The organism is Marinobacter sp. H13, assembly GCF_059072335.1.
This window is the reverse complement of record NZ_JCACRU010000001.1, coordinates 1-230,686: the sequence shown is the minus strand read 5'-3', so window position 1 is coordinate 230,686 and position 230,686 is coordinate 1. Positions and strand designations below refer to the sequence as shown.

At 55.6% G+C, this 230,686-nt stretch carries 203 protein-coding genes, 4 tRNA genes, 1 other RNA gene, 6 pseudogenes and 1 riboswitch (1 of these 215 cut by a window edge); of the genes and pseudogenes, 142 read left to right on the top strand and 72 right to left on the bottom strand.

Going from position 1 to position 230,686, the window contains the following annotated elements; genetic code table 11:
- The 6 genes from tolB to nadA all read left to right on the top strand — a co-directional run.
- A protein-coding gene (gene tolB / locus AC5JQH_RS01070; RefSeq protein ID WP_493805192.1) for a Tol-Pal system beta propeller repeat protein TolB crosses the window boundary here: on the top strand, window positions 1–954 show its 3' portion. Its footprint begins 360 nt before the window's first position; 954 of the gene's 1,314 nt are visible here — the last part of the coding sequence; its start codon lies beyond the left edge, outside the window; the stop codon is at window positions 952–954.
- 67 nt (window positions 955–1,021) lie between these two features.
- Window positions 1,022–1,594 carry a peptidoglycan-associated lipoprotein Pal gene (gene pal / locus AC5JQH_RS01065; RefSeq protein WP_008169120.1) on the top strand — a complete coding sequence of 191 codons (573 nt, stop codon included), beginning with the start codon at window positions 1,022–1,024 and terminating at the stop codon, window positions 1,592–1,594.
- 16 nt (window positions 1,595–1,610) lie between these two features.
- Complete coding sequence (gene ybgF, locus AC5JQH_RS01060; RefSeq protein ID WP_008169119.1) at window positions 1,611–2,357, top strand: tol-pal system protein YbgF; 747 nt, start codon at window positions 1,611–1,613, stop codon at window positions 2,355–2,357.
- Window positions 2,358–2,442: 85 nt separating this feature from the next.
- Window positions 2,443–2,518, top strand: a tRNA-Lys gene (locus AC5JQH_RS01055).
- Window positions 2,519–2,586: 68 nt separating this feature from the next.
- A tRNA-Lys gene (locus AC5JQH_RS01050) sits at window positions 2,587–2,662 on the top strand.
- 191 nt (window positions 2,663–2,853) lie between these two features.
- Window positions 2,854–3,915, top strand: a complete 1,062-nt coding sequence (gene nadA / locus AC5JQH_RS01045; protein WP_014577384.1) for a quinolinate synthase NadA — start codon at window positions 2,854–2,856, stop codon at window positions 3,913–3,915.
- Here the strand turns inward: nadA and AC5JQH_RS01040 are convergent, their stop codons facing one another.
- Window positions 3,916–5,349: a M48 family metalloprotease gene (locus tag AC5JQH_RS01040; RefSeq protein ID WP_493805964.1), complete on the bottom strand. Its 1,434-nt coding sequence runs from the start codon at window positions 5,347–5,349 to the stop codon at window positions 3,916–3,918. It lies immediately after the preceding gene.
- Window positions 5,350–5,552: 203 nt separating this feature from the next.
- On the opposite strand from AC5JQH_RS01040, the gene AC5JQH_RS01035 reads away from it, so the two are divergent.
- Both AC5JQH_RS01035 and AC5JQH_RS01030 read left to right on the top strand, forming a co-directional pair.
- Complete coding sequence (locus AC5JQH_RS01035; protein ID WP_008169116.1) at window positions 5,553–5,780, top strand: sulfurtransferase TusA family protein; 228 nt, start codon at window positions 5,553–5,555, stop codon at window positions 5,778–5,780.
- Window positions 5,781–5,796: 16 nt separating this feature from the next.
- The gene (locus AC5JQH_RS01030) at window positions 5,797–6,876 is read left to right on the top strand and encodes an AI-2E family transporter (protein ID WP_286802558.1); all 1,080 of its coding nucleotides are present in this window, start codon (window positions 5,797–5,799) and stop codon (window positions 6,874–6,876) included.
- A 7-nt stretch (window positions 6,877–6,883) separates the two neighbouring features.
- Here AC5JQH_RS01030 and AC5JQH_RS01025 read toward each other — a convergent pair whose 3' ends face one another.
- The gene (locus AC5JQH_RS01025) at window positions 6,884–7,351 is read right to left on the bottom strand and encodes a peroxiredoxin (RefSeq protein WP_053112173.1); all 468 of its coding nucleotides are present in this window, start codon (window positions 7,349–7,351) and stop codon (window positions 6,884–6,886) included.
- Between the two features lie 74 nt (window positions 7,352–7,425).
- Between AC5JQH_RS01025 and dapA the strand changes: the two genes are divergently transcribed.
- Genes dapA through AC5JQH_RS00995 form a run of 6 tightly spaced genes read left to right on the top strand, consistent with a single transcriptional unit; the run spans window position 7,426 to window position 12,591 of the window.
- The gene (gene dapA / locus AC5JQH_RS01020; protein WP_092029757.1) at window positions 7,426–8,304 is read left to right on the top strand and encodes a 4-hydroxy-tetrahydrodipicolinate synthase; all 879 of its coding nucleotides are present in this window, start codon (window positions 7,426–7,428) and stop codon (window positions 8,302–8,304) included.
- Window positions 8,305–8,339: 35 nt separating this feature from the next.
- Window positions 8,340–9,437, top strand: a complete 1,098-nt coding sequence (gene bamC / locus AC5JQH_RS01015) for an NlpB/DapX family lipoprotein (protein WP_008169110.1) — start codon at window positions 8,340–8,342, stop codon at window positions 9,435–9,437.
- A gap of 44 nt (window positions 9,438–9,481) precedes the next feature.
- Window positions 9,482–10,195 (top strand): phosphoribosylaminoimidazolesuccinocarboxamide synthase, encoded by a 714-nt coding sequence (gene purC, locus AC5JQH_RS01010; RefSeq protein WP_008169108.1) that lies wholly within the window; start codon window positions 9,482–9,484, stop codon window positions 10,193–10,195.
- A 31-nt stretch (window positions 10,196–10,226) separates the two neighbouring features.
- On the top strand, window positions 10,227–10,955 hold the full coding sequence (locus AC5JQH_RS01005) for a TIGR04219 family outer membrane beta-barrel protein (RefSeq protein ID WP_491713422.1): 729 nt from the start codon (window positions 10,227–10,229) through the stop codon (window positions 10,953–10,955).
- Between the two features lie 28 nt (window positions 10,956–10,983).
- A complete protein-coding gene (locus AC5JQH_RS01000; protein ID WP_491713421.1) occupies window positions 10,984–11,991 on the top strand; it encodes an NAD-dependent epimerase in 1,008 nt (335 codons plus the stop codon).
- Window positions 11,992–12,051: 60 nt separating this feature from the next.
- The gene (locus AC5JQH_RS00995) at window positions 12,052–12,591 is read left to right on the top strand and encodes a lipocalin family protein (RefSeq protein WP_493805191.1); all 540 of its coding nucleotides are present in this window, start codon (window positions 12,052–12,054) and stop codon (window positions 12,589–12,591) included.
- 84 nt (window positions 12,592–12,675) lie between these two features.
- On the opposite strand, the gene AC5JQH_RS00990 is transcribed toward AC5JQH_RS00995, so the two are convergent.
- The 6 genes from AC5JQH_RS00990 to AC5JQH_RS00965 all read right to left on the bottom strand — a co-directional run bounded on the left by AC5JQH_RS00990 (window position 12,676) and on the right by AC5JQH_RS00965 (window position 17,417).
- Window positions 12,676–12,752 (bottom strand) — tRNA-Val (locus tag AC5JQH_RS00990).
- Between the two features lie 55 nt (window positions 12,753–12,807).
- The gene (locus tag AC5JQH_RS00985) at window positions 12,808–13,758 is read right to left on the bottom strand and encodes a DMT family transporter (RefSeq protein WP_338354852.1); all 951 of its coding nucleotides are present in this window, start codon (window positions 13,756–13,758) and stop codon (window positions 12,808–12,810) included.
- A gap of 146 nt (window positions 13,759–13,904) precedes the next feature.
- Window positions 13,905–14,774, bottom strand: coding sequence for a hypothetical protein (locus AC5JQH_RS00980; protein ID WP_493805190.1), 870 nt, complete (start codon window positions 14,772–14,774; stop codon window positions 13,905–13,907).
- Between the two features lie 102 nt (window positions 14,775–14,876).
- Window positions 14,877–15,947 carry a hypothetical protein gene (locus tag AC5JQH_RS00975; RefSeq protein WP_273095889.1) on the bottom strand — a complete coding sequence of 357 codons (1,071 nt, stop codon included), beginning with the start codon at window positions 15,945–15,947 and terminating at the stop codon, window positions 14,877–14,879.
- 131 nt (window positions 15,948–16,078) lie between these two features.
- A complete protein-coding gene (locus AC5JQH_RS00970) occupies window positions 16,079–16,696 on the bottom strand; it encodes a YceI family protein (RefSeq protein ID WP_053112157.1) in 618 nt (205 codons plus the stop codon).
- Window positions 16,683–17,417: a CDP-alcohol phosphatidyltransferase family protein gene (locus AC5JQH_RS00965; protein ID WP_491713418.1), complete on the bottom strand. Its 735-nt coding sequence runs from the start codon at window positions 17,415–17,417 to the stop codon at window positions 16,683–16,685. Before AC5JQH_RS00965 ends, AC5JQH_RS00970 begins: the two co-directional genes overlap by 14 nt.
- A 177-nt stretch (window positions 17,418–17,594) precedes the next feature.
- On the opposite strand from AC5JQH_RS00965, the gene AC5JQH_RS00960 reads away from it, so the two are divergent.
- From AC5JQH_RS00960 to AC5JQH_RS00945, 4 genes are read left to right on the top strand one after another with little or no spacing between them, the layout of a single operon-like run.
- The gene (locus AC5JQH_RS00960) at window positions 17,595–18,602 is read left to right on the top strand and encodes a zinc-dependent alcohol dehydrogenase (protein ID WP_493805189.1); all 1,008 of its coding nucleotides are present in this window, start codon (window positions 17,595–17,597) and stop codon (window positions 18,600–18,602) included.
- 30 nt (window positions 18,603–18,632) lie between these two features.
- Window positions 18,633–19,031 carry a 6-pyruvoyl trahydropterin synthase family protein gene (locus AC5JQH_RS00955; RefSeq protein WP_493805188.1) on the top strand — a complete coding sequence of 133 codons (399 nt, stop codon included), beginning with the start codon at window positions 18,633–18,635 and terminating at the stop codon, window positions 19,029–19,031.
- The gene (locus tag AC5JQH_RS00950) at window positions 19,018–20,958 is read left to right on the top strand and encodes a glycosyltransferase family 4 protein (RefSeq protein WP_493805187.1); all 1,941 of its coding nucleotides are present in this window, start codon (window positions 19,018–19,020) and stop codon (window positions 20,956–20,958) included. Before AC5JQH_RS00955 ends, AC5JQH_RS00950 begins: the two co-directional genes overlap by 14 nt.
- Window positions 20,955–21,878, top strand: a complete 924-nt coding sequence (locus tag AC5JQH_RS00945; protein WP_493805186.1) for a lysylphosphatidylglycerol synthase transmembrane domain-containing protein — start codon at window positions 20,955–20,957, stop codon at window positions 21,876–21,878. The genes AC5JQH_RS00950 and AC5JQH_RS00945 overlap by 4 nt, the downstream gene beginning before the upstream one ends.
- Here AC5JQH_RS00945 and AC5JQH_RS00940 read toward each other — a convergent pair.
- The 3 genes from AC5JQH_RS00940 to AC5JQH_RS00930 all read right to left on the bottom strand — a co-directional run bounded on the left by AC5JQH_RS00940 (window position 21,862) and on the right by AC5JQH_RS00930 (window position 24,703).
- A complete protein-coding gene (locus AC5JQH_RS00940; RefSeq protein WP_493805185.1) occupies window positions 21,862–22,077 on the bottom strand; it encodes a dihydrofolate reductase family protein in 216 nt (71 codons plus the stop codon). The genes AC5JQH_RS00945 and AC5JQH_RS00940 overlap by 17 nt on opposite strands.
- A gap of 70 nt (window positions 22,078–22,147) precedes the next feature.
- Window positions 22,148–23,437 carry an ISL3-like element ISPpu12 family transposase gene (locus AC5JQH_RS00935; protein WP_493805184.1) on the bottom strand — a complete coding sequence of 430 codons (1,290 nt, stop codon included), beginning with the start codon at window positions 23,435–23,437 and terminating at the stop codon, window positions 22,148–22,150.
- Window positions 23,438–23,551: 114 nt separating this feature from the next.
- Window positions 23,552–24,703: an MFS transporter gene (locus tag AC5JQH_RS00930; RefSeq protein ID WP_196765160.1), complete on the bottom strand. Its 1,152-nt coding sequence runs from the start codon at window positions 24,701–24,703 to the stop codon at window positions 23,552–23,554.
- Window positions 24,704–24,944: 241 nt separating this feature from the next.
- On the opposite strand from AC5JQH_RS00930, the gene AC5JQH_RS00925 reads away from it, so the two are divergent.
- Window positions 24,945–25,148: a heavy-metal-associated domain-containing protein gene (locus tag AC5JQH_RS00925; RefSeq protein ID WP_063977589.1), complete on the top strand. Its 204-nt coding sequence runs from the start codon at window positions 24,945–24,947 to the stop codon at window positions 25,146–25,148.
- A gap of 160 nt (window positions 25,149–25,308) precedes the next feature.
- On the opposite strand, the pseudogene cueR reads toward AC5JQH_RS00925, so the two are convergent.
- From cueR to AC5JQH_RS00910, 3 genes and pseudogenes are all read right to left on the bottom strand, one after another.
- A pseudogene (gene cueR, locus AC5JQH_RS00920) lies at window positions 25,309–25,689 on the bottom strand (Cu(I)-responsive transcriptional regulator); the annotation flags it as partial.
- Window positions 25,690–25,743: 54 nt separating this feature from the next.
- On the bottom strand, window positions 25,744–28,287 hold the full coding sequence (locus AC5JQH_RS00915; protein ID WP_203985610.1) for a heavy metal translocating P-type ATPase: 2,544 nt from the start codon (window positions 28,285–28,287) through the stop codon (window positions 25,744–25,746).
- 131 nt (window positions 28,288–28,418) lie between these two features.
- Window positions 28,419–29,294 carry a RibD family protein gene (locus tag AC5JQH_RS00910; RefSeq protein WP_493805183.1) on the bottom strand — a complete coding sequence of 292 codons (876 nt, stop codon included), beginning with the start codon at window positions 29,292–29,294 and terminating at the stop codon, window positions 28,419–28,421.
- Window positions 29,295–29,608: 314 nt separating this feature from the next.
- Here AC5JQH_RS00910 and AC5JQH_RS00905 point away from each other — a divergent pair, with 314 nt between their 5' ends.
- Entirely contained in the window at window positions 29,609–29,845 is a 237-nt protein-coding gene (locus tag AC5JQH_RS00905; protein WP_273017968.1) for a hypothetical protein, read from the top strand.
- Window positions 29,846–29,861: 16 nt separating this feature from the next.
- Here the strand turns inward: AC5JQH_RS00905 and galU are convergent, their stop codons facing one another.
- Window positions 29,862–30,698 carry a UTP--glucose-1-phosphate uridylyltransferase GalU gene (galU, locus tag AC5JQH_RS00900; protein ID WP_104270118.1) on the bottom strand — a complete coding sequence of 279 codons (837 nt, stop codon included), beginning with the start codon at window positions 30,696–30,698 and terminating at the stop codon, window positions 29,862–29,864.
- Window positions 30,699–31,081: 383 nt separating this feature from the next.
- On the opposite strand from galU, the gene AC5JQH_RS00895 reads away from it, so the two are divergent.
- From AC5JQH_RS00895 to prpD, 10 genes and pseudogenes are all read left to right on the top strand, one after another.
- Window positions 31,082–32,668, top strand: a complete 1,587-nt coding sequence (locus AC5JQH_RS00895) for an OpgD/OpgG family glucan biosynthesis protein (protein ID WP_493805182.1) — start codon at window positions 31,082–31,084, stop codon at window positions 32,666–32,668.
- A 111-nt stretch (window positions 32,669–32,779) separates the two neighbouring features.
- On the top strand, window positions 32,780–33,460 hold the full coding sequence (locus AC5JQH_RS00890; RefSeq protein ID WP_008171945.1) for a GntR family transcriptional regulator: 681 nt from the start codon (window positions 32,780–32,782) through the stop codon (window positions 33,458–33,460).
- 17 nt (window positions 33,461–33,477) lie between these two features.
- Complete coding sequence (prpB, locus tag AC5JQH_RS00885; protein ID WP_273157137.1) at window positions 33,478–34,365, top strand: methylisocitrate lyase; 888 nt, start codon at window positions 33,478–33,480, stop codon at window positions 34,363–34,365.
- 188 nt (window positions 34,366–34,553) lie between these two features.
- Window positions 34,554–35,684: a bifunctional 2-methylcitrate synthase/citrate synthase gene (gene prpC, locus AC5JQH_RS00880; protein WP_008171942.1), complete on the top strand. Its 1,131-nt coding sequence runs from the start codon at window positions 34,554–34,556 to the stop codon at window positions 35,682–35,684.
- Window positions 35,681–38,278, top strand: a complete 2,598-nt coding sequence (gene acnD / locus AC5JQH_RS00875) for a Fe/S-dependent 2-methylisocitrate dehydratase AcnD (RefSeq protein ID WP_493805181.1) — start codon at window positions 35,681–35,683, stop codon at window positions 38,276–38,278. Before prpC ends, acnD begins: the two co-directional genes overlap by 4 nt.
- Complete coding sequence (prpF, locus tag AC5JQH_RS00870; RefSeq protein WP_493805180.1) at window positions 38,275–39,453, top strand: 2-methylaconitate cis-trans isomerase PrpF; 1,179 nt, start codon at window positions 38,275–38,277, stop codon at window positions 39,451–39,453. The genes acnD and prpF overlap by 4 nt, the downstream gene beginning before the upstream one ends.
- 148 nt (window positions 39,454–39,601) lie before the next feature.
- The gene (locus tag AC5JQH_RS00865) at window positions 39,602–39,859 is read left to right on the top strand and encodes a type II toxin-antitoxin system RelE family toxin (RefSeq protein ID WP_008171934.1); all 258 of its coding nucleotides are present in this window, start codon (window positions 39,602–39,604) and stop codon (window positions 39,857–39,859) included.
- The gene (locus AC5JQH_RS00860) at window positions 39,856–40,233 is read left to right on the top strand and encodes a helix-turn-helix domain-containing protein (RefSeq protein ID WP_092029733.1); all 378 of its coding nucleotides are present in this window, start codon (window positions 39,856–39,858) and stop codon (window positions 40,231–40,233) included. The genes AC5JQH_RS00865 and AC5JQH_RS00860 overlap by 4 nt, the downstream gene beginning before the upstream one ends.
- Window positions 40,233–40,658, top strand: a pseudogene (locus tag AC5JQH_RS00855) (PrpF domain-containing protein); the annotation flags it as partial. The gene AC5JQH_RS00860 and the pseudogene AC5JQH_RS00855, both read left to right, overlap by 1 nt.
- 34 nt (window positions 40,659–40,692) lie before the next feature.
- Complete coding sequence (gene prpD, locus AC5JQH_RS00850) at window positions 40,693–42,177, top strand: 2-methylcitrate dehydratase (protein WP_092029731.1); 1,485 nt, start codon at window positions 40,693–40,695, stop codon at window positions 42,175–42,177.
- 206 nt (window positions 42,178–42,383) lie between these two features.
- Here prpD and AC5JQH_RS00845 read toward each other — a convergent pair whose 3' ends face one another.
- Both AC5JQH_RS00845 and AC5JQH_RS00840 read right to left on the bottom strand, forming a co-directional pair.
- A complete protein-coding gene (locus AC5JQH_RS00845) occupies window positions 42,384–43,424 on the bottom strand; it encodes an AAA family ATPase (RefSeq protein ID WP_493805179.1) in 1,041 nt (346 codons plus the stop codon).
- A gap of 20 nt (window positions 43,425–43,444) precedes the next feature.
- Entirely contained in the window at window positions 43,445–44,353 is a 909-nt protein-coding gene (locus AC5JQH_RS00840) for an XrtA system polysaccharide deacetylase (protein WP_493805178.1), read from the bottom strand.
- Between the two features lie 268 nt (window positions 44,354–44,621).
- On the opposite strand from AC5JQH_RS00840, the gene AC5JQH_RS00835 reads away from it, so the two are divergent.
- From AC5JQH_RS00835 to AC5JQH_RS00730, 22 genes and pseudogenes are all read left to right on the top strand, one after another.
- Window positions 44,622–46,028: a TIGR03013 family XrtA/PEP-CTERM system glycosyltransferase gene (locus tag AC5JQH_RS00835; RefSeq protein ID WP_493805177.1), complete on the top strand. Its 1,407-nt coding sequence runs from the start codon at window positions 44,622–44,624 to the stop codon at window positions 46,026–46,028.
- 38 nt (window positions 46,029–46,066) lie between these two features.
- On the top strand, window positions 46,067–46,705 hold the full coding sequence (locus AC5JQH_RS00830) for an XrtA/PEP-CTERM system exopolysaccharide export protein (RefSeq protein ID WP_008171919.1): 639 nt from the start codon (window positions 46,067–46,069) through the stop codon (window positions 46,703–46,705).
- Window positions 46,705–48,276 carry an XrtA system polysaccharide chain length determinant gene (locus tag AC5JQH_RS00825; RefSeq protein ID WP_493805176.1) on the top strand — a complete coding sequence of 524 codons (1,572 nt, stop codon included), beginning with the start codon at window positions 46,705–46,707 and terminating at the stop codon, window positions 48,274–48,276. Before AC5JQH_RS00830 ends, AC5JQH_RS00825 begins: the two co-directional genes overlap by 1 nt.
- Window positions 48,276–49,151, top strand: coding sequence for a P-loop NTPase family protein (locus AC5JQH_RS00820; protein ID WP_493805175.1), 876 nt, complete (start codon window positions 48,276–48,278; stop codon window positions 49,149–49,151). The genes AC5JQH_RS00825 and AC5JQH_RS00820 overlap by 1 nt, the downstream gene beginning before the upstream one ends.
- Window positions 49,152–49,155: 4 nt before the next feature.
- A complete protein-coding gene (locus AC5JQH_RS00815; protein WP_493805174.1) occupies window positions 49,156–50,505 on the top strand; it encodes a hypothetical protein in 1,350 nt (449 codons plus the stop codon).
- Between the two features lie 25 nt (window positions 50,506–50,530).
- Entirely contained in the window at window positions 50,531–51,643 is a 1,113-nt protein-coding gene (locus AC5JQH_RS00810; protein ID WP_008171912.1) for a GNAT family N-acetyltransferase, read from the top strand.
- Complete coding sequence (locus tag AC5JQH_RS00805; RefSeq protein WP_493805173.1) at window positions 51,640–52,860, top strand: TIGR03087 family PEP-CTERM/XrtA system glycosyltransferase; 1,221 nt, start codon at window positions 51,640–51,642, stop codon at window positions 52,858–52,860. The genes AC5JQH_RS00810 and AC5JQH_RS00805 overlap by 4 nt, the downstream gene beginning before the upstream one ends.
- Window positions 52,857–53,474 carry an acyltransferase gene (locus AC5JQH_RS00800; RefSeq protein WP_493805172.1) on the top strand — a complete coding sequence of 206 codons (618 nt, stop codon included), beginning with the start codon at window positions 52,857–52,859 and terminating at the stop codon, window positions 53,472–53,474. Before AC5JQH_RS00805 ends, AC5JQH_RS00800 begins: the two co-directional genes overlap by 4 nt.
- Entirely contained in the window at window positions 53,471–55,939 is a 2,469-nt protein-coding gene (locus AC5JQH_RS00795) for an RIFT barrel domain-containing protein (RefSeq protein WP_493805171.1), read from the top strand. The genes AC5JQH_RS00800 and AC5JQH_RS00795 overlap by 4 nt, the downstream gene beginning before the upstream one ends.
- A 9-nt stretch (window positions 55,940–55,948) precedes the next feature.
- Window positions 55,949–56,893 (top strand): glycosyltransferase family 2 protein, encoded by a 945-nt coding sequence (locus tag AC5JQH_RS00790; RefSeq protein WP_493805170.1) that lies wholly within the window; start codon window positions 55,949–55,951, stop codon window positions 56,891–56,893.
- Entirely contained in the window at window positions 56,890–58,017 is a 1,128-nt protein-coding gene (locus AC5JQH_RS00785; RefSeq protein ID WP_493805169.1) for a glycosyltransferase, read from the top strand. The genes AC5JQH_RS00790 and AC5JQH_RS00785 overlap by 4 nt, the downstream gene beginning before the upstream one ends.
- A complete protein-coding gene (locus AC5JQH_RS00780) occupies window positions 58,010–58,993 on the top strand; it encodes a polysaccharide deacetylase family protein (protein WP_493805168.1) in 984 nt (327 codons plus the stop codon). Before AC5JQH_RS00785 ends, AC5JQH_RS00780 begins: the two co-directional genes overlap by 8 nt.
- A complete protein-coding gene (locus AC5JQH_RS00775; protein WP_493805167.1) occupies window positions 58,986–60,038 on the top strand; it encodes a FemAB family XrtA/PEP-CTERM system-associated protein in 1,053 nt (350 codons plus the stop codon). The genes AC5JQH_RS00780 and AC5JQH_RS00775 overlap by 8 nt, the downstream gene beginning before the upstream one ends.
- Before the next feature lie 11 nt (window positions 60,039–60,049).
- Window positions 60,050–61,981 (top strand): asparagine synthase (glutamine-hydrolyzing), encoded by a 1,932-nt coding sequence (asnB, locus tag AC5JQH_RS00770; RefSeq protein WP_493805166.1) that lies wholly within the window; start codon window positions 60,050–60,052, stop codon window positions 61,979–61,981.
- Between the two features lie 24 nt (window positions 61,982–62,005).
- Complete coding sequence (locus AC5JQH_RS00765; protein ID WP_493805165.1) at window positions 62,006–63,172, top strand: glycosyltransferase family 4 protein; 1,167 nt, start codon at window positions 62,006–62,008, stop codon at window positions 63,170–63,172.
- The gene (locus tag AC5JQH_RS00760) at window positions 63,169–64,038 is read left to right on the top strand and encodes a glycosyltransferase family A protein (RefSeq protein ID WP_493805164.1); all 870 of its coding nucleotides are present in this window, start codon (window positions 63,169–63,171) and stop codon (window positions 64,036–64,038) included. Before AC5JQH_RS00765 ends, AC5JQH_RS00760 begins: the two co-directional genes overlap by 4 nt.
- A 60-nt stretch (window positions 64,039–64,098) precedes the next feature.
- A pseudogene (locus tag AC5JQH_RS00755) lies at window positions 64,099–64,548 on the top strand (glycosyltransferase); the annotation flags it as partial.
- 24 nt (window positions 64,549–64,572) lie between these two features.
- Complete coding sequence (locus AC5JQH_RS00750) at window positions 64,573–65,217, top strand: glycosyltransferase (RefSeq protein ID WP_493805963.1); 645 nt, start codon at window positions 64,573–64,575, stop codon at window positions 65,215–65,217.
- A gap of 76 nt (window positions 65,218–65,293) precedes the next feature.
- Window positions 65,294–66,373, top strand: a complete 1,080-nt coding sequence (locus AC5JQH_RS00745) for a glycosyltransferase family 2 protein (RefSeq protein ID WP_493805163.1) — start codon at window positions 65,294–65,296, stop codon at window positions 66,371–66,373.
- Window positions 66,366–67,661 carry an O-antigen ligase family protein gene (locus tag AC5JQH_RS00740; protein WP_493805162.1) on the top strand — a complete coding sequence of 432 codons (1,296 nt, stop codon included), beginning with the start codon at window positions 66,366–66,368 and terminating at the stop codon, window positions 67,659–67,661. Before AC5JQH_RS00745 ends, AC5JQH_RS00740 begins: the two co-directional genes overlap by 8 nt.
- Window positions 67,658–69,085 carry an oligosaccharide flippase family protein gene (locus AC5JQH_RS00735; RefSeq protein WP_493805161.1) on the top strand — a complete coding sequence of 476 codons (1,428 nt, stop codon included), beginning with the start codon at window positions 67,658–67,660 and terminating at the stop codon, window positions 69,083–69,085. The genes AC5JQH_RS00740 and AC5JQH_RS00735 overlap by 4 nt, the downstream gene beginning before the upstream one ends.
- Before the next feature lie 22 nt (window positions 69,086–69,107).
- Window positions 69,108–70,304, top strand: a complete 1,197-nt coding sequence (locus tag AC5JQH_RS00730) for a polysaccharide pyruvyl transferase family protein (protein WP_493805160.1) — start codon at window positions 69,108–69,110, stop codon at window positions 70,302–70,304.
- 285 nt (window positions 70,305–70,589) lie between these two features.
- Here the strand turns inward: AC5JQH_RS00730 and AC5JQH_RS00725 are convergent, their stop codons facing one another.
- The 4 genes and pseudogenes from AC5JQH_RS00725 to AC5JQH_RS00710 all read right to left on the bottom strand — a co-directional run bounded on the left by AC5JQH_RS00725 (window position 70,590) and on the right by AC5JQH_RS00710 (window position 75,452).
- Complete coding sequence (locus tag AC5JQH_RS00725) at window positions 70,590–71,876, bottom strand: hypothetical protein (RefSeq protein WP_493805159.1); 1,287 nt, start codon at window positions 71,874–71,876, stop codon at window positions 70,590–70,592.
- A 293-nt stretch (window positions 71,877–72,169) separates the two neighbouring features.
- Window positions 72,170–72,595: pseudogene (locus tag AC5JQH_RS00720) on the bottom strand (IS3 family transposase); the annotation flags it as partial.
- Window positions 72,596–73,034: 439 nt separating this feature from the next.
- On the bottom strand, window positions 73,035–73,946 hold the full coding sequence (locus AC5JQH_RS00715) for a glycosyltransferase (protein ID WP_493805158.1): 912 nt from the start codon (window positions 73,944–73,946) through the stop codon (window positions 73,035–73,037).
- 33 nt (window positions 73,947–73,979) lie between these two features.
- On the bottom strand, window positions 73,980–75,452 hold the full coding sequence (locus tag AC5JQH_RS00710) for an oligosaccharide flippase family protein (RefSeq protein ID WP_493805157.1): 1,473 nt from the start codon (window positions 75,450–75,452) through the stop codon (window positions 73,980–73,982).
- A gap of 64 nt (window positions 75,453–75,516) precedes the next feature.
- Between AC5JQH_RS00710 and AC5JQH_RS00705 the strand changes: the two genes are divergently transcribed.
- Window positions 75,517–76,608 carry a right-handed parallel beta-helix repeat-containing protein gene (locus AC5JQH_RS00705; protein ID WP_493805156.1) on the top strand — a complete coding sequence of 364 codons (1,092 nt, stop codon included), beginning with the start codon at window positions 75,517–75,519 and terminating at the stop codon, window positions 76,606–76,608.
- A gap of 105 nt (window positions 76,609–76,713) precedes the next feature.
- Here AC5JQH_RS00705 and AC5JQH_RS00700 read toward each other — a convergent pair.
- The 11 genes and pseudogenes from AC5JQH_RS00700 to AC5JQH_RS00650 all read right to left on the bottom strand — a co-directional run.
- Window positions 76,714–76,800, bottom strand: a pseudogene (locus AC5JQH_RS00700) (PEP-CTERM sorting domain-containing protein); the annotation flags it as partial.
- Between the two features lie 641 nt (window positions 76,801–77,441).
- Window positions 77,442–78,509, bottom strand: a complete 1,068-nt coding sequence (locus AC5JQH_RS00695; protein WP_493805155.1) for a glycosyltransferase — start codon at window positions 78,507–78,509, stop codon at window positions 77,442–77,444.
- 177 nt (window positions 78,510–78,686) lie between these two features.
- Window positions 78,687–79,286, bottom strand: a complete 600-nt coding sequence (locus AC5JQH_RS00690) for a PEP-CTERM sorting domain-containing protein (RefSeq protein WP_493805154.1) — start codon at window positions 79,284–79,286, stop codon at window positions 78,687–78,689.
- Window positions 79,287–79,452: 166 nt separating this feature from the next.
- A complete protein-coding gene (locus AC5JQH_RS00685) occupies window positions 79,453–80,886 on the bottom strand; it encodes an exosortase/archaeosortase family protein (RefSeq protein ID WP_493805153.1) in 1,434 nt (477 codons plus the stop codon).
- A gap of 117 nt (window positions 80,887–81,003) precedes the next feature.
- Window positions 81,004–81,771 carry a DUF4114 domain-containing protein gene (locus AC5JQH_RS00680; RefSeq protein ID WP_008171877.1) on the bottom strand — a complete coding sequence of 256 codons (768 nt, stop codon included), beginning with the start codon at window positions 81,769–81,771 and terminating at the stop codon, window positions 81,004–81,006.
- 41 nt (window positions 81,772–81,812) lie between these two features.
- A riboswitch (cyclic di-GMP riboswitch) is annotated at window positions 81,813–81,895 on the bottom strand.
- 192 nt (window positions 81,896–82,087) lie between these two features.
- Window positions 82,088–84,724, bottom strand: coding sequence for a tetratricopeptide repeat protein (locus AC5JQH_RS00675; RefSeq protein ID WP_139216047.1), 2,637 nt, complete (start codon window positions 84,722–84,724; stop codon window positions 82,088–82,090).
- A 49-nt stretch (window positions 84,725–84,773) separates the two neighbouring features.
- Entirely contained in the window at window positions 84,774–86,147 is a 1,374-nt protein-coding gene (gene prsR / locus AC5JQH_RS00670) for a PEP-CTERM-box response regulator transcription factor (RefSeq protein WP_493805152.1), read from the bottom strand.
- A gap of 102 nt (window positions 86,148–86,249) precedes the next feature.
- Entirely contained in the window at window positions 86,250–88,385 is a 2,136-nt protein-coding gene (gene prsK / locus AC5JQH_RS00665; protein WP_493805151.1) for an XrtA/PEP-CTERM system histidine kinase PrsK, read from the bottom strand.
- Window positions 88,386–88,468: 83 nt separating this feature from the next.
- Window positions 88,469–89,416 carry an SDR family oxidoreductase gene (locus tag AC5JQH_RS00660; RefSeq protein ID WP_493805150.1) on the bottom strand — a complete coding sequence of 316 codons (948 nt, stop codon included), beginning with the start codon at window positions 89,414–89,416 and terminating at the stop codon, window positions 88,469–88,471.
- Complete coding sequence (locus AC5JQH_RS00655; RefSeq protein WP_493805149.1) at window positions 89,416–90,231, bottom strand: lysophospholipid acyltransferase family protein; 816 nt, start codon at window positions 90,229–90,231, stop codon at window positions 89,416–89,418. The genes AC5JQH_RS00660 and AC5JQH_RS00655 overlap by 1 nt, the downstream gene beginning before the upstream one ends.
- Window positions 90,228–91,151, bottom strand: coding sequence for a D-hexose-6-phosphate mutarotase (locus AC5JQH_RS00650; RefSeq protein ID WP_493805148.1), 924 nt, complete (start codon window positions 91,149–91,151; stop codon window positions 90,228–90,230). Before AC5JQH_RS00650 ends, AC5JQH_RS00655 begins: the two co-directional genes overlap by 4 nt.
- Before the next feature lie 118 nt (window positions 91,152–91,269).
- Here AC5JQH_RS00650 and AC5JQH_RS00645 point away from each other — a divergent pair, with 118 nt between their 5' ends.
- The 21 genes from AC5JQH_RS00645 to AC5JQH_RS00545 all read left to right on the top strand — a co-directional run bounded on the left by AC5JQH_RS00645 (window position 91,270) and on the right by AC5JQH_RS00545 (window position 110,298).
- Complete coding sequence (locus AC5JQH_RS00645) at window positions 91,270–92,019, top strand: 2OG-Fe(II) oxygenase (protein ID WP_493805147.1); 750 nt, start codon at window positions 91,270–91,272, stop codon at window positions 92,017–92,019.
- A 107-nt stretch (window positions 92,020–92,126) separates the two neighbouring features.
- Window positions 92,127–92,223: signal recognition particle sRNA small type (ffs, locus tag AC5JQH_RS00640), an RNA gene on the top strand.
- A 165-nt stretch (window positions 92,224–92,388) separates the two neighbouring features.
- Window positions 92,389–94,269, top strand: a complete 1,881-nt coding sequence (gene dnaX, locus AC5JQH_RS00635) for a DNA polymerase III subunit gamma/tau (protein ID WP_493805146.1) — start codon at window positions 92,389–92,391, stop codon at window positions 94,267–94,269.
- A gap of 3 nt (window positions 94,270–94,272) precedes the next feature.
- Window positions 94,273–94,596 (top strand): YbaB/EbfC family nucleoid-associated protein, encoded by a 324-nt coding sequence (locus tag AC5JQH_RS00630; protein ID WP_493805145.1) that lies wholly within the window; start codon window positions 94,273–94,275, stop codon window positions 94,594–94,596.
- 31 nt (window positions 94,597–94,627) lie between these two features.
- Window positions 94,628–95,230, top strand: a complete 603-nt coding sequence (recR, locus tag AC5JQH_RS00625; RefSeq protein ID WP_273157935.1) for a recombination mediator RecR — start codon at window positions 94,628–94,630, stop codon at window positions 95,228–95,230.
- A gap of 31 nt (window positions 95,231–95,261) precedes the next feature.
- The gene (locus tag AC5JQH_RS00620; protein ID WP_273069820.1) at window positions 95,262–96,419 is read left to right on the top strand and encodes a ribonuclease D; all 1,158 of its coding nucleotides are present in this window, start codon (window positions 95,262–95,264) and stop codon (window positions 96,417–96,419) included.
- Window positions 96,416–96,709, top strand: coding sequence for a YcgL domain-containing protein (locus AC5JQH_RS00615; protein WP_493805144.1), 294 nt, complete (start codon window positions 96,416–96,418; stop codon window positions 96,707–96,709). The genes AC5JQH_RS00620 and AC5JQH_RS00615 overlap by 4 nt, the downstream gene beginning before the upstream one ends.
- Window positions 96,706–97,152 (top strand): YcgN family cysteine cluster protein, encoded by a 447-nt coding sequence (locus AC5JQH_RS00610; protein ID WP_088557152.1) that lies wholly within the window; start codon window positions 96,706–96,708, stop codon window positions 97,150–97,152. The genes AC5JQH_RS00615 and AC5JQH_RS00610 overlap by 4 nt, the downstream gene beginning before the upstream one ends.
- Entirely contained in the window at window positions 97,152–97,496 is a 345-nt protein-coding gene (locus AC5JQH_RS00605; RefSeq protein ID WP_493805143.1) for a hypothetical protein, read from the top strand. Before AC5JQH_RS00610 ends, AC5JQH_RS00605 begins: the two co-directional genes overlap by 1 nt.
- 42 nt (window positions 97,497–97,538) lie before the next feature.
- Window positions 97,539–99,644, top strand: coding sequence for a VWA domain-containing protein (locus AC5JQH_RS00600; RefSeq protein WP_493805142.1), 2,106 nt, complete (start codon window positions 97,539–97,541; stop codon window positions 99,642–99,644).
- Between the two features lie 17 nt (window positions 99,645–99,661).
- A complete protein-coding gene (locus tag AC5JQH_RS00595; RefSeq protein WP_064226964.1) occupies window positions 99,662–100,504 on the top strand; it encodes an AAA family ATPase in 843 nt (280 codons plus the stop codon).
- A 34-nt stretch (window positions 100,505–100,538) separates the two neighbouring features.
- The gene (locus AC5JQH_RS00590; protein ID WP_491713104.1) at window positions 100,539–101,717 is read left to right on the top strand and encodes a vWA domain-containing protein; all 1,179 of its coding nucleotides are present in this window, start codon (window positions 100,539–100,541) and stop codon (window positions 101,715–101,717) included.
- Window positions 101,718–102,063: 346 nt separating this feature from the next.
- The gene (locus AC5JQH_RS00585) at window positions 102,064–102,612 is read left to right on the top strand and encodes an AraC family transcriptional regulator (RefSeq protein WP_491713105.1); all 549 of its coding nucleotides are present in this window, start codon (window positions 102,064–102,066) and stop codon (window positions 102,610–102,612) included.
- Between the two features lie 6 nt (window positions 102,613–102,618).
- Complete coding sequence (locus AC5JQH_RS00580; protein ID WP_491713106.1) at window positions 102,619–104,025, top strand: tetratricopeptide repeat protein; 1,407 nt, start codon at window positions 102,619–102,621, stop codon at window positions 104,023–104,025.
- Complete coding sequence (locus AC5JQH_RS00575) at window positions 104,022–106,829, top strand: tetratricopeptide repeat protein (RefSeq protein ID WP_493805141.1); 2,808 nt, start codon at window positions 104,022–104,024, stop codon at window positions 106,827–106,829. The genes AC5JQH_RS00580 and AC5JQH_RS00575 overlap by 4 nt, the downstream gene beginning before the upstream one ends.
- Entirely contained in the window at window positions 106,819–107,301 is a 483-nt protein-coding gene (locus tag AC5JQH_RS00570; RefSeq protein ID WP_493805140.1) for a hypothetical protein, read from the top strand. Before AC5JQH_RS00575 ends, AC5JQH_RS00570 begins: the two co-directional genes overlap by 11 nt.
- Window positions 107,302–107,649: a hypothetical protein gene (locus AC5JQH_RS00565; RefSeq protein ID WP_493805139.1), complete on the top strand. Its 348-nt coding sequence runs from the start codon at window positions 107,302–107,304 to the stop codon at window positions 107,647–107,649. It abuts the gene before it with no gap.
- 13 nt (window positions 107,650–107,662) lie between these two features.
- On the top strand, window positions 107,663–108,289 hold the full coding sequence (locus AC5JQH_RS00560; RefSeq protein WP_493805138.1) for a MotA/TolQ/ExbB proton channel family protein: 627 nt from the start codon (window positions 107,663–107,665) through the stop codon (window positions 108,287–108,289).
- Entirely contained in the window at window positions 108,286–108,816 is a 531-nt protein-coding gene (locus AC5JQH_RS00555) for an ExbD/TolR family protein (RefSeq protein WP_493805137.1), read from the top strand. Before AC5JQH_RS00560 ends, AC5JQH_RS00555 begins: the two co-directional genes overlap by 4 nt.
- Window positions 108,813–109,301: an ExbD/TolR family protein gene (locus AC5JQH_RS00550; protein WP_405419934.1), complete on the top strand. Its 489-nt coding sequence runs from the start codon at window positions 108,813–108,815 to the stop codon at window positions 109,299–109,301. Before AC5JQH_RS00555 ends, AC5JQH_RS00550 begins: the two co-directional genes overlap by 4 nt.
- Entirely contained in the window at window positions 109,294–110,298 is a 1,005-nt protein-coding gene (locus AC5JQH_RS00545; RefSeq protein ID WP_405419931.1) for an AgmX/PglI C-terminal domain-containing protein, read from the top strand. Before AC5JQH_RS00550 ends, AC5JQH_RS00545 begins: the two co-directional genes overlap by 8 nt.
- 45 nt (window positions 110,299–110,343) lie before the next feature.
- On the opposite strand, the gene AC5JQH_RS00540 is transcribed toward AC5JQH_RS00545, so the two are convergent.
- Window positions 110,344–110,829: a MaoC/PaaZ C-terminal domain-containing protein gene (locus AC5JQH_RS00540; RefSeq protein WP_008171821.1), complete on the bottom strand. Its 486-nt coding sequence runs from the start codon at window positions 110,827–110,829 to the stop codon at window positions 110,344–110,346.
- Between the two features lie 188 nt (window positions 110,830–111,017).
- Between AC5JQH_RS00540 and AC5JQH_RS00535 the strand changes: the two genes are divergently transcribed.
- The 3 genes from AC5JQH_RS00535 (at window position 111,018) to AC5JQH_RS00525 (ending at window position 118,024) form a co-directional block, all read left to right on the top strand.
- Window positions 111,018–112,694, top strand: a complete 1,677-nt coding sequence (locus AC5JQH_RS00535; RefSeq protein ID WP_041645242.1) for a long-chain fatty acid--CoA ligase — start codon at window positions 111,018–111,020, stop codon at window positions 112,692–112,694.
- 123 nt (window positions 112,695–112,817) lie between these two features.
- Entirely contained in the window at window positions 112,818–116,753 is a 3,936-nt protein-coding gene (gene hrpA, locus AC5JQH_RS00530; RefSeq protein WP_493805136.1) for an ATP-dependent RNA helicase HrpA, read from the top strand.
- Between the two features lie 149 nt (window positions 116,754–116,902).
- Window positions 116,903–118,024 (top strand): beta-ketoacyl-ACP synthase III, encoded by a 1,122-nt coding sequence (locus AC5JQH_RS00525; RefSeq protein WP_008171815.1) that lies wholly within the window; start codon window positions 116,903–116,905, stop codon window positions 118,022–118,024.
- A gap of 12 nt (window positions 118,025–118,036) precedes the next feature.
- Here AC5JQH_RS00525 and AC5JQH_RS00520 read toward each other — a convergent pair whose 3' ends face one another.
- Window positions 118,037–118,444 carry an acyl-CoA thioesterase gene (locus tag AC5JQH_RS00520; RefSeq protein WP_459423273.1) on the bottom strand — a complete coding sequence of 136 codons (408 nt, stop codon included), beginning with the start codon at window positions 118,442–118,444 and terminating at the stop codon, window positions 118,037–118,039.
- A gap of 91 nt (window positions 118,445–118,535) precedes the next feature.
- Between AC5JQH_RS00520 and AC5JQH_RS00515 the strand changes: the two genes are divergently transcribed.
- From AC5JQH_RS00515 to dinG, 5 genes are read left to right on the top strand one after another with little or no spacing between them, the layout of a single operon-like run.
- Window positions 118,536–119,324, top strand: a complete 789-nt coding sequence (locus tag AC5JQH_RS00515) for an MlaA family lipoprotein (protein WP_493790909.1) — start codon at window positions 118,536–118,538, stop codon at window positions 119,322–119,324.
- Window positions 119,325–119,353: 29 nt separating this feature from the next.
- Complete coding sequence (locus tag AC5JQH_RS00510; RefSeq protein WP_491713114.1) at window positions 119,354–120,841, top strand: DUF3336 domain-containing protein; 1,488 nt, start codon at window positions 119,354–119,356, stop codon at window positions 120,839–120,841.
- Between the two features lies 1 nt (window position 120,842).
- Window positions 120,843–122,549, top strand: coding sequence for an AAA family ATPase (locus AC5JQH_RS00505; protein WP_493805135.1), 1,707 nt, complete (start codon window positions 120,843–120,845; stop codon window positions 122,547–122,549).
- 2 nt (window positions 122,550–122,551) lie between these two features.
- Window positions 122,552–123,277, top strand: coding sequence for a general secretion pathway protein GspB (locus AC5JQH_RS00500; RefSeq protein WP_493790906.1), 726 nt, complete (start codon window positions 122,552–122,554; stop codon window positions 123,275–123,277).
- Entirely contained in the window at window positions 123,277–125,481 is a 2,205-nt protein-coding gene (gene dinG, locus AC5JQH_RS00495) for an ATP-dependent DNA helicase DinG (protein ID WP_493805134.1), read from the top strand. Before AC5JQH_RS00500 ends, dinG begins: the two co-directional genes overlap by 1 nt.
- 265 nt (window positions 125,482–125,746) lie before the next feature.
- On the opposite strand, the gene AC5JQH_RS00490 is transcribed toward dinG, so the two are convergent.
- Window positions 125,747–128,470, bottom strand: coding sequence for a winged helix-turn-helix domain-containing protein (locus tag AC5JQH_RS00490; protein WP_493805133.1), 2,724 nt, complete (start codon window positions 128,468–128,470; stop codon window positions 125,747–125,749).
- A gap of 246 nt (window positions 128,471–128,716) precedes the next feature.
- Here AC5JQH_RS00490 and cysB point away from each other — a divergent pair, with 246 nt between their 5' ends.
- Complete coding sequence (cysB, locus tag AC5JQH_RS00485; protein ID WP_008171800.1) at window positions 128,717–129,694, top strand: HTH-type transcriptional regulator CysB; 978 nt, start codon at window positions 128,717–128,719, stop codon at window positions 129,692–129,694.
- A gap of 27 nt (window positions 129,695–129,721) precedes the next feature.
- On the opposite strand, the gene AC5JQH_RS00480 is transcribed toward cysB, so the two are convergent.
- Window positions 129,722–130,444: a phosphoadenylyl-sulfate reductase gene (locus AC5JQH_RS00480; RefSeq protein ID WP_405419918.1), complete on the bottom strand. Its 723-nt coding sequence runs from the start codon at window positions 130,442–130,444 to the stop codon at window positions 129,722–129,724.
- Window positions 130,445–130,676: 232 nt separating this feature from the next.
- Between AC5JQH_RS00480 and thrH the strand changes: the two genes are divergently transcribed.
- A complete protein-coding gene (gene thrH, locus AC5JQH_RS00475) occupies window positions 130,677–131,291 on the top strand; it encodes a bifunctional phosphoserine phosphatase/homoserine phosphotransferase ThrH (protein WP_008171796.1) in 615 nt (204 codons plus the stop codon).
- Window positions 131,292–131,356: 65 nt separating this feature from the next.
- Here thrH and pabB read toward each other — a convergent pair whose 3' ends face one another.
- On the bottom strand, window positions 131,357–132,697 hold the full coding sequence (pabB, locus tag AC5JQH_RS00470; protein ID WP_493805962.1) for an aminodeoxychorismate synthase component I: 1,341 nt from the start codon (window positions 132,695–132,697) through the stop codon (window positions 131,357–131,359).
- A 234-nt stretch (window positions 132,698–132,931) separates the two neighbouring features.
- Between pabB and AC5JQH_RS00465 the strand changes: the two genes are divergently transcribed.
- Together AC5JQH_RS00465 and AC5JQH_RS00460 are read left to right on the top strand one after the other, a co-directional pair.
- A complete protein-coding gene (locus AC5JQH_RS00465) occupies window positions 132,932–133,522 on the top strand; it encodes a hypothetical protein (RefSeq protein ID WP_493805132.1) in 591 nt (196 codons plus the stop codon).
- A 156-nt stretch (window positions 133,523–133,678) separates the two neighbouring features.
- Window positions 133,679–134,647: a DUF6160 family protein gene (locus AC5JQH_RS00460; RefSeq protein ID WP_493805131.1), complete on the top strand. Its 969-nt coding sequence runs from the start codon at window positions 133,679–133,681 to the stop codon at window positions 134,645–134,647.
- Window positions 134,648–134,784: 137 nt separating this feature from the next.
- On the opposite strand, the gene AC5JQH_RS00455 is transcribed toward AC5JQH_RS00460, so the two are convergent.
- The gene (locus tag AC5JQH_RS00455; protein ID WP_008171787.1) at window positions 134,785–135,402 is read right to left on the bottom strand and encodes a hypothetical protein; all 618 of its coding nucleotides are present in this window, start codon (window positions 135,400–135,402) and stop codon (window positions 134,785–134,787) included.
- Window positions 135,403–135,591: 189 nt separating this feature from the next.
- Here AC5JQH_RS00455 and AC5JQH_RS00450 point away from each other — a divergent pair, with 189 nt between their 5' ends.
- The 10 genes from AC5JQH_RS00450 (at window position 135,592) to AC5JQH_RS00405 (ending at window position 146,726) form a co-directional block, all read left to right on the top strand.
- Window positions 135,592–136,626 carry a DUF58 domain-containing protein gene (locus tag AC5JQH_RS00450; RefSeq protein WP_008171785.1) on the top strand — a complete coding sequence of 345 codons (1,035 nt, stop codon included), beginning with the start codon at window positions 135,592–135,594 and terminating at the stop codon, window positions 136,624–136,626.
- A 5-nt stretch (window positions 136,627–136,631) separates the two neighbouring features.
- Entirely contained in the window at window positions 136,632–138,713 is a 2,082-nt protein-coding gene (locus AC5JQH_RS00445; protein WP_493805961.1) for a transglutaminase TgpA family protein, read from the top strand.
- Entirely contained in the window at window positions 138,706–139,737 is a 1,032-nt protein-coding gene (locus AC5JQH_RS00440; protein ID WP_493805130.1) for a DNA polymerase III delta subunit-related protein, read from the top strand. The genes AC5JQH_RS00445 and AC5JQH_RS00440 overlap by 8 nt, the downstream gene beginning before the upstream one ends.
- Before the next feature lie 117 nt (window positions 139,738–139,854).
- Window positions 139,855–140,205 (top strand): PilZ domain-containing protein, encoded by a 351-nt coding sequence (locus AC5JQH_RS00435; RefSeq protein ID WP_008171779.1) that lies wholly within the window; start codon window positions 139,855–139,857, stop codon window positions 140,203–140,205.
- A gap of 13 nt (window positions 140,206–140,218) precedes the next feature.
- Complete coding sequence (locus AC5JQH_RS00430; RefSeq protein WP_491713122.1) at window positions 140,219–141,169, top strand: alpha/beta fold hydrolase; 951 nt, start codon at window positions 140,219–140,221, stop codon at window positions 141,167–141,169.
- Window positions 141,162–142,076 (top strand): DUF4892 domain-containing protein, encoded by a 915-nt coding sequence (locus tag AC5JQH_RS00425; RefSeq protein WP_050898270.1) that lies wholly within the window; start codon window positions 141,162–141,164, stop codon window positions 142,074–142,076. Before AC5JQH_RS00430 ends, AC5JQH_RS00425 begins: the two co-directional genes overlap by 8 nt.
- A gap of 5 nt (window positions 142,077–142,081) precedes the next feature.
- Window positions 142,082–143,296: a patatin-like phospholipase family protein gene (locus AC5JQH_RS00420; RefSeq protein ID WP_053115589.1), complete on the top strand. Its 1,215-nt coding sequence runs from the start codon at window positions 142,082–142,084 to the stop codon at window positions 143,294–143,296.
- Between the two features lie 88 nt (window positions 143,297–143,384).
- Window positions 143,385–144,287 (top strand): 50S ribosomal protein L3 N(5)-glutamine methyltransferase, encoded by a 903-nt coding sequence (prmB, locus tag AC5JQH_RS00415; protein ID WP_053115374.1) that lies wholly within the window; start codon window positions 143,385–143,387, stop codon window positions 144,285–144,287.
- 37 nt (window positions 144,288–144,324) lie between these two features.
- On the top strand, window positions 144,325–145,419 hold the full coding sequence (aroC, locus tag AC5JQH_RS00410) for a chorismate synthase (RefSeq protein WP_008171766.1): 1,095 nt from the start codon (window positions 144,325–144,327) through the stop codon (window positions 145,417–145,419).
- A 143-nt stretch (window positions 145,420–145,562) separates the two neighbouring features.
- Entirely contained in the window at window positions 145,563–146,726 is a 1,164-nt protein-coding gene (locus AC5JQH_RS00405) for an MFS transporter (protein ID WP_008171764.1), read from the top strand.
- A 3-nt stretch (window positions 146,727–146,729) separates the two neighbouring features.
- Here the strand turns inward: AC5JQH_RS00405 and AC5JQH_RS00400 are convergent, their stop codons facing one another.
- Entirely contained in the window at window positions 146,730–147,602 is an 873-nt protein-coding gene (locus tag AC5JQH_RS00400; RefSeq protein ID WP_008171762.1) for a LysR family transcriptional regulator, read from the bottom strand.
- Between the two features lie 425 nt (window positions 147,603–148,027).
- Here AC5JQH_RS00400 and leuC point away from each other — a divergent pair, with 425 nt between their 5' ends.
- The 20 genes from leuC (at window position 148,028) to cobA (ending at window position 173,096) form a co-directional block, all read left to right on the top strand.
- Window positions 148,028–149,446, top strand: a complete 1,419-nt coding sequence (gene leuC / locus AC5JQH_RS00395; RefSeq protein WP_104271223.1) for a 3-isopropylmalate dehydratase large subunit — start codon at window positions 148,028–148,030, stop codon at window positions 149,444–149,446.
- Window positions 149,447–149,462: 16 nt separating this feature from the next.
- Complete coding sequence (gene leuD / locus AC5JQH_RS00390; RefSeq protein WP_493805129.1) at window positions 149,463–150,110, top strand: 3-isopropylmalate dehydratase small subunit; 648 nt, start codon at window positions 149,463–149,465, stop codon at window positions 150,108–150,110.
- 59 nt (window positions 150,111–150,169) lie between these two features.
- Window positions 150,170–151,243 carry a 3-isopropylmalate dehydrogenase gene (leuB, locus tag AC5JQH_RS00385; protein ID WP_493790901.1) on the top strand — a complete coding sequence of 358 codons (1,074 nt, stop codon included), beginning with the start codon at window positions 150,170–150,172 and terminating at the stop codon, window positions 151,241–151,243.
- 131 nt (window positions 151,244–151,374) lie between these two features.
- The gene (gene asd, locus AC5JQH_RS00380; RefSeq protein WP_008171753.1) at window positions 151,375–152,490 is read left to right on the top strand and encodes an aspartate-semialdehyde dehydrogenase; all 1,116 of its coding nucleotides are present in this window, start codon (window positions 151,375–151,377) and stop codon (window positions 152,488–152,490) included.
- A 314-nt stretch (window positions 152,491–152,804) separates the two neighbouring features.
- Window positions 152,805–156,053, top strand: coding sequence for a FimV/HubP family polar landmark protein (locus tag AC5JQH_RS00375; RefSeq protein WP_491713123.1), 3,249 nt, complete (start codon window positions 152,805–152,807; stop codon window positions 156,051–156,053).
- A gap of 108 nt (window positions 156,054–156,161) precedes the next feature.
- A complete protein-coding gene (gene truA / locus AC5JQH_RS00370; protein ID WP_273156523.1) occupies window positions 156,162–157,070 on the top strand; it encodes a tRNA pseudouridine(38-40) synthase TruA in 909 nt (302 codons plus the stop codon).
- Window positions 157,067–157,696 (top strand): phosphoribosylanthranilate isomerase, encoded by a 630-nt coding sequence (locus tag AC5JQH_RS00365; protein ID WP_008171748.1) that lies wholly within the window; start codon window positions 157,067–157,069, stop codon window positions 157,694–157,696. The genes truA and AC5JQH_RS00365 overlap by 4 nt, the downstream gene beginning before the upstream one ends.
- A complete protein-coding gene (trpB, locus tag AC5JQH_RS00360) occupies window positions 157,689–158,897 on the top strand; it encodes a tryptophan synthase subunit beta (RefSeq protein ID WP_430417211.1) in 1,209 nt (402 codons plus the stop codon). Before AC5JQH_RS00365 ends, trpB begins: the two co-directional genes overlap by 8 nt.
- Before the next feature lie 19 nt (window positions 158,898–158,916).
- Complete coding sequence (gene trpA / locus AC5JQH_RS00355; protein WP_008171746.1) at window positions 158,917–159,729, top strand: tryptophan synthase subunit alpha; 813 nt, start codon at window positions 158,917–158,919, stop codon at window positions 159,727–159,729.
- Between the two features lie 46 nt (window positions 159,730–159,775).
- Window positions 159,776–160,702: an acetyl-CoA carboxylase, carboxyltransferase subunit beta gene (gene accD / locus AC5JQH_RS00350; protein ID WP_008171745.1), complete on the top strand. Its 927-nt coding sequence runs from the start codon at window positions 159,776–159,778 to the stop codon at window positions 160,700–160,702.
- Entirely contained in the window at window positions 160,686–162,008 is a 1,323-nt protein-coding gene (gene folC / locus AC5JQH_RS00345; RefSeq protein ID WP_491713124.1) for a bifunctional tetrahydrofolate synthase/dihydrofolate synthase, read from the top strand. The genes accD and folC overlap by 17 nt, the downstream gene beginning before the upstream one ends.
- Before the next feature lie 123 nt (window positions 162,009–162,131).
- The gene (locus tag AC5JQH_RS00340; RefSeq protein ID WP_008171743.1) at window positions 162,132–162,803 is read left to right on the top strand and encodes an SPOR domain-containing protein; all 672 of its coding nucleotides are present in this window, start codon (window positions 162,132–162,134) and stop codon (window positions 162,801–162,803) included.
- A 91-nt stretch (window positions 162,804–162,894) separates the two neighbouring features.
- Window positions 162,895–163,464 carry a CvpA family protein gene (locus AC5JQH_RS00335; RefSeq protein ID WP_008171742.1) on the top strand — a complete coding sequence of 190 codons (570 nt, stop codon included), beginning with the start codon at window positions 162,895–162,897 and terminating at the stop codon, window positions 163,462–163,464.
- 34 nt (window positions 163,465–163,498) lie between these two features.
- Window positions 163,499–165,025, top strand: coding sequence for an amidophosphoribosyltransferase (gene purF, locus AC5JQH_RS00330; protein ID WP_493805128.1), 1,527 nt, complete (start codon window positions 163,499–163,501; stop codon window positions 165,023–165,025).
- 26 nt (window positions 165,026–165,051) lie between these two features.
- Window positions 165,052–166,293 (top strand): O-succinylhomoserine sulfhydrylase, encoded by a 1,242-nt coding sequence (locus AC5JQH_RS00325; RefSeq protein ID WP_008171739.1) that lies wholly within the window; start codon window positions 165,052–165,054, stop codon window positions 166,291–166,293.
- Between the two features lie 6 nt (window positions 166,294–166,299).
- Window positions 166,300–168,882, top strand: a complete 2,583-nt coding sequence (locus AC5JQH_RS00320; protein ID WP_053115365.1) for a DNA translocase FtsK — start codon at window positions 166,300–166,302, stop codon at window positions 168,880–168,882.
- A 12-nt stretch (window positions 168,883–168,894) separates the two neighbouring features.
- A complete protein-coding gene (gene lolA / locus AC5JQH_RS00315) occupies window positions 168,895–169,542 on the top strand; it encodes an outer membrane lipoprotein periplasmic chaperone LolA (RefSeq protein WP_008171735.1) in 648 nt (215 codons plus the stop codon).
- Complete coding sequence (locus tag AC5JQH_RS00310; RefSeq protein ID WP_053115364.1) at window positions 169,542–170,879, top strand: replication-associated recombination protein A; 1,338 nt, start codon at window positions 169,542–169,544, stop codon at window positions 170,877–170,879. The genes lolA and AC5JQH_RS00310 overlap by 1 nt, the downstream gene beginning before the upstream one ends.
- An 88-nt stretch (window positions 170,880–170,967) precedes the next feature.
- A complete protein-coding gene (gene serS, locus AC5JQH_RS00305; RefSeq protein ID WP_008171730.1) occupies window positions 170,968–172,242 on the top strand; it encodes a serine--tRNA ligase in 1,275 nt (424 codons plus the stop codon).
- Window positions 172,239–173,096: a uroporphyrinogen-III C-methyltransferase gene (gene cobA, locus AC5JQH_RS00300; RefSeq protein WP_008171728.1), complete on the top strand. Its 858-nt coding sequence runs from the start codon at window positions 172,239–172,241 to the stop codon at window positions 173,094–173,096. The genes serS and cobA overlap by 4 nt, the downstream gene beginning before the upstream one ends.
- Before the next feature lie 27 nt (window positions 173,097–173,123).
- Here cobA and AC5JQH_RS00295 read toward each other — a convergent pair whose 3' ends face one another.
- Window positions 173,124–174,200: a 3-deoxy-7-phosphoheptulonate synthase gene (locus tag AC5JQH_RS00295; RefSeq protein WP_008171726.1), complete on the bottom strand. Its 1,077-nt coding sequence runs from the start codon at window positions 174,198–174,200 to the stop codon at window positions 173,124–173,126.
- A gap of 175 nt (window positions 174,201–174,375) precedes the next feature.
- On the opposite strand from AC5JQH_RS00295, the gene AC5JQH_RS00290 reads away from it, so the two are divergent.
- The gene (locus tag AC5JQH_RS00290) at window positions 174,376–176,199 is read left to right on the top strand and encodes a DUF1631 family protein (RefSeq protein WP_493805127.1); all 1,824 of its coding nucleotides are present in this window, start codon (window positions 174,376–174,378) and stop codon (window positions 176,197–176,199) included.
- 132 nt (window positions 176,200–176,331) lie between these two features.
- Window positions 176,332–176,619: a PilZ domain-containing protein gene (locus AC5JQH_RS00285; protein WP_493805126.1), complete on the top strand. Its 288-nt coding sequence runs from the start codon at window positions 176,332–176,334 to the stop codon at window positions 176,617–176,619.
- Window positions 176,620–176,690: 71 nt separating this feature from the next.
- Here AC5JQH_RS00285 and AC5JQH_RS00280 read toward each other — a convergent pair whose 3' ends face one another.
- From AC5JQH_RS00280 to gloB, 7 genes are all read right to left on the bottom strand, one after another.
- Window positions 176,691–177,476 carry an enoyl-ACP reductase FabI gene (locus AC5JQH_RS00280; RefSeq protein ID WP_008171720.1) on the bottom strand — a complete coding sequence of 262 codons (786 nt, stop codon included), beginning with the start codon at window positions 177,474–177,476 and terminating at the stop codon, window positions 176,691–176,693.
- A gap of 65 nt (window positions 177,477–177,541) precedes the next feature.
- On the bottom strand, window positions 177,542–179,146 hold the full coding sequence (locus AC5JQH_RS00275; RefSeq protein WP_273085504.1) for an ABC transporter ATP-binding protein: 1,605 nt from the start codon (window positions 179,144–179,146) through the stop codon (window positions 177,542–177,544).
- A 1-nt stretch (window position 179,147) separates the two neighbouring features.
- Window positions 179,148–180,176, bottom strand: a complete 1,029-nt coding sequence (locus AC5JQH_RS00270) for an ABC transporter permease (RefSeq protein WP_008171717.1) — start codon at window positions 180,174–180,176, stop codon at window positions 179,148–179,150.
- Window positions 180,173–181,258, bottom strand: coding sequence for a microcin C ABC transporter permease YejB (locus AC5JQH_RS00265; RefSeq protein WP_008171714.1), 1,086 nt, complete (start codon window positions 181,256–181,258; stop codon window positions 180,173–180,175). Before AC5JQH_RS00265 ends, AC5JQH_RS00270 begins: the two co-directional genes overlap by 4 nt.
- 15 nt (window positions 181,259–181,273) lie before the next feature.
- Entirely contained in the window at window positions 181,274–183,097 is a 1,824-nt protein-coding gene (locus AC5JQH_RS00260; RefSeq protein WP_493805125.1) for an extracellular solute-binding protein, read from the bottom strand.
- A 12-nt stretch (window positions 183,098–183,109) separates the two neighbouring features.
- Window positions 183,110–184,810 carry a LysM peptidoglycan-binding domain-containing protein gene (locus AC5JQH_RS00255; protein WP_008171711.1) on the bottom strand — a complete coding sequence of 567 codons (1,701 nt, stop codon included), beginning with the start codon at window positions 184,808–184,810 and terminating at the stop codon, window positions 183,110–183,112.
- 168 nt (window positions 184,811–184,978) lie between these two features.
- The gene (gene gloB / locus AC5JQH_RS00250) at window positions 184,979–185,773 is read right to left on the bottom strand and encodes a hydroxyacylglutathione hydrolase (protein ID WP_008171709.1); all 795 of its coding nucleotides are present in this window, start codon (window positions 185,771–185,773) and stop codon (window positions 184,979–184,981) included.
- 96 nt (window positions 185,774–185,869) lie between these two features.
- On the opposite strand from gloB, the gene AC5JQH_RS00245 reads away from it, so the two are divergent.
- From AC5JQH_RS00245 to AC5JQH_RS00225, 5 genes are all read left to right on the top strand, one after another.
- Window positions 185,870–186,664 (top strand): class I SAM-dependent methyltransferase, encoded by a 795-nt coding sequence (locus tag AC5JQH_RS00245; protein ID WP_014577168.1) that lies wholly within the window; start codon window positions 185,870–185,872, stop codon window positions 186,662–186,664.
- A 28-nt stretch (window positions 186,665–186,692) separates the two neighbouring features.
- Complete coding sequence (gene rnhA / locus AC5JQH_RS00240; protein ID WP_008171705.1) at window positions 186,693–187,136, top strand: ribonuclease HI; 444 nt, start codon at window positions 186,693–186,695, stop codon at window positions 187,134–187,136.
- Window positions 187,137–187,174: 38 nt separating this feature from the next.
- Window positions 187,175–187,885: a DNA polymerase III subunit epsilon gene (gene dnaQ / locus AC5JQH_RS00235; RefSeq protein WP_008171703.1), complete on the top strand. Its 711-nt coding sequence runs from the start codon at window positions 187,175–187,177 to the stop codon at window positions 187,883–187,885.
- Window positions 187,886–188,103: 218 nt separating this feature from the next.
- Window positions 188,104–189,810, top strand: coding sequence for a FimL-related protein (locus AC5JQH_RS00230; protein WP_008171700.1), 1,707 nt, complete (start codon window positions 188,104–188,106; stop codon window positions 189,808–189,810).
- 4 nt (window positions 189,811–189,814) lie between these two features.
- Window positions 189,815–190,462, top strand: coding sequence for a multidrug transporter (locus AC5JQH_RS00225; RefSeq protein WP_493805124.1), 648 nt, complete (start codon window positions 189,815–189,817; stop codon window positions 190,460–190,462).
- A 63-nt stretch (window positions 190,463–190,525) separates the two neighbouring features.
- On the opposite strand, the gene AC5JQH_RS00220 is transcribed toward AC5JQH_RS00225, so the two are convergent.
- The gene (locus tag AC5JQH_RS00220) at window positions 190,526–190,840 is read right to left on the bottom strand and encodes an SCP2 sterol-binding domain-containing protein (RefSeq protein ID WP_008171697.1); all 315 of its coding nucleotides are present in this window, start codon (window positions 190,838–190,840) and stop codon (window positions 190,526–190,528) included.
- Between the two features lie 231 nt (window positions 190,841–191,071).
- Here AC5JQH_RS00220 and sohB point away from each other — a divergent pair, with 231 nt between their 5' ends.
- Both sohB and AC5JQH_RS00210 read left to right on the top strand, forming a co-directional pair.
- Window positions 191,072–192,133, top strand: coding sequence for a protease SohB (gene sohB, locus AC5JQH_RS00215; protein ID WP_008171694.1), 1,062 nt, complete (start codon window positions 191,072–191,074; stop codon window positions 192,131–192,133).
- 23 nt (window positions 192,134–192,156) lie between these two features.
- On the top strand, window positions 192,157–193,155 hold the full coding sequence (locus AC5JQH_RS00210; protein WP_008171691.1) for a YhdH/YhfP family quinone oxidoreductase: 999 nt from the start codon (window positions 192,157–192,159) through the stop codon (window positions 193,153–193,155).
- A gap of 74 nt (window positions 193,156–193,229) precedes the next feature.
- On the opposite strand, the gene AC5JQH_RS00205 is transcribed toward AC5JQH_RS00210, so the two are convergent.
- From AC5JQH_RS00205 to metH, 4 genes are all read right to left on the bottom strand, one after another.
- The gene (locus tag AC5JQH_RS00205; protein WP_008171689.1) at window positions 193,230–193,736 is read right to left on the bottom strand and encodes a DUF934 domain-containing protein; all 507 of its coding nucleotides are present in this window, start codon (window positions 193,734–193,736) and stop codon (window positions 193,230–193,232) included.
- On the bottom strand, window positions 193,729–195,381 hold the full coding sequence (locus AC5JQH_RS00200) for a nitrite/sulfite reductase (RefSeq protein ID WP_008171688.1): 1,653 nt from the start codon (window positions 195,379–195,381) through the stop codon (window positions 193,729–193,731). The genes AC5JQH_RS00205 and AC5JQH_RS00200 overlap by 8 nt, the downstream gene beginning before the upstream one ends.
- A 360-nt stretch (window positions 195,382–195,741) precedes the next feature.
- Window positions 195,742–195,978, bottom strand: a complete 237-nt coding sequence (locus AC5JQH_RS00195) for a DUF2970 domain-containing protein (RefSeq protein ID WP_349518624.1) — start codon at window positions 195,976–195,978, stop codon at window positions 195,742–195,744.
- A gap of 33 nt (window positions 195,979–196,011) precedes the next feature.
- Window positions 196,012–199,710: a methionine synthase gene (gene metH / locus AC5JQH_RS00190; protein WP_493805123.1), complete on the bottom strand. Its 3,699-nt coding sequence runs from the start codon at window positions 199,708–199,710 to the stop codon at window positions 196,012–196,014.
- Between the two features lie 232 nt (window positions 199,711–199,942).
- Between metH and nfuA the strand changes: the two genes are divergently transcribed.
- The 3 genes from nfuA (at window position 199,943) to AC5JQH_RS00175 (ending at window position 202,359) form a co-directional block, all read left to right on the top strand.
- Window positions 199,943–200,530, top strand: a complete 588-nt coding sequence (nfuA, locus tag AC5JQH_RS00185) for a Fe-S biogenesis protein NfuA (RefSeq protein ID WP_493805122.1) — start codon at window positions 199,943–199,945, stop codon at window positions 200,528–200,530.
- Between the two features lie 252 nt (window positions 200,531–200,782).
- The gene (locus tag AC5JQH_RS00180) at window positions 200,783–201,949 is read left to right on the top strand and encodes a hypothetical protein (RefSeq protein ID WP_039881901.1); all 1,167 of its coding nucleotides are present in this window, start codon (window positions 200,783–200,785) and stop codon (window positions 201,947–201,949) included.
- A gap of 41 nt (window positions 201,950–201,990) precedes the next feature.
- On the top strand, window positions 201,991–202,359 hold the full coding sequence (locus AC5JQH_RS00175; protein WP_008171682.1) for a hypothetical protein: 369 nt from the start codon (window positions 201,991–201,993) through the stop codon (window positions 202,357–202,359).
- On the opposite strand, the gene AC5JQH_RS00170 is transcribed toward AC5JQH_RS00175, so the two are convergent.
- The 5 genes from AC5JQH_RS00170 to AC5JQH_RS00150 all read right to left on the bottom strand — a co-directional run bounded on the left by AC5JQH_RS00170 (window position 202,346) and on the right by AC5JQH_RS00150 (window position 204,525).
- On the bottom strand, window positions 202,346–202,672 hold the full coding sequence (locus AC5JQH_RS00170) for a TusE/DsrC/DsvC family sulfur relay protein (RefSeq protein ID WP_008171680.1): 327 nt from the start codon (window positions 202,670–202,672) through the stop codon (window positions 202,346–202,348). The two genes, AC5JQH_RS00175 and AC5JQH_RS00170, sit on opposite strands and share 14 nt — an antisense overlap.
- A 3-nt stretch (window positions 202,673–202,675) precedes the next feature.
- The gene (gene tusB, locus AC5JQH_RS00165; protein WP_008171678.1) at window positions 202,676–202,960 is read right to left on the bottom strand and encodes a sulfurtransferase complex subunit TusB; all 285 of its coding nucleotides are present in this window, start codon (window positions 202,958–202,960) and stop codon (window positions 202,676–202,678) included.
- A gap of 5 nt (window positions 202,961–202,965) precedes the next feature.
- Window positions 202,966–203,316, bottom strand: a complete 351-nt coding sequence (locus tag AC5JQH_RS00160) for a DsrE family protein (protein WP_008171676.1) — start codon at window positions 203,314–203,316, stop codon at window positions 202,966–202,968.
- Window positions 203,317–203,318: 2 nt separating this feature from the next.
- A complete protein-coding gene (gene tusD / locus AC5JQH_RS00155) occupies window positions 203,319–203,723 on the bottom strand; it encodes a sulfurtransferase complex subunit TusD (protein ID WP_273069904.1) in 405 nt (134 codons plus the stop codon).
- Window positions 203,724–203,826: 103 nt separating this feature from the next.
- Window positions 203,827–204,525: a Bax inhibitor-1/YccA family protein gene (locus tag AC5JQH_RS00150; RefSeq protein ID WP_014577154.1), complete on the bottom strand. Its 699-nt coding sequence runs from the start codon at window positions 204,523–204,525 to the stop codon at window positions 203,827–203,829.
- Window positions 204,526–204,736: 211 nt separating this feature from the next.
- Between AC5JQH_RS00150 and AC5JQH_RS00145 the strand changes: the two genes are divergently transcribed.
- Window positions 204,737–204,827: transfer RNA gene (locus AC5JQH_RS00145), tRNA-Ser, on the top strand.
- Between the two features lie 138 nt (window positions 204,828–204,965).
- Window positions 204,966–205,184 (top strand): hypothetical protein, encoded by a 219-nt coding sequence (locus tag AC5JQH_RS00140; RefSeq protein WP_008171673.1) that lies wholly within the window; start codon window positions 204,966–204,968, stop codon window positions 205,182–205,184.
- A 29-nt stretch (window positions 205,185–205,213) separates the two neighbouring features.
- Here the strand turns inward: AC5JQH_RS00140 and hemH are convergent, their stop codons facing one another.
- The 4 genes from hemH to AC5JQH_RS00120 form a co-directional block, all read right to left on the bottom strand.
- Window positions 205,214–206,323 (bottom strand): ferrochelatase, encoded by a 1,110-nt coding sequence (hemH, locus tag AC5JQH_RS00135; protein ID WP_493805121.1) that lies wholly within the window; start codon window positions 206,321–206,323, stop codon window positions 205,214–205,216.
- 37 nt (window positions 206,324–206,360) lie between these two features.
- Window positions 206,361–206,792 carry a protein tyrosine phosphatase family protein gene (locus AC5JQH_RS00130; protein WP_008171670.1) on the bottom strand — a complete coding sequence of 144 codons (432 nt, stop codon included), beginning with the start codon at window positions 206,790–206,792 and terminating at the stop codon, window positions 206,361–206,363.
- Between the two features lie 97 nt (window positions 206,793–206,889).
- The gene (locus tag AC5JQH_RS00125) at window positions 206,890–207,315 is read right to left on the bottom strand and encodes a YeeE/YedE family protein (protein ID WP_008171667.1); all 426 of its coding nucleotides are present in this window, start codon (window positions 207,313–207,315) and stop codon (window positions 206,890–206,892) included.
- Between the two features lie 4 nt (window positions 207,316–207,319).
- Entirely contained in the window at window positions 207,320–207,757 is a 438-nt protein-coding gene (locus AC5JQH_RS00120; protein WP_008171666.1) for a YeeE/YedE family protein, read from the bottom strand.
- Window positions 207,758–208,103: 346 nt separating this feature from the next.
- On the opposite strand from AC5JQH_RS00120, the gene AC5JQH_RS00115 reads away from it, so the two are divergent.
- Window positions 208,104–208,517, top strand: a complete 414-nt coding sequence (locus tag AC5JQH_RS00115; protein WP_008171665.1) for a phasin family protein — start codon at window positions 208,104–208,106, stop codon at window positions 208,515–208,517.
- A gap of 9 nt (window positions 208,518–208,526) precedes the next feature.
- On the opposite strand, the gene AC5JQH_RS00110 is transcribed toward AC5JQH_RS00115, so the two are convergent.
- The 10 genes from AC5JQH_RS00110 to AC5JQH_RS00065 all read right to left on the bottom strand — a co-directional run bounded on the left by AC5JQH_RS00110 (window position 208,527) and on the right by AC5JQH_RS00065 (window position 216,952).
- The gene (locus AC5JQH_RS00110; RefSeq protein ID WP_493805120.1) at window positions 208,527–209,156 is read right to left on the bottom strand and encodes a TetR/AcrR family transcriptional regulator; all 630 of its coding nucleotides are present in this window, start codon (window positions 209,154–209,156) and stop codon (window positions 208,527–208,529) included.
- 18 nt (window positions 209,157–209,174) lie between these two features.
- On the bottom strand, window positions 209,175–209,987 hold the full coding sequence (gene xthA, locus AC5JQH_RS00105; protein ID WP_008171663.1) for an exodeoxyribonuclease III: 813 nt from the start codon (window positions 209,985–209,987) through the stop codon (window positions 209,175–209,177).
- Window positions 209,988–210,068: 81 nt separating this feature from the next.
- Complete coding sequence (locus AC5JQH_RS00100; RefSeq protein WP_493790889.1) at window positions 210,069–210,809, bottom strand: hypothetical protein; 741 nt, start codon at window positions 210,807–210,809, stop codon at window positions 210,069–210,071.
- Window positions 210,806–211,327 (bottom strand): DUF2878 domain-containing protein, encoded by a 522-nt coding sequence (locus AC5JQH_RS00095; protein ID WP_053115357.1) that lies wholly within the window; start codon window positions 211,325–211,327, stop codon window positions 210,806–210,808. The genes AC5JQH_RS00100 and AC5JQH_RS00095 overlap by 4 nt, the downstream gene beginning before the upstream one ends.
- Window positions 211,324–212,598 carry a class I SAM-dependent methyltransferase gene (locus AC5JQH_RS00090; protein WP_493805119.1) on the bottom strand — a complete coding sequence of 425 codons (1,275 nt, stop codon included), beginning with the start codon at window positions 212,596–212,598 and terminating at the stop codon, window positions 211,324–211,326. The genes AC5JQH_RS00095 and AC5JQH_RS00090 overlap by 4 nt, the downstream gene beginning before the upstream one ends.
- The gene (locus AC5JQH_RS00085; protein ID WP_062784245.1) at window positions 212,586–213,470 is read right to left on the bottom strand and encodes a DUF1365 domain-containing protein; all 885 of its coding nucleotides are present in this window, start codon (window positions 213,468–213,470) and stop codon (window positions 212,586–212,588) included. Before AC5JQH_RS00085 ends, AC5JQH_RS00090 begins: the two co-directional genes overlap by 13 nt.
- A 2-nt stretch (window positions 213,471–213,472) precedes the next feature.
- Window positions 213,473–214,738: an NAD(P)/FAD-dependent oxidoreductase gene (locus tag AC5JQH_RS00080; protein ID WP_493805118.1), complete on the bottom strand. Its 1,266-nt coding sequence runs from the start codon at window positions 214,736–214,738 to the stop codon at window positions 213,473–213,475.
- Window positions 214,735–215,535: an SDR family NAD(P)-dependent oxidoreductase gene (locus tag AC5JQH_RS00075; RefSeq protein ID WP_014577143.1), complete on the bottom strand. Its 801-nt coding sequence runs from the start codon at window positions 215,533–215,535 to the stop codon at window positions 214,735–214,737. The genes AC5JQH_RS00080 and AC5JQH_RS00075 overlap by 4 nt, the downstream gene beginning before the upstream one ends.
- Window positions 215,532–215,999 (bottom strand): nuclear transport factor 2 family protein, encoded by a 468-nt coding sequence (locus AC5JQH_RS00070; RefSeq protein WP_053115352.1) that lies wholly within the window; start codon window positions 215,997–215,999, stop codon window positions 215,532–215,534. Before AC5JQH_RS00070 ends, AC5JQH_RS00075 begins: the two co-directional genes overlap by 4 nt.
- Window positions 215,996–216,952, bottom strand: coding sequence for an acyl-CoA desaturase (locus AC5JQH_RS00065; protein WP_493805117.1), 957 nt, complete (start codon window positions 216,950–216,952; stop codon window positions 215,996–215,998). The genes AC5JQH_RS00070 and AC5JQH_RS00065 overlap by 4 nt, the downstream gene beginning before the upstream one ends.
- Before the next feature lie 116 nt (window positions 216,953–217,068).
- Between AC5JQH_RS00065 and AC5JQH_RS00060 the strand changes: the two genes are divergently transcribed.
- Window positions 217,069–218,097, top strand: coding sequence for an NAD(P)/FAD-dependent oxidoreductase (locus AC5JQH_RS00060; RefSeq protein ID WP_286803515.1), 1,029 nt, complete (start codon window positions 217,069–217,071; stop codon window positions 218,095–218,097).
- Here AC5JQH_RS00060 and AC5JQH_RS00055 read toward each other — a convergent pair.
- Window positions 218,087–219,571 carry an HD domain-containing protein gene (locus AC5JQH_RS00055; RefSeq protein ID WP_062784253.1) on the bottom strand — a complete coding sequence of 495 codons (1,485 nt, stop codon included), beginning with the start codon at window positions 219,569–219,571 and terminating at the stop codon, window positions 218,087–218,089. The genes AC5JQH_RS00060 and AC5JQH_RS00055 overlap by 11 nt on opposite strands.
- A 114-nt stretch (window positions 219,572–219,685) precedes the next feature.
- Between AC5JQH_RS00055 and AC5JQH_RS00050 the strand changes: the two genes are divergently transcribed.
- The 10 genes and pseudogenes from AC5JQH_RS00050 to AC5JQH_RS00005 all read left to right on the top strand — a co-directional run.
- Window positions 219,686–220,894, top strand: coding sequence for a PP2C family protein-serine/threonine phosphatase (locus tag AC5JQH_RS00050; RefSeq protein ID WP_008171644.1), 1,209 nt, complete (start codon window positions 219,686–219,688; stop codon window positions 220,892–220,894).
- Between the two features lie 14 nt (window positions 220,895–220,908).
- Complete coding sequence (locus tag AC5JQH_RS00045) at window positions 220,909–221,400, top strand: STAS domain-containing protein (protein ID WP_008171643.1); 492 nt, start codon at window positions 220,909–220,911, stop codon at window positions 221,398–221,400.
- 60 nt (window positions 221,401–221,460) lie between these two features.
- Window positions 221,461–222,528: an NAD(P)H-dependent glycerol-3-phosphate dehydrogenase gene (locus AC5JQH_RS00040; protein WP_008171642.1), complete on the top strand. Its 1,068-nt coding sequence runs from the start codon at window positions 221,461–221,463 to the stop codon at window positions 222,526–222,528.
- A 42-nt stretch (window positions 222,529–222,570) separates the two neighbouring features.
- Complete coding sequence (locus tag AC5JQH_RS00035) at window positions 222,571–223,020, top strand: SixA phosphatase family protein (protein WP_493805116.1); 450 nt, start codon at window positions 222,571–222,573, stop codon at window positions 223,018–223,020.
- Between the two features lie 45 nt (window positions 223,021–223,065).
- Window positions 223,066–223,182 (top strand): annotated as a pseudogene (locus tag AC5JQH_RS00030) (radical SAM protein); the annotation flags it as partial.
- Between the two features lie 127 nt (window positions 223,183–223,309).
- A complete protein-coding gene (gene gmtY, locus AC5JQH_RS00025) occupies window positions 223,310–224,689 on the top strand; it encodes a gamma-mobile-trio recombinase GmtY (protein ID WP_493805115.1) in 1,380 nt (459 codons plus the stop codon).
- Window positions 224,679–227,978 carry a gamma-mobile-trio integrase GmtZ gene (gene gmtZ, locus AC5JQH_RS00020; protein ID WP_493805114.1) on the top strand — a complete coding sequence of 1,100 codons (3,300 nt, stop codon included), beginning with the start codon at window positions 224,679–224,681 and terminating at the stop codon, window positions 227,976–227,978. Before gmtY ends, gmtZ begins: the two co-directional genes overlap by 11 nt.
- Window positions 227,971–228,606, top strand: coding sequence for a gamma-mobile-trio protein GmtX (gmtX, locus tag AC5JQH_RS00015; protein WP_493805113.1), 636 nt, complete (start codon window positions 227,971–227,973; stop codon window positions 228,604–228,606). The genes gmtZ and gmtX overlap by 8 nt, the downstream gene beginning before the upstream one ends.
- Window positions 228,599–229,039, top strand: a complete 441-nt coding sequence (locus tag AC5JQH_RS00010; protein ID WP_092032536.1) for a VPA1267 family protein — start codon at window positions 228,599–228,601, stop codon at window positions 229,037–229,039. The genes gmtX and AC5JQH_RS00010 overlap by 8 nt, the downstream gene beginning before the upstream one ends.
- Window positions 229,032–230,686: AAA family ATPase (locus tag AC5JQH_RS00005; protein ID WP_493805112.1), on the top strand; the 1,655-nt coding region annotated here is incomplete at its 3' end. The genes AC5JQH_RS00010 and AC5JQH_RS00005, both read left to right, overlap by 8 nt.

Genomic DNA, 230,686 nt, shown 5'->3' with positions numbered 1-230,686 from the left:
GCCCGGTATGAGCTGTTCGATGTAAACCGCGAGGAACGGATTCTCGGTGAAACTGCGGCGGCACCTGCCTCCAATATGCGCTCGCTCGCTCACCACATCAGCGACAAGGTATATGAGGCCATCACGGGTGTGCCGGGTGCCTTCTCAACTAAGCTTGCCTACATCACGCTTGATACCGCCAATGGCAAACCACGTTACCGACTGCAGGTCAGCGACGTGGACGGCAAGCGCGCCAGAATCCGGCTTGAAAGCCAGGAGCCCATCCTGTCACCGGCATGGTCGCCAGACGGGGAAAAGCTGGCCTATGTGTCGTTCGAAACAGGGAAACCGGTGATTTTTGTTCATGAGCTTGCAACCGGCAATCGCACCAAAGTGGCAGACTTTCCGGGGCTCAACTCGGCGCCGGCCTGGTCCGACGATGGCCGATCGTTGCTGATGACCCTCTCGAAAGACGGAAATGCCGAGATCTACCGGATGAACCTCGATACCCGGCAGTTGACCAAGCTTACGAACCACTGGGCGATTGATACCGAACCGAGCTATGACGCCACTGGCAAGGGCATTTTCTTTACGTCGGACCGGTCCGGAGGTCCGCAGATTTACCACATGGATACACCGGGTGCGGAGCCTCGTCGTATCACCTTCGGCAGCCGTTACAATGCTCGGCCAAGGCCCGACAATGACGGTAACTATGTGTATTACGTTCACCAGCGCGATCGGGCATTTCACATTGCCCGTACCGAACTGAAAACCGGGGAGGAAACGATCCTAACCCGCACCGAGTCTGATGAGTCTCCCAGTGTCGCGCCCAATGGCCGGATGCTGATCTACGCTACCCGGCAGAATGGCAGCAACGTGCTCACGGTTATTTCCGCGGATGGTGGAGCAGCATACAGCTTGCCGGCATCCGAAGGCGATGTCCGTGAGCCCGCCTGGGGACCTTTGGTTCGCTGACTCCCGGAGCTTTCCGGTGTTGGCCATTGTTCAAGCAATAACGTCACTCAACTGAAAGGAAGAAAACATGAATTTTTCAGCTCAATCAAAAGCGTTCGCACTGTTGTTGTCCGTCGGTCTGGTAGCGGGCTGTAGCTCTACCGGTGGTACCTCCGAAGAAGGCGGCGAGTATGGTTCCGATGTGGCTGCTGTAGACCAGGAAGGTGGATCCACTGTTTACGGAGGTGACGACCAGGGCGGTGTTTCTTCTTCAGCCATGACCGAAGAAGAGCGTATGGAAGCTCGCAAGCAGGCCGAACAACAGGCCCTGCGTGAAATCACCACCTTCTACTTTGATTTCGATACGGCTGAAATCAAGCAGGAAGCCCGCGATGTCCTGGTTGCACATGCCCGTTTCCTCGCCAACAACCCGGGTCAGAACGTCCGCATTGAGGGTCACGCCGACGAGCGCGGTACCAAGGAATACAACCTGGCCCTTGGCGAGCGTCGTGCTAACGCCGTTCAGCGTTTCCTGATTGTAAACGGTGCTTCACGTGGCCAGCTCGAGACCGTAAGCTATGGCGAAGAGAAGCCGGCCGTGATGGGTTCCAGCGAGAGCGCCTGGGCCCAGAATCGTCGTGTAGAACTCGTATTTGAGTAATCACACAGGAACGACCATGAGAAAAATCCTCATGGCGACAGTGGTGCTTCCGCTTGCCCTCGGGCAGGCGGGAGTGGCCCTGGCGCAATCAGCCCAGGACAGTCAGCGTAACGCCAACAGCAGTCAGGCGACGTCGGAACTGTTCTACATGATCCAGCAGCTTCAGGGTGAAGTCAGACGGCTCCAGGGCGAAGTGGAGGAGCAGCGGCACCTGATTAACCGCCTGCAGCAGCAAGGGCGCGACCGTTATATCGATCTGGATCAGCGTATTCTGGATCTCTCGGAAAAGGTCGCATCACAGCCGGCTCCCGAAGCCAGCGAAGGTGGTGGCTCTGCTGCCTCAGGCCAGGCCCGGGAGGCCAGGGAATACCGCCAGCCCGATGCGGAAGAACGAAAGGCCTACGAGCAGATCCAGGACCTGATTCGTAATCAGAAAAAATACGATGAGGCCATTAGTCGGATATACGAATTTATCGATGAATATCCGGAAGGTGATCTGACGGTCAACGCCTATTACTGGCTCGGCGAGGTCTATCTGGTCAAGCCGCAGCTCGAACAGGCAAAACAGGCGTTTACGATTGTCGCTACCCGTTTTGCCGACCATCGCAAGGCTCCGGATGCGGTCTATAAGCTGGGCGTAACTCATGATCGCCTGGGCGAAAAGGAGCAGGCTCGGCGCAGCATGCAAACTGTGATTGATGATTACCCGTCCAGCAGTGCTGCTGACCTCGCACGGAAGTTTCTCGAGTCCCAGAACGGCTGATTGTCTGGCGCGGCAAAAATGTTGAGAAACCTGAGAAAAAGGGGTTGATCAACGGCCAAAAATCATTACTATATGCGCCTCGTTTGGGTCGTTAGCTCAGTTGGTAGAGCAGTTGGCTTTTAACCAATTGGTCGAAGGTTCGAATCCTTCACGACCCACCAAACACGAAATACCGGGTGGGCTGAGTCATTCGGTATAGATTGAGGTCAAGGCTTCGGTCGCCAGTTACGGGTCGTTAGCTCAGTTGGTAGAGCAGTTGGCTTTTAACCAATTGGTCGAAGGTTCGAATCCTTCACGACCCACCAAATAACAGAAGCCTGCGGGTTTTTGTGAAAAAAGAGCCTCCGGGCTCTTTTTTTTTGCGTATACGTTCCTACCTAGGTAAACAGGGAACAGGCAAAGCGATCACAAGTGTATGATCGCACTGTTTCAGAAACATTAAGCCTGGGGCATGAATGTTATAATGTCCGGGTTCACGCAATACAGAGACGCAGTAATGACATACGCTGAAGACCGTATCCTTGTACAAGAGCACCTGGCGCATGCTGCCGAGCCAAAGCCGCTCAGCGCGGACGAAAAGTCCGACCTGGAGGCTCGTATAAAATCGGCTCTGAAGGAGCAGGATGCGGTGCTTGTGGCTCACTATTACACCGATCCCGATATCCAGCGGCTTGCCGAGGAAACCGGTGGCTGTGTTGCGGACTCCCTCGAGATGGCCCGTTTTGGCAACCAACATTCGGCCTCCACCATCGTTGTTGCCGGCGTGAGGTTCATGGGCGAAACCGCCAAGATCCTGAATCCTGAAAAGCGCGTTCTGATGCCAACGCTTGAGGCGACCTGTTCCCTGGATGTGGGCTGTCCTGCCGATGAGTTCGCCGAGTTTTGTGACCAGCACCCGGATCGCACGGTCGTGGTCTACGCTAATACGTCTGCGGCTGTGAAGGCGAGGGCGGACTGGGTGGTTACCTCAAGCTGTGCCCAGGCTATTGTTGAAGATCTGGATGCCCGCGGCGAAAAAATCCTCTGGGCGCCGGATAAGCACCTCGGGCACTACGTCCAGAAAACGACGGGTGCTGATATGCTGCTCTGGGACGGTTCCTGCATCGTTCATGAGGAATTCAAATCCCGCGGGCTGGAGGATCTGAAGGCCCTTTATCCGGACGCGGCGGTACTGGTCCACCCGGAATCGCCCGATGCCGTTGTTGAGATGGCGGATGTTGTGGGTTCAACCTCGCAGCTGATTCATGCTGTCCAGACCATGCCTAACGAAAAGTTCATCGTTGCCACTGACAACGGCATTTTCTACAAGATGCAGCAACTGGCTCCGAACAAAACGCTGATTGAAGCGCCCACCGCAGGCAATGGAGCTACCTGCCGTAGCTGCGCCCATTGCCCCTGGATGGCGATGAATGGCCTTCAGAATCTGCTACAGGTACTGGAGCGGGGCGATCAGGAAGTGTTCGTGGATCCGGAACTGAGAGAGAAAGCGCTGCAGCCTCTGCAGCGCATGTTGGATTTTACCGCCAACATGAATCTCAAGGCTGCTGGCAACGCCTGATCAGCTGTTGGCCCTGGCGTGCAGGCGGCTGGTGATTTCTGCCAGCCGCTCGGTCACAATCTGCCTCTGTGGCGCCCCGGCCGGCAACTTCTCCTGAGCCTGCCTTAGCTGACGCTGGGCAGACTCCAGATCGCCCATCAGAACATCGTACTCTGCCCGGGCACGATGCACGCCCACAATATTCCTTGCCATGCCCTCCGCCTCGGCCAGTTTCAGCCAGAGATGCTCCTGTCCCGGTAGCTGACGGGTCAGCTGTTTGAGATGCTCCGCCGCAGCGGCGCCATTACCATCGGCTATTTCCGTGAGGGCGAGGGTGTGGGTGATTGGATAGTTCCCCGGATTCCTCGCCAGTGCGTCTTTCAGAATGGATCGAGCCTCGTCCACACGATCTTGTGCAAGCCTGACCTCTGCGAGGGTTACCTGGAAGGTGATTCGGCCCGGATTCGTGGCCAGCAGATCGTTCAGTATATCCACTGCCTTCTCGTATTGCCGGTCCTCGAGGTAGGCCACGGACAAGCCATACCGGATGGCTTCGTTTCTCTGGGCATCCGGCCGATCGAGGTAGGCTTCAAAGGTTTCGACGGCTACGTCGGGGGAGGGCGCGTAATGCACTTGCAGCCGGCTGCGCATCAGATGGTATTCCTGGCCGTCCCGGATGTTTTCATCTGGATACTGTTCGGCACGATTCCGGGTGTCGGCCACGCGGCTCTGGGTTAACGGGTGCGTAGACAGATACTCTGGCAGTCGATTTCCCTGCATGCGGTTCTGGCGCATCATGATTTCAAACATTTCCGGCATGCCACGAGGGTCCATCCCGGCGCTGGCCAGAATGTCCAGACCGACCCGGTCGGCTTCCTGTTCGTGGGAGCGGCTGTAGGCGAGCATGTTCTGGGCGGCCAGGGCCTGGGTCCCGGCAATGGCGGCAAAACCGATGTCAGACTGGGTGACCGCCGACAGGACAATGCCGGCAATCATACCGGCGAGTGTGAGCGGAGCGCTGGTTTCCTGCTGCTCCATGCGCCGTGCAAAATGCCGCTGGCTGAGGTGAGCAAGTTCGTGGGCGAGAACGGACGCAAATTGTTGCTCGGTCGCAGCATTGAGAAACAGACCGCCATTAACGCCTACAATGCCACCGGGCACCGCAAATGCGTTGATAGCAGGACTGTCGATCAATGCCAGGGTCAGGTCCCGATTCTGGAGTGGGGCCGAGGGCACCAGGCGATAGGTAACGGCGCTGAGGTAGTCATACACCAGGGGGTCGCTGATTCTCGGCGCGGATCGGCGGATAGATACCATTACCTGCTGGCCAATATCCGATTCCTGCTGGCCCGCGATCAGGCCTCCACCGGAACCGCCAATGCTTGGCAGCCTGCTCTCCTGAGCGTGGCCCGGCATTGAAAAAAGCAGCAGGGCCAGCAGGGCGGTGATGGCCATGGCCGGTAGCGTTCGGGATCTGGGTTGGATAGCAATCATGTAAAGCCGGGTGCCTGTGGTCTGAATCGCCGGTTTGACAGCGGTTTGCGATACAAAGTTCTGATCCTCTGGTTAACGAGGATTGTGATGCAATACATTATCACTGTCGGCATAATGCCTGCTTGTTAAATCCGCTTATTATTTTGTGATGGTGTATCGCTAGTATGGTTGATCGAACGCTTGATGCCTCAGGGTTGCGCTGCCCGATGCCGCTGCTGAAGACAAAGCTGGAACTGAACAGCATGGCGCCCGGTGAAGAACTCGAGGTGATTGCTACGGACGCAGGTTCCGCCAGGGATATTCCGGCCTTTCTGCAGATGTCCGATCACAAGTTGATGAGCAGTTCTGAAACCGCCGGGCAGTACCGGTTTGTGATAAAGTGCGGCGGTTAAGATTTCGGAGCTGTAAATGATCAGGACATTACGCGGTCTCGCGCACAAATACTTCTCGGATGAAGAAGCGGTCATCCTGTTCCTGATACTGGTGACAGGAACCATTTTTGTTATCTGGTTCGGTGCCATGCTTGCGCCGGCCATTGCCTCGCTGATTGTGGCCTTTATTCTGCAGGGTCTGGTCACCAAGCTCAACAAGCTGGGCGTGCCGGAGACGGTATCCATTATTGGGGTTTTCCTGGTTTTCCTCGGCGTGCTTGTTGGCTTCCTGTTTGGCCTGCTTCCGCTGATCTGGACGCAGTTGAGCAACCTGGCCGGCGAGGCGCCACGCATTATCCGGGAGCTGCAATCCTATCTTGAGCTGTTGCCGCAGCAGTATCCCCACCTGATCTCCGGAGAAGCTGTCAGCACCGTTTACATCCAGGTGAGTACGGAAGTGGGGCACATGACCCAATGGCTGGTGTCGTTCTCGCTGTCCAGTATTCCAGATCTCGTGGCGTTGCTGATATACATGGTGCTGGTGCCTATCCTGGTGTTCTTCTTCCTGAAGGACAGGGAGGTGCTGCTCAACTCCATCGCTCGGCTGCTGCCACCTCAGCGCCCGATGATGCTGCAGATCTGGCACGAGGTGAACCTCCAGTGCGCCAACTACGTGCGCGGCAAAGCCGTCGAGATCCTGATTGTGGGCGGCGCCACCTACATTGCCTTCAAGCTGCTGGGGATGCCTTACGCTGCGCTGCTCTCGCTGTTGGTGGGGCTGAGTGTGGTGATTCCTTATATCGGCGCGGCCGTCGTCACCATCCCTGTTGCGGTGATTGCCCTGTTCGCCTTCGGCTGGGGCAGCCAGTTCATCTGGGTGATGGTCATCTACGGTGTCATTCAGGCGCTTGACGGCAATGTTCTGGTGCCCATTCTGTTCTCGGAGGTCAACAATCTGCACCCGGTGGCCATTATCGTCGCGGTGCTGTTCTTCGGGGGAATCTGGGGCTTGTGGGGTGTTTTCTTTGCAATTCCACTGGCTACCATGCTCAAGGCGGTGTTTGCTGCCTGGCCAGTGAAGGAGTCGGCGCCGCCGGCGGAACCCGGAAGCGCCTGACAGGCGCTTAAAGTGCCTTGACAGCCTCTAGCACCTCGTCAGCGTGGCCTTTCACTTTTACGCCGCGCCATTCAGCCCGCAGCACGCCATCCTTGTCGATCAGGAAGGTGCTCCGGTCAACTCCCATGTACTCCTTCCCGTAAAGCTTTTTCAGCTTGATCACGTCGAAGAGGGTGCACAGGGCCTCGTCCTTGTCTGAAATCAGGTGAAAGGGAAACTCATGCTTGGCCCGGAAATTCTCATGGGCTTTCAGGCCGTCCCTCGATACGCCGAGAATCACCGTATCAAGCTCCTCAAATTGCTTCATCCGGTCCCGGAAGTCCTGTCCCTCAGTAGTACAGCCAGGGGTGTTGTCTTTCGGATAGAAATAAATCACCACGTTCTGACCTTTCAGATCGTCCAGGCGAACAGTCTGGTCTCCGGTAGCGGGTGCTTCAAAATCCGGTACGGGTTTGTTTAACTCAACGGATGGCATGACATCTCCTTTAATTCCCTTGTGTCAGTTCGTGCCCAACATTACCATATCGGTTTTATTCGGACGGAGCTTTTATGATTACGGGTAGCCTTGTCGCACTGGTCACGCCCATGCATCCAAACGGTGACATCCACTGGGAGGATCTGGACAAGCTGGTAGACTTTCATATCGAAAACGGCACACACGGCATCGTTGCTGTGGGCACCACCGGCGAATCCGCAACGCTCGACCCGGAAGAGCATTGCCAGACCATTGGCCACATCATCAAACGTGTTAATGGTCGCATCCCGGTTATTGCGGGCACCGGCGGCAACAGCACCCGTGAGGCCATTGAACTGACGGCCGAGGCCCATAAGCTTGGCGCAGATGCCTGCCTGCTCGTTGTTCCCTACTACAACAAGCCGACCCAGGAAGGCCTGTATCAGCACTTCAAGGCGATTGCCGAAGCCGTCCCCAGCATGAACCAGATGCTGTACAACGTGCCCGGCAGGACAGCGTGCGACATGCTGAACGAGACCGTGCTCCGGCTTGCCGATATTCCGAATATCGTGGGCATCAAAGACGCCACCGGCAACATTCCCCGGGGTGCCGAACTGATTGAAGCGTTGGATGGCCGTCTGGCTGTCTATTCAGGTGATGACGCAACGGCAGCGGAACTTATGCTGGCCGGTGCCAAGGGCAACGTGTCCGTCACCGCGAACGTCGCCCCGAAGGCAATGTCCCAGCTGTGCGAAGCCGCTGTTGCCGGAAATCGTGAGGAAACCGAGCGTTTGAACGAACTGCTCATGCCCCTTAACCGGAAGCTGTTCCTCGAAGCGAATCCTATCCCGGTGAAATGGGCGCTCCATCATATGGGAATGATTGGGGAAGGCATCCGCCTGCCGCTGACCGTGCTCAGCGAAAAGTTCCATGGCGAAGTGGAAGATGCCCTCAAGGCCTCAGGTGTTCTCTGAGTTTGCTTAAATCATCCCATCACCGGAGTAACCTGATGCAGGTTCTAAAAGGAACCGGTAGTACCCTGATGTTCAAACCCGTTGTTGTCGCATCCGGGCTGTTGCTTCTGGCAGCAGCCTCGGGCTGCAGTCTGGTTGAAGACCGCTCCGAACGCTATGTGAATGCCACGGAAGGAAAACCACTGGAATTGCCGGAGACTGCCGACGATTCCCGTTTCAGTCAGACCATGCCCATCCGTGATGTCCAGCCGGCCGACGCCAGCAAAATGTATCCGTCCGATATTCCGCGTCCGCCGGACATGACATCGGACATCCTTGATGAAAACTACGTTATCGAAGAGCTGGATGGTCGGCTCTGGCTCCTGGTCAACGACGTGCCGGGCAGAATCTGGCCTGCGGTAAACAGCTATCTGTCCGAGCGGGGTCTTGGCGTCGGCTTCGACAGTCCCCAGTTGGGCATCCTGCAGACCGAACTTGCCAATTTCAGCAAGCGTGCCCGAAACCTTGTAGAGCTGTCGGATAACCCATCTGCCGGCGAACAGAAAGTCGTTCTTCAAGTTCGGATGGCTCCCGGTGTGCGACGCAAGACCACAGAGGTGCAGGTACGCCGGCTTGATGTTGAAGATCAGCCGGATGAGCTGATCCCCTGGACTGGCGTTTCTGATCCCTCCGAGCAGGCTCTGGAATTGCAGAGACGCCTGCTGTCCGATCTGGGTGACTTTCTCCGAGCGCGTGAAGAAACCAAGTCCTTTTCCCGGGCGGCATCCGGAATGGTCAGCGATCCGCTGGTTCGCCTGATCTCGGAAAACGATGAAGCCGTCGCGATCCGCATGGAGCTTGATTATGGTCGTTCCTGGGCGGAAGTAAGTCGGGCACTTACAGATTCCGGCATTCCCGTTGTCGATCTGAACCGCAGTGAAGGCTGGTTCCATGTCGATTTCCGCACCGAAGACGAGCGGGATCCGGGCTGGTTCAGCTGGTTCAGCGACAAGGACGCACCCCAGCATACGCACACAGTCAGCCTTAGCCAGCAGAGCGACGCCATTGTCATCTCTGCCGAGGACGTTCCGGGTTACACTGGCAGCCGGACGACGCCGGATCTGCTCGAGCAACTGTTCGATTACCTATACTGATTCAGGAAGAGGCCGCCAGAGGCGGCCGCTTTTCGGAGACCCCAATGGAAAAACGCGAAGAACTCTACGCCGGCAAGGCAAAATCCGTCTACCGTACCGACAACCCCGAACGTTTCGTGCTGGTATTCCGTGACGACACATCCGCCTTCGATGGTGAGAAAAAGGAACAGCTCAATCGCAAGGGCATGGTGAATAACAAGTTCAATGCGTTCATCATGGAGAAGCTGGAAGCGGCAGGTGTGCCGACCCATTTTGAAGGGTTGCTGTCGTCCACCGAATCTCTCGTCAAGAAGCTGGATATGATTCCGGTTGAATGCGTGGTTCGCAATGTTTCCGCCGGCAGTCTCTGCCGTCGTCTTGGCGTGGCGGAGGGGCAGGAACTGAATCCGCCCACCTACGAACTGTTCCTCAAGAACGACGCACTCCACGATCCGATGGTCAACGAATCCCTGGCCGTCAGCTTTGGCTGGGCCGCGGCGGATGAGCTGGAGCAGATGAAATCGTTGACCTATCGGGTTAACGACGTGCTGAAGGCCCTGTTTGACGAGGCAGGCATGCTACTTGTGGATTACAAGCTGGAGTTTGGTCGCTGCGAGGGCAAGATCGTTCTGGGTGACGAATTCAGTCCGGACGGTTGCCGGATCTGGGACAAGGAAACCCGCAAGAAAATGGATAAGGATCGTTTCCGCCAGGGGCTTGGCGAAGTGATCGAAACGTACGAAGAAGTCGGGCGCCGTCTGGGAATCCAGTTCGACTGACTGAAACTGACAACAAATTCAAAGGTGTGTCATGCGTAAACTGATGCTTGCTGTAGGTGGTTCACTGTTTCTGGTGGCGCCTGTGTCACAGGCAGATGTGGTTGGTCTCGGAGCCAGCGTAAGTTACTGGGATTCGGATCTGTCCGGCCAGGCTGCCACCAACAACGACCTTGTGGATGTCGAGAACGATCTGAATCTCGATAGCGATGCCAACGCCGATGCCTCCCTGTACCTTGAGCATCCGGTGCCGCTGTTGCCCAATGTTCGGTTGAACTACACTTTGGTTGAGCAAAGTGGTCGAGGCGATGTAGGTCTGGCTGGCTTCGACGGTGTTACTGGTGATGTCCAGTCTGATCTGGATCTGGAACAGTTGGATCTGACCCTGTATTACGAAGTGCTTGATAACTGGGTAAATCTCGACCTTGGCCTCACTGCCCGCGATTTGACGGGCGACCTGATCGTGCGGCAAGCGAATGGGTTGGCCACTAGCGAAACGAGCATTGATGGCGTGATTCCCATGGGCTATCTCGCAGCCCGATTTGATCTGCCGTTAACCGGCGTATCAGTAGGTGCAGAAGGCAACTTCATCAGCTTCGACGGTGACTCTCTGCACGATTTCAACGCCTACGGCCAGTACGAGATCTCATTGATCCAGTTCCGCGCAGGCTATCGTCAGATGTCTATTGATTACGAAGATGGCAATGACCGGCTTGATGTCGAGATAGGCGGACCGTTCGTGAGTGCCGGGGTCTCGTTCTGAGACCGGCAGTCTTTTCAGGGAGAGACACGTGAAGATTCTTGTTACCGGAACGGCCGGTTTTATCGGTTCACACCTGGCTCATCGCCTGCTTGATCGGGGCGATGAAATCATTGGCGTTGATAACGTCAATGATTACTACGATGTTAACCTGAAGGAAGCGCGGCTGAAGCGCCTGACCGACAAAGCCGGTTTTACCGAAGTCCGTCAGGATGTGGCTGACCGCGCCGCCATGGAAGCTCTTTTCGCCGAGCACAAACCCGAGCGGGTAGTGCACCTGGCGGCCCAGGCGGGTGTCCGATATTCCATCGAGAATCCTCACGCTTATGTGGACGCCAACCTCGTTGGTTTCATGAACATCCTTGAAGGGTGCAGGCACAATAAGGTCAAGCACCTCGTCTATGCGTCCAGCAGCTCGGTGTACGGTGCCAACGAGACCATGCCGTTCTCGGTGCACGACAACGTGGATCACCCGCTGAGTCTCTACGCGGCCTCCAAGAAGGCTAACGAGCTCATGGCCCACACGTACAGCCACCTGTACAACCTGCCGACCACCGGGCTGCGGTTTTTTACAGTCTATGGTCCCTGGGGTCGTCCGGATATGGCCTTGTTTATCTTTACGAAAAAGATCCTTGCCGGCGAGCCCATCGACGTCTTCAACCATGGCCACCACCGCCGGGATTTCACCTACATCGACGACATCGTCGAAGGCGTAATCCGGACCCTGGACCACGTTGCCGAACCAAACGATGAGTGGAGCGGAGCAAACCCGGATCCCGGCACCAGCAAAGCGCCTTATCGTCTGTACAACATCGGTAGTAACAACCCGGTTGAGCTGTCTCGCTTTATCGAGATTATCGAGGACCGAGTCGGGAAGAAGGCCCAGAAAAACCTGCTTCCGTTGCAGCCGGGCGACGTGCCGGCCACCTACGCCAATGTTGATGATCTGATCGACGATGTGGGCTATAAGCCAGCTACCCCCGTAGAGGAGGGTATTGCGTGGTTTGTGGACTGGTATCGGGACTTCTACAACGTATAAAAGAGGGCCAGCAACTGCTGGCCCTTCTCGTATCTGGGACTCGACAATGGAGCATTGGCGATGATGGCAGTGTTAAAAAGATGGTTTCTGGTAGCCGCGCTTATCGGCATGACCGGCTGCACCGGTCTTCCAGAGGGTATTGAGCCAGTCTCCGGTTTTGAGAGTGACCGTTACCTGGGTACCTGGTACGAAATCGCCCGCCTGGACCATTCCTTTGAGCGGGGTCTCACCAATGTTCGCGCGGAATACAGCCGTAACGACGACGGCAGCATCGAGGTAATCAATCGGGGTTATAACGTCGAAAAAGGAAAATGGGAGGAGGCGGACGGCCGAGCGGTGTTTGTCGAGGATGAGAGCACAGGCCACCTGAAGGTGTCTTTCTTCGGACCTTTCTACGCCTCTTATGTGGTGTTTGAACTCGACAAGGAACACTATTCATACGCCTTTGTGACGGGATACAACCGTGACTATCTCTGGTTTCTCTCGCGTACCCCCGAGGTCAGTGAGGAGGCGATTGAGGCGTTCAGGAGACGCGCAAAGGCAGAGGGCTTTGATCTGGAAGGGCTGATCATAGTGGAGCAGGGCAAGAATCGTTCGTAGCGATTGAAGTGCCTGAGGATGATGAGCGGGCACAAAAAAAGCCAGTTCTTACAGGGAGTAAGCAACTGACTCTTTCAGCAGGAGTGGTAGGACCACCCAGATTCGAACTGGGGACCTCTACCATGTCAAGGTAGCGCTCTAACCAACTGAGCTATGGTCCTGTGTCCTGCAACGGGGACGAAATATACTGATTCAGCCGATGCTGGTCAACCACTTTTATGCGGTTTTCCGCTTGCGGAGTTTTTCCTTGATGGCTTTGCTCAGCACGGCCCAGCGGTTGACGATCAGGGCGGCAAAGATGAGGCCACAGCCGGCCAGTTGAATGCCGGTCATAGACTCGCCAAACCATCCTGCCGCGAACAGAGCAACCCACACCGGCTCAAGTATCAGAATCACCACGCCATGGCTGTTCGCAGACAGGCTCTGGGCGAACGTCTGAAGCAGGAAACGACCGGCCGTGCCAATCACGGCACTGGCCACCACCCACCAGGCCAGCATTGGCGAGAGATTATTCAGGGTAGGCCGCCAGGGCTCCATAATCATGGATTCAACCAGGGTAAGCAGGCCGACCGTCAGCAGCGCAATGGCTGTCAGGGGCAGGGCGGGTACGCGGTGCTTTTCCACCGTTCTGCCGAGCCGGTTTATCACGGTTCTCTGGTTGGCTGCCCGGGTATTGAGATTGAAATACAGGGCGAAAATTGTCGCTGCCATGACAAAGAAAATCTGGCCTGCTTCAGGGCGAAATCCGTTTTCAAGGGAGAGCAGCGCGAGACCGGCAACGGCAATCGGAATCGCCAGCCATGTGCTCGGCGGTTGGGCTTCCTTGAACACCAGGCGTGCGATAATCGGCACTATTACGACACCCAGGCTGGTCAAAAAGGCGCCCTCACCCAGACTGGTTATATGAACCAGTCCCATTACCCAGCAGGTCATGGCCGTGCCAAACACCAGCCCGACACCCACACTTCGGCGAAGCTGATCGACGCTCAGTTTCATCAGCGAGCGACGGGCGAAAAAGGCGAGCACGGTGCCGGCAATCAAAAACCTGGCCGCCATGAACATCAGGGGCGGCATCAGCAGTACAGCCTCCTTGGAAAACATCCAGCTGATGGCTGCAAACAGGGTGACAACAACCAGTAGAAGATCGGATTTGTGGGTGTCAGACATCGGATATCGCTTGGCGGCAGTGGTTGAATCGAACGGCGAAAGCGAACCAATGTATAGTTTGCGAACTAAAAAGGAAAGATGGGTAGAACTACCGAGGTGAGAAGCGGCTCTTCCCTGAGCCCTTTATAGTATTCGTCCGTGTAAGGTCAGTTATTCAGGGTTGTGTAAACCAGATTCGACATGTCCGTCTGATCTGAGCCGGGCACTTCAATGTACCGGTCACCGGAACCCCACCATTGCCACCAGGCGCGCTTGTTGTAGGTGCGGCTGGCGAAATCCACCTGCAAACCGCCGAGAGTGGTGTTGTTGACCACCGGAACGGAGATGTTGCCCGTCTCGGAGCCGAGCACGCCGCTGTGGGTGACACCCTCATTCATCAGTACCGGATAGTGGTTGAAGTAAAGAGCGGCCGGGCCATCCTGGCTCGTTACCACGCCCAGCTTGCCGGGTTCCGGCTCAATGCCGGTGAAGGCTTCTACTGCTGCCCGGAGGGGCCAGTTGTACCAGCTGTCGTTGTAGGCAAGGCTGAGTGCCAGGTTGGCTAGTTCAGTGCCACCGCCGGCGCCGGAGTAATCCAGGGTTGCCAGGATTTTCAACGGCTGAAGGCCCTCGGATTGAAGCCAGCGTGCCTGGTTTTCCAGCAGATACCGGGTGACGAGATCCCCGGTAGAGTGAGAAACAACGATGCAAAAGTCATTGCACAGACCTTGCTGACTGATCTGACGCATCTGTTCATAGGCTTGCTGGGCAATACCACCTTCAACGCGCCCGTCACTGCCCCAGTCGATACGGGCCTCGGCCCGGGAGAGCCAGAAAGTACGCCAATAGTCCTCGCCGGCGTTCTTCACCTCCTGCAGATTGGCGGGAGGGTTGGCCAGGTCTTGTTGCTGGAATCCGTGAACCAGGATCACGTTGTGCCCGGCCAGTTGGGCCTGGGCGGTGCCGGCAAACAAGCTGCCGGTGATAGCGACCGCCAGGGCGGTCTTACAGGCATTTCCGATCTTTGTTGTTTTCATAGTTGCTCCGTCTTTGCTGCTTTATTGTTGTCACAAGACGTTTATCCGCCACTTGTAGCGGTACAGCCCGGCGTTAGCCGGTGCAGAGCCTGCGCCCTGCCATCAGAACTTGTCGGCAAGCTGCCGCAGCAGAGCCGCGCGCTGTTCTGATTCGGGATTCACCGCCGGTGTATCGGTAAGACTGCCGAGATCCGGCGGTGTGAAAGCGTAGCCCTCGTCGGGGCCGAAAGCGTAATTAGTCCGGTCACCTGGCCGGGCGGGAAGCTGCCGAATCTGCAGGTTTTTCAGCTGTAGCTGGCCGTCCACCGTCTGATCGGCCAATACCGTGCCGTGTGCCTTCAGATTGATCGTGTTTGAGGTGCTGTCCAGCCTTTTCTCCATCTGCAATTGAGCAACCGGGCGTTGGCCAACAAACAGCTGGGCCGAAAGCGCGTAGTAGCCGGAGTCTTCCGGCGAGAAACGAACGGGAATTATCAGATTGTTACCCTGGATACGGGCATCGCCAAGCCCCTCGAATTCGCCCAGGTAAGGTTCAATGGCCAGTGTTGAGACATGGCGGACTGGTTTGCCGTCAAGCCGGGCCTCAACGATCAGCCGATATTCACCCGGTGATTCGTCGGCGGACAGAACGCCCTCGAAGTAACCCGGGGAACCCGCCTCTTCCAAGGTGGTGCCAGCGATGGCATCCCGGCTTTCCGGCCTCTCCAGCGTTGCAGACAGCGAGCGACCGACCACCTGAGAGCCCCGGATAGCCGCTGCAACAAGAATTTGTTCCCCTGCAGTAAACCGGTATTTCTCCAGCGTTACGGTGAACTGCCCGTCACCTTCGAGGGGCAGACTGACCGGCTCGTAGTGATTGCCACCGTAGGCGTTCGCCTGTTCCGGGGAGAGAGGTATGGACCACGGAGGGTATCGGGTAGTTTCAGCGTATTGATCGGCAACGCTGGCCAGCATGAACCCGAGGGCATTATCCGAGGGTGGTTCCGGCTCAGCCGAGGGATCGGTAGAAGACTGCCTTGCCAGGCCTGCGCTTTGGACAGGCGCCGTCTCGGCCGAGTCGACCACCTTCGAAAACCAGCTGAAATCTGTGTGGTTGTCAGCGGAGAGCAGATACCCCGCGCCAACCACCCCAGTAGTTACCAGTGTCAGAAGAAGAGCGACCTTGCCCGGCATGCGGCAGTTCCTTGATTATTGTTGTAGCTCTAAAGATAACGGGATTTCCGCCGCACCCCAAAAATCCGGACTCTATGTGTAACAGAATGTGTCCGCGTTGTGCGGCGGTTCACATTCCGATCAGCCGGCGATCAGAACATGCCGGATTCCCGAATGGCCTCGAAGCCAAAGTGCAATTTCACTTCATCACCGACCATCGCGCCATCAAGGCCGTATGTCATGCCCCATTCACTGCGTTTCAGGGTGGTGGAAGCGCTGATGCCCAGTGTGTATTCCTCATGACCAAAGGGGTAAACGTCTGCCTTGTTGAGGGTCACATCCAGCACCACGGGGCGTTTCTGGCCAAGTAACTCCAGATCACCAGTTACCTTGCCCGTGTTTTCCCCCGTGGTTTCGAAATCGGTAACAGTGAAGATGATCTCTGGGTACTCGTCGGCATCGAGAAAATCCGCATTGCGAACGTGGTCGTCGCGTTTCTTATGATTGGTGAACACACTGTCGCTCTGGAAAACCAACTGACCGGATTTCAGCTCCCTCGCTTCCTCGTCGTAAACAAATTGTCCCTCGACTTCGCGGAACATCCCCATCACCGGGGCGTAGCCGATGTGCATGATCTCGAAGAACATTGAAAAGTGCTCGTCGTCGACGACAAAATCTGTTGGCTCGGCCATGGCTGCCGGGCTCAGTGCGAGTGCAGCAGGGAGGGCAATGGCGGAACGGGTAAGGGTTTTCCGGTTAATGAACATCATGGTGATGTCTCCTCTGATAAAGCCAGTGAATATCCAGGAAAAACGACCACACAAGCAGTGCGAGAGCAGTTGCAAGCGTGATACTGGCGAATAGCGCATTGACCGGCGGCAACACGGCCACCAGCAGGGTAACGATTTGCCAAACGCAAACCGTCTTGCGTCTGAAGCTCTCCGGCAGTGGGGCATTCAGCCAGTCCAGGAAGTGAGTCGCAATAACGAAGGCATAGCGAATAAGGCCCAGGGCCAGAACCCAGGGACCCGCCTTGCCCAATGCCAGGACAGCCACGCTGAGGCCGAGAATAAACAGGGCATCCAGTTCCATGTCGAAGCGAGCGCCAAAGTCGCTCTGGGAGCCGGTGGCCCTGGCGACTTTGCCGTCGACGCCATCCAGAATCAGCGCCAGCAATGCAATCCAGCCATAGAGCCAGAGACTATCGGTAAGGTGGTCGGCAAAGGGGGCCAGCGCCACTAAAACTATCACCAGACTGCCTCTGAGCAGCGTCGCCCGGTTTGCCCACCCGAAATCCCGGGCCTCGGGCCAGAACCGGATGATCAGGGCACAAAGCGCCAGGTAAAGCACTGCTGACAGCAAGTAGAAAAGGACGGGGGGCTGGGTTAACCAGCCGGTGGCTGCGCAGAACAGGGCGAAAAGCCCAAAGCCCCAGACGAGATCCAGGGCAAGTGGCATCCTTTGCGACGCTGAATGGCCGTTAGAATCCATCAATGAACTCCAGCGTATAGGTTTGCAGGCATCAAATACCCCGGATGCGCTGTACACTGACTATAGTTGGTATAACTGATCATGCTTACGAGCATAGACCGCGTTCAGACCTGAAGGTTCAGCCCTGGCAGGGCGACGACCAATACGTTTGCGAAGACTGCCAAAAAGGAGCTCCATTTGCATCGCGACCCTGATGAACCGAACACCGAATCGATGGCACGGGCCTGGTGGGTAACCGGCGCCGGCAAGGGCGAGATTCTGGAAACGCCACTGGTTACCTCTGATGACGAGCAGAAGGACGAATTGGTCACGGTTCAGGCGCTGTATTCGGGTATCAGTCGGGGCACGGAATCACTGGTTTTCCATGGCCGGGTACCAAAGAGCGAATACGCAGCCATGCGGGCGCCGTTTCAGGAGGGAGATTTTCCCTGGCCGGTAAAGTACGGCTACGCCAGCGTCGGCAAAGTAGTGGAAGGGCCTGCCGAGTTAGTGGGCCAAACGGTGTTCTGCCTTTATCCGCATCAGAATTGCTACCGGGTGCCGGCGTCGGCGTTGACGCCTCTGCCCAAAGACCTGCCCGCCGAGCGAGCAATACTTGCCGCCAACATGGAAACCGCTGTAAACGGCCTCTGGGATGGAGCGCCAGCAGTCGGTGACCGCATTGCCGTTGTTGGTCTTGGTGTTGTTGGCCTGCTCGTCGCCTGGCTGGCGAGTCGTATCCCGGGAGCCCGTGTCACCGCGATCGATACGAATCCAGAGAGACAGGCCGTTGCCGAACAGCTCGGTTTGACCTTCAGCAGTGAGTCGGCCCCTGATGATCACGACCTTGTTATCCATGCCAGTGGCCACCCCTCGGGCCTGGAGACCGCTCTTGGGCTGGCAGGGCAGGAGGCGACCATTGTGGAAATGAGCTGGTACGGGGATCAGCTGGTATCTGCACCGTTGGGGGCCGCATTCCATCCGCGGCGTCTGACCCTGAAATCCAGCCAGGTGGGCCAGATAGTGCCATCTCGAGTCCCACGGTGGGACTATCGCAAACGCCTGGCGCTTTCATTGGAATTGCTCCAGGACGATGCGCTGGATGTGCTGATTACCGGCGAGTGCAAGTTTGATGATCTACCAAAATCCATGGCGCGAATTCTGATTGATGGCCGGGATACTCTGTGCCATCGCGTTGTTTACTGAAAATCCAAAATTGCCTGCTAAGGAGAAACTATGTTCGGTTTGACGGTCCGGGACCACATGATGATTGCCCACAGCTTCAACGGAGAGATCTTTGGTCCTGCGCAGAAGGTTCATGGTGCCACCTATGTGGTCGACGTGACCTTTGAGCGTCACCAACTGGATAAGGACGACCTGGTCGTCGACATCGGCCTGGCTTCCGAACTTCTCAAAAGCATTCTTTCCGAATTCAATATGCAGAACCTGGACGAGTTGCCGGAACTGCGTGGCCGGAATACCACCACCGAATTCATGGCCAAACTGGTTTTCGATCGTATGGCGGCAGCCATTCACGGTGACCGTCTTGGCGAGACAGGAGAAGGAATTGTCAGCCTGAAAGTCACCCTCTCGGAATCCCACATTGCCTGGGCAAGCTACCATGCCGGAATCTGACAAACCGGGCTTCCTGGAGTTTATTGTTCCGGGTGATCCGGAACAGAACACGGGCGGCTACCGGTATGTCCGCAAGCTCGTGGAAGCCCTGGGCGACGCCGGTTGCAGAGCCCGGGTCAGTGGGTTGCCCGGGCAGTTTCCACGCCCGGACAGGGTTGCCCGGAATGAGATGGATAAGAAGCTCGCGAGTCTGCCTGATGGCGCCTCTGTGGTACTCGATGGTCTTGCCATGGGGGGGCTGCCGGACATTGTTGAAAAGCATTCTCCACGCCTCAATCTGATCGCGCTGGTACACCACCCCCTGGCTGATGAAACGGGGATCAGCGAAGCCAATAGACAGTGGTTTTTTGATTCAGAAACGCGCGCGCTTAGATTTGTAAACGGGGTGATCACCACCAGCCAATATACCGCCGCTCGCCTGGCGGATTATGAGGTGCCGGCTGAGATGATCAGGGTTGCCGAGCCGGGCGTCACCCGAGCCGCGAACCCCAGAGGCTGTGATCAGTCGTCGCAAACTGGTACCCCTCACATTCTGTGCGTTGCTCATCTGTCACCCCGAAAGGCCCAGCATCAATTGGTGGAGGCGCTGGAAAACCTGAAGGGCGTGTCGTGGCAATGCACGTTGGCAGGGTCTGACAGTCGTGATCCGGAATATAGCCAGCAGGTTCGCCGGGCGATTGCAGAAGCGGGCCTTGAAGACAGGATTGCGCTGGTAGGGGAAGTCGAAGAAGCCGGGCTGGCCGAGCTCTACCGCAAGGCGGATCTCTTTGTGCTGCCCTCCCTGTACGAGGGCTATGGCATGGTGATTGATGAGGCGCTGGCGGAAGGGCTACCCGTTATTTCCTCCGATGGCGGCGCCCTTGCCAACACCTCCGCCAGGCCTGGTGTGGTTCAGTATTGTGCGGGCGATGTCAGGGCCCTTGAGGCGCGCCTCAGGAACTGGCTGGAACATCCGGAACAGCTTGAGCACGCCCGTAAACTTGCCGCAAGGGAATCCCGCCGAATCCGCTCATGGGCGGATACCGGCAAAGATGTCTTAGAAGCACTGCACTACTTCAGTGGCCTTTCCACGCATCTTCACCAGCATTCTGGATTCGAGAGCACATGGCTGGCAGCCCGGGAAGCAGCGGATCACCGGGCTCGCTCACAAGGGCTGACCGATCAGCTCAATCACTGGTTGTTGAATCGTTATGATGGCTTTTCGCCCGAGAGCCACTACCCGATGCAAATTGTCGACATTGGAACCGGTCGTGGCTCAAACGCGCTATTCCTGGTGCCTGCGCTGCAGGTGCCTCAAACTTGGCTGGCACTGGATCAGGATTCTGCGTTATTGCGGGAGGCCGGACAGCGTGTGGACCGCCTGGATGTGCCGTTTGAAACCCGCCCGGTTCAGCTGACGTCGGAAAACATGGAGCAACAACTGCCCCGGGAGGCGGACCTGATAACAGCGTCGGCACTGATTGATCTGGTTTCCGAGCCATGGCTGGATGCATTAGCCCTCGCAGCCGCAGGAAGGAAGTCCGCGATGCTCATTGTGTTGAGCTACGCCGGCCACTTTGAGCTGTCTCCCGAGCATCCTGATGATGAGCTGGTGAAGACATTGGTAAATCGGCACCAGCACGGCGACAAGGGAATTGGTGCCGCGCTCGGGCCGGAAGCCAGCACTGTGTTGCGAGACCTGCTGGTTGCCGAAGGTTACCGGGTTGAACTGGCGGAATCCCCCTGGATACTGGATGGCGCGAATCACGCCTTGGCCAACATGCTGATGAAGGGCTGGATCGAAGCGGCCATTGAGCAGTCACCTCACGAGGCGGACCGATTGTCACGCTGGCTGGAGACACGCAATCAGCAGTTATCCGAAGGGGATCTGACGATTGTTGTGAGACATCTGGATCTGCTGGCACTGCCACCCGAGGCATTGCCTTGACCGAACTGCGTCAAAGGCAGGTGAAGCTGGCGGCCCGTTGGTTATTCACGGTTCTGGTTATCGGATTCGTAATCCGCTCGATTGATTCGGGTGAGCTCTGGCAGGAGCTTGCCCGCTTTTCTCCTTATGTCATGGTTCCCGCACTGGCACTTACGGTCTTTCAGGTGGCGTTGTCTGCCTGGCGATGGCGTTACACCGTCGAACGGCTCGGGCTGCCCCTGGCCTATGGAGTAGCGGTGCGGGAGTACTATCTGGCGACGTTTCTGAACCAAGTGTTGCCGGGAGGTGTGCTTGGCGACGTAAACCGGGCCTGGCGACATGGCAGCGGCGCCGGAGAGCGCCTCTCCGCTGTGCACGGGGTGGCCATCGAGCGACTTTCGGGCCAATTGGTTTTGGCGGTCGTGGTTGTCATATCGGGCAGCTGGCTGCTCGGTTCCGGACGGGTAACGGCTGATCACTTGAACGGCGGCCTCTGGTTGGGCGCCGGCGTTATTGGGGTGTTTCTTGCACTCTGGTTGGCCCTGAAAACCGGGCTGGCGGCTTATCTTCAGCGGCTCAGGCGGGATCTCTATGAGTCTTTGCTAAACCGAACGGTGTTGCCGGTTCAGATTGGCTCATCTTTACTGGTGTTGGCAAGCTATCTTGGGGTGTTTCTCTGTCTGGCCTGGGGCGCAGGCTACATCGAAAGCACAGAGTCGGCGGCCATTATTGTCAGTCTGGGCAGTATCCTGTTGCTCAGCATGGTGGTACCGCTGACGGTTGCCGGTTGGGGCATCCGCGAGGGCGCGGCAGCCTTGCTGTGGCCGATGGCGGGATTGCCCGCGGAGCAGGGCGTGGCGCTGAGCGTTGGGTACGGAGCGTTGGTTTTGGCGTCCAGTTTGCCAGGGGCTGCTTTTTTTCGACCTACATATCACGGGTGAAGTCGAGGTCGAACAGCATGTCGCTGCCGAGGTTTATCAGCTGGGCGCGCGGCCGCAAGGCATCATCCAGAAAGTCGATCTCGGGAAGTGAGAAGGCTGGTCTGCCGCTGCCGATGATCATGGGTGCGACCATCACGTGAAGGCGGTCCAGCAAGCCAGCGTTCAGGAAGCACGAAACGGTAACACCCCCCCCTTCCACAAAAACTTTATTGGGTATACGGATTTAATGGTTGATGGGGCACCTTTACCCCACCAACCTGATACCATTATCAGATGGTTGATAGATCGACTCCGTAGTTGAGTTCCTCTGCGAAGTCCGGCAGTCCGTAACCGATGGTTTTCTTGTAGAAAGGAGAGACCTTCGCAGTCGGTGCCTTCTTCTTGTGCTTCGTGGTGTAGAGCATTCGTGCCCGCATCACCTCGAAGGAGTAACCGCGCCCTTCACGGTTCTTGTCCTTGGCCAGTCGGTTGATGGACTCCGTGTAAGCGTTGGTGACGGGCATGTCCGTCTCGAAGTAGGTCATGGTCTCTTCGCGCCAGTTTCCCACTGCCCTGACCAGATCGCTCCAGACTTCCTTTTGGCCCTTCGGGATGGTGGCTATCCACTCGTCCAGGGCGGCTTCTGCCTGGAGCCGTGTGGTGGCGTCCCAGATGCCGTAGAAGCGCTCCTTGTGCTCGTAGGCGGCCAGCAGTTGCGGGAACGCGCCTGTCCAGGTCTCCATGATGAGGCGCTCCCGGTCTGAGACTTCGTGAGCGCGTTTCAGCAGGATTTTCCGGTCTCCCTTGAGAGTCCGGCTCTGGGACGGTTTCAGCTCCTTTCTGAGGCCCTTGCGCACTCTCTCTAGGGCATCGTTGGCCATGCGCACCACATGGAACTTATCGACCACGATACGGGCCTGGGGCAGCACAGCCTTGACCGCTGCCCGGTAGGGGTTCCACATGTCCATGCTGACGATCTCGACCTTCTGCCGGTCTTTCAGCTTCATCAGGTAGTTGGTCACCACGTCCTGGCGGCGGGTGGCCAGCAGGTCGAGCAAGGTTCGCTCCTCAATGTTGGTCAGAATGCAGCGGTAGCGCTTGTTCAGGTATAGCTCGTCAATGCCCAGGATGCGGGGCGTCTCGAAGCGGTGCCAGCGCCCCAGGAACTCGGCGCGGGCGTTGAAGATGTCGCGCACCGTCTTCTCGTCCAGGCCGGTCTGTGCCGCCACAAAGGTGTAGGGGTGGTTGAAGGATTCCTTCTCCACGTACTCATGCAGCCGCAGTGTCATACGGAATCCGTCCACCATCTCCGGTAGCTGGGGCCTGAATGTTGTCTTGCAGGCCCGGCAGGTGTATCGGCGGCGGACCACCCAGAGAGTGACCCGCTTGCCGTGGATGGGCAGATCACGATAGGGAACATCACGCTTGCCGAACCGCACGAACTCACCCTGCACGCCGCATTCCTCGCAGGCAATGGGAGCGGGCACGTCCACCTGAAAGTGCATTTCGTCGTCGGTGGATTTGCAGCCCAGCACCTGGTACTTAGGCAGGTGCAGGATGTTGTCGGGCATTTCGGTCATGCGGTGTTCTCCTCATGGTGGAAGCTCCATAGCTATTGCGACAGATTCCCATTAATCATCAGTGTGGCGCAGTACGGGTTTGGCAGACTGCGCCGTAAAGGGAAGAAGAACCGGTCAATGCAAGGGACTATCGCCAAGTGTGGAAACCTGTCCTTTCCTGGCGTTGACAAGTACGGCCACGATGATGGCTGCGATGCCAAGAGCAACCCCGCTCGCCGCAAGTCCCAAGCCATAACCCTGAATCAGCGCATCACCGGCTGACTGCACCAGTTCGGCATCGCCGACTTCCCGACCGCGATACAGAGAAGCAAATGCCTCGGGCATCCGACTGGCCGTGACGGAGACAGAAATGCTCGAAAGGATAGCCAGCCCCAACGCAACACCAATCTGTTGCGACGCGTTGAACAACGCCGATGCGATGCCGGTCTCCTGTGCTTGCACACCCTTCACGGCCGTCAATGCCAGCGCAATGACCGCTCCCACGAAACCGAAGGCGGTGAGGAAGGCGGCTGGCATGAAGTGCCAGCTATAGTCGAGTTGTTGCCCGATGGTCGAAAGCCAGAACAATGCAGCGCTAGCGACCAGCGCAGCCGGAGCTGAGACCTCGCGCGGCGTAAAGCGCATGACAAGCTTTGAACTGACAACAGCACCAATGATGATACCCACCCCAAAGGGCAGAAACGCCATGGCGGTCAGGGTCGGGCTATAGCTGAGGATGTGCTGCAAATAGAGCGTCAGCAAATAGATCATGCCCATGGGGCCGAAGCCCAGCAGCAGCATGGCCAGGTACGAACCGGATCGGTTGCGATCCTTGAACAAGCGGAGCGGCAAAAGTGGATCACTGCTGCGCGACTGTAAAACCAAGAACAGCGGCAGCAGGATAGCCGTAGTGGCGAATGCAATGAGCGTAATGCCATCGGTCCAGCCATGTTCACCACCACGGGTAATTCCATAGACGAGTGCTGCCATGCCGATGATGCTGGAAAGCGCTCCCGTCAGGTCGGGGCGTCCCTTGTGCAATTCCGCTTCGACAAGTGTTCTCGAACCAGCGAGCACCGCCAAACCGATGGGTACATTGATGAAGAACGCCCAACGCCAGCCAAGCAGGCCTGTCAGAAATCCTCCAAGAATCAATCCAGCAATAATGCCAAGGCCAGACCGAGTGGGCGCTCTGGTCTGCCTGAGTGAGAAGGGGATTCTGTGGACATCGATTAACTCCTTTGTGTTTAGTGCGATTACCGAACACCGGTTGCGCTGACTTTTCACAAAAGGGTAATCGTTCCAATGGTTGGAAGGTCAAGGCTGCGTTTGCATGCCTTGCACAGAGAGACTGTCGGCATCGGCCAGGTCTTATCAATAGCCGTGCATTTGGCAGCCCGTCGGCACAGAGCACTCGACAAATCAAAGTCTGAGGCTCCGCAGTTGACCTTACCAGCGTTGGAAAGACTAGATTGGTCGCTGGGACGATCAGGTTCCTCAATTCTCTGATTCTGTGAAGGAGTTCGATATGTATCGATTCAACGTTAACGGCATGACCTGTGGCCACTGCACATCCGCCGTCGAAAAAGCCATTAAAAGTATCGACCCACAGGCGGAAGTATCTACAGATATAGAACACGCCGAGGTCACCGTGCGCAGCCAGGTCAATGAGGCGCGTATCAGTGATGCCATCCGCGAGGCTGGGTACGATAATCAGCACCTTGCCGGGTAATCATTCAGGTCAGGGCAAGGACGCCGCTTCTGAAGTAGACGCGTCAGCGCTTCTCTTTCCCGCGACGTTGCGTGCAATTGGGTTCAATCCCGATAGCCCCGAAGCGCGTGGAATTAAGTTCTCGCTCACCCTTAGGCGTTCCTTTCACTACGCCATCCCCGGCCAGACCGCTGATAATCGGGCAGTCCGGCCGAGCGTCGCCCTGGCAGTTTTCCGCCAGGTGCTTGAGTGCACGGCTCATTTCCTGGAGTTCGCGCGCCTTGAGCTCAAGCTCCGCGACATGCTCAAGCGCAAGACGTTTGACGTCGGCGCTCGCACGACCCCGGTCGCGCCAGAGCGCAACCAGTTCATTCATCTGCGCCACCGAAAACCCGAGATCCCGTGCGCGCCGGATGAAGCGCAGGGTTTGCACATCCTTGTCCGAGTAATCCCTGTATCCAGCTTCGGTTCGCAACGCTTCCGGAATCAAGCCGATCGATTCGTAGTAGCGGATCATCTTCGCCGATACACCCGATGCCTCCGCTGCCTTTCCAATATTCATAGCCATGCCTCTCCAGATAACATCAAGCCTGCACTGTGGCAGGCTCGGTTGTCCTTATTTCGCTTGTGCAAATTCCACCTGTCTCTGCGACACGTCGTTGTCGTCCGTCCCCATGGGTGAGCGGAAATGACGCAACCTCAGTGCATTGCCGAGTACAAACACCGACGACAGTGCCATGGCGCCGGCAGCGAAGACGGGCGAAAGCAGGATGTCGTAGGCCGGATAGAGCACACCTGCCGCGACCGGAATCAAAGCCGTGTTGTAGGCAAACGCCCAGAACAGATTTTGTCGGATGTTGTCGATGGTTGCCTTCGACAAGGCGATCGCCTTTGGCACACCTTGCAGGTTACCCGACATCAGCACCACATCAGCCGCTTCAATGGCAATGTCCGTACCTGTGCCAATGGCAAGACCTACATCCGCTTCGGCCAGAGCGGGAGCGTCGTTGATGCCATCACCGACGAACGCCACCTTGCCGTGCTCTCCCTTAAGGCGGCGCACCGCGTCGACCTTGCCGTCCGGTAGCACTTCCGCCACCACCTCGTCGATCCCGAGTCGCGCCGCGATGGCCTTGGCCGTGTGGACGTTGTCGCCGGTGATCATCGCGACCTTGAGCCCGAGATCGTGCAGGGCCTTGATGGCAGCAGGCGTCGTTTCCTTGATCGGGTCGGCAACGGCGATAATCGCCGCAAGCTTGCCCTCTATCGCAGCATAGAGCGGAGACTTACCCTCGTCGCCGAGGCGTTTGGCGACCTTGGAGAACGCCGCCACGTCGTGACCGAGTTCGCTCATGTAGCGGTCAGCACCTATCTCGACCCGCTTGCCACCGGCCTCAGCCTTCACGCCAAAACCCGTCACCGATTCGAAGTTCGACACGTCCGGCAGTGAGATGTTCTCCGCGGCGGCGGCGTTCACGATCGCACGGGCGATCGGGTGTTCGGATTTGGCCTCGATGGCCGCGACCAGAGCCAACACGTCTACGTGCTCGAATCCGGTGGCCAATTCCAGATCGGTGAGAGCCGGTTTGCCTTCCGTCAACGTGCCCGTCTTGTCAACGGCAACGACCTTGGCATCTTTCAACAACTGGAGTGCTTCACCCTTGCGGAAGAGCACGCCCAGCTCGGCACCGCGGCCAGTGCCGACCATGATCGAGGTCGGTGTGGCCAGCCCCATGGCGCAAGGGCAGGCGATGATCAGCACCGCGACGGCGTTGACCAGCGCGAAAGTGAGCGCGGGCGACGGGCCGAACCACATCCATGTCCCGAAGGTGAGAATCGCTGCCACAAACACCGCAGGCACGAAATACATCGTCACCTTGTCGACCAGCGCCTGGATTGGCAGCTTCGACCCCTGCGCTTCTTCCACCATGCGGATGATCTGCGACAGAACGGTGTTGCCGCCGACAGCCGTCGCACGGATGGCGAATGCGCCTTTCTGGTTCACCGTTCCGGCCACGACCTCGCTGCCGTGCTTCTTGGAGACGGGGATCGGTTCTCCCGTGATCATCGATTCATCGACATAGCTTTCGCCTTCGATGAGTTCGCCATCCACCGGAATGCGATCGCCGGGACGAACCTCGACGATATCTCCCGACAAGACGGAGTCGATCGGCAGTTCGATCGACTTATCGTCCCGACGCACCCGTGCCATTTTGGCCTGAAGCCCGACAAGACGCTTGATCGCCTCGGAGGTGCGTCCCTTGGCGCGAGCCTCCAGCAACCGGCCGAGCAGGATGAGAGTGACGATAACAGCGGCGGCCTCAAAGTAGACGTTGACGGCTCCGTCGGGCAGGAGCCCCGGCGCGAAGGTCGCCACGAGCGAATAGCCATAGGCTGCCATGGTGCCGACCGCGACCAGGGAGTTCATGTCGGGGGCAAGCCGCCCGAGGGCCGGAAACCCCTTGTGGTAAAAGCGGATGCCCGGCACGAACAGAACGATGGTTGTCAACACGAACTGGAGATACCAATTCGTCTCCATGCCGATCGTTGAGGCAATCAGGTCGTGCATGCCAGGAATGAGGTGTGAGCCCATCTCCAGAATGAAGACAGGCACGGTCAACACCGCTGCAATCGTGAAATCACGTGTCAGTCCACGGCGTTCCGCGTCCTTCTTCTCGGTGCGCTCATCGGTCTCGCCCCGACGGCTACCCGTAGCAGCCGCGATTACCCTGGCATCATATCCCGCGTTCTCGATAGCCGTCACCAAGGCGGTCGCATCGGCGCTGCCCTGGATCGTGGCTCTTTCAGTCGCAAGGTTGACAACGGCACTGGTGACGCCGGGCACAGCCTTGAGCGCCTTTTCGACGCGACCGACACAGGACGCGCAGGTCATACCTTCGATGGAAAGCTCTGTGGTCTCAGCTGGCACCGAATAGCCAGCTTTCTCGATAGCGTTGATGAGTGATCCGCGGTCGAGTGGCGAAGCGGACTGGATATCGGCACGTTCGGTCACCAGGTTCACCGTAACAGTGTCAACGCCCTCGACCTTCTTGAGTTCAGCCTCCACGCGCCCGACGCAGGAAGCGCAACTCATACCTTCGATGGGAAAGCTTGTCACCGTCACAGCCGACGGATTCAATTTGTCTTGAGTATGCATCATTCGTCTTCTCCACAAGCATCTCCTGATGATATTCCAGAAAGATAAACCTTCCTATTGTGGGAAGGTCAAGCGCTAAATTTCCTGATGCATAGTTACCACACCCAGTACTTACGGGAACATCGAATCCGGGTTTAGGTTGAAAACTCCATACGAGTGTTGTCAGCAGTCAGTGGCACATCGGACAAATTCGCGCTAAGGGAGCGTTCGAGGTAGACAGAAGGATGCGCGATGAATTCTCTAGTACCACAATCCTTACGCATTTGTTCCAGGCCTCGCCAACCAGTTTTTCCGTTGGGAAAGTGTAATCTGTGATTGCACGCCAAAGAGAAAATCAACCAGCTAATCCGAATACCCACTTTATTCAGCCCCAGGTCTGCGAGAACCTCGAGGATCACTCTCGGATCGACGGCATCTTCGGATTCGGCATCCCCGAGACAGGGAATCTCAGTAACCCCGGAACCGATCGATGGATTCTCCGCTTTATCGTAAGTACCTGCCACCAACCGCAGGGTGGGAGCTTCGCCATCGGTAAACAGGTGATGACTGTCCGGAACGCGATGATGACGGTCAATGACCACTCGTACCGGATTGCGCCCGCTGGTGCGACGCACGGTCAGGCGGGGATTGTCGGTGGAGGCAGTGCCGGCACCGACGATAACCGCATCGGATACCGCACGAATCCGATGGAGATGGGTAATGCCGTCGTCGCCATTGATGAAACGGGACCGGCCGGTCACTGTTGCAATCCGTCCGTCGAGGCTCTGGCCCAGTTGGCCGATGACTTTGGGGCTGCCATCTTCTGGAACTGGCCGACACAGGGGAAGGAACACCGAGAGCAGATCCTTCGCCTCACCCGTGGCCGGCTGCATCAGGTGCCAGGCCCCGTGGCCGTTCAGTTTTACCGCTTCTTTGTCGGTTCCCGGCAATGGCAGTGTCACATTGCTGCGGTTAACTGCGCTAAGCACCAACTCCCATGCCGAGTCGATATCCAGAGTTCTTGCCGCCATAAATAGCCTGTTTGGTTGTTGCCTAGGAGCCTCTGAATGCCTCCGGAGCGCCTCTGCGTGCTCTGAGGGCTTCAGATGCAAGGCGCAGTTCGCAGCTAATGGCCGTAGCCCTTAGCAAGAGCTGCAACACAGCATGAGAAGTCCTCAGAGTACGCCCTCCGGGTTCTTCAGAGGTGCTTCGGAGGCATTCAGAGGCTCCTTTAGTATAGGCAGATTGTGTGCAAAGCTATATGTACGTTACATTTCCGGATTGATTCACTTCGCAGGGCATTATCGGGACAAGTATCCCGGCTTGGATGACGAGGTAAGTGGCCATGCAGCATGCGCAACCCATTCAGCACTGGGAGCCAGAAAAGCCTGAGGACCATGGGCAACTTGAGCTGCCCGGTATTGCCCTGGATAAGAGCGACGAACTTCTGGAGTCGCTGGATGAGCTGGAACAAGTCCTCGAGAAGGTCCAGTTGACCACGGAAGAAGCGGAGCTTCTTCGCCGGTTCCGCAGGACAAGTGCGGAAAACCGGCGAATGATTCTGCAAATCCTGGGGAGCTGATCCCGCCCCGGGTTTCTTACTTGCCTTTCTTGTAGATATTCTCGTAAACGTAGTTGGTGGCTTCCACAAAGCCATCAATGCTGCCGCAATCGAACCGGCGCCCTTTGAACTGATAGGCCAGCACGCAACCGTTTTTCGCCTGCTCGAGAAGGGCATCGGTGATCTGGACTTCACCGTTCTTGCCTGCCGGGGTCTTCTCAATAATTTCGAAGATATCCGGCGTGAGAATATAGCGGCCGATAATGGCGAGGTTGCTGGGCGCATCTTCCGGAGCCGGCTTTTCTACCATGTCTGTGATCCGGTAGAGGCCATCTTTCATGGATTCACCGGCGATCACCCCGTACTTGTGGGTTTCATCAGCCGGCACTTCTTCGATGGCCACAATAGAGCAGCGGAACTGGTTGTAGAGCTTCACCATCTGCGCCAGGACGCCATCTTCACCATCGGGGCCAATGCAGAAGTCATCCGCCAGCACGACCGCAAACGGGTTGTCACCCACCAGGTTGCGACCAGTCAGTATGGCGTGGCCGAGGCCCTTCATCTCATTCTGCCGGGTGAAGGCAAAACTGTTGTGGTCGATCAGCTCGCGGATGGAGGTCAGCAGCTCTTCCTTGCCAGAGCCGGCAATCTGTTGTTCGAGCTCGTAGCTGATATCGAAATGATCCTCGATAGCCCGCTTGCCGCGACCGGTCACGAAGCCGAATTCGTGAATACCTGCTTCGGAGGCTTCCTCAACGCCGTACTGAACCAGGGGTTTGTTAACCACCGGCAGGATCTCCTTGGGCATCGCCTTGGTGGCCGGAAGAAAGCGGGTGCCGTAGCCGGCGACGGGAAACAGGCATTTTTTGATCATATCGTTCGTCCTTTGATGGTCGGTTTCACGCCCTGTGGGCCGCTCAACGCCTCTGCGTAAGCTAATCAACAATTGTTCTATCACAAAGTGTGCCGAGTTTACCCAAGTTGTAACGACAAATGCAGGGCGGTGTTGGAAATTGTACGTTCTAGCAAAGAGCTATGGCCCCTTAGAAGAGGGTTCTTCAGGTTTACCATTACCAAAAATTTCTCTGACCATAGGTCTTTCAGTGCGACCCTCCTTGCCTGCCTGCACTCATTTGGTGCGCTTTCGGCAGCGTGGGTTCCTTAACCGAATAGGCTCTCTACCTTTTATTGTTCGTACATAGTCCACGTGATCTTCTCTATGGCAATCTATGGCCCGGTACAGGAGGGGCGAGAACAATGGACAGACGAACGCTGATCAAGGGGCTGGGAGCACTGGTAAGTGCCGGCGCGTTACCACTGTCGCCCCTTGCGATGGGTACCGGCCTCCAACCAGTATCTGGAAGCAGTCCCCGTGCCTTCAGCTACGCCTGGCTCAAAGGTCGGGCCCGGGCATTGGCCGCTGAGGCGTATGTCTCCCATAAAGACGAATTGCCCCAATCACTGAAATCCATTTCCTGGGATGACTACCAGGCCATCGCCTTCAGGCCCGACCGGGCGCTCTGGCGCGCCGACGACACTGCTTTCCAGATTCAGCTCTTCCACCTTGGGCTGTATTTCCAGCAACCCGTAAAAATCCATGAAGTCATTGATGGCGAGGCAACGGAACTGGCGTATCGACAGGATCTGTTCCGGTACAACGGCGATCAGCCCCTGGGCGATTTGCCAGAAGACCTGGGCTACGCCGGTTTTCGGATTCACTACCACAACAATTTCGCCCTGGACCTGGCCGCCTTCCTGGGCGCCAGTTACTTTCGGGCGGTGGGCTCGGAGATGCAGTACGGCCTTTCGGCCAGAGGGCTGGCCATTGATACCGGCATGGATCGCAAAGAAGAGTTTCCCCGGTTTTCCGAGTTCTGGCTGGAGAAACCGGCCCCGGGCAGCCAGCAACTCAGGGTATGGGCTCTGTTGGATTCCCCCAGTACCACCGGCGCCTACTCGTTTGTGCTCGACCCGGGGCGCAACATGGTCATGGATGTGGATGCGGCACTCTATCCGAGAACAGAAATTACCCGGGCGGGCATTGCACCGCTGACCAGCATGTACCAGGTGGGCGAAAATGATGATCGCATGGGCTACGACTGGCGTCCGGAAATACACGATTCTGACGGCCTCGCAATTCGCAACGGCAACGGCGAGTGGTTGTGGCGGCCGCTGGTGAATCCCGTCAATCTCCGGTTCAACACTTTTCAGGACAACAATCCCGTCGGCTTTGGCCTGCTCCAGCGGGACAGGGATTTCGACCACTACCAGGATGATGGCGTGTTTTACGATCGCCGGCCCAGCCTCTGGGTGGAGCCCCGGGGAGACTGGGGGCGGGGCAGTGTTGATCTGGTGGAAATCCCTACCGTGGATGAAACCTTCGACAACATCGTCGCCTTCTGGCGCCCGCAGGAACCTCTGTTGCCAGGCCGGGAATACCTCTACAGCTACCGCCTGCACTGGGGCGAGCAAGCTCCGTTGCAACCATATGAATTAGCCACTGTGCAGGCAACCAGGACCGGGCTGGGCGGTGTTGTGGGTCAGGAGCGCACCTATTTCTCTTGGCGCTTTGCAGTTGATTTCGCCGGCGGCGCGCTTCAAATGCTCGCCAAGGATGCAGGGGTAGAGACGGTCATAAGCGTGAGCCGCGGAGACGTCGAAATCACTTCCGCAAGACCATTGTCTGCAATCAATGGCTACCGGGCCATGTTTGACCTCGTGCCAGATGATTCCACTGAACCTGTCAATATTCGCCTGTACCTCAGGCTGGGTGGCGAGCCGCTGACGGAGACCTGGCTATATCAGTACACTCCGCCACCGGTCGCCGAACGCCAGATCTACTGATTGGCTCTACCTATTGTAAACAATCTGCAGCTCAATTTAGCCAATATTGTTGACAATATGACCGCCCGGGCGTAGCTTTGCTCAAAATAACCTGGGTTTTGTTGACAAACTATGTCTGAGTTACTGTCTCCTACCTACACCCGCGCCGACGAGGCTTTCGATTGTCTGCAAACGGCGATCGTGAAAGGCGAACTGGCCCCGGGCGAAAAAATCGGCGAACTGGAACTGTGTTCCCGGTTCGATCTCACCCGCGGCCCGCTCCGGGAAGCACTGGGCCGCCTTGAGTCTCGTGGCCTTCTGGTGCGCCGCCCCCATGCCGGCGTCAAGGTGGTTTCAGTCAGCGCCTCCGAGCTGATGGAGCTCTACCGCATACGCGAAGTCATGGAAGGTCTGGCCGCCCGCCAGGCAGCCGAGCGTATGACCGATCAGGAAATTGCCGATCTTCAGGCGACCCTCGATACCCACGAACGCATGATCGACGAAGCCCAGGGCCAGGCCTATTACCAGGCCGAAGGGGATTACGACTTTCACCACAGAATCGCCACCGGCAGCCGCAACACCAAACTTGCCCAGATGCTGTTGGGTGATCTTTATTACATGGTACGGATGTACCGTTACCGTCTCAGCACCTCCACCGGTCGCCCCCAGCGGGCTCTCGGTGAACACCGTCGTATCGTCGAAGCCATCGCCCAGCGCGACGGCGAACTCGCCGAATTTCTGATGAAACGCCATATCAACGCAGCAAGACAGAACATCGAGAAAAAGATCCAGGAAGGCGACATCTCCATTTAACGAAAGAGGCCAACACCATGTCCAAGAAACTCAGCCCCGGCGCCCGTTTCCGCAAGGCGCTCAAAGAAAACCAGCCCCTGCAGATTGTCGGCACCATCAACGCCTATGCCGCCATGATGGCCGACAAAGTCGGCCACCAGGCCATCTACCTGTCAGGCGGCGGCGTCGCCAACGCCTCCTACGGCCTGCCAGATCTGGGCATGACCACCATGAACGACGTGGTCGAGGACGTTCGCCGTATCACCGCAGCTACCGATGTACCGCTGCTGGTGGACATTGATACCGGCTGGGGTGGCGCCTTCAACATCGCCCGCACCATCCGCGAGATGGAACGTGCCGGTGCTGCAGCTGTCCACATTGAGGACCAGGTTGCCCAGAAGCGCTGTGGTCATCGCCCGAACAAGGAAATCGTGTCCCAGGAAGAGATGGTCGACCGCATCAAAGCCGCCGTCGATGCCCGCGAAGACGAAGACTTCTTCATCATGGCCCGCACCGACGCCTTCCAGAAAGAAGGTCTCGAAGCCGCCATCGAGCGCGCCAAGGCCTGCATCGAAGCCGGCGCAGACGGCATCTTCGCTGAAGCGGTCACGGAGCTTGAGCACTACAAGGCCTTCTCGGAAGCCCTGGACGTGCCCATCCTGGCCAACATCACCGAGTTTGGTGCCACACCCTTGTACAACCGCAAGGAACTGGCCGAAGCCGGCGCCGACATGGTTCTGTACCCACTCAGCGCCTTCCGCGCCATGAACAAGGCCGCCCTGACTGTTTACCAGAACATTCTGGAGAAGGGCGACCAGAAAGACGTGGTTGATCTGATGCAGACCCGGATGGAACTTTACGATTTCCTGAACTATCACGATTTCGAGCAAAAGCTGGACCAGCTGTTCCAGCAGAGCAAAGGCTAACAGCATTTATCCCCTCTCCCCTAGCGGGAGAGGGCCAGGGAGAGGGGGTAGAGAAGCACTCCGCAGAATCGGAAGCTTCCCCTCTCCCCCGGCCCCTCTCCCGCACGGGGAGAGGGGAGTCACAAATATTCAGGATTGGCCCAAGGGGTAATCCGACACCCCAAACAAGATAACGATGGGAGACAACAATGGCTGAAGCAAAAAAACTAGGTGGCGCAGGCCTCCGTGGCCAGGTAGCTGGCGAAACCGCCCTGTGTACAGTGGGCAAAAGCGGCGCCGGCCTGACCTACCGCGGCTACGACATTGCCGATCTGGCTGAAAAAGCCCAGTTCGAAGAAATCGCTTACCTGCTGCTGCGCGGCAAACTGCCGAACCGTCAGGAGCTGGATGCCTACACCAAAAAACTCCAGAGCCTGCGCGGTCTGCCGGCTGCCCTGAAAACCGTGCTTGAGCAGATCCCCAAAGACGCGCACCCGATGGACGTGATGCGTACCGGCTGCTCCATGCTGGGCAACCTGGAAACCGAAGAAGACTTTAGCGAGCAGGACGACAAGATCGACCGCATGCTGGCGGTGTTCCCTTCTATCATCACCTACTGGTACCGCTTCGCCCACGAAGGCGTTCGTATCGAAACCGAGAGCGACGTGGACTCCATCGGTGGCCATTTCCTGGAGCTGCTGCACGGCAAGAAACCCAGCGAGCTCCACGAGCGCGTCATGAACGTTTCGCTGATCCTGTACGCCGAGCACGAATTCAACGCCTCCACCTTCACCGCCCGCGTGTGTGCCTCCACGCTGTCTGATATTCACAGCTGTGTGACCGGTGCCATCGGTTCGCTGCGTGGACCTCTGCACGGCGGCGCCAACGAAGCCGCCATGGCCCTGATCCAGAAGTTCAAGACCCCGGAAGAGGCCGAAGAGGGCCTGATGGGCATGCTGGAGCGCAAGGAAAAGATCATGGGCTTCGGCCACGCGATCTACAAAGAGTCCGACCCGCGCAACGCCATCATCAAGCAGTGGTCCAAGAAGCTGGCTGAGGAAGTGGGTGATACCGTGCTGTACCCGGTATCCGAGCGCTGCGAAGCTGTTATGTGGCGCGAGAAGAAGCTCTTCTGTAACGCCGACTTCTTCCACGCATCCGCCTACCACTTCATGGGCATTCCAACCGAATTGTTCACCCCAATCTTCGTGATGTCCCGGGTATCCGGCTGGACCGCCCACGTGAAAGAACAGCGTGAGAACAACCGCATCATTCGCCCAAGCGCCGATTACACCGGCCCGGCGGATGCCAAGTGGGTTCCGATTGAGGAGCGGCCATGAACACTGAATACCGCAAGAGTCTGCCAGGTACCGACCTGGACTATTTCGATACTCGCCAGGCCGTGGAAGACATCCAGGCCGGCGCGTATGACAAACTCCCGTACACCTCCAAGATCCTTGCGGAACAACTCGTTCGCCGCTGTGATCCCGAGGTGCTGACGGATTCCCTCAAACAGCTGATCGAGCGCAAGCGCGACCTGGATTTCCCCTGGTACCCGGCCCGCGTGGTATGCCACGACATCCTGGGCCAGACTGCCCTGGTGGATCTGGCGGGTCTGCGTGACGCCATCGCCGAGAAGGGCGGTGATCCCGCCAAGGTCAACCCGGTGGTTCCGACCCAGCTGATCGTGGATCACTCCCTGGCCGTTGAGCACGCGGGTTTTGAGAAAGACGCGTTCGAGAAGAACCGAGAGATTGAAGACCGCCGCAACGACGACCGGTTCCACTTCATCAACTGGACCAAGACCGCGTTCAAGAACGTGGATGTGATCCCTCCCGGCAACGGCATCATGCACCAGATCAACCTGGAGAAGATGTCTCCGGTGGTTCAGAACCGCGATGGAGTCGCCTTCCCGGATACCTGTGTTGGCACTGACAGCCACACCCCGATGGTGGATGCCCTGGGCGTAATCTCCGTGGGTGTAGGCGGCCTGGAAGCCGAGAGCGTTATGCTGGGCCGTGCCTCCATGATGCGCCTGCCGGATATTGTTGGTGTTGAACTGACAGGCAAGCTGCAGCCGGGTATCACCAGTACCGATATGGTTCTGGCCATCACCGAATTCCTGCGTAAGGAAAAAGTGGTAGGCGCTTACCTGGAGTTCTATGGCGAGGGCGCAGACAGCCTTAGCGTTGGCGACCGTGCCACCATCTCCAACATGACTCCGGAGTATGGCGCCACCGCAGCGATGTTCTACATCGACGGCCAGACTATCGATTACCTGAAACTGACCGGTCGTGAAGACGATCAGGTCGCCCTGGTGGAGAAATACGCCAAAGAGACAGGTCTCTGGGCTGACAGCATGAAAAACGCGGAATACGAGCGTGTGCTGAAGTTCGACCTGTCCAAGGTGACCCGTACCTTGGCTGGCCCCTCCAACCCCCACGCGCACCTGCCCACATCCGAGTTGGCAGAACGCGGCATTGCCGGTGAATGGGAGCAGGAAGAAGGCAAGATGCCGGATGGCGCGTGTATCATCGCCGCTATCACCAGCTGTACCAACACCAGTAACCCCCGCAACATGGTGGCTGCGGGCCTGATCGCCCGCAACGCCAACAAGCTGGGCCTGACCCGCAAGCCTTGGGTGAAGACTTCGCTGGCGCCGGGTTCCAAGACCGTGAAGATGTACCTGGAAGAAGCCAAGCTCCTGCCGGAGCTGGAACAACTCGGCTTTGGCGTGGTGGCCTTCGCCTGCACCACCTGTAACGGCATGAGTGGCGCCCTGGATCCGAAGATCGCGCAGGAAATCATGGATCGCGATCTGTTCTCCACCGCCGTGCTCTCCGGTAACCGGAACTTCGACGGCCGGATTCACCCCTATGCCAAGCAGGCGTTCCTGGCGTCGCCGCCGCTGGTGGTTGCCTATGCGATCGCAGGCACCATCCGGTTCGACATCGAAAAAGATGCCCTGGGCTACGATAAAGACGGCAACCCCGTCACTCTGAAGGACATCTGGCCGGACGATGCGGAAATCGATGCCATCGTGAAATCCAGCGTGAAGCCAGAACAATTCCGCAGCACCTACATCCCGATGTTCGACATCACCCGGGATGCCCAGGCCAACACCAACCCGCTGTACGAGTGGCGCCCCCAGAGCACCTACATCCGTCGCCCGCCTTACTGGGAAGGTGGCATGGTAGGTGAGAAAACCCTCAAGGGCATGCGTCCGCTGGCGGTGTTGCCGGACAACATCACCACCGACCACCTGTCGCCCTCAAACGCGATCATGATGAACAGTGCCGCTGGTGAGTACCTGCACAAGATGGGCGTGCCGGAGGAAGACTTTAACTCCTACGCCACCCACCGTGGTGATCACCTGACAGCCCAGCGCGCTACGTTTGCCAACCCTAAACTGTTCAACGAAATGGTCCGGGATGAAAGCGGCAACGTGAAGCAGGGCTCCCTGGCCCGCATCGAGCCGGAGGGCAAAGTGGTCCGCATGTGGGAAGCCATCGAAACCTACATGGAGCGCAAGCAGCCGCTGATCATCATCGCCGGTGCCGACTACGGCCAGGGCTCCTCCCGTGACTGGGCCGCCAAGGGCGTGGCACTGGCAGGCGTAGAAGCCATCGTGGCCGAAGGCTTCGAGCGGATTCACCGCACCAACCTGATCGGCATGGGCGTGATGCCCCTGCAGTTCGAGGAAGGCACAACCCGCAAGACCCTTGGCATCGACGGCACCGAAACCTACGACGTGGAGGGCACACCGGCACCCCGCGCTGAGCTCACGCTGGTCATCCATCGCAAGAACGGCAGCACCGAGCGCATTCCGGTTGTCTGCCGCCTGGATACCGCTGAGGAAGTGTCTATCTACAGCGCAGGTGGTGTGTTGCAGCGGTTTGCGGAAGATTTCCTGCAATCGGAAGGTGCAGCATGACACACAAGCCTCAGATCAAAATCCCCGCCACGTATATGCGTGGCGGAACCAGCAAAGGCGTGTTCTTCCGGCTGAAGGATCTGCCGGACGCCTGCCAGAGCCCGGGCGAAGCCCGGGACAAACTCCTGCTGCGAGTCATCGGCAGCCCCGACCCCTACCAGAAGCAGGTTGACGGTATGGGCGGCGCCACCTCCAGCACCAGCAAAACCGTGATCCTGGCGGAGCCCACCCAGCCGGATCACGATGTGGATTACCTGTTCGGCCAGGTCTCCATCGACAAGCCCTTTGTGGACTGGAGCGGTAACTGCGGCAACCTCACCGCCGCCGTCGGTGCTTTCGCCATCAACAGCGGCTTTGTGGCCAAAGACCGGGTTCCGGAGAACGGCACCTGCACCGTCCGCATCTGGCAGGCCAACATCAAAAAGACCATCATCGCCCACGTACCCATTACCAACGGCGAGGTTCAGGAAACCGGCGATTTCGAGCTCGATGGCGTGACCTTCCCGGCTGCAGAAGTGCAGGTGGAGTTCATGGACCCGGCCGACGGCGAGGGTTCCATGTTCCCGACCGGCAACCTGGTGGACGACCTGGAAGTGCCTGGCGAAGGCACCCTGAAAGCCACCATGATCAACGCCGGCATCCCCACCATCTTCGTGAACGCGGAGGACATTGGATACAAAGGCACCGAGCTGCAGGACGACATCAACTCCGATCCCAAAGCCCTGGCAAGGTTCGAAACCATTCGGGCCCACGGCGCGGTAAAAATGGGGCTGATCCAGAACATCGAAGAAGCCGCCAATCGCCAGCACACCCCGAAAGTGGCCTTCGTCGCAAAGCCCTCTGATTACGTATCCTCAAGCGGCAAAAACATCCGGGCAGGGGACGTGGATGTCCTGGTTCGCGCTCTGTCCATGGGTAAGCTCCATCACGCCATGATGGGCACGGCGGCGGTGGCTATTGCCACGGCATCGGCCGTTCCCGGAACCCTGGTGAATCTGGCTGCAGGTGGTCGCGACCGTACCCATGTAACCTTTGGTCACCCCTCCGGCACGTTGCGCGTGGGAGCTGAAGCGAAGGCAGTGGATGGTCAGTGGACTGCAACCAAAGCCATTATGAGCCGCAGTGCGCGGGTTTTGATGGAAGGTTGGGTGAGGGTGCCTGGCGACTCGTTTTAACAATGATTGTGTAAGATTCCCAAGTATAGGCCGGGGTATTCCCGGCTTTGTCTTGGTGGGTAGATGTTCAGAGTTCGTCTCTCCTCAAGAATAGCGCGGCCTACCTCTAAGGTTTACTAACAGAAAACTAATTAGTAAACTCCCCCCCATGTATTCCATAAAATTCAAAAAATCTGCGCTTAAGGCGCTTCGAAAGATTCCGAGGCCCATAGCCCAAAAGATCATGTCGGAACTTGAATCGATCGCCCGGGATCCTGAAAGCTACAACGGAGACTGGAAGCCCCTTAAGGGAAGGCCTTATTGGCGACTCCGTCAGGGCGGTTACAGGGCAATTTGCAGTATTGATGATGGCCAGCTGGTTTTATTGGTTTTGAAAGTTGGTGCGAGAGGAGATGTTTACAAATGAGCGTTCAGATTATTGAAAAATCAGGCAAACCTGAATATGCGGTGATTCCTTACGCAGAGTATCAGGAATTGCTGGAGATGGCTCAGGATGCGCGTGACATTCAAGACGCCGATGCAGCTCTCGCGGCCCTTTCAACCGGAGAGGATGAGGCGATTCCTGGATCGGTCGCGACGCGCCTCCTGTCAGGTGATGAGCATCCGCTTAAAATTTGGAGAGAGTATCGAGGCTTCACTCAGGAATCACTGGGCAACGAAGCTGGGATAGGAAAATCGTACGTGTCTCAAATTGAAGCCGGAGCCAAAATGGGTTCTACACAGGTACTTGGAGCGCTTGCGAAGGCTCTTAAGGTCGATATCGACGATCTATTGCGGTGATTTCCGCTGTAAAAATGGGACTGATCCAGAACATCGAAGAAGCCGCCAATCGCCAGCACACCCCGAAAGTGGCCTTCGTGGCGAAACCGTTTGATTACGTATCGTCAAGCGGCAAAAGCATTGGGGCAGGGGACGTGGATGTACTGGTTCGCGCGCTGTCCATGGGCAAGCTCCACCACGCCATGATGGGCACGGCGGCGGTGGCCATTGCCACAGCATCGGCCGTTCCCGGAACCCTCGTAAACCTTGCGGCAGGTGGTGGCGACAGAACCCATGTGACCTTTGGTCACCCCTCCGGCACGTTGCGTGTTGGAGCAGAAGCGAAGGAAGTGAATGGTCAGTGGACCGCAACCAAAGCCATTATGAGCCGCAGTGCGCGGGTTTTGATGGAAGGTTGGGTTAGGGGGCCTGGCGATAGCTTCTGACGGAATCTATAGTGGGGGCAAGGAGGTTCCCACTATGTCAGCAACATTCGATCTCAACGAACGCCCAGACTATGACGAAATCCTGCAAAAGATCGCGGATTACGTTCTGACCTATGAAATAACGAGCGAAGAAGCCTGGAAAACCGCTCGCTTCTGCCTGATGGACACCCTTGGTTGTGGTCTTCTGGCTTTGCGCTTTCCCGAATGCACAAAACATCTCGGCCCAATCGTTGAGGGCACGATGGTTCCCCATGGTGCCCGTGTGCCCGGAACTTCCTTCCGGCTTGATCCAGTCAAGGCCGCCTGGGATATTGGTTGCATTGTTCGCTGGCTGGACTACAACGACACCTGGCTAGCGGCAGAGTGGGGCCATCCATCTGACAACCTTGGCGCCATACTGGCCGTTGCAGACCACCTCTCGCAAAAACAGGTTGCCGAAGGCAAAGAGCCTCTAACCATGCATAGTGTTCTGGAAGCCATGATCATGGCCCACGAAATCCAGGGCGTTTTGGCACTCGAGAACTCCTTCAACCGGGTAGGGCTTGATCACGTGGTACTGGTAAAAGTCGCGTCTACGGCGGTTTCGGCAAAATTGATGGGTGCCAATCGCGAGCAGATGCTCTCTGCATTGTCCCACGCCTGGGTAGATGGCCAGTCGCTCAGAACCTACCGCCACGCGCCCAATGCAGGCTCCAGAAAATCCTGGGCCGCAGGCGATGCCACATCGCGAGCCGTGAGGCTTGCCGATATCGCCATGCGCGGCGAGATGGGCATCCCCAGCGCCTTAACTGCGCCGCAGTGGGGCTTCTACGACGTATTGTTCAGCAAAACCAACAAAGACCAAAAACTGAAGCCTGAAGACAAGCGTCAGTTTTCTTTACCACAGGAGTTTGGCTCATATGTGATGGAGAACATCCTGTTCAAGATTTCCTTCCCGGCCGAGTTTCACGCCCAGACCGCAGCCGAAGCCGCGGTTAGTCTGCACCCGCAAGTGAAAGACCGGCTGGACGAGATTGACCGGATTGTTATCACCACCCACGAATCTGCTATTCGCATAATTTCAAAGAAGGGCGATCTGGCCAATGCGGCCGACCGGGACCATTGCCTGCAATACATGATTGCCGTTCCTCTGATTTTTGGACATTTGAAAGCGGAGCACTACGAAGACAGCTTTCACGCGGGAAACCCGATCATCGATCAGCTTCGCGAAAAGATGGAAGTGGTTGAAGATGAGAGATACACCCGGGAATATCTGGAAGGAGACAAGCGGTCCATCGCCAACGCCATTCAGGTATTTTTCAAGGATGGCAGCAGTACTGAACAGGTGGCGGTTGAATACCCGATTGGGCACCGTCGTCGCAGGGCGGATGGTCTTCCGCTGCTGGAGGAAAAGTTTCGTGACAATCTTGCCACCCGCTTTCCGGCACAGCAATGCCATAAGATCGGCTGGTTATGCACGGATCAGAATCAACTGGAAATAACTCCGGTAAATCAGTTTATGGAGCTATTCGTGATTTGAGCAGGCAATGAAAAGGCCCTTAATCGAGGGCCTTGATTCAAATCGAGCGATGGCGCGCTTTGTATGTATTGATCAGCCTGATTGAGAAACATCAGGTGCCGGGTGACAACCCGGGGCCGCGCCGCCACGCCCCATATATCAGGCATGCCCTCTCCGTCAGTGCCGGGATTGATTTAGAATTTGTAGCTGGACCTTATGTCGGAAATTTATTTCCGATTTGGCGACAGTGGTTTCACATTGTCCGGATGTCTGGCGGGTTCTCGCGACTCTTCGGTAGACCTTGACGTCAGTTGCTCCAGGCGGGAGTCAATACGTTCCAGTGCTGTCGCAATACGCGATAGGGCATCATTTGATGGCATCGCCGGGTTGTTTTGCGGTCTTCTTTCCTTTGCGTCGCCACCCGATTGTCGTCTGGTGGCCTGTCTGCGTGGCGCTTCTGTAGATGTATCTTCACCCAACAAATCCCGCCGAATGCCTTTCAGATCGAATGGATCGATGAACGGCCGGTCTTCTGAATAGGCGCACATCATCATGCCGTCACAAAGTTTGTTGATCAGGCGCGGTATGCCCTTGCTGAGCTTGTGAATTTCACGGACGGTATCGTCGTCAAACAGCTTGTTCCCGCCATGTCCGGAGACAAGAAGGCGGTAATCGATATATTCGGCGGTCTCAGCAGCGGTCAGCCCTTCCAAGTGGAAGAAAAGCTTTACTCTCTGTGACAACTGAGGGATGTCGCTGACCGCCTTTTTAAGCTCGGGCTGGCCGAGGAGGATCACACGCATGGAAGGCCCCCCCATGCTCTCCATGCCGGTCAACATCCGGATGTCTTCGAGATTTTCCCGGCTCAGGTTTTGAGCTTCATCAATGGTCAGAACAACCGGGGTGCCAGCCGCAGCCATGCCCTCAAGGTACTCTGTGATCTGGAACAGCATCGCGACTTTGCTGTCATCCTCGATCTTCATGCCGGCCTTGCGCAGGATAAGACCAAACAAATCTTTTGATTCGAGGTTTGTGTAGGAAATATTAAGGAGTTTTAAGTCGCCCTCAAGGTTGCGGATAGTCTTCTTGAGCAAGGTCGTCTTACCGGAGCCGATCTCCCCGCTGATCACCACAAAACCTTCAGAACTCCATATGGCAGAGGACATGTAGACATAAGCCCGTGAGTGCTGCTGGCTCATGTAAATGAAATCGTCTTCTGGAGTGATGCGAAACGGGTGTCTGTGCAGACCGAAGAATTCCAGATACATCTCTAGTTCCTATCCTTCGCCTAAGCCAGGCGGATCATTTGGTTGCTTCGCAAAAGGGTTTTATCAGGCTCGTAAGCGTTATAGCTTTCGCTTACAGTACCAAACCGGAAATCCTGGAGCAGTCGTTCCAGGCGGCCATAGCAGCGGTCAAGATTGGTGTAATGGCGGAAGCGAGAGAACCAGCTGGCATCACTGTACCGTGGCTGATCAGGATCGATTTCCCAGGGATGCAGATAGAACATCTGGGGACGGTCCCCAAAACCTGAGGCATTGCGGAACAGATAGCGAAACACCGGATAAGGGAACTGGCGGAAATAACCACCACCCGCTGCGGGTATCGCCATTCCCATAACACTAGCGGTTGTCAGGGGAAACTCCCGCATGATGTTTCCGTTTGCCGTTTCGATGGAGTAGGGCACTGATGGCGAACCGGGGATGCCGTAACGATCATGTCGGATCGGGAAAATACTCGAGTCCCAGGTAAAACCCGCCTCGCTGAGAATATCCAGTGCCCACAGAGAGTCTTTCGTGATCGAATAGCTGGCCGCCCGGTATCCGTTTACTTCGAGGCCGATAATGTCCTCCAAGAGCTTCTTTGAGCGAAGTGTTTCCTCCCGAAAAGTCTCTTGAGATTGGTTGTAAATGAGTTGGTGGCTGTACCCGTGAGAAGCGATCTCGTGACCGTGGTCCGCCAATTTTCTGATGAGCTGCGGAAAGCGATCAGCGACCCAGCCCAGAACAAAAAAGGTTGCCTTGACGTTGTGATTGTCAAAGAGCTCCAAAAGACGTTCGGTGTTTTGCTCGACACGGCTTGGCAGCGAGCCCCATTGTTCGGCACTGATGACCCCTGAGAGCGCTGCAACGTGGAAATAGTCTTCAACATCAATACTCATTGCGTGCAAAGGCGATTTTGCTTCCGGGCTAGACATGGGTACTCCTTCCCAATTCACCACCGACAGGACGATTTTCACTCAGCTATCCGTTAAATACAATTTTAGTTGGTGTTAAAAATCAACCGAATCATAAAAGAATGTAAAAGTGTGTTACACAAAGATACAATCGTGTTGAGGTTGCGTTTTGCTGAGCGCAGAATGCACAGTATATAAAGAGGTACCGGTGGCCCAGGGTGGTTTGCCGCCGGGATAATTCGAAGTCGGTCTGTCGCTGATTGTCAAACAGACGACAAGGAAGTTCAGCGTGTCATATATTCGGTTCCGTAAACATTACCTGCACATACCCTACCTGGTACTGGCCGTACTGGAGTTCGGGCTTCTCTTCGCAATTTTTTCGTTACTCACCCTTTTTCTGACCTTCGCAGGTATCGATCACGCTCCGATGTCTGTCGATCTGGTCTCTGCGCTGCTTTTCGCCGTTATTCTCAGCAGTGGCACGCTCGCGATGGGTGGCTATCTGGCCATGGTCCACGAAAGTCTCTCCTCCCTGTTTTTTCGCACCCTGGTAGCCTACTGTTTTGTAGGTGGGATCGGGCTGACCGTGCTCTACATGGTCATGCCCACCGCGGATCCGGGCAGTGCCAACCTGTTCTGGGCCGTCATTCTTGCATCCCTGGCGGTGATTCTGCTTCGTCTTGTATTTCTCCGGATTGTGGATTCGGAACAGGTTGTGCGTCGTGTAGTTATTTTTGGCGCGGGAGATTTCGCTGCCTCACTGCTTGAGGAATATGAAACCAACATGAAGGCGCTGGGTGTAAGGATTATTGGCTGCATTGCCGACACTCCCACCCGGTCGGTTGCAGACGACAAACTTCTCCCTACACCGCGAGATTTTTACGAGTTCTGCCGCCAGAACAAGGTCTCAGAAATTGTTGTGGTTCAGCAGGAGCGCCGTCGTGCCGAAGGAGGATGGCTTCCGGTACCTGAATTGATGGAGTGTAAGCTGCGGGGCATCGCAGTCACTAGTGGCCTCGAATTTTATGAAAGGGAATTAAAGAAGGCGAAGCTGGATATGGTACACCCGTCCTGGATCGTCTTCTCCGAGGGGTTCAAGGCATCAAAGAGCAGAGCGCTTGCCAAGCGGCTCCTGGATCTCGTCATTAGCCTTACATTACTCACAGTAATGCTTCCTTTCATTATCCTCACGGCTTTGGCGGTATTCCTGGAAACAGGAAGGCCGATACTCTATAGCCAGAAACGTGTAGGCATGCTTGGGAAGGAATTTCGGATTTATAAGTTCCGCAGCATGCGGCAGGACGCCGAGAAAGACGGTAAGCCCCGTTGGGCGTCTACGAACGATGACCGCGTAACAAGGGTTGGCGCATTCATCCGCAATACCAGACTGGATGAACTTCCTCAGATCTATAATGTGATCAAGGGCGAAATGAGCATCGTTGGTCCCCGGCCTGAACGACCGGAGTTTGTCTCTGAACTGAAGGAAAAAATACCGTTTTACGACACACGTCATTACGTGAAGCCTGGATTAATGGGCTGGGCACAGCTTAAATATCCGTATGGTGCATCGGTGGAGGATGCCAAAGGCAAACTTGAATACGACCTCTACTATTCCAAGAATCACAGTTTGGTAATGGACTTTTTGATCATGATTCAAACCGTTGAGGTAGTGCTCCTTGGAAAGGGTGTGCGCTGATGATGACTAGTATAACAACAGGGATTTGGAGAACATTTATGTGTACGTTCAGTTACTTGCGGCAGGTAATGATAGTAGCGCTTGTCCTCGTTCTGGGGGGGTGCTCCGGCCTTCCGTCCTCTTCTGAAATGCCGCCGGTTTCCGAGCTGGAACCGGAGCCGTATCAGATTGGCGTTGGAGATACCATTTCGATTCATGTCTGGCGTAATCCGGAACTGGGACAATCCATCGTTGTTCGACCTGACGGATTTATATCAATGCCCCTTATGGGAGACGTAAAAGCCGAAGGCAAAGAGCCGGAGGCGCTGGCTTCAGAAATCAGCGTTGCGCTTGGCGAGTATATTCGTACTCCAGAAGTCACTATTATGGTCACCAGTCCGGCGAGCAAAGAGTTCCGCAATCGCATCCGGGTTACCGGCCAGGTCGCTTCACCTCAGTCCGTTGCATTTCAGCCAGGCATGACAGTGCTAGACATAGTGCTCATGGCAGGCGGAGTAACCGATTTTGGGGCGGGTGGACGCGCGATTCTTCATCGGCAAATTGATGGCGAATACAAGAGCTACTCGCTCGATCTGGATGCAATCTTGAGTGATGGTGATATGCGCACGAACCATCCCCTGCAACCAGGAGATGTAATCAGCGTGCCAAGAAAAGATCTTTTCCGAGGTGAGCTCTGATGGACATCCAGTTCATTCTGGATATTTTGCGGGCAGTGAAGCTTGAACTATACAGCAAGCGTGTCGCTGCTGTTGTCATCTTTATGTTGGTCACCGCTGGTGTTCTGACCTTTGGTTACCTCATGCCCAAGCAGTACACCTCGGAAGCTGTTTTATATGCGGATCAATCGAATATCCTGCAGCCTCTGTTGAGAGGGCAGGCTGAAGTTACCCAGATCGATCGTATAAATGAAGCCCGCGAAATGCTCCAGAGCCGCTCTTTCCTCGAACAGGTTGGTCTCGATACTGGCCTGATTATGGGAGGAGAAACAGACCAGAGACGCAATGGCATTATTTCCCAGCTAAGAAACCAGATCCGTTTGCGTGTTACCAACGGGAACTTCCTGGAGCTGCGGTATACCAGTGGCGACCCTGATGAATCATTCCGCGTGCTGAGTTCGGTGCTTAATCGCTTTGTTGAGAGAACTGTGCGAAAGAAACGCTCCGAAAGTCAGGGAGCGTTCGAATTCATCGATTCGCAAGTCAAGTCATATCAACGACAGCTTGAGGAAGCAGAGCAAAGACTGAAGGAGTTCAAGGCCGCCAATCAGGACGGTACGGAAGGCAGTGTGCAGGGAAGGATCGAATCGCTCCGCCGGGACATCGAAAACCTGAAACTTGAAATCCAGCAGACCGAATCGGAAGTTCGCCTGACCCGCGCTCAATTGCAGGAAGAAGAGCCCGTTCGCCGAATCACAGTCGATCCAGGCAAGTCCTCAATCGAAAGGCGTCTTGCGACCATGTACCAGGAGCTGGATTCCCTGCTGCTGAAATACCATGAGAAACACCCCGATGTGGTCAGCATCAAAGATCAGATTGCAGACCTGGAGCGGCAAAAATCAACGGAAGGGGATGGTGCCCGTGAGGGTGCGGTCACCGAGGTTCTGGAAAATCCGGTTTATGAAAACCTGAAAATACAGCTCTCGGAAAGCACGACTCGTCTGGAAGTACAGAAGAATCGACTGGCTTCACTGCAACGTCTGCTTGAGGAAGCATTCGAGCGGTCCCAGCGAGTCGCACAGAACCAGGCGGAATTGTCTGATCTTACCCGGGATTACGACGTTACCCGTGGTGTCTACGAAGATATGTTGCAACGTCGGGAAAAGGCCCGGCTGTCAATGACTCTTGACGTTCAGGGCGAGGGGGTCAGTTACAAAATCCAGGAGCCGGCATCCTACCCCACCACCTGGGATGGCCTGCAGTTATATCAGGTCGGCATTGCAGGTCCTTTCCTTGGCAGTGCGGCCGTTCTTGGCTTGCTGACAATGCTGGTAATGTTTGATCAACGGGTGCGGTCTCCCCGGGCCTTGCAGTTGGCACTGCCGGAGACCATCCCTGTCATTACAACCATCCCCCATTACCGTAGCACTTGGAAAGACCGGCTTCTTAGAAAAGATGTCCTGTTTATCCTGTTCATCCTGGTGGTGTTTATGCTTGGTTATCTCGCAGTGCTGTTGTTCAGCGTCATGGGGGTTACGCCTGACCAATTGGTCGAGAGAGTCAGGGAGTTGACTGGTCTTGGGGGCAATTGATGGACGATAACAAGCTCTACAACGCATTGCTGAAAAGTCAGGAAGAGCGGCGTCTACTTGAGCAAAAGCGTGGTGAGGCCAGACCGGAGGAAAACTTTCGGAAAGAACGACCTTTCGCGGGTTCCGACCGATTGAAGCCGAACTGGGTAAGAATCGATACAGACGATGGTGAGAACGCCCCAACAGTCTATGACTCGTCAGTCTCTCTGGCTCTGATTGGCAACCCGAAACCCTGGAGCAGGGACCAGCTTCGAGAGCGCAAAATCATCTACTCCGGCATGCCGGATAAAGAAGTGATGGATGCCTATCGGGAGCTGCGTATTCAGCTCCGCAACAAAGCAGGTGAGGGAAACTTCACGGTACTCTTCAGCAGCCTGGGTGATAAAGGGGGTTCTGTTTTGACCGCCTTTAACCTCGCGGTTTCCTTTGCCATGGATTCGCATACTTCCGCACTTCTTGTGGATTGTGATCCCTATCACGAAGCGCTGACAAACCTTGTTTCCAGTCCAATGACCGCGGGTGTTACCGATTTCGTTGCAGATTCCTCACTAAAAATCAAAAATATTCTATACCCTAGTGGTGTTGCCAGGCTTTCCGTGATTCCTGCAGGCACACAGGTATCTTCGGCTGTTGAGCTATTCTCTGCGGTGCGTATGCGGGATCTGATGAATGAGCTTAAAGCTCGCTATCCGGACCGGTGCATCATTATCAACGCTCCACCTTTCCGGGATAACACTGAAGCCCGGATTCTGGAGCGATTTGCTGATCAGGTCGTCTTTGGCGTTCCTTTCGGAGAGGTGACTGGTGAGGAAATTTCGGAGTCGGTAGATGTTCTGGATTCCGATAAATTCTCTGGTCTGGTTTTTCAGGAGTAAAGTCATGAAGCTCAGAGTGGACAGGGCACGTCGGCTCAAGGCACCCATTTTGATTGGTTTATGCATGATGGGCGCAAACGCTTCAGGGCAGGGTCTGAGCGACAAAGTAACAGCAATAAACGGCTCCGGCTCGGTATTTACCGGCTTAACCCACACCAGAACAGATACGGCCTCTGGCACAGACACCAACACCGAGCCAAGTGTTGGTCTTTCCGGAACCCTTGGCGGTAACTTGGAAAGCGGCGCCAATTCGCTCCAGCTACGATATGGCGGCACGCTTGAAACCAGGCGGGATACCTTTGGCGGAGGTCAAACCGACAGTAGCTCGGTTACCGGGGCATCGCGGTTCGTCCATTTTGATCCGGCAAGCCGCTTTGATTTTAACCTGGGCCACACTGTCAGCTCAGTACGAAACGACACCGGTTTCGTTGTAAACCCTTCGAGCTACGATACCCGCAACACGCTGAGTGCTGGCGCGGGCCTCCGATTTTTTCCAGGCGACTTAACCACATTGCGTTTCTCGGGCCAGGCGGGCAAAAGCTTTGGTGAAGGTGAGCTGAACGGAGGCGAGTCGTTTACCGCATCAGCGGATCTTACCCGTCGTCTTTCTGAGAGATCTTCAGCAAGTCTGGTAGGAAGCAGGAGCTGGTCTGATGATGACGGCCTGGACACGATAATAGATTCCGCTCAGGTCATTTATAACCGTACCCTGGAGAACGGTTCATTCAGGATCGGTGTAGGAACCAGTCGCTCTGAGACCGAGTTTGCTGATGGTTCCGAATCCGACGGTGATGCGGGAACGGGCTTCGTGAACCGCACCTGGGCTTCCGATGAATCGCAAACCACCGTGGCATACAACCGCCGTCTGTCAGACAGTACCACCGACCTGTCCCTCAATATTCCGGAGTTTCTGAACTTTTTACCGGACTCGATTCGAATCCGGGATCTGGTTGTCAGCGATTCCGTTTCGATAACCCACAGCACCTCCCGTCTTTGCGACGTTTGTACACTGGGACTCGTGGCTGAGGCTTCTGTGCTCGAGTCGCAGATCACAGGGGCTACCACCCATGAATACCGGACCGGAATTAACCTTGGAGTACAGCTAACGTCTCTTCAAAGGCTGAGTTTTGGTTATAGCTGGCAGGGAGACGCGGGCGAAGATGAGGGTACCATCATCGATCAGATCCACAGCTTAAACACTCGCTGGACCCGGCAGTTGGCGGAGAACACATCGTTCAGCGTTGACTTCAACCAGTCCTACCTGCGAAGCAAGCTGGAACGGAATGATCAAGAGCAGTTTACATTACGCCTTGTCCTGACCCATGGCTTTTCTCTGATGGGCACCGGGAGTTAGCGGCAGGCATGGAGTTAAGCCACTAATGCAAGCTGCGAGTCTTACCGAACTATGCTGCGAAGAGAGCAGCATTGAGCCAGAAGAACTTGCTGAAGAATGGCGGGATCTCGAGCAGTGGGCCAGCAACACCGTATTCCTTTCATGGCAATGGATTGGAGTGTGGCTATCTGTTTTCCAACCCAAAGCCAAAGTGCTGCGGGTTACACAGGGTACCCGGCTTGTTGGTTTGGGCATTGTAGTACGGTCGATTGAGCGTAGACATGCCGTTCTTCGCTCTCGGTGTTTGTACCTGCATCAGACCGGCGTGGAGTCGGAGGACCAGATCTGGATCGAATACAATGGATTTCTCTCAGGCCGGGGGTATGAGTCCGCCGTGGCGGTAGCGTGCCTGAACCATCTCAAACGGAGAGAGCCCGATTGGGATGAATTTGTTATCGGCGCAGCCGATGAAAATTACGTGCAGTCGGTATCAGAGGCTTCAGGTCTAGTTTCCCATGTTCGCTGGGAAGCGCCCTGTTTTGGTATTGATCTGTCCTCTCTCAGATCCAGTGGGCAAAGTTATCTCGATTCGTTATCTGCAAACAGTAGGCACCAGATTCGTCGCAGTCTCAGGCTTTACGAGCAAATTGGCGCCGTAACGTTGGTGCGACCAAAAACTCACGAAGAAGCTGATCTTGTATGGGGTTCAATCGCGCCATACCACCTCGCACGGTGGGGTGATAAAACGGGAGAAAGCGGGTTCGCCAACCCGGACTTCGTGCGGTTCCACCAAAGCTTCATCAGGACTAACTGGAAGGCCGGTGCAGTGGATTTGATCGTGCTCAAGGCAGGCGAAGAGGTCATCGCAATCTTTTACAACTTTCTCTACCGGAACCGGATCTACTTCTACCTTGCAGGCATCCGATCGGAGACGGACAACCGGCTGAAACCCGGTATGCTCGGCCACGCGCTCTGCGTAGAGGATTATCTCGATCGCGGTTACGACTTTTACGACTTCATGGGCGGAGAAGAAAGATACAAGCGCCAACTGGGTGTTCGACATCAATACCTGGTTCGCGCTGGACTACAGAGAGATCGCTGGAAACTCCGCGCTGAGCGAGCCGCAAGAACCATAAAGAATCGCTGGGAATTGATGTGAAGATCGTTGTTCTGTCCCACCGGATACCATTCCCCGCAAACAAGGGTGAAAAAATCCGAACGTTTCATCAGATCCAGTATCTGGCTGACTGCGGCCATGAAATAACGGTTCTTGCGCCTTATGAGCATGCCGAAGAAATCAGCTACGGCAAAGCGCTGGAAGAGCGCCTGAAAATAAAAACAATCATGTTTCCGCTTCGGCCCAAGTGGCTGAGGCTGGCGCGGGGTTTGGTAACAAACGACGCTTTGACACTCTCGTATTTTTACAGCGCCGGACTGCAAAAAACTTTCGACAGGCTGGTGAGTTCCGGAGATTACGATACAGTGCTGTGCACCGGCTCCGCCATGGCGCCTTATGTTTTCCGAAATCCTGAATTAACAGGGCGGGACAAACCAGCGCCGCTTCGTTTGATTATGGACTTTATGGATCTCGACTCCGATAAATGGCGGCAGTATCAGGCAAGTTCCGGCTTACCAATGAAACTGGTGTATGGGCGGGAGGCGAGGCTCATTAACCAGGTAGAGTTGAGAAGCTATCAACGGTTCGACGAGTGTTTTTTTATCTCGGCGAACGAGTTGGATCTCTTCTCCCTGCAGCTGCCTGAAAACCGGAAATTAAGTGTGCTTGGTAACGGGATAAATACCAGTTCTTTTTTCCCGGTCCGCGAGGAGGACGCTGCACGTAAACCGACGTTTTTGTTCACAGGCGTCATGAATTACAAACCAAACGAAGATGCCGTCCTCTGGTTTGTCGATGTGCTTTGGGAACCAATAAGAGCAGAATGGCCGGATGCAGAGTTCATTATTGCAGGCATGGACCCGAGTTCCAGAATCAAGCAGTTGGGTAGATTGCCCGGAATTGCCGTTACCGGGTTCGTTGAGGATATCGTGCCTTTCTACCAGAAAGCCGATGTTTTCGTTGCGCCGTTTCGGCTCGCCAGGGGCGTGCAGAATAAAATACTTCAGGCTTTGGCCTGTGGCCTCCCGGTTATAACAACCCGCATCGGATTGGAAGGAATCAATGCAACGCAGGGAGAAGACCTTCTCGTGGCTGATACTGAGCAGGAATTCTTCGAGGCCACAAAGCAGATACTTGAGAACGATAAACTCTATGACAGCTTGTCGCTGAACGGAGCAGAGCTCATCCAGAGGGAATACAGCTGGGACAGTGTTCTACAGGGTCTTGCCAGGGCAATAGAAGTAAAGGATTGCGCGTGACGGGTATTATGGAAATCGCAAAGAAAGCAATCAGGATCGGGGCCCTCATCGCGGTTAGCCCGTTGGTTATTCTGTACTGGTTGTTACGCCCTGTCAGCCGGGAGGACAGCCTGTTCGCCGGATTTTCCCAAACCATGTCCTTGTTTCCGGGGCTGCTGGGCAGTTATCTCAGAATCGCTTTCTACCGCTGCGCCATGAGCCATTGTGCGAGCGACAGCTATATTGGATTTGGCACCCTGTTTTCCCACCGGGATACCGAATTGCACAGCGGCATCTATATCGGCCCTCAATGCAACATCGGCTTATCCGCAATCCACCGTAACTGCCTCCTCGGGAGCGGCGTTCACCTGTTGAGCGGCAAGAACCAGCACCGTTTTGATGATCCGGATACCCCGGTTCGCCTGCAGGGCGGGGAATTCACCAAAATATCTCTCGGCGAAAATACCTGGGTTGGCAACGGCGCCATCATCATGGCGAACGTTGGCAGGGATTGCATTATCGGTGCAGGCACAGTGGTTACCAACGATGTTCCCCCCGGATCGATCGTGGCGGGCAATCCCGGTAAAGTCGTTCGGAGCCGATTCGCTGAACCAGCGCAGGGAGCCACGACATGAGGGCTGGCTCCGGCGTATTTGCAGGCACCGTGAATAACCCCCACAACCTTTTGCAGTGGCTGCGTTTCGGTCTCCCGGTTGAGAAAGGTGTGTGTGAGGATCCGCAGACGCTTGAGCTCACATCTGAAAGCGGGGATAGAATCGACGCAGAATTCAGTCCTTTAACGCGCTGGCAAGACGGCTCTGTTAAATGGGTTCTGGTGGATATTATCGGAGAAGTGTCCGGTGCCGCCTTTCTGCAGCAGAATGATGGGGCCGGGCGGAGCCCGGAGAGGCAGCACCCGGTGTCCTCCATTGACGGAGATTTTACCGAGGGGAAATGCCGTTTTTCTCTTGGTAATGGCATCAAAGCAGAACTACTGATTTCGGTTGAGGGTGCTGAACGGCGGCTGCAGCTGGCACAAAGCGAGGTTGACCAGAGAAGACTCAGTGCCGACTACGCGTGGGTGTTTGCGGTTGAGGGCGTTCGGGATCTGGAGGTTTCCCTTCGTGTGACTGATGTGCCGGGCACCGGCCAAATTGAGCTCAAGCCCAGGGTGCATAACCGTAGGGCCAGTGTACACCCAAACGGTTGCTGGGATCTGGGTGATCCCAATAGCCTCTATATCGACAGCTTTTCAGTGAAAGTAACCAACCCGAGGGCTTCCGATACCAAGCTGGAGCTCCGGGATCTGGCAGTGCATCCAGCTTTCGAGCGGTCCTACTCTGAGGGTGTGTTGGTACAGTATGGCAGTGGTGGTAAGCACTGGGATTCGCCGGTTCATATTGATAAAAACGGCCGGTCGACGGTTCCCGAGCGTGGCTTCAAGCTTTTTGATAACGAGGGAGGGCACCTGGCCCAGGGTTTACGGGCCAGCCCTATTGTTCGCTTCGACAATCCGAGTGCCCGGCGCTACCTGATCCCGGGCCAATTCTGGGAAAATTTTCCATCGTCTCTTGAAGTCACAGCCGGGCAGGCTGTCTGGCGGCTGTTCCCCAGGGAAACCGAACTGCAGCCAGGAGAAGCCAAGACCTGGCAATGTGATATCGGGTTTACCGAACGCAGCGCGAGTTTCATTTACGACCCGGGCTATATCGACCACACCGGCGTGGTCCTGGGGCGCAAGGTGGTTGCAACCAATGAGCTTACCGACCTGTTGGATAACAACCTTGCAGGGCCCGGTTCGTTTAAAGAGAAACGTGAAGCCTGTGATGAATACGGCTGGCGCAATTTCGGGGAGCTTTACGCTGATCATGAAGCCCTCAATTCAGCGAGCGAAGATATTTTTGTTTCGCATTACAACAACCAGTATGACCCGATATTCGGGTTTTCTTTAAGATACCTGGCCACCGGGGACCAACGCTGGGATCAATTGGCGTGCGATCTGGCGCAACATGTGGTCGATATCGACATCTATAAAACCGATCAGGACAAAGCTGAATACAACAACGGGCTCTTCTGGCACACGGATCATTATCTGCCAGCGCTTACCGCCACCCATCGCACCTATTCGAGAGACCATCAGTACGCCTATGAAGGGCATCAGGGCGGTGGGGGACCGGGCGGCCAGCACTGTTATCCTTCAGGGCTCGCTCTACGATACCTCCTGTCCGGAGACGACACGTTCAAGCATGCAGCCATCGGGCTGAGCCAATGGGTGCGCTGTTTCTATAATGGCTCACCGACGGTACTTGGCCGATTACACAGGCTGCTCACGGTCGATCTTAAAGCCGGACAAATGACCAACGTAGGCCTCATAGAGGAAGGGTACAAATACCCCCTTGACCGGGGCACAGGCAACTACCTGAACGCCCTCATTGATGCCTTCCTGGTCGGGGGAGATGCTGGTTTGCTGGATGAAATGCATGGCATTATCATCGAAACTGTGTCTCCGGATGATGATCTTGCGGCCCGGGATCTGGCGAACGTTGAGGAGCACTGGTTCTACATCGTATTCCTGCAATCACTCGCCCGGTACCTCCTGCTCAAGGAGCAACTCGAACAGCCGGATCATCATTATGCCTATGCCCGCCATACTTTCCTGCACTACGCCGAATGGGTGCTGAAGTACGAGGAGACCTACCTCTCCAATCCGGATGCCCTTGAGTTCCCAACGGATACCTGGGCCGCACAGGATTTAAGAAAGGCCAACGTGCTTTACTATGGAGCCTATTTCAATCCGGCAAGGGCAGAAGCCTTCAGGCGTCGGGCAGACCTGTTCTGGAATTATTGTGTAAACACCCTTGGACAATCCCCCGAAGCCCGTACCACCAGGATCCAGGCCATCGTAGCGCAGAACCTGGGCGTTCGTGAGTGGTGCCTGGAACGCGGAAGTTCACCCTACCGGCTGGTACCGCTTGAGCAGGTAAGGGTGAATAAATCGGGAATCGGTCAGCGCTTTTTCCGGGATATCCGGAAGATTTTCCGGGCCTTCTCTCTAACCAACGAAATCGGGTGGCTCAAGGGCCGCCTGAACGGGCGATGAGGGGGACGAATGGATACCGTTGATTTTGTAATCCCGCACATGGGCCGCCCGGAGATGCTCAGGGAGACCATTCGATCCATCCTGGGACAATCCACCATCGAGCGGGTGGCGAGTATCATCGTGGTAACAAAAAATGAACATCAGCTACCGCTGGATGTTCATGACAAACTCAACATACTGTATGCCCCGGATGCGGGCTCCATTTCTGAGCAGCGCAATCGCGGCGTAGCCGCCGGCAGCGCGCCGCTGATTGCGTTTCTGGACGCAGACATCGGGTTGGCAGAGGATTGGTTGGCCGTTTGCTGCGACTTGATGGCGGAGAAGAGTGATCGGGTGTTGGTCAGCGCCATGCAGAAAAACTCAAAAGGCGCCGGCCGGGTAGAGCGCCTCAGAACTGCGCTCAGCAATGTCAGCCTGGATGAGCCTGTCCAGTTTCTTCCAGGCCGGAATCTTCTGGTAAAACGTTCAGCCCACGAGCAGGTTGGGGGCTTCCCAGAGCACCTGCAAACCTGTGAGGACTATTTCTATACGGAGCAACTGTCCAGGCTTGGTGAGCTCTATTACACCTCACGCACCCACTACGTGCATCTGGGCGAAGATAAATCGCTGCGGCAAACGTTCACCAAGGAAATCTGGCGCTCGGAATACAATTTGCTCTCGCTGGCCGGCCGCACGGTGCCGCTGAGGGAGTGGCCGAGCATTCTGCTGCCGTTCTGGATGGTACTTGGATTTGTTGCGCTTATTGCGGGCATATACGCGCGGCCGCTGGTGGTGGCGGGCGCGATCATGCTGGTTGTGCCGGCCTGTCTCTACAGCGCAAGGTTGTATACCAAGCCATCAAACGACCAGCCGCTGCCGTTTCTGCTACTTTTTTATACAGTGTATTTTCTGGCCCGCGCAGCAGGTACTGTTAAGGGCACACGGCTTTTGCTGAAGAGGAAGCTCAGGGAATGAGTATCAGGGTTCTGCAATTCATCTGTCCTACCGGGTATTACGGTGCCGAGCGGTGGATCAACGCCTTGGTCTCGGCGAATACAGATGATGATATTGAATACCATATCGCGATCACGGACGAGCCAGAATCATCTGATGAGGTGCTTACACGCTCAATACTGCCCGAAGGCCAGAAGCACCGCCTCAGAATGTCCTCCAAATTCGACCTTCTGGCCATAGTCCGGCTTGCCAAGCTGCTCAAACAGCGGCGGATAGACATCATCCATACCCATGGCTATAAATCAGACATCCTTGGCGTTGTCGCCGCTAGGTTGGCGGGTGTGCGGTCTGTATGCACGCCTCACGGCTTTGAAAATGCTGAAGACAGCCGGCTGAAAGCCTACATGTGGCTCGGAGGCAAGGCCTTCCACTGGTTTGGCCAGGTTTGCCCCCTGTCTGAAGATATCGAAAAAACCGTCTTGCGCGATTACGGCGTTGATTCCCGTTCCGTTCGCCTGATCAATAACGGCGTGGACCTGGCGGAAGTTGAATCCGCGATCGCTGACCCGAAAACTCTCGATGCCTCGGACTTCACCATTGGCTACATTGGCCAGTTAATCAGCCGCAAGAACTTGCCGGCAACCCTTGAAGCCTTTGCCTTGTTTCATGGCGACCACCCGAATACCCGTCTGGTGTTAATTGGCGATGGTGAGGAAAAGCCGCGCCTTATGGCGCAGGCCAGGGAGTTGGGTCTGTCCGATGCCGTGGACTTTCTCGGGTTCCGGGACGATCGTCTTCAGCTTCTGCCGACCTTTGATGTCTTTGCTCTCACGTCATCCCTGGAAGGAATCCCGCGCTGCCTGATGGAAGCCATGGCTGCCAACGTTTGCGTTACCGCTTTCGACATTCCCGGCGTTGACGTGCTCGTGAAGCCGGACGAAACCGGCGTGCTGGTTCCTTTTGGCGACACCGACTCTCTTGCAAAGGCATGGACGGATCTTGTGCACAGCCCCGACACAAGGACAAGACTGGCTGAAGCTGGCCGGTCCTGGGTTTATTCCAGGTTCTCAGCTGCGGCAATGGCGGAGGAGTATGCTGCGTTGTTCAAGAACCTGAGCGCAAAACAGGTGGTCAGCAATGCGTAAAGTCTATTTCGTGCTCAGTGTGGACACCGAAGAAGAGTGGGATTGGGATGGCCCCTTTCCGAACAAGGTGATCTCTGTCGAAAACGTAGACCATCTTCCGGTATTCCAGGGCCAGCTGAATGACCTGGGCCTCAAGACCAGCTATTTCCTGGATTACGCGGTAATGGAAAATCCCCACGCCCGGGACCTGTTGGCGGATCTGTATAAATCCAACCCCGGAATCGAATATGGGGCGCACCTTCACCCCTGGGTAACGCCACCCATTGTGCCGGTTGAATCGGAGGCCGACTCCCACATTGTCAATCTCCCCATCGACATTGTTTCGGAACAACTGAGAGCGCTGACGAGAACCATCACCGAACTGACGGGGCGTCCACCCACAGCGTTCCGTTCAGGCCGCTGGGGTATCAACGATGACATCCTCAGGGCTCTGGCGGAGCAAGGCTACCTGGTGGATTCCAGCATCTACCCCTTCTACGAAAACGACTGGTTCAGTTGCGCCGACTACGACAGTTGGCCTCTCACCATGTCGTATCTTGGAACGACTCCGGAACTGATCGAGTTGCCGGTAACCGCAGGCTTCAATCACCGGCCGTTTACCAAAGCACAGCGCATGCACAAGACCTTAGAGCAGCCGGCCTGGGCACGATTCCATGTGATCGGCGTGCTATGGGCGCTGATGCTGCACCGGAAAATCTATCTTAGCCCGGAACTCTCAACCAGCCGCGACATGATTGCCCTGTGCAAAGAGATGCTTCAGGCAGAATGCCCGGTGATCCACATGTATTTGCACAGTTCCAGCCTTCTGCCGGGCTCAACACGCTATGTTCAGTCCGAGAGGGACAAGAACCGGCTCATGAAACGCATAGAAAGCGTGGTCGGCTACCTCCGTTCTCAATGCGAGGTGGAACCAGTGGCCATCACTGAGGCGGCTCTTCGCCTGAGGGAAGAAGGGGCTCTCAAAGACCATGGCTGAGGCAGTGCTGATTGAATATCAGGAGCGGGACAGCTGGAACGCCTTCGTTGCCAGTGCAGAGTTCGCGACTCCGTATCACAGATTTGAATGGATGGAAGCCATAGAGACTGCCTACGGCCATAAACCCTATCCGATTGGTGTGAAGCAAGAAGGCAAGATCGTTGCCGTATTGCCGTTGATACTCATGGAACAGCCACTGACCAGAAAAAAAGCCCTGGTCAGTTTGCCATTCTGTGATCTCGGCGGGGCCGTGGGTGCAGGTGCCCATTTCGAGCTGCTGACCAAAAAAGCGAGAGAGTTGGCAGACTCCATGGCCGCCCGCGAACTCGAAGTTCGCCAGAGAGAAGGTCAGGGCCTGGGCTTTGATTTCGACACCTTGGCGTCGGAGGTTGGCAACCAGAAAGTCAGTATGATTCTGGAGCTGGAAGCCGGCAGTGAGAAGCAACTGGCCGCCTTCAAACCGAAGCTGCGAAGCCAGATAAAAAAAGCCATGAAAAACGGCTGTACTACAGAGCTCGGCAACAATGAGAAGCTGGTTGAGGATTTCTACCACGTATTTAGCCGCAATATGCATGCGCTTGGTTCGCCCGTGCACAGCAAGGACCTGTTCCATGCCATTTGTAAGGCCTTTGCTGATCAGGCCGTTGTTGCCGTAACTTATTTCGAAGGCGAAGTGGCAGCCGGGGGCATTGTGCTGAAAAACGGTAAGAATGCTGCCATTCCCTGGGCCTCGTCGCTCTCCGAGTACAACCGGCTGGCGCCCAACATGCTGCTGTACTGGGAGCTCCTGGCACACTGCGCCGATAACGGCATCACAACCTTTGATTTTGGTCGGTCTACATTTGGTGAGGGCACCTTCCGGTTCAAGAAGCAGTGGGGCGCGCAGCCCTATTTGTTATCGTGGCAGAACTGGATGGAGCAGGGCGGAACCGGTACCAGTGCACCGGGCAAAATCAGGCCCATGCTCGAGAGCGCCTGGCGCCGTCTTCCCCTGGGGCTGGTTAATGTGCTCGGACCACTTGTGCGAAAGCACATTCGTTTATAGGGATCGTTAACGTGTGCGGCATAGCAGGATTTACTACCGCGTATCAGTCTGACAGCCACCTGGATGTGGCCAATGCCATGGTGCGTTCAATTCGCCACCGGGGGCCGGATGCCCAGGCGGTTCAGCAGTTCAACGGCGCGGTGCTGGGCCATGCCCGGCTGAGCATCATTGATCTCTCCGAAGCTGGTAACCAGCCCTTTGTCTCCGACGATGGTCGATACGCCCTGGTGTTCAACGGCGAGATCTACAACTTCAAAATCCTGCGCAATAAACTTGAAAGCCAGGGTGTCCGGTTCCGCACCCAAACCGATACCGAGGTGGTACTCGCGTTGTTGGCCAGAGAAGGCATGGGCGCCATCGAACAACTGAACGGCATGTTCGCCATTGCCTTGTGGGACAATGACGCCGGCACCCTGGACCTGATTCGGGACCGGATTGGCAAGAAACCACTGTACTACACTGAACAGGACGGCCAACTGCTGTTCGCTTCAGAGCTGAAAGCCCTGCTCCAGTGCCCGAACGTACCCCGGGAAATCCGCCCGGATGCGGTTTACGATTTCTTTGCCTACCAGTACGTACCCGACCCGAAAACCATTTTCAAAAACATCTACAAGCTGGAACCGGGCAGCCACCTGCACCGCACCAAAACCGGCAAGACAACTCTGCGCCGGTACTGGTCACCGGAAATGGGCGAGCCTGAGTCCCTGAGCATGGAAGATGCCAAAGGCCAACTGCTGGATTTACTGGAAGATGCCACCAGGCAACGCATGATCAGTGACGTGCCGTTGGGCGCCTTTTTGAGTGGCGGAGTGGATTCAAGCGGTGTAGTCGCCATGATGGCGAAGGGCGGACATACCGTAACCACCTGCTCAATCGGTTTTAAAGAGAAAGACTTTAACGAAACCGAATTTGCACAGGCTGTGGCCAAGCAGTACCGGACCGATCATCGGGAACACACGGTGGAGGACGGTGTTGCGGAACGCCTGCTGGATATCTGCCGGTTCCTGGATGAGCCTTTTGCGGATTCATCCCTGGTACCGACCTTTCTGGTCTCGGAACTGGCCAGGAAAGACGTAACAGTAGCCCTGACAGGGGACGGCGGCGACGAAATCTTCGCCGGCTATGAAAAATACGCCACCGACTGGAGAGAGAACCAGCTGCGAAACAAGTTTCCCTCGTCTGTGCGGGCCGTAATGGGTGACCTGGCTCCGGCACTGCGCAAAATACCCGGAAAGTTCCTGCGCAGGGCGAGCTCATTAATGCACAGCCTGAGCCTCGACCCGGCGAAGGCGTTCTACGTCACCAATACCTTCATTGATGACCACATCTGGCAGCTCCTGCTGAACGAGGATTTCCGGAAAGACCTGGCCGATTATCACCCCAGTGAACTCACCGAGCAGGTATACAACCAGTGTGATTCCGAAAACCATCTGGCAAAGATACTGTATACCGACATGCGAACCTTCCTGCCTGGAGACATTCTGGTAAAAGCAGACCGCATGAGCATGGCCAATTCCCTTGAACTGAGATCGCCACTGCTGGATTACCGCATCATCGAGTTCGCCAATCGCCTTCCTTCCAAGCTGAAATTCAACAAGGGCGACAAAAAGATTGTGCTGCGCGAGGCGCTCGAGCCGCTGCTGCCGCCGGAGATTCTGAACCGCAAAAAAATGGGCTTCTCCACGCCTCTGGCGGCCTGGTTCCGAGGGGAACTCAAGGCTATTGCCAAAGCGCATCTTTTTGAGAAAGGGCAGGGCCTGAGCCAGGTGTTCCGCAAAGACCATATAAGACTGATATGGGATCAGCACCAGAGAGGATTGTTCGATCATTCCCCGGTGCTCTGGAGTATGCTGATGTATGAGATCTGGTGGCAGAATTACATGGCAAATAACGAGGCAGGCAAGCCTCAACCGGAAACACAGGCCGCTCTGGCCACTTGTTAACAGCTCACGCTCTGGATTGGTTAAATGTCGATATTATTACTCAGCGAAATTTTCCCGCCCCGCCACGGAGGCAGTGGCCGCTGGTTTTATGAACTCTACCGCAGGCTGGAGTCCGGCACGGTAACCATCGTGACACAGGATAATGCCAACCCGGGCGACCAAAGAGTGGATGCAGAATTTCCGCAGCGCGTCCACAGGGCAGCAATGGCATCACCAAGTTGGGGCCTGTTGAGCATCACCGGACTCGTTTTTTACGCGCGGACTTTGATGCGTATTCTGCGATTGAAACCTTCGGGTTTAAGCCAGATTCACTGTGGCCGCACCATTCCGGAAGGATTCATCGGCCTTCTTCTGGCCAGGCTGCTGCGCAAACCTCTGCTGTGTTACGTGCATGGTGAGGATATTGAAGTGGCGCGCACAAGCCGAGAGCTCACCTGGATAGTGAATCGAGTTTTGCGCGGTGCAGACCGCCTCATTTGCAACAGCCAAAATACCAAGTCGCTTCTTAAGGAGCATTGGCATGTGCCGGCCGAAAAGATTGAAGTGATCAACCCGGGTGTAGATGAGCAGACTTTCTGCCCCTCAGAGCCGGATCCGGCCTTCCGGAAAAAGGTTGGTTGGGAAGACCGGTTCGTGTGCTTGACGGTGGGCAGACTCCAGCGGCGCAAAGGTCACGACAAAATGATTGAGGCTATTCCGCATATCAAGACGGAAATACCTAATATCCTCTATGCCATTGTGGGGCAGGGCGATAATTACCCAAACCTGGCTGCGGAGGCAAAAAAGCTTGGCCTTGAGCAGCAGGTACAGTTCCTGGATGAAATCGAGGACGACGACCTGATTCGCTGTTACCAGCAGTGTGACGTTTTCATATTGCCGAACCGATCAGACGGAAACGATATCGAGGGGTTTGGCATGGTACTGGTGGAAGCTCAGGCAGCGGGTAAACCGGTTATCGCCGGTGACTCTGGTGGTACCGCCGAAACGATGAAAGTGGGCAAAACGGGAATGATTGTGGATTGCACCAGCCCAGAGGCTATTGCGAAAGCCGTTAATTCATTAAAGGAAGAAATGGAGCAGGGGGCCTTTCAGCCAGACGCCTGCAGGCAGCATGTTCTCGAAAACCTGACCTGGGTGAAACATACCGAAAAAGCTAAAGCAGTATTTCAGCAGCATGGAGGCGGCCTATGAGCGAATCCTACTCAGTGGTTACGTTCGCTTATAACGAAGAGAAAACCATTGCACAGACTATTCGCAGTATTCTGGTTAATTGCGATGACCGCCTGACAAAACTCACTGTCGTCGCCAATGGTTGCACGGATCAGACCGTTGAGGTTGCGAAGACATCAATGGAAATCGCGGCGGTTCCCTGTGAAGTGGTCGAATTGTCTCTCGGTGACAAGTGCAATGCCTGGAACGAGTATGTTTATAACCATTTACCGAAAGCAGACGTCCACTTTTTTGTCGACAGCGACGTGACCTTTACTGATCAGGCCTTCCCGAAACTCTTTGAACAGCTTACAAGCTCAGCGGAGAAGAACGCTGTTACCGGCTTGCCCCAGACGGGCCGGAATATCCGTCGTTACATCGAGCTGGCTACTCGCTACTCCTGCTTATTTGGAAATCTTTATGGCTTGAAAGACGAGTTCGTTCAACGACTGGCGGCACAGAAAATCCGTTTGCCGATTGGTCTGAGCTGGATAGACGCCCAAATCACCAAATTGGTAAACGACAACCTCGAGTACTACAAGGACGACTATCAGCCCCGTGTAACGTTCGTTGAGGGCGTTGGCTACCGTTTTGACAGTCTAAAACCCTGGAAGCCGGAGGATATCCAGTTATACATCAATCGGATATGCCGTTACAAAACCGGCCAACTTCAGGAGCCTTACCTGGACGCACTTCCTTTTGTGGAGTGGCCAAAAACCATGGACGAGATAAACCGCTTGGTGAGGGATCAGGGCCTTAATATCAGGACACTGGGCACACTGATTGTGTTGAAAAGTAAGATACAAAAACGTTTAACCAGAACCTATATCAACTATGAAACAGACTAAAAATTACAAAAAAAACCTAGAGCTCGAAACTTCTTCGTCCACTCTAGTGATGCCATTCAAATGATCGCTTTTTTTAGCATAGCGCCATTTCTAAGTGGGTCAGAGCGTTGCTTACAACTCATGCTGCGAGAAGCATCCGATAACGGGTGGCAACCGGTTCTCGTAACTAGTCCGAATTCTCCGCTCGAGAATTGGGCCAAAGATAACGCAATAGATCATTTATCCACGGAGTTGAATCCTGTAAAGGTTAAAAGCAAAGGCAGATGGCTTATCGACCAGATCAGGCTGACTGCGTTCCTGAAAAGGCATAATGTTCGAGTGATCCACTCTAATCAAATATGGAGTTACAGAGCTGCGATATTGCCGGCAAAGCTGTTACGAGCCAAAGTAGTTTGCCATTTTCGGGACCCGATCGATTCCGGAAGTCGGTGGTGGTTGCCGCAGATACCAGATCTATGCATCTTCATTAGTAAGTTTATTGAAATGCAGTATGAATCAACGTTTTCCGTTAACTCGGAAAAAAAATCCGTGCGAATGATTGATCCTATTGAGCGTCCAAGAGTCAAATCGTTCAGTGAGGCTGAAAAAGGAAAAATTGAAGCCAGGGAGTTTTTTGGCCTTGACTCCAACAAATTGCTATTCGGTTTCATCGGTCAGATAGCGCCAGTGAAGGGATTACTGGAAACGATCGACATCCTGTCAGCATTGGCGAGAGATGACTGGATGCTTGTTATCGCAGGGGAGGATCCATCAACGGATCAAGCTTATTTCAAAAGATGCATTCAAGCGATCGAGGATCGAGGAGTTTCTCACAAAGTAAAGTTTGTCGGTTTCCAAAAGGACATCAGCCGAGTCTATGAGGCAATAGACCTTGTTATCATGCTTTCAATAGAGGAGCCACTGGGCTTAATTCCCTTGGAAGCCGGTGGATTTTATAGACCGAGTATCGTTTCAAAAGTCGGAGGATTGCCAGAAACCGTAAATAATGGAGAGTCAGGTTGGATAGTCGACCTTCAGAACCAAAGAGACGCTATTAACACTATCCAGTCAATCACTTGGGAGCAGTTGAAAAATAAAGCTATTAACGCAAGGCGATTCACAGAATCTATAAATGATTCAAAAGAGTATTGGCGATCTCTAATCCTTGCATATTGTGACTCTGGGATTGAGATAGCCTAACCATTTACTCTTCTTGATATCGCCTTCGCGTTTGTAAAATTCGGTCTTAAACTGCTGTTCACACGGAAAGTTGACAATGTTGGAAACGATAAAGCTCAATAATAGCAACCTCCCGCCGGCAAAGTGCATCATAATCATGCCATTATACAATCGCCGGCATTTTTTAACCCAGGCTTTTCGATCGCTAAGCGAGCAAACCTATACTGACTGGGAGCTGGTAATTGTAGATGATGGTAGCACTGACAACCCCTTAATTGAGATCAAGAGACTCGCGAGAGAGGTAGCTCAGTCGGTAATTTATGTCAAACAGCCGAATGGTGGTCCAGGTGCAGCACGAGCCTCCGGACAGAGTTATATCGGCGACCATGATTTCGTTGCATTCTTCGATAGTGATGACTTTTGGTTGGCAGATTATCTACAGAACGCCATAAGGCAACTTGAGATCAATTCTGAACTAGATTGGATTTTTTGTCCTTGCCGTAGAGTTGACTACGACACGGGTCATATACTAAGTGAATCAACCTTTGAGGACGCCGAATCCGGTCAACCATTGCACTTCTTGGCTTTGTCCACGATCCAATATGGGAGTTCATTCGTTTTTAAGGACAACATTGCTCTAGCGATTAGCCAACTAAAGCAGCCGATTAATGCGGGGTTCCAGAACTCCGTGATGCGGGCCAGACTCCTCAAGAACCTTCTTATTCCCAGTTACAGAATTGGGGAAGATCGTTACTTCCTGATGGAGGCAATGCTCAAAGGATATAAAATTGGCTTTACACCTAAAGTTAGCGTAATTTATAACGTACACGACAATAACTTATCTGATACCAATCCAAAGACATCTAGCGTTGACAAGGCCGTAGAAATTCAAAGGGAGCTGTGCAAAAGTTTTCTTGATCTGAAGAAGATTACCAATAATACAGCCGTGTTGGCTGAGATCGACAATCAAGTTTCCAATATTAAATTCTGGCTAATAGGCTACCATTATTATTGGAAGAATGGATACATAACCTACGCACTGATTAATATGCTTTTAACGCTTCTTAAGAATCCAACGAATTTAAAATACATTAAAACGTTTATCCTTTGTGCGATGAGATCGCCGATCATTTTATTACTTCAGCCTGCAAGAAGCAAAGGTAAGCGCAATGGGTAGGTTAATATTGCTGGCGCTTATTGTCGCAGCCGCCGTTTCTTTATTTATTTCACCCTGGATTGCCGGCCTTGCTTATGTAGCAAATAGCCTCCTCCAACCTCAGCATATTTGGCATTGGGTTTTTCAGGGCATACCAATATTCAGGCTGACGGCCGGATTGGCAATAGCGGGCCTTATTTTTTCCTTAGCTCAGAAAAAAGCAAGTTTTCAAATATACAAAGAAAAACAAAACATAATGATCCTCGTCATATGGGGCTGGATGCACCTGTCGTACTTTTTTTCGCCTTATCAGGGAGCGCCAGCATCAGTATCCCCGGAATTGGTGCTAGGGACGGTGAATAGTATCTTTACTATGTATTTTGTGCTCCTGCCGCTCTGCTCTAGCAAAAAATCTGTTAAATATCTTTGCTATACCTTTATGGTTGTAGGGGGTTATTATATCTATTGGGCAAATTCAGCATATCTTAACCAAGAATGGCATAAATTCGTAAATAATCGCTTAACTGGGCCGAGGGGAAGTCCATACAGAGACGGCAACGTTCTTTCGACGCTTATTGTGATGTGCTTGCCTTTCATTATATTGCTTTATTTCAAAGTAAGACATTGGTTTTTTAAATTCACTATAGTCGCGGTTGTCCCCTTGGCTTGGCATGCAATGGTTTTATTTGGTTCTCGTGCGGCACTTTTGGCGTCAATAATATCCTTAATTCCTTTGGCGTATGTAATTCGATCAAAGTCGGCCAATTTTGCCATCGGATGTTCTTTTTTAGTGTTTATGGCGTTCCAGGGAGCGCTACTTATCGAGAGGGCTACAAATACAGTCAGTGAAACTGGTATATCGGAAGAACAGCCGATTAACCCACGCCTGATTTCGTGGGAAGCGGGCTTAAGACTGATTCCGGAGTATCCTTTGTTTGGAGTAGGCGTTCAGATGTTCGAGGCCGCAACAAGGAATCATTTTCCCGGAATGACGCCACATGTGGCACACAATACCTTCATAAATTTTTCTGCAAATACAGGTTTACTGACGGGTTTGTTGTTTTTGGGCCTAATCTACCTTTCCATAAAGAGGTTGCTTGAAGTAAGGAGTAAATTTTCCAACCTTAATGATGTAAACGTTTATGCGCTGATGTCTTCAAGCATAAGTTTGATTGGCTTTTTTATATGTTCAATGTTTCTAGATTTAATAATTTTTGAGCCCTTTTATATTGCGCTTATGATAAATGTTTTGGCTTATAAAAATATATACGCTGATAGGCCGACTGGTGACAGGTCTCACCTACAATGAATAAGGTCACTGGAAGCTCACTGCTATTGCTTCTTCAAAAGGCTGCTGAAAGATCAATTGGGCTTGTTAGTACGCTTATATTGGCTCGAATACTTACGCCGGACGATTTTGGTACAATTGCTGTTGCAATGCTTTCCTTATGGTTTGTTGAAGCACTTTCAAAAACAGGAGCAGACCTTTATATAATCCAGAAAGAAAGTTTTACCGATGATGAAGTGAACTCAGCGTGGACAGTGGATCTCATATTAAAATGCGCATCCTTTATCGTGCTGGTGCTGATTTCGCCTTTTATAGCTTATGCTAAGAACGACAGCTCATTTGTTTTGATAATAGTGGCTTTAGGCCTAATTCTGCCTATGTCAGCTATTGCAAATCCAGGACTTTGGCTCCTGAGAAGAGAACAGCGGTACTATTCTATTGTTAAAATGACGGTATTAATTAAATTCGCTACATTATGTATAGTGGTTCCAATAGCGTATTGCTTTCAATCATATTGGGCGATTATAGTTGGATTGCTTGTTTCGGCGTTACTTAGAGCGGTTTTCTCTTACCGAATTTCCAAGTACAGGCCTACCTTTAGTTTGTCCAATTTTTCTAGATTATGGCAATTTTCAAAATGGCTTATACCTCAAGAAGTACTTGGATTCTTTAGGAACCATGTTGATACGCTTATTGTAAGTGGAAGGTTTTCGACTGGGGATTTAGGTGCTTATAATAATATGAAATATTTCTCCTCAATTCCGATGTTACAGATTATAACGCCTATCGCTGCTCCTCTTCATGCAGAGTTGGGAAAGGTGCGTAGCAACGTTAACGAGATGCAATTCCAGTCATCTATTACGTTTAAAATCCTTTCCTTTTTGGGGTCTACGATCGCAGCAATTACTTTCGTCTGTTCAGAGGAATTAGTTGGACTTTTTCTTGGCGAACAGTGGCTGTCATACCACTCAGTTTTCGGCGCTATGTCACTGCTTATTTTACCTTTTATTTTGATTGCACAAGCTAGCCGGATTTTGATGGTTATGCAGCGCACTAAGGATCTATTTATCTATGAAGTTTTATCAACACTCTCCATTTTGGTAGTGCTTTTTTCTTTGTTTTCATTAACTCTTAGTCAATTTTCTCTGCTTCGTTTCGCAATAGACTTTGTGCTCGGGTCTTTCTTTTATCTGTACGCTTCACACGTAGCTTTCGGTCGATTGAATCTCCTAAATTTTTTTACAATTATTTTTAGTTTTGGTATTTCAATAATTTCTCTATTTATTGTTGAAAGTTATTTTTTTCAAGCAGTTCAACCATTAGGCAAGTTAATTTTGTTTTCTTTGTTCGGGGTTTCGATCGGACTCGTTTTGCTTTTGGGTTGGTTTTTCGTTTTTGCGAGCTCTCGAGAGAAAAAAGCTATTCGTAGATTAATTCAATCATAAAGTTCATTTGCTGGAAAAGATAATGAAACCTGAAAATTTTAAAGATTTTATCTTAAATGTTGTTTGTAAGATTTTGAAGCTTATCCCGAAAAAAAGGAATGAATGTATATTGTTAAGTTCGCATATTCCAATCCAAAATCTCGGTGACCAAGCCCTTCTCAAGGGCAGCATAATTGGGTTGGAACGTTTTTCTAAAATACATGTAGTTCAAACTGGCTCTGATTCCGTGAAACGCGCGCTTGGACAATATTTAATTGAAGGAGGAAAGTTGGTTTTTGCTGAAAGGTTTAGAATAGTATTCACGTCTGAACGATCGTTTTTTGAGAAAATTCTGTTCTTGTCTTACGTCTCTAGGTTTTCTCGTTGTTATGCTATCGGTGCAGATGTCTTAGATGGTACTTATAATAGACACGAAGTTTCTATATTCTTTAATTTGGTTAATCTCATATCTAGTATTGGAGTGAGGTTCACCATTGTTGGTTCAAGCTTTTCGAAATCTTTATCGGACGAAACGGTTTCGGGATTAAGATCTCTAGACCACTCGGTAAAGTTATTTTGCCGAGACTTTTATTCATTTCAACGAGTAAATAGTATTTTTCCTTCTAAACTTTCTGCTGACGCTGCTTTTTTAATGCCACAAAGTGATTCTGTTTGTTCTTATAGAAAAAGTGATATGGAATTTTTAAACACGTTTGGTTCGCCAGTTATTGGTATTTGCTTAAAGAAGGAAGATTTTAGAGATGAAGCAGCGCTTTCTCAATTTTCGACAGAACTTTTGGCTATAACGATTCGGGGTTTAAAGCCCGCATTTTTATTTGCTCCCCATCATTTAGCGGACCTAGAAATTTGTCGAAAAATAGCGGCAGTTCTCGTTGGTCATGGTTATCTTTCGGTGCTGCCTACGCGGTTGCCTGCGGCGGACGAGATTAAATCTGTCATCAAAAGCTGCCAGGTGGTCGTAACGGGTCGAATGCATGTTGCAGTAGCGGCTTTAAGCCAATCTGTGGTCCCAATTTGCTATTCATATGGAGATAAATTCGCTGGCCTGCTAAGACACTTTGGGCTCGAATCATACCCGTTGATTGTTTCTGAAGAGGATGAAGATCTAGTTTCGAAAATCTCTTTGTGCTTTGACCAAGAAATAGATCTATGCAAGATAATAGACATGAATAAAGAAGATGTACTCCGGTTATCGAAGCTTAATTTTGAGCACCATTGAACCTCCCCGGATATCTCCAGGGAGTAATCAGAGGAACTGCGTGGTTTGGATTTCAGTGGCTATAATTTAGCCCTTACTACGGCTCATGCGTTCTGTTAACGATTGCTTAGAGGGCTTTTTCAGAAATTTAAACTGTTAATAAAGTGTTGTTCCTCATAGATGTGTCATGCTGTAGTCTTATTGCTCTAAGAATTCCAGATAACCGCGATTCAGCTAAATATTGCAGTATCAGACGGCCACCGCAAGCCAAAGAAACCCGTCAGCTTTTAACTCGGCCCCAAAAATTTAGTTCTTTAATTCAACATTGGTCGGTGGGTTTGGAGCCTCACTTGCAAAGGAATCCATATCTAGATTTAAATCATAGACTAATATAATAGCTTGGTGTTCGTACTCTGATTGCGTTTTATCTGCTTTATCTAAAACAAGATAAAGCTTACCATCTTTAGTCGAGCTACCGCCGACAATAAGATTTTCTACGTATGTCCCGTCATCAGATTTCTCGAAAGGAACAGAAATTTCCCCATAATAATAAGGCCTAATCGCAGAAGGTGCTATTAATCCATTTGCAGAATCGATTAGATCTTGCACGTCCCAAAGTAGAATGTAATTGTAGTAATCTTTATAATCGTATGCGCAGAATCCTCCGCAGGAAAAACCATTTTCTTGTGTGATTTTGTAACCTATTCCGCTTTCTAAACCTCCGGTGTTTCCAATTGTTAAATATGTTGATGTGCCCGGAACGATGAAACCGTAGGCGGCTCTTGAAAGTTCGGTCCACAGATTATTTTCCAATGTCTTATTTTCGAGATCAGGATGTAATAAATTGTTTATGCTAAAGCTCATTAGAGTGGTTGAATTGATTGTACCACCTGATGTCGAATCAGCTAATTCAGTCAGCTTTACCGAATAGGCCGAAGGGCCCATACTGCTACGACCGTTAATTGGTAGGTTGTTGGCATGACCAAATAAAACCTCACCTTTCAAACTATCTTGATAGCTTTGAGGTATCTCTGAAACCCAACCTGCTGCGCGATTTCCTCCTTCTAGTTTCATATAACCTTTAATAGGTGCTGAAGATAAATTATTATAGTCGTCAATAATCAATGTCGTGTCAAAGTTACTCGCGCTTCCATCATAATATACAGCTGCGTTCACGATTAACCGATCATCAATTATTCCCAATCCGGTTATAACATCGACATTATTTGGATTTCCGCTAGGAGCTAAATTTAAAATTCTTTTGAAGTCTTGGATAGGCGGAGGTGCGATTGGTAGCTGCGAAATTTTTGATGCCCCGTCGACGAAACTCGGTATTTTGAATTCTGCGACCGATTTTTGATTTGAGCCGGAAAAAAAGAACGATCCTTTCGTTTGATCGACTGCTATCTTTCCGGCAGACCAAGCAACCCTCCCTTCTCCGAATGTGCCTGCTGGTAGCCGAAACGCTCCCTGGAATTCCATAGCTTCTAGGCTGTATTTGGGTAAGCTTGGTGCTGCTAAGCCTAGGTTTGCCGAGAGGATATATACTCCGAAGGGAAGGTAACGGAACATTCTTTTTGCATTTAGATTCATAACAGCCCCCATGTACTTACTATTAATCAAATTTCAGTTTTTTATGAAATTTTGGAATATATACCAATGCCGCGGATATTGAATAGTATTACGCTTAATTAAAAAAAAGTACAACCATCACGTTGCCGTTAAGTAAGTTTTTATTGCCTATTGTTTCGTTGGTTCTGATTCCTTCGCGGGCTAAGCTGTTAACGTGTGCTTTAGAAGTCATCGGGTACTAATCGTGTTCGGTTTGGTCACCTCCAAGAAAAGATCGTGCGGGTCGTGAGGACAATTAGCAAGCCTCCGATCTTCTAGACGCCTGACATCTGCGTAAAATACTGCTTATAGAAGTCCACTGGGGACAATCCGCCATTGTTCCCATGGCGGCGAATCGGGTTATAGAACATCTCGATGTAGTCGAAGATATCCCAGCGAGCGGTTTCCTGATCTTTGTGGATTTTTTCGTTTCACCCGTTCGGTCTCGAGTAGCGAGAAGAAGCTCTCAGCTGGACTCGAACTCCCGGTTTAGGTGATTGGGAGACATTGCCACCCTAATAACCCTTGTGACGTTGGTAGCCGCACTGAGCGCGGGCACCTTCGACCTTCAGGAGGCGATGCACTCGGTTCTTGCTGCATCGCTCTCCAAGATCCTTGAGATCCAAGGTGATGTTTCGATAACCGCACACGCCACCGCTCTCCAGCCAGGCCTGCTTGATCAATCCGACAAGTCTGCGGTCCAGGCGTAAAAGCCACTGAGATGGAGCTTGAGTACACGGCGTATGGCCCAGACCCGGAACTCCTTCTGGTGAGCCCTGATGAAGCGATACTTTACTCGGACTCCTTGGCAAAGAACGCGGCGGGTCTAAAACCGTAGAAACGCGATAGAGCCAGAGCGAGAGAACCACATAACGAAATCACTGTACAGCGAGTCAAAGATCTCTAGGAGTCTGAAGAAGATCGGGGGCGGTCGCTAGGTCAGGTAAGTCTGCGGGGAATACTGCATCTCCGATGCGACCGCCACATCTATATACTACATCCCTATTTCCAGTGTAATCCCCCGAAAATGGCATATACGTCATAATCCTGAGCCGATGTTGACGGTTATTTGATATTTGAGAACTTTAATCGAAACATGGAAAACTTGGTTGTTCCACAACATTCCTGCATATATTCGTTTCAAAGGTGTCGGGAACTTAAGATACAATCCACTTTTTTTATCGCTAACGAGCTTGCAGTTAGCCTGGCTTTTCCATCGGCTCTGTACTTTTGAAATGCATTTCTAGCTGCAAAAAAAACCGACGTCGTCCAAAACTGTTTGGTTTTTAACAAGGTTTTATTTGGAATACAGTATCGGATTAACCAATAAAAGTGCCTAGGAAGCATCGTTAAGCTTTTCGGGAATCTTCTATAAAGCATCCAAAGAACATGGTTGTAGTAACAACCATAATACCAATCTATCCCTCTTTTTGATTGATTCTCACAACCTCCTTTACTCGGAGCCCTATGAAATACCAAGGCTTTTTCTCCGACGGCAAGTTTTCCGAAGGTTTGTGTAACATGTTCTGCCATTTCCCAATCTACGCCAGCGAAAGGCTTGATAAAGCTCGAAGCACTACCTGACTCGGCAAATACCTTCGATCTGAAAGAAACGTTTACTCCAGCAAATGTTCTGGCTGAACCATTTTTCGTGGACGGTATCCAGACACTTTCCCGGTTCCCTGCGTAATATCCGCCTGCAACACCCGCAATATCCGGGTTATTATCGTAGTATGATCTATGGCTATCAATTATATTTGAGTCAATATCAATATCGTCGTCGAGAAATAGAATGATATCTCCTTTCGCAAGACTTCTGCAGCTATTCCAAGCAAGGGGAACTGAAGGAAGTTGGCAGTGATAATATTTTGCATTTATCCCACCCAAGATCTTTTCCAGAGTCTCTGTGTAATCATTTGGATCGTATGTGTCCGACTGATCGAATATTATAATTTCGGATTTGTCATCCATAATTGAGGCGATCTGGGGAAGGGTGATTAATAGCTCGTTAATCCGATTATATGTAGGTATGAAAATCGTCACGAAATCCATGTGGTACCATTCTCCAATCGATTTTTCGAATATTTATATCTTCTTCTTTAAGCTCGAAAAAAAATTCTTGGTAATCCAAGTTACATGATGCCATTCATCACTGTTCTTGAGAAGTACACGAGAGCTGGCTAGCAGAAAGAAGGTGCTGATAGCTAAGAATACGGAGCCTTTAAGTGCTAACTGGATTTTAGGATCGACTCTATCCAGCTGAAAAAATGAAATGGACCATGCGGCAACACCAGAACCTATGACAGCGGGTACGCACATAATAGCCAGGCGGGGAAGGTTGAGCGAACTCCAGTAGTTTAGCAAAACTAGTAGCAGCAAAGTCGTAATTATAGCGAGCCAGCCCCTTGTCCATGCCATTGTCTCCAGATCGCCTGTGCCGGCCAAGAGTAGGATCAGAATAATGAGGGCTGTGGACAGTATGTCGAAGAGAAAAAGGGCTTTGACTCTTCCCTGCGCGATAATGGTGTCACTCATGAGAGAAAAAAGACAAAAAGTAAAAAAAAATAATCCGAAAGGCTGGAGGAGCGATGCGTAAGCCTCCCATTGATGCCCTAGTAAAACCGTAATTATGAGCTCTGGATACAGCATCATGAATGTTGTCAGTGGAGCTAATGCACTTATTAGCAATGCGAAACTCAACCTTACGCGATATGCAAAAACCTTCGGATCATTCTTGTTTTCCGCTACTGCAGCAAGAAGCGGCTCGGTCATCGGAATGATGGCCGTTAATGCGGGCAATAGGCTAACTTCCCTGACCAAGTTGTAACCACCGAGCTGGCTTGTGCCAAAAAGTTTTGAAACCAGCAAATTGTCAATCTGGGAACGAGTGAATCCAACAATTCCCCTGGCTAGGAGCCACTGAGAAAACTTCCATTGGGTATGTAAATGTTTCAGCGTCCAGGATGGCCTATAACTGTGTACTTTGTAAGAGCCAATAGACATGATCACGGCCGAGACCAGAGTTCCGATGATGATCGCCCAGTGACTTGGATGGATTAGAGCAATGGTCACGACGGTTATGAATGATGCTGCTTTCTGCCAGAGGGTAAGCCAAAAGACAGGGTGGTAATTAATTTCGCGGGCCAAAAGCATCATACCCGGCGTTTTGAAAGCCCGAATTGGAAGTGCGAGGGCTGCTACGGCGAGGGCGGCGGTTAACTCCGGAGTTTCAAAGAAATTGGCCATCAATGGAGCGCACAATATTACGACGATTGCCATAGCAGTTTTGATCGAAATATCCATGCTCCATGCTGTGTTCAGGTCGTCGTCTTCGACGTGGTCTTTCTGGATAATGTACTGCTGGTTGCCGGTTTCTACCAACAGCTCAAAAAACTGCAGGGCAATCGTGACTAGGGCGACGATGCCGAAGTGTTCTGGCGTTAATAAGCGGGCAAGAATGAGTGTGCTGATAATGCCCAGAGAGCGCTGTACTACCTGGATGGCCAGCAGAAAAAAGGAACTTTTTAAGACGCGGCCGCTGGTGCTGGTGTCTTGCACAGACTAATCTCGAATAAGAAGAGAGAATGAGTATTTAAGCAACGAAAGCTTAGCACAGGCTTGTGTGTCAGCGGTGAATAAGGAAATGGTTAAACATTGGCTGGTTTGTATTTCTTTGGTTTTGTTACTTCCACCGAGTGCTTTGGGAATAGAATGCGCATCTGCTTCCATCCCCGAGCAGCCCTCTGGTACGGAAATAAGGGTTGAAAGCGTCAATGAACTTCAACGTGCGGTGCGTTCGGCACAGCCAGGCAGCGTTATACTGCTTGCGCCAGGAGGATACAAGCTAACGGCGACTGCTGCAGTAGGCACCGACGATATAACTATACGTGGTGATGGCGATACGTACATTGATGTGTTCATCATGGGCGCGGGTATGAATAACCCGGATTATGGCGGCGCCCCTCATGGCATCTGGACAAATGCTTCCGGCCTCACTGTTCAGAACCTTACCATTCGTGACTTTTATCAGCATGGTATTGTGTTAAACCCCGGCGCCGAATCACCGACCTTTCAGAATATCCGGATAGTGGATACCGGTAAGCAGTTAATCAAAGCGAATCCATCTGGCTTTGGGGATGGCGTTGATGGGGGCCTTGTTGAGCATTCTGTTCTCGCTTATACCGAGGGGCCTCCTATGATCGACCGGGGAGGTGGCACTGGCTATACCAATGGCGTGGATGTCCATGCCGGTGCCAACTGGGTTATTCGGAACAATCACTTTGAAAACTTCCATGCGCCGGATCATGCGGATCATCTTTGGGCGCCAGTTGTTTTAATGTGGAACGGTGCGCGCGATACCGTTGTGGAGAACAACACTTTCATGAATGTCGACCGGGCCATCGCGTTTGGTTTGCTTGACCGGCCTATGGATCATTCTGGTGGAGTCATTCGGAATAACCGGATTGATTATGCCGAGGGACTTTACAGTGCCCAAAGGCGACGGGGATCCGATGGGGCGATTATTGTTTGGAGTTCGCCAGGCACCATCGTAGAGGGTAATGAGGTGTTTACCAGAGGAAACCTGAATCGCTCTATTGAATTCCGGTTCGATACCATTGGGGCCAGTGCCATCAATAATACGGTGGACGCGCCGATTGGTACCCGCGATGGCGGGAGTTACGAAGGTTCCGGCAATCGGTTGATCAGGGAATAGCGGCTAACAGAACTTTTGAGACTTTAGAGCAGGGGTTTTTAAGCTGGGTGGCTGACAGGCCAGTTACTTCGGGCAACCGGCCTGCTTGATCAAAAAAGGAACTGCTTACGATGCATTTTTTCTTCTCGCAAAACCCAGGCCGGCCAAGCCGAGACCAAGCAACGTCAGGGAAGCGGGCTCAGGCACGTTGACTGGTGCTGAGAAGTTTGAAATTTTTGTTACAGCTGAACCAAAGATTGAGTCTGTCGCTCTGGCGCGAAACCCGAATACGTCACCGGTGGTTACGGCAAATGTTGCAGTGCCAGACTGAGTGGAATAACTCCCATTTTGTGTAAGTTGCGTAAATGACCCATTCAGTAGCCATCCAAAAGGATCATAAGAAGAGCCCCAGGAGTCATATGTTTTATACAACCAATCGAAAGTTACTAAACCATCCCCTAACGCACTGATCGTGAAATCTGTGTCGGATGCGCCGCCGCCCGAGTTACTGCTGATCTGAAGGATTGATGAGGGGGCGCCTGTGGTATCGATTGCTCCACCATTCAGCGATTGGTTCCAATTCGAAACGTCATACCCGCCTGTAAAATCGTTGATCAACCCTGCGTTAACAGAACTTGCAAAAAACACAAGAGACAAACAAAGAAAGATATTTTTCATTACTTTATTCCTTATTACTGAGATGGGCTTCATTGCACGGCTATGGCCATACAAGACATGTGCCAAGTCAGTAACCTTTTGTTTTAAATTGATAAATACGGGAGGACGTAATGAAAAATAAGAAAGCGTAAAATTTCCCGACGTATATTGTAAGCTTTGCTTTACGAAATGCCGAATCATTCGTAGCAGTGTTCGTACTGTTCCACCATCTGTTTGGCCGAAAATCGTTCCTCAAAACGCCTTCTAGCGTGTTGCGACATTCTGGAAAGTGCGTCTGGGTTTTGCAGCAGTTCCTGGATCGTCCCGGTAAATGTGGGAAGGTCGTCACTCTCAACCAGTGTTCCTGTTTCGCCATCTGCGACGATTTCGGGAGTTCCGCCAACACGAGTGGCGACTGTCGGAATTCCCAGGCTCATGGCTTCCAGAAGTGTCATGGATGTGCCTTCGGTAAAAGAGGGCAGCAGGAATATATCCATCTGGCTCAGGTAGTCGGCGGGTTTTGATTGAAAGCCTGTAAAAATAACTGACTCCCCCAGGTTTAATTCAGCTGCAAGCTTTTCCAGGTTGTCGCGTTCCGGGCCGTCGCCCACCAGGAGCAGCCTTACAGGGACGTCTTGATCGAGCAGAGTTCGCGTCGCCTTCAGCATCAGTGCCTGGTTTTTCACCGCGTCCAGTCGGGCAACGGTACCAATAACCGTTTCTTCTGCTTTTATTCCCAACTGATCTTTCAATGCAGAGCGTTTTTTCTCGGTAACTTCTAGTGGTGCAATGCCGTTATAGATCACGCTGATTCTGTCTCTGGGGAAGTATTCGTATTCCACCAGAGCGTCGCGCGTCGCGGAGGAGATTGCGACAAGTTTGTGGGAGGTGCGGGCTATGAAAGGATTGATGAACCTTGCTTTTTTTCGGTGGTGGTCCGGATGAAAGCGACCGTGCTCTGTGAAGACCACCTTTGCTCCCGTGCCCCAGTGCGCAAACCAGCCATAGGCGTAAGGTGAGTATTGGTGGCAATGGACAATATCGAATTTCCCGGATTTGATCAGATGCCTCAGCCAGAGAATGGTCTTTAGATCAAAGCCGGAGGCTCGTTGGCGCGCGTGGTGTTTTATACCGCACTCGGTTTCCAGTGCCTGGCCAATATCGCCAACTTCCCCATCAATACAGGCAATTTCGTTGTGGAACCGGTCTTTGTCCAGGTTGGTGACTAATTGCCGGATGACTTGTTCGGTGCCGCCGAAGCCCATGTTGAAGGTGACATGGAGAATGCGAACGGGTGTTTTCGTTATTTCCATGGGGTAGGAGCCGATAATTTTGGGGTCGTGAGGCCTGAGTATATCGGGTTCTTGTTCACACAGTGAATGATGTCTGGAACAAAGAAAAGCCAGCTATCTAGCTGGCTTTCGTTGGTAACTGGGCTGAAATCAGGAGAGCTTTTTGCGGCGAACTGCCACAAGGCTCAGAATGCCCAGGCCAAACAGGGCCAGAGTACCCGGTTCTGGCACGAGCGATACGTTGTCCAGCATGATGCCAATGTTGTCGCCACCGCGATGTTCGAAAATGAGCTTGCTGGTGGTCTGGCTGGTCAGGGTGATATCGCGCACGATGGTCTGCCAGGGATCGTTTGCAGACAAAGTGAAAGTTTCGCTCAGGAACCCGTCCAGACCAACGACTACGGAGTCGCTGGTGCTGTTTCTTTGATTACCGGAAATATCAAAGCTCAGCGTGTAGGTGCCTGGGTCCAGTGTCAGCGAAATGCTTTCGAGAGTGCCGGCGTTTCGATTGGAGCCATCCAGGTCCACACACTTACCAGTGCCACCGGCACAGGTAAGGCCCCATTTATTCGGGGTGGAAATAAGATCGACAGTGCCATCGGTGACGTCCCAATTCTGGAAGTCATCATAGTTCGTTTGCGATCCGCCGTTCGGAAGCTCCGAGTCAAAATCGTCTTGAAAAATTACGCCTGCGTTGACAGACAGACTGAAAAGTGTGGCGGAGAGGAGTGCGGCTAACCGTTTATACATCATATTGGTACTTCCCAAATTAAACCAATGCGTTAATGCAGCCTACGTTTTAATCAGCAGGATTGGTGCCAATAATTAAGCATTTGATTTAATGAGCTTTTATCGTTGGTAGGTTAGGAGAGTGTAAAGAAAGTCGACGGGAATTCTGATCCATGTGTCAATTAATTTACAGCTGGGCTTCCACCATGGTTTTGGTGCGCTCGAGTCGGGATAATTCGTCACTGCAATCCCTGTCTTTGCAGGGCACCTGAATGGTAACGAGAGCGAACCGGCTCTCACCGGACAGAGTGGCGGGGATCTGAAGAAGTTTGGCCTGGCGGTAGTTCAGGCTAGTTCTGCTTCCCACCTGATACCACTGGGCCATAATGACACGGTCCCGGGTGAGGATGTTTCGATAGAGCAAAACGCCCGGTGCAAGTCGCTCTTCTATTTGCCAGGAGGACTTGTCGAACATCTGCGGCAGGTAGGGCACAAGTTTTTCGTCGGATTTGGTTTTCTGGCTTTGGGCCAGAGATACCCAGCTATTCCTGGTGCTTAGAATCGTTTGGTCGAGCGCCGAAGGCAGGCTGATTGGCAATGGCAGCTCAGCGCTTGCCTGCCTTGGCTGGAAGCCTTCGAGTTGCAGTGTCCATGGTGATTCGTCGTAGGCACTGGTTTGTGCAAGCGTCAGTGCAGCCGGGCCCACGATTACTGCAACGATTATCGCCGACATGGCGACTTTGGTGATGTTCAGCCTAGTGGTTGTCGGCTGGTGGTTGGCCTTGTTTCTTTTACGAACGGGTGAAAAGTAAAGAGCCGGCAGAATGAAAGCCCCGAAAACAATCCAGCCCATGGTTTCGTGGTCGGTGAGCAGCTCGCTCTGCATGTTGGTCTCATAGGCGACAAACACCAGAATGGTAATCCGAACCCAGTTTGCAACCAATCCGATCAGCATGGCTACGATGACGGTGATCAACCAGCCTTTCCAGCGGTAATCATTGAGAATGGAGGTCATCATGGCCAGAAGGATGGAAATGGCAAAGTAGCGAATGCCGGAGCATCCATCGGCAATCAGGAGTCGCCCGTAGGGCAGTGTGATGCTGTTGCCCTCAATAAGCGCGGTCATCCCGAATAATCGGACCCAACTGCCCACAACAACACTGGCCAGTGATACCAGCGGCGGCACCAGGTCTGCCCAGAAGGGCAGTGAGAGTGACAGTAGGGCAACGTAGGGCAGAAAGCTAAGCGCTTTTTTCAAACCCAGCAATGTCCAGGAGACGGCCATTACACCTGCTGGCAGCATCAGGTAGGCGAGGGTATCAATACGCACCAACTCAAGCAGGAGCCACACGAGAGTAACCCCAATTAGCGCGATACCGCCGAGCAGGTGGTATGGTTTCAAGAGCAAGCCGCTTGTACCGCCTGCGGGCCTGGGCGGATGAATCATTAGCATGCCCAGGAAAATGACGGCGGTGGCAAGGCCATGAGCCAAAACCTGCTCGAACTCGAGCCAAATGGTGCCAAGCCTAAACCAGGTTGGATAGAAAAGTACGACGGCAACTGCTGAAACAACCAGAAAGGGGAGGGAATTGGGGAGGTTGTCGAATGTCTTCCTTAACATCATTTTTCCGCCGGACTACTTGGTCTTTGGAAGAATACCGTGATTGCTACTCCGGTAAAAGACAAATCAAAGCACGAAAAAAGCCAGCCGAAGCTGGCTTTTGGCACCCTATCGAAATCAGGCTCTCTGACGACGACGGGCTGCACCGAGGCCTGCAAGGCCGAGGCCGAGGAGGGCCAGGGTGCCCGGCTCTGGAACAGGGATTACAGATTCGACCATTACTACCAAGTCATTGAAGTCTTGATCGCCTCCAAGTACATCTTCCCAACCTAAGACAAACTCATTGTCTGTCCAGAGGCCTTCATCAAAGCCCTGTATTTGGATAGTGTCGGTATTGGTGCCCTGATAGGCAACCATCTGGTCGGCACCGTTCGTATTCAATGAGCTATCAGAATAAAAGACTGGGCCGTTGGCTGTGCCAAGGTAATAGCCGAAAACTCCGCTGCCGAAGTCAACATTTGAGTCAGCACCATTAATCCCAACAGAACCATCACTCAAGATGGCTACAGTTTTTTGGCTGTTAAAGCCCTGATTGAAGGAATCAGCGCCCGAAAAGATTTCCACGTAATTCATCGGGTTAAGGCGATCATAAATGCCGAACGTATTCGTGCCAGACTGACCAGCGATTTCCATAATGAATGTCGTTACACTGCCGCCAGTGGCGGTAATGTCCCAATAGCTATCCAATCCGTCATCCAACTGATCTGCATTTACGTCTACAGATGAGGCGCCTGGGGTTGGGCTTGGGGCGATTGTGATGTTATCGAGGACGCTCTGGAGCCCTGTACCTGCACCATCAGCGCCATCATTATTTACTACAACTGCACCAGCCGAAGCTGTCCAGGCGGACAAAGCAACTGCAGCAGCAATGAGTTTAAGTTTCATGGGTATTCTCCGGTTGTTTAGCTCTAAGTCCTTGTAGTGTGCTTTGCAACCAGGCTGTCTCTTATTGTTCTAGAGATCCTTGGCTTTCCGTCCCATCCTCGCGAATGGTTTGGCTTCCGACCGGGTACTACCCCGATCCTCACCCTAGAACAAGCGAGAAGCGTGCCATTAATCTATAGTTCTGAAATCCTTGAAAAAAATCCCGGTATTTAAATAAGGGCTGTAAAAAAATTCGACATTGAAACGAAGAAGGCCGGAGATACGGTAGTCTCCGGCCTCACTGTCTGGCTTGATTTGCGGGCTTTGTCGATCTTCTTTACATGGCCTGCTTAACGGTTTCGAGGTGAGCGCGGATTTCAGCGTTATCCGGAGCGAGAGCCACGGCCCTTTCAATCACTTCTTTCGCTTCGGCATGTTTGCCCGCGAGGTGCAGGATCCAGCCATAGGTATCCAGTACGGCCGCATTGTCGGGGGCAAGGTCCCGGGCGCGACCAGCCAGTTCCATGGCACGGGCAGAGTCATCTTCGCGCAACAGCCAGGCCAGGTTGTTCAGGGCAGCAATGTTGTTGGGTTGGCGGGAAATAACCTGCTCATAGTGGTTGGCGGCCACAATTTCCTGCTTGTTGGCCATCAGCCAATCTGCTCTAGCCATGTGGGCGGTACTGCTGTTTGGCGCAACACTGAGCCAACTGTCCGTCAGTTCGTCCTCTGCCTCGGGCGCTTCTGTTTTTGCCAGGCCAAGAAGAGAGGGCATCAGGCCGACATCCTGTGATGTCTGCCATTGCTCAAGAAGGTAGTTGAAGGCCGGCTTGTTACCTTCTTTTTGCCTGAGCAGTGCTGCACGCGAAAGAACCACGGGTCGCTCCGTGCCAAACGTGTCTTCAACGGCATCCAATGCATTCAGCGCCTCGTTCAATTTGCCTTCCATCTGGTAAATACCCACGGGGAGAAGCGCGTATCCCAGGTTTTCCGGCTCTAGGGCGATGGCTTCGGCGGCTTTTGCGCGGGCAGTGGCGTAATCCTCGTTGGCTGCTGCTGTCTGGGCCTCGGCTCGCAACAGTTGTCCGGTCGCACGGTTGACGGCCTCGGAGTCGGAGGTCTGCCATTCATCGAGCAGTGCCCGTGCCTCGGCCAGCCTGCCCTGGCGAATGTTGATCAGGGCCGCCAGGGTGTCGGCATTCATTTGGAGCTCGGGATGTTCCTTGCCAACGTTACCAAGCCATTGTTGAACCTCCTCTGGTGAATGGTTCTGGGCGTAGACCTGTCCGGCTCGCTGGAGCGGTTGAATCGCATCGGGCGTTATCTTTGCGGCATCTATAAACGTCCGCACAGCATCTGCCGGCTGACCTGTCTGGTTATAGAGCATAGCCAGGGCAACCTTCGGAGCTTGTAGCTGAGGGCTTTCCTTAACCAGGGTTTCCAGTCTGGTTTTGGCAGCCTCGGTATTGCCCAGTTGGGCATCTGCCATGCTTGCGAGCAATACGGCTGAAGGTTGGTCACCGTAACCATTCAGTAGTGAATCACGGATTTCCGTTGCTTCTTCGGTTTCGCCTTGCTGGATGAGCAGGTTTAGGTAGGTGGCGGTGGTATTCCACTCGGATGGATTTGAGGTGAATGCCATCCTTAGCTGGCCCAGGGCCTGCTCGGGTTGATCATTGCGAATGTGGTATTGAGCAAGGGCCAGCCTGAGCCGAACACGGTTCGGCTCGTTGCTGATGGCCTTGCTCAGGCTGGCGACGCCGGCGTCCTGGTACTCAGGCAGGCTGAGGGCGAGGATTCCGTGCATTGCCAGCAGTTCGTTATCGTTAGGGCGCGCCTTTATAGCGCGGTCGAGAGTTTTTAACGCTTCTTCCCTGTCACCGGCATCAATCTGAGCCATGGTGGCGGCGCGTATGTACTGGGTAGGCGTGGTTTCCGGATCGAGGTTTTCCGTTAGTAGGCGGGTGCCTTCGTCCAGTTCGCCGGTTCCTGCAGATAAAGCCCCAAGCATCAGGGCGACTTGTTCGTTGTCTGGATCAAGCTTGAGCATATCTCGCAGGATGGTTTTGGCCTCGTCAATGTTGCCATCTTTGATGGCTGCGATGGCTGCTTCGCCCTGTTCTCGGGCTCCGGTATTGAGGTTTTCTGCAAGAATCCGGTTGTACACCTGGGCTTCCGTGATCCTGCCTTGTTCGGTGAGTACTCGGGAAAGGGAAGAGAGAATGTCCCGGCGGATGGGCAGGAACACATCGGAAGTGGGCAGCACCCCTACAGCATCAGTTAGGGTCGCAGACGCTGCTTCGAGCTGGTTCTCACGATATTGCGCAACGCCTTTCCAATAGAGCACTTCTGGCTCCTGTCCGTTGCGATTTGTCCACTCTTCAAGCGCCTGAATGGCCTGTGAAGACTGATTGAGGTCTAGGTGGCTCCTGGCCACCCCAACGATTGCGTTGATGTTTGCGGCGTTGCTGGCTGTCAGGTTCTGAAAAAGTGCCAGCGCCTCAGTTTTTTCGCCGGCCAGCCTAAGGGCTTCTGCGCGAATCAGCGATGCCTGCAGCTGGGCTTCCGGCGAATCTGCTGAAAAGGCTTCCAGGGTTTCCAGGGCCGAGAGTTGCTTGCCCTGCTCCACATAGGCCCGCGCGAGTGGCAGTGCCACATCGCTCGCATGGTTGCTCAGCCATGGCTCCAGCAGGTCAGATGCCTGTTCATAGGCGCCTATGGATTGGTAAATCTCGGCCAGGCGCACGATATGAGACACATTGTTTGGGTCTGCCTGGATGGCATTTCTTACTTCGACAAGCGCAGAGCGGTATTGGCCCTGTTCGGCATAGGTGTCCGCCCGCGAAATGTGTGACATGGCTTCAGAGCTGTCTGGTTGATTATTGCAGCCAACCAGAAGCGGCAGTGGGCTCAGCAAGGCGCTGACCAAGAACAGGCGTGGCAGAGCTCGCAATGTCTGGTTCCTTGTTTTCATTTTTTTACTCCTTGAATCAGGCCCGGATTAAAAACCAGAGCCTGATAAATCATACTTCAGAGATTTCCGCAGATGTGTCTATTTTGTATTTATCGGTCAGGTTATAGAGGGTAGGCCGGGTAACACCCAGCAACCTCGCTGCCTGAGCCATGTTGTAGCCGGTGGTCTGCAGGGCCTGGCAAATCGCCTGCCTTTCTGCCTGTTCCCGCACTTGCCGCAAATTAATATGGCTCGTTGTAGCTGAGTCGCCCGCATTGAGTTCAAGATCGTCCGCCGTAACACGTTTGCCATCGGCCATAATAGTTGCCCGTTTGACCTTGTTGATCATCTCGCGCACGTTGCCGGGCCATGGGTAACTGTCAATGGCGTTTATTGCATCTTCGGTAAAAGCCAGGTTGGGCCGATCCATTTGCTTGCCCAAGGATTTGAGGAGAGACTGGGCAATAACCAGGGCATCACCATCACGCTCCCGAACGGCCGGTACGTCCAGCGTGATCTCACTGATGCGGTAGTAGAGGTCTTCCCGGAACTCTCCGCTATCGATCAGTTGTCGTACATCACGATGAGTGGCGCAAACAACGCGCACATCAACTGGAATCGGGTTGACTGACCCCACCCGGTCTACCACGCGCTCTTGAAGAAACCGAAGAAGCTTCGCCTGCAAAGCCATGGGCATATCTCCAATCTCATCAAGGAACAGGGTGCCGCCGTTGGCGTTTTCTATTTTGCCCTTTTTGGTTTGATTGGCGCCGGTAAATGACCCTTTTTCAAACCCGAAAAGCTCGCTTTCAAGGAGGTTCTCCGGGATTGCGGCGCAGTTAATAGCGGCGAATGGTTTAGAGCACCGAGGGCTCAGATCGTGAATTGCCCTCGCCAAAAGCTCTTTGCCGGTGCCGGTTTCACCAGTGATGAGTGTGGTCACGTCTGTTGGGGCTACCTTTTCAAGGGTCCGGCAAATTGCAAGCATCTGGGGGCTTGCTGCCACAATACCTTTGATATTGGTCCCGTTTCTTTGCCGGGCCAAGTCGCGGTTTTCCCGTTCGAGTTCGGCCAGCCTGAAGGCCCGATTGACAACAAACGTCAGGATGTCTGCATCGAGAGGCTTCTGGTAAAAATCAGAGGCACCCATGCCAATTGCTTTGACCGAGTTTTCCTTGTCTTCCCGCCCGGTGACCACAATCACCTTGGTCATCGGCGCAAGGCGTAGAATTTCCTCCAGAAGGCCAAAGCCTTCTGTCGCTCCGCCAGGGTCGGGGGGGAGGCCAAGGTCCAGTGTGATTACGTCGGGTTCTTCACGCCTCAAAGCGGCAAGCGCCGATTCGCGGTCAGAAGCAACAGCCACCTCCAGATCCTCGCTGAAACACCAGCGCATCTGGCTCTGAAGTCCCGGATCATCCTCAACTATCAGGAGTCGTCTAGTCACAACAGTACTAAGTCCTTTTTTTACGGAGTTTCCTTAACCCGATTCTTAACTGAACATTGACACTTTGCAATGCTGGTTTGCAGGGATGTTTGTATTCGGCAATTAATTGGCGCCCTGGGCGCTCTCGTAGTTGTCAGAAACTAGTCGTTCTGTCTCTTCGGTTGCTTTTCCCTGGTTTGCATCGGCCAGCGGAATTCTCACTGAAAAACAGGAGCCAAGACCCGGTTCGCTGGTTACATCAATATTGCCGCCAAGTCTTTGAACGTACTCTCTTGCCTGGTAGGCACCTATGCCCATTCCGGTGAGGCCCTTGGTACTGGCAAAAGGCTTGAACAACTGGCTGCTGATAAATTCTTCGGTCATCCCGGTGCCCGTATCCTGGATGAACAGCACAACATTTCCGCGTGCGATTTTCAGAGTCAAGATGATTTCTCCGTCGGGAGGGGTCGCATCCTGAGCGTTCTGAATCAAATGCCCTAGCACACTGCGCAGCTGTTCCTCGTCTGCTTTTATCATGGCGTCCAACGGCGTTCCCTCGAGATGTGGGGCAGGTAGGCGGTGCTGATGATGTGCAATTAATTGCTCGACCAACTGGGTAAGGTTAATGGGAGCGAGCGCGCTGTCGTCCTCGGTCGCTGGTTTGCGAATGTGGTCTACCAGGTTCGACATCTTGCGCACGGCATGTTCCGTTGTGTTGATCATGTCGTCGATGAACGCCGGGTTGTTCCTGTGTTTCGGGGCATTTTTAACGAGGAGCGATAATTGGGCGATCACTGTTTTAAGATCATGAACCATAAACGCCGAGGCTTTACTGACCGCTTCGAACTGCATGGCACGGGAAAGGCGATTCTGTGCATCGGCTTGGGCCAACAGGTTGGTAGTTTGGCGCGCAACGACTTTGATCAGATCAAAATTCTCCCAATTCAATTCCACCCGGGCGTAGGGGTTGCCAACCAATGCCATGCCATAGAGCTCGTTGCCTAAATAAAGAGGGATTATTAGCCAACCGTCGGACGTTTTTGAGATTGCGTCTGGAATTTCTAGCAGGTTGTAACTGACGGGATCAGCTTTGTACTCGTGAAGGTCGACAATCCACTCGCGATTCTGAAAAAAGCGCACCAATTCCGAATCGTTATCGATCATGGTGTGTTTGGGCACAGAAAGGTTGACGGCCGCCTTGAGGATGTAGGCGTTCTGTTCGCCAATCAGCCAGATCGCACCGGAATTGCTCTCAACTAAACCCGCCAGCATGCGGATTACACGCTGCGGTAATGGCGGCTCATCACTCAGGTCTGCGAGTTCCCGAGTCATTTTTAGCCACTCTTCCCGGTAGTCATATTTGTAGTCAAAGAAGTTCTGACTGATAAGCACCATGAGTTTGGAGCGTATTCGGCGCGAAAGCAGAAGTGTGACCAGGAATACTAGTGAAATCGTAAAGAAAAGGACTTGGAGAGCGTCTCCCCAGTCACCCCCAATGACGCGAACGTAGTAGCCCCCCAGTGCCAGGAACAGGAGGTACCCCCCGGCGAAAATAAGTGTGCCGGCGTGAAAAACAGCTGACCGTGACAGCTGAAAGTCTACCGGCTGTTTGCGAGTATTGATAACGTTAACGGCGAATAGCGGCGTGAGCAGCGCGTTTACAAACCCACGGGCGTTCCAGAATGAGTCTGCGACGTGGCCGAATAGCAGGGCGTCGGCATACATGAAAAAATCGAAGGCAAAAATCGTGGCAACGCCTATGCATATATATTTTATGCTGGAGCGTCCGAAACTTGGGGAGTTCCGCCAGATCTGCTCGACCAGGGACAAACCGAGTAGGGAAATACCAATCTGACCGAGAAGCTTGACTTTGCCGGTGGCTATGTTGATCTGTGCAAAGTGTTCTGCGAGTCCAATCCCCACCAGAACAACAAGCAGTGTTGCTGCGGTCGCGCCGATGACTTGTCTTACTTTTCCAGTGAGTTTGCTTTCGCGGAGACCATCTTTTAATAGCGCGAACAGCAAGTAAATCCAGGAAGCGTCCCGTAACAGTTCAATGAGGTAACGGAGATTGAAACCCGGGTATCCCCAAAGGCTTTGGCTGACAAGTGACGCTGCCCAGATTGCGGTTACAGCAGCTGCCAGCGCCAGCGCCCGATCGACGCCGCGGCGCAAATAGCGAGTGGCTACAAGCACCGCTAGTAGCCCGAACGTAATCGCTGCCAGCGAGTAGCTGAGTACGTCCATGTTGCTAAACATGCCTTGGCACCCCGAAAGAAGAAATCCCTGTCTAAAGAATAGTCTTGTTTAAACTCCAGCGTAACTTATGTAGCTACTGTTGACTAAACCGGCCTCTTGTTCTCCCGATAAAACCGGAAAATCTCCTTTAGCGGCCGCTTCGGCTCAAATCCGAACTCATTTACAAACGCCCGCCCATCAATCACCACCGGATACTTGAAGAACGCCATCAGATAGGACGGAAAGCTCTTCAGTTTCAGGGTGCCGAGTATCATCTTCGGAACCATCGGCGGAATGGAAGGCACCTGGATTCGCTTGCAACCACATAGCTTTAGTGCGTGCTGGTAAGCCACCCAGTCCTGCGGCGCGACGTTAAACACGCCACGTGTCGGTTTTTTATACGCCAGCACAATGGCGTCGGCCATGTCATCGATATGGATAAATTGCATCATGGGCGAAAAGCCCGCCAGCACCGGAGCCCGTTCGCTGCCGAGCAGGGTGCTGATGGTATTGCGCACGCCCGGGCCCACGATATTGCAGGGGCGCAGAATGGTGATGTTCAGTTCCGGGTAGCGCCACAGGTAGATGTTGGCCAGGTTTTCCAGTTCCACGGAATCGATGAGGTCGGCACTGAGTCCGGCGCTCTTGAGCGGAGCTGCTTCATCAATGAGTGCGGGGTTGTAGGCCACGGCTCCGTATACGTGGAACGTGGAGAGCACCACCACCCGCTTGATGCCGTACTTGTGGCTAAGGTCCAGCAATTTCTGGGTGCCCAGTACATTGGCGTTGTAGCGCCTCATTCGGGTGAGCTGGCTGGACATGATCCGGCCCATATGGATCACGCCATCAAACTGGTAGCGCCGGAACAGGTCCTCGAATACCCGCTTGTTGAAATCAATGCAGTAGCTCGGAATGTCGTCGCCCAGGTAGACCTGTTCCCGGAAATCCACGGCGACCAGGTCACAGGTATCCCGGAGCTGTTCGATGACCTGTTGGGCGAGGGCGCCGGCAGCGCCGGTAATCAGGATGTGCGGTCTGCGTTGTTCGGTCATCAGAAAAGCCTTTTTCGTTCGCTCAGTCCCTTGTCGATCAGTCGGCTGATTTCCGCCTTGACCTTCTCAACCCGTTCGGTGACCTGCTCTTCGGGAATTTCCAGATCGTCAAAGTACATCGGGGCTCCGAAATTCAGGTGTACCTTTGCTGGTAGCACAACGGGCATGGCGACCGGGGCGTAGGGGATGCCCAGGGCCTTTGCCAGGGGCTTGATGTTGGCGATGGCGGGGATGGTTTCCTCGCAGCCCACCACGCCCACGGGCACGATTGGCGCCTTGTATTTCATGGCCAGATGCATGAAGCCGTTGCCAAACCGTTTGAGCTGGTAGCGGTCATGGTAGAGCTTTCCGGAGCCGCGTATGCCCTCGGGGAATACGATCACGGCTTCGTTGTTGGCGAGCATCTTGGCGCAGTTAACCGGGTCGCCCAGCACAGCTCCCACTTCATTGAGCAGGTTGCCCAGCCAGGGCACGGTGGGGAAAAAGCGCTCAATCATTGCTCTTGGAATGCGGGGATCTTTTTCCCGGGAGGCGAGGGCATAGCCAATCAGCAGGCCATCGATGGGCAGCTGCCCGCTGTGGTTGGCGATAATCAGCACGGGTCCATCCGCGGGAATGTTTTCGACGCCCCGTGCTTTTACCCGGAAATACTTCTCGTAAATCTGTTTGGTGAGCGAAAGCCCATATTTCATGGCTTCGTTGTTGTAGCCCCACGGATCGTACCCAAGGCTCCCAATGGGTTTGCGGATGCGGTTGATATGCTCTTCCAGTTCCGCGGGAACCAGTCGGGTTTTGAGAAACGATGCCAGGCTCATGATTTCCTTCCGATGAATACGCCTAATGTGTGGCTTTGACCTTTATTTAGCACCCGGTAATCGCTGGCGGCATTGGCGGTTTCGACGCACAGCATGGACTGCCAGGCCGTATCGGGAAAATCCGATAGCTTGGCCGCCTTGGCCGGGCCGGGGTTCCAGACCACTGTTGAGTCACTGCCCACGGCTGAGAGCTTGCGGCCAGTTCGGGGTGTCACGATCGTCAGGGTTTCGCCGCTCTCGTAGATGCGGTCCGTTTCGCCGTCGAAATACACAGGGCCTTCCTGGTTGCGGTATTCCCAGTTATCCAGGGTGTCGATGTACTGGCTGTTTCCGAGACCCAGCACACGAGTCCGGGTTATGTCGCTGGTCGGCAAATAAGTATGGAGCGCCTGGGTAAAGGCCAGCGGATCGTTCCCCAGATTCGTGGTCGTCAAAGCCAGTTGGCATCCGCGGATGGAGAAACTGAAGGTGAGCAGGGCGAGCGCATGCCCGATCCAGACATCACTGAAATCTTCATTGGCATCCAGGGACAGGCTGATTTCCACTTCGTGGGCGTTCTCCCGGACATCTTCCAGTTTCCAGAGCGCGGTACGGGCAAACCCGTGGGCTTGGTCTGTCTGGATGCGTTTCCGCACTTCCGGCGCGTTGCGGGCCGGATCGCCGAACCAGGGCCAGCACACGGGAATGCCACCGCGGATGGCTCGACCGGGTTCGTACCGGGCCGCTGGGCTCATCCAGAGCCAGTCAGATTCGTCCTGAGGTTTGAAGCTTGCCAGATGAGCGCCCTGAATAAACACAGTGGCCTGGAACAAAGGATGGTGGACCTCAAGAGCTTCCAGTTGCCCGATTGTTTTCCAGCGCGTGAAGGACCATTGGCCCGGCGAAAGTGAGAGCGGTGGCCTGTTACTGCTTTCTGACATGGTTAGCTACTGAGTGAAACCGGTTAAGTGTATTTGCCTACACAGAGAGTAAATTAAAACTGCCGCTGCGGCGAGAATTGCGCCTAAAATACGCTTAAATTCAGTACGAGGCCTGCCGATGGAAACGCCGGTAATCATTCCGATCCATGATCCCCTTATCACACCTTTGCAAAGCGCCCAGGATGCGGTGGCGGGCAGTGATGTCCAGTCGATGGATCTCACGCCGGAGCAACAGGCGCCGGTGTCTGAGGACTGGGTGGATGAACTGGCTTCAGGGCTGAGCGAGCACGGCTGGATGTCGCTGGATGTGAGGTCGCGGCTGGGCGCCAACCTGTTGGCGGCGCTGAAACAGGAAGTGCAGATTCTGGATCGTACCGATGCCATGAAAAAAGCCGGCATCGGGCGCGGGAGTGATCTGGTGCGAGACCGGTCGGTGCGGCGCGACAAGATTGTCTGGCTGCAAGGCATTACAGCTCCTCAGGCCGCGCTGTTCGAGTTTTTCGAGTCCATTCGCCAGGGTCTGAATCAAAGGTTGTTTCTCGGGCTGAAGCGATTCGAGACTCATTATGCTACGTACCATTCAGGTGATTTCTATAAACAGCATCTGGACAGCTTTAAGGGCAGGGCATCCCGGGTGGTGAGTCTGGTGCTCTACCTGAACGAAGATTGGCAGGCAGCCGACGGTGGCGCGCTTCAGGTTTTCAACCGGGACAATGATCAGGAAGTGTGCGGAACCGTGTTGCCCGAGGCAGGACGAATGGCCTTGTTCATGAGCGAGGAAATTCCTCACGAGGTGTTACCGGCAAACCGCACTCGCTACAGTCTGGCCTGCTGGTTCCGCCAGGATGAGGTGCCGCTTCCTTTATAAGGCCGATGCTTGCGGGCGTGCTGATTTGTCATTGTAGTGTGCAAACCCTTTTGGTAATATGCGCGCCGCTTTCAGGGAATTGTCCTGAAACGCCGTTATGGTGGCTCCATTGGTGCCTCCGCAACATGAAACCGTGAACCCGGTCAGGCCCGGAAGGGAGCAGCCGCAGCGGTGGAATTGTGTGCCGGGGTGTCGCTGGTGGAGTCACCCCCAGTTTTCTCACCTCGCTTGTTTTATCCTTCTGATTATCCTTGATAGCCATGAACTTATGTGCGGCGCTGGTGTGTGCGTTTCCGGGATCAAGTCTGCTTCTTATAGATCTTTGTCCGTGCTAAGGTTAAAGCCGTTTTTCACTGCAGTTGGCGGAACATGAGCTACCAGGTACTTGCCCGTAAATGGCGCCCACGCACTTTCGAGGATATGGTGGGCCAGGAACACGTGCTCCAGGCGTTAATTCACGCCCTGGAAAGCCAGCGTCTTCATCATGCTTATCTATTCACGGGGACCCGTGGGGTAGGCAAGACCACCATTGGGCGCCTGCTTGCACGCTGCCTCAACTGCGAAACCGGCGTAACCCCGAACCCCTGTGGTGAATGCTCGAGCTGCCAGGAGGTTCAGGAAGGCCGGTTTGTGGATCTGATTGAAATAGACGCCGCGTCCCGGACCGGCGTTGATGATATGCGTGAGCTGACGGATAACGTTCAGTACTCGCCCACCCGTGGCCGCTACAAGGTGTACCTCATTGACGAGGTGCACATGCTGACGAACCAATCGTTCAACGCTTTCCTTAAGACCCTTGAAGAACCGCCGGAACACGTCAAGTTCCTGCTGGCAACGACCGATCCCCAGAAACTACCGGTCACAGTGCTGTCCCGGTGCCTGCAGTTTAATCTCAAACGCATGACGCCGGAGCACATCGCAGGCCATCTGCGTCATGTACTGGGTGCCGAGGAAATTCCATTTGAGGAACCGGCCCTGTGGCTCCTGGCCCGGGCGGCCGACGGCAGTATGCGCGATGCCTTGAGCCTCACCGATCAGGCTATCGCCTTTGGCAACCAGAAGCTGTCCGCCAGTGATGTCAGTAATATGCTGGGGACCATTGATCAGCGCGATATTGAGCGCATCGTGAATGCACTCGTTGAAGGCGATGGCCCGGCCTTGCTGGCGGAAATCAGCCGGATTTCGGGCTTTGCACCGGATTACAGTGTGATCCTCGCCGATCTGCTATCGCTCTTTCACCGGGTGACCATGGAACAGGTGGTTCCGGGCAGTGCCGATAACGCCCTGGGTGATGCCGAGCAGGTCCAGGCGCTGGCTCGCAAGCTCAGTGCCGAGGATGCCCAGCTTTTTTACCAGTCTGCGCTGATTGGGAGGAAAGACCTTACCATTACGCCGGATGCCCGGATGGGGTTCGAAATGACCCTGCTCCGGATGCTTGCCTTCCGCCCCGGGGCTGACCGGCGAGAGCCGCCGGCCATAAGCTCCGGTGGTCAGTCTGCCGCTTCCGAGCCACGGGATGAGCCCGACCCGGCGCCGACCCCACAGGTAGAGCAAAAACAGCCGGAACCGGAACCCGAATCCACGCCTGAGCCTGAACCCGAGATGCCGGCCGCTCCACCCGTTGCGGATGAGGATGCATCCTGGCTGGCCAGTCTGGATGCCCAGGCCGAGGCCGCTGGAGAGTATGAAGAGAGCTATCCTTTAAGCGATGAAGCTCCAGTTACCGAAGAGCCAGCAACTGCAGTTGCCGCGGAGCCCGTTGAACAGGCGGCCCCGGCTCCGGAACCCGCGTTTGTGGAGCCCGATCCAGCGATGGAACCTGCAGTTGAGCAGGCGCCTGAGCATGAGGGCGAATTCGTCTGGCACCGTGATTTCCGGAGTCTTGGCATTGTGGGCATGCCCGGTAATCTTGCCAGTCACGGCGCCATGTCCCGCGATGGCGATGTGATTACGCTGACCATTGATGAGGGGCACGCCCGGCTGTTGAACAGCAGGCACGAGGAAAAGATTCTGGCTGCCTTGAGAAACCGCTTTGGCGACTCCATTCAGTTACGTACAGAGCAGGGCAATCCCGGGCCAGACACCCCTGCGGCTTATGAGGAACGCCAGAGAAAGGCGCGCCAGGAAGCCGCAGAGGCGTCCATTCGCAGGGATCCGGTCGTAAAGTCTATTGTTGAACGATTCGAGGCGCGGGTAGTCGAAGAGAGTATCCGGCCGGCCGAGACACGGCCAGAGACAAGCAGGAGATAAGCTATGATGAATAATATGGGCGACATGATGAAAAAAGCCCAGAAAATGCAGGAAGAGATGCAGAAGGCCCAGGAAGAGATCGCCAAGGCAGAACTCACTGGCGTAGCCGGTGCCGGGCTGGTCAAAGTCACCATGAATGGCCGCCACGACGTTCGTAAAGTGGACATAGACTCCTCCCTGATGACTGAGGAAAAAGATATCCTGGAAGACCTTCTGGCCGCTGCGGTGAACGATGCCGTGCGGCGCGTCGAGGAAAACCAGAAAGAGAAAATGTCCGGTATGATGTCCGGCATGGGCCTGCCGCCCGGGTTCAAGATGCCGTTCTGAATTCCATCCTGCAGCCGTTCGAGGACCTTTCATGGCGTTCAGCCCCCTGGTTGATGAGCTTGTAGAATCCCTTCGTTGCCTGCCTGGTGTCGGTCAGAAGACCGCCCAGCGTATGGCTTTTCACCTGCTTGAACGTGGCCGTTCCGGAGGCACCCGTCTCTCGGATGCGCTCAGCCAGGCTATGAGTGGTGTTCGGCGCTGTCAAAGCTGCCAGAACTTTGCCGACACCGAGATCTGCGGCATCTGTGAAAATCCCCAGCGGCGCACCGGTACCCTTTGTGTGGTGGAAAGTCCGTCGGATCTGCTGGCCATTGAGCAGGCGGGTGACTATCGCGGCAGCTATTTCGTTTTGATGGGGCACCTGTCACCCATTGATGGCGTGGGGCCGGAAGAAATCGGCATTGAGCGCCTGCTGAGGCGGATCCGCGACGAAGGTGTGACTGAACTGATCCTCGCGACCAACCCGACGGTGGAAGGTGAGGCTACGGCTCACTACATCGCCGATCGCCTTGATGGCCAGGGCATCCTGATAACCCGTCTGGCCCATGGCATACCGGTGGGTGGAGAGCTCGGTTACGTCGATGGCTTTACCCTGACTCACGCATTCCGCGGTCGCAAACCACTGTCCGATTGAATCTGACCGAATAAACCTACCAGGCACGTTTATGGATATTTCCGCCCAGGCCGCTGTGGCAGTTGACGTTCCCCCGGCTCCGACCAGGATTGACTGGATCCGGGAACCGCAAGCACTGGACAAATGGCTGGATCGGGCACCGGGCAAGCCCCTGGCGCTGGACACGGAATTTGAGCGGGTAAACACCTTTTACCCGATACCGGGGTTGGTTCAGTTGGGCCTCGACGGCGAGTTTTGCCTGGTGGACCCTTCCGTTGCCGAGCAGTCCGGACGATTTCGGGAAGTCCTGGCGGACCCGGACACTCCAAAGCTTCTTTACGCCATGAGCGAAGATCTGGAACTTTTTCGCCAGTGGCTGAATCTTCAACCTGCCGGTGTCATTGATCTTCAAATCGGGGCCGCAATGGCCGGAGCAGGGTTCTCCCTGGGTTACGCGAGGCTGGTGGAAACCCTGTTCGGTGAGACTCTGGACAAGTCCGCCACCCGCTCTGACTGGCTGGCGAGACCGCTGAGCGATGCCCAGCAACGCTACGCGATTGACGATATCCGTTTTCTGGAGCCGATGTACCAGTGGGTCAGTGCATTACTTCGCGATCGCGGTCTGGAAGCGGCTCTGGTTGAGGAATCGGCGCGCTTTGCCAATGAACTGGCAGGGCAGGAGGATCCCGACAACCATTACCTGAAACTGCGGGCCGGATGGACCCTCTCGGCTCAGCAACAGGGTGTTCTCAAGGAACTGGTGCGCTGGCGTGAGCTGGAGTGCCAGCGGCGGGACCGGCCAAGGAACCGTGTGCTGGCAGATGCACTGTTGATTGCGATCGCGGAAAGGCTGCCAGCGTCCCTGAAGGAACTTTCTAACATTCAGGGAGTACCATCCGGCGCAGTCCGTCGGTATGGCGATACCCTGATTGAACTTGTTAGCCGGGGATCGACCGCGGATAATTCGTCCCTTGAGAGGATTGCGCCACCGTTGTCCCGGGATCAGCAGGGATTCTTTAAACAGTTAAAGCGTCTTTTCAGGAATGCAGCAGAAGATGCTGATATTCCAATGGAATTGTTAGCGCCGAGAAAGCGTTTGGAAAAAGTTGTACAGCAACCGGACCTCGCGCAACACGATTTTTTCCAGGGCTGGCGGGCGCAGATTCTTGCTCCGGTTCGCGCTGATATCGAGGAATTACTGAAGTCATGAAAGAGCGGGAATTTGTCTCTGTTTTCCGGAGCAGCAAAAAGAAGGATACCTACCTTTTTGTTCGGCGGGGACAGAAGTGGGAGGAGCTTCCCGAGAGCCTCCGGGGTATTTTCGGTCAGCCGGTTCATTCCATGGATCTGGTCCTGACGCCCGACCGCAAGCTTGCGAGAACTACCGGAAAGCAGGTTCTGGAAGCCATTGGCGAGAAATACTTTTTTCTGCAAATGCCGGAAGAGCAGGAAGGGTACGTGGTGGACTTCAAGCGCAAACTGGATCAGCGCAATCGATGATTGCCCAGGTGCCGTTCTGGCAACGCAAGCGCCTGCATGAGATGACGCCTGAGGAATGGGAGTCTCTTTGCGACGGTTGCGGAAAATGTTGCCTGAACAAACTGGAAGACGAAGACACCGGCGAGGTCTACCACACCGATCTGGTGTGTCGTTACATGGACGAAGAAACCTGCCAGTGCACCGTTTACGAAGAGCGGCTTAAGAAGGTGCCGGGTTGCACGGTACTGACACCAGGTACCGTCAACGACTACCATTGGTTGCCGTACACCTGCGCCTACCGCACCCTGGCTGAAGACCGGCCGCTGGCCGATTGGCATCCCTTGCGAAGCGGGGATCCGGATTCGGTGCACGAAGCAGGCGTTTCGATCCGTCACAAGGTGATTTCAGAAGACCGTGTGCCGGAAGAAGACTGGGAAGAACATATCATTCACTGGATCCTGTAATGATTGATACCGATGCACAAATGGCCTACGGGATTTTCTGGGCCGCCTACGCTATAGCCTTTGTCGTGTTCTTTTACATGATGAAGAGCCTGATCCGTTTTCTACCTTTTTATGGAGTGCGGACCCTGATTCTCGCCGCCCTGGTGGCTTTGCTGCTCACTCCGGTTGAATCACCCGATCTGACCGGTTGGTGGATTCCGGCCTGGCTCTTCGGCGGCTACGAAATGATTCTTGGCGACGCCGACGCTTTTGGTCGGGCCCTGTTTAATCTGGGCCTCGCCGGATTGGTCATGCTGCTGGTCTGGGTGTTGGATCTGGTTCGCTATCGTCTTGTTCGTAAATAGCGCGAAAAAGAAAAAAAGATAAGGATGGATGCCTTGAGAGAGATGACATCGAGATGGTTTGGTCTGGTTGCAGTTTGCTTCGTGCTCAGTCTTCCGGCCGGGCTGAATGCCCAGGAGAGCGACGATGTTCAACTGCCGGAGGAGTCGGACGTCCGGATCATAGTCGACATCTCGGGCTCCATGAAAGACACCGATCCGGACAACCTGCGACAGCCCGCCGTGCGTCTGCTGGCCCGGCTGTTGCCAGAGGGGGCCTCCGCGGGTGTCTGGACCTTCGGGCAATATGTCAACATGCTGGTGCCGCACCGTGAGGTGACCAACGCATGGCGGGAAATGGCCATTCAGCGCTCAGCTCAGATTAACTCGGTCGCACTCAGAACAAACCTTGGCGCGGCTATTGAGACAGCCAGCGATGATTATTTCACAGACGGCGATCTGAGCCGGACCCACTTCATACTGCTGACCGACGGCAAGGTCGATATCTCCGACGATCCTGCAAAGAATACCGCAGAGGAAACTCGTATTCTGGATACGATTGTCGCTGATCTCATCGAAAGGGGCGCTACCTTTCACCCCGTAGCTCTCTCTGAGGCCGCCGATACCGACTTTCTGAAAGCGTTGGCGACAGACTCCGGCGGTCGTTTCCAGGTGGCGGATACAGCAGATGCGCTGAACCTGGCATTTCTTCAGGCATTGAATACCGCGGTCCCACAGGAGCAGATTCCCATTGAGGGCAATGGCTTTACTGTGGACGAGGGCGTTCGTGAGTTTACCGCCCTGATTTTCTGGGGCGAGTCTGAAACCTCTGCCACCCGGGAGCTTGCCCTCGTGCGCCCGGACGATCGGGTCGTTAATCTTTCGGAGTTTCCCGACAACGTCCGGTGGGCCAGGGAAGCCGGTTACGATCTTATTACGGTCAATGAGCCGTTGGCAGGGCAGTGGCGCATTAATGGCGAACTCGGAGAGGGCAGCCGGGTTACGGTCGTTAGCGATCTGAGGATGGTGGTCAATCCTCTACCTCCATCATTCACATTGCAGGAGCCCCTCAAGCTCCGGGTCGGCTTTTTCGAAGAAGGGGAGAAAATCACTAATCCCGATTTTCTGGGTGTGATTGAGGTCAGCCTCAGTATCACCTCCGAGGATGGCAGAAGTGGAACCAAGGTATTGTCGGGAGAGCAGCCGCCGGAAGACGGCACCTACCGGGATACGGTAAGTCGTTTGCCAGCCGCGGGCCTCTACACCTTTGACGTGGTGGCCGATGGCCAGACCTTCAGCCGCAAGTTCAGCGCCACCGTCGGGTTTACGATGCCTGAAGGGGTTGAACCGGCTGAATCGCCGGAGCCGCAGGTGACAGAACCGGCGCTCGCTCCTGAGCAGTCTGAACCGGAGCCGCCGGTGTCTGAGCCGGAGCAATCCGGGCCGGAACCGGCGATTACATCGCCCATCGACGTAAGCGAGGTGGAGGAGCCAGAGACGCCAGCGGTCCAGGAGCCTGAACCGGCCCCTGAGGAGCCGGAAGACGCGGAACCTGCTTTTGCCGTGCCTTTGTGGATGGTCGGCGCAGCCGGCGGTGGGCTTCTCTTCATTGGCGGTCTGGTCTGGTTTGCCATCCGTAAGCGTAAACAGGATCAGCAGGCGCAAGAGAAAGCAGCATCAGAGCGCGAAACACTTGAGGATCTGCCGGACGAGACCGAATTAGAACCCGAACCCGAGCCGGAGGCAGTCTCAGAGCCGGAAGAGGATGTCGAAGCCGAGGAAATCCCTGAGGTAACCGAGGAAGCATTTGAGGACGATATGTCTGAGCTGGAGGCCGTCATTGATGAACATGAGGCCGCTCTGAAGTCGGAAGATGAAGCGCTTACGGAACCAGAGATTGAACCGACCGACGAACTGGAAGAGGACATCCCGGTAGCGGATACCCCGGTGGAGGAAGAGCCTGGCGAGTTGGATGAGGATATCCCGGAGCTGGAGGATATTGCCGATCCGTCCGACGCTGATGGGCCGGAAGATGATGATGAGGAGGAGTTCGGGCTTGAAGATTTCGATCTGTCCGAATTCGACGATTTACCCGATTATGATCAGGACGAGTCCGGATTGCCCGAAGATGATCCGAAAAAGAAGCCTGATCAGAAAGACCAGAAAAAGTAACCAACAGGAACCAGAGCATGAAGTTTACCGGCACCGAGAAGTACGTAGCCACCGATGACCTGCAAATGGCCGTCAACGCAGCAATTGCGCTTCAGCGCCCGCTGTTGATCAAGGGCGAGCCGGGCACCGGGAAAACCCTGCTGGCGGAGGAAATGGCCGCTGGTCTGGGTATGAGGCTGATTCCGTGGCACATCAAATCCACCACCAAGGCCCAGCAGGGGCTTTATGAATACGATGCGGTTTCCCGTCTGAGGGACTCCCAGTTGGGTGATGAAAAGGTCAAGGACATCGGCAACTACATCGTAAAGGGCAAGCTCTGGGAGGCCTTTGAGGCGGACGAGCAGGTGGTTCTGCTGATCGATGAGATCGACAAGGCGGATATCGAATTCCCCAACGACCTTTTGCTGGAACTCGACCGGATGGAGTTCTTTGTCTACGAGACCCAGAAGTTGGTTAAGGCAAAGAAACGCCCGATCGTGGTGATCACCAGTAACAACGAGAAGGAACTGCCGGATGCGTTCCTGCGTCGCTGTTTCTTCCACTACATCAGCTTCCCGGATCATGACACCATGCAGAATATCGTGGATGTGCATTTCCCGGGCTTGCAGCAGCAAATCGTTCGCGATGCCCTGGAAGTCTTCTTCGATGTGCGCAAGGTCCCGGGCCTGAAGAAGAAGCCGTCCACCTCGGAGCTGATTGACTGGCTGAAACTGCTGATGGCCGACGAGCTGTCGGCAAAAATGTTGCAGGAGAAGGATACCAGCTCGGCGTTGCCGCCTCTGTACGGTGCCCTGGTGAAGAACGAGCAGGATGTGCACCTGTTGCAGAAGCTCGCCTTCATGGCCCGTCGCCGCAGCTGATTCTCGGCAAGATCATTGGCAAGAGTCACGTTTTATGTTGATTGATTTTTTTCTTGAAGTCCGGCGCGCACGGGTGCCTGCCAGTCTGAGGGAGTTTCTGGACCTTCTGGAAGCCCTGCAGAAGCGGCTCGCTTTTGCGGACATGGAGGAATTCTATTACCTGTCCCGTCTTTGCCTGGTCAAGGACGAGCGCCACTTCGACAAGTTTGACCGTGCCTTCCAGGCCTATTTTGAAGGTATCGAGAATCTCGACGATCTGCTGGAAGCCCTGATTCCGGACGACTGGTTGCGGGCGGAATTCGAGAAGCACCTTTCTGAGGAAGAGAAGGCGAAGATCGATTCTCTGGGCGGCCTGGAGGAGCTGATCGAAACCTTCAAGAAACGGATGGAAGAGCAGGAGGAGCGCCACGCCGGCGGCAACAAGTGGATCGGCACTGGGGGCACCTCGCCATTCGGGGCAAACGGCTACAACCCGGAAGGCTTCCGGATTGGCCAGAAAAAAGGCCGCCACGGCAGGGCCGTGAAAGTCTGGGAAAAGCGCGAGTTCAAGGATCTGGACGACAGCGTGACCCTCGGCATCCGCAACATCAAGGTGGCGCTGCGCCGCCTGCGGAAGTTTGCCCGCCAGGGCGCGGCGGACCAACTGGACATGGACGACACGATCCGTTCCACGGCTCGCAATGCCGGATACCTGGACCTGAAGATGGTGCCCGAACGGCATAACGCGGTAAAAGTGCTGATCTTCTTCGATGTTGGCGGGTCCATGGACCCTCACGTTCGTGTCTGCGAGGAGCTGTTCTCGGCCGCGCGGCTTGAGTTCAAGCACATGGAATATTTTTACTTCCACAATTTCATCTATGAGAGTGTCTGGAAGAACAATATCCGCCGGATGAACGAAACCACCAGCACCTGGGACATTCTTCACAAGTACACGCCCGACTACAAAGTGATCTTTGTCGGCGACGCGACCATGGCACCCTATGAAATTTCCCATCCCGGTGGCTCGATTGAGCACTGGAACGAGGAAGCCGGCGCCACCTGGTTCCAGCGAATTACCGAGCACTTCCGTAAGGTCGTCTGGATCAATCCGCTCCCGGAGAGTTACTGGGGTAGCGGTGGTTCGTTGGGTATGACCAGGCAAATCGTTAACGATCACATGTACCCGTTAACCGTTGAAGGCCTTGAATCGGCCATGAAGCAGCTGAGTAAATAAAAAAAGCCGATGCGGTTGAGGGCATCGGCAAAACTCGGCATATCAAGCGGGGTTGCCTGAAGGCACGCCCGCCGCTTTCCAGCGAGCAAATACGGGGCCAGTTGAATTAAAAGCTGCTAAAACAGTCGTTTAAAATTCAGCTTATCCGATTAGGTTTTATTTTGCTCCGATAACTCTCTTCACCCTGTCAAATAAGTCGACACTCTTCTCAATTTTTAACTGCCGGACTCGCGTTTTTCATTTGGTGATCTGGATACCGTTCTTGGCGGTTACCAAGTGTTACGCTTTCTGCCGATCTGTTACAGAAGTTTGCATGAGTTACAGAGGCTACAAAGGCGGGAGGCTTATGTTCGGCTCACAACAATCACAAAGGCGCCGGATAGAACACCAAAGGTTAGTCCGCATCGGGGCACTGGTTCTGGCATTGCTGGCTGCCTCGGCTGCAGCCGCCGACGGGCTTGACGAGGAACTCGAACGCCTGAATGCTGAAATCGCCAGCCATTCCGAGCGCGTCTTCGCCCTTGAGCAGAAGGTCCTGCATCCGGCCAATACCCGACTGGCAGTTTTTCTGACACTTCAGAGCCGGGATGCCCTCGATCTTGATTCCGTCGAGCTGTTCGTCAATGGCCAGCCCGTGGCTTCGCACCTGTATTCCGATAGAGAAAGGGCCTCGCTTGAACGCGGCGGCATCCAGCAGTTGTTCACCGGAAACCTGGAAAATGGCGAGCATGAGTTGAAAACAGTGATTACCGCCCGCTCTGCCGATGATGATTTCGTGCGGCGGGAATCCACCCATCGGTTCAGAAAACGCCCCGGAGTGCTCCGATTGCAGATGAGCCTGGAAGCCCGGGCGCCCGATTACGAACCCCGGGTTTCGTTCATGGAGTGGGAGTAGGGCGCCATGATGTTTCGGGTCCTGCTGTTTGTGTTGCCTCTGACTGTTTCCGGTTTTTCCGTGGCGGCCACCCCGGCGATGCCGGACGACGTCCTTTCTGGTCTCAAGCAATTCCGGCAGGCCGGAGAAGTCGGCGTGGATCTTGGGGATGGACGACAGCAAGCACTCTATGAAGATGCTGAGAAGGCACGAACCGCGGGCCGCACTGATGAGGCCGGGCGAATCCTGGCCGGTATGAAAGAAGGGTACTGGGCGGCTCTGGGTTACCTCAATCTTGCCAGCGATTACGCGAAAACCGATCTTAACCCGGCCAGGGCGCTGGTTGCGCTGCGGGTGGCGTTAGCCATGTCCGACGGTGACGCCGATTCCGGGCGTAGCCAACATCTGAAGAATAATCTGCTGGTCCGCGCGGGCTACCTTGCCTACCAGAACGGCGAGTTCGATAAAGCGATCAGCTTTCTGGAGAAGGTCGATCTCGATAGTTTCAACACGCCGCGTGCCCTGTACCTCCATGGCCTGGCCCTGGCAGAAAAGGGCAACCACCGGGCCGCCATGCAGAGCTGGCATCGGGCCAGGAAATATCCACTGGCCTACCCCGGGGTTGCCGAAGCCTGGATTGGCTTGGGGCGCGGCTACGATCTTTCCGGCTATCTCGGGCAGGCCGGGGAAGCCTACCTCGCCGCCAACGCTGCCTTCGAGAGTGAACGGGTGACCCTTCGCAAACTGGCCGGAAAGATTCGGGAACAGGGGGCCTATAAAACCCTGGTGGAAGATGCCCGGGAAACCGGAGTCGACTGGTTTCTGGCCGACAGCCGCACACTGACACAGCCCCGCATGGCCTATCTTCTTGGCTTCATGGAGGACGCTGACGTCCAGAGGGCCGCAGGGCGAGTGGCCGCTCTTCGTTCGATGGCGGTAAAACTTGAACGCCATGGTTACGATCTTGAGGTGTTTCAGGGGGCTCTGAGAGAACAGCTGGTCGGCATCCATCAGCAGGAATCCAGGCAAAGCACCGCTGATCTTAATGCGCGGGGGGCGGAGCTCGGTGCACGGCTGCTGCGCCTCGCGGATAGCGCCGGTCCCGGCCAGCAAGCCCGTATCGAGGCTCTCCAGAAAACCCTCTCGGACGCCCAGACCCGTTTGAGCCAGGTCCGGAGCAAGGCATCGGCGCAACCGGAAATCCTGGAACGGTTACGTCACTCTGCCGCTGCGCTGACAGAGCGCAACGAAGCGCTGTTAGTGTCTGCTCGTCAGTTGCTTGAAGCTTCTGAGACGGCGTTGGACGATTTGGCTCTCGACTATGTCGAAGCCAGTGACCAGCAGATGGCCTTCGCACTGGACAAAACCGAACAGCAGATAGCTCACCTGTATGAATACCTCGCCCTTCAGAGCCTGGAGGAGACGCAGCCATGATCCGGCCGTTTCAGAGCTTCTGCCTTTCCTTACTGCTGGCAGCGCCGGCTGTGGCGCAGGAATCTTTTCGTGTGGAACTGGGCCGGGACGGCGAGACCATCGGGGATATGCGCCCGGTGTTCCTGACCTTTGAAAGCCGGCCGATGCCGGCCATCTCGCCTTCGGAAGTTGCTCGTCGTTACCATCGCCTGTTCAGGACATCGGACGAGCCTGAGGTTCGGATCGATGCCCTCAACCGGCTGAGCAACATCAGGGATCGGTCAGGATCAGACGTTGGCTTGTCGGCGTCTGAAGAAGAACAGGTCTACAGTGAGGCCATCAGCAGCTATGAGTCTATTCTCGAGCGAGGTTCCTATGGCGGGAGGCTTGACGAGCTGCTGTACCAGATGGCCAAGGCCCATGCTCTGACGGGGCAGCAGGATGCTTCAATCCAGAGGTTGAAACAGCTGGTCGGGTTATATCCGAAATCCCCTCTTGTGCCAGAGGCCAGGTTCCGATTGGCTGAATCCGCCTTCGCAGCTGGACGCTACACAGAAGCGGAAACCGGCTATCTGCACCTCGTTAATTCAGACGCTGGTGGAGAGCTGGGCATCAAGGCCAGATACATGCTCGGTTGGAGCCAGTTCAAACAGGGGCCGTCTGCGTGGAGCAGGGCCGCAGCGACCTTTATCAGAGTTCTGGATGAGTTCCTGCCGAGCGCACAGAGCCTGGGGTCAGTCAGCGATTCGAGCGTTGATACCATCGATGACACGTTTCGGGTGCTTGCCCTGATGGCTGCCCGAAACAGCGGTACGGACACCCTTATTGCCTGGCTGGATGGGAGCCGGCCCCACCACTGGGAACATCTCCTGTTCGATCGGCTGGCCGATTACTACGCGGTGAAGGGCGAGACCATCGCAAGTGTTGCTGCCAATCAGGCCTTTATTGACTATTCGCCCAGTCACCGTGCTGTGCCTGCCTTCCGGTTACAGATAGTGGATGTGTGGCAAGCGGCTGGTGATCCGGAGCAGGTTCGCAATGCCCGTGCGGAGTTCGTCGCCAGCTACAGCCAGGATTCCGCTTACGCCGCTCTGACTGGTGAACAGAAGAATAAATGGCTGAGTTACAGCAAACGGTTGGCGGATTACCACTATGACCTGGCCACACGATTGGTGGAACAGGGCCGGGTGGCGAAGGCTAAATCCACTTTTGCTGAGGCAGCGGTTTATTACGCACACCTGGCTCCGAGGATTGATCAGAGCGGCGAAATGCTTCGCCTTGCTGGTGATGCCTGGTTGCAGGCGAGGGATTTTCCGAAAGCGTTGACGAATTTTCGCAGAGCAGCCTATGAGTCGCCCGGTTACAGCGAGGCTGCCGATGCTGCCTGGGCCGCTATTGCTCTGTTGAGAAACAGTCTTGACCGGCCGACCACTGTGTCTGCCTTTCAACCCGAACTGAAGGATGTTTCCAATGAGGCCAACCGCTTTAGTGGACGTTTCGAAGGGGATAGCCGGATTCCCGGCCTGATGGCAGATCTCGCCGCCCGGTGGCTGGCCGCCGGCGACCACCAACTGGCGTTGGATTATGGTTCGCGGGTATTGACTGCGCCCACGGCGTCTCCGGCAGAGCGATACGCGGCATGGCAGGTCATGGCCCGGATACGCCAGGAAAAGGGCGACTATGGCCTGGCGGAGCGTGCCTGGGGCCAGGCGCTGAATCTTGCCGAAAGTGAACGGCTCGCAAACGTGACCGAAGAGCAGGTCTCAGCCATTCGGAAGCAACTGGCGACGTCCGTCTATCGCCAGGCAGAGCTCGCGGTATCCAGTGGCAGGCTCGGAGAGGCCGTTGGGCACTTCCGACGGGTTGATTCGGTGCTACCAGGTTCGGACGTTGCGATCCGTGCGCGCTACGACGCGGCCAACACCTTGCTCAAAGCATCGGACTGGGGCGCTGCCGTCGGCGACCTGCAGAGTTTTCGCGCCGATTTTCCCCAGCACGAGCTTACTGCCGGCATCAGCGAAAAGCTGGTACATGCCTGGATTCAGTCTGATGAACCCACCCGCGCGGCGTCAGAATTATTGCTGGCCGCCGACAATCACGCTAACCCATGGAACCTGAAGTTGCGGGCTGCGGAATTGTTGAATCAAGCCGGGAATGTAGCGGAACGAAATGCCCTTTACAGGGATTACCTTGCAGCGGCTCCGAAGGCAGAGAGCGGGGCCGAACATGAACAGCTCCAGACATTCCGGCATCGCCTGGTAGAAACCGGCGAAAATCCCGATGCCTGGAGGGAAGTACTGGTCCAGTCAGAGCTGGACAGCACCTGGCACACCGCCGACACCCTTGAGTGGGCCTCCCGGTCGTCACTGGTGCTCGGTGCTCGTGCGGCTGCAGTGTTTACCAGCATCAGACTAAGTCAGCCGCTGGAACAATCTCTGGCGCGCAAGCAAAAGGCGCTGGAATCGGCTCGACAGAGATTCCTGGATGCCGAAGCCCTGGGCGGCGAGCGAGTTCTGTCTGAATCTCTGTTCCGACGGGCCGAACTCTATCGTGGTCTGGCCAAAGACCTGATGGCATCCACGGTTCCGGCGGATCTGAATGAACTGGAGGCGATGCAGTATCAGATGTTACTGGAGGAGGAAGCTTTCCCATTCGAAGACAAAGCCATTCAACTGCATACGGAGAACCATCGCCGGATTACGGCCGAGGGGTATGACCCCTGGATAGGACGCAGTCTTGGCGTTCTTGCGGAGCTGCACCCGGGACGTTACGAGCGGAGTGTTAAGTGGCTTGGCTGGAATATGGAGATCAGGGATGGCGTGTAATTCAACGGGGAAAACGAGCCTGCCACTGGCGGCGCTTCTGGTGTTGCTCGTCGGCTGCGCCGGGCAGGAAGTCCGGCAGCCGGAGAAGCCCATCGGAAAGGATCCGGAACTGGCAGCAAGTTATGAACAGGAGGGGCGGGTGGCCTTCGAAGAAGGTCGCAAAGGCGCGGCTGTGGATGCATGGCAAAAAGCCGTGGAGCTGGATCCGACCAGGGCGGTGACAGTCAACAACCTGGCGCTCGTTCTAAAGGACCAGTACCGATTCGCCGAAGCGGCCAGGCTACTGGAACTGGGCATCAGCCATTCGCCAGATGTGGCCGAGCTGCATTTTAATCTGGCGGTGATTGCCGAGCTCTATTTGCTGGATCTTCAGACTGCCCTTGAGCATTACAACCGCTACCGGCAGCTGACGGAAAAAGAAGACCAGCAGGTGGCTGGCTGGATAGCAGATCTGGAACGGAGGCTGCAATAAATGGCTGATATCCGCAAAACTGCCAAAGTCGTCTTACGCTTACTGGCGATGGTTGGCCTGCAGTTAATGCTCCTCAACCCGGCGCAGGCGGATCAGGAAGAAGCGAACCGGCTGGCTGTTGAGGGTATATCCGCCAGCCTCGGCGAAGACGAGCCGCGGGTACTCTACATACTGCCCTGGCAAGCCCCAAGCCTGCCAAAACGACCAAGGGCGGACCTGAATGACGAGGCGCCGGAACTGGTCCGGCCGGTGGATCCAGTCGTCCTCGAGCGTCACCGTCTGTTTCGGGAAAACCTTAATCCTCTCATCCTGAGCCCTATTGGAGACTCAGGCCTGGCCGAGCAATAACCGGAGAACAGTCATGCTGGACACGATCGTACGTTTTTTCCAGGAAGGTGGGCCCTTCATGTACCCCATCGCCATTGTCCTTGCATTGGGGTTGGCGATTACTCTGGAGCGGTTCTTCTATCTCTCTGCGGTGCGGCGGCGTAACCGGATTGCCTTTGAGCGGGGCATCCTGCCGCTGCTGAGGAAGCGGGACTATCAGCGGGCCATGAAAGCTGCCACAAACTCAGACAGTGCGATTGCCTCAATCATGGGGGCAGGCATCGGCCGTCTGCTGAGCAACAGCAGTAGGGAGGATATTGAGTACGCCATGGAAGAAGGCTTGATGGAAGTGCTGCCGCGCCTGGAAAAGCGTACCCAATATCTGGCAACCCTGGCCAACATCGCCACGTTGCTCGGCCTGCTGGGAACCATTATTGGTCTGATTGCTGCGTTTACTGCGGTGGCGGCGGCAGATCCTTCCCAGAAGGCCAGTCTGTTGTCCGAAAGTATTTCCGTGGCCATGAATACCACGGCTTTCGGCCTGATGTCGGCCATTCCGTTGCTCATGTTTCATGCGGTACTACAGACCAGAACCAATGAGATTGTCGACAGCTTTGAAATGGCCGGCGTGAAGTTGCTGAACATTGTGTCTGAAGCATGAGACGCCGTCACCGCAGGTTAAGCGTATCGCCGGAGCTGGATATTACCGCCTTTCTCAATCTGATGATTGTTCTGGTGCCCGTCCTGTTGCTTGGCATGGTGTTCAGCCAGGTCCGGATGATCGAGCTGAATTTTCCGGGAATGGATGCCGGGCAGGCGCCGGATGCTAAAGAGTTCCGGCTCGTGGTTACTCTGATTCCGGAAGGTATCGAGATCGCCGACAGCGACCGCGGTCTGATCCAGGCGCTGCCCGTGGGCGAGGAAGGGCAGGATTTCGAGAACCTTCGTCAGGTACTTAGGCAGATAAAAACCCGTGTGCCGGATAAAACCGACGTGGTGCTGGAAGTCGGACCGGACATCGATTACCAGACACTGGTTACTGCCATGGATACCGTCCGCTCTTATCCGGCGGTAGTTGCGGCCAGCGTGGTTGAGGGGGAGCTGTTTCCCGATGTTTCGCTGATGGATGCACCTGAAGACCGGAAGCTTGCCGCAAACGCCAGGGCCGAATCAGGGGAGGGCGCATGAGAACGTCCCGAAAGGCGAAAAGAATTCGTCGGCATTACGGCCGGATGCACAAGCCCGGGGGCCTGAACCTGGTGTCGCTGATGGACATCTTTACCATCCTGGTCTTTTTCCTGATGGTGAATTCCTCGGATGTGAAAGTGATGCAGAACACCGCAGACGTGCCTTTGCCAAAGTCCACGGCTCAACAGGAGGCGGTTGAGAGCCTGACAGTCCAGGTAACGGCCAATGCCATTCTGGTCCAGGGCAGCGAAGTGGCAAGACTGGATGGCATCGAGACCAGTGACACCTATATCGCCGGTCTGTCGGAAGAGCTTTCCTGGCGCCGCAACCGCTGGTCTGAAGTTCCCGAGGAGGGGCTTGAAGTAACCATTATGGCCGGCCGGGATACCGATTACCGATTGCTTCGCAAGGTCATGCAGACCTGTGTTGATGAACAATATCGACAGGTGCGCCTCGCAGTGGAAGGGGAGGTCCGTAATGGCTGATAACGGATATTCCCCTGCGACGGGTTCGGGGCTGCCATGGAGTCGTGATCTCGGCGAGAGTCGAAGATTTACGGGTATTGTATTGTTGATGCTGGCGCTGTTTTTGCCACCGGCGTTCCTGATCCCAATGCTGGATGTACCGGAGGTTGAGCGCAGCGAGGCCGAGAAGGTTCCTCCCCGGCTGGCGCGGCTGGTGGAGAAGCCTAAACCGATTGTGCCACCGGAGCCAGTTCAGCCCGAGCCAGAACCTGAGCCAGAACCGGAAGTGAAGGAAGCGAAGAAAGAAAAACCAAAGCAGCCGGAACCGAAAGTTGCCAGGGTTGAACCCGACCCTGTGCCTGCCCCAAAACCAGAATCCGAACCTCAGGCCGTATCCGAGCCGAAGCCCAAGCAGACCACCGAGCAAGCCAGGGAAAAAGCGTCCCGCTCCGGGCTGCTGGCCATGAGAGACAAGCTGGCTTCACTCAGGTCGCCTGAACCCACACCAGCCCGTGAGTTTGCGGTCAACACACAGTCGGAGGCGGCCGAAGCAACGAAATCGCGCGAGGATTCTCAGCAAGTCCTCAGTGGAAGCGGTGGTGTGGAGGACGCTCCGGCGCCGGAAACCACTGTCGCTGTGGCTGAGCATGAGGTCAAAACGGTTGATGCGCCCGAGGAAGAATCCCGAAAAGTGGCCGCCAGGCCGGCAAAGGTCGAGCCATCGGTTGGCGAGCGGGCAATGAGTAATATCCGGCAAGTATTCGATGCCCAGAAAACGGCACTCTATTCCATGTACCGGCGGGAGCTTCGGCAGGATCCGACCCTCAAGGGCAAGGTGTTGTTGGAGCTGGTAATCGAACCGGATGGCTCGGTGTCTGCCTGTGAGGTGGTCAGCTCAGAGCTCGGGCACCCCACGCTGGAACAGCGGATTGCCATGCGCGTGCGGCTGTTCAATTTCGGGGCTGACAATGTTGAGGCCCGGAAGGTCAGATTTCCGATTGATTTCCTGCCCGGCTGATAACTTGATCGGGCAGCCAGCGAGGGACTGCCCGACACGGCGAGCTTAGTTTTCGATGGTGATTTTCGGCAACCGGGGTTTGTGCAGACACACTTTCTCCGATGGCGCGATGACCTTCGCTTCCCCGATGACCACCTTCTGATCGTTCTGATTACGTACGTCGCACTCGACCACGACCCGGCCTTTCGGTTCCTTGCGGAGGATTTTCAACTGAACGGTGAGGGTGTCGTCCAGTTTCACCGGCCGCTTGAAAGACAGGCTCTGGTCCAGGTAGATGGTACCGGGGCCCGGCATGACCGTTGCCAACGCCGCCGAGATCAGGGAGCCGCTCCACATACCATGGGCAATCCGATCCTTGAACATGGAGCCGGCTGCAAATTCGGAGTCCAGGTGTACCGGGTTTACATCACCGGAGACCGCCGCAAACAGCACCAGTTCGTCCTCGGTGAGGGTGCGCGTAAAGGTGGCGGTGTCGCCCTCGTTCAGCTCGTCGTAGGTGATATTTTCCAGGGTATCAAGGGTATCGCTCATCGCGTGCTCCGCACTGTTGTCATTTGAGTACAGGTGTTCGGGTAAGAGTCTCGAAAACTACCTCATCGGTTACAAAACTGCTATTCTCTCCCCACTTTTTTGAGGCTGATACCTTTGTAGGGTTGATTTTCTGATCAACCTGACATCGGTAAATCATTACAATCAAAAGCGCCAAACAGGAGATGGTGATGGATTTTGAGCAGTTCTATCAGGATAAATACCCCGCCGGCGTGCCCCGTGAGGTGGACCTGAACAAGTACAAAAGCATGGTGGATGTATTCGAGCAGTCGGTCAAAAAGTTTGCCGACCGTCCCGCATTCAGTGCTGTTGGTGCAACTCTCACTTACCGTGACCTCGACACCCAGAGCCGCAACTTTGCAGCCTGGCTGCAAAACAAGACAGACCTGAAACCTGGCGACCGCATCGCGGTGCAGATGCCGAACGTCAGCCAGTACCCGGTCGTTGTGTTTGGCGCAATGCGAGCTGGCCTGATTGTAGTGAATACCAACCCGCTTTATACCACGCGGGAAATGGAACATCAGTTCAACGATTCCGGAGCCAAGGCGCTGGTGGTTCTCGCGAACATGGCCGAGAACGCCGAGAAGGTGTTGCCACACACTGGCATCGAGCACGTGATTGTTACCGAAATCGCGGATATGCACTCGCCAATCAAGCGCACGCTGATGAATGCCGTGGTCAAGCATGTCAAAAAGATGGTGCCGCCGTTCAATCTGCCCCAGGCCCACAAGCTGCCTGCCGTTCTGAGTGCCGGCGCCCGTGAAAAATTCACCCCGGTAGAGTGCAAGCAGGATGACATTGCCGTGCTTCAGTACACCGGCGGGACGACCGGTGTGGCGAAAGGCGCGATGCTGACCCACGGCAACCTGGTAGCCAACCTGCTGCAGACCCGGCCTATGATGGAAGACATGGTGGTTGAAGGTCAGGAGGTTGTTATCGCGCCGCTGCCGCTCTACCACATTTATTCCTTTACCCTGAACTGCGGCATCATGCTTGAGGCCGGCGCGCACAACGTGCTGATTCCGAACCCGCGTGATATCCCGGGCTTTGTGAAAGAGCTGAAGAACCACAAGTTCACCGCGTTCCTGGGACTGAACACGCTCTTTGTCGCGCTTTGCAACAACGAAGACTTCCAGGATCTGGACTTCAGCAGCCTGAAGCTGACGTCCTCGGGCGGCATGGCGCTGACAAGCGACACTGCCAAGATGTGGGAGCGGGTCACTGGATGTGAGATCTGCGAGGGCTTCGGTATGACCGAAACGTCCCCGGTTGTGACCTTCAACCCCCACAGCGCCATTCAGATCGGCACCATCGGCCTTCCGATTCCGTCTACAGTGGTTAAAACCCTGGATGAAGAAGGCAATGAAACGCCTCTTGGCGAGCCCGGCGAGCTGTGCGTGAAGGGCCCGCAGGTTATGCGCGGTTACTGGCAGCGCCCTGAGGATACCCAGAAGTCCTTCACCGAGGACGGCTATCTGCGCACCGGGGACATTGCCCTGATTCAGGAAGACGGCTATATCCGTATTGTCGATCGCAAGAAAGACATGATCATTGTCTCTGGCTTCAACGTGTTCCCGAATGAGATCGAAGATGTGGTCAGCAGCCATCCGAAAGTGGTCGAGTGCGCCGCGGTTGGCGTTCCCGATGCCAAGAGTGGTGAGGCGGTCAAGGTTTACCTGGTGCCGACGGCTGAAGGCGTGACGGAAAACGAGCTCAAGGAGTTTTGTCGCGAGCGGCTAACCGCCTACAAGGTTCCCAAGAAATTCGAGTTCCGGGACGAGCTGCCCAAGACAAATGTGGGCAAGATCCTGCGCCGTGAACTGCGGGACGAGGCGAACAATAAGTAAGCCTCCCTGCCAGTGGATCAAGGAATACCCCGCTTTGGCGGGGTTTTTCCGTTTTTAAGACACCGACTTTCCCGATAGACTGTCGCCCAATCGAATCCGAGTGAGCGCTATTCCGGCAATTCAATGACAGACACCCGTTCCGATACTCCGAGCACACCGAAACCCAAGCCCGATGGCGAAGCCGCTGTTAGAGCGATGATGGAGCAGCTGGACGCCTGCAATCAGCAGGAAGCCGCCCGCATTGTGAAAACGGTGGCCCGTACCAAGGGCAAACCGGGCCAGAAAGACCTGGAGAAAATGGCCAACTGGCTGGAGCGCGGGCTTGAAAAGGTTCAGCAACGCCATGCCCTGCACAAGCCGGCCAGCTTCCCCGAGGGCCTTCCGGTCTCTGAGCGTGTGGATGATATCCGTGAGGCCATCGAAAACCATCAGGTGGTAATCATTGCGGGTGAAACCGGTTCTGGCAAAACCACCCAGATACCCAAAATCTGCATGAACAGTGGTCGTGGTATTCGTGGCCTGATCGGTCATACCCAGCCCCGGCGGATCGCCGCCCGCAGTGTGGCTGCCCGTATTGCCGAGGAGATAGGTGAGCAGACCGGTCAGCAGATCGGCTATCAGGTTCGTTTCACCGACAACACCTCCGAGCAGTCACGGGTGAAGGTGATGACCGACGGCATCCTGCTGGCGGAGGTTCAGCACGACCGCTTTCTGGATCGCTACGATACGATCATCATCGACGAAGCCCACGAGCGTAGTCTCAACATCGACTTCCTGCTCGGGTATCTGCGTCAGCTCCTGCCCAAGCGACCGGATCTGAAGATCATCATTACGTCGGCCACCATTGAGGTTGAACGGTTCAGCGAATTTTTCGACAAGGCGCCGGTGATTGAGGTGAGCGGTCGAACCTATCCGGTGGACGTGCGTTACCGCCCGTTGACTGGAGATGAGGACGACCGGGATCAGGGTTGGACCGATGGGGTGCTGGGCGCCCTTGATGAAATCGAACAACATGAGCGCAGCCAGAAGCAGCCACCCGGTGACGTCCTGGTGTTCCTGCCAGGAGAGCGGGAGATCCGCAATCTCAGCAAGGTACTGCGTCATGTTGATCTGCGGCACACCGAAGTGCTGCCGTTGTATTCCCGGTTGAGCAATGCCGAGCAGAACCGGGTGTTCCAGTCCCACAAGGGTCGACGGATCGTGCTCTCGACGAACGTGGCGGAAACCTCGTTGACGGTGCCGGGCATTCGTTACGTGATCGATACCGGGGTTGCCCGGATCAGCCGCTACAGTGTGCGCTCGAAGATCCAGCGCTTGCCGGTGGAACCGATTTCCCAGGCCAGCGCCAATCAGCGGGCAGGACGTTGTGGCCGGGTGGCCCCGGGTATCTGTTTCCGGCTTTACGACGAGACGGATTTTATCAACCGCCCGGAATACACCGATCCGGAAATACTGCGCACCAACCTGGCGTCGGTCATTCTGCAAATGGCGACGTCGGGCCTTGGGGAAATTCGGCAGTTCCCGTTCCTGGAGGCACCGGATAAGCGTCAGGTCAACGACGGCTACAAGCTGCTGGAAGAATTGGGTGCAGTGGATGACAAGCGCCGGGTTACCCGGCTTGGTCGAACCATGTCTCGGCTGCCCCTCGATCCACGCCTGGCCAGGATGCTGGTCACAGCGGCGGAGCTTGGCAGTCTGGCGGAAACCTTGGTCATCATTGCCGGGTTGAGTATTCAGGACCCCCGGGAGCGGCCCCAGGACAAACAGCAGGCGGCGGATCAGGCCCACGCACCGTTCAATGACAAGGAATCGGATTTCGTCACCCTGCTGAACGTGTGGAATTTCTATGAAGAGCAACGCCAGGAGCTGTCCCAGAATCAGCTCAAGAAGGTTTGCCAGAAGAACTTCCTGAGCTGGATGCGAATGCGGGAATGGCGGGATATCCATCGCCAGCTGACGCTGATCTGTCGTGAACAGAAGCTGGCGGTCAACAAGGATGCCGCCAGTTACGAAGCGCTGCACAAGGCGATACTGGCGGGTCTTCTGGGCCAGGTAGCGGTGAAGGTGGAAAAGAAAGAATACCTGGCGACCCGGAACCGGAAGGTGCTGATCTTTCCCGGCTCCAAGGTGGCGAAGACCGGTCCGAAATGGATTGTTGCCACCGAGATTGTGGAGACCAGTCGGGTCTTTGCCCGGGTGGTGGCCTCCATTCAACCGGAATGGATTGAGCCTCTCGCCGGCCATATCGTCAAACACCATTATTTTGAGCCCCATTGGGAGCAGAAGCGGGCCCAGGTGATGGGTTACGAAAAGGTCACCCTTTACGGCCTGGATATTGTTGCCAAGCGCCGGATTCCTTACGCCAAAGTGGACCCGGCGGAATGTCGGAATCTGTTTATCCGGCGAGCGTTGGTGGAAGGGGATTACCGGTCAAAGGCGCCCTTTATCGCCCGTAACCGGGAGATGCTCGACACGGTTGAGAATCTTGAGAAGAAGACCCGGCGGCGTGATCTGCTCGTTGACGATGAAGTGCTGGTGGCCTTCTACGATGAACGCCTGCCTGCAGACATCATCAGTGGCCGGCATTTCGAGACCTGGTGGAAGGGGCTCCCAGCGGAGCAACTGAAGGAACTGGAGCTCACCGAAGCCGACATTCTTCAGCGACCGGTGGATGCCCAGGCCGCTGACCTGTACCCGGACTATCTGGAGTGGGAGGGTGTTCGTTACCCGCTGAGCTATGAGTTCGAACCCACCAGTGAAAAGGACGGCGTTACGCTTCAGGTGCCCTTGATGGCGCTCAAGCAGATACCTTCCAGTCGCTTGGAATGGCTGGTGCCGGGTCTGCTGAGGGAGAAATGCATTGCCCTGGTAAAGTCCCTGCCCAAGGCGTTGCGCCGTAACTTTGTTCCTGTGCCTGATTTTGTAGACGCGGCCCTCGAGAACCTGCAGCCCTCCAACGAACCGTTAACGCTTCAGCTGGGCGAGCAGTTGCGACGGATGACCGGCGTACAGATTGATCCGGAGGCCTGGTCGGAATCGGAATTGCCAAAGCACCTCAGGATGAACCTGCGGGTCATGGGCGACGGCGGTCGCACTATTGCCGAGAGTCGCGAGACGACCGATTTGCAGCATCAACTTGAGGGTCAGGCCGAACAGGCGCTTGAGTCGGCGACAAAAGATGATTCGCCGGCGGAACCAGTTGGCGAGTACACCGACTGGCGGTTCGGAGCGTTGCCCGAACAGGTCCAAACCGAAAAGGGCGGCATGCAGGTGACCGTCTATCCCGCGCTGGAGGATATGGGCAAGCAGGTGCGACAGATACGCTGTCTGGACCGGCTGACCGCTGAAGATACCACCCGGAAGGCAATCGCCCGCCTGATTCTGAACCGGTTCGGCAGGACGCTCGATGACCTGGAGCGGAAACTTCCGCGTTTCAAGCAGTCCGCTTTGATGTTTGCTCCTGTAGGCCAGTCGAAAGTGTTGCTGGATGATCTGTTGCTGGCAACGGCCATGCAACACTTTCTCCCGGAGGGTGTTCCGAGGACAGCAGAGGACTTCGACCGTGTGTTTGACGCTCACCGGGGCGACTTCATTCCGGCCCTCGAGCAGGCCGACGAGCGGTTGTATCAGGCGATGTCCGGTTACCAGAAAGTGGCGAAGCAGTTGAAAGGCAAAATCAATCTGGCCCTCGCCAACAGCATGGCTGATCTTAAATTTCAGCTACAGAACCTTGTCTATCCCGGATTTCTGGTGGAAACACCGCCTGAGTGGCTGGCGGAATTCGGGCGTTACTTCGAGGCGGCCCTGATTCGGCTGGAGAAAATGTCACGGGAAATGGGCCGGGAGCGGGAGTTTCTTCACACCATCGAGCCGCTCTGGTCCCGCTACGCGGTGAAGCGGGACGAACAACAGCGGCAGGGGATCCGGGATCCTGAATTGGTGTTGTACCGGTGGATGCTCGAGGAGTTCCGGGTGTCGTTCTTTGCCCAGCAATTGGGCACGGTGATGACCGTGTCGGTGAAACGTCTGGACCGGCAGTGGGAAAAAACCAGAGTCTGAGAAAGGCAAGCTGCACCAATCCGGTGCTACTGACTGATAGCCGACGGGCAAAACCCCGATACTGTGTTAGTATTTCTGGCAGTAGGTCAATGAACGAATCAGACGGGACGCCAGTCATCCCGTTTTCACAATCATGACGTGGGGTTAGCGTGATTAAAGCCGTTATTAGCGGGACCGGTCTCTACACACCGCCAGCAACCATTGATAATGACGAACTGGTCGAAGCCTTCAACCAGTACGTTGAACTGTTCAACGCGGAGAACGCAGACGCCATCGCCAATGGCGATGTGACGCCGCTGCAGCCATCGTCCTCCTCGTTTATCGAGAAAGCGTCCGGCATCAAGCGCCGCCATGTGATCGACAAGGATGGCATTCTCGATCCCAAACGCATGAAGCCCTATATCCCCGATCGCAGCAACGAGGAGCCATCGGTGCAATGCGAAATGGCTGTGACTGCTTGCCGTGAGGCCCTCGAGCAGGCGGGTAAGTCGGCACAGGATGTCGATGCCGTGATCGTTGCCTGTTCCAACCTGCAACGGGCCTATCCGGCAGTTTCTATCGAAGTTCAGGAAGCGCTGGGCATCGACGGCTTTGCCTACGATATGAACGTGGCCTGCAGCTCCGCTACGTTCGGTCTTCAGGCGGCCGTCAATTCCGTCGAGAATGGCAGTGCCCGGTCCGTTCTGGTGGTCAGCCCGGAAATCTGTTCCGGCCACCTGAATTTCCGGGACCGGGACAGTCACTTTATTTTTGGTGACGCCTGCACAGCCATTCTGGTTGAGCGCGAAGAAGATACCCGGGAGGGGCAGGGGTTCGAGATTCTCGGTACCAGCCTGAAAACCAAGTTTTCCAACAACATCCGGAACAATTTCGGGTTTCTGAACCGCGCCGATGATTCCGGTGTTGGTAAACCCGACAAGCTCTTCGTTCAGCAGGGTCGCAAGGTATTCAAGGAAGTGTCGCCGCTGGTTGCCGAGACCATCCAGAAACAGCTGCAAAGCCTGTCCCTCTCGCCGGATGATCTCCGTCGTATGTGGCTGCACCAGGCCAACCTGAACATGAATCAGCTGATTGCCCGCAAGGTACTGGGTCGCGATGCCACTGAGGAAGAGGCACCGGTGATTCTGGATGAGTACGCCAACACCAGCTCCGCCGGTTCGATCATCGCCTTCCACAAGCACAAGGATGACTTTGTCAGTGGCGATCTCGGGGTAATCTGTTCATTCGGGGCAGGTTATTCCATCGGCAGCGTGGTGGTACGCCGCCGGTAGGAGTCTTCCGATTCAAGTCGTTGCCAGGGCCCGAAGGGTATCTGGCAGCGGGGCCGAGGAGCGCGTTTCCCGGTCGAACCACACGATTTTCGCATAGCCTTCCGCATAAACAGCGCCAGTATCGACATCTGTCAGCAAATGATAGGTGTCGAGGCTGGTGTTACCTGCTTTGTCAGCGTATGTTTTCACCTCAACCGTTGCCGGGTGGTTCAATTCCTTTAGAAAGGTGGCACTGGTCTTTATAATGACCGGGCCGGTTGGCTCTTCGGGACCGCCGAGCTCCAGTGAGGCCAGCCAGACAATGCGCGCTTCCTCAAAGAATCGGAAGTAGACTGTATTATTGGCGTGGCCGTATGCATCCATGTCACCCCAGCGGAGCGGCATGGTAATCGTGTTTACAAGATTTCCCGGTACTGACATCGGTTTCTCCGGAACAATGGTTTAATAATAAAAAGAATAGCGCCGGTATTTTCGACGAATTGAAACGAATTAAACAACCCAGGAGCAGATAATGAAACACATTTTTATCCGGCGCCGGCTGATTACGCTCACCATGTTGTTATTCCTGGCTGTATTCCTGCCAGTGGGCCAGGCCACCGCACAGACTATGCAGGAACCTGCGCCAGAAGGCTCTGTTCCGGTTGACCCGAAAGACCCCTGGGAGAACTGGAACCGCAAGGTGTACACTTTCAACGAGACCATTGATCGCTGGTTCCTGAAGCCGGTGGCACAGGCCTACAGAGACTTCACCCCGCAGATTGTTGACCGTGGCATTACCAATTTCTTCAATAACCTGACCGAACTCCGAAACTTCACCAACAGCATACTGCAGCTGAAAGGGGAGTCGGCCGTGGTTGCGGTAGGGCGCTTTACCTTCAACACGACGTTCGGTCTGGCCGGGCTGATTGACGTGGCAACCGCCTTTGACCTCCCGGAGCGGCCGGAAGATTTTGGTCAGACACTGGGTTACTGGGGCGTGGGTTCAGGACCCTACCTCATGCTGCCTTTTCTGGGGCCTTCAACCCCCCGGCATTTTACCGGGTTCATGACCGACGGCTTTGCGCTACCGTCGGCCTGGGATGAAGTTGACAGCCCTGAAGTTTACTATGCCCGTGCGCTGCAGATAGTGGACCGTCGGGCAGATCTCATTCCCGCTGAAAGCTTTATCTCGGGCGACAGCTACACGTTTGTTCGAAACGCTTTTCTGCAACGTCGGGAATTCCTGATTAACGACGGGAAAGTGGTTAACGACCCGTTTGCCAGTGGCGACGATGAAGATCTGATGCTGGATGATTTCTGAGTGTCATCCGGTTTGAAAGGAGGTCAGCGGTGCTCAAGGATCCAAGAATAGCCAAATTCCGGAAAATGCTGGCCGAGGCGCCAAACTACGAAGTGTGGAAGGCTGCGGCCCTGGAGTTGGACTTTCTGGAGGGCAATGCCGAGTGGAAAGAGGATTTCGCCTCCGATCTCTACCACTACGAAGTTATCTACGACCGGCTGAGCAACCTCAAACAGTATCGCCAGCAGAATGATGTAGAACGGCTCAAGCGGGCCCTTCGGGAGGGCCTCCACCATGATCTGGGGAACATGGGCAACCCGGCGCTTTATACCCGATCCCGGGTTGGCACCAAACATCTGATCGAGGAATACATTACCCAGGTCTGTGAATCGCTGGATTACCTCTGTGATGAACCGGTGCCCGGTTTTCCCGTTGCCGACAAACTTCAGTTCTTCCGGGATACGCTTACAAGCTATGGCCGGCCGGCACTTTTGCTCAGCGGCGGCGCTACACTGGGTGTGTTCCACTTTGGCGTCATCAAGGCCCTGTGGGAAAAGGGGCTTCTGCCCCAGGTCATTGCCGGTTCAAGTATCGGCGCGGTTATCGCGGGCATTCTTGGAGTACACACAGACGCGGAAATCCCGGAAATGCTGGTGCCCGAGAACCATAACCTGAAAGCCTGGAAATGGCGGGGGCTGCTCAGTGCGGTGCGTGGGGACGGACTCATGGATCAGGAAGAGCTGCGCAACTGCCTGCGTGGCAATATCGGTGAATATACTTTTGAAGAGGCTTACCAGCGTACTGGCCGTTCGATCAATGTGAGTGTTTCACCAGTGCAGGCCCACCAGAAGGCTCGCTTGCTGTGCGGATACACCTCGCCTTATCTGATGGTCTGGAGTGCGGTGTTGGCCAGCGCTGCGGTTCCCGGTATTTTCCCGCCGGTTACGTTGATGAAAAAGGACATTCAGGGCAACACGCTTCCCTATATGCCGCGCCTGAAGTTCGTGGATGGCTCGGTTGTGAGCGACCTGCCTATTGAGCGGTTGATGCATCTGTACGATGTGAATTATACGATTGTGAGCCAGACCAATCCCCATGTGGTGCCGTTCCTGAGCCAGCGCGGCCGGGATGAAAAGCTGTCCCTTGGCAATTTGCCGATGCACCTGCTGAAATCTGAAATTCAGTTCCATGGCCAGGGGGTGTTTGATTACCTGCGGAAAAGGCTAAGGCCGGAACTTATGCGGCAGATGTCCGGTCAGTTGTACACCATCATGGCCCAGCGCTATTCGGGAGACGTTACCATTGCGCCCTCATATTCGTTCAGGGATTACAGCAGGATGCTGGCAAATCCCGATCCGGCTTACGTACGGCAGATGATTCTGGCCGGCGAACGGGCCACCTGGCCAAAAATCTCCATGATCCGCTCCCACGCCCGCATCTCGAAAACCCTGGAGCGGTGCGTACGGAGACTCAAGCACCAGAATCGGCGCACCGCCGAGCTCAGACTGATCAGCAACGCGGATTCCGGTACGTCCTGATATGTATTACGACTTTTTCGGCTTTCGGGAACCGCCGTTTTCCATTGCGCCAGACCCTCGTTATCTGTACCTGAGCGATCGCCACAAGGAGGCGCTGGCACACCTGATGTATGGGGTTCAGGGGCAGGGCGGCTTCATCGTGATTACCGGCGAAGTGGGAACCGGGAAAACAACGGTTTCCCGCTGCTTTATCGAGAATGTTCCGGATAATGTGGATATCGCGCTGATCCTGAATCCCAGGCTCTCTGCCCGGGAGTTGCTCTCCTCCATCTGTGATGAGCTGGAAATCCCCCACGAGATAAGTGCCACCATCAAGGAACTGGTGGACCTGATTAACCAGGACCTGCTTAAGGCCCATGCGGCCGGGCGACACAAGGTTCTGATGATCGATGAGGCCCAGAATCTGTCTGCTGAGGTATTGGAGCAGCTCCGCCTTCTGACCAACCTGGAGACGGCGGAGAAGAAGCTGCTTCAGATTGTCCTGCTCGGGCAGCCCGAACTGCAGGAAATGCTGGCACTTCCGGAGTTGCGCCAGCTGAACCAGCGCGTTACCGCGCGCTACCATCTGGATGCCATTGGTCGGGAAGAGCTGCCGGCCTACCTGAAATACCGCCTCAGTGTTGCCGGCATGCGGGGTGATATCTTTTCGCAGCGGGCGGTGAATCGCCTCTATCGCGAGAGCCAGGGCATACCCCGCCTGATCAATTTGATCAGTGACCGCGCACTGTTGGGCGCCTATGCCGAGGGTGAGCATGAGATTACGCCCGAGCATATCCGCCAGGCGGCAAAAGAAGTACGTGGACAATCCCTCGGCCCCACGCCCTCACGAGCTCACCAGTCACCAGACAGATCCCAGTACCTTATCGTTGCGGCTTCGATTCTGGTGGCCATCATCGGCACCGCCTGGCTTATTGAGCGTTGGTCACCGGGTGGAGCGTTTCTCACCGATCCCTCCTCACCAGAACCTTTGCAGGGAGCTGTTGAGCGAGTCGAGGAGCAGGAACAGAAACCATTGCAAGAGATCCAGGAAACCGGGTCTGGAGAGCCGTCAGCACCCGTTGAACTTGCCGTGCCGGGTCAGCTTCTGGATTCCGTGGAGGCTTTTCAGGTACTTTTCGGGATCTGGGGGCGTGAATATGAACCTTCGGAAGCGCCCGTTGCCTGCGACTGGGCCAACGAGGAGGGTCTTGGATGCCTGAGTCGTCAGGGTAGCCGCCGAAGCCTCGAGTTTCTGGATCGCCCGGCGATGCTTCAGTTGCAGGATGAGGCGGGTAACCGGGGGTTTGTCGTGCTCCGCCATCTGGACGGCGATACCGCAGACATCGCGTTTCCCTCCGGCAATCAGACTGTATTGTTTGCCAGTATCGAGCGCTATTGGTTCGGGGAGTATCGGGTTCTGTGGCGCCTTCCGGAATACCTGACGGGCGACGGCTTTTACAGCAATGGCGGTGGCGAGCAACTCTGGATTGGTGCGCGAGTGATGGATCTGGCGGACCGTTTCAGTAATTCCCGTGCTGAAAGTGACCGGGTGAAACGGCTGGATTCCGAAGAGCAGGTTCGCTGGTATCAGTCATTGCGAGGGCTTACCGTCGATGGGATCGCCGGAGCCATGACGATTATCCAGATCAATAACGACCTGGAAGCTAACATTCCCCGTCTCAAGCCTCTGCAGTCCGAAGGTCGCCGGCAAGTTGAAGGTCGAGAGTAATTATGTCGTACATTCTTGACGCATTGCGGAAATCCGAAACTGAACGGAGGCAAGGGCGCGTACCGGACCTTGGTCAACTGGTACAGCTGATCCATCGCCCGAAGAAAAAGCGGTGGTCGCCGGCTGTCTGGGTGTCTCTTGCACTCATGCTCAATGCCGGCGTCCTGGCCTTTGTCTTCTGGCCGGGAGCGCCGTTGCCCTGGGTTTCCGAGTCGCAATCCGAGACATCTGCGGCCTCGGCCAGAACGACAGCTCCTGAACCTGATGCGGTGGCGCCTGCGACAGAGCCAGCACCGACATTGGAAGATCCCGTTGCACAAACGGGGACCATCCCTGAGCCCGATGCGGGCGAGGCGACTCCAGCGCCGATCGCTTCGGAACCTTCCCCATCACAAAGCCGGGAGCGAGCGACCGTTATCGTTCCCTCATCCGCAAATTCCGAAACTGCTGCACCAATGGTGCAGCCCGAGCAGGCAGGCAGAGTGCCACATCTGGTAGAGTTGCCGCTCTCGTTTCAGAAGAGCGTTCCCGATTTGACCTTTAACAGCCATATCTACTCGTCATCCCCTGCATCGCGCCGGGTCATGATTAACAACACCTACCTGCGAGTGGGCGACGTCTTCGATGGCCTGCGGGTAGACGACATAACAGAAGAAGGGGTGGTTCTGAGTCGTGACGGGCGGCGTTTTCGGGTTGGCGTTGTTCGGGACTGGGTGAGTCCTCGCTGATGGCGCTGACCGACGAAATCAAGCAATCGATCCAGCAGGGATATCGGGATGTGCTGGCAGGGAAGGATATTCGGGCGCGCTATGGGCAGCGCCTGATGATTGCGGAAATCGCCAGATACATGGGCGATATCACCGAGAACGATGGCCAGCGAACGTCCCCGGCCTCTGCCTGTGTGGTCGAAGCCGGGACCGGGACAGGCAAAACCCTGGCCTATCTGATCGCTGCCATCCCGGTGGCCAAAGCCCTCGGCAAAACCCTGGTTATCTCCACCGCAACCGTGGCCCTTCAGGACCAGATTGTGCTTAAAGACCTCCCGGACCTGAAAAAGCACAGCAAGATGGATTTCAACTGGACTCTGGCCAAAGGGCGGGGGCGCTACCTCTGCATGTCACGGTTGGAAGCCCGACTGCACGATGAAGGCAATACCGACAGCGACACCATGCCCCTGTTCCTTTTGGATGGGCCGAAAAATGAAGAACCGGGCACCCGGGCCTTTTTCGAGGAAATGCTCGCCAGTTATGGCTCCCGCGAGTGGGACGGTGACCGGGACCACTGGCCGGAACAGATACCGGACGACGTCTGGCGACAGGTAACAACCGACCACCGGCAGTGCACCAACCGCCACTGCAGCTATTTCGACAGTTGCGCTTTTTTTGATGCCCGTAAAGACCTTGATGATGCCGATATCGTGGTGGCTAACCATGATCTGGTTCTGGCCGACCTTGCCCTGGGCGGCGGCGCCATTCTGCCGGAGCCGGAGAACGCCCTTTATATTTTCGACGAGGCTCATCACCTTCCGGACAAAGCCCTGAATCACTTTGCCGCGTCGCTGCCACTCAATGCTACCCGGCAATGGCTGAAGCAGCTTTCCCAGGCGCTTGTTAAAATGCAGCCTTACCTGGCAGCCGGCACCCAGGCCGCCAAGTCCCTGGATCGCATCAGTTCTGCGTCGAGAGAGGTAGACCTGGTCCTCAACCGGGTTTACGAAGAAGCCGAGCAGAATACCGGCTGGGAGTTCAACGAAGAGCGCCGGACGGCGCAGTGGCGTTATCCGGAAGGTGAGTTGCCGGAAGCCGTGGCTGAGCTTGCAGCCGAAAGCCGGATTGCTACCGCTAACATGGTCCGGCAACTGGGCGTTCTGGCGGACGAGTTGCAGGGCGCCTTTGATGAGCGCAAGGAGCATGAGATCGACCGGGAAACCGCCGAAGCCTGGTATCCGGTGATAGGCTCCTTTCACGCCCGGGCAGAGGACCAGTTGCGGCTCTGGACAGCCTGGTGCGACCCGGGCAATGCCAGTCCCCCCGTGGAAGCTGAAACCAACAGCGAGACAGGTGATGAGCCTGAGGCCAGGCGGAAAACGCAGAAAAGCCCGCCCCCAGCCCGATGGGCAGTACGCCAGCGCTGGGATCACGCCGAGGACATCACCCTTTACAGTTCACCGGTGCTGGCAGACAACCTGCTGTACTCCAGGCTTTGGTCTCGCGCTTACGGCGCCGTGCTCACCAGTGCGACCCTGACGGCACTTGGTCGATTCGATCGCCTGAACGCGCGGGCTGGATTGCCCCAGGGCAGCCGCTTCCTCGTGGTTCCCAGCTCTTTCCGTTACGGCGAAATGGCAACGGTGGAGGTGCCGGCGATGTCCGCCATGCCGACGGATGACGGCTTCGCCGATGAGCTTGTAAAACGACTACCGGACCTCTGGGCAGGCGAGAAGGCGACACTGGTACTGTTTACGTCCCGTCGTCAAATGCAGCAAGTGCGAGACGCGCTGGCCCCGGATTACCCGGACCTGATTATCACCCAGGACGATATGGCCAAGGGCGAAGTGCTGAGGCAGCATTGCAGCAGGGTGGATGAAGGCCGGCCGAGTGTCCTGTTCGGCGTTGCCAGTTTTGCAGAGGGTATCGACCTTCCAGGCAAGTACTTGCACCACGTCGTGATTACCCGTTTGCCATTTTCGGTGCCGGATGATCCCATTGAGGCGAGCCTGGCCGAGTGGGTGACGCAGCGGGGCGGCAATCCGTTTATGGAAATCAACGTTCCGGACGCGTCCATCAAACTCGTCCAGGCGGTTGGTCGGCTGCTGCGGACCGAGCAGGATACTGGACGAGTGACGATCCTGGATCGCCGCATTATTGCCCGCCGATATGGTCAGCTGTTGCTGGATGCATTGCCACCCTTCCGCCGGATCATCGAACACTGAATCCCACCAGAACCGTTCAGCCATAAAAAAAGAGCCAGCCCCTTTGGGGGTTGGCTCTCATCAAGGGGTTCTTTCGAACCCGGGCGTCGAAACAACGCGGAACAAGAAATCTGAAGGCCTGAAGTTTCAGAATTCCTGGTGAGGTTTCCCTCACCGTTGAAAATATAATAGGGGATTAGAGGGCGTAGCCGGATCGTCCAAAGGGCGTAGCGGGTTAAAGTTGTTGGTGCAAAGTGTGAGGTGCATCACGTTTTTGGGCTCGAAATCAGCCTTGCAGCAACCCCAGTTCCCGGGCCCTGGCCAGAGCCTCGGTTCTGCGGCCCACGCCGAGCTTTCCATAAAGGTTGCGAATGTGGGCCTTCACCGTAGCCGGGGCAACGTCCATTTTTGCGGCAATTTCCTTGTTGGCGTGGCCCGCATGAATGAGCGCAAGCACTTCAAGTTCTCGCTGGCTGAGAGGTTCAGGCAGTGTTTCGGCGTTGAGTGTCGTACGACCGCGCTCACCAGAAATGGCACTAGGTTTTGCTTCAGAATGGCCCTCGCCGGACTGGCGTTGATCGAGAAGCATTTTCCTGACGCTGGCGTTCCAGCTTCCCGGTTCATCCAGTGCTGGCAAACCGAGGAGCAGGGCACGCAGATCCGGGCTTTCCTCCGCAAAGAGCCTCAAGAATCCGGCTTCGCTGGCCAGTTCTATCGCGCGGGTCAGCATTTGCTCCGATTCATCGGTCCGTTTCTGCTTCGCCAGGGCCTCGCCATAGACCAACAGAATTTCCACCAGGTGTCGGTTGTGGGCGTTGCGTTCAGCCGGTTGCAAAAGAGCGCTGAGTATCTCCTGGGCCCGCTCGGGCTGATCCAGTGCCACCAGCACTCGCGCCTCGCTAATACGGCTTTGTTCAAGATGAAGCGGATTGGTGAACTCGGTATCAGCTCGGGAATCCAGGCAGGCCCGGGCTTTTTCCGGATGGCCTGAAGCCAGGTAGCAGCGTGCCAGAAGGGCAGTGCTTGCGGGTGGCTCGAACACGATTTGCTCTCGCCGCTTGCGGGCGGTCTGGGATGCGTCTTCGAGCGCGTCAATCGCGTCCTGGAGCCTGCCCTCGCTGAAAGCCAGGTGACCACGCACGTACTGAATGATCACGTGCTGGCCCGGTTCGGTGCCCCGCTCAACATGTTCGAGCAGCGGTTTCAGGTGCGTGGCTGCTAGCTGGGGGTGATTTCGTTCGCGATGAATCTCACAGAGTGTACTGTTCTGCCAGCATGAGATGAGTCTTGGCTGGGTTGGGTCCGCATAGTGTTTGTCCACCCATTGCCTTATCTCGGTGCAGGTTTCCAAAGCCAGATCGATATCGCCGCGATTGTATTGAATCCACGCCAGCAGGCCCCCACTGGAAAGAACCGTACTGGGTTTATGTTCGACCTGTCCGTAACGGACTGCCGACTGGAGCGCGTCTTCGGCTTCGGTGAGTTCACCCTTGCCGTAGTAATCCAGCCCAAGGCCGTAATAGGTTACCGACTTTAATGGTATGCGAGTGTGATCAATCTCCCTGAGCACCTGTCTTGTGAGATCTGCGGCGCTCTTGTCGTCACTCCGGGTGCGAGCCAGATAGGAGCGCATCAACGAGATCTCACTTTGCAGCCCGAGGGCCCCTTCGGCATCCGGATGGGAGTCTGCCACCTGCCGGTCCAGAAGATCCTCCAGGCCGGACAGCAGCGGCTCCAGACTATCCATGCGGTTGGCAAAGAACAGCCCCCAGATCCGGAGCATCTGGAGTTGCGGATTGTCGATGACAAGATCCTGTGGCAGTGCATCAATCCAGTCCAGCACGGGGAGGTGATATCCGCCATGGATCAGGTTGTTGCCGTGCTCGGCGAGTACCCGGGCAAGCCGGGACCAGTCCTCCTGTCGGACGATCTGGGCAATGGCTTCCTGCACGTGGCCATGGGCCAATAACCAGTCCACCGTCCGGTGCCAGAGACGCGCGGCCGAGTCAGGGTCTTGGTGACTTACCCTGAGTTGCAGCGCATCCCGAAACAGGTCGTGATAGCGGAACCACTCGTTCCGGGTATCCAGCGGGATCAGAAACAGATTCTGGCTGAGAAATTTTTCAAGCAGCTCCTGGCTGTTATCGGACCCACGGATCGAATCACAGAGGGATGCACATAGCCGGGGGCAACAGGCCGTTTCAAGCAGAAAGTCCGACAGCTCCCGGGGTTGCTGCTCAAGTACTTCACTCAGCACATAATCGCTGATGTGGCGCTCATCCAGATTTATCTGGTTTCCACTCGTGCTGGCGTCCTTTCCGGACAATGCGGACAGCTGCATGGCGGCGACCCAGCCTTCGGTTTTGCGGTAAATCGCGTGGACATCCTCGTCGGCGATATCAAGGCCCATGGTGTCGTGAAAGAACTGACGGCATTCGTCTTCAGAAAAGGCCAACAGGCCAGGGTGGATGTCCTGGATCCACCGACGGACGCGCCAGCGGGCCAGGGGCAGTGGCGGTTCGGTTCTGGACGCCAGGGTTATCAGAACACCCGGCGGAAGATAATCAATGAAATAGGCGAACTGCCTGTGAATGGCCGGGTTGCCAATGAAGTGGAAGTCGTCCAGCACCAGCGACCACGGGCTGTCATCATGAGCCAGTGTGTTGATCAGGCCGGTAATGGCCTCGGTAAACGTGTCATCTGAGTGGTGAGCCAGTTGTTTGCGCAAATCGGACGCGCCGGTCAGCCCGGCTTGCTCAAAAGCTCCTATCAGGTACTGCCAGAATCGCCGGGGCTCATCGTCGTGTTCATCCAGAGAGAGCCAGGCGGTAGGGGAGGAAACCCTTGAACACCATTGCGCAACCAGAGTGGTCTTGCCAAACCCGGCCGGCGCAATCACCAGATTCAGTCTTTTCGGAGCCCTGGACTCAAGCAAGGCACTCAACCGCTCACGTTTAACCGCGCGCGAGTCTGACGTTGTTGGCCGAAGAAACTTTGTGGTGAGCAGCATGAGTTCCCTGAGAACTGGAGTGTTGATGTGCCCAGACAGGGCATTACGGATTGTGTCCTTTGTATTGGCCAAGTCAAGGGTTGGAGGGGCTTTTCATAGCCTCAGGGTTTTATCATGGGCTGCGCAAATGCGATTTTGGTCTAAACTGTGTAAAAGCAGTTGCCTATATTAAAAAAGAATGAAAATCTGTATTTTTATGCGTATTCTTCAACAAGGTCCTTCGATCTCCAGGGAGCAGCAGATTCAATGAAACTACAACAGTTGCGCTATATCTGGGAAGTTGCGCATCACGACCTGAATGTCTCAGCAACCGCCCAGAGTCTGTTCACGTCCCAGCCGGGTATCTCCAAACAGATCCGCCTGCTGGAGGATGAGCTGGGGCTTGAAGTATTTGCCCGCAGCGGCAAGCATCTCACCAGAATCACACCGGGCGGCGAGATTATTATTCGCGAGGCCGGCGAAATCCTGCGGCGGGTTGAGGGCATCAAGAAGATTGCCCAGGAATTCAGTAACCAGCGAAAGGGTGATCTCAGCATCGCCACCACTCATACCCAGGCCCGTTATGCACTGCCCCCGATTATCAGTGGCTTTATAGAGGAGTACCCGGACGTCTCCCTGCATATGCATCAGGGGACGCCAATGCAGATCTCCGAAATGGCAGCCAGCGGGGCGGTCGATTTTGCCATTGCTACCGAGGGCATGGAGCTGTTTAACGACCTGATCATGATGCCATGCTATAAATGGAACCGGAGCGTCATCGTGCCGAAGGATCATCCACTGGCGAAACTGCCGGAACTGACACTACCGGAGCTTGCGGAATACCCGCTCGTGACTTACGTGTTCGGCTTTACGGGGCGCTCGAAGCTGGATGAGGCGTTCCAGTCCCAGGGACTGACACCGAAAGTGGTATTTACGGCAGCGGATGCAGACGTGATCAAGACCTACGTCAGGTTGGGGCTCGGTGTCGGTATTGTCGCGAGCATGGCATTCGATCCAAAAACGGACACCGACCTGGTTGCGCTCGACGCCCGCAAGCTTTTCCGTCCCAGCGTCACACGACTCGGGTTCCGAAAGGGGACTTTCCTACGGGGCTATATGTATGACTTCATTCACCGTTTCGCGCCCCATCTCACCAAAGAAAAGGTGGACGAGGCGGTTTCCCATCAGGGCAGCCGGTCTGAAATCGAAGAACTGTTCAAGGATGTCGAGCTGCCCACTCACTAAAAGGTGAATGGGCAAGAGGCGCCCGGGTTATTCCCGGGCGATCAGGTTGCCAGCATGGAGGCCGCATTCTTTCTGGGTGGCTTCTTCCCACCACCAGCGGCCTTCACGTTCATGTTGACCAGGCAGGACAGGACGGGTGCAGGGCTGGCAGCCGATGCTGACAAAGCCTTTCTCATGCAGTTTGTTGTACGGCGCCTCGGACATACGGATGTAATCCCACAACTCTTTTGATGTCCAGTTTGCAAGTGGGTTGAACTTTACCAGTGTCTTTTCATTGGTCGAGAAGGCGGTATCTTCCTGGATAACCGGGACGTCATTGCGAGTTCCGGGGCTCTGGTCTTTCCGCTGTCCAGTGATCCAGGCGTCCACGGTCGCCAGCTTGCGGCGAAGGGGGTTGACCTTGCGAATGCCGCAACACTCACTGTGCCCATCTTCATAGAAGCTGAACAGGCCCTTTTTGTTCACCAGATCCTGAACTTCGTGAGCATCCGGAAACAGAACTTCGATCTCGATGCCGTAATGCTTGCGAACCCGCTCTACAAAATCGTAGGTTTCCGGATGCAGACGGCCTGTATCCAGAGTGAAAACCTTCAGGTTGTCGGTCAGCTTGTGTGCCATTTCAATCAACACGACATCTTCTGCGCCACTGAAAGAGATGGCGATGTTATCGTATTGTTGCAGCGCAGCTTTGAGAATCGAACGGGGGCTCTGGCCTTCGAGCTCTTCCCGCAGGGTTTGAATATCGGTCATGGCCCGGCATTGCCTTCTATGGATGTGCAAGGGTATCTAACTGACCGAAAAGGCTACCATTAAATGCCTCATACCCTGAAGGAATGACGATCTATATGGTTATTCCGCGTTCAAAAGCGCGGGTTTACACTTCCACGATGCAATCCTGGCCGGTTTTTCTTATCATACGCACCGAATACAGGCAGGCGGATTGACCGTACTGGCCCTTTACCAATCAAAGCAGGAGATCGTTGTGGAACTGGCATGCCTTGACCTTGAAGGAGTATTGATCCCGGAGATCTGGATCGCGTTCGCCGAAAAGACCGGCATTGAAGAGCTCAAGGCGACCACCCGCGATATTCCGGATTATGACGTGTTGATGAAGCAGCGCCTCAAGCTGCTGGACCAGCACGGCTATGGCCTTCCGCAAATCCAGGAAGTGATTGGCGAGCTGGACCCGCTGCCCGGCGCCCGGGAGTTTCTGGATTGGCTGCGCGAGCGTTTTCAGGTTGTGATTCTGTCCGACACCTTCTACGAATTCGCGATGCCCCTGATGAAGAAGCTGGGTTATCCGGCACTGCTTTGTCACAAGCTGGAAGTTGCAGACGACGGCCAGATCACCAACTACCTGCTGCGCCAGCGCGACCCTAAGCGACAGTCCGTGAGGGCATTCCAGTTGCTGAATTACCGCGTGATTGCTGCCGGTGATTCCTACAATGACACTACCATGCTGGGCCAGGCCGAAGCCGGTATCCTGTTCCATGCGCCGCAAAACGTAATCGACGAGTTCCCGCAGTTCCCTGCAGTGCATAACTTCGAGGATCTGAGGCAGGAGTTTCTCAAGGCCAGCGAGATCCATAACCCCTGATTGGAGGACTGAAATTGGGGTCAGAAGAACGCTCTCTTCTGCCCCCATGTTCACCCGAACTCACTTCAGTCGATCACCAACTCTTCCAGAAACCGCATTAAAGAGCCGACTTTTGCGAGCGTCTCCTGATATTCAGCCTCGGGATCTGAGTCCGCAACAATACCGCCACCACCCCAGCACCGAATGGTGCCCTCGCCATCACACAGCATGGTTCGAATCGCAATATTGCTGTCCAGCGTTCCATCCAGTCCGCGATAGAAAATCGAGCCGCAGTAGGGACCGCGCCAGTGGGGCTCCAGCTCCCGGATGATTTCCATTGCTCGGACCTTGGGCGCACCCGTAATGGAACCACCCGGGAATGCGTCAAACAGGGCCTTCATCGGCGTAACACCGTCGGCAAGTTCCGCGCGAATGTGGCTGACGAGGTGATGAACGTTCCTGTAGGACTCAAGAGCAAAGAGTTTGTCGACTTTCACGCTTCCGGGTTTCGCGTTCAGGCCCAGATCATTGCGGAGAAGATCGACGATCATCAGGTTTTCGGCAAGGTCCTTTTCTGAGCCTTCCAGTTCAGAGGCATAGGCCAGATCTGTTTCCGGTGTTCTGCCTCTCGGCCTGGTGCCCTTGATCGGGCTGGTGGTTACGGTGCGATCGTGTATCTCGAGAAAACGTTCGGGGGAGACCGAGATAATCGATGCTTCGCCTGATCGGATAAAACCGCTGTAGGGAGTAGGGTTAGCATCCGAAAGCGCCTGGAATGCTCGCCAGGGATCCCCTACGAAACGGCCTGAGAATTCCTGGGACAGATTCGCCTGATAACAATCTCCGGCCTCAATGTATTGGCGAACCCTTTCTACGCTGGCCCTGAAGGCACTCGGTGTTTGCCTGGGCTGAAATCGGGAAAACATAGACCATCCGGTGGTGGCTGCGGGTTCGTCCGAGCCCAGCCACTGCTCCAGCAGATCCCGTGTCTCACCAGGGCACTTCGGATGAATCCAGAGCCAATATTGATCTGTCTTGCGATTGTGACTTGCCGTCCAAAGATAAAATCCTGCAGACATAAGGGGAGCATCCACAGATGGACAGAGCTGCCTGAGACGGCTTTCCCTGACATACCCGAGCTCATAACCGAGGAATCCAATCCACCCGCCGGACAGACATTCCGGGTTGGGTTCCTGTTCGATCTGGAACTGACGGACGAGGCTTTCCATGCTCTGGGCAAGCTGATCGGAGCAGAAATCCGGAGGCACAGGGTATTGGAGCACTTCGGTGGCGCGAGCTCTGGCAGAAAAACCGCTGAAGACTCCTCGGGCGGGGCCGTGACCGACACTCCCAATATAGGCGAAATCCGCTTCCCGGCAGGCATAGCTTAGCAGGCGATGGTAGCCGTCTTGATTGAGTTCACGCATGGTTGCCGGGTTCAAGGTTCCTCCGGAATGTTCAAAAAATGATAAACAGCACACAAAATCGGCGTTGTGACTTTTATGGATGCGCTGATCTAATTAACTAACGCTTTATTCAACTGCTGATTATACGGTTGATCGGCATTCTATCCGAGTTGGTAGGGCGTCCCCAGTATAAAAAAACTAAATGGAAGCGCTTGTCCCGAGAGGCAAGGGCAGTCCTTTGCACATGGAGTTTCTATGAATACCTTGCGATTTGGTTATTTAAAGGTCCTTTTTTTGATTCTTTCACTTGTCTGCTTCTCCGTGACAGCGACCTCTCAGGAACACCAGAGTGAAGGTTCCAGTGTTTTATCTGACGGCAAGCTCACAAAAAAGGAGCTGGCTGCAGCCATGTTAACGGCGGAAAAAGATCTCACTTCAATGCTGAAAGCCTCAATGTCCGTTGTAGAGGAAGAAGTAGAGAATTCGGGGATTTTCGGGCCGGGTGCATGGATGGTTTTAAAAGATCGGAAACTCAAAAAAGTGAGGCTCGATGAGGCAGCGGAGAGTGCACCTCCTTCAGCGAAGCTGCAAGTTTTCAGGGCTAGCCTGCGGTCTTTAGCCCGGCACAATAAAATTGATGCCGCGTTAATTGTTTATCCAGGCACCATAACCAAAGAAGGTGAGAAGCAGAGGGTTGTAGTAGTAGAGCATGAACATCGACTGGGCATCTCAGGCTTGAAATTGATTCCTCTTGAGTTAGACGAAGGGGATGTCTCATTTGGAGCTGCTATGTCGCAGGAAAAGTCATTTCAGATCTTTTATGACCAGAAGAAAAAGGGTGCCTGAGTGTCAGGCGCAAGCTGTAGCTTAGTGTTCCGGAACTGTGCGTTCATTCACGGACTCCGACTGTAAAACAATCTTAAATGGAGGTGTGAGGTTACAGAACTTCACAAAAATAAAACTCGGAAAACAATCAAAAAGAGTTTACTCAAGGAGATAATAATGAAAGGCCTGAAGAAACTTGCTCTTGCTACAGCGGTTGCTGCGGCTCCCTTTGCAGCTAATGCTGACCTAAAAGCGTTGGATGACAGCGCGATGGGTAATGTAACCGGCCAGGCAGGTGTAACTATCGAATTGGAAACCCGCGTTTCCATCGGAGAGTTCACCTACACCGATGAAGGTACATTCGCGGTCTCTGACATCGAAATCGGCGGTGCGAACGCTAGTGGTCTGATTGCTACAGACCCAAACACTGGTGACCCCGTTGCTGTGCCGGGTTTGGCAACTCAAAGCAATCTGCTGGATGACCTGAAGATCGATATTGATGTTGCCGCAGATGGCGACGCAGTTATTCATGTTGGCTCAAACACTGGTGCGCCCATCGACTGGGGTATGCAGGTTGGTGAGATGAGCTTACGTGACAATGTGGATGCTTCTTCTGCGACGGAAAACACCACACTGATTTCAGGAATGAAAGCGTGGGGTTTGTTAGGCGCTCTGGATATTCGGGTTGATACCACCGATGTTGCAGCTGGCCCTAACACGGGCACCTTGAATCTGGATGCAGCATTTACTGTCGAGCAGATGGACTACGAAGTGGATTTCCTGGCAGTGGGTATTACCGGCCTGAGCATTAAAGGTGCGAACGCTGGTGGTCAAACCTACACTGACGCCGAAATTTCAGCCCTTCTGAACGATCCGAACGGCGAAGATCCGGTACTTGAGGGCACCCTTGCGGCGCTAGCTTCTGGCAATAACGGCGCCAACAAATCGTTCGCGGTTGCCCGCCTTGATATATACAAAGGTGACAATCTCGATGGAACCCGTTCAGATGTCTTGCGGGTAGACGTCGACGATGTTCTGATGGACGTAAACATCCAAGAGACTCGTATCGGTGGAACTAATATCGGTACCATTGGTATTGATAACCTGCATATCTCTGACACCACGCTTGCTGTTTACGGTAAGTAATCTTACCTGACGCCAAGAGATTGGTGATACGCCCCGCTCTGCGGGGCGTTTTTATTGGCTAGAAGAAAACTCGGGCCAATAAAAAAACGGCAGCCAATCCTGGCTGCCGTTTTCAAATCGAACCAACGAATTCTTCGTTACTGATCCGGCACCGCAATAGAAAGATCAAACCCACCACCAGGCCTTGGCGTCAAGGTAACCGGCCCTTCATTAATTGCTTGTGGAACCTGGATCTGGTCAATCCCCGGCGGGTTACCAATGCTGAAATTCACATTCTGCCCATCGAACCCAATCCCCAGTTGATCGTTAAGAAACGTCTGTGTAAAAGGCTCTTCCGGAATCTGTGCCTGCTGTCCGAAGATTATCGGTGGAATCGTTGGCGTAAACTCGGCCGGCGGCTGTGCCCGGGCGATTTCTTCCTGGGGCAGGAGCAGGGCGCGCCGTAGAAATTCCTCTTCGGCGTTTTCCAGCGCATCGGTCTTGCCTTCATCAACGTATCGTTGCAGGGCGTCCCGGTAGGCTTCTTCTTCCGCTTCGGTCAGCACCGGTTCGCCGGGGGAAATGGTGAGGGAGCGCAGGATGCGTTGCCGGTCGGCGTCGGATTTCTTCCGCTCTTTGGGTACAACAATAACGGCGGAATCCTTCACATAGGTTTCCACCATTTCGTCTGAGGTCATAGTCTGAACGCCAGCATAGGCAGGTAAAGCAACAACCAGACTGCTGATGGCGCTGGTGAGCAGGTGTCGGCGTTTCATAATCTGGACCCTTGTTGTTTAAAAAATACGCTCCCTGAGTCGAGTATTCGGTTTGTAGGACAGGAATTCAAGCTTGAAGATCCGGGATTGTGATCAGAATCTTTGATTTTTCGGTACTGTTACTAATCACAGCAAAATCATGGTCGAATACCATGAACTTTTTTGGCGTTGCAGGGCCTCAGTGACACTATGAAAAATCCGTTCAGAAACCGATTTCGTCGCTGGATTAACCGACGGATTCCGCGGTCCGATCTCCAGACCTTCAGTCAGAAAAACATCTTCATTCTGCCCACCGGCGCAGGGGTCGTGTTTGGCCTCTTGTTGGTCATCATGCTGTTAACCGGCATCAATTATCAGAACAGCCTGATTTATCTGGGCACGTTCCTCCTGGGTGCCGTTTTTGTCGGCGCCATGCACCAGACCCATCGGAATCTGTCTGGTGTTGAACTCACCCTGATCCAGCCGGGAGAGGGCTTTGCCGGCGATGATATTCCCTTCCGGTTCCGGCTCAGGGCGGGCCGGGACGATGCCATTGCCATCCTGCTTTCCTGTGAGGAATCGGGCCATGCCCCGGTGCATGTCCATTGCGGGCAGGCGCAGGACGTCAGCCTGCCAGTTCATTCCGCTCACCGGGGATACCTGCGCCCGGACAGGATCCGTATAGAAACCCGGTTTCCGTTTGGCTTGCTGAAGGCCTGGTCCTGGATCCGGCCGGTGTCCGCCGGTGTTGTCTTCCCCAGGCAGGTGCCCGCGCCGGAGGCGTTCAGCACCGTTGAGGACGGCGAGGAGTCTGCAGAGGTACGGTCCGTTGAAGGGAACGATCATGCCGATATCCGGCCCTGGCGGGAAGGTGATCTGAGCCAGCGGGTGCTTTGGAAGCGGTTTGCCCGAACCGGGCAGATGGTGGTTGCCGACTGGGAGGGTGAGCAGGGTAGTCCCTACTGGCTGGATTTTAATGCCTATCCGGGCGCGGATTATGAATTGCGGCTGAGTTACCTGGCGTATCTGGTAAACGAACGAGGCCGCAGTGGTGTGCGGTTTGGATTGAATCTTCCGGGGCAGATCATCGAGCCTGATTCCGGACCGGCCCATGCGGCCCGGTGCCTCCGGGTATTGGCAACCTGGGGTGAGGAGCGGCCGCGGGATGCGATGGCTGAGCCCCATGGAACGCGAAAGAAACAAAGAGAGACAACCTCCCAGTGGGTTACGGAGGGGCAGGCTTGAGTTTGATGGACCGCCTTAGAGGCAATGAGTCGGATGAAGGGACAACGACTAATCTGCCTTCCCGGGCTTTGCTCTGGCTGATTGCCAGTTTTGCCCTGTTACTGTCGCCCCAGTGGGACCGTCTGCCCCTGTGGCTGATCGCCGCCTGTGCCGTGTTGGCCGCGTGGCGATGGCTGGCGCAGTACGGGCGGGTAAGGCTTCCCGGCCGCTTGTTACGCACCGGGATCATGCTGGTGCTGATTGGTGTTTATGTCGCAACGGTTCAGGGGCGGTTTACGGTGGACACTGCCGCCTCGTTTTTTGTTCTCGCGGTGGGTCTCAAATGGCTGGAGACCCGGTCAGTCAGGGACTTCTATGTTCTGTTTTTTATCCTTGTCTATCTGGCAACGGTCAATTTTCTGTTCCATCAGGAGATTCTCTGGGCCCTGGTGAATTTCGCCGGCATAGCGCTATTGCTGGTGGGGTTACAGGTGCTGAATGCGCCGGAATTACCCGGGGGAATGACCTCTGGCTGGCGCAGGCTGGGTGGGATGTTTCTGAAGACACTGCCGATTGTGGTTCTGTTGTTTGTGTTTTTCCCGCGGATGTCGCCTTTGTGGAGCGTGCCGCTGGTATCGGGTGAGGCTCGTACGGGCATCAGCGACACCATGCGACCCGGCGATATTTCCAATCTTGCCCAGAGCAGTGAGCGAGCCTTCCGGGTAACGTTCGGAGGCGAGATGCCTGCCTACCGCGACCGGTACTGGCGGGGTCTGATTCTCGATTATCTGGATGGGGAGACCTGGCGCCAGGGCCAGCGCGAGGGTTTTCGCCCTCTTGGTCGGGTTGCGATTGATGGGGGCATAGGAGAGCTGGAATCGAACCAGTATGACGTTCTTCTGGAGCCAACCGATCAGCGCTGGGCGTTCGCACTTGAGAACTCCAGGGCGGTCTCGGACAACGTATTTGAAGACAGTGCCGATCTTTTCAGATTTCGACGTCCTGCCGACAGCCCGGTCCGTTACCGGCTGGCCCTGGAGGGAGAGGCTTCGACGGCTGAGACACAAAGCCCCGCCGAGTTGCGGCGTTACCTTCAGTTGCCCCGGGAAGGCAATCCGAGAGCCCGGGAGTTGGCCCGGGAGCTTCGTCGAAGTATGGGCGACGAGCAGGTGATTCGTGCTCTGTTGCAACGATTCCGTGAGCAGGAATACTTCTACACCCTGCGGCCACCGGCCATGCCCGATGATGGCATTGATTCCGTGTTGTTTGATGCAAAACGCGGTTTCTGCGCCCACTACGCGGGTGCAACCACCTTCGTTTTACGGGCTGCCGGTATTCCCTCGCGGGTTGTGGTCGGCTACCAGGGTGGCGAAACCGGAGCGGGGGGCGATTACCTGATTGTGCGCCAGTATGATGCCCATGCGTGGGTAGAAGCCTATGTCGATGGGCGAGGGTGGGTAAGGATCGATCCTACGGCGGCCATTGCGCCGGACAGGATCGAGTCCGGTCTTCGGGACGCCGTTGCCGAAGAGGGATCCTTTCTGGAGGATAACTGGGCCTCGCCTCAGCGTTACGCCGATGTCGCCCTGGTGCAGTGGGCAAGCCTTCAGCTTGATCGTATCAACTACCAGTGGCAGCGCTGGGTAGTGGGTTACCAGGGGCAGAGCCAGATGGATCTGATGTCCAGGCTGCCAGGTGGTTTCGGCATGCGCGAGCTGGGGTATATGACAGCCGGTATCGTTGGCGCCGGCTTGCTGATCGCCGGGCTGATTTCCGCTTTCCAGATGCGGCGCGGAGAACGACGTGACGCGTTTCGGAGAGTGGTGGATACCTGGCATCGGCTGTGTGCCAGTGCCGGGGTGCCCGTGCGCCATGGTGAAACGCCATCGGTGCTCGCGTCACGACTGGCGAAAGCGGAACCGGCGGCTGCGGATTCGGCGAGGCTTTTTGCCCGCCTGGTCAACAGCCATTACTATAGCGCTGATAAAGACGACGAGGGCGGTGAACAGCTGAAGCGAATGCGCCGCCTGCTCGCCACTATGAAGCGTCAACTACGGAAGCGCCAATTGCGCAGATCAAGGACCCGGACAGGAAGACCTCGTGACTGATATTGCCCAAGACATGCCCTGGCTCAGCCGCGCCTGGCAAACCGTCCAGAGCCGGGTAGCAGAAGACAGGCTCCCGCACGCCCTTATCCTTGCGGGGGAGCGTGGTGTGGGTAAGCGTGCCTGGGCCGGGGCGGTCGGCGGATTGTTGCTGTGTGATAACCCTCTGAACCGGGATTCTGGCCAGCCAATCGCCTGTGGCCATTGTAAGCAGTGCGAGCTCCTGGCCGCTGCCAGCCACCCCGATATCCGGGTTTATACGCCGGAAAAATCCCGCATGGTGAAGGTAGACCAGGTGAGGGCGCTGTCGTCGTTTGCGGTGGCGTCTCCCCAGGTGGCACACCACAAAGTGGCGATCATTGATCGTGCGGATCAATTGAATATCAATGCGGCGAATGCGTTACTCAAAACGCTGGAAGAGCCGCTGCCGAACGTGACCCTGATCCTGTTGCAGGAAAGCGGGCGTCCGGTCCTGCCCACCATTCGGTCCCGATGCCAGACATTGACTGTGCCGGTGCCCGCTAACAGCGAAGCGAACCAGTGGCTCGCGAGCCGTGTTCGGGAACTGCCCGAGGATGCGCAACCGTCTTCGGAGGTTCTGGCCAAAGCCCTGATGCTGGCGGGGAATGCGCCGAGGCTGGCTCTCGACTATGCCACCGGCGATTTCATTGGTCTGCGGGATACGGCGCTGGAACGGTTCAAGGAATTCATGAAATCCCGGATTCCGGTGGGTGAAGCCGCCAAGGCGTTCAAGGCGATGGGCCTGGAGGACACCCTGTGGTTGTTCGAAACCTGGGCAGCGGATCTGGCCCGCCTGATTGTTGGCGGCAATGCGCGGGACACCGATGCGGCCGATATGCTCGGCTTCCTTGCCAGGACCACTTCCGCCTGGCGGGCCCATGAACTGCTTGATATGGTAAAGGACTCTAGGGCGGCAAGTGTTTATAACGCCAGCCCGGAGCTGGAAGCGAGCCGGCTTCTGATTGCCTGGCAAAAGCTGATGCCGGTCAAACGGCCGGCAGCTTAGTTGCCCGGCCTCCGCCGGATTGCGCCTTTGGTGCCAACAGCTGCTATGATTCCGGAATGAAAGGGATTTTCAGATCCCGAAATTTATTCAAAACGATCTATTAGAAAGGTGTCAGTTATGGGGCCAGGATTTGGCGCGCGCAGTGGCATTCTTACCCTGACAATCAAGGATAAAGCAGTGCTCTACGCTGCATACATGCCTTATATCCGCCAGGGTGGCCTGTTCATCCCGACGCAGAAACAGTACCAACTGGGCGACGAGGTTTTCCTGCTTCTTAACCTGATGGATGAGCCGGAAAAGATCCCGGTTGCCGGCAAGGTCATATGGATAACGCCCAAGGGCGCCCAGGGTAACCGCGCGGCGGGAATCGGTGTCCAGTTCAACGGTGACGACGAGACCGCCCGCACCAAGATTGAATCCTATCTGGCAGGCTCACTGAGTTCCGATCGCCCAACCCACACAATGTAAAGGCGAGAGCTGGATGAACGATATGGCGATTCCCACGGAGGCTCCCTGCAGGCAACCAGAGGGCAGCGGCATCCAGGAAACCGCTCCGGCATTCCGGGAGTCGGAATGGAAGCTCAGGCACATCACCCTGGCCGGTCTCAGTTGGCCTCCGGCGACTGAAGCCCACGACAGTACTCCGATCATCATGCTGCACGGTTGGCTCGACAACAGCCTTACCTTTGTCAAGCTGGCACCGGAACTGACAGCTCTCGGGCCTGTTTACGCCCTGGACTTCGCCGGACATGGCCATTCCGGACACCGCCCGGAAGGCCAGAGTTACCTGCTGATGGACTATGTGGCGGATCTGGCTGAGCTGGTTGAGCGCTATTTCCAGGAGACACCGGATGGCAGGATCAACCTTGTTGGTCACTCTCTTGGTGGTATCGTCGGCGCTCTCTACGCGGCAGCTTTCCCTGAACGGATTCGGAATCTTGTGATGATCGACAGCCTGGGCGCACTGAGCCGTCCGGTTAAGGAAACCATTCCCCAGCTCCGGAAAGCTGTGAAAAAACGCATTGCCGGCTCTGGCCGCCAGGTTGTCTATCCGGATATCGCCACGGCCGCCAAAGCACGGGAGGGCGGGCTGAGCCCGCTCAGCCCCGAGGCCGCGCTGACACTCATTCCGCGCAATATGAAACCCGAGGGAGAGGGCTACGTCTGGCAGACCGATCCCAGGTTACGGCACCCGTCTCCATTGATGATGACCGAAGAGCAGGTGCTGGCTTCGCTGTCTGCTATCGAAACCCGTGTGCTTTTTGTCAGAGCCGATGCAGGACTTCTTTCGTACAGAAAGGATCTGGATAAACGCGCTGACGCTATCGCCAACCTCCAGATCGTAAACGTGCCGGGAGGTCACCATTGCCATCTGGATGGCGAGACCGGGCCGGCGGCAACAGCTATCAAACAATTCCTGGAAAATGAGTAATCGCTTGCTGAAATTACTGTTCACACGTTTCTTGGTTCCGATCCTCGGATTATTGGCACTGTCTTCCGGTGTGCAGTCTGCTCCTGATGATATGCCCGAGGCCTACCAACAGTCGACGCTTGAAGATACGGTCTCGATTCAGTCGTCGGGACACCTGGTATTGTTCAGCCCCGTGCGGGAAGTCAATAACGAGATTCGCTCCGAAACCCTGGCCCGCTTGCCCGTGACTGGGGAAGGGCGCCTGTACCGGATTGCCCGAGACTCAAGTCGCGAGGAAGCGCGGGACCACTACCTCGCTCTATTGCGCGAGAGAAACGCCCAGATTCTGTTCGAGTGCTCCAGTATCCGTTGTGGAAGAAGCAACGTATGGGCGAACCAGATCTTTAATCAGGCGGTTCTCTATGGCCGTGATGCAACCCAGGATTATCTGGTGGCGGGCACCGTTGCCGAGGACGGCGCCCGTTGGCTGACCCTCATTTACACGGTGACTCGCGGCAACCTTCGGGAGTATGTGTGGGTGGAGCACCTGCGGGTCGAATCCGGCGCGACCATTCCCGGCTTTGGCACCATGGCCAACCGCGTTGAAGGGCCGATTATTGTTCCCTGGCAAGGCGGTGTAACCTACCGGTTCGACTGGCAGGCAACGGATCGTAGGCGGGTGAATGATCTGGCCCGTGAAGAGGGTACGGTGGTTGCACTGGTGGGCTATTCTGTATTGGAGACTGATGAGTCCTTCAGTGATGCGATGGAGCGTGCCCGCCTGGCTACCGAATCGTTGTCGGAGGTCCTGTCCAAAACGGGTGTCTCCCGGGCTCAACAGGAGATAATCGTTGTGGGGCCGGCAGGTGTCTTCAGTGATCCAGACAGGCAGGGCGACCGGGTAGAAGTGGTGGTGATCTCGAGGTAATGATTATGGGCACATCAAAGGATGACGATCAGGATCCAAAGGACAAGCCCTCAGAGAAAGATCCGCAGGACAACGTCTCGAAGGTCCTGAGCAGCTCTGATGTCTCCGCTACCCGTGCTCCGGCAAACCCGGAAAAAGGCAAAGACCGGAACAAACCGCGCAAGACCGTGGCTCTGACGCTGGGAAGTGGTGGTGCCAGAGGGTATGCCCACATCGGCGCCATCGAAGTTCTGGTGGAGCGTGGCTACGACATCGTTGCTATCTCCGGCTGTTCCATGGGGGCCCTGATCGGCGGTATGTTCGGAGCCGGCAAGATGCAGGACTACAAGGACTGGGTTACCGGTCTGGGCCAGTTCGATGTCCTCAAGCTCCTGGATGTAACGTTCAATTCCGTGGGTGCTATTCGTGGCGAGAAGATTTTTTCGGTTGTAAGGGAAATGCTGGGAGATACCCGGATCGAAAACCTGCCCATTGCCTTTACGGCCGTGGCGACAGATCTGCTCGCCCACAAGGAAATCTGGTTTCAGGAAGGGCCTCTGGATCAGGCTATCCGCGCTTCGGTGGCGATTCCAAGTGTTGTCACACCTCTCGTTCTCAATGGCAGAGTCCTCGTGGACGGTGCCTTGCTCAATCCTTTGCCAATCATCCCGACCATTTCCTCCCACGCTGACATCATCGTTGCGGTCAATCTCAGTGGCGAGGATGACCGCCGTCGACGGATTCCGGACGCTGCGTTTACTCCAGGCGAGGCTGAAAACACGGATATGGACGAGTGGGTGGATACCATCCGTGAGAAGGCCTCGCGCTGGTTTGATTGGGATGCCCTGAAATCCCTGACTGCCCGGAAGCCGGACAACGGTGACAGCCCGGAAGAAAAGATCAGCCGGGCAGTGCACAAGAAAGAGCATCAAAAGCAGACGGATAAGAAGCCGGCTGACAAGAAGAGCCAGGAGGAGCACGAAACCATCGACTGGGACAAGCTCGGGATCGGCAAATTCGATGTGATGAACCTCACCATCGAGACCATGCAGAGTGCGCTTGTGCAGTACAAGATCGCGGGCTACCCGCCGGATTTGCTGGTGAATATCCCGAAGAATGCCTGTCGGAGCTACGATTATCACAAGGCCCCGGAATTGATTCAGCTGGGCCGTGAGCGGATGGCTGCTGCGCTGGATCGCTTTGAAGAAAGCCGGAACAGCTCCGGGCCTCTGGCTATCTGAACAATTTGTTGGCGGGGGCGGGCTGCAGTCGAGCGGGTAAACAGCGTATAATCCCGCGCTAACACGCTCTTGGACAGGATGTACGTTAGTGACCAGCCCTATTGACGACCTTCACAGCGTTCGGGATTACCTCCGCTACGCCTCCTCTCGGTTTGCTGCTTCGCCGCTGTTTTTCGGGCATGGCACGGACAATGTCTGGGATGAAGCCGTTCAGCTGGTTATGCGTAGCCTGCACCTTCCCCTTGAAAACAACACTCTGTTCCTGGATGCCCGTCTAACGCGGGAAGAGCGGGAGCTGGTACTGGAAAGAATCGCCCGGCGCGTGGAAGAGCGCGTACCTCTGGCGTATCTGCTCGGTGAAGCCTGGTTTATGGGCATGCCCTTTCATGTTGACGAACGGGTGTTGGTGCCGCGTTCCCCCATTGGTGAACTGATCGAGAATGGCTTTCAGCCGTGGCTCGGAGACAAGCCGGTGGAACGCATCCTTGATCTTTGCACCGGGAGCGGGTGCATTGGCATTGGTGCGGCATCTGTTTTCGGCGAGGCGGAAGTCGATCTGTCGGACATTTCTCCGGATGCACTTGAAGTGGCTGAATCCAATATCGACCTGCACGGAGTCCGCGAGCGGGTCCGTACCGTACAATCCGATGTCTTTGACAATATTGAAGGTCGCTACGACGTCATCGTTAGCAACCCGCCCTATGTGGATGCAGACGATCTCTCCAGCATGCCGGATGAGTACCGCCACGAACCTGAGCTGGGCCTTGCCGCCGGTAAAGACGGGCTCGACATCGCTCACAGAATCATTGCCAAAGCGGCCGAACATCTTACTCCTGGTGGACTACTGGTCGTGGAAGTCGGTAACAGCTGGGTTGCAATGGATGAGGCGTATCCGGATCTGCCACTAACCTGGCTGGAGTTCGAGAATGGGGGCGATGGCGTCTTTCTGATCACCGAGCCGGACCTGCGTCAGTGGCAGGCTTCCAGTTAAACTGAATTCTCATAAAAGCTGAACAAGATACTGAATTATGTCGGGAAACTCTTTCGGAAAACTGTTTACGGTTACCTCATTCGGCGAGAGCCACGGGCCTGCGCTGGGGTGCATCATTGATGGCTGCCCTCCGGGACTTGAGCTTTCGGAAGCGGACATGCAGCGGGACCTGGATCGCCGAAAGCCAGGCACATCCCGGCACACAACCCAGCGTCGTGAAGCCGACGAGGTGAGAATCCTCTCAGGCGTTTTCGAGGGTAAGACCACCGGAACGCCGATTGGCCTGCTGATTGAAAACACCGATCAGCGGTCCAAGGATTACTCAAAGATCTCCGAACAGTTTCGGCCGGCTCACGCTGATTACACCTACATGCACAAGTATGGTGTTCGCGACTATCGCGGCGGTGGTCGTTCGTCTGCCCGTGAGACCGCCATGCGGGTTGCTGCGGGTGCTGTTGCGAGAAAGTTCCTAGAACAGCGCCTGGGTATCAGGATTCGCGGCTATCTGTCGCAACTGGGGCCCATCAAGGCCGAGAAACTGGATTGGGATCAGGTTCACCAGAACCCGTTCTTCTGCCCGGATGCGGACAAGGTTCCCGAAATGGAAGCTTATATGGATGCCCTGCGCAAGGAGGGTGATTCCATCGGTGCCCGGATCAACGTGGTTGCCGAAGGCGTGCCACCGGGTCTCGGCGAGCCGATCTTTGACCGCTTGGATGCGGATCTGGCTCATGCACTGATGAGCATCAATGCGGTGAAGGGCGTCGAGATTGGCGCCGGTTTTGACTGCGTCGACCAGAAGGGCACCGAGCATCGTGACGAGATGACGCCGGAAGGGTTCCTTTCGAATAATGCCGGTGGTGTGCTTGGAGGTATTTCCTCAGGGCAACCGATCGTGGCCAGTATCGCATTGAAGCCCACGTCGAGTTTGCGCTTGTCGGGTCGCAGTATTGATGTGAACGGCGATCCCTGTGAAGTTATTACCACCGGGCGGCACGATCCATGTGTCGGTATCCGGGCGACGCCGATTGCGGAGGCGATGATGGCCATTGTGTTGATGGACCATTACCTGCGGCATCGTGGGCAGAATGCGGATGTTTCTGTTTCTACGCCGGTGATTGGGCAGCTCTGATTTTGTTTGTCAGGCTTGGTGAAGCTGCTTCGGCGGCACTCACTGCCCAAAAAACGCCCGTGAATACTTCCCTGTAGGGCTTGGTCGCGCCATCCTTGGCGCTCCACATTTTTGGGCAGTGAGTCCCGCCAAAACAGCCGGACTTGCGGGGTATTTCTATCTACTGGCGCCTCTCTAACCTCTATTTCTGGTTCTTCGCCCTCCTTGGCGGGCTCTTGCCGTATTGGTCCCTCTACCTTGAGGGCCAGGGCTTTTCCTACCTCCAGATCGCCACGCTCATGGCGACCATTCAGCTCACCAAAATCGTTGCTCCCAGCGTCTGGGGCTGGCTAGGGGACAGAACCGGCCAGCGTGTGCGTTTGGTGCGGTTCGGTGCCATTACCGGTTCGCTGTTTTTTGCCGGTGTGTTCATGGAGCCGGGGTTCTATGGCCTGCTGCTGGTCATGCTGGCGTTCACGTTTTTCTGGAATGCGATCTTGCCGCTGTATGAGGTGATCACGCTTCGAACCCTGGGCGAGCAGAAAGAGAAATACGGGCGGGTTCGGCTCTGGGGTTCGGTGGGGTTCATCGGAGCGGTTGCGCTGGTCGGCGGTTTGCTGGAACTGGTGCCGATTCAGAATCTCCCGTGGTTGTTGCTTCCGGTGTTTGCGGGCATTGCCGTATCCGCATTTCTGGTGCCTGCGGAGCGGGGTGAGCGAAAGGCGCCGGCTCCGAAAGGCAGTTTAAAGGCCATCGTCACGCACCCGGCAGTGGTGACGTTTTTTCTGATGAATTTCCTGCTGCAGGTTTCGCACGGAGCTTACTACACGTTCTTCAGTATCCATCTGGAGCAGCACGGGTACGGCAAGCTGTCGATTGGTTTGCTGTGGTCGCTGGGTGTTTTTGCGGAGATCGCACTGTTTCTGGTGATGCACCGGTTAACGCGCAATTTCACGGTTCGCCAGATTGCGATCGGCGCGCTTACGCTCACCATGATTCGATGGGTACTGATCGCGGAGCTGACGGATGTTGTCCTCGTCCTGCTGTTCGCCCAGCTGCTGCATGCAGCATCTTACGGTGCGCTGCATGCAATCTCTGTCCAGTACATCCAGGGCTTTTTTGGCAAGCACCATCACGGGCAGGGGCAGGCCCTCTACAGCGGCCTCACCTTCGGTGCTGGCGGTGCGCTTGGGGCCTGGTTGTCGGGGTTCCTGGTGGATGGGTTCAGTACCTCGGCGGCTTTCTGGGGTGGTGCGGCCGCCATGGCCGTCGCAATCGTGATCACCTGGCGAGGCCTTCGGCCGCCGCCAGCCCATGGCGAGGGTTAAACCTCAGGCGCTTTCCTCTTCCTGCACGATGGTGAGTAACGCTTTGGCCGCGTTGCTGAGCTGCCGCCCGGATAACCCGATCCCCCCGAGGACACGAGAAACTGGCTTGCCCACATCCAGTACCCTAAGGCTGTCGTCAATCATGCGCAGGGGCAGCACACTCCAGCCCAGGCCCACACTGGTCATCATCTTGATGGTTTCCAGGTAGTTGGTTGGCATTTGCGGGTTCAGGTGCAGATTCGCCTCCAGAAACAACCGGCTCACAACCCGATAGGTTGCGGTGCTGGTGTCGGGCAATAGTGCCGGGTGGTCTGCTAGGTCTGTAAGCCTCGGATTTTCGAGTGACGCCAGGGGGTGCTCGGCGCCCACCACAAACACCATCTGGTCCGGCCATTGGGCAAACACATGAAAGCTCGGTTCCATGCTGTCACTCAGCGTCACGAATGCCAGCTCCGCATTACGTTTACGCATCTGCTCGTAGGCGGCATCGGATTCCATGAACTGCAGGTTGATGGACACCTGAGGGTATTCCCGTTTGAACCGTCGTAGCCAATTTGGCAAATGATGCAGACCGATGTGATGGCTGGCGATGATTTGCAGCTCGCCCTGGACTTGTCCAGAGTCCGGCGACAACGCCACCCGGGCGTTGTGAATTTCATCGAGGATCCGACGTGCATGGGGAAGCAAACGACTGCCGGCATCAGTCAGACGAATCTGGCGGTGGCTACGATCGATCAGGCTGGTGCCAAGCTGGTTTTCCAGGGCAGCCAAACGTTTCGAGATGGCCGGCTGTGTCAGGTGCAGGATTTCCGCGGCTTCTGAGAAGGAGCCCTGATCGACAATGGTCAAAAATGCCTTTAATGCGTTTGAGTCCATATATGTGTTCCCGGATTTCGAAATATGGTGCAGGTCCCGGCTTGGAACAGCATTTTCAAAACACGCCAACAAGCACGTCCATGTGGGCTCGAATCGGGCCATCCCTGGCCCTCTACGGTTTTGAAAACGCTGCTCCAACCCGCTCCCCAGAGTGTGGCCAATATCCGCAGCGCATGGGGAGTATGGAGGGATGAGCCTCCCAAAACCGTGGAGCGCCAGGGATGGCGCGACCGAGCCCTACATGGATGTATTTACGGGCGTGTTTTGGGAGGCTTATCCCTTCATGCGACCTTCTCAGAATCTTAAAGTATTACCATAAGGCATGCGATAGATAAAAAACATGAATTGAGGTTATCCGGTCGCAGGCGGTAAGATACCGTTATCAAACGTCAGAACCAAAAACCCCCAGAGAGTGAGAGAGAACCATGGCGGGCAAAACCTTATACGACAAATTGTGGGACGATCATCTCGTCAAACAGCGCGACGACGGCTCCGCGTTGATTTATATCGATCGTCAGTTACTGCACGAAGTGACATCACCCCAGGCTTTTGAAGGTCTGCGTCTGGCGGGGCGGAAGCCGTGGCGGATTGATGCCAACATTGCGACGCCGGACCATAACGTGCCTACCACGGATCGTGATCGTGGTGTCGAAGGTATTGTTGACCCGGTTTCCCGGATCCAGGTGGAAACACTGGACAAGAACTGCGACGAGTTCGGGATTCTTGAGTTCAAGATCAAGGATCAACGTCAGGGCATCGTGCACGTTATCGGGCCCGAGCAGGGCGCAACGTTGCCGGGCATGAGTATTGTTTGTGGGGATTCCCATACATCCACCCACGGTGCCTTCGGTTGCCTGGCTCATGGTATTGGCACCAGTGAAGTTGAACATGTGCTGGCCACCCAGTGTCTGGTGCAGCAGAAAATGAAAAACATGTTGGTGAAGGTCAATGGCAAACTGGGGCCGGGCGTTACCGGCAAGGATGTTGTGCTGGCCATCATTGGCAAGATCGGGACTGCCGGTGGTACCGGGCACGCCATTGAGTTTGGGGGCGAAGCCATCCAGGGCCTGAGCATGGAAGGGCGGATGACTATCTGCAACATGTCCATCGAAGCCGGTGCGCGGGTTGGTATGGTAGCGGTTGATGACACCACCATCGAATACGTTCGCAATCGTCCGTTTGGGCCCAAGGGCGGGCAGTGGGATGCTGCAGTTGAATACTGGCGCACCTTGCATAGCGATAGCGATGCAGTCTTCGACAAGGTTGTTGAGCTCGAAGGCTCGGAAATCCAGCCGCAGGTGAGCTGGGGTACGTCGCCTGAAATGGTGGCCGGAATTGATGGCAAGGTGCCCGATCCGGAACAGGAAGCCGATCCGATCAAGCGTGAAGGCATTGTTCGCGCTCTCAAGTACATGGGTTTGCAGCCCAATATGGCGATTACCGATATCAAGCTGGATCGTGTGTTCATTGGCTCCTGTACCAACAGCCGGATTGAGGACCTGCGCGAGGCCGCGGCCGTGGTGAAAGGGCGGAAGGTGTCGCCGATTCTGAAGCAGGCCATGGTGGTTCCCGGTTCCGGTCTGGTGAAAGCCCAGGCGGAGCAGGAAGGTCTGGACAAGATCTTTATCGAAGCCGGTCTTGAGTGGCGCGACCCGGGCTGTTCGATGTGCCTGGCCATGAACGCCGACAAGCTGGGGCAGGGGGAGCATTGTGCTTCCACGTCGAACCGGAACTTCGAGGGCCGTCAGGGCTTTGGCGGGCGTACCCATCTGGTGAGCCCGGCCATGGCTGCTGCTGCCGCAGTGACCGGTCATTTCGTTGATGTCCGTGAGCTGATGAACTGATCCACAGGAGAGAACCATGCGCGCATTGAAGCAACACCAGGGCGTTGTCGCCCCCATGGACCGTTCCAACGTGGATACGGACATGATCATTCCCAAGCAGTTTCTGAAGTCCATCAAGCGCACGGGCTTCGGCCCGAACCTGTTTGATGAGTTGCGGTATATGGATGAAGGCAAACCGGATCAGGATTGTTCCACCCGTCCGATTAATCCGGATTTTGTCCTGAATCAGGACCGCTACAAGAACGCCAGTGTATTGTTGGCGCGACGTAACTTTGGCTGTGGTTCAAGCCGGGAGCACGCGCCCTGGGCTCTGGAGGATTTCGGGTTCCGGGTGATTATTGCTCCGAGTTTTGCCGATATTTTCTATAATAACTGCTGTAAGAACGGGTTGTTACCCATTATTCTTCCAGAGGAAATTGTCGATCGTTTATTCCGGGAAGTGGAGCAGAGTGAAGGCTATCAGTTGGCAGTCGACCTGGAAGCCAGGACTGTAACTACCCCATCCGGCGAAACCTTTACCTTTGAGGTGGATGATTTCCGTCGTCATTGCCTGCTGAACGGCCTGGATGATATTGGCGTGACGCTGGAAGATGCTGAGCTGATCCGGTCTTACGAAGATAGCCGCCGTAAAACTGCGCCCTGGCTGTTTGGTGCTGGGCGGTAATAGGCAGTCCGATTACGCTGGCTCTAATTCGACCTGAAGGAATGGAACAAGGAAAAAACATGCCCAGAACTATCCTGATGCTTCCCGGCGACGGTATCGGTCCGGAAATTGTCGCTGAAGCGGAAAAAGTGCTCAACAAGATCAATGATCAGTTCAGTCTCGGCCTGAATTTCGAGTCCGGCCTCGTGGGCGGTGCGGCGATTGATGAAACCGACACACCGCTGCCGGATGAAACCCTCGAAAAGGCCACCAGAGCCGACGCGATCCTTCTGGGTGCCGTGGGCGGTCCTCAGTGGGACAGTCTGCCGATGGCCAAGCGCCCGGAGAAGGGGTTGCTGGGGTTGCGCTCTAACCTGGACCTGTTTGCAAACCTGCGCCCGGCAATTCTTTATCCGCAACTGGCGTCCGCCTCTTCTCTGAAGCCGGAAGTTGTTTCCGGGCTGGATATCATGATTGTCCGTGAACTGACTGGCGGCATCTATTTTGGTCAGCCGCGCGGTGTGCGCGAACTTGAGAGCGGAGAGCGCCAGGGTTACAACACCTACGCCTACACAGAATCGGAAATTCGTCGTATCGGGCGGGTGGCTTTTGAGGCCGCGCAGCAGCGGGGCAAAAAGCTGTGCTCCGTGGACAAAGCCAACGTGCTGGAAGTGACTGTTCTATGGCGGGAAATCATGAACGATCTCCGCCGGGAATATCCGGGCGTGGAGCTGTCTCATATGTACGTGGACAATGCCGCCATGCAGCTGGTCCGTGCCCCCAAGCAGTTTGACGTGATTGTGACTGGCAACATGTTTGGTGATATTCTTTCGGACGAAGCGGCTATGCTCACCGGCTCGATCGGCATGTTGCCATCGGCGTCGCTGAACTCCGAAAAGCAGGGCATGTATGAGCCCTGCCACGGGTCTGCGCCGGATATTGCCGGGCAGGGCATTGCCAATCCGCTGGCCACCATCCTCAGTGCTGCCATGATGCTGCGGTACAGCCTGAATGAGGAAAAAGCTGCTGAAGCCATTGAAGCGGCGGTCAGCAAGGTCCTGGATCAGGGTCTGCGAACAGCGGACATCATGTCTGAGGGCGCAAAGAAAGTGTCCACCCGGGAAATGGGGGAGGCGGTTCTGGCTGCACTGTAAAGAGGCCAGGCCCTGACAGGCGTATTTGAGACCCGACGGCAACGCGATGCAGTTGCCGCGGGATCACCCATCCTGTCCCTGCCAGCGATAAAGGCATGGGGCGGGCATAAAACGAGGTCTGAAGATCGCACATGAAGCGAGTTGGACTTGTAGGTTGGCGTGGCATGGTGGGCTCGGTCCTCATGCAACGCATGCGTGAAGAAAACGATTTCGCCGATATCGAACCGGTGTTTTTCACCACATCCCAGGCTGGCAAGCCTGCGCCGGACGTGGGAAAAGACGACGTTCCTCCTCTGCAGGACGCGTTTGACGTCGAGATTCTGAAAACCATGGATGTCATCGTGACCTGTCAGGGTGGCGACTACACCGGTGCGGTTTATCAGAAGCTCCGTGACGCGGGCTGGGAAGGTTACTGGATTGATGCAGCCTCCACCCTGCGGATGGTCGACCACTCTGTGATTGTTCTGGATCCGGTCAACCGAAACGTGATTGATGCTGCGCTTGAGAAAGGCGTCAAGGACTACATCGGTGGTAACTGCACCGTGAGCCTTATGATGCTGGCTTTGGGTGGCCTGCTTGAACAGGATCTGATCGAGTGGGTGTCGCCCATGACTTATCAGGCGGCTTCCGGTTCTGGCGCTCAGAACATGCGCGAGCTGTTGAACCAGATGGGCGAGCTCAACAAAAGCGTCCAGTCCGAGCTGGATGATCCTTCCTCCGCGATTCTGGAGATTGACCGCAAGGTAACCGAAACCATGCGTTCGGACGGCTTCCCGACCGAGCACTTCCAGGTGCCCCTGGCCGGCAGTCTTATCCCGTTCATCGACAAGCAGCTCGACAACGGCATGAGCAAGGAAGAGTGGAAGGCGGGGGTCGAGACCAACAAAATTCTCGGGCGCTCCGATAACCCGATTCCCATCGACGGCATCTGTGTGCGGATTGGCGCAATGCGCTCCCACAGTCAGGCGCTGACAATCAAGCTGAAGAAGGATCTCCCGGTTTCTGAAATCGAGTCGATCCTTGCGAAAGCGAATGACTGGGTGAAAGTGATTCCCAATGACCGTGATGCGACCATTGAGGAACTTACTCCAGCGAAGGTGACCGGTACCTTGAGCGTTCCTATCGGCCGTATCCGCAAGCTGACCATGGGGCCGGAATACATTTCCGCGTTTACGGTGGGTGATCAGCTCCTGTGGGGGGCTGCTGAGCCGCTGCGCCGTATGCTCCGGATCCTTCAGGAGCGTTAAAAATTGTTACACAGAGGCAATAAATGCCAACTGTGTCCGGTTTCGATAAACCGGTGAGGGGGCGGAGGCTGATTTCAGCCTCCGCCCCTGTTATTTTCAAGAGCGCTAGGTAGTTCCGCGTGATTGATAAAAAAATGGTACAAGGATTGCGGCTGATTGATTGATAAAAGAGGTTTTATCAACAATACTTGCCGGACTGAAAATTAAAAAGAACACATAATAACGAGAATTATCAAGACGAAAGTCATCCAACCTCGTCCGATTCTGTTTGAAAAAGAGCAGTAACGAATAACGGAGACTGGAAAGGAAAAAGCATGAAGGTACGCAAGCTTGCGGTTGCCCTGGCTCTGGCGGGAGGGCTCGGATCCGGCGTCGCACAGGCCCTGGGGCTGGGTGAAATAGAACTTCAGTCCTATCTGAACGAGCCACTGGACGCAGAGATTGTTCTGCCCCAAAGCCGTGGCGTCAATCCAGCGGACGTGTTCGTCAATATTGCCTCGGAACAGGCATATGAGCGGGTGGGGCTGGATCGCAACCAGTTTCTCAGTAAGCTCAGGTTCCAGGTGGTCACCGGCAATGATGGCAGTCTCATTGTCAATGTGTCCTCCCGTGAACCTCTGAGGGAACCGTACCTCAACTTCCTGCTTGAGTTGACCTGGCCAAACGGCCGGTTAATGCGGGAATACGCCGTTCTGGTGGATCCACCTGTATACGCGGAAGAGTCCGGCGTGCAGGAACAGGTCAGCACTCCAACAGTCTCCACGTCCCAGACAACCAGCCAACCGACGACCACTCGCAGTGCCGAATCAGTTCGTCGCCAGGCTCAGGCCGAGCGGTCGCTGGGTTCCGGATATCAGGCTGATACATTCGGGCCCACCGGAGCTTCAGACACATTGTGGACCATCGCGTCTCAAGTGCGTCCAGACAACAGTGTCTCTATGCAGCAGGTCATGCTGGCAATCCAGGACCTGAACCCGAACGCATTCATTGGCAATAACATCAATCGACTGAAGCGCGGTGAAGTGCTGCGTGTCCCGTCTTTGGACCAGATCCAGAGTCGAACTCGCGCTGAAGCTACTCGCGTGGTTGCCCAGCAGAATCAGGAATTCCAGACTCCCCAGCGCACAGTCGATGCAACCGCCGAGCAGCAGGCAGCGTCCGCGCCCCAACAGCAGGCTGGCGCCGGAGGTGATGAACTCAAACTCGTGGTGTCCGAGGACGCCGGCAGTGAGGGCAGCGAAAGTGGCTCCGCGGGCGGTGACAGCGAACTGCCGGGCGGCGTTGATGCCGGCACAGCGGTCGCGATGGAAGAGCTCGAAAGCGCTCGCCGGGAGAACGATGAGCTGAACAGTCGTGTTGAGGACCTGCAGGACCAGGTGCAGACTCTGCAGCGCCTGCTTGAGCTCAAGAATACCCAGCTTGCTGAAATGCAGCAGACTGCTGGTGATGAAACGGCAGAGCAGACCGCACCCGTTGAAAGTCCGGCTGCCGATGACGGAGCAGCGGAATCTGTCGCCATGGACGAGGCCGTTGAAGGTGATACGGCACCCGTCGATTCGGACATGATGGACGGTGAAGCTGGGGATGCGGAAGCTGCGGGTGAATCAGGCGACATGGCCGAGTCCGAGGCTATGGTCGATGAAACTGACGAAATGGCCGGTTCCGATCAGGCAACCGATGATCAGATGGGTGCCGATGCCGGTAACGCATCAGAACAGGCTGAAATGTCTGGAGCGGATGAGCCCGCGGTTGCGGCTACCGATGATGCGGTTGAAGCAACTGAGGCGGCGGAGCCAGCCCCGACACAAACAGAGCAATCTGCAGAGCCTGCGCCCAAGCCTGCTCAACAGGCTCCGGCTGCCGATAAAGGTTTCCCCGGTAACGTTATTGATGCCATAACTGGTAATCCGATGTATCAGATTGCCCTTGGTGGCGGTCTGATCGTTCTGCTGTTGCTTCTCCTGCTGCTTGCCCGCCGCAATGCAAACCGGGAAAAGGCGTTTTACGAACAGCTGAACAATGAAACCGACGAAGAAACGGATTCCTTCGATCTGAGCCTGGATGAAGAGGATCAGCAATCTGCGGCTGGCGACGCCCTGGCCGAGGCTGACTCTTACATTGCCTATGGCCAGCATGATCGGGCTGCCCAAGCTCTGGAAACCGCAATTTCCCGTGAGCCCAGTCGCACCGATCTGCGCTTGAAGCTGCTCGGTGTCTACGCAGATACCCAGGATCGCGACTCTTTCGAAAAACAATTCGGAGAGGTCGAGGCTCTGGACGATGAAGAAGCGCTGACCACCGCGAACGAGCTGCGCGCACGGCTGGAAGAGGCGGAGTCGATGCCCAGCATCGATGACCTTGAGTCTCAGTTACGTTCCGATTCGTTTGCCACATCCTATGATTCTGACGAAACCGGTGATGAGTCCATTGAGAAGCAGGACAAGCCTGAATCTGAAGAACTTCTCGCCGATCAGTTCGATTCCGAAAAAGAAGAGCCGGCCGAGAACGAGTTTGGCGACTTTGATTCGGAGCTTTCAGAGACTGACCTGTCTGATTTCGAGCTTGATGAGCTTGACGAATCCGAGGCCAGCAAGGAGGACGCATCCGGCGAGGGCAAAGAAGAAAGCCGGGACGACATGATCGAATACGATCTCTCGGGTCTGGAGATGGAATCGGATGAACAAAAGCCTTCGATCGAAGACACCTCAGAGCTTGAGGAGTCCACTGACTGGGATCTGTCTTCGGAATTCGAAGCGGACTCTGACAGGCCAACCGGTACAGAGCAGACGCTCGACGATTCTGATGACGACCTGAGCCTCGATCTGGAAGAGGGTGATCTGGACGAAGGAGACCTGGCGGAGGAGCTGCCAGACGAAAGGCCGAAAACCACCTCCGAGGAAGGCTCTGAGCAGGGTGCTGATTTGGACGGCGACTCCGACGTTGATTCGCTGGACGAGTCATTCCTGGACGAGCTCGATGCTGAGCTGGACAAGGTAGCCGGTGAAGAAGACGAGCTTGGTGGCAGTGAGATGGAAGAATCTTCACTGGATGACCTGGAACTGGACGTGTCCGATGAAGACCTGGCACTGATGGAAGAGTTTTCCGATTCTGCCGATTCAGCCAACCCCGAGGAGAGCGAAGAGGCGTCACTCGATGAAGAGCTTGGTCTTGAGGACACGCTCGGTGAGGGCGATGCAGAGGAAGCGGATCCTGAACAGACGGTTGAAGATGCCGAGGATCTCGAGCAACTGGGTGTAACTGATGAGCTCGAAGACTCGGAGACATCTGAAAGTGATCTTGATCTCCCGGTCGCGTCTGATGAGGTTTCCGATGAGTCGCGCAAATCGCAGGTTGCGGACATCGATGAAAGCGAACTCGGTGACGAGGACGATTTCGACTTCCTGGCCGGAACCGATGAGGCCGCTACCAAACTGGATCTGGCGCGGGCCTACATCGAGATGGGTGACACCGACGGAGCTCGCGACATCCTGGAAGAAGTCTCCCTTGAAGGAAACGAAGACCAGAAAGCAGAGGCGCAAGACCTCCTTAAAAATCTGTCCTGATCCGTTATAATCGGGTCTGACAGGTAGCAAGCGCCGGCCGCCGGGTAATCCTCCCGGCAATAAGGTCGGCGCTTTGTCTTTATAGAACCATTCTCTTCGGATTCGCACTTGTTTCTCGAGACTCAGCAGCTCTCCACCGATAACGCCGTAGGCGCGGGCCGCGTCGCACTTGCCTTCGAATATGATGGGCGTGGGTTTCACGGCTGGCAGCTCCAGAAATCCGGTGTTCGATCGGTGGAAGCGGAACTGACGGCAGCGGTGGCAAAGGTTGCGAACCATGCAGTTGATCTGGTGTGTGCGGGCCGTACCGATGCCGGGGTGCACGCCAGCTATCAAATCGCTCATTTCGACACTCCGTCTGTCCGTAACCTGCGCTCCTGGGTTATGGGTATAAACACGGCGCTGCCCGATGACATTTCCGTGCACTGGGCCGGAAACGGAGTCGGTGATTTCCACGCTCGATTTTCCGCGACCTATCGGCGTTATCGTTACATCATCTATAACCATCCAGTGCGTCCGGGTATACAGCGGGGCCAGGTAAGCTGGACCTTCCGCCCACTGGACGCAGATCGCATGCACAAGGCCGCGCAGGCATTGGCCGGAGAACATGATTTTTCCTCTTTCCGTGCGGCCGGGTGCCAGTCTCGAACACCGATTCGGTTTCTGGAGCGTATTTCGGTAACCCGGAAGCGGGATTTTGTCGTAATAGACGTGCAAGCCAACGCGTTTTTGCACCACATGGTCCGGAATATCGCCGGTGCCCTGATGGCGGTTGGTTCGGGAAAGCAGCGACCGGAGTGGATTCATGAGATACTGGTCGCCAGAGATCGGACAGCTGCAGGTGTAACAGCGCCTCCCCATGGTCTGTATCTGGTCGATGTGGGGTACCCGGACGAATTCGGGATTCCCGCTGTCGAGTGCGGCCCGGGCTTTCTGCGGCCCTGGTTCACTCGGGAAGAAAACAGTCCGTTCACCCCAACACACATCCATGTCAAACAGCGGGTTCCGAGCCAATGAGCGCAAGGGTCAAAATTTGCGGCCTTACCCGCCCCGAGGATATCGACGGGGCTGTTCAATTCGGCGCCGACGCCCTGGGCCTGGTTTTTTATGAGCCGAGTCCCCGGTCAGTGTCATTGGATCAGGCCGCCGAGTTGGTAAAGCGTGTTCCGGCGTTCATGTCGGTGGTCGGATTATTTGTTAATCCATCCAGGCAGGAAGTCGAGGCGGTTCTCGAGCGGGTGCCACTGGATTTGCTGCAGTTTCATGGCGACGAATCGGCGGATTTCTGTGCCAGTTTTGGTCGACGCTGGATCAAGGCCATCAGGGTCCGAGAGGCGGGGCAGATTGAAGCTGCCTTCGAGGAGTTTCACAATGCTTCCGGCCTGCTGGTCGACGCCTGGGATCCAGACCGGTATGGAGGCACAGGAAAATCGTTTAACTGGGATCTGATCCCTGACTACCGGCCGCTTCCGATCATATTGGCCGGGGGTTTGTCATCTGATAACGTATTTGCCGCTGTGAAACAGGTGAAACCCTGGGCTGTAGATGTCAGTGGCGGTGTTGAACAGGACAAAGGCATCAAGGATATCCAGAAAATTTCTCATTTTATTAAAGAGGTTCACCGTGTCTGTAAAACTGACTGAAGAAATGCTGAGCGCACTGCCGGACGCGCGGGGTCACTTCGGCGCCTTTGGTGGGCGATTTGTTTCCGAGACTCTGATGGATTCTCTGATGACGCTCGAGAAAGAATACGCCCGCCTGAAGAAGGATCCGGAATTCCAGGCGCGGTTCGACAAGGAACTGGCGGATTATGTTGGCCGGCCAACCCCCCTGTATTTCGCCGAGCGTCTCAGCCGTGAAACCGGCGGCGCCCAGATCTGGCTCAAGCGTGAAGATCTTTGTCACACCGGTGCCCATAAGGTGAACAACACGATCGGCCAGGCGCTGCTTGCCAGTTTCCTCGGTAAAAAGCGGATCATTGCCGAAACCGGTGCGGGTCAGCATGGCGTTGCCACTGCGACTGTTTGCGCTCGTCTCGGTCTTGAATGCCATGTGTTCATGGGCGCGGAGGATGTCCAGCGACAGTCCCTGAACGTGTTCCGGATGAAGCTTCTGGGCGCGACGGTACATGCCGTTCAGGGTGGCACCAAAACCCTCAAGGATGCCATGAACGATGCGATGCGTGACTGGGTGGCTCACGTGGACGACACCTTCTATATCATTGGTACCGTTGCGGGGCCGCATCCATATCCGCTGCTGGTCCGGGATTTCCAGTCGGTAATCGGTCGGGAAACCCGTCGTCAGGCGCTGGAGAAAACCGGCAAGTTGCCGGATGCCCTGGTCGCTTGTGTGGGTGGTGGTTCCAACGCCATTGGCATGTTCTATCCGTTCCTTTCTGACGAATCGGTACAGCTTTACGGTGTCGAGGCTGGCGGCCTGGGCATTGAGACCGGCAAACACGCGGCACCACTCTGTGCCGGTCGTCCTGGCGTGCTTCACGGTAACCGCACCTACCTGATGGAGGACGAAAATGGCCAGATCGCAGGTACGCATTCGGTGAGTGCCGGCCTGGACTATCCAGGGGTGGGTCCAGAGCACAGCTGGTTGAAGGACATTGGCCGTGCCAATTATGTGTCCGTTACCGATGACGAAGCGATGGAAGGGTTCCGGAAATTGACCCGCGTCGAGGGCATTATGCCCGCGCTGGAAACGGCTCACGCTGTCGCTTATGCCATCAAACTGGCGGCGACCATGGACAAAGACCAGACCGTTGTCATTAACGTTTCCGGGCGTGGCGACAAGGACATTAACACGGTTGCCAAGCTTGAAGGCATCGAGATCTGAAGAATTAACAGGAGCAGGCATGAGCCGAATTGAAGGGGTCCTCAAGGCCCTGAAAGGACAAGGTCGTAAGGCACTTATTCCCTATATTACTGCCGGTGACCCGCATCCCGATGTCACGGTAGATCTGATGCACACGCTGGTTGAGGCGGGGGCAGATATTATCGAGCTGGGGGTGCCGTTCTCTGACCCCATGGCAGACGGCCCGGTAATCCAGCTTGCCTGTGAGCGGGCCCTGGTGCACGGTACCTCGCTGAGGCAGGTGATTGCCATGGTCAAGGAGTTCCGGAAGTCAGACGACGCAACTCCGGTGGTTTTGATGGGCTACCTGAACCCGATGGAAGCCATGGGCTACGAGCGTTTTGCGGATGCTGCCAAGGATGCTGGCGTCGACGGCATTCTGACCGTTGACTTGCCACCGGAAGAGGCCGACGAGGTTGCTCCGCTGTTCACCCAGCGAAATCTCGACGCCATCTTCCTGCTTTCACCAACCACGACCGATGACCGGATCCGGGCAATCAGTGAGCACTCCTCCGGTTATGTGTACTATGTTTCTATCAAGGGTGTGACGGGATCGGCCACCATCAACGTGGAAGAGGTAGCTGCCAAGGTGAATCATATTCACGAACTGACAGCTCTCCCGGTGGGTGTTGGTTTCGGTATTCGTGATGCGGAAACTGCCGCGGCGGTCGGTCGGGTATCCGATGGTGTAATTGTTGGCAGCGTCCTGGTCGATACAATAGCCAGAAATCAGGCAGATACCGACCAGCTCAAGCGGGCATTGACGGATCTGCTCCACCCGATGCGTGAAGCACTGGACAGTCTCGCCTCCTGAATGAAGGGGAGGAAGGCAAACAGGCGTCAAAGGACAGGATGAGACCATGAGTAACTGGCTGGACAAGATAATGCCGAGCAAGATTCGCTCGGAGTCGAAACAGAGAACGGGCGTTCCGGAGGGGTTGTGGAAGAAATGCCCCAAATGCGGTGCCTTTCTCTACAAGCCGGAACTTGAGAAAAACCTGGATGTTTGCCCCAAATGCAACCACCACCTGAGGGTGACTGCGCGTCGGCGCCTCGAAATTTTTCTTGATCCAGAGGGTCGTGAAGAAGTTGCCGCTGAGCTTGAGCCTTGGGACCGATTGAAGTTCAAGGATAGTAAGCGCTACAAAGATCGTTTGTCCCAGGCGCAGAAAGCCACTGGGGAAAAGGATGCCCTCGTAGCAATGAAAGGCACGACGCTCGGGGTTCCTTTAGTTGCCTGCGCGTTCGAATTTGGATTCCTTGGTGGCTCTATGGGGCAAGTGGTCGGGGAGAAGTTTGTCCAGGCCGCAAATGTTGCTCTCAAGGAGCGTATCCCGTTGGTCTGCTTCTCAGCCAGCGGCGGCGCCCGCATGCAGGAAGCGATCCTGTCGTTGATGCAGATGTCGAAGACAGCCGCTGTGCTTGAGAGGATGAAAGTTGAGGGTATTCCCTATATCTCTGTGATGACGGACCCCGTCTTCGGTGGCGTGTCCGCCAGTCTGGCCATGCTGGGGGACCTTAACATTGCAGAGCCAAACGCATTGATCGGCTTCGCCGGCCCCCGGGTTATCGAACAGACGGTTCGTGAAAAACTGCCGGAAGGTTTCCAACGCAGTGAGTTCCTGCTTGAGCACGGCGCGATTGACATGATTCTCCATCGCCACCAGATGCGCGAACGCATTGCTCATGTGCTCGCCAAGTTTACCGGCCAGGAGCGCCCGGGAACCGAAGACCCGATCGAGTTTGAAGTCTCGGAGAAGCCCGAAACCGATGCCCCTGCTGAGTAACCCTGCAGACCAGCCCCCGGCATCGCCGGGGGCTGGTGCCACCGTCGATCAGTGGCTTACCTACCTGGAAGCGATACACCCTACAGAGATTGATCTCGGCCTGGACCGGGTCCTCGTGGTCCTGCGGCGGTTGTTCCGACGAAAGCCGTCCGCCCGGATCATCACTGTGGCTGGCACTAACGGCAAAGGCAGCGCGGTTGCTACTGTTGAGGCGCTTTTGCGCGCGGCTGGCCGCCGGACTGGCGCCTACACCTCGCCCCATCTACAACGCTATAACGAACGTCTGCGTCTTAATGGTGAGGATATCTCCGACGACGCGCTTATCAGTGCATTCGAAGCCGTCGAAGAAGCACGCGGCAATGTCTCTCTTACCTATTTTGAATTCGGAACCCTTGCCGCTTTCGTGGCCTTTGCCGGTGCGGGCCTCGACGACTGGGTGCTGGAGGTTGGCCTGGGTGGGCGGCTGGATGCTGTCAATGTCCTGGACGCGGATTTTGCCATCCTGACATCGGTGGACATCGATCATGTTGCCTTCCTTGGCGACAATCGCGAAGTCATCGGGTTTGAAAAGGCCGGTGTCCTTAGGCCGGGCATCCCCTCGGTCTATGCCGATTCCGATCCGCCACGTTCGGTGCTCCAGCAGGCCACTGCGCAGAAAGTCGAACTGGCTCTGCTGGGGCGTGATTATGAGCTAGTGACTGAGCAGCAAGCAGGCGATGATGCTCCGGCGGTAGAGCTTCGCCATAAAGGCCGGGCGATTCGTCTGCCCGCCGGTCCATTGCCGATCAAAAGCGTGGCAGCCGCCGTGGTTGCCATACGCGAGCTTGAACCGAACCTGCCGGTACCAGTCATTGAGCAGGTGCTTTCAGGTCTGAGTGTACCCGGGCGTTTCGAGCGTGTTGGTTCCGCACCGGATATCTTCCTGGATGTTGGCCATAACCCTCATGCTGCCGGTTGGTTGTCTGGTCAGCTGAGTCAACTAAAATCCCCGGGCAGACGGGTGCATGGTGTTTATGGCGCCCTGGCGGACAAAGACGTGGCAGGTGTGGGCAGAGCCATGGTTGATGTGGTCGATGCCTGGTATCTGGCCGGTCTCAAGGTACCAAGAGGCCTGTCCGGTCAAGACCTGCAAGCAAGACTGTCCGATTCAGGGATCCAGGCGACGGCTTTTGAATCCGTGCGGGAGGGCTTGGTTTCAGCATTGGCCGTGGCTGACCCGAACGATCTTGTGGTTGTGTTCGGTTCTTTCTTCACGGTCGCTGAAGCACGCGAGATTCTGCTCGCTGGCAAGGTAGCCGGAAGCTAGGCAGGCCGCCTTAAACTTTGTCCATGGCCGTGCCTGACACTTTGAGTTCCGCTTGCCGGCCAGTTAGTATCTGCGCATGGGTGCCCGTCGGGGCGCAGTCATAACAGTTGGGAGCCTAGCAACGTGGATGGACTGAAACAGAGAATAATCGGGGCGCTGGTACTTGTTTCCCTGGCGGTTATCTTTGTTCCCATGCTTTTTGATGAGCCTCATTCCGAGCGCACGTCCACAACCATCAAGATTCCGGAAGAGCCGCCTTTCCCTGAAGTGGAAGCGCCCGAATCGGAATTGGCGCCGGCGCCGTCTTACGGTCTTGAGTCCAGCGATAGCGGCCTGGCAGCACCCTCAAGCGCGCAAGAAGCAGGGGATTCCCCGGGTTATCGTATCCTCGAAGAGGCGCCTGGCCAGGATGAGATGCAGGACGTAACCGATTCGTCCGATGCTGCCCAGCCCGAGAGCGGCAACGCTCAGGAATCCACCAATGAGCCGGCTCAGACATCTGAACAGACCTCGGAGAATGCTGCCACAGAAGCTGCAGAGTATGAGCGGTCGCTGGATGGCGCCTGGGTGGTGCAGTTGGGCAGCTTTGGCAATGCCGACAACGCCCGACGCTTGAGAGATCAGGTCCGGGAAAAGGGCTATGGCTCGCATCTTCAGGAGGTTGTCCGCGGCGACACAACGCTGACAAGGGTCTTCAGCGGGCCCTTTGCGTCAAAAACCGAGGCCGAATCCGCCAAAAGGGCTCTGGACGATGCCTTTGGTCTTAACAGTCTGGTGACCTCCGGCGAAAAATAACGCCCGGGGTCCGGTTTATGTGTGTCTTGCGGTTTGGCGAACCGGGGTTTCCTGATAGAATTCGCGCTTCCTTTTCTCCACCGGGTTTTCAATGGAAGCGCTGATCTGGATTGACTGGGTCATTATCGCCCTGATTACAGTTTCCACCCTCATCAGTCTGAAACGGGGTTTTGTACGGGAAGCCCTCTCGCTGGTGACCTGGGTGGGCGCGTTTATCCTGGCCAGAACCTTCCACCCCCAGATGCAGTCCCTGCTGGAGAGCACGGTTGAAACACCGCTTGTCCGGCTGATTGCTGCTTTTGCCATACTTTTCTTTGGAACGCTCATCGTCGGTGCCATCATCAACAACATGATCGGTCATCTGATTCGGGCCACCGGCTTGTCGGCCACCGATCGGGTGCTTGGAATGGGTTTTGGCCTTTTGCGGGGCGTGGTGGTGGTGATCGTTGCGATTGCATTTACCCGTTACACACCGCTGGCCCAGGATACCTGGTGGCGAACCTCGATCATTATCGATCGCCTGGCGGTGGTTGAAGACTGGTCCAGACGGACCCTGGGCGATGAATTTGCGCGCTTTCTTGGGCCTGCGCCTGAAAACGCGCCGGAACCGGATTCCGTTACAGAGCAGGAAGGCGTGGAACCCGCGTCCGTGTCCCGCTAACATTCAGTTTTAACACTCGGAGATACACTTATCCATGTGTGGCATTGTCGGCATCGTCAGTACTTCCAACGTCAATCAGTCGCTCTATGATGCGCTGACTGTACTTCAGCACCGGGGCCAGGACGCGGCGGGCATTGTGACATTTCAGGATGAACGGTTTTTCCTCCGCAAGGACAATGGCCTGGTACGGGATGTTTTCCATACCCGTCATATGCGTCGTCTGGTGGGCAACGTGGGTATAGGCCACGTGCGCTATCCGACTGCTGGCAGTTCCAGCTCCGCCGAAGCCCAGCCGTTCTATGTGAACAGCCCGTATGGCATTACCCTGGCTCACAACGGCAACCTGACCAATGCTGATGATCTCAGCAAGGACCTGTTCCGGACCGATCTGCGCCACATCAACACGAACTCCGACTCGGAAGTGCTGTTGAACGTGTTCGCCCATGAATTGCAGAAGCTTGGCAAGCTGGACCCGACCAAGGATGAGATCTTTTTTGCGGTCAGCGCGGTTCATAAACGCTGTCGGGGTGCCTACGCCGTCATTGCAATGATTACCGGCTATGGCATTGTTGGCTTCCGGGACCCGAATGGTATCCGGCCTGCCTGCTACGGCGAACGCACCGATGAGAATGGCCGCAAGGAATACATGATTGCCTCTGAAAGCGTTGCCCTGAACGCAGCGGGCTACACCCTCGTGCGCGATATTGCCCCGGGCGAGGCGGTCTATATCGAAACTGACGGTACCCTCTACACCCGCCAGTGCGCCGACCAGCCGCATCTGTACCCGTGCATTTTCGAACACGTGTATTTCGCCCGGCCTGACTCCATCATAGACAAGGTGTCCGTTTACAAGGCTCGCCTGCGCATGGGCGAAACCCTCGCGGAGAAAGTGCTCCGCGAGACACCGGATCACGATATCGACGTTGTCATGCCGATTCCGGACACCAGCCGAACGTCGGCCATGCAGATGGCGCATCGTCTGGGGGTGAAATTCCGTGAAGGCTTTATCAAAAACCGCTACATCGGCCGGACATTCATCATGCCGGGCCAGAAAATGCGCAAGAAATCGGTCCGACAGAAGCTTAACCCGATCGATCTGGAGTTTCGTGGCAAAAACGTGATGCTGGTGGATGATTCCATCGTTCGCGGTACCACCTGCAAGGAAATCGTCCAGATGGCTCGGGATGCCGGTGCCCGTAAGGTCTATTTTGCGTCTGCGGCGCCTCCAGTTCGCTACCCGAACGTGTATGGTATCGACATGCCCTCCGCCAGTGAGCTGATTGCCCACGGGCGCACCGTAGAGCAAATCCGGGAACTGATTGGTGCCGACTGGCTGCTCTATCAGGATCTGGAGGACCTTATAACCTGCGTCAGTGAAGTGAACGATGACATTGAGGGATGGGAGTGCTCGGTATTCACTGGCGATTATGTGACCGGTGATGTCGATGAAGCGTATCTGAGCCGCATTGACGGCTTGCGCAATGACGAAAAGCGATCCGAAAGTGCCGGTGGTGCTGACGGGGACAATGGCATTATCGACTTGCATAACGACGAAGACTGAACGCCGCTTTCAGGCAGGAGATGTAGATGACTTTTCGCCGCGAAGAAACTGTCTGGATCCCGGAGTCCGACCTGGACGGGATGTCCGTGGACACCCTGGCCGTGAGGGCAGGGCAGATCCGCACCGGGCAGCTTGAGCACAGCGACGCGATATTCCCCACGTCCAGCTTCGTTTATGGCAGCGCGGCCCAGGCGGCGGCGCGATTTGGCGGCGAAGAGCCCGGAAACATCTACTCCAGGTTTACCAACCCTACGGTCCAGGCGTTTGAAGGTCGGATCGCGGCCATGGAAGGCGGTGAACGTGCCGTCGCCACCGCATCCGGTATGTCTGCGATCCTGAGCACCTGCATGGCGCTACTGAAGAGCGGCGATCATGTGATCTGCTCCCGGGGTGTGTTCGGCACCACCAACGTGTTGTTCCAGAAATACATGGCACGTTTCGGGGTGGAAACCACGTTTGTCAGTCTGACGGATATGGAAGAGTGGCAGGCTTCGATCCGTCCCGAAACCCGGATGCTGTTTATTGAAACGCCGTCCAATCCGCTGTGCGAAGTGGCCGATATGGAGATCCTGGGGCAGCTGGCAAGAGACAACGACGCCCTGTTCGTAGTCGATAACTGCTTCTGCACGCCGGTGCTCCAGCGCCCGCTGGAGCAGGGCGCAGACATCGTGATTCACTCGGCGACCAAATATCTGGATGGTCAGGGTCGCTGCGTGGGAGGCGTCGTGGTCGGATCAGAGAAGATGATGGAAGAGGTCTATGGCTTCCTTCGTTCGGCCGGCCCCACCATGAGCCCCTTCAACGCCTGGGTGTTTCAGAAGGGCCTGGAAACCTTACCAATTCGTATGCGCGCCCACTGTGACAATGCGTTAGAGTTGGCCCTGTGGCTGGAGCAACAGCCGGCAGTTGAACGTGTTTTCTATGCCGGGCTCCAGAGTCATCCGCAACATGAGCTGGCGAAAAAGCAGCAGACCGGATTTGGTGGTGTGCTGTCGTTCCAGCTCAAGGGTGCGCGGGAGGAGGCATGGCGCTTCATCGATGGCACCCGGATGATCTCCATCACCGCAAACCTCGGTGACGTCAAGACCACGATCACCCACCCGGCCACAACCACTCACGGGCGACTATCCCCGGAGGATAAGGCGCGGGCCGGGATCACGGAGAATCTGGTACGGATTTCCGTGGGGATCGAAGCCGTAGAAGACCTGAAAACCGATCTTGAACGCGGCTTTCAGGCGCTTCGGAACGAAAGCACCGATAACGTCTGAGCATTCATGGCCGAATCTGCAAAAGCGAAGAAAGCACCACAGGAACTGACAGAGAAGCAGCAGCGCTTTCGCCGGCTGGCCGCCCAGGGCGCTCGCGAAGGCGCCGTCATCGCGCTTATTGCCCTTTGCATCTACCTTTCCATGGCACTGGTTACCTTTAGCCCGTCAGATCCGGGCTGGGCCAGTATCGGTCATGACACCAGCGTGCAGAATTATGCGGGCCGCACTGGTGCCTGGCTCGCCAGCCTTTTCATGGATTTCTTCGGCCACGTTGCCTATCTGTTCCCGGTCATGATTGCGGGATACGCGTTGATGCTCATCCGTCGGCGTAACGATTCCCTGGATCTGCACTGGCCACTCTTCATGATGCGCTTCGGTGGCTTCTTGCTGATTCTTCTCTCGGCAACCAGTCTGTTGTCACTGTATTCCGTGTTTGGTCTGGGGGCGTCCTCGGGCGGAGTCCTTGGAACGGCTGTTGCCGACGCTATGGTGCGGTTTTTCAACCTGCCGGCAACAACCCTGCTGCTGATTGCCATTTTCCTGTTCGCGTTAACGGTTACTACCGGTCTCTCCTGGTTCTGGCTGATGGATCAGGTGGGCGGTTTGACTCTCAGAACGGGCCTTGCCATCAAAGGCCTTTTCAAAGGCAAGCCCAAGTCGGAAAAGCCAGAGCCCAAAGCAGAACCGAAAGCTGAGCCACCTGTGGTCAAGGACCGTGTGCCGGCCATGGACAGCAAACGGCAAAAAGCAGATGCCGACAAACCATGCTGGTGGCAACGGATTCCAGGCTTTGGGCCGAAGAAGCCAAAAGCCCCGAAGCCCGAGTCGAAGCCAGAAACCGGTCGAAAAGAGCCCGCGTTGGATGGTCTCTCTGCCGAAGTTGACCCGGAACCTGCAAGGCTCGAAAGCTTCAGTTCACGGGATGAGGCTCCTGTCGCTAACGGGAAACCCGCCAAACCCGAGGCATCTCCTCAGTCTGCCGGACGGTCGCTGAAGATTTCGCCCTTCAAGAAGGACGAACAGCCGACCCAGTCCAAAGACAAGGGCAACAAGCAGCCTTCATTGCTGGAAGATATTGAAAGCCCGATTCCACCGATTTCTCTTCTGGACCCGCCGGAGGAGCATAAGGAAAGAGGCTACTCCGAAGAATCCCTGGAACATATGTCACGGCTGCTAGAGGAAAAGCTGGGGGATTTCGGGGTATCCGTTGAAGTAGTCGAGGTCAATCCCGGCCCGGTCATTACCCGGTTTGAGATCAAGCCGGCTCCAGGTGTGAAGGTCAGCAAGATTTCCAACCTCGCAAAGGACCTGGCCCGCTCACTGGCGGTACTGAGCGTTCGGGTAGTCGAGGTGATTCCTGGAAAGTCTGTGGTCGGTATCGAGATTCCCAACGAAGAACGGGAAATGGTCCGGCTCAGTGAAGTGCTTGGCGCGCGGGTGTTTCAGGAGTCGAACTCACCGCTGACCCTGGCACTGGGTAACGACATTGGCGGCAACCCGATGGTTGCCAATCTCTCCAAAATGCCGCACCTGCTGGTGGCGGGCACCACCGGTTCCGGTAAATCGGTCGGCGTCAATGCCATGCTGCTCAGCATGCTGCTGAAGGCAGGCCCGGAAGAGGTCCGCTTTATCATGGTGGACCCCAAGATGCTTGAACTGAGCATCTACGACGGCATTCCGCACCTGCTGGCGCCGGTGGTCACCGACATGAAGGAGGCGGCCAACGCACTACGCTGGTGTGTCGCTGAAATGGAGCGCCGGTACAAGCTCATGGCCAGCCTCGGGGTCCGTAACCTGGCGGGCTACAACCGCAAGATCAAAGACGCCAGGGCCGCCGGTGAACCATTGCTGGACCCGTTCTGGAAGCCGGACGAATACCTTGCCAACGACGAGCAGGAGCGCCCCGAGCTGGACACTCTTCCCTTCATCGTCGTGGTGATTGATGAATTCGCCGACATGATGATGATCGTCGGCAAGAAAGTTGAGGAACTGATTGCCCGGATCGCGCAAAAGGCGCGGGCGGCCGGTATTCACTTGATCCTTGCCACCCAGCGGCCATCGGTGGATGTAATCACCGGCCTGATCAAGGCCAACATTCCGACCCGGATGTCGTTCCAGGTCTCGTCCAAGATCGATTCGCGTACGGTGCTGGATCAGGGTGGTGCCGAGCAGCTCCTGGGGCATGGTGACATGCTTTACCTGCCACCGGGTTCGGGCCTGCCGGTTCGGGTGCATGGGGCTTTTGTGGATGACGACGAAGTCCATCGCGTGGTCAGTGCCTGGAAAGCCCGGGGCGAGCCCGTGTATGTAGACGATGTTCTCAATGGCGCCGAAGGCGAGAGCCTGCCGGGCGTTCCCAACCTCTCGGAAGGAGGCGGGGATAGTGAAGTGGATGCCCTTTACGACGAGGCCGTTGCCTTCGTCACGGAAGGGCGCCGTGTTTCGATTTCCTCGGTACAGCGAAAATTCAAGATCGGGTACAACCGGGCAGCGAACCTGGTTGATGCCATGGAAGCATCCGGCGTGGTAAGCGCCGCAGGCCACAACGGGGCACGTGAAGTTCTGGCTCCGCCGCCACCCAGAGATTAGGAGTAACAAGCAATGGGACGATCTTTTGTGAAATGCCTGGCCACCCTGGTCATGGCGGTGTTTATTGCCGGCCCTCTGAGTGCGAGTGAGGGCAGCGACAGCGCGAACGAGTTGGCCTCGTTGCTGAAGGGCTACGAGTCCTACCAGGCGGATTTTATCCAGATTGTTGTTAACGAGAATGGCAACAAGGTTCAGGAAACCCGTGGCTCCCTGAAGGCCAAGCGCCCCGGGCTGTTCTACTGGGAGACCAGTGCGCCTTTGTCGCAGTTTATTGTCAGTAATGGCGAAACCGTGGAGGTTTACGATCCGGACCTGGAACAGGTCACGATCCACAATCTCGACGATCGAGTGCAATCCACACCCGCGCTTTTACTGAGCGGTGAGGTGGATAATCTGGAGGATACCTACAGGGTGTCCGGTCGCCAGATAGGCGACAACACCCGTGAATTTACTCTGGAGCCAAGAAGCCCGGACTCCCTCTTTACGTCCCTCAGGCTGACGTTCTTCAAGGGTGAGCTCCAGGAGATGCGTATGCAGGATTCCCTGGCACAGCTCAGCGTACTGAGTTTCGACCGGATCAGGCTGAACGAACCGGTTGAAGCGGGTGCGTTCACCCTCGACTATCCGGAGGGTGTGGATATTATCCGGGACGGGGCCTGATGCAGGACAGTCTGTTCGCGGAATCCGCGGGTTTTCGGCCGCTGGCCGCGAGAATGCGGCCGGCAAGCCTGAATGACTATGTGGGCCAGGCTCATCTGGTCGGGCCCGGCAAACCGCTGCGGCGCGCTGTTGAGCAGGGCCAGCTTCACTCGATGATCCTCTGGGGCCCTCCCGGAGTCGGTAAAACCACCTTCGCCCAACTACTGGCCAATGTCAGCGATCTCAGTTTCGAGACGGTTTCGGCCGTACTGAGCGGTGTGAAAGAGATCCGGGCCGTTGTTGAGCGGGCACGTAATCGCAAGCAGTCACAGGGTCGGGACACTCTGTTGTTCGTGGATGAGGTTCACCGCTTCAACAAAAGCCAGCAGGACGCGTTTCTCCCCCACATTGAAGACGGTACCTTCATCTTCGTAGGTGCGACCACTGAGAATCCCTCTTTTGAGCTGAACAGTGCGTTGCTTTCCAGAACACGTGTCTACGTGCTCAAGAACCTTGAGGAAGAGGACATCCTTCAGCTGCTACGCCGCGCGCTGACAGTTGATGAGGGATTTGGCGGACGCCTGCGAGTTGATGAAGACGTGCTGACCCTGATGGCGGCAGCCTCTGGTGGCGATGCCCGCCGTGCTCTCAATATCCTGGAAGTGGCGGCTGACCTGTCAGAGCCGGATGAGGCCGGCACGGATCGGGTAACGGCGGATCAGCTTGAGCAGGTCATGCAGACCAGCCTCCGCCGGTTCGACAAGGGCGGTGACGTATTCTACGACCAGATCTCAGCGTTGCATAAATCCGTTCGCGGATCAGATCCGGACGGCTCGCTGTATTGGCTGTGCCGGATGCTCGATGGCGGCTGTGATCCTCTTTATGTCGCCCGGCGTCTAGTGCGAATTGCCAGTGAAGACATTGGTAACGCCGATCCCCGTGCTCTGCAACTCAGCATGGAAGCCTGGGACGCTCAGGAGCGGTTGGGATCTCCGGAAGGGGAGCTGGCACTAGCCCAGGCAGTGACCTACCTGGCCATGGCGCCCAAGAGCAATGCGGTTTACAACGCCTTCAACAGGTGCATGGCGGACATCCGCCAGGATCCGGACTACGAAGTCCCGGTGCACCTGCGCAATGCGCCCACCAAGCTGATGAAGAGCATGGGCCATGGGGATACTTATCGGTACGCTCATGATGAACCCGAAGCCTTCGCCGCCGGGGAGTCCTACCTGCCCGAGGCCATTCATGAGCGCCGCTACTACGAGCCCGTAAACCGCGGTCTCGAGATAAAACTGGCTGAAAAACGCCAGCGTCTGGATTCCCGCAACGCCGAAAGCCCCCGCAAACGCTACACCTGAGCCTTTTTTCGGCGGTAGCCACGAGCGCCAGTGCAGGTATAATGGCCAGTCATTCAAAACATCGCTAACCGGAAGATTCAGGATAATCATGCTCGATCCCAAACGTGTCCGCACCCAGACAGAAGAGATCGCCCGTCGGCTGACCATCAAGAATTTCGAATTCGATACCGCCACCTTCGAGCAGCTTGAGGAACGCCGCCGTGCCCTTCAGGTGAGCACGGAAAACCTGCAGAGCGAGCAGAACAAGCGGTCGAAGTCGATCGGCAAGGCCAAGGCTGCCGGCGAGGACATCCAGCCGCTGTTGGACGAGGTGGAAGACCTGAAGAAACAGAAGTCTGAAGCCGAAGACGAGCTCCGCACTCTCCAGGAGGAGCTCAACGCCTTCCTGGCCGGTATCCCGAATCTCCCGGATGAAGATGTACCAGCCGGCGAGAGTGAAGACGATAACGTTCAGATTCGCACCTGGGGCACGCCCAGGAGCTTTGATTTCGAGCCCAGGGACCACGTTGCCCTGGGTGAGAGTCTGAAAGGCCTGGACTTCGAGACCGCGACCCGCCTGGCCCATTCGCGCTTTGCCGTCATGCGTGGCCCGGTGGCACGGCTGCACAGGGCTCTGGCCCAGTTCATGCTGGATCTGCACACACAGGAACATGGCTACCTGGAGACCTACGTACCATATCTGGTTAATGCCGATAGCCTTTACGGAACAGGCCAACTGCCGAAGTTTGAGGAAGACCTGTTCAAAACGGAAGGCGAGCATCCGCTGTACCTGATTCCCACTGCGGAAGTGCCTGCCACCAACCTGGTATCGGATTCTATTCTTGATGCCGCTGAGCTGCCGCTGCAGATGGTTTGCCACACGCCATGCTTCCGCAGTGAAGCGGGTTCTTACGGCCGGGATACTCGCGGCATGATCCGTCAGCACCAGTTCGACAAAGTGGAGCTGGTACAGGTGGTTCGTCCGGAGGATTCAGATGCCGCGCTGGAAGCCCTGACTGGCCATGCCGAAAAGGTGCTGCAGTTGCTGGAGCTGCCTTACCGCGTGGTTGCACTCTGTGGAGGCGACATGGGCTTTTCGGCGGCCAAGACCTATGACCTGGAAGTCTGGCTGCCGGGGCAGGACAAGTTCCGTGAAATCTCTTCCTGCTCCAATACCCGTGATTTCCAGGCACGCCGCATGCATGCCCGTTGGCGTAACCCGGAAACCGGAAAGCCCGAACCCGTCCACACCCTGAACGGTTCGGGGCTTGCCGTTGGTCGTGCACTGATTGCGGTCATGGAGAATTACCAGCAGGCTGACGGCAGCATTGTGGTTCCGGAGGTTCTCAAGCCGTATATGGGAGGCGTCGACAGAATCCAATGAGTGATCAGCCAGATAACGCACCAGGGAAGGGCGTTGGTGCAACCCCTGCACCAGTAAGGTACAGGGTTAATCCGGTAACTTCGAACCCGAACACATCCGCGGGTGAGGTTGCCCTGGTCGGGGCCGGGCCAGGAGACCCTGAACTGCTGACACTCAAGGCCTGGAGGTTGATTACTTCTGCCGAGGTCGTGCTCTACGATCGTCTGGTTTCCCCGGAAATACTGGCCATGATCCCGGACACCGCCGAGATGGTTCACGTTGGCAAGCAGCGGGCCAACCACACCTTGCCCCAGGATCAGATCAATCAGCGACTGGTGGATCTGGCCAGACAGGGGCGAAAAGTGGTTCGTCTCAAGGGTGGTGATCCGTTTATCTTCGGTCGCGGTGGCGAAGAGATTGAAACCCTCGCCGATGCCGGCGTCCGATTTCAGGTTGTGCCGGGTATAACCGCCGCGTCCGGCTGCGCGGCCTACGCCGGAATCCCACTCACCCATCGGGATTATGCCCAGTCAGTCCGGTTCGTGACCGGCCATCTGAAGAATGATACCTGCGATCTACCCTGGAAGGACTTTGTCCAGAACAACCAGACCCTGGTGTTCTACATGGGGCTGGTTGGCCTGCCGATTATCTGCCGGCAGTTGGTCGCCCACGGTATGTCCCAGGAAATGCCCGTGGCGTTGGTCTCGAAGGGGACAACGAGGGATCAGCGCGTGGTTACAGGGAATCTCTGCAACATCGTTGAAAGAGTAGAGGCGGAAGCGGTCCAGCCGCCAACACTGGTTATTATCGGCCAAGTAGTCGCGCTGAGAGAAAGGCTGGACTGGATAGGTGGGGTTATGACAACGGGGAGCTGAGGCTCCCCGTTTTATATCATGCTTTGATCAGCCGATCTTGCGCTTGGGCAAGACATCCTTCAACTTATCGCGCATATCCCGAATGGCCTTTTCGGTGGTTGGCCAGTCGATACAGGCATCGGTCACCGATACGCCGTACTTGAGATCTGCCAGATTCTCGGGAATGGACTGGTTACCCCAGTTGATGTTGCTCTCCACCATCAGGCTCTGGATCGAGGTATTGCCTTCCAGGATCTGGTGGGTCACATCCTGCATGACCAGCGGCTGAATGGCCGGGTCCTTGCTGGAGTTGGCATGGCTGCAGTCAATCATCATCGACTTGCGCAAGCCTGCTTTATCCAGCGCCTGTTCGCACAGGGCGACGCTCACGGAATCGTAGTTGGGTTTGCCACCGCCGCCACGAAGAACAACGTGGCCGTAGTTATTGCCTTTGGTGCGGATAATCGCCACCTGTCCCTGCTGGTCGATGCCCAGGAAGCTGTGGGGGTGAGACACGGATTTCATGGCGTTCACCGCAACGTCCAGGCTGCCGTCGGTTCCGTTCTTGAAACCGATCGCCATGGACAGGCCGCTGCTCATCTCGCGGTGAGTCTGCGACTCGGTAGTACGGGCGCCGATGGCGGACCAGGCAATGGTGTCCTGCAGGTACTGCGGGGAGATCGGATCCAGCGCTTCGGTGGCTGCGGGCAGGCCAAGCTCGTTGATATCCAGCAGCAGACGACGACCGATGTGAAGGCCCTGCTCAATATCAAAGGTGTCGTTCAGGTGCGGATCGTTGATGAGGCCTTTCCAGCCAACTGTTGTGCGAGGCTTCTCGAAATAGACACGCATAACGATCAGCAGCGTGTCGCTGACTTCATCGGCAAGCTTCTTCAGGCGCGCGGCGTAATCTCTCGCAGCTTCAACATCGTGAATGGAGCAGGGGCCCACCACGACGAATAGCCGGTGGTCCTTGCCATCCATGATGTCATAGATCGCCTGGCGGCCCTTTGAGACGGTTTCTGCGGCCTTGTCGGAGAGCGGCATCTCCTTCTTCAGCGCTTCAGGAGTGATCAGTGCTTCCTGGCTCGCCACATTCAGATTCTCTAGTTTGTTGCCCGACATGTTGTTCTGCTTCCCCGATTCTGATCGTTGCAGCCCTGGTGGACGATAGAATATGCCAACAGGGTTGCAGATTAACGCGAATAGCGCCGGTGCACGGTTGCGGTAAACCCCGGCGAGTTGGTTATACTGCGTTATTTACAGGGCCTTTTCAACGCTTCTTAAGTACGGGGAACGGATGTCGCAAAACAGGCAGAGACCGAAGGATGTGCCTTCCGTTGCAGCGGTTTCAGGCAAGATTGACGATGTCCTGGCCGGCATTCGTGTTCCTGACCTTCCATACCCGGCTGGCAAGCTCGAACCAGACGCCGTCAGCGACTGGCGCCCACTGCTGGTTTCCTGCTGGTCCGAACAGCGTGACGAACGGGTTACCCATGTTATCCGATCTGTTCATCTGGAGTGGTCAGCCCGACAGGTGAACGCCGCCTATGTGGCTGACCGCATCATGGACGTGTTCCTGAAGACGAGCGGTCTGCATCCGAGCCTCGCCCGCCGGGTGGCAAGGCTGCGCTTCTATCTTGCCTGGCGCATGAATCTGGAGGGCAAGAAAGCCTTCAGCAAGGCGCTACTGGAGTGGCTGGACAGCCTTCAGGAGTGGCGCGGCTGGAGTGATTCCGGAGGCCGTTCCGCCAAGGTTCTGATGGATCAGCTGGATTCGCTGGTTATCGCCGTTTCCGCGAGTTTTGAATCCGGCAAGACGGAGCCGGTTAACGAATTCTGTCATCGCTGGCAGGAAGACGCCGGGAAGAGGAATGCCCAGGTTGGAAGGCTCCGCCAACGGCTGCTGGAAACCGAGCAGGGCGCTGCAAAGCAGCGCAAGGCAGAGCAGTCTTCCCGGGCATTAATCGGTCGGGCTCTCCAGGGGCGCAAGCTGCCGCTTCCGATCGTCCGCTTTATACTTGATCACTGGCAGGGTCTGCTGAAACAGTCGATCTGGGATTCCGGTCTCGACGGAGAGAACCTGCGACATGGCAGCAAGTTGCTGGAATGGCTGGTCTGGATTGGTGATCCGTCGCTTTCCGACAAGGACCGTAATCGGCTCTATCACGTGGGCGAACAGATCGGTGATCGGATCCTTGATGTCTGGAAACGGGTTTTTAATGAATCACTGCCTGCGGAGTCCCTGTCCGGGATCGAATCCGCTATGGTTTCCAGGCTGAGAGGGGAGGCGCCGGATCTTGTGGAGGCTCTGCCGGCGGCGGGGAGCTTCCACTGGGACAGCACCTGGCTCAGCTTCGAAGTGCCCGCGGCAGAAGCTTTTGAACCGTATGAGGGGCAATGGTTTGTCGAGGGCGAGGGTGTCGGAGAGCAGCGCCGTTACTTCTATGCGTTCTTGCCGGAATCGGCAGAAATCCTCTGGACGAACGGCGCCGGCGTGAAACTGGGGCTGCAGACCTGGGGCGAGTTTCAGAGGGCCCTTGAGCAGGAGCAGATCCGGCCATTGCCGCAGCTCACGCCGTTCGGAACGGTGCTGGCAGAAACCGTGGAACTGCTTGCCCGTGTCTGCGAGAAGCAGCGTCGGCAGAGGGAGCAGGCGGCGGAAGCTGCCAGGCTGCGCGCAGAGGAATTGAGGCGGGAAAAAGAAGTCGCGGAAGAACGGCGAAGGGCGGAGGAAGCGGAACGTGAAGCCGAGCTTGAGCGCCAGCGGCAAGCCGATGAAGAGCAACGACTCGCCGATGAACAGGCTGAAAAGGAACGGATCCGGAAGGAAAGGACGCTGCTGGCCGAGAAACAGGTGGATGCTATCAAGCTTGGTGGCTGGATTGCCGTTGAACCCGATGAAACGTCTGATGAACCTGCCCGTCTGAAACTGGCCGTGCGCATCAATGCGTCGAGAAAGCTCGTGTTTGTGGACCGTCTGGGCCTGAACAGGCGTGAATTTCTCGAGGACGCCCTGGTTGAAAGGATTGTCGAAGGACGGATCCGGGTTCTGGGAACCTCCGCGGAATTCGACGACACCCTTAGCAGGGTAGTCGGGCGGATTCGCGTTGGCCGCAACTGATATTGCCGAAGCAGGAAAAACAATAATGACTATAGCTTTGGAACCCGGAATGAGCCGCCCGTTGATCAGGACAATCGGGCAGATTACCGTCTTACGGCGCGAGCCAGGGCAATACTCGAGCTTGAGTCCGGCTTGCCGGAAGAAACCGGAGCCGAGGAGCGGGACCTTGTCTGCGGTATTCGTGATATTTCGGCCAGTGGCCTTTGCCTGACAGCTGACGAACCCCTTTCCCTGGGGGCCCTGCTGCCGGCGAGCGTATTTCTTGGTAACCATGCCCAGCCTTTCGGTCTGATGGTCGAAGTGATCTGGTGTCGACCCAACGAGTCGAGCTTTCTGGTGGGGGCGCGAATCATTGAGTCTGACGAAACCGCATACGTCGAGTGGGTGGAGGCCGTGGCCTCGGCGATGGCCCAGGATTGACTCTTGTCCGTGCAATCCAACGAAAAGAGCCGGCATAACGCCGGCTCTTTTACGTTCGGGGAGGGTGAGACTTACTCTTCAAGTTCACCCATTCCGGTAATGTTGAAGCCGCCGTCCACGTACATGATCTCGCCGGTAATACCGGAGGACATATCAGAGCCGAGGAATGCAGCAGCATTACCCACTTCGTCGATGGTGACGTTTCGCCGCAGCGGCGCACGCCTGGCATTTTCGGCCAGCATCTTACGGAAGCTCTTGATGCCAGAGGCGGCCAGGGTCTTGATCGGACCCGCGGAAATGCCATTCACACGAATGCCGTCCCGGCCCAGGCTGGCGGCCATGTAGCGAACATTGGCTTCCAGGGAAGCCTTGGCCAAGCCCATCACATTGTAGTTCTGCAGAACCTTCTCAGCGCCCAGGTAGCTCAGGGTAATCAGCGAGCTGCCTTCATGCATCATGCCGCGGGCACCCTTGGCCAGCGCGACAAAGCTGTAGGAGCTGATATCGTGGGCAATGCGGAAGCCATCACGGGTGGTCACGTCGACGTAGTTGCCGTCCAGCTCGTGTCCAGGCGCATAGCCGACAGCATGCACAATGATGTCGATGTTGTCCCAGTGCTTGCCCAGCTCTTTGAAGACGTTTTCAATTTCTTCGTCGCTTGCGACATCGCAGGGGAAAGTCAGCTTGCTTCCCCACTGTTCGGCGAACTTCTCAACCCGTGGCTGAAGTTTTTCATTCTGGTAGGTAAACGCCAGTTCGGCACCCTCGCGGGCGAAGGCCTCGGCGATACCGTAAGCAATGGACAGTTTGCTGGCTACGCCAACGATCAGTGCTTTCTTGCCACTGAGGATTCCCATGGGTCGTTCTCCCTGTGTTCCTGATTTGCGAGCATTATCCCTGAGTGCTCTGGTCGGGGTAACGCTCAAATAGTCGTAGTTGGTTTCTGGTAAAAGAACGCGGCGTTCAGCAGTTCACGGGTGTACTCCGCCTGCGGTGCATCGAAAATCCTGGCCGCGTCACCATATTCCACGATCCGGCCATGCTGCAGCACCAGCAGCTTATGGCTCAGGGCGCGCACCACAGCCAGGTCATGGCTGATAAAGATATAGCTTAGACCATAACGGGTCTGGATAGCCCTCAACAGTTCAATGACCTGCTTCTGCACGGTGCGGTCCAGGGCGGATGTGGGTTCGTCCAGAATGATCAGGTCGGGCTGCAGCACCAGAGCCCGGGCGATGGCAATGCGTTGGCGCTGGCCGCCAGAGAATTCGTGTGGATAACGATGCCGTGCCTCCGGATCAAGGCCAACGTCGGTGAGCGCGCGAATCACTTTGCTGTCGTGTTCGGCTGCGTTTTCCGCGTCGTGGATCTCCAGCCCTTCGCGGACAATTTCGGCAATGGACATTCTGGGACTGAGGCTGCCAAACGGATCCTGAAAGACAATCTGCACGCGCCTTCGCCAGGGCCTGAAATCCTTCTGGTTAAGAAACGCCAGCTCCTCGCCCGCGAGGCGGATACTTCCGGTACTGGCGGTAAGCTTCAGCAGCGCATGGCCGATGGTGGTTTTGCCGCTGCCACTTTCCCCGACGATTCCGAGCGTTTCGCCGCGATTGAGCTGGAAATCGGCGCCCTGCACAGCGTGAAAGGATTCCTTCACCTTGCCCAAAAGGCTCTTTCGTATCGGGAAACGCACGTCCAGTCGCTCAACAGCCAGCAACGGTTCTGCACGTTTATCGAGGGGTAGGGGCGCCTCCGGGGGCTCGGCATCCAGAAGCTTTCGTGTATAGGGGTGTTGTGGGCTGGCAAACAGGGCATCGGTATCAGCCTCTTCCACGAGTTTGCCATGTTCCATGACAGCCACCCGGTCGGCGTACCGCCGAACGATGGTCAGGTCATGGGTAATCAGAAGAATGGCCATACCCAGTTTCTTCTGAAGGTCCCTGAGCAATTCGAGAACCTGTTTCTGGACGGTTACATCCAGTGCCGTCGTAGGCTCGTCCGCGATAAGGAGATCGGGTTCATTGGCCAGGGCCATGGCGATCATCACCCGCTGCTTTTGCCCCCCCGAAAGTTGGTGGGGATAGGCGCCAAGCTTGCTTTCCGGGTTCTGTATCCCCACGAGTTGCAGCAGCTCCAGACAGCGCTGTTTTGCCTGTGGCCCGCGCATTCCCTTGTGCAGTTCCAGGGTTTCGCCAATCTGCTTTTCCACGGTATGTAGAGGATTAAGGGATGTCATGGGCTCCTGGAATATCATCCCGATCTCCCGGCCGCGGATCTGGCGCATGCGCTTCTCGGTGGCGGCCAGAAGATCTTCATCGCGGTACCGGATCTGCCCGCTGGGGTAGCTGGCGTGCCGCGCATCCAGGAGGCGCAGAATCGACAGTGCCGAAATGGATTTTCCGGAGCCGCTTTCGCCCACCAGTGCGAGGGTCTCGCCTTCACGGATTGCCAGTGACAGGGATTCGACGGCTGGAGGCCCGTGATCAAAACAGATGGAAAGATCGGAAATCTGAAGTAACTGGCTCATATCAGCTCTTCCTCGGATCGAAGGCATCGCGTACGGCCTCACCCACGAACACCAGCAAGGTGAGCATCAGAGACAGCGATACGAAGGCGGATATGCCCAGCCAGGGCGCATGCAGGTTGGCCTTGCCCTGGGCAATCAGTTCCCCCAACGAGGGTGAACCGGAGGGCAGACCAAAGCCCAGGAAATCCAGGGAGGTCAGGCCGGTAATTGCCCCCGTCAGAATGAACGGGAGGAAGGTCAGCGTGGCTACCATGGCATTGGGGAGTATATGCCGGAACATGATTTTGCGGTTGTCCAGACCCAGTGCACGGGCAGCTTTGACGTATTCGAAGTTACGGGCACGCAGGAATTCCGCACGGACCACATCCACCAGCCCCATCCAGCTGAACAGCAGCATGATGCCCAGCAGCCACCAGAAGTTTGGCTGCACAATGCTGGAGAGAATGATCAGCAGATACAGCACCGGCAAGCCGGACCAGACCTCGATAAAGCGCTGGCCCAGCAGATCAATTTTGCCGCCGTAAAAGCCCTGGATGGCGCCGACCACTACGCCGACAATGCAACTGGCGATGGTCAAGGTAAGGCCGAACAGAACCGAAATGCGGAAGCCATAGATCACCCGGGCTGCAACATCCCGGCCCTGATCGTCGGTTCCCAGCCAGTTCTCTGCACTCGGCGGCGCCGGTGACGGAACCTCGAGATCGTAATTGATGGTGTTGTAGCTGAACCGGATCGGTGGCCAGACCATCCATCCGTTCGCGCTTATCTCATCGGCGATAAAGGGATCGCGATAATCGGCTTCCGTGGGCAGGAAACCACCAAAGGTTTCTTCCGGCACGGATTGGACCACCGGGAAGTAGAGGTCGCCTTTGTAGGACACGACCAGTGGCGAGTCGTTGGCAATCAGCTCAGCAACCAATGACAGGCCAAACAGGGCGAGAAAGATCCACAAAGACCAGAAACCCCGGCGGTTTTTCCGGAAGTTCCGCAGGCGCCGCTGTTGGATCGGAGTCAGAGACCGGAAACTCACGCACCCTCCCGGCTTTCAAAATCGATCCGCGGATCGACCAGGACGTAGGTAATGTCGCTGATCAGCTTCAGGATCAGGCCCATCAGGGTGAAGATATACAGGGTGCCGAAGATCACGGGATAGTCGCGGTTCAGGGCCGCCTCGAAACCGAGCAGCCCGAGCCCGTCGAGGGAGAAGATCACTTCAATCAGCAGGGAGCCCGTAAAGAACAGAGCGACAAGGACGCCTGGCAGGCTGGCAATCACGATCAGCATGGCATTGCGAAATACGTGGCCATACAGCACTTCTTTCTGGTCCAGACCCTTGGCGCGGGCGGTTACCACGTACTGCTTTCCGATCTCATCCAGGAAGGAATTCTTGGTAAGCAGGGTCAGGGTGGCAAAACCGCCGATCACATTTGCGGTGACGGGCAACGCCAGGTGCCAGAAGTAATCCCCGATTTTCTGGTACCAGGTAAGCTCGTCGAAATTCGAAGAGGTCAGGCCCCGGAGCGGAAACCAGTCGAAATAACTGCCCCCGGCAAACAACACGATGAGCAGTATCGCGAAGAGGAAGCCCGGAATGGCGTAGCCCACCACAATGGCTGAGCTGGTCCAGACATCGAACCTGGAGCCGTCTGTAACGGCTTTCCGGATGCCCAGGGGGATGGAAATAAAATAGATGATCAGCGTCGACCACAGCCCCAGGGAGATCGAAACGGGCATTTTATCGATTATCAGGTCGATGACGCTTTTTTCCCGGAAGAAGGAATCACCGAAGTTGAAGGTGGCGTAATCGCCAAGCATCTTGAAGAAGCGTTCGTGAGCAGGCTTGTCGAAGCCATACATGACTTCGATTTCTTTCAGAAGCTCATCGGGTATGCCGCGGGAACCACGCGTGTCGCCGGAAGAGTCGGCTACCTCGCCACCTGTTCCACCACCGGAAGCCCGGGCCAGCGCGCTGCCGCCGTGGCCTTCCATCTCAGCGATAAGCTGCTCAACGGGACCACCGGGGGCCGCCTGCACAATGACAAAGTTGAGCAGCATGATTCCGATCAGCGTGGGGATGATCAGCGCCAGACGCCTGAGTATGTAGATGCCCATTTGGCGGCGTTTTCCTCAGGGCTTCGCCCACCAGTTGTCCAGATCAATGCCGTTTTTCGGCGTCTCGGCTGGACGTTGCAGATGGTTCCAGTAGGCGACACGGTCGCTTCTCAGGTGCCAGTGAGGAATCACATAATAGTGGTGCAGCAGAACCCGGTCCAAGGCGCGAACCCGGTAAACCAGTTCCTCTCGGTTTGGCGCCTGAATGACCATGTTCACAAGCTCGTCGATCACCGGATCGCTCACGCCCATGTAATTCCGTGAGCCTTTGGCATCCACGGTGGATGAATGCCAGTATTCCCGCTGTTCATTGCCCGGGGAATCCGATTGGCCGAACACCTGGGTGATCATATCGAAATCGAATTCCCGCAGGCGCTGGATGTACTGGTTGCTGTCCACGAGGCGTACGGTCACATCGATACCGAGACGGCCGAGGTTGTTCTTGAAAGGCAGAACCACCCGCTCGAAGCTTTTCTGGAACAGCAGGATTTCGAACGCCAGTGGTTCGCCGGTTTCGCCGTGTACCATCTTGCCATCGCGGATGATATACCCGGCGGACTTGAGCAGACCCAGAGCCGTCCTCAGATTCTCGCGGAGGCCCTGCTGGCCTTCGGTGGTGGGTGGCTGGTACTCCTCGGTAAACACATCATCGGGCAACTGATCCCGGTAAGGTTCGAGTATTTCCAGTTCACGGCCGGTGGGGAGACCCGAGGAAGCGAGATCGCTGTTTTCAAAGTAGCTGTCAGTACGGGTGTACTGGTCGAAGAAGAGGTTCTTGTTGGCCCACTGGAAGTCGAAACCATAGGCCAGCGCTTCACGAACCAGCGGGTCCGAAAACACCTTTCTGCGGGTGTTGAAGGCAAAACCCTGCATGCCTGAAGGCCGGTGATGCTCGATGGCTTCCTTCATGATCGTGCCGTTTTCGAACCGCTCCCCGGTGTAGGCTGTGGCCCAGTTCTTGGCAGAAGACTCCAACCGGAAATCGAAACTGCCGGCCTTGAACGCCTCCAGCGCCACGGTGTCATCGGTGTAGTAGTCGTAGGTGATCTGATCGAAGTTGAAGCGGCCATTCCGGACGCCAAGATCCTGTGCCCAGTAATCGTCAACGCGTTCGTAAGTAATCGACCGGCCTGCTTCGAAGTCACCAATCCGGTAGGGGCCACTGCCCAACGGCGGGTTGAGGCCATTCTTGCCAAATTCGCGATCGGCCCAGTAGTGTTGGGGCAGAATGGGCATCTGGCCGAGGATCAGCGGCAGCTCCCGATTGCTGGTTTCCTTGAAGTCAAAACGTACTCGCTGAGGGCTTTCTATCGTGACTGTTTCTACGTCAGCGTAGTAGTTCCGGAAGAAGGGATGCCCCTGGGTAGTAAGCGTGTCGAAGGAGAATTTCACATCCTCAGTGGTAATGGCTTCGCCATCGTGGAACCGCGCCTGTTCACGGATATTGAAAACCACATAGCTCCGGTCTTCGGGTGTCTCCAGGGATTCGGCAATCAGGCCGTAGGCCGAAAAGGGCTCATCGTCGGACGACTCAAGGAGTGTGTCATACAGATAGTTGCTGATGCCCGCGGCGGCAACACCCCGTATATCAAAAGGATTGAATGAGTCGAAGCCGTTGGCAACAACCGCCATTTTCAGGGTGCCGCCTTTCGGGGCTTCCGGATTCACGTAATCGAAGTGGCTGAACCCGGAAGGGTATTTGGTGTCCCCGTGCATGGCAATGCCATGGGCTGGCATTGCCTCGTCGGCGACGGAAAAGGGTGAGATAAGCGGTGTGGCAATAAGTGCCAGGGCTGATAAAAACGACGTAAGGGATGAGGCTTTCCGTGTTCTTGTCATAAGTCTCGCACGTCAGGGACTGTTTCGGATATCAACGTAGAGTACCAGACTTTGCCCGGGTTGCAGATAACGGGCGGTATTCAGATCGTTCCAGCTTGCGATGTCCCGCACATTCACGGAAAACCTGCTGGCAATCCGGGCAAGGGAGTCGCCTTTGCGCACCCGGTAGCCTACTTTCCGAACCATAGCCTTACCACGGCCACTGTTGGCTGCCACAACCGTCGGCTGACTGGTTTTGGACCAGATGACCAGTTCCTTGCCGGGTATCAGCGGATCGCCCGGCGCCATACCGTTCCAGGCAGCAACTTCACGTACGGACACCCGGTGCTCGCGGGCAATGTCCCAGAAGGTGTCGCCCTTGCGCACCGTGTAACGAACCTTGTTACCGTCCCGCTTACGCTCCTGTTTGCGCTCAAGGCGCTGGGAGGCGCTCAGGGCGTAAGCATCGCTGCCCTTGGAAGCAAAGGGAATCATCAGGCGCTGGCCAATTCGTATCAGGTCGCTGTCCAGATTGTTGACCTGCTGCAGCACTGACGGCGTTGTGGAGAACTTGCGGGAGATCGAATTGAGACTGTCTCCGGATTTGACTTCGTAGTTGCGCCAGGACACCCGTTGATTGGCTGGAATTTCAGCCAGGGCGGCACGGAACGTCTCCGCATTCCCAACCGGAACGAGCAACCGGTGAGGTCCATCCGGCGAAGTTGCCCAGCGATTGTAGGAGGGGTTCAGGAGGTAGATCTCGTCGACATCTACTCCGGCCAGTTCTGCCGCCTGGGCAAGGTCGAGCTGGGAGCCGGTATCAACAACTTCGAAGTAGGGTTCGTCTTTCAGCGATGGCAGTTCGATGCCATAGGCCTCGGGATTGTCGAATATTTTCGCCAGAGCAATCAGTTTGGGGACGTAGTGTCTGGTCTCCCGGGGCAGGTGAAGAGACCAGAAGTCTGTCGGCTTGTTGGCGTTCCGGTTGCGGCGCATGGCGCTGGAAACCGTGCCGCCGCCGCTGTTGTAGGCGGCAAGGGCGAGCGTGTGGTCGCCATCAAACCGGTTTGCGAGGCGCTCGAGATAGGTCAGGGCAGCGTCGGTTGCGGCGATGACGTCACGACGGTCATCGTGCCACCAGCTCTGTGTCAGGCCAAAGTATTTGCCCGTGGAGGGAATGAATTGCCAGAGACCGGCCGCGCGCCCATGGGAGTACGCAAACGGATCGAACGCGCTTTCAACAACGGGGAGCAGAGCATATTCGGCAGGCAAGCCCCGCTTTTCGGTCTCGTTGACGATATAGTGAAGGTAGCGACTGCCGCGTTCCACAACCCGGTCAATGTAGCCGGGATGTCGGGCATACCAGTTCAACTGGTCCCGAACCCGTTCATTGTCGATATCGTGATCCAGAACAAATCCTGAGCGCAGTCTTGCCCACAGATCTTGCTCAACTGCCTCCGCCTCAGCGGTTTTCTGAACCGGATTGTCGAGCTTCTCCCGGGCATCCCTGGCAGCATCCTTCAATTCCGGAGCAATAGCTTCGTCCAGCGGCTCGTCGCGGGCAGCGTCACGGTTTTCTCCGGTCTCGACAGCTTTCTTGAGCCCTTCATCGCCCGCGGCGACCGTGACTTCCTGTGTGTTCAGCGGGCTTTGCTCTCCCTGGCTGATCAGGCTGGTGCAGCCACTTGCGAGGGCTCCGGCGAAAAACAAAAACGACAATCGTCTGGCCGACATAACAGCATCCGGGTTCAGGTTGAGGCCGGATTCAGCATCTGAAACTCCGGCATATTGAACAATTTACGGTCACAATTTTGAAATGATTCTATGGGACCGATTAAAAAGGGGTCAAGAAACCTCTCGTTACGGCTCTGAGAGGATTTGTTAAGTGCGTATCACCAGGCGTCAGAAATTATCCTTGCCGTGGCGAATGGCCGCAAAAATAGCGTTATCGGAATCGGCGGGCAGGCCGCGGCTTGAGCAATAGGCCCGGGCGGAGTCCACTACCGCCGGATCATCCCACCGCAGAAACGGATTGAGCCGTTTCTCGTTCTCGAGGATTGAAGGAACCGTCGGTTCTCCTGCATCGCGGGCGGCCTGACACTCCTGCTCGAACGTCCGGAGACCTTCGTCTTCCGGCAACCAGCTGCGGGCAAAGCGCAGGTTCGCGAGGGTGTACTCGTGGGCGCAGTAAACGGCGGTCTTGCCAGGCAGCGCCCGGAGGGTCTGAAGAGACTGACGCATCTGCTCCGGTGAGCCCTCGAACAGACGTCCGCATCCACAGACAAAAAGGGTATCGCCACAGAAGAGAACCGGCCGACCATTTACCTCGACGTCGGTGAAGTAGGCAATATGATCGAGAGTATGGCCGGGAACGCCCAGGACCTGGAAGGTGATATCTTCCCAGATCACCTCGTCACCGGGATGAACCAGGTTGGTACTGCCTTTGTAGGGCGAATCCGCGGGGCCCGTTACCCTGCAATCCGGAAAACGGGAGAGCAATTCTTTGACACCGCCGACATGGTCCGGATGATGGTGGGTCACCAGAATGGTATCCAGGGTCAGTCCGTTCTCGGCCAGATGGTCCAGGACCGGTTGGGCCTGGCCCGGGTCCACGATCAGCGCCTTGTCGCTGGCGGTGTCGGAAAGGCACCAGATATAGTTGTCACTGAAGGCGGGTATGGCGGAAATGGTCAGCATAGGGCCCCACATGTGCTTATCGAATGTGACTGATATGATAGAGCATTAAATACAAGGCCCCAACCATGGGAAAGGGCTTCCTGGAGTGGCGCATTGGTGAGTGAATCCGAGGCAGTTGATTATTCCGCCAGACATGAGAGCTTTGAGCGCTGGTTCCAGACCCCGCTTGGTCGGGCACTGTTGGCCGACCAGAGACGCTTTGTCGACGCCGAGCTACAGCGTCTGACAGGCGCCAGGCAGTTGCAGGTGGGGATCAGCCATCGGCTGCCGTTGGCTACCGGCACGGATTTTTCCCAGAAGATCATGACAGCGCCAAGATGGTATCCCCATATTCCGGATGGAGTCGCCATCTGCGATGCCGACGAGCTGGCCTTTCCCGGTGACTCGATGGATCTTGTCGTGCTGCATCACACGGCCGATTTCTCTCCTTACCCTCACCAGGTGATTCGCGAGGCGGCGCGCGTGCTCCGGGGAGAGGGCACGATGGCGCTGTTTGGTTTTAACCCTCTGAGCCTCTGGGGCGCGCGCAAACTGATCTCCAGGAGCAGCGAGGGCCCGTGGGGCGGTCGCTTCCTCTTGCGCGGACGCATGGAAGACTGGCTGCACTTGCTGGGCTTTAATGTCGAAGCGTCGATTACCCGGTTTTTCAGGCCACCACTGCAGCGCAGTGGTCGCAAGCCGACGAGCCGGATTGACAACCGTTTGTCCGGAAATCGACTCCTGCCAGTAGGCGCCTATTACTGTATCCTTGCCAAAAAACGCGTCCACGCCCGGTTGCCAAGGCGCCCCGTCTGGCGCCAAAGCAAGGTGATTGCCCTGCCGGGCACCGGTACCGTTGGCGCCTCCCGAGGTTGCAGCCGCAGTGGCTCGCCGATTAACAGACCGAAGTGAATCACCGAAAATTAAATCAGGAGGCTGAATGGCCGGCAAGGTAACCCTCTATACGGATGGCGCCTGCAAAGGCAACCCCGGGCCCGGCGGCTGGGGCGTGGTTTTGCGCTATGGCGACAATCGAAAGACCCTGCACGGCGGGGAGGCGAATACCACGAACAACCGCATGGAATTAATGGCAGCCATCCGTGGTCTGGAGGCCCTGAAGCGCCCGTGCGAGGTGGAGCTGTTTACGGATTCGCAGTACGTGCGCAAAGGCATTACGGAATGGATGGCAGGCTGGAAGCGGAACGGCTGGAAGACCTCCGCGAAAAAGCCCGTGAAGAACGAAGATCTCTGGCGCGAGCTGGATGCCGAAGTGGCCCGGCACCAGATTAACTGGCACTGGGTAAAAGGGCACTCTGGTGTTCCTGACAATGAACTGGCGGATGAACTGGCCAATCGCGGTGTCGACGAGCTTTCCGGCGCATAGATTCAGAGCGCATAAATACAGTTAACCAGGTACAGGCAATGAGACAGATCGTACTGGATACAGAAACCACGGGTATCGACCCGGCAGAAGGTCACCGGATCATCGAGATCGGTTGTGTTGAATTGATGGAGCGCCAGCTCACCGGCCGCAACTACCATGTCTATATCAACCCGGACCGGGAAGTAGAGGCTGAGGCGATCACTGTTCACGGCATCACCAACGAGTTCCTTGCCGACAAACCCCGTTTCGCGGAAATCGCCGATGAGTTCTTCGAGTTCATCAAGGGCGCCGAGCTGGTTATCCATAACGCTGCGTTCGACGTCGGCTTCATGGACTCGGAATTCGCCCGTCTCAAGCCGGTACGGAAAACCGCGGACCACTGCGGAATCGTGGACTCGCTCGCTATCGCAAGGGCCCGTCACCCGGGGCAGAAGAACAACCTTGATGCGCTCTGCAAGCGCTACGGTGTGGACAACAGCAACCGTGACCTCCACGGCGCGTTGCTGGATGCGGAGATCCTGGCCGATGTTTACCTCCTGCTTACCGGTGGCCAGACCGCGCTGTCACTGGATGCCGGATCCGAGAACGGTGGCGGTAACGGCGGAATTCGAAGGCTGCCTGCTGACAGAGCGCCCCTGTCGGTGGTTCGTGCCTCCAGTTCAGAGGCCGAAGCCCACGAAGAGTTCATGTCCCTGCTCGAAAAACAGGCGGGCGAAACTGTGTGGGGTAAACTCCAGAGCCCGGAATGAGAACTGGGTCGGGCTGTACCAAATGTTACATTCCGCCTTTCTTGAGGTACTTGAGTTTTATGTTATAAGTAATGATAAGTTCGCCAGTTTTTTGCGAACTGGCTTTGGCCGGAAAAGGGGTTAGCCGGCCCAGAACAAAAAGGCCTGGTACGCGACAGCCGGACCAGTGACCACCAAAGAGGATGCGGTAGTCTCCGCAACATTAACGGGAAGCGTTTATGGTTCAGTCGTCTCTCGCGACGAAATCGCAGTCGTTTGATCTGGTCAAAAGTGAAATAGAGCAGACCATCAAGCAGGCAGAATCCAGCCTTGAACGCTTTCAGGAAAACCGCGAAAGGGGTGAGGATCTCCAGAACTGTGTTGATTTCATCAACCAGTTGCGGGGCATTTTTATTCTGGTGGAGCTGCGGGGCGGAACCCTGCTGTGCCAGGAAGCAGTAACTATGGCCAACGACGTTCCCGTTGGCGCTAATGACGACAAAAACATCCTCCTTACTACCCTCAATAGCGCTCTGTTCATTCTTCGGCGCTATGTCGAGTACTATCATCAGCAGCGGGAAGATCATCCCGAGCTGTTGCTTCCCGTGATCAATGACCTCCGAGAGGCCCGCCGGGAAAAACCCTATCCCGAATCCTGTTTTTTTGATGTCGATGTCAAAGAGAGGCCGGATTTTTGTGCCGGTTTGTCATTGCAGCCGTTTGAAGGCAATGAGGCGGATTACGAAGTCATGGCGCGTCGCATGCGCCTGACCTTCCAGGTTGCGCTTTTGGGAATTCTTCGCGACCGGAACGATGTGGTAAACAAGAAATTGATTGGCCGCGCTTCGAGAGGACTTGCCCGCCTTTGCCAGGGCGCACCTATGGGGCAGATGTGGTGCCTTGTCGGCATTGTTGCGGACACCATGCTTGATCGCGCTATGGTCTTTAACAAGGCCCGCAAGCGCATGTTCATGCGGATCGAGAAGTACGCCCGGGAAGTGGTGTACGTGGGCAAGGTTGCCACGGGTAAAGACGCGCCGGATTCGCTGATTCGGGATCTGGTCTATCTGCTGTACCGCAGCGGGTCTGCTAACCCTGAAGTTACCGAGGTGTTATCCGCTTACCATCTCGCGCCGGCGGATTTTCCGGATTCCATGCTGGAAGCCCATGCGAGCAGGTTGTACGGTCCTGGCAGTGATGTCCTTAAATCCCTTTCGGAAGCCCTTCAGGATGAACTGAACCAGTTGAAGGACAAGCTGGACATCATTGAACGCGGTATCGAGCCGGATCTGGCGGAGCTGTCTTCGATTGCCGATGCCCTCGAACGACTGGCCAACACTTTGGTGATGCTTGACCTGAACAAGCTGGCGGGCGTTTCAAGAGAAGAGGCGAGCAAGCTTCGGGGTTGGGAAGCAGAATCTCGCTTGCCCGGTGATGATGAACTGTATCGACTCGCCGATTCCGTCCTGGGAATCGAAGACGCCGTCATGCAGATCGTGACCCGCGGCATCACGTCGGAAACCGACGCGTTGGCCGGTGGTGAACGCAAGCGGGAGGAGTCTGTCTACCTCCGTGAGGCGCTCTATGTCGTGGCTGACGAAGCCCGTGGGGCATTGACCCTGGCAAAGCGTGCAATCACCGCTTTTATCGAATCCGACTACGACAAACTGCATCTTGCCAATCTGCCTGCAACCCTGCACAGCATCTGGGGTGGCCTGCAAATGGTGAATGATCCCGGAGCCGCCGGGGTTCTTGAGCGGGTTGCGGCTTCAATCCAGGAGCGCTTGCTGGATGCGAAGGAAGCGCCAGCCGCCCAGGTGCTCGAGGCGCTGGCGGACGCTCTGACTTCGCTGGAGTACTACATCGAGAGTATTGGCAAAAGCGAAGACCGCAACGTAGATCTACTGAAACTGGCTGAATCGTCGCTGGACGATGTAGGTTTGTAGTTCCATGTCCCACACGCTCGCTATCATTGTACTGGCCGCTGCCGGCGCTGTGATGGTTATAGCGGGCCTGCTGTTTTTCAGGCACCCCCGATGGTTGCTCACCTGGATTAAAGGAACGGCGGTTTTCGGTGTCATTCTGGCCGGTTTATATGTCCTCGTGATTGCGGTAAATCTGAGCAGCTATCATTCACTGGTAGGCTTGCAGACCGCGGCAAGCATCTCCACCCAGAGACAGGCCGAACAGATCTGGCAGGTTTCCCTCCAGAGTCAGGATGGGTTGTCTGTGGTGAGAACGCTGCAGGGCGATCAATGGCAGATGGACGCCAGGATTCTCCGTTTTACCGGCCCCTTCCGTTGGCTTGATATCGCTCCCGGTTACCGGCTCGAGCAATTGAGCGGGCGTTACACGTCGCTTGAGCAGGAGCGGTCGGCTCCGAGGACTTCCATAGGCCTCGCTGAAGGCATCTGGCCTGATCTCTGGCAGTGGGACCGTCAATTCAACTTGCCGTTTGTGGAGGCCGTGGACGGAAGCATGACGTTCATGCCAATGCGGGGTGGGGCTGTTTTCGAGGTAAAGCTATCCTCTTCAGGTCTGGTTGCTGTTCCGGTAAACGAGCAGGCGAGGGAAGCCGTGCAGTTCTGGAATCAATAGATTCTCGGGCATAAAAAAAGCCTGCGTTGAGACGCAGGCTTTTTTGTGCTTGACGGGGGGCAATCAGCCCATCTTGAACAGTTCGCCCAATTTGGTTGCCAGCATCATATCGCCTTCGGCGCGCAGTTGACCTGCCATGAATGCCTGCATGCCGTCGGTCTCGCCTGAAACGATGCCCTGCAGGGTTTCGGAGTTCATGATCAGGGTAACGGATGGATCGTCATGGGCGCCTTCGTGCATTTTGCAGGTGCCGTCATTAATAACGAGGTGGTAGGTCTTGTCGTCCTCGATGTCGAACTGGAATACCAGGTCCAGGCCTTGAGCTGCGTCTGCGTTGAAATTCTGTTCGAGTTGTTCAAATACCTGAGCTACAGACATTGTTTTACCCTTTTGATGGTTGTCTAGTCATGATCACGACGGCTTGATGTCCCTGGCTGCACGAGCCTGATCGGGTGCCCGGGTAGAGCCGACCTCGCAATCCGACTTTATGGTGAGTGGTCGGCCCTGTCAAGATCGATCGAACGCTTGTTTTAATTTTTTTGCTCTCCTTATCACCATAAATTCGGTAAGTTACACTCTTGTTCCCGCACACTGAGTTGGAGAAGCACTTTGGAGTTCCTGACAGAATACGGTTTGTTTTTGGCCAAGATCGTTACTTTCGTGGTGGCGGCCCTGGTAGTGATCTCTGTCATCATGTCCGCGGCCCAGAAGGATCGGGGCGATCATGAGGGCGAGGGAGAACTCAAGATCCGGAAACTCAACGAGAAATACGAAAAGCTGCGTGAATCGATTCAGTCACGGCTGATGTCTGATCACCAAAGAAAGGTGTTCCAGAAGGCCCGGAAAAAGGCTCAGAAGGCGGAGAAGAAAGCGGCCAAGGCCGCGAAGAATACCGATGAGCAGGATGACAGTCGTGGTCGCGTCTATGTTCTGGATTTCGACGGCGATATCAAAGCCAGCGACACAGATCCGCTTCGCAGGGCAATTACTGCGGTGCTGAGTATTGCCGATCCGGAAAAAGACGAAGTGGTTATCCGCCTCGAAAGCGGTGGTGGGCTGGTTCATTCCTATGGCCTTGCGGCCGCCCAGCTGGACCGGATTCGCAGCAAGGGTCTTCGCCTCACCGCCTGCGTTGACAAGGTGGCGGCCAGTGGAGGCTACATGATGGCCTGCGTCGCAGACAGGATCGTTGCTTCGCCCTTTGCCATCCTGGGCTCGATCGGTGTGGTTGCCCAGCTTCCGAATTTCCATCGTTTCCTCAAGAAGAACGACGTGGACTTCGAGGTGCTCACCGCTGGAGAGCACAAACGCACCATGACTATATTTGGTGAAAACACCGATAAAGGCCGACAGAAATTTCTGGAAGATCTTGAAGACACTCACGGTCTTTTCAAAGAGTATGTCAGCGAACGCCGGCCGGACCTGGACATTGCAGCCGTTGCCAATGGAGATATCTGGTTTGGCAAGCGAGCGCTCGAAGTGAAACTGATCGACGAGATCAAGACCTCCGACGAATATCTCATTGAAGCCTGCGACCGGGCAGACGTAGTCTCAGTGGCATATCAGCGCAAGCGGACCCTTCCGGAAAAACTCGGATTGGCCACCAGTTCGGCGCTTGAACACACTGTCTGGAAAGTCCTGGGCGCCTTCCGCAACCAGAAGTTCCAGTAGACCACCGAAAGCGGAGAAGAATGATGACCACCAATTCCGAATTCAAGGCCTGGCGCGTTGAAGAGCAGAACGGCGAGTATGTCGGTGCGGAGAAATCTTTGAGTACTGCCGACCTTCCTGATGGTGACGTCCTGATACGGGTAAGCCACTCTTCTCTCAACTACAAGGATGCGCTGTCGGCTTCCGGCAATAAGGGCGTTACCCGTTCCTTTCCCCATACCCCGGGTATTGATGCAGCAGGAGAGGTCGTCGATTCCGCCACTGGCAACCCCTCGAACGGCAGTCCGGTTATCGTGACCGGGTACGACCTGGGCATGAATACAGACGGCGGTTTTGGCGAATACATCCGCGTACCTGCCGCCTGGTGTGTTCCCATGCCGGAAGGATGGAACGCTCGTACCGCTATGATCTATGGCACCGCCGGCCTCACCGCCGGTCTCTGTGTTCAGAAGCTTCTGACTATGGGCGCCAAGCCGGAGCAGGGCAAAGTCGCTGTTTCAGGAGCCTCCGGTGCCGTTGGCACCGTTGCGGTGGAACTGCTTGCCAAACTTGGGTTCGACGTCGTCGCCATAAGCGGCAAGGCCGACCATGCAGACGATCTCAAAGCTCTTGGGGCTAAAGAAGTTGTGGGTCGTGAAACCCTGGCCGAGGATAAGAAACCCCTCGTTAAACCGGCATTTGCGAACGCTGTCGATACGGTGGGTGGTAGCCCATTGGCCGAACTGCTCAAGCAGATCAAGCCTGGTGGCTCAGTATCCTGTTGTGGTCTCGTAGCCGGTCCGGGCCTTCAGACCACCGTGCTGCCGTTTATCCTGCGAGGCGTGAATCTGCTGGGTGTCGATTCGGTAGAGATTCCCCTGCCAGAGAAAGAAGCGGTATGGAAGAAATTCGCCGGGGAGTGGGCGTGTCCGAAGACCGAAGCGTCTGCCCGGGATATCGGTCGCAGTGAGCTGGATGGGGCGCTGAAGGCGTTCTTGAAAGGTGAATCAGCCGGCAAGATTGTCCTGGATCACTCTAAATAAGAAGCGACTCCAACCGATAAGATGGAATAGAAGAGAGGGAAAAGCCCCTCTCTTCGTACTCTAAAGCTTCATAACTAGGAGGCCCGACGCCGGAACAGCGGGATCTCCGTATCGGTCGCGGCCTGGTAGCCCTGGCTGAAGAAGTTCAGGCACCGCGCAGCTTTGTTGATGTCCTTGTCAGCCCGAAGGACATAAGCATCGAATCCGCAGCGCTTCATGAACTGCAGCTGATCCAGCAACACGTCTCCAATCGCCCGAAGCTCATTCTTGTAGCCGAAACGTTCACGCAGTAGCCGGCCAATGCTGTAACCACGCCCGTCACTGAACTTCGGAAAATTCACAGCAATTACCGGCAGTTCGTTCACCCGACCGTCCAGAATCTCCGGCTCGTCGTGGCTGTCGAACCACACGCCAATCTCCTGCCGTCCGGTAAAATGCTCATAGCCTGCCAGCCAGAGATCCGCAGGGATTAACGCCGGCTGGTCGGCCGGAATATCCAGCGATTCGCCCTCGGCGGGGCGGGGCACCACTACCCAGTTGTCCTGGCGGATGCTGCCATCCGGAGAAATAACGTTAGGCATAAACCCGCTCCTTGAATGGATCAATTCCTACGCGGCGATAGGTGTCGAGGAAGGTTTCCTCTTCCGTGCGCTTGTCCACGTAGACATCAATGATCTTTGAAATCACCTTGGGCATCTCATCCCGTGCAAAGGAAGGCCCCAGAATCTTGCCGATTGAGGCATCATGATGGGACGACCCGCCCAGACTGATTTGATAGAACTCCTGGCCTTTCTTGTCGACACCGAGAACACCAATGTTGCCGACGTGGTGGTGGCCGCAGGCATTCATGCAGCCGGAAATGTTCAGATCGATATTGCCCAGGTCGTACAGATAATCCAGATCATCGAACTGCCGCTGGATGGCCTCGGCCACCGGGATGGACTTGGCATTGGCCAGGGCGCAGTAATCACCGCCGGGGCAGCAGATAACATCAGTCAGGGTGTTCAGGTTCGCGGTACCGAAACCCATGGGCGTAATCGCCTGCCACAGTTCAAACAGCCGATCCTGGCGCACATCGGCCAGCACCACGTTCTGTTGGTGAGTGACCCGGATTTCACCGAAGCTGAACTCGTCTGCCAGATCGGCAATCTGTTCAAGCTGCTTGTCACTGACATCGCCAGGAGGAGTGCCGGTTTTCTTCATCGTCAGGGAGACGATGGCATAGCCTGCCTTCTTGTGGGTGTCCACGTTGTGGGTCAGCCACTGGTCAAAGCCCCGGTTCTCAAACCGCTGGCTGGCCAGCAGGTCCGTGGCATTGTCGATAGCTGCGTAATCCGGTTCGGTAAAGTAGCCCTGGATGCGTTGAATCGCCTCGGGCGTCAGCCGGGTCGGGGATTCCTTGATATGCTGCCACTCTGCTTCCACTTTTTCAGCAAAGCCCTCAGGGGTCAGAGCCTTCACCAGAATCTTGATCCGGGCCTTGAACTTGTTGTCGCGCCGACCGTATCGGTTATAGACGCGAAGCACGGCCTCCAGGTAGGTCAAAAGATCCAGTTCCGGCAGGAAATCGCGAATTACCGGCCCGACCATGGGCGTACGGCCAAGACCACCGCCCACGTGTACCCGGAAACCGAGATCGCCGGCCTCGTTGCGTACCATCTGAAGCCCGATGTCGTGCACCTGGATGGCGGCTCGATCGGTTTGCTCGGAAGCGTTCACGGCAACCTTGAATTTCCGCGGCAGGAAGGCAAATTCCGGATGGAACGTGGACCACTGGCGAATGATTTCGCAGTAGGGCCGCGGATCCGCAATCTCGTCCGACTGAACACCGGAGAACTGGTCTGTGGTGGTATTACGAATGCAGTTGCCGCTGGTCTGGTTGGCGTGCATTTCCACTTCAGCGAGTTCCGCAAGAATGTCGGGAACGTCTTCCAGCGCCGGCCAGTTAAGCTGAACATTCTGGCGGGTGGTGAAGTGCGCATAGCCTTTGTCGTAGTCCCGGGTGATTCGCGCAAGCCGGCGAAGCTGGTCTGAGCGCATCATGCCGTAAGGAACACAGATCCTGAGCATGGGGGCAAGACGCTGAACGTACAGGCCGTTCTGCAGGCGAAGGGGAAGAAACTCGTCTTCAGCCAATTCTCCGGCCAGCGCTCTTTCTGTCTGGTCACGGAACTGGGCAACCCTCTCGGCAGCCATTTGCCGATCGTGTTCATCATATACGTACATAGTGGGAAGATCCTGCTTGAAAGCGACATATCCAGGCCGACGGCCTTATATCTGACGGGAAGGATAACAGCGGGTTTTTATTCTTAAAATGATTATTTCAAAATATGTTTATCGACTCAGGCGATAAGCAGAAGGAACAAGGGACTGGACGAATATCAATTAACTGCTTAACTTGGAGGATGACGTTAGCAGTGTGCGCTGCTGCCGTGATAACAAGAAAAACACGAGACAAAAACTCGGAAAGAGGAACAGACATGAAAAAGACCGCACGTTCTGACAGTCAGGCCGATGCCGTTGCCGCAGTTCTGCTGGTGGTTCTTGCCGTGGCTTTCGCGGTGGTCTGGGTAGCTGGCCAGTAGTCTACTGGCTCGCCAGGACCAGATTTACAATAACGATCAGGCCTACAACAAAGCTGGCTGTGAACAGAATGCCGGCAATGATGTAAGGCCAGGGGCTATGGCTTGAAAAGTCCTCTTCCCGGCGCTTGTCGGACTGAACTCCGAACGCGCCTGCGAGTATGCTTTGCATGACTTTCAATACGCCAGGTCCACGCGGCTTTCTTTCTTCCCGTTTTTCCGCTTCTGAAGATTCAGTCATACATCCGCCCCTGATCTGTGCTTCACCCGAAGCTTACTCTGCCGGATCGTACGCCAGGCTTGGCGCAAGCCAGCGTTCTGCCTCGGCCTTGGAAATGCCTTTGCGTTCAGCATAGTCCTCAACCTGGTCAGCGCCAATTTTCCCTACTGCAAAATACTTGGATTCCGGATGCGCAAAGTACCAGCCGGAGACGGCAGCGGTCGGGAACATGGCAAAGTGCTCGGTCAACTCAATGCCTGCGGTATCAGTGGCCTCAAGCAAACTGAACAAGGTTGCCTTCTCCGTGTGGTCCGGGCACGCCGGGTAACCAGGCGCCGGACGTATGCCGCGGTACCTTTCCTTGATCAGGTCATCGTTGGCCAGCTTTTCATCAGCGGCATAGCCCCAGAACTCCTGGCGAACCCGCTCGTGCATCCGCTCGGCGAAAGCCTCTGCCAGGCGGTCGGCCAACGCCTTCACCATAATCGCGTTATAGTCGTCGTTGGCATCCTTGAACTCTACCGAGAATTCTTCTGCACCAATGCCGGTGGTGACCGCGAAGCCGCCCACGTAGTCCACGGTGCCGGAGCCTTCAGGCGCAACAAAATCCGATAGCGCCATCATGGGTTTGCCCGGTGCCTTTTCATCCTGCTGACGGAGGTGATGCAGGGTAGTCAGCTCCTCGGTGCAGGATTCGTCCGTGTAAAGCACAACATCGTCACCGCGGCGGTTGGCTGGCCAGAAACCGATGACGCCACGGGCAGAGACCCGCTTTTCATCAATCATCCGGTGCAGAATCTTCTGGGCATCGTCAAAGAGGTGGCGGGCAGCCTCGCCACGCTTCGGGTCATCAAAAATGGCCGGGTACTTGCCAGAAATATCCCAGGACATGAAGAACGGCGTCCAGTCGATGTAGTCCACCAGCTCGTTGAGGTCATATTCCTCGAACACCCGGATGCCGGTGAAAGCCGGCTTTGGAGGCTGATAGCCTTCGAAGGAGATGTCGGGGGCACGATCACGAGCTTCCTTCAGGGAAACCAGCTTGGTGCGGTCACCCCGGTTCTTGCGGCGCTCGCGGATTTCGTCATATTCCGTACGGGCGGCTTCCACAAACTCGGGCTTCGCATTCTTGCTCAGAAGCTGGGATGCGACGTTCACGCAGCGGGATGCGTCCGACACGTACAGCGCGATGTCGTTCTTGTACTGGGGCTCGATTTTTACCGCGGTATGCGCCTTGGAAGTTGTTGCGCCACCGATCATCAGCGGAATGTTGAAATCGAGTCGTTGCATCTCGCGAGCCACGTGGACCATTTCGTCCAGAGACGGTGTAATCAGACCGCTCAGACCAATAAGGTCGACATCGTGTTCTTTTGCAGCAGCGAGGATCTTGTCGCAGGGCACCATCACACCCAGGTCAATCACCTCATAGTTGTTGCATTGCAGGACCACACCCACGATGTTCTTGCCGATATCATGGACATCGCCCTTTACCGTGGCCATCAGGATCTTGCCCTTGGCTTTCTGGTCTTCCGTTTTCTCCGCTTCGATGTAGGGAATCAGGTGTGCAACCGCCTGTTTCATGACGCGGGCGCTTTTGACCACCTGGGGCAGGAACATCTTGCCATCGCCGAAGAGGTCTCCGACCACGTTCATGCCATCCATCAATGGGCCCTCAATGACCTCAATGGGATGTGTGGCTCTCTGGCGGCAGGCTTCGGTATCGTCCACGATATAGGTAGTAATGCCTTTGACCAGTGCATGTTCCAGGCGCTTCTCCACCGGCCATTCACGCCAGGCCAGGTCTTCCTCCTGGGTTTTGCCGCCTTTGCCTTTGTAGCGTTCGGCGATCTCAAGGAGCCGGTCGGTGGAATCATCACGGCGGTTCAGGACAACATCTTCCACCAGCTCTTTGAGCTCTGGGTCGATTTCATCGTAGATCACCAGCTGGCCGGGGTTCACGATGCCCATGTTCATCCCCGCCTTGATGGCGTGGTAGAGGAACACCGAGTGGATGGCTTCACGGACTACATCATTGCCGCGGAAAGAGAAGGACACGTTGCTCACGCCGCCGGAAATTGAGGCGTGGGGCAGGTTTTCCCGAATCCAGCGGGTGGCGTTGATGAAATCCACCGCGTAGTTGTTGTGTTCCTCGATGCCTGTGGCAATGGCAAAGATGTTCGGATCAAAAATGATATCCGCCGGGTTGAAGCCGATGTCGGTCAACACGTCGTAAGAGCGCTTGCAGATCTCGGTCTTGCGCTCGTAGGTGTCTGCCTGGCCCTGTTCGTCGAAGGCCATTACCACCACGGCGGCGCCATAGCGCATGCAATCTCTGGCGCGCTTGACGAACTCCTCTTCGCCTTCCTTGAGACTGATGGAGTTCACAACCGCCTTGCCCTGGATGCAGCGCAATCCTGCTTCGATCACATCCCATTTGGAGGAGTCGATCATGATCGGCACCCGGGAGATATCCGGCTCGGAGGCGACGAGGTTCAGGAAGGTGACCATCACCTCTTTCGACTCCAGCATGCCCTCATCCATGTTGATGTCGATGATCTGGGCACCGTTTTCCACCTGATCACGGGCGACGCTGAGGGCCTCTTCGTATTGCTCTTCCTTGATCAGACGCAGGAAGCGCTTGGAGCCGGTGACGTTGGTCCGCTCACCCACGTTGATAAACAGAACATTGTCGTCGCCTGTGAACGGCTCAAGGCCAGAAAGACGCAACGCTTTCGGGCGTTCGGGAATCTTCCGGGGCGGGTACTTGGACACCGCCTGGGCGATGGCTTCGATGTGATCCGGCCGGGAGCCACAGCAGCCACCGATGATGTTCAGAAAACCGTCACGGGCGAAGCCTTCGATGATCTCGGCCATTTCCTCGGGTGTCTGATCGTATTCACCAAACTCGTTGGGAAGGCCGGCATTCGGGTGGGCGCTGACATAGGTTTCCGCCTTTGCAGATAGCTCTTCCGCATAAGGGCGCAGGGCGTCGGCCCCCAGTGCGCAGTTCAGGCCAACGGATATGGGTTTGGCGTGGGCCACCGAATTCCAGAAAGCCTCGGTGGTCTGACCGGAAAGGGTTCGGCCGGAGGCATCGGTAATGGTGCCGGAAATCATGATCGGCAGGGTGATGCCGCTGTCCTCAAAATACTGCTGAGTGGCGTAGATCGCCGCTTTCGCGTTCAGCGTATCGAAAATGGTTTCAATCAGGATCAGGTCGCAGCCGCCTTCGACCAGGCCTCCTACCGCTTCGTAGTAGTTATCGACCAGGGTCTGGAAATCGACATTGCGGTAGCCCGGGTTATTGACATCCGGTGAGATGGAGGCGGTCCGCGATGTCGGCCCGACGGCACCGGCAACAAATCGCGGCTTTTCCGGGTTTTTCGCGGTGTACTCATCCGCGATCTGCCGGGCCAGTTCGGCTGCGGCCACGTTCAGTTCCCTGGCAATCGCTTCCAGCCCATAGTCCGCCTGGGAAAGCTGGGTGGAGTTAAAGGTGTTGGTCTCGATAATGTCTGCGCCGGCGTCCAGGTAGTCCGCGTGGATGTTGCGGAGCAGGGCGGGCTGGGTCAGGTTCAGCAGGTCATTATTGCCCTGAACTTCCCGCTCGTAGTCGGCAAACCGATCGCCACGGAACGCCTTCTCGTCCAGCTTGAGATTCTGGATCATGGTGCCCATGCCGCCATCAAGGATCACGATGCGTTCCTGCAGGGCCTTGTGGAGCTGGTCGAGACGGGTGGTGCGATCGGTCATAGGTTTACTTCCGGATGTCGTTAAAAACGCGGTATTAAAATCAATGGCGCGGGATCATAGCAAAATTGCCCGAGCCCGTCTTAGTACGAATGACGATTATCAATTGCCTACTGCAAATACCTGCCAATACGGGAAATTCATTACCTTCGTAAAGCCCGACTATTTTACTTGGTCTTTCATGTTCCCGCGAACTCCCTTAAACTGAATCCAAACTTTCAAACGGGTTGAAAACATGGCTCAGGTTACTGTGACAGATCCCGCTCGGGATTATCTTGCACAACTTATCGAAAAACAGGACGTGGAAGGCATGGGCGTACGTATCTTCGTGACCCAGCCCGGCACCAAAAACGCCGAAACCTGTCTGGCCTACTGCCCGCCTAACGAAGTAGTACCGACGGACGAGCAGGTAGATCTGGACAAGTTCATCCTGTATCTGGACCACAATTCCGTGCCCTTCCTCGAAGAGGCCTACGTGGATTACTCCAAGGACCAGATGGGTGGGCAGCTCACCATCAAGGCACCAAACGCAAAAGTGCCCAAGATTGATGACGACGCACCTCTGCCGGATCGGGTGAACTACATACTCGCTTCCGAGATCAATCCGAATCTGGCCGCCCATGGCGGCGAGGTGTCCCTTGTGGAGATCGTCAACGAATCCGTGGCCGTGCTGCGTTTCGGTGGCGGTTGCCAGGGTTGCTCGGCAGTCAGCCTGACCCTGAAGCAGGGCGTGGAATCAACCTTGAAAGAGCGGGTTCCGGAAATCACTGCAGTGCGTGATGTGACCGACCACTCCTACACCGAAAACGCCTACTACCAGTAAGTCCTTCCTGCCCGGTTTGCCGCGCCCTGCGGGGCGCGGCATCTATTCGGCCTGCCGCATTACCGCTTTCGCCATGGCTGCTCGGCCAATGTTGTGACATTTCAATTACTTCATCATTTGTCGCATACACAGCAACTGCAGGCAGGTACTATCCTGTCTGTCCGTTAACGGCATTATCACCGCCTAAAAACGGATTACACTCTTCTACCGGGGTCAAACTTGTTCGACGTTGCGCTTCTGTCAGTGCCTCTTATGGCGGCTGTTGTTGGTTGGCTGACCAACTGGCTGGCCATCCAGATGTCCTTCTATCCGGTGCAGTTCATCGGGGTGGGGCTGATAGGGTGGCAGGGCGTTATTCCCCGCAAAGCGGAAAAGATGGCGCATATCTGCATCGACAGGACGCTTCGGCAGTTCGGCGACCTCAACGCTGTCTACCAGAAGCTTGAACCGCAGCGCATCGTTGAGCAGGTGATTTCCCAGGTGACCCCGCGGATGGATGAGTACATCGATGAGGTTATGTACGAAATCCAGCCGGTCCTTTGGGACAACCTTCCGTTATTTGTCAGAAACCGGATTTATCAGTGGGCCCGTGAACAGCTGCCCTCCAGGGTAGAGGAGCTGGTGGAGGACTTTGGTGACGATCTGGACGAGTTGGTCGACCTCAAGGCTCTGCTCAGCCGCGAACTCGAAAAACATCCGGACATGATGAACCGGATTTTCCAGCAAGCCGGTGCGGTGGAGCTTCAGTCTGTGATCAACCGAGGTGCGGTTATCGGAGGCATTCTTGGCGCTCTCCTTGTGCCCTTATGGACCCGCTATCCGGAGCCCTGGCTGCTGCCGCTGGGCGGCTTCGTGGTCGGTTTCGTGACCAACTGGATTGCCATCAACCTGATTTTCGCGCCGCTCAAGCCCCGACGAATCCTGTTTTGGAAGGTTCAGGGTTTGTTTTTGCGCAGGCAGCCAGAAATCAGTGATGTCTGGGCCAGGCTGGTGGCGGAGGAACTGATTACTGTAGAGAAGGTTGCCGACGCCATGATCAACGGCAGCCACGGTGACAGAACCCGTGCGATTATCCAGAAACACCTTCGCCCCTTACTGGACAACTCTGTCATCATGAAGCTGACGGCGCAGGTCACCGTTGGTATGACGGGTTACACCGAGCTCAAGAAAGCCATGAACCAGAAGGCGGTACTGGCTACGCGTGACGTGTTCAGTGACCCGGCTTTTAACCGTGAGCGGGCACCTGTGGTAGCCGAAGTTCTGTCCGGCCAGATGAAAGCGCTGAAACCCGATGAATTCCAGGACATCCTGCGCCCTGCGTTCCGGGAAGAAGAGGTCCAGTTGATGATTGTGGGCGGTATTTTTGGTGCCCTGGCAGGGTTACTCCAGTTCGTTTCCCTGAACTATCTGAATTTCTAGCCGGAATGAATCCCGTTATCGGGAGTACAAGGAGGAAGGCCATGCCTTTTTGGCTAACACTGACAATCCAGATTCTTGCAACCGTTGGCGCCGTGCTTGTCACTCTCTGGGGGTTCTGGCGTTTCGTGGTCCGTCCATACCTCGATGCCAGGGTGGCGGAACTGATTGAGGCCGGCCGGGAAATCGAACCGGCGGTGACTCGCGGTGTAAAAAAGGGTGTGGCAGATACCATCCGGGAACTGCCAGAAAGCGCCCTTGACGGCACCGTTAAAGAATCGACCCGCCAGTTCCTGAAATTTGGCTCTGGCCTGTTTGAGAACGGCCTGAGCAGCTTCCTTGGCAGTGCAGCGGACCTGGAACGCAACAGGCAGAAGGACGGCGCTGCCTCAAAGGACTCTAAAGACAGTTAGTTGGCCTTGGCAGCCCCGCAATCCTGCAGGCGGTCTTTGCAGGGGTGCCGGGAAACAGCTGCATCAGGTAGATGCTGTTCCCCTTATCCTCGCCGAGCGCTTCTTTGACCGCCTTCACAAACAGGCGATTAGAGGGTGGCGACATTTCATGCTCTTTATAAAAAGATCTAAGAAACTTTATGATTTCCCAGTGTTTTTCTGTGAGATCCACGTCGTCCTCGGCAGCGATGGCCGTCGCGACACCTTCGGTCCACGTCTGGGCGTCTTCAAGAAAGCCTTCGTTGTTTCGTTGTGGCATTGCATTACTGACCATGGTTTACCAACTGATTACCCGTTGTGCCTGCAATGAAAGCGTTACCATCTCCGCAAAGTCCACAGAACTGACGTTGCCGCTCAGATCTCCCAGTCCGCGCGCCTCGACGTCCGGAATGAGCGCAAAGACCTTGCTGGCGCCCGGCAGAAGGTTCCCGCGTGCCAGCAACAGCACGCCGTTGCCGGTCAGAAGAAGGCCGTCTTCTGCAGACATCATTTCAACGCACCGCGCGGCCCGGGGATGATCGGGGGATTTGTTCAATATGTGCAATGTCTGGATGTCAGTCATCTGAGCTAACCTGCAAATGCGGTGTGGTCATAGTCAGTGAGGAGATCGGCATCAGCATCTACCAGGGTGACGCCTTCAATCAGCGAATGCTCATCGAGGCCGTAGGCAATACAGGCAGCCCGATCAGCCAGGATCGCGTCCATGCCGAATATCGGTGCTGCAGCGAGATTCTTCTCCACAGACTTCTGTTCAATGCCTCCGGCGTGCTGAGTCTGTCTCAGCCAGTTAACGCCAGGCCCGGTGAATAGCAGGGATGCCGACTGGTCGAAGGCTGCCAGCGAAAACGCCATATCCAGTGCTTCCCGTCCGGTCCACGCGCCGTAGGGAGGCTGGTCAATCATGATCAGTGTGGTCATGGTCAGTCTCCAGCGTGGAAATAAAGCGTGCGCGTGGATTTGATTCGCCCCTCGACCCATTCTCCGAGGCCAGCGATTTCAAACGGGGCCCGAAGATTGGCCGAAGGCAATTCATAGCGTTTCTGTTCGGTTTCGTTGACGAGGCCACGACGCAGCGCGGAGGCAATGCATGCCACACCGGGAATCTTGTGCTGAGTCAGAAACCGGGACCATTCGTCTGGCCAGTGGATTTCGTCAGACGGCGGCGCGCAGAGCGCAGAGGCCAAATGGACCCCGTCACCGTAGAGGAACACCCGGTCAATCTGATGGCCAGCATCTACCGCTGCCTTCGCAAAGCCGAGAGCAGTCTGGGGCGCCTGAGACGAGTAGGGCGCGCCAGTAATTACCAGGGTAAAGGTTTCGGACATGGTTCCTGTTCGTTATAAGTCTGCAAGACAATGACTTTCAGTTTACCGAAAGCAAAAACCCCGGCAACTGCCGGGGTTTCGAAGCGGCTGATTCAGCCTGGTATCAATCTTCGCCACTGAACGCAGACAGCAGGTGCAGCAGGCTGACGAACAGGTTGTAGATGGATACATACAGACCAACAGTGGCGATGACGTAGTTACGCTCACCACCCTTGATGATCTGGCTGGTCTCGAACAGGATCATGATCGAAGCAAAGATCGTGAAGCCGGCGGACACTGCCAGATGCAGAACAGAGCTCTCCATCAGGAAGGCCAGAAGCATGGCACCGATCAGTACAAACGCACCAGCGGTCAGGAAGCTGGACATGAAGCTGAAGTCTTTCTTGGTGATGATGGCCGTGGCAGACAGACCAACAAACGCAACTGCGGTCAGTGTCAGCGCCTGGGCGACAATCGAGGAAGCGCCGGCAGCTACGAAGGCGCCAATGATCGGACCCAGGGTGTATCCCATGAACCCGGTCAGGGCGAAGGTAGTCACGATGCCCCAGGGGCTGTTTTTCAACTTATAGGTTGCGAACAGCAGCCCAATGTATCCCACGATGGTGATCAGGAAGCCCGGGTGGGTTCCGTTCATGTTCAGGAATGCTGTCAGCGCCGAAAAGGCGAGTGTCATGCCAAGCAGCATATAGGTGTTGCGCAACACCTTCATCGCATCATCGCTGATGCCTGTGGTCGCGCGCTCCGTCTGGGGAGTCGAATAGGCTCCCTGAGAGTTCTGAACGCCGAATCGTCTGTCTTCCATTGTCATCTCCGTTTATAACGACTGGATACTGGTTCCCATAATAGTGTCAGATACGCAACTTTCAATCATTTACGACAGGAAAACGTCTTCCGGATTCCATTAAAAACCGTTAATGTTGAAAAATGCGGCGGGTTTTATGCAGAGCGTTGACAGCACAGGCAATTCCGGTATCATGCTCACCGCTGTCGCAATGACGGCGAATGGAAAAACCGGTGGGCTGGCAGAGTGGCTGAATGCAGCGGTCTTGAAAACCGCCGAAGGTTAGTAGCCTTCCCGGGGTTCGAATCCCTGGCCCACCGCCATTTTTCCTCTTACCTTTCTTTCTTCCGAATCTCCTGTTCCCCACGTGATATTTCCCGTCATAACGACGTGGTTATCCCTACTTGGTTTGAAGCCAGTTAACCCTCATTATCCTTGCACAGAGACTATGAGAGGGTGTTATGGGCGAATTTCAGAATCATCAAACATCTGATACCGGTTCGGCCGAACGCCGGAACCGCAAGTTTTCCGTGTCCGCAAATCGGGGCAGGGCGAGCCATAAGGTGCGTTATGTGGAGGCTGGCGGCGCCGCCGTTGATACGGGCGAATGCACGTTCTGTCAGTCTGTACCGGATCTTTCAGAGGGCTTTGAAGGCAAGGAGGGAAACCGGGGCAGCTGACGCAGCCCCGGCTATAACTCGGGGGCGGATCAGAGATCCCGGCCCGGATAGATTGCTTCTTTCTGCTCGGCTGCCCGCTGCTGGCGAGCTGCCAGAGCCTCTGGCTCGTTCTTTGGCACCTGCCAGCCTTCCAGATTTTCCTCGATCAGTTTTACCAGGGCTTCGATGTGCCCGGGTGTGGCGTTCAGCGCTGTGATGTAGCTGAACCCTTCACCGCCGGCCTCCATGAAGTACTCACGGTTTTCTTCGTCGATTTCCTCAATGGTTTCGAGGCAATCGGATGAAAAGCCGGGGCAGAATACGTCGATGGATTTGACGCCTTTGCCTGGCAGGGACTTCAGGGTTTCATCCGTGTAGGGCTTGAGCCACTCTTCCTTGCCAAAGCGGGATTGGAACGTGGTCATGTAGTCCTCTTTGCTCAGGCCCAGCCGCTCAGCCAGCAGGCGAGACGTTTTGTGGCACTCGCAGTGATAAGGATCGCCCTTGGTCAGGTACTTGAGCGGCACGCCATGGTAGGAAAATACCAGCTTCTGGTTGCGTCCATGGTTGGCCCAGTGCGCCTCGATATGGCGCGCCATGGCTTCAATGTACGGAGGATAATCCGGGTAGTGAGAAATGAAACGGAAATCGGGCAGCCAGCGCCGTTTCGAGAAATCCTTGGCAATGGCATCGAAGGTGGAGGCCGAGGTCGACGCGGAGTATTGGGGGTAAAGTGGCAGAACCAGCAGTTTCCGTACGCCCTGTTCCTGCATCTCATCAAGAACCCGGGAAATTGAGGGGTTGCCGTAGCGCATCGCAAAGCCGACGACCACGTTAGGGCAGTACTTGCGCTTGAGTGCCTCTCGGATACCCTCAGCCTGCTTTGCAGTGTGCAGCAGCAGGGGAGAGCCCTCCGGCTGCCAGACGCTTGAGTAAGCCTCTGCGCTTCGCTTGGGACGAATTCTCAGGATCACACCGTGAAGGATCAGCCACCAGAGCGGCCGCGGCAATTCGACCACCCGGGGGTCCGAGAGAAATTCAGCCAGGTAGCGACGGAGGGCCGAGGTTGTTGGCGCATCCGGTGTCCCCAGGTTGGTAACCAGCACTCCCAATCGGTCAGACTGGTTGTGGCTGAAATTCTCTGAACCTTTGTATTGCATGCGGTAGATCCTGAACGTTGGTTAGGCGGTGGCAGTGTCAGCCTTTGTCGGCGGCCTGCTGCGCCATTCTTGGTGCAAGGCCGGAAATGTCGTAACCGGCGTTGCGTGCTTTGGTAAAAATCTCATCGGCTGATGTGTTTCTGGCCGCGCTCAGAGCCCAGAGCACGGTGCAGCGGGTCCCGGAACGACAGAATGCCAGTACGGGTTTTTCGGCGTCCCGGATCATCGGCGCGAAGCGGTTTACGTCGTCGTCAGTGATGTTTCCCGACTCCACCGGCATGTATACCCACTCAAGGCCCTGTTCCCTGGCGGCGGCTTCAATATCCGCCATGGCAGGCTGGCCCGGCTCTTCGTGGTCAGGGCGATTTGCTACGAGAGTCTTGAACCCCAGCTTCGCGGCTTCTGCCACGTCTTCAATGGAAATCTGCGGGGCTACCGAAATGTTGTCGTCGATTTTTCTGATATCCATGGATGTCGTTCTCCGAATCGGGTGGTGGAGCTGCCGCCATGATCGCACAGCCCCCGGGCTGTGTCAGAATGGCGGCGGGTAAATTTACAGAAAATACTTACACTTTCGCACGGTTGCGCTCAATGACTTCGAAAATGCCCATGCCCGCAACCATGGCCGCAACAAACACCGCCGCCTTGGTTTCACCGGCACCGAGCGCGACCAGTCCCGGCCCGGGGCAGAAGCCGGCGATACCCCAGCCAACGCCGAACATAAGACCCCCGAGTACCAATCGTTTATCGATATGGGCACTGGTGGGCATTTTCATGTGGAACCCGAGGAAGGAAAGGGTGCGCTTGCGGGCAACAGCAAACGCGACCACACCCACCATGATGGCGCCGCCCATCACAAACGCCAGTGAAGGATCCCAAAGGCCTGCGATATCAAGGAAGCCGAGCACCTTTTCAGGATTGGCCATGCCGGAAACGATAAGCCCCATTCCGAAGACAAGGCCAGCAAACAGAGAAGCAAGAGAAAATTTCATGGCGTCACACCCCCATCAGGTGACGAATCACGTACACGGTGACAAATCCGGCAGCCATGAAGCTCATCGTGACTGCCAGCGAGCGCAGCGATAGGCGGGACAGACCGCAAACCCCGTGTCCACTGGTACAGCCGGAACCATATCGGGTGCCGATCCCCACCAACAGCCCCGCAACAATGAGCGCGGGATAGCCGGCCTCGATTTCGATAGGGGGAAGCTCTGTAGCCAGTACCCAGACTGCCGGTGCACCAATCAGTCCGGCAAGGAACGCAACGCGCCAGGCAATATCGCCTTTTGCCGGTGAAAGAAGTCCGCCAAGAATGCCACTGATGCCTGCAATCCGCCCGTTGAGAAGCAGAAAGCTGGCGGCAGCTATGCCCACCAGTATGCCACCCGCCAACGCTGACCAGGGGGTGAAGTTACTCCACGCAATTTCAATCATCTGATACTCCGAATTTTATAGACTTTCATTTTGGAATAAGCATATATCTTGGGGCAATAATAACAAAAAAAAGCCCGGCAAAGGATGCCGGGCAGAGGCGTGCGAGTAGTATCCATGAAAGACTTCCAGACAAACCGGCATCAGCAGGGACGCCGGTATTGGGAAGTATTGACTATATTTTGAACACTTCAAGCGAGACTCACTTTCGTTTGAAAACATTTTTTCATATCGGATGCGTCTTTATACTGCCGCCTTTCGTTGCGCGGGTTCCAGGCCGACTGAAATCCGGGCCAAGCTGTAATACAATGGCGGTTAGAAAGAACTATCCGCACTCCCGAGGTTGTACATGTCTGACGAGAACGACAATAAGCCGGAGAATGATCCGCAACTGGCGGCAAAAATCAAGGGTTCAGCCCGCCAGATCTGGCTGGCCGGGTTGGGCGCCTATACCAAAGCCGAGGAAGATACTGGCCGTTTCTTCGAGCGTCTTGTGCAGGAAGGTGAGCAGCTCGAGAACAAAACCCGGGGCGTCGTCGAAAAGCAGATCAAGTCCGTGGAAGATCGGGTTGAAGGGGTTCGGGAGCGAGCCACTGGCACCTGGGATCGGCTTGAGCACATGTTTGATGAACGGGTGTCCGGTGCCCTGAGACGTCTGGGCATACATCGCCGTGAAGAAATCGAATCTATGGAGCGGCGTATTGAAGCCCTTGAATCAGAACTTGCCCGCCTGCGGAAACGTGCCGGTGACGACGAAGAATAACGTTACGGCTCAGAGATAATCCCGGCTCATCAGCCGGGCTTCCTCCCGGTCGGCCGGCGCAAGGTAGGGCAGCACCAGGTGCATCATCTGGTAAACACCCCGCCCCGGATCCACTGCCTCCCGGTCATCCAGGTGAGAGAGCGTATCGAAAGCACTCCAATAACAGGCGGTTAGCGTCAACTGCTCACAAAGAGGATCAAGCTCTTCCTGCTCAATCGCCATAATGCCCTGGCGTCGAAAGCTCTCGCAAATCGTCTTGAAAGCCAGTCTTTTCTTTTTCTGGATGCGCTTGAATCGTACCTGCAGCTGATCGTACCGGGACAACACGTTCACCAGATCCTGATAGAGGAACCGGTAGCGGGCTACGGTCTCGAACAGCAGGTGCAGAAAGAACCCCTGCTGGTCGAGGCTGATGTCGGCGTCTTCCGGAACCGCCAACAAGTCGACCATGTCGTGTTCGTACTGGTCGAAGATTTCCTCGACAATATCGCCTTTGCTCTTGAAGTGGTAATAGAGGTTACCCGGGCTGATATCCATCTCATCAGAGATCAGCAGGGTGGTGACATTGGGTTCGCCGACGGTGTTAAACAGCGCCAGGCTGGTCTGGAGTATACGGTCGCGGGTTTTGATTTTTTTCATATCGCGCCGGGCCAGCCCCTAGAGCTCGAAGCTCGCCCAGACCGGACAGTGGTCGGACGGCCTTTCCATGGCTCGAATGTCGTAGGAAACACCCGCTTTCCGGGCTTTGGGCAGCAGGCTGTCACTGGCCATGATCAGATCAATCCGCAGACCACGCTTGGGGTCTCGCTCGAAACCCTTGCTGCGGTAGTCAAACCAGCTGAAAGTGTCCGCTTCATCAGGATGAAGGTGCCGGAACACATCGGTATAACCGCGAGACTCGACCTGGCCCAGCCATTCCCGTTCCTCCGGGAGGAAAGAGCATTTACCGGTTCGTAGCCAGCGTTTGGCGTTGTCGGCGCCAATGCCAATGTCTTTATCGGTTGGAGAGATGTTCATATCCCCCATCACCACCACGTAGCCGCCCGCTTTCTTGAGCTCGTCCAGGTAACGCATCAGATCCCCGTAGAACTTCTCCTTGGCAGGAAACTTCACCGGATGGTCACGGCTTTCACCCTGGGGAAAATAGCCGTTGATCACCGTCAGCTTTTCGCCATTGACCGTGAAATGGCCGGTAATCAGCCTGCGCTGGGAATCCTCACCATCCCACGGGTAGCCTTTGACAACCTCCTCCGGCTCCGCTTTTGAGAGCAGGGCAACGCCATAGTGGGTTTTTTGCCCGTGGAAATGCACGTGGTAGCCAAGGTCCCGGATTGCTTCTACCGGAAAGTCGTCGTCCTGAACCTTGGTTTCCTGAAGGCCGATAAAATCCGGTGCGAGGGCGTCTATTACGGCTTCAAGCTGGTGCAGGCGGGTGCGGATACTGTTGACGTTGAAAGAGACGAACATCATTTCAAAATACTCTCCGGCGTTGATTCCCGTCGGAGTTTACCATACTGACCCCCGGGGTCTGCCTTGGCAGGGGCGACAGTTTCAGGGGGTCAGTTCACAATCCGGGGTGGTATTCACTTTATAGCGGATATGGGCGGTGTAGTTTTCATCCTGGTTTTTCCGGATATTGGTGAGGCCCAGATAGTCGGAAAGGGCACCCGAGTTGCTGTAACCCAGCACGATGGGGTCGACCAGGAAACGCAGCACCATGCCGGTAGGGCGTATCTGTACGACATGGTCAGCATTCACCCGGTCGTTCTCGACCCGTTCCAGAACGAAACCATAATGCTCGCCCCGGGTAGGTCCAAGAAACCGGAATTCAACCGGCTCGCCAGCCACAACACTCTGCCAATTCTGACGTACGAAGTTATCGAACCCGGCATCCACAAGGGTAGTTTCCGGGTATGTCACCTCGAATTGCTCTGAATCGCCGCCTGGCGTCTGCCAGTCGATCACCAAAGTGTCGGGTGCAGGGTAGGTGATCTGCATTTCTTCACTGAATGTCGGCTGAACGAAGTCTACGGACGGACGCAGTACTGAAACCTCGTATTCAAGGTCTTTGCGGGCGAATGACTCGTCCGCGTCCGGTTTGAAGTAGGTCACCTCGTGTTGCCGGGGCCGGAATACGCCTTCCTCACAGGTACCATCAACGGAATGGCGCTCTTCGTAAATGACGTTGCCGTCTCCCGTGCTTGCGGTACCGATGAAACTGAAATCTGCGGCCGCGGCCGGCCCTGCGACTGCCAACAGCGCCACGTAAACTGACCAGGTAGCGCGTTTCATCGAACCAGCTCCGGGTAAAGCGTTTTGCGGGCGAAAAGCAGCAGCGGGAAGACAACCAGCCAGCCAAACCCGAGTGCAATCAGCGATGGCAGCAAGTCTGGCAGCTGCACTGCACCGAGCTGGCTCGCCGACCAATAGGCGAAGGGGCCGGCAAAGGGCGCAAGTACGAAGGGCAGCCAGGCTTTCTTGCTGATCCAGTCGAGGGAATGGCTCAGAGTCGTCATGAAGATGGCCCAGATGGCGACAAGCCAAGGGGGAGTGAGCATCACTTGTCCGGAGCCGTCGTCCAGAATGCCGGTCCGGAACCAGATGCCGTCCAGAACTGAGCCGACGACGGTTCCCAGGCCGATGAACTGAAGCTCGGTCATCCGGTTCTGGCTGACCAGGACAAAATGCAGCACCAGAAATATCACCACGATCCCGGCGCCGATCAGCCCGGGATAAAACACGCAGGCAAACCAGCCTGCCTGGAACAGCAGGAAATTAAGAACGTTACGGGCAGTTTCGGAGGCGATCATACGCTCAAGATGTTCTCGCGTTTGTTGCCGGGCTTGGCGAACACCAGCTGCGCAACGCCAATGGCCCGCTCGCTGAAGCCCGCTTCACAATAGGCAAAGTAAAAGTGCCACAGGCGCCGGAATCCTTCGTCGTAACCCATCGACTCCAGCTTGTCCCGCTGGGCCATGAACCGGTCGCACCAGTCGTGAAGGGTCCTGGCATAGTGGAAGCCGGTATCCTCGGCATGGGTGAGTACCAGCTTGCTTTCTTTTCGAACCGATTCGAGGATGGCTCCGAAAGAGGGAATAAAGCTCCCCGGGAAGATAAATCGCTGGATAAAATCAACGTTTTTCAAAGCTCTCTGGTACCGCTGCTCCGGCATGTTAATGGCCTGCACCAGAGCCAACCCGTCGGGCTTCAACAGGGCGTTAATTTGGGAGAAATAGCTGTTGAGAAACTGAGGGCCAACGGCTTCAATCATCTCGATGGAAACAAGTTTGTCGAATTGCCCCTGGAGGTCCCGGTAATCGTCAAACAGTAGGGTAATCTGGTCCTCCAGCCCCTCTTTCTGGACCCGTTCTTTCGCGAGCTCCAGCTGCTCTCTGGAAATGGTCGTCGTGGTGACATGACAGCCATAGTGTTTGGCGGCATGGATCGCAAAGCCGCCCCAGCCGGTGCCGATTTCAATCACCTTGTCCCCGGGTTGGAGGTCCAGCTTCCGGCAGATGGTGTCCAGTTTGTGCACAGTCGCTTCTTCAAGGCTCGATTCGGCGCTGGGATAGATCGCCGACGAGTACATCATGGTTGGATCGAGGAATGTCTCGAACAGGTCATTGCCAAGATCGTAGTGGGCGCTGATGTTCTTTCGGGAGCCTTCCTTGGTGTTCCGGTTCAGCCAGTGCAGACCTTTGAGGGCAGGCTTGGTAACCCAGCTGAACCGGTCTTCAAACTCGTTCATGCGGTCGACGTTGCGGGTAAAGAACCGGAGCAGGGCAACCAGATCGGGGGTTGACCAATCACCAGCGACATACGCTTCCGCCGCGCCGACGCTTCCGCCAGTCAGAAGGTCCCTCCAGGTGCTGTGATCGTGGATAATCAGCTCTGCCGGCTGGTATTGGCTGTCGCCATCCCCGAATACCAGATCCTCGAATCCGGATTCCCGAACCGTCAGTTTGCCCTCGCCCAGCATACGGAGCTGTTGAATCACCAGGGTACGTGCGAAACGGCTGATAGCCGGCAGGCTGCCCGATTCGGATTTGGTGTTTTCAACCGAAGTATTCAGGTTCTCCATGAACTTACCCTTCCACGAATCTTGTCATTGGTCTCAGAGCTGGTGATATCCAGCCCGGAATCATCGTGCCCACGGCGGTAGGCGGTATCGTCCTCGGAAAGCTTATCGGGGTGGGTGTAGAACGGCGCACCTTTGAGCTTGAGGCGCAGGGCGTGCCAGTAAATACCTGCCACAACCTTGAATGCCTCGAGCGGAAACTTTCGAAGACTTCTGTGCACATCTTTACGAGTGAGAGGGGTACGTTGGACTACCAGAGTGGCATCAAAATGCTTGCGGCCCTCTTCCAGAACATTCATGTGAATTCTCAGATCAGGGCCCCGGAAACTGAATGTCCACTCGTAGTGCTGGTTCATGCCGTTGAACGGCGACACGTGAAAGCGTTTGCTAAAACCAAACTGTTCGGTGCGCCAGCCCGCCTGGTTCGGCTCTGCGCCGGTCGTCTCCAGGCAATAGGCATGACGGTCATGCCACGGGGTGTTGGTAATCTGGGCAACGATGACCTTTGGAACCACGCCATCCGCCGGGCACTCGCCGGCGCGGTAGCAGAAATAGAAGCTGACCGGATTGAACACGTAACCAAAGTAGCGCGGATGAGTAATCAGCTCGACTTCTCCATCCGGACGCCAGCCGGTGGCCCGTTCCACGTGGTCACGCACAGCCCCGGACAGGTCGCCTGTCTCCGGACGGAAGTAGTCCCTGCGCTTCAGAGACATCCAGTTGAAACGTTCCAGGGAAAATAGCGGGCTGATATCGGAAACCTGGTTCCACTCGTCGGTGTCCAGGGCCAGCATGCCGGTGCTGTAGCTGAATTCGTGTTGCACCGGGTACTTCCGCCTGTGCCGGACAGTACCCTCCAGCCATTGGCTGTTCACGGTCAAAGCTCCACCCCGAACGCTTCGGTGACCCGCAACGCGCTGCGAACGCCATCTTCGTGGAATCCGTTGAACCAGTAAGCACCACAGAAATGGGTTCGATTTTGGTTACCGATTTCGTCGTAGCGTTCCTGGGCTGCCACCGCGTCCAGTGTGAATACCGGATGGGCGTATTCGAAGCGCTTGATCACCTTTTCGGGGTCGATATCTCGGCTGCGATTGAGGGTCACACAGAAGGTTTCCGGGGCATCATGGAAGTTCTGTAGTATGTTCATGTTGTAGGTGACAGAAACCGGTTCAGTACTGTGGGTCGGAATAAAGTAGTTCCAGGCAGCCCATGCCCGGCGATTGTCCGGCAACACGCTGCTGTCTGTATGGAGCACGACATCGTTGTTCTGATAGGCTATGGCTCCGAGTATGTCCCGTTCCTTGTCGGTCGCGTCAGCGAGCATGGCAAGGGCCTGGTCGCTGTGGCAGCCAAAAATCACCTGGTCAAAGTGGTGTTCTTCGCCCCTGACAGTCACGGTTACACCGTCCTCATGGCGGACAACCCTGTCGACAGGGCTGTTCAGGTGCATGCCATCACCCAGCCGTTCCATCATCTTCTTCACGTACTGGGCAGACCCACCGGAAATCACCCGCCAGGTCGGGCGGTCATCCACAGACAGCATGCCGTGATTGTTGAAAAACTGCAGGAAGAACCGGATTGGAAACTGTTCCAGCACGATTTCCGGTGCTGACCAGATCGCCGCACCCATCGGAACAATGTAGTAGTTCCTGAAATAGCGGGAGTACCCGTTCCGGTTCAGGTATTCCCCCAGTGTTTCTTCGTTATTGATATTGCCGGCTTCAAGGTCTGCACGGGTTTCCTTGTTAAAGCGCAGAATCTCCCTCACCATTTTCAGGAACGGCAGGTTGAAAAGATTCTTTCGCTGGGCAAACAGGGTATTCAGGCTGGTGCCGTTATACTGCAGGCCGGTGCTGCTGCAGTCCACGCTGAAGCTCATGTCGCTGACTTCCGATGGAACTCCCAGCCGCTCCATCAGTTTGATGAAATTCGGGTAGGTCCAGTCGTTGAATACGATGAAGCCGGTATTCACCGGCCAGGTCCGGCCACCGGCTTCGACCTGTTCGGTGTTTGTGTGACCGCCGGCATAGTCACCCGCTTCAAAAACCTGAACATCGTGTTTCTCGGCCAAAAGCCAGGCAGCCGTGAGGCCGGAAACGCCGGCCCCAATGACAGCAATCCGCTGACGCTCACTACTCATCCATTATTTTCCTGTTCGGTGTTGCTTTTACGGGCCATAGAGGCCGACATACGGTCGATCAAGGGCCGGGGAAGGGCGCCCAGCGCTTTCAACATCCAGGTGAAGCGCTTGGGGAATGCAATCTCATTCTTGCCACGCGCGAGACCACTGACAATGCGCTCCGCCGCATCCTCTGCAGAAACCAGAAAAGGCATTGGAAAATCGTTCCGATCGGTCAATGGTGTCTTGACGAATCCGGGGGAAACCACCACTACGTCGATCCCTTCGGCGTCAAGGTCTGCCCGGAGTGCATGGGCAAAATAGGTCAGCGCCGCCTTGGAAGCGCCGTAGCCTTCAGCCCGGCCGAAAGGGAACCACCAGGCGGAAGAGCTGACGATCACGAGGGTCGCCGGCTGGCCTTTAGCCCGGCTGCGCCTGAGGGCCGGCAGAGCAATATCGAGACACCGCGCCGTGCCAATCACATTGGTGTGAATGTTCTTCTCGATAACGTCACTGTTGTAGTGCGCTATCTCCAGATATTCACAGGTGCCGGCGTTCAGTATCACCATGTTCAGGTCGCCGTGATTTTCCAGCGTACCTGCAATGGCCTGGAGATCTTCTTTGCTGGTGGTGTCTGCAGCCGCCGGTATAATCCGGTCTGGCGCTGCAGAAGCCAGTTCTTCGAGAGCACCCTGTCGGCGGCCGGTAATCACAAGCCGGTGACCACCGCGTGCCAGGGCACGGGTAACGGATTCGCCAATGCCCGAACTGGCGCCGGTAATCCAGATATTCGAGGTTTCCTGAAGTCGATCACTCATCCTGCCTGATCCTTGATCCAGCGAATGGCCCTGCCAATCAGCGGCAGGTTTTCGTAGAGCATTTCCCCGGCGTCAAAGTAATCACGGTGGTAGCACACCATCCCGTCCCGGATTTCGAGGTGGCTGATGCCCTGCACCTGGACTTCACGCCCCTTGCGAAGGCGCTTGTGACGAAGGTGCATAACCCAGGGCAAGGCGGCAAACTCCCCGTGAACAACGGCTTCACCGAATTCAAAGCGACAGGAGATGACGTTCGCATAAGCCCCGGCGAAATAGTGGGTCAGCTCATCCAGGCCCGATACGGTGCTCAGTGGGTCCTGGAACCGGATATCCTCGCTGTAGACCCGGGAGAGCTTGTTCAGATTACCCTTGTCGAGTTCGTTGAACAGCGCTCTGAAATTATCGAGCGTTGCCGGCACCGCCGAATTACGCGTACCTACTTCGATCTTTGAGGCGGTTGTCATTGCCTGCTCCTCCTCATTTTATCCAGTTCGCGTGTTTCTTCCTGAATGTGCTTGGGTATCGGGTTGAGCTCCCAGATGATGCCAAGCTTCGACATCAGCCATAGCCCATACCAGGTGATGTCAATTTCATACCACCGGAACCCCTGACGAACAGATTGCGGCCAGCGGTGGTGATTGTTGTGCCATCCCTCGCCCAGGGTAAGTAGGGCGAGCCAGAAGTTGTTTCGGCTGTCGTCCGACGTTTCAAATCGGCGCTTGCCCCACACATGGGACAAAGAGTTGATGGATACCGTGGCGTGAAACAGCACGACGGTCGAAATGAAGAATCCCCAGACAAGCATCTGCAGACCGTTGGTCCCCAACCCCGGAGCCCACCCGGCCAACGCCTCGCCCAGCCCGTAAATACCAACGGCGGCGAGAGCCGGTACCAGAGCGTCAAGCCGGTTAATCAGCCTGAGTTCCGGGAATTTCAGCCAGTCCCGAATCCGACGTTCGTCGGTCGCAAAGCCGGCGTCACAGGTGAACCACCCCATGTGGGACCACCAAAATCCGCCCTGATGGGGCGAGTGCAGGTCCTGAACATCATCGGAGTGCTGATGATGATGGCGGTGGTGGGCAGCCCACCAGAGCGGGCCGCGTTGGGCCGCACTGGCGCCGAGCACCGCGAATACAAACTGGGCAGGCCGGCTGGTCTTGAACGTCTTGTGGGCAAAATAACGATGGTAGAATCCGGTAATCGCAAACATCCGCACGAGGAAGAAAGCAATCGCGAATCCGATGGCGAATGCGCTTACGCCGGTGTAAAACGCCAGAAGGCAGGCCAGATGGAGCGCAATGAACGGAATAACGCGTAAAAAATTGAATGATCGGGACGTGGTGTCTATGTGATCCGAACCTGCTTCGGAATCGAACCACCTCAGAATGTTTGTAAGCCAATGTTGCATTCGGGTCATACCCTGATTGCCCTTTCTCTTTAATGGAATCTTGATCGCACACTCAGTCTTGATGCCGCTGGTGTTTCATGGAGAGTAGTACGATCTCACTACTGTAATTGGATGCACGATAAACCATGTTTAATCAAACCTTTGATTCGTCACTTATACGCCGTATCGCCATTGTCGGTTCAGGCCTCTCCGGGCTGACCGCCGCTATCCAGCTGCGCGGTCTCGGCCATGACGTTACGGTCTTCGAAAAAAGCCGGGGACCGGGTGGCAGGCTCGCTGCGAAGCGGGTAACCGGCGGATCAGCAGATATGGGCGCGCAATACTTCACCTCCCGGAACCCGGATTTCCTGCCGTTTCTCCAGAAATTTGCCGGCCCTGAAAGCTTCGGACCGTGGGAAGGACGGTTTGGTTTCCAGACGAATGCTGATAAATGGGAATCCTTCCCTCAGGAGACCCGTTACGTCGGTATTCCCCGCATGACAGCGATTACCCGGGCCCTGTCCGGACACGCTCACGTTGTTACCGAGACACGCGTTGCCAGATTGGCCCGAAACGACCAGTCCTGGTCGCTCTTTTCCACCGCCGGCTCGCACCTCGGCGATTTTGATGCAGTTATCGTTACCGCGCCTCCGGCACAGGCTCGGGATTTGCTGGCGGACAGCGGCCTCGACGCTCTGGCCTCCCACCTGGACGATCCGGTGAGCCGGGTTCTGCCATGCTGGGCCGTTGCCGCCCACTTCCCGGTATCGCCCTGGCCGCATCACGAAGGCATGCGCTGCAAGCACCCGGCGCTGTTCTGGGTGGCCAACAACTCCAGCAAGCCCGGTCGAGACGACGAAGGCCAGTGGTGGGTTTTGCACGCCAGCCCGGCCTGGACCGAAGACCATGTGGACACACCAGCCGAGGAGGTGGCCGAAAAACTGTTGGCTGCGTTTCGTGAAACGACCGGCTTCGATACCGGTCCGGACGACGTGGTTACCCATCGCTGGCTCTACGCGCGCTCTGAAGGCGGAGAACATCCTGGCCATCTATGGTTCCCGGATTACAAGATCGGGCTCGCAGGCGACTGGCTCAGTGGCGGCCGGGTAGAAGGCGCGTTCGACAGTGCCTGCGGACTGGTTGCCGAACTGACGACACCTCCCACTACTCAGTGAGAGACTCCTGGTTACCGGTGGTCACATCGGGCCGGGTATAGAAATGTGTGATGGTGCCGTCACTGAACTTGCTGAAGAAGGCGCTGACGTCGGTGATCTTCTTCAACGACCGGGTGCGGTGGATAGGTTCGCGCACGAGCACCTTGATGCCGTTGAAGTTGTCCTGAATGTTCGAGAAGCGCGCCCGCATCGAACAGGTCACTACCTGGGCAGGGCTGAGAGAAAGCTCTTCGGCCAACCATGCGCTATGACGTTCGATCCCCCTGGCTGAGAGGTCTTCCCGGGTATCCAGATGGTTCAGTTTCACCCGGTTTACAATGCAGAACGAGAAACTCTTCGGGTGCTTGCGGGCCACTTTCCGAAACGCCTCCCAGAAGAAGTTGTCGGTCAGTTCTGCAAAGTAGGCCATGTCGCTCAGGCAGGTATCCACCCATTCAAAGTTCTCCGGGTCATCGAGCACTTCGTTGATCGCTTCCCGAAGCAGCCAGTCAAAGCCCAGCGCGGTCTTGTGGGCGTAAACCTTGCGGTACATCTGGTGACGACTGTAGACAAAGTCCTCGAGCGCCCCCAGTCCTTTCTGGGTTATGGCCAGCCCCAGCCAGGGTTCGGACACATCCCATCCAAAACGCAGGTTGCTCAGAAGGTGGTCCAGATTGAAACCGCCGATGGTTACCGAAGAGTGGAAGCCGTCCCGCAGCATGTAATCGGCTCGGTCAGCGTCGATTTCGCCGGATACAATCGATGACAGCAGATCCATCACCAGCCCGGGAATGTTTTCGCTGAGCGGTGATCCCGCCGCGGCATCCTCTCCCGCAATAAAGGCCCAGAATGTGCGGGCATGACGACAGAACGTCTCACTGGGTTTCACGTCTGTCGTTTCCATAATGCCGATAACGTCCCGGGCGAAAAGCCCCGCACCTTCGAGATCCACCGCCATGAGCACATCGTGGGCGACACGCACGGAATAATGCTCGTGTTCCAGCTCGTCGGGTTCTTCCGGGTGGTAGGCGGAATAATCCACGCCGCGCCACAGATCCCGGAAGCGGCCGGGACGGGACATCAGTTCCCGGATGCGCCGGGCCTGGGTGAACTGATGGGAAAAACTTGAATGCCCGCTGTCATGCAGAAGACAGCCCAACCGGATGGTTTTGGCCAGATAGTCGATGGCGTCGAGCTGGCTCAGGCTAAGGTCGGTTTGCTCGCTGAGCTGGCGCTCCCTGAGGTAGGCGTCGATCATCGAGCGGAACATGCGCGTGCCCACATGCATCACACCAATACTGTGCAGAAAACGGGAATGGGTTGCGCCGGGAAAGACCAGGCTCAGGATGTCGTTCTGGCAGATGTTTCGCAGTCGCTGGAACAGCGGGTGATCAATCACCTGGATCTCGTGCCGGTAAAGCGGAATGCCTCCGTGAACCGGATCCATGATCAGCTTGTCATAGGCTCCGAGTAGATCGTTTACGGCACGTCGCATCAGATGGAATCCTCCGATTTCATGAACTTGGCCTTGTTATATCACAGGGGCGTGCCAGAATAGGCTTAATCAAGCCAATTTATCGTTTATCGCTGGTAGTTTAGGGCAGTCGCCATGACCTCGCGCACCGAGCGCATACTTATAATAGACGCCGATGAAAAGGCCCGTACGGATCTCGCCCGTTACCTTGAAGCGAGGGGGTTCTACGTGACCGGCTACCGGGATCTCGCCAGCGCCAAGGCGCTTTTTGACGATAACATTCCCGATGTCATCTTTGCAGACCTGCCTCCGGAATCCATCCGGGATCTCGCCAATCGCCTGGAAGAAGCCGAAACATTCACGCCGATCGTCGCCTGTTCGTCCAGCGAGTCCAGCGCTGATGTGGTCAGCGCCCTCAGGGCCGGGGCGGCGGACTTTGTCCTCAAACCCTGCAACGACGACAAGGGCGCACTGGACGATGTTATCGGGAAATTGTTCGACCGGGTCCGGGTCAACCGGCTGAATCAGCTTTACCGGCAGGAGCTTGAAGAGGCTAATCGTGACCTGCGGGACGGCATCGCCGAGCTGCGGGCAGACCAGCGCGCTGGCCGAAAGGTCCAGTTACGGATGCTTCCGGAGCATGAACAGGTGATGAGTGGCCTGCACGTGGACCACATGATAAAGCCATCGCTTTACCTGAGCGGTGATTTTCTGGATTACTTCCGTATTTCCGACGACAAGGTTCTGGTGTACATCGCCGATGTCTCCGGCCATGGCGCCAGTTCCGCGTTTGTAACCGTATTGCTGAAGAACCTGACCAACCGCTTGCAGCGAAACCTTCGCCGGGGCTCCAGTGAAGATATCCTGTACCCGGACCGATTCCTGGAACGCATCAATTCCGAGTTGCTGGATACCGGCCTCGGTAAACACGTAACCGTATTCGTTGGCATTATTTCCCTGAGCGAACGTAAATTGAATTATGCAGTCGGCGCCCATTTCCCGATGCCTATCCTGTCCTTTGAGGGTGGGGAGGCTGCGTTTCTCGAGGGAAGCGGGCTTCCGGTAGGGCTGTTTGAGACGCCGGAATGGGAAGTGTATGAGGTTCCCCTGAACAAACCGTTTCATCTGACCCTGTTTTCGGATGGAATTCTGGAAGTTATCCGGGAAAAGGGACTGGATGAAAAGGAGCGGACACTGCTTGAACTCGTATCGGGAGGTCGTCACACTATCGCCTCTCTGAACGAGGCTCTGCATCTGGAACAGATCACAGAGCTGCCGGACGATATCGCTATCGTATCGGTAACTGATACCATTAACGGATCAGATAACACCCCGTCGAATTAGTGGCAGTGTGAAACATGGCTGGTTACAAGATCCTGCAAGCTGAAAAACAGGGCATCTATGTCCTGAAGTTTATTGGGGAAATCCGGCTGAACCTGTGTTCGACGCTGGACAATCTGGTTGAGTCCATCACCCAGGACCCGGAGTTCAAGACCGTGGTGATCGACCTGACCGAGACCGAGATTATCGACAGCACCACACTCGGACTGCTTGCCAAGATCGCGATGGCGGCCCAGAAACAGAGCAACTTCCTGCCCACACTTATTTCGACCAATCCCGATATTACCCGCATTATCACTTCCATGGGTTTCGACAAGATCTTTATTATTGTGCGAGAACCCGCGTCCCGAATTGAAGAGCTTGAAGAGATTCCCGTACTCAGGGCCAGCGAACAACAGGTTCGAGACAAGGTTCTTGATGCCCATAAAGTGCTGATGGGCCTGAACAGCCGAAACAGGGAAGAATTCAAGAATCTGGTGCGCGCTCTGGAATGTGAAGAGCCCGGTTAACTGCGCCGCCCTGGTGCGAAATTGCCGGTATCACACCTGATCTGACAGAACGGAAGAACTATGTCTGAACAATCGACGCCCCGGAACACTGAGGCAGCCGCGCCAGTACATGATGTGGCGGTTCTGGGCGGTGGCAGTTTTGGTACTGCCATGGCCAAGGTGCTGGGTGAAAACGGTCACCGTGTTCATTTCTGGATGCGTGGCAAAGCCCAGGCCGAAGAGATCCGCAGCACCCGAATCAATAGCCGCTACATGCCAGGCATTGAGCTGACCGGTGACATTCAGCCCACCACAGACCTGGCGGACGCTGTCAGCAAGGCCGAGATCGTCTTTGTTGCCATTCCGAGCAAAGCCTTTCGGGCCGTTATCCGCGAGAACAGCGACAAATTCCGCGACGAGCAAATTGTCATCAGCCTCACCAAGGGGATTGAAGAGCACGGCTTCAAACTGATGAGCGAGATTCTGCAGGAAGAGATCCCTCGTTGTCGTACTGGCGTGCTCAGTGGCCCCAACCTGGCTGGTGAAATCGTAAACCGGGATCTGACCGCCACTGTTATTGCCGCCAAGGATCCGGATGTACGCCGCTCGGTTCAGGACCTCCTTGGGTGCGAGTATTTTCGCGTTTACGCGAACGTGGATGTGTATGGCGTGGAACTCGCCGGGGCACTGAAGAACATCTATGCGATTGTTGCGGGTCTTGCCTCCGCCCTGGAAATGGGTGAGAACGCCAAGGCCATGCTGATTACCCGCGGTCTTGCAGAGATGAGCCGGTTTGCCGTCAGCCTCGGCGCCAACCCAATGACATTCATGGGGCTGGCGGGTGTCGGTGATCTGATCGTGACCTGCACCTCATCCAAGAGCCGGAACTTTCGAGTGGGTTATGCCGTTGGCCAGGGCCAGAAACTGGACGATGCCGTGGCGGAGCTCGGGCAGGTGGCCGAAGGTATCTATACCCTGAAGCTCGTCAAGCAGAAAGCCGAGGCCATCGGGATCTACATGCCACTGGTTCGTGGGCTTTACGAGATCCTCTATGACAACGCTTCAATCAAGGCGGTCATCAATAGCCTCATGATGTCGGTCCAGAATTCCGACGTAGAATTTATACTGCCGCGGACCATCAGCCAGTAACAGGCCCGCTGAACCGGGACCAGGCCGGAAAGGAGAGAGCCCTTGCAACTGCTCATCATGCGCCATGGGGAAGCTGGCTGGCATACGCTGGATCAGGAACGTGAACTGACAGAGGCCGGCCGGCTTGGCGTGGCTGAGGTTGCCGCTCGCATCGCGGAGTCGCCCTGGCGACCGAAGATGGTCTGGAGCAGCCCCTATGTGCGTGCCAGGCAAACGGCGGCGATCGTCTCCGAAATTCTCAATTGTCCCGTTGAAGAAAAGATGTTTATCACTCCGGACGACGACCCGGCAGCCTGCCTTGATGCATTGATTGAGCATCACGAATCACCCCTGTTGATCGTTTCCCACATGCCCCTGGTGGGAGGGCTTGCCACGCTTCTGGTTGACGCACACCGCCGGGGCATTCCGTTCATGACCTCCCAGGCCGTCATGCTGGATATGCCAGTAGTCGGCCCCGGTTGCGCTGACTTGAAAGCCCAGTTTCTGCCCTGATATCGCCAGTAAGTAATTTCTGAATTCTCAAATCCGAGCCCGACTATGTACAGCTTTCCAATCGACTACGTGGAGCCGGTCTTCCGGCCTCCCAGTGAAGCCAAGTCACTGATCCTGCCGGTCACCAACGGCTGCTCCTGGAATAAGTGCACGTTTTGCGATTAGTAGAATGAAGTTTCTGTACTAAAAACACCTTAAAAATCCCCCAAAGTTCCTAATCCGCACTTTCTTCTTCACTTTAATCCCACTATAGTACTATTAAAAACATACTACAGATACGAGAAAAAATGTGCTTAATAGTGTTTGTCTGGAAGCGAACATCAGAGTAGATAACACCGGACTCCAGGTCAGTCTTCCGGTAATCGTGACGCACGATGGCCTGTTGAGAAGCTATCTGGACTATTTGATCGTCCATCGGAACAAGTCACGGAGCTGGAAAGACAGAAGCGCCTTCGCAGTCCGGCTTTTGATCGATTACACAAAGCAAAACGAGGGCTGTTTTGATAAGCACTATCAGCTTTTCCGAGAGTTTTCCAACAGCCTGTACACGGGAACGATTGGTGAAAACGGTAATGACCCCAGTTGGTTGCGTTGGAAGCCACGCTCAGACAACGATGCAGCTTTTCTTATCAAGCTCATTACACACTACACAGACTGGTTGGCTAAGCAACACGAAGAGAAAAAATACCAGATAAACCCGAAGGTTAAACCAACCCGTTATGAGGAATGGATGGGCTTGGCAGCCCATTATCAGAAAAAGCGCCGTGCCTTTTTCTCCCATCTTTGGGCAAGCAAGCCGGACCCCTCTTATTTTCGATATGTCATGCCCAGGAAGGTTTCTCGCTCAAAAGGTACCGAAAGCACGAAAAGTTTTCCGGAAGGACGGATTGATGATTTGCTTTGGGACGGATTCGTTCGATACGGCTTCGAGACCAGCGATAGGATTCATGAGCGGCTCGACCTGAAAAATGTACTGATCACCATGTTGATGCATTATGGAGGGCTTCGGCTCAGCGAGTGCTTCCACCTTTGGGTAGAAGACATTATCCCTTGGGAGGATGGAACGGCGCTCGTCAAAGTTTTTCACCCCGAAAAAGGGAAGCTAAGTCCGAACAGCCCAAGTAGACGTGAAGAGCTGCTTCAGCGGTTCGGACTAAAGCCCCGATTCGAGTATCCGAAGTCTCACACCCTGCATGCAGGATGGAAAAATCCGAAGGAGGATAACGAAGACCTCCACTTCATGACGGTTTGGTGGTTTCCGCAATCTGCCGGCGAAACTTTCAATGAGCTATGGCGGTTGTACTTGATGTATCAGCGGTATTCGGATGATGGAATGCATCCGTTTGCGTTTACAACTCGCACTGGCGCTCCTCACTCGATTAAAGGCTACAACCAGTCGCTCAAAAGAGCAGTAGAGCGGGTCGGCCTACCATTTTCAAAAGAAGCTGGAACAACGGCCCATGCCCATCGTCACTCATACGGGCGGGCTTTGTCTGACGCCAAATCCAGTTCCCTGATCATTAAAAACGCGCTGCATCATAAATCAATAGAAAGTCAGCAGGTATACACCGAACTCACTGAGAAACAGATGCGGGCGCATTTGAAGAGACTCTCACCCGAACAGCATCCGATATCTGCAATTTCGAGAGGACTCTCGCATGACGACTAAATACGCCACCTACGCCGAAGCGTCTGAGGCCGCGCAGAGACTGGGCTTTACATCACAACCTGAATACAACAAGGGCTACCGGCAAGACCCCAGCCTGTCGAGCGCTCCTCATAAAGCCTACGCTGAGGACTGGGTAGACTGGTACGATTTTCTCGGTACAGAGCGTCCCGGCGAGAAATACGCCACCTACGCCGAAGCGTCCGAGGCCGCGCAGAGACTGGGCTTTATATCACAATCTGAATACGCAAAAGGCTATCGGCAAGATCCCAGGCTGCGGAGCGCCCCTGATAAAGCCTACGCTGAGGACTGGGTGGACTGGTACGACTTTCTCGGTACAGAGCGTCCCGGCGAGAAATTCTACGCCACCTACGCCGAAGCGTCCGAGGCCGCGCAGGGACTGGGCTTAACATCACAATCTGAATACCTAAAAAGCTACCGGCAAGACCCCAGGCTTCCGAGCGCTCCTGATAGAGCCTACGCTGAGGACTGGGTGGACTGGTACGACTTTCTCGGTACAGAGCGCCCGGGCGAGAAATACGCCACCTACGCCGAAGCGTCCGAGGCCGCGCAGGGACTGGGCTTAACATCACTACCTGAATACAAAAAGGGCTACCGGCAAGACCCCAGTCTGCCGAGCGTTCCTGATAAAACCTACGCTGAGAACTGGGTGGACTGGTACGATTTTCTGGGTACAGAGCGTCCCGGCGAGAAATTCTACGCCACCTACGCCGAAGCGTCCGAGGCCGCGCAGAAACTGGGCTTAACATCACGACCTGAATACAACAAGGGCTACCGGCAAGACCCCAGTCTGCCGAGCGTTCCTGATAAAATCTACGCTGAGAACTGGGTAAGCTGGCCCATGTTTCTAGGAAACGAAAGCGCCTTTGACCCTGAATTGCTGACCATTTATCCGAGGTTTTGGGAAGCCATCCAGCGTTATGTGGAGGCAGGCACAAACCAAGCCGCCAAATACTCACATTTGAGGGCTTTTCTCAGGGTCTACGTGGCGGGGCAGAAGCTGATCGACGATCCTGGGGCCATGCTGTCGAGGGACATCCCTTTTAATGAGAGTGCTTATGAGGCTTTTGTTCACGCAACGGGCGATACCGTAAAAAAACCTAGGCATAACATCTGTGCGGATTTTCTCGAATGGGTTTTGAAGAATTATTGCGCGGATGTGGATGATGAGGGCGAGCTGATTTTCCTGCCAGGATTCCGCAACCCCTTACGAACGGTGCTCAAGGGCCTGCTGGATCAGTTTCCCAGCTACCGACGGAGCGAGTCCAACAAACCGCCACTGCCCTTGGACGCGATTTTGCGAGCCAAAACGCACCTGATTCCGCCTGAGGCAACATCGTTGCGGGACCTCTACCTGTTGCACCCGTTTTTAGAGGATTGTTGGTTTGAGGTCGATCCAAGACTGATCGATGAGAATGACCCAAACTGCATCTATCGAACCGTGACCAAGGACCGAAAAAAGCAGAATGGTGAGCGCTATTTTGAGGAGGCTTACGAACTTTGGTCGCCGGTCAAAATTGTGGCGAATTACACGCTGTTATCCATGCCCTTGCGAGGCCAACAGATCTGTTGGCTGGACAGCGGTGAGGGAGATGAGTTTATTCCGGTTTTGCGCGGCGGGAAGGTTTTCTGGGTCAAGAATATCAGCCATCTTGCCACTCCGAAGCGCAATCAGGGCTTCCTGAGAAGAGGCGAAGACGGCGAACTGAGTTCCTACATCACGACGAACAAAACCGGAAAGAAACTCGGGGGCTACAGCGTACCCCATATGCCCGACGACCTCGCCTACTGGGTGATCCGATTACGGGATTGGCAAGCCAAGTACAACCCAATCGAAACGTTAACCCCTTGGACTGCAATCAAGCTTCGACAAAGAACCAACAAGGACATCCTCAAGAGAAGGGGGAAGCAGGCGTTTTTGTTTCGCAATCCGGCTTCGTTGGCTTGCGAAGACAAAGTGTCGCCCATGTTCACGACAACCGCCTTCGCACGTACCTTGCCCGCTTTGCTTTTCCATAGCCAGAGCCCCGGTGAGGATCTGGCTGAGCGAATTCAAAAAAAGAACAGCGTGGACTACAAAAGCCAGTTCACCCCCCACGCCTTACGGGTCAGTCTGATTACGGCGTATATTGTCGATGGGCGAATGTCCATCGCCGTGATCTCGAAGTTGGTTGGCCATGCGTCACTCGTAATGACGATTTACTACACGAAAGTTGGCCATAGCATGATGCGAAAGGAATTGGCTGCTGCCGAGAAACGGGCGCTCGAACAAAGTCTGGACCGCTACCAGGACCTCATCATTCAGAAGAAGATCGATGAGGCTAGATCAGAACTCATCGCCACAGATCGAACCACTCTGGATCAGTGTTTGAATTCAAACTGGCCAGCCGCCGCCTTTCAATTGATGAGTATCGGAATTTGTCCCGTGGGCGGGGCCAAGTGTGACCAAGGTGGTGAGCCGTTGGTCGAGCGGAAACAAGAGGCCTTTTACGCGCCGGTTCCCAGCGGCTATCTGGGAACAAGAAATTGCCCACGATGCCGGTTCTTCATCACGGGCCCAGCTTTCCTTGGTGGCTTATCGGCCATCGTCAACGAAATTATTCTCGAAATTAACGTCATCCGTAAGGAATACCACGAGCTTGAGGAACAAAGGCAAGCGTTCGATGATGAACGCTACGATGCTGAGAGTGCAGGTAAGATGTTTGGGAACGAAAGAAAACTCAAAAAAGTCACTGCTGCTTATGAAGAAAAAGCCAGAAAACTCGACATGCTGGCGTGCGACCTTCAGCACTTATATCGGCTCATCACTCAATCTACGGAACTCTTAAACAAAACTGAGACGGATAAACAGCAATTGATTGTCAGTGAAAACTACGTGGAAATGGATATGCATCTGGACGAGCAGCAAAGCGATTTCAGGCTATTGGCTGAAGTGTGTGCGAACGCCGAAATCTACGAAAGCGCAAGTGCGTCCAGGGCACAGCCTTTGCTCACTCAGATGTTAGATAAACTTGCTGACACCAATGGGATCGCTCCGGCGATGTTCAGGCTAACCGATGACCAACAGCTACGCGCTGCCAACCAGGTTGTTCAATTGCTCATGAAGCAAACAGGGAATGACTGGCACCTTGCTGACAGCTTGGTGAACGGTCAAATCTCGCTAGAAGACCTTGCTGAACCGTTGAAATTCGGCGACATACGCAAAGAGATCGAATCGGTCATGAACGGGTCTCTGAAATTCCCGCTAGGAATCGAGATCTGCGATGAGTGATCCAAACGAAGTCTACGAGGCGGTTCTGAGCCAACTAAAAAGCGCTCGCTCGAGAAAATCTCTGGAAGCGCTGCATGAAGTCTGTCAGGAGCATCATGGTTCGGGTGCCGTTGATTTTAGAATCGCAACGATTGCCAAGCTTGGCGCGAATCGTGGGGTTCCAAGTACTCAAACGATTCGGAATAAGCCGGGCGAACCGTATCGAGCTGTGATTGATGCATGGCAGGCGCTTGGCGATCAGAAGAAAAAAGAAATCAAAGGTCGAATCACTCCGTCTGGGAAATACGACTGGGTGGATGAGCTGGGAAACCCAACTCATCGTTACCTTGCCCTCGATTTGATTGCGCAAGTGCGGCACCTAAGAGCCGAAAATAAAGGGTTTGCGTCGATCAAAAAGTTAGAAATTGACTGCCGTTCCGGTTCGGAAGTTGCGGTTGAATCACAACTTCCAAATTTCCTGAGTCATGAGTTGGACGCACTGAAGGAAGCGATTTCTGATGAGTTCCTGATGCGACAGGGTTGGGTTCGAGGGGAACGTGGAAGTATCAAGGACCAAAACGGCAAGGTGATCTTCCGTAATGGCTTCGTTGACGTCATTGAAAAAGTGCTGAGTTTAAAGCATGTCTAATGGACAAGAGAAAGCTCGCCAGAACCTCGTTGGCTTCCAACGCTGGGCGGCCACGCAAACGGACGAGGATTTTGAGCAAATCGTTCACCGGGGCCAGTTAAACCGTGGCGAGGTAGCGAAAGCCATTGGCATCGGCAAAAGCGCTCTGCGTCAGAATCCAGCCATCAAGGAGGCCCTGGAAACGTTAGAGCAAGGTCTACGTGAGCGGGGTGTGCTGCCACCACTCACTCAGGAGGCTTCGGTTCAGAGGTCTCAACCCAAACGCTATGATCCCACGGTCAACCAGAAAGCTTTGGAGTCCCGGCGTCTCTCGGCACTGGAGCAGGAAAACATCGAGCTGAAAGCTCGTGTGGCAACCCTCGAAGCCAAGCTCAAGCGTTATGGCGAGCTATCGGAGGTCCTAACCGAGTTCGGGGTAGCGCCCGATGCATGAAGACTATTTCCGTGTTACCAGCTGCCAACACAGTGGCTCAAAGTATACGATCTTCACAGGCGTACCTCTCAAAGCCGACAGTTACAAAATCAATTCGGGCAAGTACATTGTCAGCATCCGATGCGAAAACCAGTCTCTACCGATCCAGCCGTCGGTGGGGCAGCAGTGGCGGGTTCGCGGCCAGCGGGCCCTTGAGGCCGTCCAGGCGGGCGGTTATGAGCTTCAGCAGCATCTGTATAACGATCCGGCTGAGATGGAATGCACGCTGCCGGAAACGGGTGAAGCGCTCATTCGCTTCATCGCTACCGAGAAAGACTTCACTGGAATTGGTGAGTCGAAAGCTCGCGCCCTCTGGGAAGCCTTCGGGAGCGACCTGCACCCGTTGCTCCAATCGGACACGGAAGAGCACAGAGAGCGTCTGAGAGACGTTCTGAGCGACGCCTCAATTGAAGCCCTGCATAACGGCTACGCCAAGTATCGGAATCTCGCACACGCGAACTTGCTCGCTTCACTGGGCATTCCGCTGCGTATTCAGCAGCGTATTCTCAAATATCACGATGAGCGCACTGTCGATATCCTAAAAGCCAATCCCTGGGCTCTGCTGGGCTTTGGGATGCCGTTCGCCGACATCGATGCGATGTCCGAGCAATTGGGCTTTGAGAAATCAGCTCCAGTGAGGCTCGCAGCTGCCCTGGAAAGCGCAATCCGCAGGCAGGTCGAAAAAGGTCACACCTACGCAACGCATCAAGTTTTAAGGCCCGAGATCATAAAGCTTCTGGGCGATAAAGACCTGGTTGCCGAGGTCTTTGCCAATGGCTATCTCAATGGCCAGTTCATTCTCAGGCCGCAGACCGGCACCTATCACCCGACCGCCCAGATAATGATGGAGTCGGTCGTCGCCAAGCGGCTCAAAACACTGGCAATCATCACGGATCAAGATGAATCCGTCTTCAAAGCGATGACCGAATCGGCCCTGGAGCTGCCCTACAGTCTTACTGGTCAGCAACTGAAGGCGGTCGAATCCAGTCTTACCAACGGTGTGTCCTGCATTACCGGCGGAGCCGGTACTGGAAAAACCACAGTACTTCGGACTGTGCTAAAGGCTTATGCTTCATTGGGCTATGAAATACACGCCGTGGCTTTGTCCGGGCGGGCGGCTATGCGACTGCACGAAAGCATCGGTTTTTTTACAATGACGATTGCTCGCCTTTTGCGGGAAGAGCCTATCTCACCCTCATTGGTTCAGCCCAAGCACCTTTTGGTTATCGACGAAAGCAGTATGATCGACCTGCCGACCATGTATCGGATCATCACGCACCTTGATCCGTCGGTACGTATCATCTTGACGGGGGACCCAAACCAACTGCCGCCCATAGGCTGTGGCAAAGTCCTCTCAGACATAATCGAATCTGGCGCAGTTGCCAATGTTGAGCTGAATATCGTGAAGCGTCAGGAAGGCTCAACGGGTATCCCTGAATACTCTGCCACCATCAACCGGGGCGATGTTCCTCCATCGTTATCATTTGGTGCAATCACCTTCCACGAGACGCCTCCGGAGCTGGTTGTCGATAAGTGCAAGAGTCTATATGCAGAATCGGCTCACAATACACAGATGATCGGTGCAACGAAGGCCCTGGTTGGCGAGTT

Coding starts and splice junctions, on each gene's coding strand:
- AC5JQH_RS00335 (WP_008171742.1), top strand. CDS start 162,895: ATGGAAGCGCTGATCTGGATTGACTGGGTCATTATCGCCCTGATTACA.
- AC5JQH_RS00425 (WP_050898270.1), top strand. CDS start 141,162: ATGAGTAATCGCTTGCTGAAATTACTGTTCACACGTTTCTTGGTTCCG.
- AC5JQH_RS00660 (WP_493805150.1), bottom strand. CDS start 89,416: ATGACCGAACAACGCAGACCGCACATCCTGATTACCGGCGCTGCCGGC.
- AC5JQH_RS00400 (WP_008171762.1), bottom strand. CDS start 147,602: ATGGACTCAAACGCATTAAAGGCATTTTTGACCATTGTCGATCAGGGC.
- gmtX (WP_493805113.1), top strand. CDS start 227,971: ATGAGTGATCCAAACGAAGTCTACGAGGCGGTTCTGAGCCAACTAAAA.
- AC5JQH_RS00685 (WP_493805153.1), bottom strand. CDS start 80,886: ATGTTAAGGAAGACATTCGACAACCTCCCCAATTCCCTCCCCTTTCTG.
- leuD (WP_493805129.1), top strand. CDS start 149,463: ATGCGCGCATTGAAGCAACACCAGGGCGTTGTCGCCCCCATGGACCGT.
- hrpA (WP_493805136.1), top strand. CDS start 112,818: ATGACAGACACCCGTTCCGATACTCCGAGCACACCGAAACCCAAGCCC.
- AC5JQH_RS00915 (WP_203985610.1), bottom strand. CDS start 28,287: ATGATGCATACTCAAGACAAATTGAATCCGTCGGCTGTGACGGTGACA.
- AC5JQH_RS00325 (WP_008171739.1), top strand. CDS start 165,052: ATGACTTTTCGCCGCGAAGAAACTGTCTGGATCCCGGAGTCCGACCTG.
- AC5JQH_RS00045 (WP_008171643.1), top strand. CDS start 220,909: ATGGCTGGTTACAAGATCCTGCAAGCTGAAAAACAGGGCATCTATGTC.
- AC5JQH_RS00845 (WP_493805179.1), bottom strand. CDS start 43,424: ATGTATCTGGAATTCTTCGGTCTGCACAGACACCCGTTTCGCATCACT.
- AC5JQH_RS00820 (WP_493805175.1), top strand. CDS start 48,276: ATGGACGATAACAAGCTCTACAACGCATTGCTGAAAAGTCAGGAAGAG.
- AC5JQH_RS00590 (WP_491713104.1), top strand. CDS start 100,539: ATGTTGATTGATTTTTTTCTTGAAGTCCGGCGCGCACGGGTGCCTGCC.
- AC5JQH_RS00490 (WP_493805133.1), bottom strand. CDS start 128,470: ATGCTGCTCACCACAAAGTTTCTTCGGCCAACAACGTCAGACTCGCGC.
- gmtZ (WP_493805114.1), top strand. CDS start 224,679: ATGACGACTAAATACGCCACCTACGCCGAAGCGTCTGAGGCCGCGCAG.
- lolA (WP_008171735.1), top strand. CDS start 168,895: ATGGGACGATCTTTTGTGAAATGCCTGGCCACCCTGGTCATGGCGGTG.
- AC5JQH_RS00080 (WP_493805118.1), bottom strand. CDS start 214,738: ATGAGTAGTGAGCGTCAGCGGATTGCTGTCATTGGGGCCGGCGTTTCC.
- AC5JQH_RS00040 (WP_008171642.1), top strand. CDS start 221,461: ATGTCTGAACAATCGACGCCCCGGAACACTGAGGCAGCCGCGCCAGTA.
- AC5JQH_RS00200 (WP_008171688.1), bottom strand. CDS start 195,381: ATGTACGTATATGATGAACACGATCGGCAAATGGCTGCCGAGAGGGTT.
- AC5JQH_RS00480 (WP_405419918.1), bottom strand. CDS start 130,444: ATGACCGATATTCAAACCCTGCGGGAAGAGCTCGAAGGCCAGAGCCCC.
- nadA (WP_014577384.1), top strand. CDS start 2,854: ATGACATACGCTGAAGACCGTATCCTTGTACAAGAGCACCTGGCGCAT.
- accD (WP_008171745.1), top strand. CDS start 159,776: ATGAGTAACTGGCTGGACAAGATAATGCCGAGCAAGATTCGCTCGGAG.
- prpD (WP_092029731.1), top strand. CDS start 40,693: ATGTCAGCAACATTCGATCTCAACGAACGCCCAGACTATGACGAAATC.
- AC5JQH_RS00450 (WP_008171785.1), top strand. CDS start 135,592: ATGAAAAATCCGTTCAGAAACCGATTTCGTCGCTGGATTAACCGACGG.
- prpC (WP_008171942.1), top strand. CDS start 34,554: ATGGCTGAAGCAAAAAAACTAGGTGGCGCAGGCCTCCGTGGCCAGGTA.
- AC5JQH_RS00280 (WP_008171720.1), bottom strand. CDS start 177,476: ATGGGAATCCTCAGTGGCAAGAAAGCACTGATCGTTGGCGTAGCCAGC.
- AC5JQH_RS00320 (WP_053115365.1), top strand. CDS start 166,300: ATGGCCGAATCTGCAAAAGCGAAGAAAGCACCACAGGAACTGACAGAG.
- AC5JQH_RS00895 (WP_493805182.1), top strand. CDS start 31,082: ATGGACAGACGAACGCTGATCAAGGGGCTGGGAGCACTGGTAAGTGCC.
- AC5JQH_RS00555 (WP_493805137.1), top strand. CDS start 108,286: ATGAGACGCCGTCACCGCAGGTTAAGCGTATCGCCGGAGCTGGATATT.
- AC5JQH_RS00195 (WP_349518624.1), bottom strand. CDS start 195,978: ATGACTGAATCTTCAGAAGCGGAAAAACGGGAAGAAAGAAAGCCGCGT.
- AC5JQH_RS00790 (WP_493805170.1), top strand. CDS start 55,949: ATGGATACCGTTGATTTTGTAATCCCGCACATGGGCCGCCCGGAGATG.
- AC5JQH_RS00310 (WP_053115364.1), top strand. CDS start 169,542: ATGCAGGACAGTCTGTTCGCGGAATCCGCGGGTTTTCGGCCGCTGGCC.
- AC5JQH_RS00120 (WP_008171666.1), bottom strand. CDS start 207,757: ATGATTGAAATTGCGTGGAGTAACTTCACCCCCTGGTCAGCGTTGGCG.
- serS (WP_008171730.1), top strand. CDS start 170,968: ATGCTCGATCCCAAACGTGTCCGCACCCAGACAGAAGAGATCGCCCGT.
- AC5JQH_RS00275 (WP_273085504.1), bottom strand. CDS start 179,146: ATGAGCCAGTTACTTCAGATTTCCGATCTTTCCATCTGTTTTGATCAC.
- nfuA (WP_493805122.1), top strand. CDS start 199,943: ATGGCTCAGGTTACTGTGACAGATCCCGCTCGGGATTATCTTGCACAA.
- AC5JQH_RS00160 (WP_008171676.1), bottom strand. CDS start 203,316: ATGACCACACTGATCATGATTGACCAGCCTCCCTACGGCGCGTGGACC.
- dnaQ (WP_008171703.1), top strand. CDS start 187,175: ATGAGACAGATCGTACTGGATACAGAAACCACGGGTATCGACCCGGCA.
- bamC (WP_008169110.1), top strand. CDS start 8,340: ATGCAGGTTCTAAAAGGAACCGGTAGTACCCTGATGTTCAAACCCGTT.
- AC5JQH_RS00680 (WP_008171877.1), bottom strand. CDS start 81,771: ATGAAACTTAAACTCATTGCTGCTGCAGTTGCTTTGTCCGCCTGGACA.
- tusB (WP_008171678.1), bottom strand. CDS start 202,960: ATGACTGACATCCAGACATTGCACATATTGAACAAATCCCCCGATCAT.
- AC5JQH_RS00985 (WP_338354852.1), bottom strand. CDS start 13,758: ATGTCTGACACCCACAAATCCGATCTTCTACTGGTTGTTGTCACCCTG.
- AC5JQH_RS00585 (WP_491713105.1), top strand. CDS start 102,064: ATGTTCGGCTCACAACAATCACAAAGGCGCCGGATAGAACACCAAAGG.
- AC5JQH_RS00430 (WP_491713122.1), top strand. CDS start 140,219: ATGAACGATATGGCGATTCCCACGGAGGCTCCCTGCAGGCAACCAGAG.
- trpA (WP_008171746.1), top strand. CDS start 158,917: ATGAGCCGAATTGAAGGGGTCCTCAAGGCCCTGAAAGGACAAGGTCGT.
- AC5JQH_RS00210 (WP_008171691.1), top strand. CDS start 192,157: ATGACCACCAATTCCGAATTCAAGGCCTGGCGCGTTGAAGAGCAGAAC.
- AC5JQH_RS00460 (WP_493805131.1), top strand. CDS start 133,679: ATGAAAGGCCTGAAGAAACTTGCTCTTGCTACAGCGGTTGCTGCGGCT.
- AC5JQH_RS00890 (WP_008171945.1), top strand. CDS start 32,780: ATGTCTGAGTTACTGTCTCCTACCTACACCCGCGCCGACGAGGCTTTC.
- folC (WP_491713124.1), top strand. CDS start 160,686: ATGCCCCTGCTGAGTAACCCTGCAGACCAGCCCCCGGCATCGCCGGGG.
- AC5JQH_RS00255 (WP_008171711.1), bottom strand. CDS start 184,810: ATGTCGGCCAGACGATTGTCGTTTTTGTTTTTCGCCGGAGCCCTCGCA.
- AC5JQH_RS00545 (WP_405419931.1), top strand. CDS start 109,294: ATGGCTGATAACGGATATTCCCCTGCGACGGGTTCGGGGCTGCCATGG.
- AC5JQH_RS00110 (WP_493805120.1), bottom strand. CDS start 209,156: ATGAAAAAAATCAAAACCCGCGACCGTATACTCCAGACCAGCCTGGCG.
- AC5JQH_RS00290 (WP_493805127.1), top strand. CDS start 174,376: ATGTCGCAAAACAGGCAGAGACCGAAGGATGTGCCTTCCGTTGCAGCG.
- AC5JQH_RS00995 (WP_493805191.1), top strand. CDS start 12,052: ATGATGGCAGTGTTAAAAAGATGGTTTCTGGTAGCCGCGCTTATCGGC.
- AC5JQH_RS00740 (WP_493805162.1), top strand. CDS start 66,366: ATGGGTAGGTTAATATTGCTGGCGCTTATTGTCGCAGCCGCCGTTTCT.
- AC5JQH_RS00690 (WP_493805154.1), bottom strand. CDS start 79,286: ATGTATAAACGGTTAGCCGCACTCCTCTCCGCCACACTTTTCAGTCTG.
- AC5JQH_RS00260 (WP_493805125.1), bottom strand. CDS start 183,097: ATGACAAGAACACGGAAAGCCTCATCCCTTACGTCGTTTTTATCAGCC.
- AC5JQH_RS01025 (WP_053112173.1), bottom strand. CDS start 7,351: ATGCCATCCGTTGAGTTAAACAAACCCGTACCGGATTTTGAAGCACCC.
- AC5JQH_RS00655 (WP_493805149.1), bottom strand. CDS start 90,231: ATGAGCCTGGCATCGTTTCTCAAAACCCGACTGGTTCCCGCGGAACTG.
- AC5JQH_RS00150 (WP_014577154.1), bottom strand. CDS start 204,525: ATGGAAGACAGACGATTCGGCGTTCAGAACTCTCAGGGAGCCTATTCG.
- AC5JQH_RS00540 (WP_008171821.1), bottom strand. CDS start 110,829: ATGAGCGATACCCTTGATACCCTGGAAAATATCACCTACGACGAGCTG.
- recR (WP_273157935.1), top strand. CDS start 94,628: ATGGCGTTCAGCCCCCTGGTTGATGAGCTTGTAGAATCCCTTCGTTGC.
- AC5JQH_RS00580 (WP_491713106.1), top strand. CDS start 102,619: ATGATGTTTCGGGTCCTGCTGTTTGTGTTGCCTCTGACTGTTTCCGGT.
- AC5JQH_RS01005 (WP_491713422.1), top strand. CDS start 10,227: ATGCGTAAACTGATGCTTGCTGTAGGTGGTTCACTGTTTCTGGTGGCG.
- AC5JQH_RS00465 (WP_493805132.1), top strand. CDS start 132,932: ATGAATACCTTGCGATTTGGTTATTTAAAGGTCCTTTTTTTGATTCTT.
- xthA (WP_008171663.1), bottom strand. CDS start 209,987: ATGATGTTCGTCTCTTTCAACGTCAACAGTATCCGCACCCGCCTGCAC.
- AC5JQH_RS00910 (WP_493805183.1), bottom strand. CDS start 29,294: ATGGCGGCAAGAACTCTGGATATCGACTCGGCATGGGAGTTGGTGCTT.
- AC5JQH_RS00180 (WP_039881901.1), top strand. CDS start 200,783: ATGGCGGCTGTTGTTGGTTGGCTGACCAACTGGCTGGCCATCCAGATG.
- AC5JQH_RS01035 (WP_008169116.1), top strand. CDS start 5,553: ATGGTTGATCGAACGCTTGATGCCTCAGGGTTGCGCTGCCCGATGCCG.
- AC5JQH_RS00225 (WP_493805124.1), top strand. CDS start 189,815: ATGTCCCACACGCTCGCTATCATTGTACTGGCCGCTGCCGGCGCTGTG.
- AC5JQH_RS00785 (WP_493805169.1), top strand. CDS start 56,890: ATGAGTATCAGGGTTCTGCAATTCATCTGTCCTACCGGGTATTACGGT.
- AC5JQH_RS00095 (WP_053115357.1), bottom strand. CDS start 211,327: ATGATCGCCTCCGAAACTGCCCGTAACGTTCTTAATTTCCTGCTGTTC.
- hemH (WP_493805121.1), bottom strand. CDS start 206,323: ATGCAATACAAAGGTTCAGAGAATTTCAGCCACAACCAGTCTGACCGA.
- cobA (WP_008171728.1), top strand. CDS start 172,239: ATGAGTGATCAGCCAGATAACGCACCAGGGAAGGGCGTTGGTGCAACC.
- AC5JQH_RS00610 (WP_088557152.1), top strand. CDS start 96,706: ATGATTGCCCAGGTGCCGTTCTGGCAACGCAAGCGCCTGCATGAGATG.
- AC5JQH_RS00650 (WP_493805148.1), bottom strand. CDS start 91,151: ATGTCAGAAAGCAGTAACAGGCCACCGCTCTCACTTTCGCCGGGCCAA.
- AC5JQH_RS00295 (WP_008171726.1), bottom strand. CDS start 174,200: ATGTCGGGCAACAAACTAGAGAATCTGAATGTGGCGAGCCAGGAAGCA.
- AC5JQH_RS00055 (WP_062784253.1), bottom strand. CDS start 219,571: ATGCGACGTGCCGTAAACGATCTACTCGGAGCCTATGACAAGCTGATC.
- AC5JQH_RS00595 (WP_064226964.1), top strand. CDS start 99,662: ATGAAGTTTACCGGCACCGAGAAGTACGTAGCCACCGATGACCTGCAA.
- AC5JQH_RS00630 (WP_493805145.1), top strand. CDS start 94,273: ATGATGAATAATATGGGCGACATGATGAAAAAAGCCCAGAAAATGCAG.
- AC5JQH_RS00775 (WP_493805167.1), top strand. CDS start 58,986: ATGGCTGAGGCAGTGCTGATTGAATATCAGGAGCGGGACAGCTGGAAC.
- purF (WP_493805128.1), top strand. CDS start 163,499: ATGTGTGGCATTGTCGGCATCGTCAGTACTTCCAACGTCAATCAGTCG.
- AC5JQH_RS00265 (WP_008171714.1), bottom strand. CDS start 181,258: ATGGGCATCTACATACTCAGGCGTCTGGCGCTGATCATCCCCACGCTG.
- AC5JQH_RS00365 (WP_008171748.1), top strand. CDS start 157,067: ATGAGCGCAAGGGTCAAAATTTGCGGCCTTACCCGCCCCGAGGATATC.
- prsK (WP_493805151.1), bottom strand. CDS start 88,385: ATGTTTAGCAACATGGACGTACTCAGCTACTCGCTGGCAGCGATTACG.
- AC5JQH_RS00935 (WP_493805184.1), bottom strand. CDS start 23,437: ATGACCGAAATGCCCGACAACATCCTGCACCTGCCTAAGTACCAGGTG.
- AC5JQH_RS00815 (WP_493805174.1), top strand. CDS start 49,156: ATGAAGCTCAGAGTGGACAGGGCACGTCGGCTCAAGGCACCCATTTTG.
- AC5JQH_RS00905 (WP_273017968.1), top strand. CDS start 29,609: ATGCAGCATGCGCAACCCATTCAGCACTGGGAGCCAGAAAAGCCTGAG.
- AC5JQH_RS00535 (WP_041645242.1), top strand. CDS start 111,018: ATGGATTTTGAGCAGTTCTATCAGGATAAATACCCCGCCGGCGTGCCC.
- AC5JQH_RS00130 (WP_008171670.1), bottom strand. CDS start 206,792: ATGGATATCAGAAAAATCGACGACAACATTTCGGTAGCCCCGCAGATT.
- acnD (WP_493805181.1), top strand. CDS start 35,681: ATGAACACTGAATACCGCAAGAGTCTGCCAGGTACCGACCTGGACTAT.
- AC5JQH_RS00695 (WP_493805155.1), bottom strand. CDS start 78,509: ATGGGCTTCGGCGGCACCGAACAAGTCATCCGGCAATTAGTCACCAAC.
- AC5JQH_RS00795 (WP_493805171.1), top strand. CDS start 53,471: ATGAGGGCTGGCTCCGGCGTATTTGCAGGCACCGTGAATAACCCCCAC.
- AC5JQH_RS00865 (WP_008171934.1), top strand. CDS start 39,602: ATGTATTCCATAAAATTCAAAAAATCTGCGCTTAAGGCGCTTCGAAAG.
- AC5JQH_RS00550 (WP_405419934.1), top strand. CDS start 108,813: ATGAGAACGTCCCGAAAGGCGAAAAGAATTCGTCGGCATTACGGCCGG.
- AC5JQH_RS00675 (WP_139216047.1), bottom strand. CDS start 84,724: ATGAAAACAAGGAACCAGACATTGCGAGCTCTGCCACGCCTGTTCTTG.
- AC5JQH_RS00115 (WP_008171665.1), top strand. CDS start 208,104: ATGTCTGACGAGAACGACAATAAGCCGGAGAATGATCCGCAACTGGCG.
- dapA (WP_092029757.1), top strand. CDS start 7,426: ATGATTACGGGTAGCCTTGTCGCACTGGTCACGCCCATGCATCCAAAC.
- AC5JQH_RS00560 (WP_493805138.1), top strand. CDS start 107,663: ATGCTGGACACGATCGTACGTTTTTTCCAGGAAGGTGGGCCCTTCATG.
- AC5JQH_RS00500 (WP_493790906.1), top strand. CDS start 122,552: ATGTCGTACATTCTTGACGCATTGCGGAAATCCGAAACTGAACGGAGG.
- AC5JQH_RS00980 (WP_493805190.1), bottom strand. CDS start 14,774: ATGAAAACAACAAAGATCGGAAATGCCTGTAAGACCGCCCTGGCGGTC.
- AC5JQH_RS00505 (WP_493805135.1), top strand. CDS start 120,843: ATGTATTACGACTTTTTCGGCTTTCGGGAACCGCCGTTTTCCATTGCG.
- AC5JQH_RS00600 (WP_493805142.1), top strand. CDS start 97,539: ATGACATCGAGATGGTTTGGTCTGGTTGCAGTTTGCTTCGTGCTCAGT.
- dnaX (WP_493805146.1), top strand. CDS start 92,389: ATGAGCTACCAGGTACTTGCCCGTAAATGGCGCCCACGCACTTTCGAG.
- AC5JQH_RS00090 (WP_493805119.1), bottom strand. CDS start 212,598: ATGGAGAACCTGAATACTTCGGTTGAAAACACCAAATCCGAATCGGGC.
- metH (WP_493805123.1), bottom strand. CDS start 199,710: ATGACCGATCGCACCACCCGTCTCGACCAGCTCCACAAGGCCCTGCAG.
- AC5JQH_RS00445 (WP_493805961.1), top strand. CDS start 136,632: ATGGACCGCCTTAGAGGCAATGAGTCGGATGAAGGGACAACGACTAAT.
- AC5JQH_RS00420 (WP_053115589.1), top strand. CDS start 142,082: ATGGGCACATCAAAGGATGACGATCAGGATCCAAAGGACAAGCCCTCA.
- ybgF (WP_008169119.1), top strand. CDS start 1,611: ATGAGAAAAATCCTCATGGCGACAGTGGTGCTTCCGCTTGCCCTCGGG.
- AC5JQH_RS00570 (WP_493805140.1), top strand. CDS start 106,819: ATGGCGTGTAATTCAACGGGGAAAACGAGCCTGCCACTGGCGGCGCTT.
- AC5JQH_RS00765 (WP_493805165.1), top strand. CDS start 62,006: ATGTCGATATTATTACTCAGCGAAATTTTCCCGCCCCGCCACGGAGGC.
- AC5JQH_RS00175 (WP_008171682.1), top strand. CDS start 201,991: ATGCCTTTTTGGCTAACACTGACAATCCAGATTCTTGCAACCGTTGGC.
- AC5JQH_RS00645 (WP_493805147.1), top strand. CDS start 91,270: ATGGAAACGCCGGTAATCATTCCGATCCATGATCCCCTTATCACACCT.
- AC5JQH_RS00140 (WP_008171673.1), top strand. CDS start 204,966: ATGGGCGAATTTCAGAATCATCAAACATCTGATACCGGTTCGGCCGAA.
- AC5JQH_RS00825 (WP_493805176.1), top strand. CDS start 46,705: ATGGACATCCAGTTCATTCTGGATATTTTGCGGGCAGTGAAGCTTGAA.
- AC5JQH_RS00810 (WP_008171912.1), top strand. CDS start 50,531: ATGCAAGCTGCGAGTCTTACCGAACTATGCTGCGAAGAGAGCAGCATT.
- AC5JQH_RS00605 (WP_493805143.1), top strand. CDS start 97,152: ATGATTGATACCGATGCACAAATGGCCTACGGGATTTTCTGGGCCGCC.
- AC5JQH_RS00760 (WP_493805164.1), top strand. CDS start 63,169: ATGAGCGAATCCTACTCAGTGGTTACGTTCGCTTATAACGAAGAGAAA.
- AC5JQH_RS00070 (WP_053115352.1), bottom strand. CDS start 215,999: ATGACAACCGCCTCAAAGATCGAAGTAGGTACGCGTAATTCGGCGGTG.
- AC5JQH_RS00220 (WP_008171697.1), bottom strand. CDS start 190,840: ATGTCTGTAGCTCAGGTATTTGAACAACTCGAACAGAATTTCAACGCA.
- AC5JQH_RS00065 (WP_493805117.1), bottom strand. CDS start 216,952: ATGACCCGAATGCAACATTGGCTTACAAACATTCTGAGGTGGTTCGAT.
- dinG (WP_493805134.1), top strand. CDS start 123,277: ATGGCGCTGACCGACGAAATCAAGCAATCGATCCAGCAGGGATATCGG.
- AC5JQH_RS00840 (WP_493805178.1), bottom strand. CDS start 44,353: ATGTCTAGCCCGGAAGCAAAATCGCCTTTGCACGCAATGAGTATTGAT.
- AC5JQH_RS00730 (WP_493805160.1), top strand. CDS start 69,108: ATGAAACCTGAAAATTTTAAAGATTTTATCTTAAATGTTGTTTGTAAG.
- prpF (WP_493805180.1), top strand. CDS start 38,275: ATGACACACAAGCCTCAGATCAAAATCCCCGCCACGTATATGCGTGGC.
- purC (WP_008169108.1), top strand. CDS start 9,482: ATGGAAAAACGCGAAGAACTCTACGCCGGCAAGGCAAAATCCGTCTAC.
- AC5JQH_RS00375 (WP_491713123.1), top strand. CDS start 152,805: ATGAAGGTACGCAAGCTTGCGGTTGCCCTGGCTCTGGCGGGAGGGCTC.
- AC5JQH_RS00010 (WP_092032536.1), top strand. CDS start 228,599: ATGTCTAATGGACAAGAGAAAGCTCGCCAGAACCTCGTTGGCTTCCAA.
- prpB (WP_273157137.1), top strand. CDS start 33,478: ATGTCCAAGAAACTCAGCCCCGGCGCCCGTTTCCGCAAGGCGCTCAAA.
- AC5JQH_RS00125 (WP_008171667.1), bottom strand. CDS start 207,315: ATGAAATTTTCTCTTGCTTCTCTGTTTGCTGGCCTTGTCTTCGGAATG.
- pabB (WP_493805962.1), bottom strand. CDS start 132,697: ATGCGTGAACTCAATCAAGACGGCTACCATCGCCTGCTAAGCTATGCC.
- AC5JQH_RS01030 (WP_286802558.1), top strand. CDS start 5,797: ATGATCAGGACATTACGCGGTCTCGCGCACAAATACTTCTCGGATGAA.
- AC5JQH_RS00970 (WP_053112157.1), bottom strand. CDS start 16,696: ATGATGTTCATTAACCGGAAAACCCTTACCCGTTCCGCCATTGCCCTC.
- AC5JQH_RS00615 (WP_493805144.1), top strand. CDS start 96,416: ATGAAAGAGCGGGAATTTGTCTCTGTTTTCCGGAGCAGCAAAAAGAAG.
- AC5JQH_RS00170 (WP_008171680.1), bottom strand. CDS start 202,672: ATGGTCAGTAATGCAATGCCACAACGAAACAACGAAGGCTTTCTTGAA.
- AC5JQH_RS00620 (WP_273069820.1), top strand. CDS start 95,262: ATGGATATTTCCGCCCAGGCCGCTGTGGCAGTTGACGTTCCCCCGGCT.
- AC5JQH_RS00965 (WP_491713418.1), bottom strand. CDS start 17,417: ATGGATTCTAACGGCCATTCAGCGTCGCAAAGGATGCCACTTGCCCTG.
- AC5JQH_RS00925 (WP_063977589.1), top strand. CDS start 24,945: ATGTATCGATTCAACGTTAACGGCATGACCTGTGGCCACTGCACATCC.
- galU (WP_104270118.1), bottom strand. CDS start 30,698: ATGATCAAAAAATGCCTGTTTCCCGTCGCCGGCTACGGCACCCGCTTT.
- gloB (WP_008171709.1), bottom strand. CDS start 185,773: ATGCTGACCATTTCCGCCATACCCGCCTTCAGTGACAACTATATCTGG.
- AC5JQH_RS00735 (WP_493805161.1), top strand. CDS start 67,658: ATGAATAAGGTCACTGGAAGCTCACTGCTATTGCTTCTTCAAAAGGCT.
- leuB (WP_493790901.1), top strand. CDS start 150,170: ATGCCCAGAACTATCCTGATGCTTCCCGGCGACGGTATCGGTCCGGAA.
- pal (WP_008169120.1), top strand. CDS start 1,022: ATGAATTTTTCAGCTCAATCAAAAGCGTTCGCACTGTTGTTGTCCGTC.
- AC5JQH_RS00230 (WP_008171700.1), top strand. CDS start 188,104: ATGGTTCAGTCGTCTCTCGCGACGAAATCGCAGTCGTTTGATCTGGTC.
- AC5JQH_RS00860 (WP_092029733.1), top strand. CDS start 39,856: ATGAGCGTTCAGATTATTGAAAAATCAGGCAAACCTGAATATGCGGTG.
- AC5JQH_RS01040 (WP_493805964.1), bottom strand. CDS start 5,349: ATGGCCATCACCGCCCTGCTGGCCCTGCTGCTTTTTTCAATGCCGGGC.
- AC5JQH_RS00100 (WP_493790889.1), bottom strand. CDS start 210,809: ATGAAACGCGCTACCTGGTCAGTTTACGTGGCGCTGTTGGCAGTCGCA.
- AC5JQH_RS00050 (WP_008171644.1), top strand. CDS start 219,686: ATGACCTCGCGCACCGAGCGCATACTTATAATAGACGCCGATGAAAAG.
- rnhA (WP_008171705.1), top strand. CDS start 186,693: ATGGCCGGCAAGGTAACCCTCTATACGGATGGCGCCTGCAAAGGCAAC.
- AC5JQH_RS00725 (WP_493805159.1), bottom strand. CDS start 71,876: ATGAATCTAAATGCAAAAAGAATGTTCCGTTACCTTCCCTTCGGAGTA.
- AC5JQH_RS00830 (WP_008171919.1), top strand. CDS start 46,067: ATGTGTACGTTCAGTTACTTGCGGCAGGTAATGATAGTAGCGCTTGTC.
- AC5JQH_RS00205 (WP_008171689.1), bottom strand. CDS start 193,736: ATGCCTAACGTTATTTCTCCGGATGGCAGCATCCGCCAGGACAACTGG.
- AC5JQH_RS00435 (WP_008171779.1), top strand. CDS start 139,855: ATGGGGCCAGGATTTGGCGCGCGCAGTGGCATTCTTACCCTGACAATC.
- AC5JQH_RS00745 (WP_493805163.1), top strand. CDS start 65,294: ATGTTGGAAACGATAAAGCTCAATAATAGCAACCTCCCGCCGGCAAAG.
- AC5JQH_RS00780 (WP_493805168.1), top strand. CDS start 58,010: ATGCGTAAAGTCTATTTCGTGCTCAGTGTGGACACCGAAGAAGAGTGG.
- AC5JQH_RS00750 (WP_493805963.1), top strand. CDS start 64,573: ATGATTGATCCTATTGAGCGTCCAAGAGTCAAATCGTTCAGTGAGGCT.
- tusD (WP_273069904.1), bottom strand. CDS start 203,723: ATGTCCGAAACCTTTACCCTGGTAATTACTGGCGCGCCCTACTCGTCT.
- AC5JQH_RS00950 (WP_493805187.1), top strand. CDS start 19,018: ATGCCGGAATCTGACAAACCGGGCTTCCTGGAGTTTATTGTTCCGGGT.
- AC5JQH_RS00060 (WP_286803515.1), top strand. CDS start 217,069: ATGTTTAATCAAACCTTTGATTCGTCACTTATACGCCGTATCGCCATT.
- aroC (WP_008171766.1), top strand. CDS start 144,325: ATGTCGGGAAACTCTTTCGGAAAACTGTTTACGGTTACCTCATTCGGC.
- AC5JQH_RS00520 (WP_459423273.1), bottom strand. CDS start 118,444: ATGTCAGTACCGGGAAATCTTGTAAACACGATTACCATGCCGCTCCGC.
- AC5JQH_RS00075 (WP_014577143.1), bottom strand. CDS start 215,535: ATGAGTGATCGACTTCAGGAAACCTCGAATATCTGGATTACCGGCGCC.
- AC5JQH_RS00955 (WP_493805188.1), top strand. CDS start 18,633: ATGTTCGGTTTGACGGTCCGGGACCACATGATGATTGCCCACAGCTTC.
- AC5JQH_RS00975 (WP_273095889.1), bottom strand. CDS start 15,947: ATGCCGGGCAAGGTCGCTCTTCTTCTGACACTGGTAACTACTGGGGTG.
- AC5JQH_RS00575 (WP_493805141.1), top strand. CDS start 104,022: ATGATCCGGCCGTTTCAGAGCTTCTGCCTTTCCTTACTGCTGGCAGCG.
- AC5JQH_RS00715 (WP_493805158.1), bottom strand. CDS start 73,946: ATGGATTTCGTGACGATTTTCATACCTACATATAATCGGATTAACGAG.
- cysB (WP_008171800.1), top strand. CDS start 128,717: ATGAAACTACAACAGTTGCGCTATATCTGGGAAGTTGCGCATCACGAC.
- AC5JQH_RS00455 (WP_008171787.1), bottom strand. CDS start 135,402: ATGAAACGCCGACACCTGCTCACCAGCGCCATCAGCAGTCTGGTTGTT.
- AC5JQH_RS00565 (WP_493805139.1), top strand. CDS start 107,302: ATGGCTGATATCCGCAAAACTGCCAAAGTCGTCTTACGCTTACTGGCG.
- asd (WP_008171753.1), top strand. CDS start 151,375: ATGAAGCGAGTTGGACTTGTAGGTTGGCGTGGCATGGTGGGCTCGGTC.
- AC5JQH_RS00515 (WP_493790909.1), top strand. CDS start 118,536: ATGAAACACATTTTTATCCGGCGCCGGCTGATTACGCTCACCATGTTG.
- leuC (WP_104271223.1), top strand. CDS start 148,028: ATGGCGGGCAAAACCTTATACGACAAATTGTGGGACGATCATCTCGTC.